The sequence below is a fragment of the Mucilaginibacter sp. genome (genome assembly GCF_025359345.1).
Classification (GTDB): Bacteria; Bacteroidota; Bacteroidia; order Sphingobacteriales; family Sphingobacteriaceae; genus Mucilaginibacter.
Genome location: NZ_JANYGQ010000003.1, coordinates 1 through 200,291, shown reverse-complemented (window position 1 = coordinate 200,291; position 200,291 = coordinate 1). Strand labels below are relative to the sequence as shown.

General features: G+C 43.2%; 176 protein-coding genes and 2 pseudogenes. 69 read left to right on the top strand and 109 right to left on the bottom strand.

Going from position 1 to position 200,291, the window contains the following annotated elements:
* Positions 1–140: 140 nt before the first annotated feature.
* Together Q0R52_RS01895 and rpsO are read right to left on the bottom strand one after the other, a co-directional pair.
* A pseudogene (locus Q0R52_RS01895) lies at positions 141–947 on the bottom strand (polyribonucleotide nucleotidyltransferase); the annotation flags it as partial.
* Between the two features lie 204 nt (positions 948–1,151).
* The gene (gene rpsO / locus Q0R52_RS01890; RefSeq protein ID WP_073400969.1) at positions 1,152–1,430 is read right to left on the bottom strand and encodes a 30S ribosomal protein S15; all 279 of its coding nucleotides are present in this window, start codon (positions 1,428–1,430) and stop codon (positions 1,152–1,154) included.
* A 53-nt stretch (positions 1,431–1,483) separates the two neighbouring features.
* Here rpsO and Q0R52_RS01885 point away from each other — a divergent pair, with 53 nt between their 5' ends.
* Both Q0R52_RS01885 and Q0R52_RS01880 read left to right on the top strand, forming a co-directional pair.
* A complete protein-coding gene (locus Q0R52_RS01885) occupies positions 1,484–2,143 on the top strand; it encodes a hypothetical protein (protein WP_295791545.1) in 660 nt (219 codons plus the stop codon).
* Between the two features lie 82 nt (positions 2,144–2,225).
* Positions 2,226–2,648, top strand: a complete 423-nt coding sequence (locus Q0R52_RS01880) for an acyl-CoA thioesterase (RefSeq protein ID WP_295791544.1) — start codon at positions 2,226–2,228, stop codon at positions 2,646–2,648.
* Positions 2,649–3,299: 651 nt separating this feature from the next.
* Here the strand turns inward: Q0R52_RS01880 and Q0R52_RS01875 are convergent.
* Positions 3,300–3,455: a hypothetical protein gene (locus Q0R52_RS01875; RefSeq protein WP_295791542.1), complete on the bottom strand. Its 156-nt coding sequence runs from the start codon at positions 3,453–3,455 to the stop codon at positions 3,300–3,302.
* A 3-nt stretch (positions 3,456–3,458) separates the two neighbouring features.
* On the bottom strand, positions 3,459–4,160 hold the full coding sequence (locus Q0R52_RS01870; RefSeq protein WP_295791540.1) for a hypothetical protein: 702 nt from the start codon (positions 4,158–4,160) through the stop codon (positions 3,459–3,461).
* 122 nt (positions 4,161–4,282) lie between these two features.
* On the opposite strand from Q0R52_RS01870, the gene Q0R52_RS01865 reads away from it, so the two are divergent.
* Complete coding sequence (locus Q0R52_RS01865; protein WP_295791538.1) at positions 4,283–5,209, top strand: hypothetical protein; 927 nt, start codon at positions 4,283–4,285, stop codon at positions 5,207–5,209.
* Between the two features lie 312 nt (positions 5,210–5,521).
* Here Q0R52_RS01865 and Q0R52_RS01860 read toward each other — a convergent pair whose 3' ends face one another.
* The 10 genes from Q0R52_RS01860 to Q0R52_RS01815 all read right to left on the bottom strand — a co-directional run bounded on the left by Q0R52_RS01860 (position 5,522) and on the right by Q0R52_RS01815 (position 17,405).
* Complete coding sequence (locus Q0R52_RS01860) at positions 5,522–6,001, bottom strand: hypothetical protein (protein WP_295791537.1); 480 nt, start codon at positions 5,999–6,001, stop codon at positions 5,522–5,524.
* Between the two features lie 50 nt (positions 6,002–6,051).
* The gene (locus Q0R52_RS01855; protein ID WP_295791535.1) at positions 6,052–6,549 is read right to left on the bottom strand and encodes a hypothetical protein; all 498 of its coding nucleotides are present in this window, start codon (positions 6,547–6,549) and stop codon (positions 6,052–6,054) included.
* 30 nt (positions 6,550–6,579) lie between these two features.
* On the bottom strand, positions 6,580–7,722 hold the full coding sequence (locus Q0R52_RS01850) for a VWA domain-containing protein (protein ID WP_295791533.1): 1,143 nt from the start codon (positions 7,720–7,722) through the stop codon (positions 6,580–6,582).
* Positions 7,712–9,982 carry a DUF5682 family protein gene (locus Q0R52_RS01845; protein WP_295791529.1) on the bottom strand — a complete coding sequence of 757 codons (2,271 nt, stop codon included), beginning with the start codon at positions 9,980–9,982 and terminating at the stop codon, positions 7,712–7,714. The genes Q0R52_RS01850 and Q0R52_RS01845 overlap by 11 nt, the downstream gene beginning before the upstream one ends.
* A gap of 12 nt (positions 9,983–9,994) precedes the next feature.
* Entirely contained in the window at positions 9,995–11,071 is a 1,077-nt protein-coding gene (locus tag Q0R52_RS01840) for an AAA family ATPase (RefSeq protein ID WP_295791527.1), read from the bottom strand.
* A 13-nt stretch (positions 11,072–11,084) separates the two neighbouring features.
* A complete protein-coding gene (locus Q0R52_RS01835; protein ID WP_295791525.1) occupies positions 11,085–12,566 on the bottom strand; it encodes a DUF5691 domain-containing protein in 1,482 nt (493 codons plus the stop codon).
* Positions 12,566–13,873 carry an SWIM zinc finger family protein gene (locus Q0R52_RS01830; RefSeq protein WP_295791523.1) on the bottom strand — a complete coding sequence of 436 codons (1,308 nt, stop codon included), beginning with the start codon at positions 13,871–13,873 and terminating at the stop codon, positions 12,566–12,568. The genes Q0R52_RS01835 and Q0R52_RS01830 overlap by 1 nt, the downstream gene beginning before the upstream one ends.
* 101 nt (positions 13,874–13,974) lie before the next feature.
* Positions 13,975–15,384 carry a DUF4403 family protein gene (locus Q0R52_RS01825; RefSeq protein WP_295791521.1) on the bottom strand — a complete coding sequence of 470 codons (1,410 nt, stop codon included), beginning with the start codon at positions 15,382–15,384 and terminating at the stop codon, positions 13,975–13,977.
* Positions 15,385–15,453: 69 nt separating this feature from the next.
* A complete protein-coding gene (locus Q0R52_RS01820) occupies positions 15,454–16,731 on the bottom strand; it encodes a HAMP domain-containing sensor histidine kinase (RefSeq protein WP_295791520.1) in 1,278 nt (425 codons plus the stop codon).
* A complete protein-coding gene (locus tag Q0R52_RS01815) occupies positions 16,728–17,405 on the bottom strand; it encodes a response regulator transcription factor (protein ID WP_295791517.1) in 678 nt (225 codons plus the stop codon). Before Q0R52_RS01815 ends, Q0R52_RS01820 begins: the two co-directional genes overlap by 4 nt.
* A gap of 184 nt (positions 17,406–17,589) precedes the next feature.
* Here Q0R52_RS01815 and Q0R52_RS01810 point away from each other — a divergent pair, with 184 nt between their 5' ends.
* Positions 17,590–18,267 (top strand): cytochrome b/b6 domain-containing protein, encoded by a 678-nt coding sequence (locus Q0R52_RS01810; RefSeq protein ID WP_295791516.1) that lies wholly within the window; start codon positions 17,590–17,592, stop codon positions 18,265–18,267.
* Between the two features lie 88 nt (positions 18,268–18,355).
* On the top strand, positions 18,356–19,120 hold the full coding sequence (locus tag Q0R52_RS01805) for a hypothetical protein (RefSeq protein ID WP_295791515.1): 765 nt from the start codon (positions 18,356–18,358) through the stop codon (positions 19,118–19,120).
* On the opposite strand, the gene Q0R52_RS01800 is transcribed toward Q0R52_RS01805, so the two are convergent.
* The 14 genes from Q0R52_RS01800 to Q0R52_RS01735 all read right to left on the bottom strand — a co-directional run bounded on the left by Q0R52_RS01800 (position 19,117) and on the right by Q0R52_RS01735 (position 35,072).
* Positions 19,117–19,806, bottom strand: coding sequence for a VIT1/CCC1 transporter family protein (locus Q0R52_RS01800; RefSeq protein ID WP_295791513.1), 690 nt, complete (start codon positions 19,804–19,806; stop codon positions 19,117–19,119). The genes Q0R52_RS01805 and Q0R52_RS01800 overlap by 4 nt on opposite strands.
* A 79-nt stretch (positions 19,807–19,885) precedes the next feature.
* Positions 19,886–21,106 carry a DUF3570 domain-containing protein gene (locus Q0R52_RS01795; RefSeq protein ID WP_295791511.1) on the bottom strand — a complete coding sequence of 407 codons (1,221 nt, stop codon included), beginning with the start codon at positions 21,104–21,106 and terminating at the stop codon, positions 19,886–19,888.
* A 23-nt stretch (positions 21,107–21,129) separates the two neighbouring features.
* The gene (locus Q0R52_RS01790) at positions 21,130–21,351 is read right to left on the bottom strand and encodes a DUF4266 domain-containing protein (RefSeq protein ID WP_295791509.1); all 222 of its coding nucleotides are present in this window, start codon (positions 21,349–21,351) and stop codon (positions 21,130–21,132) included.
* Positions 21,352–21,356: 5 nt separating this feature from the next.
* The gene (locus Q0R52_RS01785) at positions 21,357–22,295 is read right to left on the bottom strand and encodes an FAD:protein FMN transferase (RefSeq protein ID WP_295791505.1); all 939 of its coding nucleotides are present in this window, start codon (positions 22,293–22,295) and stop codon (positions 21,357–21,359) included.
* Between the two features lie 4 nt (positions 22,296–22,299).
* The gene (locus Q0R52_RS01780; protein ID WP_295791503.1) at positions 22,300–22,737 is read right to left on the bottom strand and encodes a thioredoxin family protein; all 438 of its coding nucleotides are present in this window, start codon (positions 22,735–22,737) and stop codon (positions 22,300–22,302) included.
* Positions 22,738–22,753: 16 nt separating this feature from the next.
* A complete protein-coding gene (locus Q0R52_RS01775) occupies positions 22,754–23,182 on the bottom strand; it encodes a Rieske 2Fe-2S domain-containing protein (protein WP_295791501.1) in 429 nt (142 codons plus the stop codon).
* Between the two features lie 251 nt (positions 23,183–23,433).
* Positions 23,434–24,036 (bottom strand): acyloxyacyl hydrolase, encoded by a 603-nt coding sequence (locus tag Q0R52_RS01770; protein WP_295791499.1) that lies wholly within the window; start codon positions 24,034–24,036, stop codon positions 23,434–23,436.
* Between the two features lie 155 nt (positions 24,037–24,191).
* On the bottom strand, positions 24,192–25,496 hold the full coding sequence (locus Q0R52_RS01765) for a serine/threonine-protein kinase (RefSeq protein ID WP_295791498.1): 1,305 nt from the start codon (positions 25,494–25,496) through the stop codon (positions 24,192–24,194).
* 2 nt (positions 25,497–25,498) lie between these two features.
* A complete protein-coding gene (locus Q0R52_RS01760) occupies positions 25,499–26,281 on the bottom strand; it encodes an FHA domain-containing protein (protein WP_295791496.1) in 783 nt (260 codons plus the stop codon).
* Between the two features lie 113 nt (positions 26,282–26,394).
* On the bottom strand, positions 26,395–30,459 hold the full coding sequence (locus Q0R52_RS01755) for an FtsW/RodA/SpoVE family cell cycle protein (RefSeq protein WP_295791494.1): 4,065 nt from the start codon (positions 30,457–30,459) through the stop codon (positions 26,395–26,397).
* 1 nt (position 30,460) lies between these two features.
* Complete coding sequence (locus Q0R52_RS01750) at positions 30,461–31,885, bottom strand: protein phosphatase 2C domain-containing protein (protein ID WP_295791493.1); 1,425 nt, start codon at positions 31,883–31,885, stop codon at positions 30,461–30,463.
* A gap of 96 nt (positions 31,886–31,981) precedes the next feature.
* A complete protein-coding gene (locus Q0R52_RS01745) occupies positions 31,982–32,932 on the bottom strand; it encodes a hypothetical protein (protein ID WP_295791492.1) in 951 nt (316 codons plus the stop codon).
* 14 nt (positions 32,933–32,946) lie between these two features.
* Complete coding sequence (locus Q0R52_RS01740) at positions 32,947–34,236, bottom strand: serine/threonine-protein kinase (RefSeq protein ID WP_295791490.1); 1,290 nt, start codon at positions 34,234–34,236, stop codon at positions 32,947–32,949.
* Between the two features lie 149 nt (positions 34,237–34,385).
* Positions 34,386–35,072: a hypothetical protein gene (locus Q0R52_RS01735; RefSeq protein WP_295791488.1), complete on the bottom strand. Its 687-nt coding sequence runs from the start codon at positions 35,070–35,072 to the stop codon at positions 34,386–34,388.
* A gap of 249 nt (positions 35,073–35,321) precedes the next feature.
* On the opposite strand from Q0R52_RS01735, the gene Q0R52_RS01730 reads away from it, so the two are divergent.
* From Q0R52_RS01730 to Q0R52_RS01720, 3 genes are all read left to right on the top strand, one after another.
* Positions 35,322–35,540 (top strand): ABC transporter permease, encoded by a 219-nt coding sequence (locus Q0R52_RS01730; protein ID WP_295791486.1) that lies wholly within the window; start codon positions 35,322–35,324, stop codon positions 35,538–35,540.
* 18 nt (positions 35,541–35,558) lie between these two features.
* Complete coding sequence (locus Q0R52_RS01725; protein WP_366520845.1) at positions 35,559–37,703, top strand: FtsX-like permease family protein; 2,145 nt, start codon at positions 35,559–35,561, stop codon at positions 37,701–37,703.
* Positions 37,704–37,819: 116 nt separating this feature from the next.
* The gene (locus Q0R52_RS01720) at positions 37,820–38,005 is read left to right on the top strand and encodes a hypothetical protein (protein WP_295791482.1); all 186 of its coding nucleotides are present in this window, start codon (positions 37,820–37,822) and stop codon (positions 38,003–38,005) included.
* A gap of 117 nt (positions 38,006–38,122) precedes the next feature.
* Here the strand turns inward: Q0R52_RS01720 and Q0R52_RS01715 are convergent, their stop codons facing one another.
* From Q0R52_RS01715 to Q0R52_RS01675, 9 genes are all read right to left on the bottom strand, one after another.
* Positions 38,123–38,884 (bottom strand): hypothetical protein, encoded by a 762-nt coding sequence (locus Q0R52_RS01715; RefSeq protein ID WP_295791479.1) that lies wholly within the window; start codon positions 38,882–38,884, stop codon positions 38,123–38,125.
* Between the two features lie 8 nt (positions 38,885–38,892).
* A complete protein-coding gene (locus Q0R52_RS01710; protein WP_295791477.1) occupies positions 38,893–41,214 on the bottom strand; it encodes a family 20 glycosylhydrolase in 2,322 nt (773 codons plus the stop codon).
* 139 nt (positions 41,215–41,353) lie between these two features.
* Entirely contained in the window at positions 41,354–41,485 is a 132-nt protein-coding gene (locus Q0R52_RS01705) for a 30S ribosomal protein THX (RefSeq protein ID WP_252791957.1), read from the bottom strand.
* 185 nt (positions 41,486–41,670) lie between these two features.
* Positions 41,671–42,627, bottom strand: coding sequence for a thioredoxin-disulfide reductase (gene trxB, locus Q0R52_RS01700; protein WP_295791474.1), 957 nt, complete (start codon positions 42,625–42,627; stop codon positions 41,671–41,673).
* A gap of 82 nt (positions 42,628–42,709) precedes the next feature.
* Complete coding sequence (locus Q0R52_RS01695; protein WP_295791472.1) at positions 42,710–43,660, bottom strand: hypothetical protein; 951 nt, start codon at positions 43,658–43,660, stop codon at positions 42,710–42,712.
* Between the two features lie 54 nt (positions 43,661–43,714).
* Positions 43,715–44,710 carry a hypothetical protein gene (locus Q0R52_RS01690; protein ID WP_295791471.1) on the bottom strand — a complete coding sequence of 332 codons (996 nt, stop codon included), beginning with the start codon at positions 44,708–44,710 and terminating at the stop codon, positions 43,715–43,717.
* A 31-nt stretch (positions 44,711–44,741) separates the two neighbouring features.
* Entirely contained in the window at positions 44,742–45,920 is a 1,179-nt protein-coding gene (locus Q0R52_RS01685; protein WP_295791469.1) for a dipeptidase, read from the bottom strand.
* A 137-nt stretch (positions 45,921–46,057) separates the two neighbouring features.
* On the bottom strand, positions 46,058–46,492 hold the full coding sequence (locus Q0R52_RS01680; protein ID WP_295791467.1) for a DUF3592 domain-containing protein: 435 nt from the start codon (positions 46,490–46,492) through the stop codon (positions 46,058–46,060).
* Between the two features lie 69 nt (positions 46,493–46,561).
* Positions 46,562–48,190 (bottom strand): carboxyl transferase domain-containing protein, encoded by a 1,629-nt coding sequence (locus Q0R52_RS01675; protein ID WP_295791465.1) that lies wholly within the window; start codon positions 48,188–48,190, stop codon positions 46,562–46,564.
* Positions 48,191–48,502: 312 nt separating this feature from the next.
* On the opposite strand from Q0R52_RS01675, the gene Q0R52_RS01670 reads away from it, so the two are divergent.
* The 12 genes from Q0R52_RS01670 (at position 48,503) to Q0R52_RS01615 (ending at position 64,615) form a co-directional block, all read left to right on the top strand.
* Positions 48,503–49,990 carry an MFS transporter gene (locus tag Q0R52_RS01670; RefSeq protein WP_295791464.1) on the top strand — a complete coding sequence of 496 codons (1,488 nt, stop codon included), beginning with the start codon at positions 48,503–48,505 and terminating at the stop codon, positions 49,988–49,990.
* A gap of 115 nt (positions 49,991–50,105) precedes the next feature.
* On the top strand, positions 50,106–50,837 hold the full coding sequence (locus Q0R52_RS01665; protein ID WP_295791462.1) for a polyprenol monophosphomannose synthase: 732 nt from the start codon (positions 50,106–50,108) through the stop codon (positions 50,835–50,837).
* 108 nt (positions 50,838–50,945) lie between these two features.
* Complete coding sequence (ruvB, locus tag Q0R52_RS01660) at positions 50,946–51,968, top strand: Holliday junction branch migration DNA helicase RuvB (RefSeq protein ID WP_252791949.1); 1,023 nt, start codon at positions 50,946–50,948, stop codon at positions 51,966–51,968.
* Positions 51,969–52,110: 142 nt separating this feature from the next.
* Positions 52,111–52,668 (top strand): RNA polymerase sigma-70 factor, encoded by a 558-nt coding sequence (locus tag Q0R52_RS01655; RefSeq protein WP_295791459.1) that lies wholly within the window; start codon positions 52,111–52,113, stop codon positions 52,666–52,668.
* A gap of 93 nt (positions 52,669–52,761) precedes the next feature.
* Positions 52,762–53,910 carry a FecR family protein gene (locus Q0R52_RS01650; protein WP_295791458.1) on the top strand — a complete coding sequence of 383 codons (1,149 nt, stop codon included), beginning with the start codon at positions 52,762–52,764 and terminating at the stop codon, positions 53,908–53,910.
* A 323-nt stretch (positions 53,911–54,233) separates the two neighbouring features.
* A complete protein-coding gene (locus Q0R52_RS01645; protein WP_295791457.1) occupies positions 54,234–57,635 on the top strand; it encodes a TonB-dependent receptor in 3,402 nt (1,133 codons plus the stop codon).
* A gap of 23 nt (positions 57,636–57,658) precedes the next feature.
* A complete protein-coding gene (locus tag Q0R52_RS01640; RefSeq protein ID WP_295791456.1) occupies positions 57,659–59,158 on the top strand; it encodes a RagB/SusD family nutrient uptake outer membrane protein in 1,500 nt (499 codons plus the stop codon).
* 78 nt (positions 59,159–59,236) lie between these two features.
* Positions 59,237–61,513 carry a GH92 family glycosyl hydrolase gene (locus tag Q0R52_RS01635; RefSeq protein WP_295791454.1) on the top strand — a complete coding sequence of 759 codons (2,277 nt, stop codon included), beginning with the start codon at positions 59,237–59,239 and terminating at the stop codon, positions 61,511–61,513.
* The gene (locus Q0R52_RS01630; protein ID WP_295791451.1) at positions 61,503–62,591 is read left to right on the top strand and encodes a Gfo/Idh/MocA family oxidoreductase; all 1,089 of its coding nucleotides are present in this window, start codon (positions 61,503–61,505) and stop codon (positions 62,589–62,591) included. Before Q0R52_RS01635 ends, Q0R52_RS01630 begins: the two co-directional genes overlap by 11 nt.
* Positions 62,592–62,633: 42 nt before the next feature.
* Positions 62,634–63,038 carry a hypothetical protein gene (locus tag Q0R52_RS01625; protein WP_295791449.1) on the top strand — a complete coding sequence of 135 codons (405 nt, stop codon included), beginning with the start codon at positions 62,634–62,636 and terminating at the stop codon, positions 63,036–63,038.
* Between the two features lie 221 nt (positions 63,039–63,259).
* Positions 63,260–64,042, top strand: a complete 783-nt coding sequence (locus tag Q0R52_RS01620) for a polysaccharide deacetylase family protein (RefSeq protein ID WP_295791446.1) — start codon at positions 63,260–63,262, stop codon at positions 64,040–64,042.
* 93 nt (positions 64,043–64,135) lie between these two features.
* Entirely contained in the window at positions 64,136–64,615 is a 480-nt protein-coding gene (locus Q0R52_RS01615) for a nuclear transport factor 2 family protein (protein ID WP_295791444.1), read from the top strand.
* A 41-nt stretch (positions 64,616–64,656) separates the two neighbouring features.
* Here the strand turns inward: Q0R52_RS01615 and Q0R52_RS01610 are convergent, their stop codons facing one another.
* Positions 64,657–65,037 carry an STAS/SEC14 domain-containing protein gene (locus Q0R52_RS01610; protein WP_295791442.1) on the bottom strand — a complete coding sequence of 127 codons (381 nt, stop codon included), beginning with the start codon at positions 65,035–65,037 and terminating at the stop codon, positions 64,657–64,659.
* Between the two features lie 122 nt (positions 65,038–65,159).
* On the opposite strand from Q0R52_RS01610, the gene queG reads away from it, so the two are divergent.
* Complete coding sequence (gene queG / locus Q0R52_RS01605; protein WP_295791440.1) at positions 65,160–66,098, top strand: tRNA epoxyqueuosine(34) reductase QueG; 939 nt, start codon at positions 65,160–65,162, stop codon at positions 66,096–66,098.
* A 353-nt stretch (positions 66,099–66,451) separates the two neighbouring features.
* Here the strand turns inward: queG and Q0R52_RS01600 are convergent, their stop codons facing one another.
* The gene (locus Q0R52_RS01600) at positions 66,452–67,501 is read right to left on the bottom strand and encodes a 3'-5' exonuclease (RefSeq protein WP_295791438.1); all 1,050 of its coding nucleotides are present in this window, start codon (positions 67,499–67,501) and stop codon (positions 66,452–66,454) included.
* A 203-nt stretch (positions 67,502–67,704) separates the two neighbouring features.
* On the opposite strand from Q0R52_RS01600, the gene Q0R52_RS01595 reads away from it, so the two are divergent.
* The 3 genes from Q0R52_RS01595 (at position 67,705) to Q0R52_RS01585 (ending at position 72,518) form a co-directional block, all read left to right on the top strand.
* Positions 67,705–69,687, top strand: a complete 1,983-nt coding sequence (locus tag Q0R52_RS01595; RefSeq protein ID WP_295791436.1) for a DUF3857 domain-containing protein — start codon at positions 67,705–67,707, stop codon at positions 69,685–69,687.
* Positions 69,684–71,603 (top strand): DUF3857 domain-containing protein, encoded by a 1,920-nt coding sequence (locus Q0R52_RS01590; protein ID WP_295791433.1) that lies wholly within the window; start codon positions 69,684–69,686, stop codon positions 71,601–71,603. The genes Q0R52_RS01595 and Q0R52_RS01590 overlap by 4 nt, the downstream gene beginning before the upstream one ends.
* Positions 71,604–71,759: 156 nt before the next feature.
* Positions 71,760–72,518, top strand: coding sequence for a TMEM175 family protein (locus Q0R52_RS01585; protein WP_295791431.1), 759 nt, complete (start codon positions 71,760–71,762; stop codon positions 72,516–72,518).
* A 7-nt stretch (positions 72,519–72,525) separates the two neighbouring features.
* On the opposite strand, the gene Q0R52_RS01580 is transcribed toward Q0R52_RS01585, so the two are convergent.
* The 5 genes from Q0R52_RS01580 to Q0R52_RS01560 all read right to left on the bottom strand — a co-directional run bounded on the left by Q0R52_RS01580 (position 72,526) and on the right by Q0R52_RS01560 (position 78,828).
* A complete protein-coding gene (locus Q0R52_RS01580) occupies positions 72,526–73,095 on the bottom strand; it encodes an NlpC/P60 family protein (RefSeq protein WP_295791428.1) in 570 nt (189 codons plus the stop codon).
* Between the two features lie 218 nt (positions 73,096–73,313).
* Complete coding sequence (locus Q0R52_RS01575; RefSeq protein WP_295791426.1) at positions 73,314–73,892, bottom strand: C40 family peptidase; 579 nt, start codon at positions 73,890–73,892, stop codon at positions 73,314–73,316.
* A 103-nt stretch (positions 73,893–73,995) separates the two neighbouring features.
* A complete protein-coding gene (gene mutS / locus Q0R52_RS01570; protein ID WP_295791424.1) occupies positions 73,996–76,605 on the bottom strand; it encodes a DNA mismatch repair protein MutS in 2,610 nt (869 codons plus the stop codon).
* A 147-nt stretch (positions 76,606–76,752) separates the two neighbouring features.
* Positions 76,753–76,983, bottom strand: coding sequence for a 4a-hydroxytetrahydrobiopterin dehydratase (locus tag Q0R52_RS01565; protein WP_295791422.1), 231 nt, complete (start codon positions 76,981–76,983; stop codon positions 76,753–76,755).
* 87 nt (positions 76,984–77,070) lie between these two features.
* Positions 77,071–78,828, bottom strand: coding sequence for a RagB/SusD family nutrient uptake outer membrane protein (locus tag Q0R52_RS01560; RefSeq protein ID WP_295791420.1), 1,758 nt, complete (start codon positions 78,826–78,828; stop codon positions 77,071–77,073).
* A gap of 314 nt (positions 78,829–79,142) precedes the next feature.
* Between Q0R52_RS01560 and Q0R52_RS01555 the strand changes: the two genes are divergently transcribed.
* Complete coding sequence (locus tag Q0R52_RS01555; RefSeq protein WP_252791930.1) at positions 79,143–79,514, top strand: BlaI/MecI/CopY family transcriptional regulator; 372 nt, start codon at positions 79,143–79,145, stop codon at positions 79,512–79,514.
* On the top strand, positions 79,511–81,019 hold the full coding sequence (locus Q0R52_RS01550) for a M56 family metallopeptidase (protein WP_295791416.1): 1,509 nt from the start codon (positions 79,511–79,513) through the stop codon (positions 81,017–81,019). The genes Q0R52_RS01555 and Q0R52_RS01550 overlap by 4 nt, the downstream gene beginning before the upstream one ends.
* Before the next feature lie 45 nt (positions 81,020–81,064).
* Here Q0R52_RS01550 and Q0R52_RS01545 read toward each other — a convergent pair whose 3' ends face one another.
* Entirely contained in the window at positions 81,065–81,541 is a 477-nt protein-coding gene (locus Q0R52_RS01545; protein WP_295791415.1) for a hypothetical protein, read from the bottom strand.
* Positions 81,542–81,889: 348 nt separating this feature from the next.
* Here Q0R52_RS01545 and Q0R52_RS01540 point away from each other — a divergent pair, with 348 nt between their 5' ends.
* A complete protein-coding gene (locus tag Q0R52_RS01540; protein WP_295791412.1) occupies positions 81,890–82,186 on the top strand; it encodes a hypothetical protein in 297 nt (98 codons plus the stop codon).
* 55 nt (positions 82,187–82,241) lie between these two features.
* On the opposite strand, the gene Q0R52_RS01535 is transcribed toward Q0R52_RS01540, so the two are convergent.
* From Q0R52_RS01535 to Q0R52_RS01525, 3 genes are read right to left on the bottom strand one after another with little or no spacing between them, the layout of a single operon-like run.
* The gene (locus Q0R52_RS01535) at positions 82,242–82,706 is read right to left on the bottom strand and encodes a CoA-binding protein (RefSeq protein ID WP_295791411.1); all 465 of its coding nucleotides are present in this window, start codon (positions 82,704–82,706) and stop codon (positions 82,242–82,244) included.
* A gap of 11 nt (positions 82,707–82,717) precedes the next feature.
* Positions 82,718–83,965, bottom strand: coding sequence for an alpha/beta hydrolase-fold protein (locus Q0R52_RS01530; protein ID WP_295791408.1), 1,248 nt, complete (start codon positions 83,963–83,965; stop codon positions 82,718–82,720).
* Between the two features lie 44 nt (positions 83,966–84,009).
* Positions 84,010–84,210, bottom strand: coding sequence for a hypothetical protein (locus tag Q0R52_RS01525; protein WP_252791923.1), 201 nt, complete (start codon positions 84,208–84,210; stop codon positions 84,010–84,012).
* Between the two features lie 229 nt (positions 84,211–84,439).
* Between Q0R52_RS01525 and Q0R52_RS01520 the strand changes: the two genes are divergently transcribed.
* Both Q0R52_RS01520 and Q0R52_RS01515 read left to right on the top strand, forming a co-directional pair.
* Positions 84,440–84,703 carry a DUF2809 domain-containing protein gene (locus Q0R52_RS01520; protein ID WP_295791406.1) on the top strand — a complete coding sequence of 88 codons (264 nt, stop codon included), beginning with the start codon at positions 84,440–84,442 and terminating at the stop codon, positions 84,701–84,703.
* Positions 84,704–84,835: 132 nt separating this feature from the next.
* The gene (locus Q0R52_RS01515) at positions 84,836–85,606 is read left to right on the top strand and encodes an oxygenase MpaB family protein (protein ID WP_295791404.1); all 771 of its coding nucleotides are present in this window, start codon (positions 84,836–84,838) and stop codon (positions 85,604–85,606) included.
* A gap of 166 nt (positions 85,607–85,772) precedes the next feature.
* Here the strand turns inward: Q0R52_RS01515 and Q0R52_RS01510 are convergent, their stop codons facing one another.
* A complete protein-coding gene (locus Q0R52_RS01510; RefSeq protein ID WP_252791920.1) occupies positions 85,773–85,982 on the bottom strand; it encodes a hypothetical protein in 210 nt (69 codons plus the stop codon).
* A gap of 267 nt (positions 85,983–86,249) precedes the next feature.
* On the opposite strand from Q0R52_RS01510, the gene Q0R52_RS01505 reads away from it, so the two are divergent.
* From Q0R52_RS01505 to Q0R52_RS01440, 14 genes are all read left to right on the top strand, one after another.
* The gene (locus Q0R52_RS01505; RefSeq protein ID WP_252791919.1) at positions 86,250–86,447 is read left to right on the top strand and encodes a hypothetical protein; all 198 of its coding nucleotides are present in this window, start codon (positions 86,250–86,252) and stop codon (positions 86,445–86,447) included.
* A gap of 146 nt (positions 86,448–86,593) precedes the next feature.
* Positions 86,594–87,157 (top strand): DUF6252 family protein, encoded by a 564-nt coding sequence (locus Q0R52_RS01500; RefSeq protein WP_295791400.1) that lies wholly within the window; start codon positions 86,594–86,596, stop codon positions 87,155–87,157.
* Between the two features lie 138 nt (positions 87,158–87,295).
* A complete protein-coding gene (locus tag Q0R52_RS01495; RefSeq protein WP_295791397.1) occupies positions 87,296–87,787 on the top strand; it encodes an HAD family hydrolase in 492 nt (163 codons plus the stop codon).
* A gap of 100 nt (positions 87,788–87,887) precedes the next feature.
* The gene (locus tag Q0R52_RS01490; protein ID WP_295791395.1) at positions 87,888–89,390 is read left to right on the top strand and encodes a hypothetical protein; all 1,503 of its coding nucleotides are present in this window, start codon (positions 87,888–87,890) and stop codon (positions 89,388–89,390) included.
* Between the two features lie 162 nt (positions 89,391–89,552).
* Complete coding sequence (locus Q0R52_RS01485) at positions 89,553–90,797, top strand: DUF2264 domain-containing protein (RefSeq protein WP_295791394.1); 1,245 nt, start codon at positions 89,553–89,555, stop codon at positions 90,795–90,797.
* A gap of 295 nt (positions 90,798–91,092) precedes the next feature.
* Entirely contained in the window at positions 91,093–91,944 is an 852-nt protein-coding gene (gene hisG / locus Q0R52_RS01480) for an ATP phosphoribosyltransferase (RefSeq protein ID WP_295791391.1), read from the top strand.
* 149 nt (positions 91,945–92,093) lie between these two features.
* Complete coding sequence (hisD, locus tag Q0R52_RS01475; protein WP_295791390.1) at positions 92,094–93,383, top strand: histidinol dehydrogenase; 1,290 nt, start codon at positions 92,094–92,096, stop codon at positions 93,381–93,383.
* A 6-nt stretch (positions 93,384–93,389) separates the two neighbouring features.
* On the top strand, positions 93,390–94,436 hold the full coding sequence (gene hisC / locus Q0R52_RS01470) for a histidinol-phosphate transaminase (RefSeq protein WP_295791388.1): 1,047 nt from the start codon (positions 93,390–93,392) through the stop codon (positions 94,434–94,436).
* Positions 94,433–95,581: a bifunctional histidinol-phosphatase/imidazoleglycerol-phosphate dehydratase HisB gene (hisB, locus tag Q0R52_RS01465; protein ID WP_295791386.1), complete on the top strand. Its 1,149-nt coding sequence runs from the start codon at positions 94,433–94,435 to the stop codon at positions 95,579–95,581. Before hisC ends, hisB begins: the two co-directional genes overlap by 4 nt.
* Before the next feature lie 38 nt (positions 95,582–95,619).
* Positions 95,620–96,270 carry an imidazole glycerol phosphate synthase subunit HisH gene (gene hisH / locus Q0R52_RS01460; protein WP_295791384.1) on the top strand — a complete coding sequence of 217 codons (651 nt, stop codon included), beginning with the start codon at positions 95,620–95,622 and terminating at the stop codon, positions 96,268–96,270.
* Between the two features lie 6 nt (positions 96,271–96,276).
* On the top strand, positions 96,277–97,026 hold the full coding sequence (locus tag Q0R52_RS01455; protein WP_252791909.1) for a 1-(5-phosphoribosyl)-5-[(5-phosphoribosylamino)methylideneamino] imidazole-4-carboxamide isomerase: 750 nt from the start codon (positions 96,277–96,279) through the stop codon (positions 97,024–97,026).
* 105 nt (positions 97,027–97,131) lie between these two features.
* Positions 97,132–97,890 carry an imidazole glycerol phosphate synthase subunit HisF gene (hisF, locus tag Q0R52_RS01450; protein WP_295791382.1) on the top strand — a complete coding sequence of 253 codons (759 nt, stop codon included), beginning with the start codon at positions 97,132–97,134 and terminating at the stop codon, positions 97,888–97,890.
* 135 nt (positions 97,891–98,025) lie between these two features.
* Positions 98,026–98,613 (top strand): bifunctional phosphoribosyl-AMP cyclohydrolase/phosphoribosyl-ATP diphosphatase HisIE, encoded by a 588-nt coding sequence (hisIE, locus tag Q0R52_RS01445; RefSeq protein WP_295791380.1) that lies wholly within the window; start codon positions 98,026–98,028, stop codon positions 98,611–98,613.
* A 78-nt stretch (positions 98,614–98,691) separates the two neighbouring features.
* On the top strand, positions 98,692–99,600 hold the full coding sequence (locus Q0R52_RS01440; protein WP_295791379.1) for a WD40 repeat domain-containing protein: 909 nt from the start codon (positions 98,692–98,694) through the stop codon (positions 99,598–99,600).
* Here Q0R52_RS01440 and Q0R52_RS01435 read toward each other — a convergent pair.
* Positions 99,597–100,358 (bottom strand): C40 family peptidase, encoded by a 762-nt coding sequence (locus Q0R52_RS01435; protein WP_295791377.1) that lies wholly within the window; start codon positions 100,356–100,358, stop codon positions 99,597–99,599. The two genes, Q0R52_RS01440 and Q0R52_RS01435, sit on opposite strands and share 4 nt — an antisense overlap.
* 103 nt (positions 100,359–100,461) lie before the next feature.
* A complete protein-coding gene (locus tag Q0R52_RS01430; RefSeq protein WP_252791905.1) occupies positions 100,462–100,815 on the bottom strand; it encodes a 4Fe-4S dicluster domain-containing protein in 354 nt (117 codons plus the stop codon).
* Positions 100,816–100,915: 100 nt separating this feature from the next.
* Here Q0R52_RS01430 and Q0R52_RS01425 point away from each other — a divergent pair, with 100 nt between their 5' ends.
* A complete protein-coding gene (locus tag Q0R52_RS01425; protein ID WP_295791371.1) occupies positions 100,916–101,941 on the top strand; it encodes an acyl-CoA reductase in 1,026 nt (341 codons plus the stop codon).
* A gap of 71 nt (positions 101,942–102,012) precedes the next feature.
* Here the strand turns inward: Q0R52_RS01425 and Q0R52_RS01420 are convergent, their stop codons facing one another.
* The 5 genes from Q0R52_RS01420 to Q0R52_RS01400 form a co-directional block, all read right to left on the bottom strand.
* Complete coding sequence (locus Q0R52_RS01420; RefSeq protein ID WP_295791364.1) at positions 102,013–103,350, bottom strand: polysaccharide deacetylase family protein; 1,338 nt, start codon at positions 103,348–103,350, stop codon at positions 102,013–102,015.
* A 67-nt stretch (positions 103,351–103,417) separates the two neighbouring features.
* Positions 103,418–104,014 carry a hypothetical protein gene (locus Q0R52_RS01415; protein WP_295791361.1) on the bottom strand — a complete coding sequence of 199 codons (597 nt, stop codon included), beginning with the start codon at positions 104,012–104,014 and terminating at the stop codon, positions 103,418–103,420.
* A 41-nt stretch (positions 104,015–104,055) separates the two neighbouring features.
* Positions 104,056–104,343, bottom strand: coding sequence for a type II toxin-antitoxin system RelE/ParE family toxin (locus Q0R52_RS01410; RefSeq protein ID WP_295791358.1), 288 nt, complete (start codon positions 104,341–104,343; stop codon positions 104,056–104,058).
* On the bottom strand, positions 104,340–104,549 hold the full coding sequence (locus Q0R52_RS01405) for a DUF2683 family protein (protein ID WP_295791356.1): 210 nt from the start codon (positions 104,547–104,549) through the stop codon (positions 104,340–104,342). Before Q0R52_RS01405 ends, Q0R52_RS01410 begins: the two co-directional genes overlap by 4 nt.
* 44 nt (positions 104,550–104,593) lie before the next feature.
* Positions 104,594–105,034 (bottom strand): secondary thiamine-phosphate synthase enzyme YjbQ, encoded by a 441-nt coding sequence (locus Q0R52_RS01400; protein WP_295791353.1) that lies wholly within the window; start codon positions 105,032–105,034, stop codon positions 104,594–104,596.
* Positions 105,035–105,162: 128 nt separating this feature from the next.
* On the opposite strand from Q0R52_RS01400, the gene Q0R52_RS01395 reads away from it, so the two are divergent.
* Complete coding sequence (locus tag Q0R52_RS01395) at positions 105,163–105,957, top strand: 5'-nucleotidase, lipoprotein e(P4) family (protein ID WP_295791350.1); 795 nt, start codon at positions 105,163–105,165, stop codon at positions 105,955–105,957.
* Here the strand turns inward: Q0R52_RS01395 and Q0R52_RS01390 are convergent, their stop codons facing one another.
* From Q0R52_RS01390 to Q0R52_RS01365, 6 genes are all read right to left on the bottom strand, one after another.
* On the bottom strand, positions 105,958–106,767 hold the full coding sequence (locus tag Q0R52_RS01390; RefSeq protein WP_295791347.1) for an SDR family oxidoreductase: 810 nt from the start codon (positions 106,765–106,767) through the stop codon (positions 105,958–105,960). It abuts the gene before it with no gap.
* 157 nt (positions 106,768–106,924) lie between these two features.
* Positions 106,925–107,782 (bottom strand): SDR family NAD(P)-dependent oxidoreductase, encoded by an 858-nt coding sequence (locus Q0R52_RS01385; protein WP_295791344.1) that lies wholly within the window; start codon positions 107,780–107,782, stop codon positions 106,925–106,927.
* A 64-nt stretch (positions 107,783–107,846) separates the two neighbouring features.
* Positions 107,847–108,749, bottom strand: coding sequence for an AraC family transcriptional regulator (locus Q0R52_RS01380; protein WP_295791341.1), 903 nt, complete (start codon positions 108,747–108,749; stop codon positions 107,847–107,849).
* Positions 108,750–109,015: 266 nt separating this feature from the next.
* Positions 109,016–110,833, bottom strand: coding sequence for a beta-L-arabinofuranosidase domain-containing protein (locus Q0R52_RS01375; RefSeq protein ID WP_295791338.1), 1,818 nt, complete (start codon positions 110,831–110,833; stop codon positions 109,016–109,018).
* 122 nt (positions 110,834–110,955) lie between these two features.
* A complete protein-coding gene (locus Q0R52_RS01370) occupies positions 110,956–111,717 on the bottom strand; it encodes an SDR family oxidoreductase (RefSeq protein WP_295791335.1) in 762 nt (253 codons plus the stop codon).
* 157 nt (positions 111,718–111,874) lie between these two features.
* Positions 111,875–112,780 carry an AraC family transcriptional regulator gene (locus Q0R52_RS01365; protein WP_295791332.1) on the bottom strand — a complete coding sequence of 302 codons (906 nt, stop codon included), beginning with the start codon at positions 112,778–112,780 and terminating at the stop codon, positions 111,875–111,877.
* A 154-nt stretch (positions 112,781–112,934) separates the two neighbouring features.
* Between Q0R52_RS01365 and Q0R52_RS01360 the strand changes: the two genes are divergently transcribed.
* Positions 112,935–114,074: a glycoside hydrolase family 88 protein gene (locus Q0R52_RS01360; protein WP_295791330.1), complete on the top strand. Its 1,140-nt coding sequence runs from the start codon at positions 112,935–112,937 to the stop codon at positions 114,072–114,074.
* Positions 114,075–114,166: 92 nt separating this feature from the next.
* Here the strand turns inward: Q0R52_RS01360 and Q0R52_RS01355 are convergent, their stop codons facing one another.
* A complete protein-coding gene (locus Q0R52_RS01355; RefSeq protein ID WP_295791329.1) occupies positions 114,167–114,787 on the bottom strand; it encodes a family 16 glycoside hydrolase in 621 nt (206 codons plus the stop codon).
* Positions 114,788–115,001: 214 nt separating this feature from the next.
* Between Q0R52_RS01355 and Q0R52_RS01350 the strand changes: the two genes are divergently transcribed.
* Positions 115,002–116,006 carry a hypothetical protein gene (locus Q0R52_RS01350; protein WP_295791327.1) on the top strand — a complete coding sequence of 335 codons (1,005 nt, stop codon included), beginning with the start codon at positions 115,002–115,004 and terminating at the stop codon, positions 116,004–116,006.
* Positions 116,007–116,070: 64 nt separating this feature from the next.
* Here Q0R52_RS01350 and Q0R52_RS01345 read toward each other — a convergent pair whose 3' ends face one another.
* Positions 116,071–120,735, bottom strand: a complete 4,665-nt coding sequence (locus tag Q0R52_RS01345) for a DUF3320 domain-containing protein (RefSeq protein WP_295791324.1) — start codon at positions 120,733–120,735, stop codon at positions 116,071–116,073.
* Positions 120,736–120,962: 227 nt separating this feature from the next.
* On the opposite strand from Q0R52_RS01345, the gene Q0R52_RS01340 reads away from it, so the two are divergent.
* Positions 120,963–121,124, top strand: coding sequence for a hypothetical protein (locus Q0R52_RS01340; protein WP_295791322.1), 162 nt, complete (start codon positions 120,963–120,965; stop codon positions 121,122–121,124).
* A gap of 89 nt (positions 121,125–121,213) precedes the next feature.
* Here Q0R52_RS01340 and Q0R52_RS01335 read toward each other — a convergent pair whose 3' ends face one another.
* Together Q0R52_RS01335 and Q0R52_RS01330 are read right to left on the bottom strand one after the other, a co-directional pair.
* On the bottom strand, positions 121,214–121,369 hold the full coding sequence (locus Q0R52_RS01335; protein WP_252792562.1) for a lmo0937 family membrane protein: 156 nt from the start codon (positions 121,367–121,369) through the stop codon (positions 121,214–121,216).
* Between the two features lie 189 nt (positions 121,370–121,558).
* Complete coding sequence (locus Q0R52_RS01330; RefSeq protein WP_295791318.1) at positions 121,559–122,455, bottom strand: cation diffusion facilitator family transporter; 897 nt, start codon at positions 122,453–122,455, stop codon at positions 121,559–121,561.
* Between the two features lie 234 nt (positions 122,456–122,689).
* On the opposite strand from Q0R52_RS01330, the gene Q0R52_RS01325 reads away from it, so the two are divergent.
* The 3 genes from Q0R52_RS01325 to cls all read left to right on the top strand — a co-directional run bounded on the left by Q0R52_RS01325 (position 122,690) and on the right by cls (position 126,136).
* Positions 122,690–123,583, top strand: coding sequence for a cation diffusion facilitator family transporter (locus Q0R52_RS01325; protein WP_295791315.1), 894 nt, complete (start codon positions 122,690–122,692; stop codon positions 123,581–123,583).
* 65 nt (positions 123,584–123,648) lie between these two features.
* Positions 123,649–124,689: a metal-dependent hydrolase gene (locus tag Q0R52_RS01320; RefSeq protein WP_295791311.1), complete on the top strand. Its 1,041-nt coding sequence runs from the start codon at positions 123,649–123,651 to the stop codon at positions 124,687–124,689.
* A 1-nt stretch (position 124,690) separates the two neighbouring features.
* Entirely contained in the window at positions 124,691–126,136 is a 1,446-nt protein-coding gene (cls, locus tag Q0R52_RS01315) for a cardiolipin synthase (protein ID WP_295791310.1), read from the top strand.
* A 14-nt stretch (positions 126,137–126,150) separates the two neighbouring features.
* Here the strand turns inward: cls and Q0R52_RS01310 are convergent, their stop codons facing one another.
* Both Q0R52_RS01310 and Q0R52_RS01305 read right to left on the bottom strand, forming a co-directional pair.
* Positions 126,151–126,495: an antibiotic biosynthesis monooxygenase family protein gene (locus tag Q0R52_RS01310; protein WP_295791308.1), complete on the bottom strand. Its 345-nt coding sequence runs from the start codon at positions 126,493–126,495 to the stop codon at positions 126,151–126,153.
* Entirely contained in the window at positions 126,488–127,246 is a 759-nt protein-coding gene (locus Q0R52_RS01305; RefSeq protein WP_295791305.1) for a DUF72 domain-containing protein, read from the bottom strand. Before Q0R52_RS01305 ends, Q0R52_RS01310 begins: the two co-directional genes overlap by 8 nt.
* Positions 127,247–127,451: 205 nt before the next feature.
* Between Q0R52_RS01305 and Q0R52_RS01300 the strand changes: the two genes are divergently transcribed.
* Positions 127,452–128,654 carry a GAF domain-containing sensor histidine kinase gene (locus tag Q0R52_RS01300; protein ID WP_295791302.1) on the top strand — a complete coding sequence of 401 codons (1,203 nt, stop codon included), beginning with the start codon at positions 127,452–127,454 and terminating at the stop codon, positions 128,652–128,654.
* Between the two features lie 15 nt (positions 128,655–128,669).
* Here the strand turns inward: Q0R52_RS01300 and Q0R52_RS01295 are convergent, their stop codons facing one another.
* The 6 genes from Q0R52_RS01295 to Q0R52_RS01270 form a co-directional block, all read right to left on the bottom strand.
* Positions 128,670–129,119 carry a cold-shock protein gene (locus Q0R52_RS01295; RefSeq protein ID WP_295791299.1) on the bottom strand — a complete coding sequence of 150 codons (450 nt, stop codon included), beginning with the start codon at positions 129,117–129,119 and terminating at the stop codon, positions 128,670–128,672.
* Between the two features lie 5 nt (positions 129,120–129,124).
* A complete protein-coding gene (locus Q0R52_RS01290) occupies positions 129,125–129,316 on the bottom strand; it encodes a cold-shock protein (protein ID WP_252792554.1) in 192 nt (63 codons plus the stop codon).
* Between the two features lie 156 nt (positions 129,317–129,472).
* Positions 129,473–129,793, bottom strand: coding sequence for a hypothetical protein (locus Q0R52_RS01285; RefSeq protein ID WP_295791289.1), 321 nt, complete (start codon positions 129,791–129,793; stop codon positions 129,473–129,475).
* A gap of 54 nt (positions 129,794–129,847) precedes the next feature.
* The gene (locus Q0R52_RS01280; protein WP_295791287.1) at positions 129,848–132,469 is read right to left on the bottom strand and encodes a GH116 family glycosyl hydrolase; all 2,622 of its coding nucleotides are present in this window, start codon (positions 132,467–132,469) and stop codon (positions 129,848–129,850) included.
* 98 nt (positions 132,470–132,567) lie between these two features.
* The gene (locus Q0R52_RS01275; RefSeq protein WP_295791283.1) at positions 132,568–133,023 is read right to left on the bottom strand and encodes a DsrE family protein; all 456 of its coding nucleotides are present in this window, start codon (positions 133,021–133,023) and stop codon (positions 132,568–132,570) included.
* 2 nt (positions 133,024–133,025) lie between these two features.
* Positions 133,026–133,946, bottom strand: coding sequence for a c-type cytochrome (locus Q0R52_RS01270; RefSeq protein WP_295791280.1), 921 nt, complete (start codon positions 133,944–133,946; stop codon positions 133,026–133,028).
* A 417-nt stretch (positions 133,947–134,363) separates the two neighbouring features.
* Between Q0R52_RS01270 and Q0R52_RS01265 the strand changes: the two genes are divergently transcribed.
* From Q0R52_RS01265 to Q0R52_RS01250, 4 genes are all read left to right on the top strand, one after another.
* Positions 134,364–137,468: a SusC/RagA family TonB-linked outer membrane protein gene (locus Q0R52_RS01265; protein WP_295791278.1), complete on the top strand. Its 3,105-nt coding sequence runs from the start codon at positions 134,364–134,366 to the stop codon at positions 137,466–137,468.
* 34 nt (positions 137,469–137,502) lie between these two features.
* The gene (locus tag Q0R52_RS01260) at positions 137,503–139,089 is read left to right on the top strand and encodes a SusD/RagB family nutrient-binding outer membrane lipoprotein (protein WP_295791276.1); all 1,587 of its coding nucleotides are present in this window, start codon (positions 137,503–137,505) and stop codon (positions 139,087–139,089) included.
* A 340-nt stretch (positions 139,090–139,429) separates the two neighbouring features.
* On the top strand, positions 139,430–140,173 hold the full coding sequence (locus tag Q0R52_RS01255; RefSeq protein ID WP_295791274.1) for an outer membrane beta-barrel protein: 744 nt from the start codon (positions 139,430–139,432) through the stop codon (positions 140,171–140,173).
* Positions 140,174–140,411: 238 nt separating this feature from the next.
* On the top strand, positions 140,412–141,212 hold the full coding sequence (locus Q0R52_RS01250) for a hypothetical protein (RefSeq protein WP_295791271.1): 801 nt from the start codon (positions 140,412–140,414) through the stop codon (positions 141,210–141,212).
* Between the two features lie 104 nt (positions 141,213–141,316).
* On the opposite strand, the gene Q0R52_RS01245 is transcribed toward Q0R52_RS01250, so the two are convergent.
* The 8 genes from Q0R52_RS01245 to Q0R52_RS01210 all read right to left on the bottom strand — a co-directional run bounded on the left by Q0R52_RS01245 (position 141,317) and on the right by Q0R52_RS01210 (position 151,472).
* Complete coding sequence (locus Q0R52_RS01245) at positions 141,317–141,910, bottom strand: TMEM175 family protein (protein ID WP_295791268.1); 594 nt, start codon at positions 141,908–141,910, stop codon at positions 141,317–141,319.
* An 84-nt stretch (positions 141,911–141,994) separates the two neighbouring features.
* Positions 141,995–144,163, bottom strand: a complete 2,169-nt coding sequence (locus Q0R52_RS01240; RefSeq protein WP_295791265.1) for a PQQ-binding-like beta-propeller repeat protein — start codon at positions 144,161–144,163, stop codon at positions 141,995–141,997.
* 222 nt (positions 144,164–144,385) lie between these two features.
* Entirely contained in the window at positions 144,386–145,342 is a 957-nt protein-coding gene (locus Q0R52_RS01235) for a hypothetical protein (protein WP_295791262.1), read from the bottom strand.
* A gap of 77 nt (positions 145,343–145,419) precedes the next feature.
* Positions 145,420–146,685, bottom strand: a complete 1,266-nt coding sequence (locus Q0R52_RS01230; RefSeq protein ID WP_295791259.1) for an O-antigen ligase family protein — start codon at positions 146,683–146,685, stop codon at positions 145,420–145,422.
* Entirely contained in the window at positions 146,669–147,790 is a 1,122-nt protein-coding gene (locus Q0R52_RS01225) for a DUF1972 domain-containing protein (RefSeq protein WP_295791257.1), read from the bottom strand. The genes Q0R52_RS01230 and Q0R52_RS01225 overlap by 17 nt, the downstream gene beginning before the upstream one ends.
* Positions 147,787–148,863, bottom strand: coding sequence for a glycosyltransferase family 4 protein (locus tag Q0R52_RS01220; protein ID WP_295791255.1), 1,077 nt, complete (start codon positions 148,861–148,863; stop codon positions 147,787–147,789). Before Q0R52_RS01220 ends, Q0R52_RS01225 begins: the two co-directional genes overlap by 4 nt.
* A 10-nt stretch (positions 148,864–148,873) precedes the next feature.
* On the bottom strand, positions 148,874–149,836 hold the full coding sequence (locus Q0R52_RS01215) for a glycosyltransferase (RefSeq protein ID WP_295791249.1): 963 nt from the start codon (positions 149,834–149,836) through the stop codon (positions 148,874–148,876).
* Entirely contained in the window at positions 149,826–151,472 is a 1,647-nt protein-coding gene (locus Q0R52_RS01210; protein WP_295791246.1) for a hypothetical protein, read from the bottom strand. The genes Q0R52_RS01215 and Q0R52_RS01210 overlap by 11 nt, the downstream gene beginning before the upstream one ends.
* 511 nt (positions 151,473–151,983) lie before the next feature.
* Here Q0R52_RS01210 and Q0R52_RS01205 point away from each other — a divergent pair.
* A complete protein-coding gene (locus Q0R52_RS01205) occupies positions 151,984–153,408 on the top strand; it encodes a polysaccharide biosynthesis C-terminal domain-containing protein (RefSeq protein ID WP_295791243.1) in 1,425 nt (474 codons plus the stop codon).
* A complete protein-coding gene (locus Q0R52_RS01200; protein ID WP_295791240.1) occupies positions 153,405–154,619 on the top strand; it encodes a glycosyltransferase family 4 protein in 1,215 nt (404 codons plus the stop codon). Before Q0R52_RS01205 ends, Q0R52_RS01200 begins: the two co-directional genes overlap by 4 nt.
* An 8-nt stretch (positions 154,620–154,627) precedes the next feature.
* Here the strand turns inward: Q0R52_RS01200 and Q0R52_RS01195 are convergent, their stop codons facing one another.
* A complete protein-coding gene (locus tag Q0R52_RS01195; protein WP_295791237.1) occupies positions 154,628–155,422 on the bottom strand; it encodes a glycosyltransferase family 2 protein in 795 nt (264 codons plus the stop codon).
* Positions 155,423–155,728: 306 nt separating this feature from the next.
* On the opposite strand from Q0R52_RS01195, the gene Q0R52_RS01190 reads away from it, so the two are divergent.
* From Q0R52_RS01190 to Q0R52_RS01170, 5 genes are all read left to right on the top strand, one after another.
* A complete protein-coding gene (locus Q0R52_RS01190) occupies positions 155,729–156,370 on the top strand; it encodes a sigma-70 family RNA polymerase sigma factor (protein ID WP_295791236.1) in 642 nt (213 codons plus the stop codon).
* Entirely contained in the window at positions 156,367–157,749 is a 1,383-nt protein-coding gene (locus Q0R52_RS01185; RefSeq protein WP_295791233.1) for a hypothetical protein, read from the top strand. Before Q0R52_RS01190 ends, Q0R52_RS01185 begins: the two co-directional genes overlap by 4 nt.
* 5 nt (positions 157,750–157,754) lie before the next feature.
* A complete protein-coding gene (locus Q0R52_RS01180) occupies positions 157,755–158,297 on the top strand; it encodes a YceI family protein (protein ID WP_295791230.1) in 543 nt (180 codons plus the stop codon).
* 26 nt (positions 158,298–158,323) lie between these two features.
* The gene (locus Q0R52_RS01175) at positions 158,324–159,265 is read left to right on the top strand and encodes a DUF5777 family beta-barrel protein (protein ID WP_295791227.1); all 942 of its coding nucleotides are present in this window, start codon (positions 158,324–158,326) and stop codon (positions 159,263–159,265) included.
* Positions 159,266–159,347: 82 nt separating this feature from the next.
* On the top strand, positions 159,348–160,007 hold the full coding sequence (locus Q0R52_RS01170; protein ID WP_295791224.1) for a hypothetical protein: 660 nt from the start codon (positions 159,348–159,350) through the stop codon (positions 160,005–160,007).
* A gap of 32 nt (positions 160,008–160,039) precedes the next feature.
* Here the strand turns inward: Q0R52_RS01170 and Q0R52_RS01165 are convergent, their stop codons facing one another.
* The 5 genes from Q0R52_RS01165 to Q0R52_RS01145 are packed head-to-tail and all read right to left on the bottom strand — an operon-like array spanning position 160,040 to position 165,636.
* On the bottom strand, positions 160,040–160,858 hold the full coding sequence (locus Q0R52_RS01165) for a class I SAM-dependent methyltransferase (RefSeq protein ID WP_295791221.1): 819 nt from the start codon (positions 160,856–160,858) through the stop codon (positions 160,040–160,042).
* Positions 160,855–162,315 (bottom strand): radical SAM protein, encoded by a 1,461-nt coding sequence (locus Q0R52_RS01160; protein ID WP_295791218.1) that lies wholly within the window; start codon positions 162,313–162,315, stop codon positions 160,855–160,857. Before Q0R52_RS01160 ends, Q0R52_RS01165 begins: the two co-directional genes overlap by 4 nt.
* A 10-nt stretch (positions 162,316–162,325) precedes the next feature.
* Positions 162,326–163,372, bottom strand: a complete 1,047-nt coding sequence (locus Q0R52_RS01155) for a radical SAM protein (RefSeq protein WP_252792527.1) — start codon at positions 163,370–163,372, stop codon at positions 162,326–162,328.
* Between the two features lie 5 nt (positions 163,373–163,377).
* A complete protein-coding gene (locus Q0R52_RS01150; protein ID WP_295791210.1) occupies positions 163,378–164,121 on the bottom strand; it encodes a class I SAM-dependent methyltransferase in 744 nt (247 codons plus the stop codon).
* A gap of 12 nt (positions 164,122–164,133) precedes the next feature.
* Positions 164,134–165,636 (bottom strand): radical SAM protein, encoded by a 1,503-nt coding sequence (locus Q0R52_RS01145; protein ID WP_295791208.1) that lies wholly within the window; start codon positions 165,634–165,636, stop codon positions 164,134–164,136.
* Positions 165,637–165,974: 338 nt separating this feature from the next.
* Between Q0R52_RS01145 and Q0R52_RS01140 the strand changes: the two genes are divergently transcribed.
* Genes Q0R52_RS01140 through Q0R52_RS01115 form a run of 6 tightly spaced genes read left to right on the top strand, consistent with a single transcriptional unit; the run spans position 165,975 to position 171,857 of the window.
* Positions 165,975–166,715 (top strand): class I SAM-dependent methyltransferase, encoded by a 741-nt coding sequence (locus Q0R52_RS01140; protein WP_295791204.1) that lies wholly within the window; start codon positions 165,975–165,977, stop codon positions 166,713–166,715.
* Positions 166,715–167,884, top strand: a complete 1,170-nt coding sequence (locus Q0R52_RS01135; RefSeq protein WP_295791202.1) for an amidohydrolase family protein — start codon at positions 166,715–166,717, stop codon at positions 167,882–167,884. The genes Q0R52_RS01140 and Q0R52_RS01135 overlap by 1 nt, the downstream gene beginning before the upstream one ends.
* Positions 167,881–168,888, top strand: coding sequence for a polysaccharide deacetylase family protein (locus tag Q0R52_RS01130; protein WP_295791200.1), 1,008 nt, complete (start codon positions 167,881–167,883; stop codon positions 168,886–168,888). The genes Q0R52_RS01135 and Q0R52_RS01130 overlap by 4 nt, the downstream gene beginning before the upstream one ends.
* Positions 168,881–169,831 carry a GNAT family N-acetyltransferase gene (locus tag Q0R52_RS01125; RefSeq protein ID WP_295791197.1) on the top strand — a complete coding sequence of 317 codons (951 nt, stop codon included), beginning with the start codon at positions 168,881–168,883 and terminating at the stop codon, positions 169,829–169,831. Before Q0R52_RS01130 ends, Q0R52_RS01125 begins: the two co-directional genes overlap by 8 nt.
* A gap of 2 nt (positions 169,832–169,833) precedes the next feature.
* Positions 169,834–170,748 (top strand): hypothetical protein, encoded by a 915-nt coding sequence (locus Q0R52_RS01120; RefSeq protein WP_295791195.1) that lies wholly within the window; start codon positions 169,834–169,836, stop codon positions 170,746–170,748.
* Positions 170,749–170,759: 11 nt separating this feature from the next.
* Positions 170,760–171,857, top strand: a complete 1,098-nt coding sequence (locus Q0R52_RS01115) for a glycosyltransferase (protein WP_295791192.1) — start codon at positions 170,760–170,762, stop codon at positions 171,855–171,857.
* Positions 171,858–171,921: 64 nt separating this feature from the next.
* On the opposite strand, the gene Q0R52_RS01110 is transcribed toward Q0R52_RS01115, so the two are convergent.
* The 21 genes and pseudogenes from Q0R52_RS01110 to Q0R52_RS01010 all read right to left on the bottom strand — a co-directional run.
* A complete protein-coding gene (locus Q0R52_RS01110; protein ID WP_295791189.1) occupies positions 171,922–172,980 on the bottom strand; it encodes a glycosyltransferase in 1,059 nt (352 codons plus the stop codon).
* Positions 172,970–174,640, bottom strand: coding sequence for an ABC transporter ATP-binding protein (locus tag Q0R52_RS01105; RefSeq protein WP_295791187.1), 1,671 nt, complete (start codon positions 174,638–174,640; stop codon positions 172,970–172,972). The genes Q0R52_RS01110 and Q0R52_RS01105 overlap by 11 nt, the downstream gene beginning before the upstream one ends.
* 175 nt (positions 174,641–174,815) lie before the next feature.
* The gene (gene aqpZ, locus Q0R52_RS01100; RefSeq protein WP_295791185.1) at positions 174,816–175,589 is read right to left on the bottom strand and encodes an aquaporin Z; all 774 of its coding nucleotides are present in this window, start codon (positions 175,587–175,589) and stop codon (positions 174,816–174,818) included.
* 82 nt (positions 175,590–175,671) lie between these two features.
* Positions 175,672–176,970: an ATP-binding protein gene (locus Q0R52_RS01095; RefSeq protein WP_295791182.1), complete on the bottom strand. Its 1,299-nt coding sequence runs from the start codon at positions 176,968–176,970 to the stop codon at positions 175,672–175,674.
* Complete coding sequence (locus tag Q0R52_RS01090; RefSeq protein WP_295791179.1) at positions 176,954–178,327, bottom strand: sigma-54 dependent transcriptional regulator; 1,374 nt, start codon at positions 178,325–178,327, stop codon at positions 176,954–176,956. Before Q0R52_RS01090 ends, Q0R52_RS01095 begins: the two co-directional genes overlap by 17 nt.
* Positions 178,328–178,601: 274 nt before the next feature.
* Complete coding sequence (locus tag Q0R52_RS01085; RefSeq protein WP_295791175.1) at positions 178,602–179,798, bottom strand: ABC transporter permease; 1,197 nt, start codon at positions 179,796–179,798, stop codon at positions 178,602–178,604.
* Between the two features lie 30 nt (positions 179,799–179,828).
* On the bottom strand, positions 179,829–181,058 hold the full coding sequence (locus tag Q0R52_RS01080) for an ABC transporter permease (protein ID WP_295791172.1): 1,230 nt from the start codon (positions 181,056–181,058) through the stop codon (positions 179,829–179,831).
* Between the two features lie 25 nt (positions 181,059–181,083).
* Complete coding sequence (locus Q0R52_RS01075) at positions 181,084–181,752, bottom strand: ABC transporter ATP-binding protein (RefSeq protein WP_252792511.1); 669 nt, start codon at positions 181,750–181,752, stop codon at positions 181,084–181,086.
* A gap of 36 nt (positions 181,753–181,788) precedes the next feature.
* Positions 181,789–183,213, bottom strand: a complete 1,425-nt coding sequence (locus Q0R52_RS01070; RefSeq protein ID WP_295791162.1) for a TolC family protein — start codon at positions 183,211–183,213, stop codon at positions 181,789–181,791.
* Positions 183,214–183,336: 123 nt separating this feature from the next.
* Complete coding sequence (locus Q0R52_RS01065) at positions 183,337–184,581, bottom strand: HlyD family efflux transporter periplasmic adaptor subunit (RefSeq protein WP_295791157.1); 1,245 nt, start codon at positions 184,579–184,581, stop codon at positions 183,337–183,339.
* 361 nt (positions 184,582–184,942) lie between these two features.
* On the bottom strand, positions 184,943–186,397 hold the full coding sequence (locus Q0R52_RS01060; protein WP_295791155.1) for an NAD(P)/FAD-dependent oxidoreductase: 1,455 nt from the start codon (positions 186,395–186,397) through the stop codon (positions 184,943–184,945).
* Complete coding sequence (locus tag Q0R52_RS01055) at positions 186,397–187,185, bottom strand: NIPSNAP family protein (protein WP_295791151.1); 789 nt, start codon at positions 187,183–187,185, stop codon at positions 186,397–186,399. Before Q0R52_RS01055 ends, Q0R52_RS01060 begins: the two co-directional genes overlap by 1 nt.
* Positions 187,186–187,289: 104 nt before the next feature.
* Complete coding sequence (locus Q0R52_RS01050; protein WP_295791148.1) at positions 187,290–191,456, bottom strand: hybrid sensor histidine kinase/response regulator; 4,167 nt, start codon at positions 191,454–191,456, stop codon at positions 187,290–187,292.
* 249 nt (positions 191,457–191,705) lie between these two features.
* Positions 191,706–194,162, bottom strand: coding sequence for a glutaminase family protein (locus Q0R52_RS01045; protein WP_295791142.1), 2,457 nt, complete (start codon positions 194,160–194,162; stop codon positions 191,706–191,708).
* A gap of 120 nt (positions 194,163–194,282) precedes the next feature.
* Positions 194,283–195,047 (bottom strand): DUF1080 domain-containing protein, encoded by a 765-nt coding sequence (locus tag Q0R52_RS01040; protein ID WP_295791140.1) that lies wholly within the window; start codon positions 195,045–195,047, stop codon positions 194,283–194,285.
* A 91-nt stretch (positions 195,048–195,138) separates the two neighbouring features.
* Complete coding sequence (locus tag Q0R52_RS01035; protein WP_295791137.1) at positions 195,139–196,017, bottom strand: sugar phosphate isomerase/epimerase; 879 nt, start codon at positions 196,015–196,017, stop codon at positions 195,139–195,141.
* A 97-nt stretch (positions 196,018–196,114) separates the two neighbouring features.
* The gene (locus Q0R52_RS01030; protein ID WP_295791135.1) at positions 196,115–197,005 is read right to left on the bottom strand and encodes a sugar phosphate isomerase/epimerase family protein; all 891 of its coding nucleotides are present in this window, start codon (positions 197,003–197,005) and stop codon (positions 196,115–196,117) included.
* 12 nt (positions 197,006–197,017) lie between these two features.
* On the bottom strand, positions 197,018–198,277 hold the full coding sequence (locus Q0R52_RS01025) for a nucleoside permease (protein ID WP_295791132.1): 1,260 nt from the start codon (positions 198,275–198,277) through the stop codon (positions 197,018–197,020).
* Positions 198,278–198,313: 36 nt separating this feature from the next.
* Positions 198,314–198,748, bottom strand: coding sequence for a c-type cytochrome (locus tag Q0R52_RS01020; RefSeq protein ID WP_295791129.1), 435 nt, complete (start codon positions 198,746–198,748; stop codon positions 198,314–198,316).
* A gap of 65 nt (positions 198,749–198,813) precedes the next feature.
* Positions 198,814–200,046 carry an MFS transporter gene (locus Q0R52_RS01015; protein WP_295791126.1) on the bottom strand — a complete coding sequence of 411 codons (1,233 nt, stop codon included), beginning with the start codon at positions 200,044–200,046 and terminating at the stop codon, positions 198,814–198,816.
* Positions 200,047–200,092: 46 nt separating this feature from the next.
* Positions 200,093–200,291, bottom strand: a pseudogene (locus Q0R52_RS01010) (sugar phosphate isomerase/epimerase); the annotation flags it as partial.

Sequence of the window (200,291 nt, the reverse complement as noted above, 5' to 3'; positions counted from 1 at the left end):
CGTTCGGTTAAATTTAAAGAAGTACGTGATGCCTATATCGCTACTTTAGGCGAGATTGACGACATTACCAAATCTCTTGCTAAAAAATATTACCACGATGTGGAGTATGACGCTATCCGTAATCTTGTATTAGACGAAGGCTCGTCTTTTGCAGATGCAGAACCTGCGATAGCGTAAACCTGCTCGTAAGTAGCAGCGTAGATGGCTTTTTTCAAATCCTCGTTGCTGTTCTCGTGGCTGTAAACGCGTTTTTCGGTCTTACCAACTTCAATAGTCAGTTCTTTTTGTGCTAAACACTGGATTTTGATAGCGGTGTGGGCAAACTTAATTGCTTCAACCAACTCTTCTTCCTGTATCTCTTTCGATTCACCTTCAACCATGTTGATGTCATGTTCGCTGCCCGCTACAATAAACTCTAAGGTAGCGTTGGCAAGTTGACTTAATGTTGGGTTGATAACCAGTTGTCCGTCGATTTTAGCAACGCGAACTTCTGAAATCGGCCCGTTGAAAGGGATGTTTGATACTGACAAAGCTGCTGATGCCGCCAAACCTGCAAGGCAATCGGGCATAATGTCTTTATCGGCAGAAATTAAAGTAATCATCACCTGTGTATCAGCGTGATAATCTTCGGGGAACATTGGGCGCAAAGCGCGGTCGACCAAACGCGAGATTAAAACCTCGTAATCTGACAAACGAGCCTCGCGGCGTAAAAAACCACCGGGGATACGGCCTGTAGCGGCGTATTTTTCCTGGTAATCAACTGAAAGAGGTAAAAAATCAACCCCTTCTTTTGCTTCTAACGATGATACTACAGTAGCCAATAACATGGTGTCACCCATTTTAATTACTACAGAGCCATCGGCTTGTTTGGCCAGTTTACCGGTTTCGATCTCAATGGTGCGGCCGTCACCTAAATCGATAACCTTTTTAATTACATTTAAACTCATCTTTTTTTCGTTTTGGTGCACTTTTCATCTTTCGGAGCGCACCGGTTTTTATGTGTGTGTATATTGTTTCAATCAAATTTGCCGTTGCGGCAATGCAGAAAATCCAGGTTTCGTATTTGTTTTTAAAGGCGAAATATAAATTATGCAAAAGTAAAAAAGCCATCCTGATAAATCGGACGGCTTTTTGTTAAAACTTCATAAAAGTTATTTGATGATATCCCTTAGCTGTAAAGCTTTGATGATAGCACGATATCTTTCAATGTCTTTTTTGAATAGGTATGCCAGCAATGCGCGGCGTTTACCTACTAATTTTTGCAGTGATAACTGGGTTGAAAAATCGTGTTTGTTTTTTTTCAAGTGACCGGTTAAATGTGCAATGCGATAGGTAAACAAAGCTACCTGACCTTCAGCTGTGCCAGTGTCGGCGGCGCTTTTACCATGTTTTGCAAAAATCTCTGCTTTTGCTTCTGAACTTAAATACATTACCTGAATAATATTAAAGCGTAAATAATTCTATTAATTGTGGGTGCAAAGGTATGGTTATACTTGCATATATGCAAGTGTTTGTTGTAATGTTGCAACGTTGGAAGTTGGAAGATTTTTGCTATATTTATAAAAACCTCACAATGGAAGCATCAGCTCAAACAGTAACCTCCACAACTACAATTATTATATCGGTATTAAGTAGTTCGCTACTAACAGCGGCTTTTACTAAGTTGGCAGAATTCTATTTTAATAAGGTAAATTATAAAAAAGATTATTATAAAATCATACTCGAAAAAAGACTCAATTCATATGAAACCCTACTAAATCTTTTATTTGAATCAGGTAATATGACTAAAGATTTAGATGAACAAACCTATTCTACGACATTTGAAACATCTGAAAAGATCCTTAGCTATTTTCATCGTTTTTGGGCAATTCAAAACCATAGAATGTGGCTTAGTAGAACAGTGGATGAACAATATAGTAATCTATTAATTTACTTAAATGATTCAATAAACAAATCATTTATACACGAAAAATCACTAGACAATACCTGTGTAACGTTTGCCAAAACCATAAACAGAGAACAAGTAAGGCTAGGAAGGAGTTTGCATTTGTCAATTTTGTGCGATATGAAAAACCTTTACAAGGTTGATGAATTTTTTGACGACGAGATAGTCCTCCACAAAAGAGAGCAAAAAATGAGTTAGTGATAAGTCGAATGTTGTTGTCGATATAATTCAATTACCACGCAAACTGCACATCCGCACATCATTCCCTATCTTTGCAATCATGGAAACACCCCCCACCCTCTCCACCTTCGAAACCGAATTCCGCGTTCGCCCGGATGATATAGATATGTTTCAGCACGTTCACAACAGCAAGTATTTTGATTACGTGCTGGCCGCCCGGTATGACCAGATGGAACGCTGTTATGGCATGGCAATGGACAAGTTTATGGAGCGGGGCTTTGGCTGGGTGGTGCGCACCGCGTATGTCGACTATAAACGCGCCCTTACGTTGGGCGATTATTTCATCGTAAAAACCGGCATCGAATCCATCGACGAAAAAGGCTGCCGCGTAAAATTCGGTATTACCAACAAAGGCACCGGCAAGCTATGCTGCGACGGCTATTTTGATTATGTGATGATTGATATGGCAACGGGCCGCGGCGCTAAAATTCCGGAAGATGTTATTGAGCAATATTTGATTTGATGTGCGCTTTGGTAATTTCAACTACCAGGTGCACCGAAAAAGCACAAAAACCACGGAATAACATGAGACGGTTCGCCCGCTGGAATTGATTATCGGTCAGTTGCAGCAATTTGGCGAGACCCATACGTCGATAATATTATCCGAAGCATTTAAGAAGAGGGGCGTGGTTGCCGGATAGCCCAGCATTTAAGCAACGGTAAAAACCACTAAGCGTTCCATTTTTCCGCACGGAACACCCCGAACGCCATGGAACATACTGATTATCAATTATTTAAATTTACCAATATTTAAATGTATTGATTATTAACTAATTAAGTAATTATCGGGGAATTCCTTACACACTTTTAGCTGGCTCATACCAGGTGCAGGCTTTTCCAAGAAATACATGCCTGTAGGTTGCACGCTGGCAAAGCGTTCCATTTTTTTCCCTGCGGAACACCCCGAACGCCGTGGAACACACTGACTATCAGCGCGTTTAAATTTAATCAAATGTAAGTAGCTAATAATCACCTCCCCGCCTATTCAGGCATCTTGCCTGAATGCCAATATTTTAAGCGTCCCGCTTAAATTAGTTAATGCCTTTTTACAAGCTTTTTGGGTCCGCCACTGAAAATTAAATTATAACCAAGTTTGTTTTATTTAAACGGGTGTTTAAATTTCTGTGCGTCCAGGCGGCACGCTGGACAGGCGGGATTTCCCGTTATGGTAAGTAATGGAATCGCCGATGGCCACCCAGGTAAGCTGCTTTCCGGGACCGAACGCACACAACAGCGTCAGGCAAATTAACAACAAAACTTTTTTCATCATATTTTAATCAGCCAGTTGATTTTTAGAGCCAGGCCTAAGCGTTTCAAAAATCTTTAATACCAATGCCTGTTGTTTAGCTGTAAGCGAATTGGCGCCTACTACGATACCGTAATAGGCGCTCCGGTTAATATTAAAGCTTCGCTTATCGCGCATATAAATGGCTGTTTCTCCCGTATATCCCTGTTTTGGCACCTCCATACGCCCGTACAGGTGGTTAAAGGTATCTATCTTGATGGTATGCCGTTTGATATTTTCGGGTAGTCTTATCGGCCAGTTAAACATTTTACCATCATGCTTACATGCAGCGATATAATCCGAACCACTGAAAAAACCAATTTTATCGCTGTCCTTTTTAGTTGATGGCCGAATGGATACGACATCTATTTTCGGACTGTTATTGGCGTCGTAGGTGATACCAGACCTCATAAACTGTCCTCGTGCATCGTCGACAAACCCACGCTGGTTTAAATACTCCTTGGGAGTTTGAACCAAAGTATCAGCGTAATTCCCAAAATCCGTATTGAGCTTAACAATACCGTTTGTTATCAATCCACCTTGTGAATCGATGCCATTCTGAAGCTTAACCTGAAAGTCTTGCGGTACGTCAAGCAGGTAACGGCCCAACTCAATTGTTTTCCAATTGCCTTTTGGGTTATTGCATGCAGTAGTAAAGCTAACCAGTATAAAAAAACAAAACCTTTTCATTCTTTTTCAGAGATTATAAAGTTAGCAGATTAAACTTTATTGTAAGCTCCCTCGTCCCCGGCATCAACTTAAATTTCCTCAATCAAAATTTTTATAATAATTTCCCCAACCCTTATTTAACAATGGATACCCAGCAACCAGACAAATGTAAAAATTGCGGCGCCGCGCTGCAGCCGTCGACCGCCGCAACCCTAAAGTGTAATTATTGCGGCAGTATCTTTGAGAAAACTGCAACTGCTGTATCGCCGCAGGCTCAGCCTAATGGCAATAACAATCCCTCTCAGCAAGTCAAAAATTACCCGGTAGACCCATCGGCTAAACAAGTGAATTCAGGTTGTGGCCTGGCTGTACTAATATTTATCATCCTGGCAGCCGTTTTGGCTCTTCTAATCAAATATACCGGACAGGGCTCTTCTTATAACCTTTCTGACTCAACCGCTGTGGATTCCTCTTTACTGCATAATACCATCAAACCCGCCAGGGATGCCAGCGCGGCCGCTATCGCTAAAGCTGAAAAAGATTCCACTTTAAAATCTAAGTTAAAGGAATTGTCACTAATAGAAGTGGATGCCGCAACTTTCAAAAAACTTTACCGGAATACACGCAGGCGTTATGATCAGTTTTCGCGTAGCACTTTTATTTATGACCAAACTTCTCCGCGTTACATAAACGTAAAGGGTATATTTGTTTATCTGAGCCAGGACACTACAGGCAACGAGCTTCGCTTAACCACGCAATACACCGCCGACAACTGGTTATTTATAAATAGTATGAGCTTCAATGCCGATGGCGAAAACTTCAATGATTTTAGCCCAAAGTTCAAAAGGGACAATGGCCAGGGCATGATATGGGAATGGAGCGACGAACCTGTACCGGACCTAAACCTTTCTATGCTTGCCAAAATCGCGACCGCCAAACGAGCGAAGATCAGGTACGATGGCGAGCAATACTATAATGAGCTTACTATTACGGCCGCTCAAAAGGCAGCCATAAAACGGCAACTTCAGGTATACAAAGGGTTACTTTTGGGGTATGATAAAACCAGGTAGTTACTAAAAAATCGCTTTTAAAATCCAAAGTCTGTCAGGAGGCTCCGCTGGAGCCTAAATATTTATTTAATTTTTATATAAACAGGTCGCCCCGCTAAGGCGGGTCGATCGAACATGTGTTTTACACTCCGTAGGAGTATCGTGTTTATAGCCAAAAAAGTCTGTAAACAGGTCGCCCTACCACCTTTGTGTCGCCTTCGCCGGAGGAAATGCAGGCGCCGAGATATCATTTGGGTTATTCAGATGTTCCGTATATTTCGAACTGGGTTATTAAATAATTAACCAATTTTAAATTTACAAACCCATAGTATCTTAATAGCTTTCAGTAACAACCGGATCCGGAATTTCCTTCAGCCTTATAAACCTTCCGCTTAAGTGGTCAATCTTCATTTCAAATGTAGCGTCGGCGTTCGAAGCAAGCAGGCTGCCCAGGATACCAAACATAGCACCTGCAACTATTACATCGCCGTTGTTAGCGGTTACCTGTGCCCTGCCGGTAAACAAAAATTCGCCATTCTCTTTCTTTAACGGATAGTAAACTCCGCGGCACGAAATATAAGGCAGTCCCTTAAAAACTATAGCATACACTTTTGCAGGTTTAACCTTCTGCGGCTTCCCGTTGTCGCCCGTTGTTTTAATAGTTGCCATGTTAAGGTCAAAACCATCAGCCGTTACTTGTTTATCAGGCGCCTGGTTCATAAACGACTGATAAGTTAAATACAAACCATCGGCATAAGCTGTTGTGTTATAAGCTTTTATTTTAAGCTTCTCAACACTGTCTATATGCAACACATCCCGGTAACTGTAAACCGGCCCGGCGCTTTGGCGGTTAATGTTATTTGTTAAAAGTCGACGATGGCTTGCCTGCCTGCCCGCAGTAAATCCTGGGTAACGTCAATGGACGACCTTAACACATAAACGGTATCAACCGATTTTATTTCCTGGTATATACCCGTATTGTTGGTATAAAGGCTGGCCCTGAAAGATAGAAACCCTTTTTCGCTCATTCCGGCGGTTATCTCCGCAAAACTGAATTGCCGCAATTCCAGCAGCATTTCCGGCTTTTTGCCGGCGGTATCAGCAATCGTATAAAACAAGTTGGTCAATTGTTTTGCCAAGGGCGTTTGCGCTGTTACCGTACCCCTTCGGTTAAAAAAACCGGTTTGAACAAACCCAAGGTTACTCGTATCAGACCGTGAATCAATAAATTTAAAGGTGCTGTAAAGGCTGCCGGGTACTTTGGCCGCAGGTAATGGTAACTCAAAATCAACCAGATTTTGTGCGTAAATAGTTATGCTTCCGGACAAAACAAGCAGGGTTAGAATGAAAAATTTATACATTTTGATAAGTAATTGGTCCCTTGCGTTTTCTTATTTTTTTATAATCAAATCTTCCTTAGCCGCCCATAGCCCAACATCCTGCTTGGTAAGTGCGGCTGCCATCAGGTCGGGGAATTTATCGGGGGTGCAGGCAAAAACCGGCACACCCAGGTCGGCCATAAATTGTGCGTTGCGATGATCGTATGAAGGGGCACCATCGTCATTAAGCGCTAAAAGCACTACCAATTGTACACCCGCAGCAACCAACTCAACCGCGCGCTGCCGCATTCCGGCGACATTTCCGCCTTCATACAAATCAGTAATCAGCACCAGCACCGTGTCACCGGGTTTGGTTACTATTTGCTGGCAGTAAGTTAAAGCAGCATTGATATCCGTACCACCGCCAAGCTGAACGCCAAAAAGCAGCTCAACCGGGTCGGTCAGTTCTTCAGTTAAATCGGCAACTGCCGTGTCAAATACCACCATTTTGGTTTTTACAGCCGGTATGGATGCCATTACACTGCCAAATATACCCGAATAAACAACCGATGAACCCATGGAACCGCTTTGGTCCAAACACAAAATCACATCTTTTAACGACGACCGCTTGCGCCCGTACCCCACCCTATTTTCGGGGATAATGGTTTTGTATTCGGGCTGGTAATGCCGCAGGTTTTTTAAAATGGTAGCGCCCCAGTTTATTTCATGGTGCCGGGGCCTGGTGTTCCTGATGCTCCGGTTAAGGCTGCCGGTTATTGCCTGTCGCGTGGGCTCGGCCAGTTTTTTCACCAGTTGGTCAACCACCCGGCGTATTACCTGCCTTGCGGTATCTTTGGTTTTATCCGGGATAACCCTGCTCAGCGTCATTAGTGTTGCCACCAGGTGCACATCGGGTTCAATATTTTCCAGCATTTCCTTTTCAAACAGCATCTGGGTAAGGTTCAGACGCTTTAAAGCATCCTGCTGCATCACCTGCACCACGCTCGATGGGAAAAATGCCCGGATATCACCCAGCCAACGGCTCACATTGGGCGATGATGCGCCCAGCCCGCCTTGTTTGTCACTGTCGTACAGCGCCTCCAGGGTGCGGTCAACCTTCAGATCGGCTTCGCTCAGTTCGTACTGGGTTCCCTCCTGCTGATGGCCGCCTAATATCAGTCGCCATTTACGAACGTGTTGTGCTTCAATCTCCATCTGCGGCTATCTTATTTATTGTTAAACCCAATAGTTCCATTATCACCGGTATGCCCTGTTTAGCCCTTTCAGCATTAAAATCTGTGCTGATTGTGGTAAACTGGTGACTGGTAGCGCCACCCGACTTAACCTTCTCGCCCAGTTTTCGCCTTTCCGGCGCCGAAAAATTGGCAAATGTTCGGCGCAGCAAAGGCAGCACCTGCATAAATATATCGTCAGTTAAGCCCGAAACCCAGTTATTTATCACCTGCCAAAGGTCCTGGTCGAGCAACAACAAGGTGCCACTCCCCTTTAAAAAACCTTCTAACCAGGCCGCAGCAATATCCGGAGCAGTAGCCGCCGACATTGCATAGCCAAAATATTGCATCAGTTCATCCCCGGCGAGCAGCTTACCATCATTAAGCAGGCGCGTGCTATACCCCCCGATTACCGGCGAGGTATTTTTGTTACCTGCAATTACGCGCAAGGTTTGCTGCCACATGGCGATTATTTCACTATCCTGCAGTAAGTTAATACCATCGCTTAGTTTAAAAAATAGTTCCAGCAACCGGCGCGATGCGTCTTCATCTATAGCAACGCAGGCATTGGGCAGGCTGATGCAAATGCGTGTAATTATGCTGTTGATAATGCTCAGCACAACGGTGGCGTCTGTTTTGCGTACGTTACCATACCTCGCCACGGTAATAAGGCCCGGCACCACTTCCATCAGCTCAATTACATCGGCCGACGCCGCAGCCAAATTATTAAGCCGGGCAATAAGTGCCTGTATAGCTTCCGGCAGTTCAGCAGGTATACTTTTTTCGAGCAGGCCGCTGATCACTTTCAAATCTGTTGCCGATGCCGCCTGGCCCAGCACGCTGTTACCGGCTGCCTCAAGCACCGTATTGCCTAAATTACCGCGCTCAATAATTTCTACAGCAAAGCCGGGGTCCCATTGCAGCCGCCATTGTTCCTTAAAAGTACCTTTACCCGATACATATTGCTGCTGCCCCCAGTTAATGCCCAACAACGTAAGGCGATGTAAGAAAACGCTTCGCTCCAGGTCGTTGTCATTTCGCAAGTCAAGGGTATAATCCTTAAAATCGGCCGTTGCAGGCAGCCGGAGCTTTTTCTGAATTTTTTCAATGTCCAGCTGCAAAGGCGGTTTGGGTATTTCTATGGGCACGTCGCCTATTTGATGCCCGACAATCAGCTCGTCATGCACCAACTTTAACAGGATGCTTTCGCCATTGCACAAAACGCTTAACGTGGCTTCATTGAATTCTTCCAGCCCCGCTTTTGACAGGCCACGCAGCGAAGCCAACGAACCAGCCAGCCTGACCGCCTCGATGATATGGGCCACAGAAGTATCCATCTGCTGCTTGCGGAATAACTGGGCCACGGTTGCCATCCACATGGTACCGTCGTCATTGGGGTGGTTCCAAACATGGTTATACCAACCCGGAGAGTTGATGCCGGCCCCATATCCGCTGTAAAAACTCAAACGGCTAAAAGTCCACGGAATCCAGGTACACTCTGTTTTTACTTTGGGGAGACCCTTTAACAATTCATTATCCTCTTTTTGCGATGATGGGTTTTGCAGCGCCGGCACGTGCCAGGCACCGCAGATTACCGCTATGGTATGGAACATCTCCTTCTCAGCCTGCCGTATGGTGCGACGCATGTGGGCCTCGCGCAGGTCTTCCAGCTTTTTATCTCTTTGGGGGATACTTTCGCGCAGGGCTTGCATGGCCTCGGCTACGGCATCAAATACCTCGTCATTGTTTGAGCGGTACTCAAAAGTATGTTCCCACCACTTTTCATCATCAGCGAAACCGGCAGCGTCCGACAGGTAGCTCACCGGGTTTTTATTTAATTGCAGTTCCTCAAAAAGCTGCGCCTCCTGGTTGATATGGTTGTTTTCCGGTTGATTATCCAGTTCATGTTGCCGTTGCTCTTTTTCAACAAGCATTTGGTTGCCCGCGGGCAAATCCATAAAGCGCACATGAATATTTTTCTTTTTTGCGTAAAGGGTGGCCTGCCACTCCGGCGAAAAATCGGCAAAAGGATAAAATACAGAGTGCTGCGGGTCATCAGGCTGGTAACAAAGTAAAGCCACAGGAGGTTTCAAACCCTCATGGCCCACCCATTGCAGCATGGCATCAGCCTCCGGCGGGCCTTCCACCAATACAATATCCGGTTTAACCGACTCCAGGAAAGCTTTCACATTCCTTGCCGAGCCCGGGCCATGATGCCGTATACCTAAAATACTTACTGCCATGTGTTGCTTAAATTATAAGTCGCGGCAGGCGCGGTAAATATCGCTCCAGTCAGAACGGGGTTTTACAACAGTTTCAAGGTATTCCTGCCACACCAGCTTATCCTGCACCGGGTCTTTAATAACCGACCCGATAATACTGGCGGCTAAATCGGCAGCTTTCAGGCGTCCGTCACCAAAGTAAGCTGCCATTGACAGGCCGCTGTTTACCACCGAAATGGCTTCAGCAGTGCTTAACGTTCCCGTAGGTATTTTAATTTTGGTTTTGCCGTCCAGCGTAACACCACTGCGCAGCTCGCGAAAAATAGTCACAATCCTGCGGATTTCCTGTAATGCAGGCGGCTCGGCCGGCAGGTCCATCACCTTCTCATAACTCTGTACCCGGCGGCGCACAATATCAATCTCCTCCTCTATCGAATCGGGCAAGGGCAGTATCACGGTATTAAACCTGCGCTTTAAGGCGCTCGATAACTCGTTTACGCCCTTGTCGCGATTATTTGCCGTAGCAATTACATTGAAACCTTTTACGGCCTGCACCTCTAAATTCAGTTCGGGCACGGGCAAGGTTTTTTCGGACAGGATGGTGATCAGCGTATCCTGCACATCGGCCCCAATACGGGTAAGCTCTTCCAAACGCACAATTTTGCCGTCCTTCATCGCCCTCATCACCGGGGTTTCCACCAGCGCATCAGCCGAAGGGCCCTGGGCTATCAGCCTTGCGTAGTTCCATCCGTAGCGAACTGATTCCTCGCTGGTACCCGCTGTTCCCTGTATAATAAGGGTTGAGTCGCCGCTTACAGCCGCCGCCAGGTGCTCGCTTACCCAGCTTTTTGCTGTTCCGGGCAGGCCGTACAGTAGAAGCGCACGATCGGTAGTGAGGGTCGCTACGGCAATCTCCATTAAGCGACGGTTGCCGATATATTTCGGCGAAACCTCGAAGCCGTTTTTAAGCTTGCCGCCCAGTAAATAGGTAACCACGGCCTGCGGCGATAATACCCAGTTAACCGGTCGTTTTTCATGGTCCTGTTTTTTAAGTTCCTCCAGTTCGTGCGCAAATAGCTGCTCTGCATGCTGACGTAATATCTGTGACATTGTTAAAGGTATTTTATGCGTTAAAAGCTTTAAGCGTTTGTTGCTTCAGGCCGAGTAATTTAATTAAATGTTCCCTGTTTTTCCCCCATGCTGATTGCATATTGATGTCCTTTGCCTCCAGTTTTTCAAGCTGGCTAATAATCTCAGTGGGAATTAGTTTGATATGGCGATTAAAAAAGGCGCGGTTATATTCATAGGGATGGTTTGCCATTTGCTGCATTGCCACCCTTGCAAATTCAGTTCCCCATTGCTGGCTGCAATTTAAAGCCGTATGGATGACATTTGGAATGCCTCTGTTCAAGGATCGCAACAAATATTTGTCCCGCTCCGGCAGCGGCAGTTTATTGATAAAATCGGGATAAAAACTATCGTGGTTCAGCAAATAAGGTATCCAATCGTTTGCATTGAATTGGGATATTGCGTTACCTAATGCACTTGTCATCATAGATGCATACTTGTCAAAGTATTCAACCACCTGCGCAGGTGTTGCCTCAAATTGCTTTTCCCAAAATGACGGCGGAACGGCACCGATAAGCTGGTACAAAACATGTTGCTCATCACTAATGCCGCTTTTTGGCCCGGCCAGCTTTTCAATGCCGGTTTTATAAATACTTTCATCTATTGATGCCGGCAGTTTTAATGAGATCGAAATTTTGGTCATCATGCCCAGCATAGCCTTTTCCTTTTTCAGCATAACCGACCGGCTCAATATATCTTCATATTGCCTAACGATAGATGAACCGGGGATTTGCTTAAGCAGCGCCATAACCTCATCTTTTACCTTCTGCCCTTTTTCGGTGAGCAAGCTTTCCAGCCAGGGCAAATCGTCGGGGCCGCTATTTATTTTTAGCGCTTTTAGCAGTTCTGCTTTTGCCGCGGCATTTTCCTGATCCCAGGTTTGATGCAGCCATTCCAGGGCTTGCGGCGCATTATTTTGCCTGGTATTCGCGAGCACTTTCGTACGCTGTTCCGGATTGCCTGTTTGCCAAAGTTCTTCATCGGGCAATACAGAAAAATACCCCCACGCAGGATTCAGCCGGCTCAACCAGGCGCCCCTGTTGCCGCTGCAGGCAATTACCAATGGTTGCAGTGCGGCGTCCTTTTGTGCCTTGTCCAATATTACCGGTAATACATTGGGTAACGCCAATAGCCCGCTTTTGCTGCAATTGGTTAACCAAAGCTCCATTAGCGACAGGTTGTCTTCGTGTAATATGGTATTTAAAACACCGGCCGCCGTATCTGAACAGTATTGCCTTGTTTCTGCTTCAGCTTTATTTAATAACAAGTCGTGTTTTTGCAGTGGCGTAAAGCCGCATTGCCTGTAATTGTATATTAAAGCAGCCTTTTGCAGGTATTTCGATTCCTTATCTAATAACTCCTCGGCTTCAATAACATCAACAATCGCGGCTATATCCCCGGGAATTTCCGGGTTGCCTGGCATCGGCTTGCCAGTGCCAATCATAGCTGCATTTATTATATGTTCCCAGGCCCTCATTAAACAGCTTGATAATTATTGTTATACCAGGCACCTATCGGCCTGTATTCATTTTCTTTACCTATAATACTCATGGTTGCGGGTTCTCCCCCGGTAATGGCCATCAGTTGCCATATGTTTTTAAAATCGGCTGTAATTTTACACAAACAGCCGTCGGTATCCTGCAGCCACCATTGGTTTTGATATAATACCGGTTTTAGCGATGCCACCACAAATGGCATCTCGTTCCTGAAAGGCAACCGGCTGTTTAACAGGGTCTCTTGTTCCGCAATCTCCTGCCAGCCTTTAAAACATTGGGTAACCTGGTTTTCGGGGCGCCTGGCAGTAGTATGGTTTTTAACTATTGCCCGGTACGGCACCGATGACGGAAAATACGCCAGTTCGGCATCAATATACATGCCTTGTGTTAAAGACAAAGTGCTTACCTGCCCTTTTGCGTTAAACTGCAATATAAGTGCGTATTGGTTGGTATTGAGGCCGTATAGCCAGTTTTGTTCGATAGTAAGCTGTTGTTCTTCGCGGCTGTCTTTACCCAAAACCAGCCAGGTATCTTTTGTGCCGGTTTGCTGTTTAAGTTCCTCCTGGTTTATGGTAAAACCAATAGCCGAACGAACGTCCTGCTGCAATAATTCATTGATGTTGGGAATGTGCCGGTAACTTTCGGCCACCAGGTACAATTGCAGCAGCTTGCCCATAAAACCGCTCTGCCAGCCTTCGTTCCAAAAGTTGGTTGCCCCAAGGTTTTTAATCATTGCCGCCAATCCCGTTGCCTGGGCATCAACCATCCGGCGGGACATATTCTCCCAATAAGCCCCCCCTTTTTCCGGCAGACTTAAGATACCATTGCGAACAATGTCTTTTATCCAAACCAGCAGCTCGTTGATACCGGCGCTCACTTTTTGCTCACGCGCCTGCTGGCGTTTGGCCTGGGCGGCTTCATCAACAGGCTTATCTGCTTTTTCAACCTTCTTTTCTTCTTTTTCCGACCGCTTGCTTATCCAATCATTTACCCACTGGGGCATATTTGAAGTGCTGAATAGTCCGGGCTGACGCGCACGCAGCAACAACAGGCCCAATCCGTGTTTACATGGGAATTTGCGACTGGGGCACGAACATTTGAAAGCTATGGCCGTTAAGTCGACCTGTGTTTGATAGGGTTTGCTGCCGCTGCCCTGGCATTCGCCCCAAAGCGCTTGCTCATTAATTCCTTTGCTAACCCATTTTGCGGGATTGGCTAAATCGCGCCCTGCTTTTTTTGAAGCTTCGTCGGGTGCAAGGCTTAAAATCTGGTCTTCGGTTAGCAACAAAACGATAAGATTATTAACGAAATGGATGTATTGTTTCGGTTCTAAAAATAGGATAAAATTTAAACACTCACTAAAAAAACCGTTCAGGCTTTTCGACTTTTTTACATCACCACCTTAACCTTAACATCTCCGTCAGATAACGTGCGGATAATCAATTTATCTTTTGTAGGATAAATGGCCATGATGTCCAAATCTTTAATACTTACTTCCGAGCGGGTGTTATTGGTCATATCGCGGCTCAATTCTTTTTGCAGGCGAATTTTGCTATCGGCAATAAACTGGGTAAAGTTGTAGCTGGCTTTCTGGCGTATCTTATCAGTTATCTTACCGTTGAACATCCATTTGGCCACTTTAAGCATCCAGGCTCTTGTTTGCAGGTCGAAACTTAGGTCGGGAAAGGTAAGTATATGTGTTGCCGGGTCGTACGTGGGGGTGCCAACCAGGTAAATTGTCCCGGTGTTGGTCCCCTTAAAGTCAAGCTGCATAACAACCTGTTTACCAATGCCATAAACTTTGACTTTTTCAACAATAAATTCGTTGCCTGCTACATTGGTTACCTGCCCGGCCACCTGCTGGTTTACCATATTGGTTAGGTGGTCGTAATTTTCAAGCAAATCCAAATAAACATTAAAACCGGTCGCCGGTTTATAGGCGGTTAAATTTGGCAAAGGCGTTAGCGTTGGCGGCACACTTACGGTGGTTACAACTGGCCGGGCAGATAACCCCACCGAAAAACTAAGCACCGACCCATTTAAATTAAAACCGCTTAACCTTACTGACTGTGGGTTTGCCGACACATACCCCACATCGCCAACCTTTGTTTCACTTGCAATGTTGTTCCATAACTGGGTAATCATGGTCCTGATATCGTAGGCGGCAATTTTGGCGTCAACCTGTTTTCCTAAATCGTTTAGGGGAATGGTCATGTATTGCACAAGCTTATCGGTAACATCAATATTCCCCAACAGCACATTACAGCGGTCGATAGGCCGTGGTGCCGGAAATAGCGTGGTTTTTGATACCAGGTGATAATCGGGCGTAATACTAATAACCGATTTATAGGATATCTCCATCCGGCGTGGCGCTTCGTCGCCTATGCCGCATTGCCCGGATATGGTTGGCACCAGGCAATGGCCACTGCCGCCCAAAAGAGTTGTGCATTTTGCACAATATGATGCGGTAATTCCATAGCTGCCGGTAAATTTTAAATTAACCGTATTGGTACCGCCCGTGATAATAAAGGGCGTACGCGTAAATGTATAAGCATAGCTCAATCCTTCACAAACGTCCTGCCGACCTGTGTATTTAACAGGCGCCGAGTTTTCAGCCTGTCTAAAATAATTTTTCAAGTCGACAGTAACCGGCACTTCTATATTTGATATGGGTTGAACAAGCGTGGGGATATCAGCATCGGCACTTGCGGGGGCAAGCGGCTTAAGCGAACCGCAGGATGAAAAGATCAGCAGCAATAAAAATGCAGATGAATGTGTAAGTAGATGTTTAAGTTTCATTTATCAGGGGATATTGCACAGTGCCTTGTTAATACAATGCACACTACCTGTTGTAAAAATAAGGGATTTTTACTTTTTAACAACAGTTTCTATATCCTTGTTAAACACTATTTCGAACTGGTGCAACGAGCCCTGATGATTATAGCTAATATCCCAGTGATACAGCTGACATATATTTTTTACAATGGTTAAGCCCAGCCCTACTCCGTCAGATCCGGGTGCTTTTTGAAAACGCTCGAACAAGATATCTTTATCCAATGGTTTCGCGGCTCCCGGGTTTTCAAAAACCAGTTTTTCGTTTGTTAAGGTAATTAACAATTTACCGTGCTCAATATTATGCCTTATTGCATTGCTGAATAAGTTATTCAGCAAAATGTCAATCAGCGTTTTACTTGCCACAATTCTATTTTCTTTTAAAACCTCAAGTACTGTGATGTCTTTGGCAGCAATTAACTCCTTAAACTGCTGCAGCTTTTGCATAATCAGCGACTGCAGGTTTAATGCCTCCTCGTCATTAACCAGGTTATTTTCAATTTTAACAAGCAACAGCAATGCATGGTTCAGCCTTGATAACTTAGCCGCCGCCGAATAAATATCATTTATTTGCGTGTATTGATCGGCATTCAAATTTTCATCCTGTATCAGCGTATCAAGCTTGGTGGTAATAACCGCCAGGGGCGTCATCATTTCGTGCGAGGCATTTTCCGTAAACTGTTTAAGGTGCAGGTAATCATTTTTCACCCTTGATGCCATTATTTGTACTGCTGTATTGAGTTCATTAAACTCGTCAACCCGGTTCGGTTTCGACGTAAAGTCCTTGGGGTCGGCTACGTTAAATGTTTTTAACTCATGTAAAATATTGTAGAACGGAAGCCATAAACTGGTAAGTACATATTTATTTGTTATTAAAAGTATAAGCAATAACACTATGAGAAGCACAACGGTTATCAATGTAATTATCTGCACCAGGTTATTAATTCCAGAGTACGATTCGGTGATTATTAGCTTGTAATTCTGCCCTGCAACAGTTATTAATGCCGCTGCCGCCCTCCTGTTTTCGGGCATTTTACCTGATCCGGTATAATAAACGGTATCAAAAAATCTTGTAGTGAAATCCTTTGAATTAATTTTTACAAATTCTGTTAAATTATCATCAAAATCATTTTTGGGGATTTTACCATTCCGGTTAACATAGTCAATACGTTCTGCAATTTCTTCGGCAATTTCACGATCAAGCTGGTTCCGGGTTATCTGGCGGATGGCGAAATAATATATTAAGGCACCAGACATTAACACTAGTATAGTGATAAAAATGCTTGCCCTGTTATAATGGGTAGCCAGTTTCATTCGGCTATAAATTTATATCCAATTCCGTAAATCGATTTAATATAATCAGCACATTGGGCGTCCAAAAGCTTTTTACGCAGGTTTTTTATATGCGTGTAAATAAAATCAAAATTATCGTGCATATCCATCTCATCGCCCCACATGTGCTCGGCAATGGCGTTTTTTGATATAACCTTTCCTTTATTTGCTATAAAGTACAACAGCATATCATACTCTTTACGCGTTAAAATAATTGCTGTGTCGTTTACCGATACAGTTCGCCCAAGCAGGTTTATAGTTATTTCGTTAAATATAAGTTTATTATTGGTATTAAACGTTTTGCGCCGGTAAGTGGCCACAACCCTTGCTTTTAGTTCGGCCAGGTGAAATGGTTTGGTAATGTAATCGTCGGCACCTGTGTTTAAACCCAATATTTTATCATTTAGCGAGTTCCTGGCAGATATTATCAGTACCGCTTCGTTACGGTTATTTTCTCTTAGGTAATCCAAAACGCCAAAGCCATCGCCGTCAGGCAAGCCAATATCAAGCAAAATGCAGTCATATTTATATGCCGACAGCTTATCAATGGCTGTTGTTAACGAATTGCAGCTTTCACAAATATTGCCTTCCTCGTTAAAGTAATTGAAGATGTTATCGCAGAGGCTTTTTTCATCCTCAATAATCAAAAGTTTCACAGGGGGTTTTTATCAAATATAAACTTTGAAATTGAAGAAATACTGAAGTTTATTTCAGTAAATAAAAGTAAACTACAGAATTACTTCAAAATAGCTTTATAATTTTAGAATGCTTTATATCTTGTAGCAAAACAATATCTCAACATTCCACTTAATTAATAATAAACTAACAAACACAAAAATTATGGCAGTGATAGAACCAGTAAGGATGGACATAGTTCGACCGGGAAAGGTTAAAAAGTATTCGCCGTCCTTGCGGCTTTGGCATTGGGTAAATATGATAGTGATCAGTGGTTCGTTAATAACAGTATTGATTAACGCGACTATTACCGACGACCGTACCTCGTCCGCAATAATAAAAACTGAACTTCAAAAATCGGGTGCAACAGCTAATGATGACCAGGTTCGGTCTGCAGCGCATGCACTTAGCGACAGTGTTTGGGATATTCACAAGTATTTTGGCTATTGCCTTGCCGGCCTTTTATTATTCAGGCTGATATTGGAGTATTTTGAATTAGCCGACCAGAAATTTATCAGGCGTTTAAAAAGCGCTTACATGAAGTATAATGCTGTACAAAAGGACCGTAAAACTGCACGGCATGAGCTTACTGTAAAACTGATATATTCAGTATTCTACGTGCTATTGGTAATTATGGTTGTAACGGGACTATTCCTTGCGTTTGAGGACGAGTTGAGGGCATATAAGGCAATAAGACATAGTGTCAAAGAGGTTCACAGCTTTTGTATGTACCTGGTTTTAGCATTTATTACCGTTCACCTGGCCGGTGTATTTCTGGCAGAAAGAAAAGACTCGAAGGGTATAGTTTCTGACATGATAAACGGGGGCAGCGAAGGCGCCTGATTGTATTTTTTATGTTACGGATAATTTCAGGCGGGTTATTCTTAAAACTAAATAATACTTTTAAATTTTCATGCCTAATGCTTAATTAATGTCAAAGTCGATACCATTTTTTGCGCTGCTGCTCCTGTTCTCAATTGCTGTTAAGGCCCAGGATAACTACGAAATACAAGTATACGGTTCAGAAACCGTGGAGAAAGGCCGCACTATGCTTGAGTTGCACAGCAACTTCACAGCCGATGGTTTTAAAGAAAGCGACAATGGTGAACTTCCCGACCAGCACGTTTTTCATGAAACCATTGAAATTACCCACGGCTGGACAAGCTGGTTCGAAACAGGTTTTTATATTTTTAATTCGATAGGCAGCGAAGGCCGCACAGCTTATGTGGGTTCTCACATCAGGCCAAGGGTGGCTGCCCCTGCCGAATGGAAATGGCCTGTGGGTGTCAGCCTCTCAACCGAATTTGGGTATCAAAAAAAGGCCTTTTCTGCCAATACCTGCACGCTGGAAATAAGGCCAATAGTTGATAAAAAATGGGATAAACTTTACGTTGCGATAAACCCAACCATAGATAAAAGTTTTGCCGGGCCGGATAAAGATGCCGGATTTATATTTTCGCCCAACGTAAAAGGCAGCTATGATATAAGCAAAGTTGTAGCACTTGGCCTTGAGTACTACGGCAGTACCGGGCCGTTTTTTCACTATGACTCGTTTCAACAGCAACAACATCAATTATTTGTAGCTACCGATTTAACCTACAGCGCCGATTGGGAGTTTAACGGCGGTATAGGCTATGGATTTACAAAAGCTACTGACAAAGCTATATTCAAAATAATAATTGGCCGCCGGTTTTAATGACTGGTAATCAGCTTTGCCATTACGAATGCAGCAGCGGCAGCAAGTGCGCCAATTACCACCACTTTTAACGCGCCTGTAAATGCCGGTTGCCCTGTAAATTTGCTCTTAAAATATCCAAAAACAAACAGGCAAACCAAAGTTACCGCACACGAGTAATAAAGCGCCTGCTCCGAATTATTGATAAAAAAGTATGGCGACAGTGGGATGACGCCCCCTACAATGTAAGATACTCCAATGGTAATGGCACTTCTTGTCGCCCTGTTCGGATTGGGTTTTTCCAGGCCGAGTTCATACCGCATCATAAAATCAACCCACTTATGTTCGTCTTTAGCCATTTCATCGGCTATCTGTTGCTGCAATGTTTCGGATAAGCCAAAGCCTGCAAAAACCTCTTTAACCTCCATCTTTTCCTGTTCAGGCACCCGTTTTACTTCCTCATATTCGCGCTTTAGCTCAGAATTATAATGGTCTTGTTCTGTACGGCCGGCTAAAAAGCCGCCAAGGCCCATAGCAATTGAACCGGCAACTATTTCGGCGATACCAGCCGTAACAACCAGTGTTGATGAACTTACGGCGCCGCTTAATCCTGCGGCGAGTGCAAATGGAACTGTTAAACCATCAGACATACCAATAACGATATCCCTGATGGTTTCTGAGCTTTCTACGTGATGTTCGCTATGCATAATAAATTGGATGCCCGGTTTGTTGATAACTTATAAAGTTTCGTTCGTCTAATATAAGCTTTGCATGCCTGGTTCGCAATTATTTAAATTTTAAAGCGAGTGTTAAAATATCAGAGTTCAACCCGGTTGAACGCATGTAATGCCCGTACCTTAACTCAAGTGTATTTAAGTGCTGCCAGCCAAATATTCCGTTTGGTGGAGACAAGCGCAGGTTTGCCCCTATAAAGTTGCTGTGCAGTGTTGACAGGTCATAATCACTGGTATAAAAAACATCAGTTGGGTTATGTAAACCGTATGGCGTGAAATAACGCGTGCCTTGTTGGGTATTATAACGGTAAAAAGGGCTTATCGAAGCAAATGATGAAAATTTCACAGGTACTTCAATTTCGGCAGTATGAGCCCTTATACCCCAGTTGTCCATATAATACCTGTAAAACGTGCGTATTACAAAATGGTCATCTAAAAAGTAATTAAGTCTTATAGCTACCGGTAGTTTATAGCGGCCACTGGGCAAGTTCTCAACCCGTTCACTGCCATCAGTAAAATAATCGCGTTGGTATTTTGTAGCCAGTAAACCTTTTTGATAGGAAGGCTCAACTATAAACGCAGCCTGCAGTCGCGTACTTATCACCTGCGACAGTGATAACGAGGTACTAAAGGAGTTTCGCGGAGCGTTTGGCACGGGGTTTCTTTCATCGCGATGAGACCCGGATCCATACCCTGGCGGTCGTAGTTCAACCGGGAGTATTACCTTCCATGTGTCTAAAAAAGCCTGTGCTTTGAAATCGAACTGGGTATTTTTGTTATTAAACACCCTTGTCAGGTTAAAACCAAACCCTTTAGACTGGTAATCAAATTCGTGCGAGTAGGAAAGCGAAAAGCCATAGGCGTTGCCCGTTTTTTCATTCGAATTCGTCCAGTTTATTGAAGGATATACGCGGGTATCCTGCCTTGAAGCAGAAGAAACGCTATAAGGATCAATTTTATCCGACGAAGCCGAAGTATAATGATCGACGCCTAACTCAAAATTAAAAGTATTTTTATGCCCGTTGCCGGTAAGCTTTGAAAGCTGCACATCAAGCGTGTTGGCAAAATCAGTCAAATTTTCGGTTCCTATCCCGCCTGTAACAGCGGAATTGTTACCATTTTGATGATAATATGCCGATACAAAATTCACTTCATCAACCTTTAGCTTACGGGTTTCGTAGTTGCTTGTATCCTTAACAGGAACAGCGGTTTGGGCATGTGATGACAGGATACCCAAGTAGAGGGCTAATACGCGCAGGTATATTTTTCTCATTTACAATAAAATCTTTTTTGTTATTAATTACAACCGCAGCCACCGCCACTCTTTCCGCCATTTGCTCCCGAACCGCCCTCGCGGTATAACTGGAAGCTTTGTTCAAACTTTTGCGATTTACGGGCCGAAAGCTCCATCTCCGAATCGTTTATCCGGTTTTTTTGGTAAGCTTTTACCGAACTGCAGGCCGACATGCTGCAGGCAATTATTGTAAACGACAATATTAACAGGGGCATTCTTTTCATCCGGATCAGTTTTTAATATTTATATTTTTTGAACAGTGTATTTGGTTATTATCATCAATAATTATACAGGCTATTTGTTTTAACTGGTTTATTAAATCGAGCCCTACCCTAACCCCCATTACCATTACCGGCGTTGCCATGGCATCAGCCAGTTCGGCGCTGGGGCTGACTATACTTACGCTTTTTATGCCCGTAACAGGCAAACCTGTTTTCGGGTCAATGGTGTGTGAATATTTTCTGCCTCCTATCATCACATATTTTTCGTAATTACCCGATGTGGCGATGGCCATATTGCTGATATTTAGCGTACTAAAAGGAGTAATACTTTTGTCCGGATCGGCAATGGCGATAGTCCAGGGTTTGCCGTTCGGTTGGGTGCCCCAGGTCACCAGGTCGCCTGCAGCGTTTACAATACCACTAGTAACACCCAGGTCCTGCAAAACAGCCCTCGCCTTATCCGCCGCGTAGCCTTTACCAATCCCGCCAAACCCTATTCTCATGCCCTCATCTTTTAAAAATACCGTACAGTCGCCTTCATCAAGTATTACATTATTATAATTAATGAGCCGAACCGACTCACGGGCTACTTCCGGGTCGGGCAGCGCTGTCATACTCAAATCAAAATTCCACAGGCTTTTGTCAATACCTCCGTAACTGATGTCAAATGCCCCTTGTGTCAACCCCGATATTTTCAATGAGCGCTCAACCAATTCATAAACTTCCTTATCAACCTTTACAGGCTGTATGCCTGCATTCCGGTTTACAAGGTTGGTTTGGCTATCCTCGGTAAAAGTTGTTAAGAGCTTTTCTATCCTGCTGATTTCTTCAACCGCAGCGTCAATACATTTGTGAGCCCAGTGTTCGTCATCACTCACAACACTAATCTCAAAACGGTTACCCATTAAGCGCAGCACGCGTCTATGAACCGTAACTATTCCTAACATGGTATTACCTGCCCGGGGTGGTAAAAGGGTTTATTTGTTCAACAAATTTTTCGGGCGATTCATTCGGGAAGCCGTCCCACTCTTTCAATACCTTGCCGTGTTCGTCAATTAGTAATGTATATGGAAACTTACCGTCGGGATTATATTTTTCTGCCAGCTGTTCGTTTAGTTTCGTTTGCTCCTTGCTTAACATATTTTTCTTTTGGCGCGGAAAATCTGCACGAACCAATACCAGGTGAGACGACGCAAAATCTTCGAATGCAGAAGTTTCAAGAATTTCCTTCCGCTCCCTTATGCAAGGTCCGCACCAGTCAGATCCTGAGAAATTTACCAATATCAGTTTATGTGCTTTAGAAGCTTCTGTCGTAGCCTGGTTAAAATCACCAAGCCAGGTAACCTGTGAAAACAGGCCAATTATAAATGATGCAAATAATAATTTCATATAATATTATAATAGTTTATGAGTAAATCCTTAACGAAGTTCCGGTTAGTGTAGTATTGTACACTGTTAGATTATGACTTGCGGGTGAATTTTTAACAACACCCGCCTCGGTAAATGCCGAACCATGATTGTTGCAGTAAAACTGCTTGCTATTACCCTGGTACACCAGGGGATAGTTTTCATGTGTACATGATTGCTGCACGGCTATATAAGCTCCGGCGGTGGTTTTGGCAATAATAATATTATTTTGAGCCAGGTAGCCACCATTAGCCAACAGCGCCGAATTGGCGCTTGTTGTTAAATCAAGGGTAAAATCCACTCCTGTGGGCCCATTTACCGAATTTGACGAACCGGGATTAGAGCCTTTTGAGCAGGCTAAACAATTCATAACGGTAAAAGCTGCCGCGCTTACACCAATTGCCGAAAGAAATTCTTTTCTGTCCATTTTAATTTTAAATCATTGTCCTCAATTGCCTTCAAAAATATTTTTATCTCACGTTTAAAACGCATGAGTATGGACTAACAGGCCAATCATACCGACGAACCCGGCATCTACCCTGAATTTCTGATTGTAAATTATCAGTTACAACAATAGTACCGTTCAAATCTGTAGTTGAAATGAAAATGGACTTTTTTAACATTTTTTAAGACTTTTCGATTGGCAGAGGGGAATATCTGTTGTAGCAATACAATAAATCAAAAGGCAACAAAAAAGCCTTCGGTTAGTGTTATATCGTTCAGCCCGGCGTTAGGGATTCTGAACTTGGCGTTACTGATGTGCCTGATACCGGGCCTTACATCAACATATAAGGCTTTATAAATCCGCAAATCTATCCCTGCACAAAGGTTATTTGAAAACAGAAAACCATTAGACTGCCTGTGCGGCGTGCCCGAAGCATAATGTGGCCCGGAACTTAGCATCATATAAAAACTTAGTAAATTGTTCGCCACATTTTTTCTGAACAGGAAACCGATATTTAGCCCATATTCGTAGCCGGTAAGATAATCCTTAGTATCATCATGTGGGTATATTTTGTACTTGGTAGTATTATACTGTGGCTGTGCCAGTAATTCAATCCCAAAATTCTTTTTTCGAGAAATGGCGATGGAATATTGCAGCTGGTAAAATTTAATCTGATAGTAGTAGTCGGTGTTTAGGGAAATGAAATGGCTACTGTTGCCCGCTAACTGACCAATGTACTGGAAACCGACGCCGGTTACAAAACCTATTTTGTACTTCCTGCCGCTAAATAGCGTATCCTGCCCAAATAATAAATTCGCGGTAAAAAATGTATTCAAACAGATAAATAGCAGGACCGCTTTTTTGGACAACGCAGTTTATAATTATGAGGTGGCACTAAGTTTCCAGTAAAGCTAATTAAATGACTGCATTTTATACTGCGAAATGGCAGATCTTGGCAGAATATTTCAAAAAGAAAGCGAAGTTGCAGGTACTAAAAAATCCCCAGGAATTTCTTTCTCTTTTTATGCGGCGCCTTTTTCTTATGAGTTGGATTTATAGCCTTCGTGGTATCTACGCCGGCGGTATCTTTCCTAACTGTATCTTTTGGGATAATGTGTTTCTTTTTTGGAACTATTTTATTAACTACCAGTTTTTTTGGCGCATAAAATGGGGTATCGGTTAGTTGCAAGGGTGGGACAGTTTTTGCCGAAGGTGATTTAAACAATCCAAAAGCAACAGAACACAAAATTAATACCACCAGCCCGGCCATTAATCTCTTTGAAATGGTTAAGGTCGACTTTCCACCGGCCTGTTTTTGGCGATAGTGAGTTAGTTCTTCCAGCAGCCTATCGTTTTCGGCCTGGAGTATCGCAATAGCATCAGCCGCGCCTTCCTGGCCTTCGGCCACCATATTTTCGTTAATTGCGTCGTGCAAGGCTATCCCGTCTGCGTATCTTTTTTTAGGCGATTTTTCAAGGCATTTTGCAATCAGGTGCAATAACCAGGCTGGCACCTGCATTTCACGCACGGGCCAGGCTTCGGGCATATTTTCTTCGCGCAGTTCCATCACATCAGGCACCGGAGATTCCATGTGCGACAGCATAATATGGTTCCTTGCCGTTTCGCCGTTATCCTCTAACGGAAATGGCACCCTGCCGCCAAGCAATTCGTATAACACAACCCCAAAACTGTAAATGTCAGTTTGAAATAACATTTGCCCTTCGTTTTGCTCAGGCGCCATAAACTCAATGGCCCCTGCATGCCGCATACTGCTGCGCCGCTGCTCGTCAGACATTACCGACAAACCAAAATCCAGCAGCACATAATTACCCGAATGGATGTTGTACTTTACGTTATTACTTTTTATATCACCATGCTTTACCCCTACCTTATGGCAATGCGACAGCGCACATGCCAGTTGGTCGGCCAGTTTTATTACTTCCTTTATGGTGAAAATCTTCTCGTGCGGCGGTTTCAGCAACTCTCCCAAGTCCGGGCCTTCTATAAACTCCATTTCGATAAAAGGCAACGAGCCGCTTTCGGTAATGCCTGAGTTTACTATTTTAACAACATTGGGGTTAGGAATTTCATTTACCTTTTTTAGCTTTTCTACCTCGTTTATAAAGTTCCGGTAGTTTAAGTCGTCCATACTTTCGGTGTGGATGGGCGTAGGTAGCAGCTTAACCGCACTTATAATTGGGCCAACCCGCCTGCCTTTATACACAGAGCCCTGTCCGCCGGTGCGCAGCGCGCCCATGTTCTCCAAACCTTCAGTTATGGTAAATATTTTGCTCATCGTTATGACGTGTGATAACTAAATTCAAACACCGCCGACTCGCCCAATATCACCTGGTCGCCTTCGTTTAGTTTGTGCCCAATTTGGGTTGAATGCAATTTTGTTAAAATTTCTTTGCCCGGCGTTTTTATCTTTATTTTGTTGCCCGGAGGCACCCCGCCTTCATCAGCAAACAAAATAAAACATCCGCTTTCGTTATTCCATTCAATGTGGGCGTGCTGCCGGCTGATAAATTTGTTGCTCTCGTTTTTGCTGTCGCCCGGGAACGCAATTTGGTTCAGCCTGAAAAAACCATCGCTAACCTGTGCTTTGGCCTCGCGGCCGATATTTATTTTGCCATCGGCCGATGTTATTTCGTAAGATACCTTTTCGGCTTTCCCGTTTAAAATGGTTATCCGCGCTGAACCCGAACGCTGTATATTGTGCTCTTTGGTGCGGATAAATATAGCTGCACTAAGCCCATCGGCTTTAATTGCATCCAGCGGAAACTCATCAGTAAATGCAATTTCCATCGCCCAATTAGCAGGCAGATCAAGTGCAAAATCATCGGCAATGCGTTGAATTTCTTCTTTAAATTTCTCCTGGTCGTCAAGGTAAACGGCGCCTTCATACAAATGCCTGTCAGCTGTGCTTGCATTTATAAAAATGTGTATACCCTTTATATGGCGCCCTTCACCCCCTTCCGACTTTTGTAACTGATCTTTCACAAGCCGCAGCAGCGCATCCCTTAAGCCCTTCACATCATCCGGGGCATTGCTTTCACTCTTTTTAAACAGGTTGAACATATAACAAACTATTTTTTTTATTTACTGTGACTGGCATTCGGACATAAAGTCAATACCATCTTATTTTTTTCCGACTAATCTCTAATCCCAATTAACTAATCTCTAATACACAACTATTCAACAGGCGTTTCGGTTTCACTAACCGGCTGAATATCTTTTATGTAACCAGCCTTACGTAATAGCGGGATAACCGTACGCCCGGCAAAGTGAACAGCATCCGACGACCCTTTGGTCGATTCGATACGGATACACACTACAATATTGCCCTTGCCTTTTGCCAGCGGGGCAAAAAACACGTACCAGCCGTCGTTTATGCTGTTGCCTTTCCAAATTCTTTCGGGTGTACCGGTTTTACCCGCAACTTTTAAATTTAATATCGGTTCTTTCGGCGCACTTTGCTCAATCATATACTTAGTGAGCAATGCTGCATATTTAGGGTCTTTAGCCAGTTGTATGCTGCTTTTAACGGGCTGCGCAGTATCGTTTACCTTCAATACAAACCTGTTGGCCACCAGCGATCCGCCATTAGCCACGCTCGATACCAGCCTGGCAACCGCAGCAGGGGTTGCAATCAGCTCGCCTTGCCCCCATGCCATACCTGATATACCTTTCGCGCGGGTTTTATGAATGTTGTTCGGGTCGTAACGAGGTTTGGTGTTAAACTCGGTTTTACGCCAAAAGTCACGCCATTTGTTTTCCTGGTCGGTATTTTCGGGCTTTTTATTGTAATAGTAACCGCCTACGCCATGCAAAAACATTCCCGCTTTCATATAAAGCGTAGCCATATCTTCCTGTAATTGTTTTTCATTGGCAAGCTTAATAAAATACACGTTGTTTGATTTTGCTATCGCCTGCTCCAAAGTGATAACCCCCGTTTCATCCGGCTCGATGCCTTTAGTACGGATACGCTCTTCCATGCTTACATGAAATTTCACATCGTTAGCCGCTAAACCCAGTTTATTGAACGATGCCATGGCCGTTAAAACCTTGGCGGTTGAACCCGGCTGTGTGGCATAAGTAAAGCCCAAGTCACTGGTAGTCATCCACTGCGAAAGTTTATTTTGCTCCTGCTGCGGCATGGTTAACTGATCGTAGTTGTGCACAGGCGGCAGCGGGTAAACTGCCGAAGCCAAAACATCGCCGGTTTGCGGCAGCATAATTACTACCGATACGCGGTTATCCTGCAAAGCCGTGTCGGCTGACATAGCCTGCTGTATGCCGGTTTGTAACTGTGCATCAACCGTAAGCTGCACATCGCGGTTACGCTTTTTGAAGGCTTCAACCGCCGGGCTGTTGATACCTGCGAGCAGTAACGGTGCGAGGGCACCATAGTCCCGTTTACTAACCGACATCTCTTTTACCCCCATCGGCAAAAAGCGGTCTTCTTTAAACCTGCTGGCATGCGCATTAAAGCTTACAACCGGCATTTTAAAACCACGCAATTCGGCAGCATGTTCGTATTCGGCAAAGTAGCCGTTGGTGCTGCCGTTGAAAATACCTGTGTTATCATCACCCGTCCAAAAAAACATCTGCTCTTCAAAAGGGTAATAACGGGTTAAGCGTTTGTGCATAGCAGAGTCCACATCGAAACCTCCAGCTCCTGCTGCATTCATGGCGGTCTGTTGTTTTTTTATTAGGACCGGGTTGCTGGTAGCCAATATTCTGCCTTGCCTGTCAAACAGCGTACCCGCCTGCAGTTTGTTCATTAATATCGCTATCCGCGGGTTATAGCTAAACATGCGCGCACCACTCCTGTCAGCAACCAGCGCTGGCTTTACAATCCATTTTTTACTATCAAATAAATAGCTCGATATGTTCACCACCAATAATATAATACCAATACAGGCAACTAGTAATGCAGGCACCAGGTTACGGTCCTGCTGTTTGGTGATGAAGCTCATTTGCACCGGCGTACCTTTTACAAGTGAGGCTGACAACAAAAATCCGGCGGCTAAAAAGTTGGCTACCAATGAGGAACCGCCATAGCTTTCGAAGGGAAGCGCCACGCCTGACAATGGCAGGGCGCCTGTTGAGCCACCCGCTATCAATAAAAATTGTATAAACGTACAAATGCCTATCCCTGCACATAAGTAAAACAGGAACGGTGTGCCCGTTTGCCGCCCGATAATTATCGATCGATGCAGGTACAGCAAGAACAACAGGAATATACTTACAATCCCCGTCCAGCCAAAGTTTTCGCCGATGGCGGGTAATATCATATCGGTGTGCGCCTCGGGGATGGTTTTAGCGAACGACTCACCCACACCCTGTCCGGTTATGCCTCCGCCCGACATAGCCCAAAGGCCGTTAGCTACCTGGTCGCCGCCGTAAACTTCGTTGTTCCAGGCGTCTTGCCAGATCGCCTTACGGTCCACCAATCGTTGTACCGGGCCCGGCACCAGCTTATCTAAATAAGGAATTTTATCTATCGTTAAAAACCCCGAAATAATTATCAGCGCCATTATAGCCGATTCGCTCAGCGTCCGGCGTTTGGAGAAGAAATTGAGCGCCAACATTATTACCGTGAGCAGTGTCGACAGCCAAACGTTTTTAAAAATCCAGGTTATCAGCACGTAAAACACTACCGATAGCGCCATAAACATAAAGTCGCCGCGCGAAAATGAAAACAGGATAATAAATGTAAAACAGATCACTATGGCCGGCCCCATATCGCCCAGCATCAGGAACAATAATAAAGTAAATGCGATGGCTATTACAGCAAATGAAAAGAATGACCACCGCTTGCGCCAACTGGCATATTCGCTGATAAAACGCTCGTTAATGGCAAAAAATCCCGCCAGGAAAAATATGATCAAATATTTAACGATCTCGCTGGGTTGAAAGCCGAAGAGGTTTACTTTAACACCGCTTCCTTCCGGACCAGTACCAAAACGAATGGTTAGCAATAACAAGCCCATTGCAGCAATGATCCACGGCCAGCCATTTGCTGCTTTTGGATTGTTTTTAAAGACAAGCATACGGTATAATCCGGAATCCGGCGTAAAACGGCGCAGCTTGAAAAACAACAGCAATAGCATTGCCGCAAAGCCCATTCCCAGATAAACCAAGGAATCTTTCGCAAAGAAACGATCGCGCAAGGGGTCCTGCAGGCTTAACAGCATGATAAACGAAATGCCGGTAAGGATCATTACCAGCGGCAGCACTACCTGGTCGGCATCAGGGAACTTGCCGCTCAATACCAGGTGAATAATGAAGAAGCAGGCAAAAAAACAACCGGCTATAATCCAGTACCACAAATTATATTCATCCGGCGTACGAATAATCAGCGCCTTTTCTTTCTTAAGAATATTAAAATCTTTTGATGATATCAGCCTGATGGTATGCGGTGACTGATAAAAATTAAATGCCTCGTCCCTGTCAAGGTTTTCAGTACCCTGCGACCTGCCGAACTGAAAGCCCGGCTGTAATGGCAAAACATTAAATGCTTTATTTGCAGGCAGTTTGGTAAAACTATATCCGCCCTGGGTGCCTGTGCGGGCGTAAGCTGTTAGGGTTTGCAGGTGGTTAACACCTTTTTCGTCGGCAATATAAGTGAGCTTAAACCCATTGCCTGTTTGTATCTTGGTTTTAACAACCTCGCTTTCCTCATCATTAAAAATGCTATCCTGCGGAACAATCATTTGCAGCCGCACCAATACGCCGGCTACCGGAGCATCTTTATTTAATATTTTGCCCGATATGCTATTGCCCGCTAACCCAAGATCGGTAGTTGCCGGCAAAGATGGCGGGCCAGTTCTCTCCTGGGTAAACCTCACGGAATCATCGCCGGTGTAGCCCAGCAACATGCGCGATACCTGTACCCTGTCTTTGTATGATTTGCCACCATCGGCAAAGGCCGCATCGGCATCTACATTATATTTCAGCTTGTTGATCTCGCCGATGTTGTCGAATTTACTTTCCGTTTTATTGCGTTCGGCTACCGTTTTCTCAATCAGGCTGATGTCTTTTTCGTCATCAAAATAATAACCCTTACGCAATAATGAAGCTAAGTTTTGAGCGGGTTTAGGTGCATTCAGGTTAACCATGGTGCCATCTTTTAACCGTTTATCAACATCGGCAAAGTTTTGCTGCTGAACAATAAATAGCCTGCCAAACAGTAAAGCCAGCAATATGGTAGTTAGTAACAGGAATACGCGTTCTTTTTTCCTTGCGCCCATTTTATTTTTTGATGAGAGGTAAGGAGTCTGTTTTCATAGTTATCGGGGCCGTTTTGCCGCTTATAAATTTGCCATCGGCAAAGCTTGCTTCGTTTTCCAGATTTTGCTTACAATTTACAAATTGCACATGCCGTAAAGCAAGGTTATTGTTGGCAAAGCTTATCCCCGTTTTAAAATTGTGGAACGACAGGCTATCAAGTGTAACGAGTTTGCACCTGGCAGCCAGTTTTATTGCAGCCCCATCATATCCCGAATCGCTTTGAAATACAATATTGCCCTTCGATTTAATCAGCAACGTATCACGGTTAATTTGAATAGCCTCGCTGATAATTATTGGCGTTTTGTAGGCTGTGTCCGCCAATAGCAATACGTTGCCTTTTAAATTATCTATTTCCTTTTGCAATTTTAGCTGCAACGTCCCGGGTTGTCTTTTTACCGGGACCACTGGCTGAGGCTGCACGGCAATATTATTTTGAGGCCCGCCTTTCAGGTATAAGTAGATGCTTGCCCCGGCAAAAGCCAGTACTAAAACAACCAGAAGGGCAATTAACCCATTGTTGCTTTTTCTGCGGGCAGGTTCAGGGTCGTCGCGTTTTGGTTTTTCGGCAACGTGATTGGCTAACCCGTTTGACGATGGTTCGCGTTGCTTAACTGCCGTTGCAGAGTGTTGCTGTGGTGTTTTATTGTTGTGTACAAGCACCACGGTTACGTTATCCTTACCGCCATAATGATTAGCGGCTTCAATTAATTGTTTCCCTTTATCCTTAAGGGTGGCCCCACAGGTCAATATCTGCGTTATCTCTGCAGTCCCAACCATATCGGTAAGCCCATCGCTGCATAACAACAACATATCACCCGAAAGGAAGGGCGACTGCCCAGTTTCTATGTAGTCAGTGTTTTTACCAAGATTAGGTTCAAAGCCCAGCGCCTTATTTATTTCATTGCGTTTGGGGTGGCTCATTGCATCTGCCTCCGATAGCCTGCCAGACTCCTCCAGGAAACCAACGAAAGACTGGTCGTGCGAGATTTTTACCAGCGAATTATCTCTCAGCAAATACAAACGGGTATCGCCCACATGGGCAAAGTAAAACTGGTTGTTGGCAATATCGGCAATAGCCAGCGTGGATACGCAGCTCATCATTTCATATTCTTTGTTGCGCTGCTTTTCTTCAATAATCCGTTGATTTGCAATGTCGAAACAATCAATAATCATTGATATGATTTCGCCCGAGGCTTTTTCCAGGCGTTTCAATATAGCCTCACGTGCAATCCCGGCTGCAACTTCCCCGCCGGCGTATCCGCCAACACCATCAATCACACAAGCAATAATAAACCGGTTGCCCGCGTCCTGCCGGGCAATAAAGGCGTCCTCGTTATTTTGCCGCGCCTTTCCGGTATCGGTTATGCCGAAATATTGGTCAGTCATTTGGTTTGCGTGATTTTTTTATTTCGATGAAATGCGTTATCAATAGCCCTGTACAAATTACCAATAAAACGGCCGATAAGATTTGCGACATAGTAACTACGATTTAAATAAGTTTACGCCAACAATTCCGTTTAGCAATATCTTTGAGTTTACCGGCAACTCCACCCACGACGGCGAGTTTATATCACTCCGGGGGACGTCCTGTTCGTTCAGTATAGTAAGCTCTCCGAACGATGAAAGGTAAAATTTCCCATCGCTTTTATTATACCGTATCCGTAAATGCGGCGAGTTAACCCATTCGGTAGGTATTTTAAATATGTTCGAATCTTCGCGCTCCTCATCTTCACCTGATACAATTATTTCGTCATCATTCATCAAATACTCAACTTTCTTACCTGCAAACTGCTTTTCGGGGAGTATTGTTTCAAAACGTGCGTGGTATTTTTTACCAGACTTCACCGCGCCTTTTTCGTCGTACTCCAGGTCCTCCAGGTAAGGCAGCTCGTAGTAACCTTCGCTGTAGTAGTTAAAGGCTTTCATTACGTCGTCGCTTATATCAAACGTCTGCGCTATCCCTGTTTGGCGGGGAATAAAGGTTACCCTAAGATTCTCCTCTTTTTTGTTGCTACCGGGCATCAATTTGCCTATAAATCCAATGTCCCCCCTTTCATAGTCGGGGTGCGATACCAGCCTGAACACCCATTTGGAACTCGAGGGCACAACCGTTTTACCAGCGGCGCGGTACTGACCGAGCAGTTCGTAAAACTTCTTAACGGTTTCGTTCACTATCAAACCAAACAGACCTTGTTTATTATCCAAAAATTGTTTGTAGTCTTCAACATTAAAGCTGATAATATATTCGTGATAAAAAACAACTCTGCCGGCAAAAGAGAGTTCACGAACCGAATCGTTAAATTTCGCGATAACGTAATTATAAACATCGTCGGGCGTGAGCGCGGGCTGTGTTTTTGCTTTGGCATTGTCGGGGCTGGTTAAAAACCAGTCCTGTATACCCATGCGCTGCCAGATAGAAGGTTTTTGCTCCATTTATTTTTAGGCAATTATTGATTAGCTGTTGAATCTGTTTTGATACTATCTGGTTTTTGCCTGCTAAGCGCGCTGTTTATCGCACTCTTGGCAGCCGAATCGGTTTGCAAGCGTTTGGCCCTAATCGCTTCGTTGCGCGCCTTATCGGCCTGGCGCACGCTGTCAACTATGTGAGCGGTATCCACCGCTACAACATTAATGGGCTTTACTGGTTTCGAAACCGGCTTGAATAACGAATAAGCCGAATATGCCATGAAACCGGCCATTAAGATCATTAACCCGGCAAATACCGACGACGATATCCTAATGATACCGGGCTGGTTTATCAAATTTGATTTATCGACCATTATCGGCGCAGGTGGTACAACCGTTGCGGTAGCAACTTCTTTTATCACTTCCACCCTCACTTCGCGCACGCTGCTGTCCGCAACAACTTCATGCAATTCAAGGCCATTGGCATACCTGGCCTCGGGCGTTTTTTCAAGGCAGGTCGCTATCATCTCCAGCAACCAATCGGGTACCTGCATTTCGCGTTGCGGCCATCCTTTGGGCAGGTTTTCTTTACGCAGCTCCAATAAATCGGGCACCGGCGACTCCATGTGCGAAAGCATTACATGGTTGCGCGATGTTTCGCCATTGTCTTTTAATGGGAATGGCACCTGCCCGGCAAGCAATTCATAAAGAATTACACCATAGCTGTAAATATCCGTTTGGAACAGCATTTTGCCCTCGTTTTGCTCCGGCGCCATAAACTCGATGGCCCCGGCGTGGCGCATACTGCTCCGACGCTGCTCGTCCGACATTACCGACAGGCCGAAATCTAGCAGCACATAATTCCCGGTCTGGTTATTAAACTTTACATTATTGCTTTTTATATCGCCGTGCTTCACGCCTACCTTATGGCAATGCGATAGCGCGCAGGCAAGCTGGTCAGCAAGTTTTATAACTTCTTTTATGGTGAAAATCTTTTCGTGAGGAGGTTTAAGCAGTTCTTCCAGGTCTGGGCCCTCAATAAACTCCATTTCGATGAAAGGAAACGAACCACTTTCGGTAATACCTGAATTTAATATCTTAACCACATTTGGGTTAGGTATTTCGTTTACTTTTTTCAGCTTTTCAACCTCGTTTAAAAAGTTGCGGTAATTTTTGTCTTCTTTGCTTTCGCTGTGTATGGGGGTTGGCAGCAGCTTTACAGCGGTGATTATGGGGCCTATCCGCCTGCCTTTGTATACAGAACCCTGGCCGCCGGTGCGCAGCGCACCCATATTTTCAAGCCCCTGTGTTATAGTAAATACTTTGCTCATTCTTTATTATTGATATCTTTTTTGCGGCCCAAATCTGAACTTATAAACGCAAACAAATCTATTATGTTTAAATCCTTTTTAATAAGGAATTATAAACGAAAAAAGATAGCAAAAATTTCGGGATCGGGACGGTGTTTTTTCGCAGTGAGTTATAACAAATCCTCAAGCCGCATAACGGCTTCCGCATTTGTTAACTGAATTGAAGGGCTGGTACCGTCCAAAGCATATAAAGTACAGCTAAAAGTGACTTTTATTTTCAATCCATCATTCCGGCCAAGCTCAGGTGCCAACACATCTGCAGAAACTATATTAGCGCTGCCGGTTTGAACGCCATCGCTTGAATATTGGCTTCCCGCAGCATCAGTATATTGTATAGATATTGTTTTAGTACCCACTGTAAAGCTATTGTCAGTGTCGAACGTCCAGGCGCCAGTTGTAACAAATGCTTTCAGAAAGGCTGGTTTGTCCGCATCAAAGTTATATTGCATGGTGCGGAACTCCACCCCTATGTTTGGATTTTGACCTTGCGTGGCATCAATGATTGCCGTTAAGCTACCTGTATTTACCCCCTTATCGCTCGACCTATTTGATGCAGAACCGGAACTCCAGCCTTTTGATTCTTCAGCGTCCACAATCCAGTCTAAAGTTTTGCCACCAAGCGTACCTTTAAAATAATACACAGCTACTGTTGTACCGCCATCAGTGCCGCCCGTACCACTACCTATGTGCGTACCGTGTTCGGCATTATAAGCACTATAATCTACAGCGTCCTTTTTACATGCCGAAAAAAGGAATATTACCAATATTAAGAGGGAGGCAGGCTTAAGATTCTTCATTGAGACTAAGTTAATAATTTTAGCTTAAATAACAATAATAAACGAAATGTAATGGAAACAGTAACATTTGCTGCCCGTTGTTGACAACCAGGTTTTAAAGTATCGCAGGCCCAAAGGGATAAAACCGCACATCCACCGTACGAAAACGATACATCATTACGCATAAAAAACTCAGCAAATAATTGATTATTAAATATTTACGAATATGGCATGAAAATTTAGCCCGGTAACCTATCAAACTATCATGTCATGATAAAAAACTACTTCAAAACCGCCTGGCGTAATCTTGTTAAAAACAAGGTGCACTCGTTTATCAATATCGTGGGCCTGTCTGTTGGTATGGCTGTAGCCATGCTGATAGGGCTTTGGATTTGGGACGAACTTTCGTTTGATAAGTTCACCAAAAACCACGACAATATTGCCCAGGTAATACAAAATGTTACCAATAACGGCGAAGTACAAACCTAGCGTTCGGTACCTTATCCACTGGCTGCCGAGCTACGTAAAACCTACGGAAGCAATTTTAAACATATTGTAATGATGGCCAACATGGGCGGCCACATTGTAGCGCTCGACAATAAAAAGCTGAGCCGGGGCGGTGGTTTTATGGAAAATGAAGGCCCGGAGATGTTCACGCTCGATATGATTAAGGGCACACGTAATGCGCTTAAAGACCCTACGTCTATTATTATATCGGCATCAACAGCCAAAGCATTTTTTGGTGATGGCGACCCCATGGAAAAAACCCTGAAGATTGACAACCAGGTTATTGCCAAGGTAGCAGGAGTATACGCCGATTTCCCCCGAAACTCGACCTTTGCCGATTTAACATTTATAGGTTCGTGGGAAATGTTTTACAATGCCAACGACATTAAATCGATGCGCGAACCATGGCGTCCGAATTTCACAACGTTGTATGTCCAAATGGCTGATAATGCTGATATGGCAGCAGTTTCGTTAAAAATAAGGGATGCAAAACTTAATAAAGTAAGCCAGGTGCTCGCTAAAAAGAAGCCTGCATTGTTTTTACAACCCATGAAAAGGTGGCATCTATACGATGAATTTAAAGACGGTAAAAACACCGGCGGCCGCATTCAATACGTATGGATGTTTGGCATTATCGGCGTGTTTGTATTGCTGCTTGCCTGCATCAATTTCATGAACCTGAGCACCGCCAGGTCCGAGAAACGGGCTAAGGAAGTTGGCATCCGCAAAGCAATCGGATCATTGCGCGGACAACTCATATACCAGTTTTTCAGCGAGTCGCTGCTTTGCGTAACGGTTGCTTTTTTGGTGGCCTTAATTCTGGTTCAATTCAGCCTGCCGTTTTTCAATGAAGTGGCCGATAAACAAATGAACATCCTATGGACTTCCCCATTATTTTGGGCCTTGGGCATCGGGTTCAGCTTATTTACGGGACTAATTGCAGGCAGCTACCCTGCGTTTTATCTTTCGTCTTTTGAGCCGGTAAAGGTATTGAAAGGCACGTTCAGGGTGGGTAGGTTTGCCGCACTTCCTCGTAAAATATTGGTAGTGGTACAATTTACGGCCTCAATCATCCTCATTATCGGTACTGTGGTGGTTTTCAAACAAATACAATTTGCCAAAAACCGCCCTGTCGGTTATAGCCGCGATGGGTTATTGTCAATCGGCATTGGCACCAATGATATCCATAAAAACTACGAAGCAGTAAAGGACGAGGTTTTCAAAACAGGCGCGATAATATCAATGGCCGAGGGCGACGTTGCCCCTACCTCATCTGCAGGCAGCACCAGCGCTATCGAGTGGCGAGATAAAGACCCTAACCTTAGCGTTGATTTTCAGCAGGCCGGGGTATCAGCCGAATATGGCAAAACAGCGGGCTGGCATTTCAAACAAGGCCGCGATTTCTCGAAGGAATTTTTAACCGATTCATCTGCTGTTGTGATTAACGAGGCGGCCGTAAAATTCATGGGGTTAAAAAATCCGTTAAGCGAAAACCTGACCTATTACGGTAACAAGTTTAAAGTTATTGGTGTAATTAAGGATATTATTGTCGATTCGCCTTACGGACAGGTAAAACCATCTGTTTATTTCTTTAACAAAGGCGCCGCTAGCACCGTCTTGCTCCGGATAAATCCACGGGTAAGTGCAAGCGCAGCTATTGAAAAAATAGGACCGATATTTAAACGATTTAATCCTGAACAACCGTTTGAGTATAGCTTTGTCGACCAGGTATATGCGCAGAAGTTTGGCAACGAACAACGCATCGGCAAACTGGCAGCATTCTTTGCCAGCCTGGCCATTCTTATCAGCTGCCTTGGCCTATTCGGCATGGCATCGTTTATGGCCGAGCAGCGGGTTAAAGAAATCGGCGTGCGCAAGGTTCTTGGTGCTTCGGTATTTACCTTATGGCGTTTGCTATCGACAGATTTTATCATCCTGATAACAATTGCCATCGCTATTGCCACACCGTTTGCCTGGTATTTAATGGCCGGCTGGCTACAGAATTTTGATTACCGCTCGTCAATTTCGGGCTGGATATTTGTGTTCACCGGGCTCGCTGCAATAGCAATAACGTTACTTACCGTAAGTTTTCAGTCGATAAAGGCAGCGTTGGCAAACCCCATAAAAAGTTTAAAAACCGAATAAGAAAAGTGCAGGAAAAAACGACAGGTTTATCGTTTTTTCCTGCTTAATTAAGTTCATAAGCATTTGCTGTAACATTTTTAAATTGCCCGCGTCATATATTCATAAAACCGACCATCATGAAAGCAAGCATATTTATCACGGTTACCGCGACGATAGTAGTACACTCGCTTTTAGACAACGGGCAGTCCGCTAAATACGACCTTTTTGCCCGCGCCGACCAGCAAAAAGTATATTCAAAAAAGAAACCCGCCAAAAATAAAATAGCCCACATAGCTATTGTCAAAAAATCAACGAAAGCTTAAGATGGTCATTAGTGACTAGTCACTAGTGGCGAACTGCAATACATTTCCGTTATTGCAAAAAAAGTCAATCGTATAAGGCGATTGACTTTTTTTTATTGATATTTTCAGTTATTGATTTTATTCTTCGCTTCTGTGCCGCCTTTTTTTCTTTTTATGATGTTCTACTTTGTGTGTTTTAGATTTTTTGGAAGTCGACTCCTTCTTATCCGAATTTGAAGTTTTTGCAGGGGCTGTTGTAGCCGATGCCGTTTTATTGGTCGTCGAATCCTTACTCAGCTGCTTTATGGTAAACTCATTATTCCGTAAACCATATTCAAACTGGCGTTTTGCCCCGGTGGGTTTTGCCGTTTTTGTATTGCCGTCATAAATCGGGAATTCGCGTACAAGCTTGCCTTCTTTAATGTAAAAGTTATCATCGCCCCGGTAGCCTGCCCGCTGGCTTTTGGTTAGCTTGGGGAAATCAAGTTTATGGGCGCCGCTGTTGTTGAATTCAAAAGCGTAGATGTTGGTATAGTTTATAGTGTCGCGGCCTTTGGCTTGTATGAGTATCTCCGGGTTGCCATCGAGGTCCATATCCGAATTGTAGCTATCAACGATTACTCCGTCCAAATCGCCGGTTGTGGTGGTATATTTTACGGCCGACGAATCTGAATGCAAAATTTCAAAGGCACCTGCAATTTTCGAGCCGCGTCCCCAGCTTAACACATCATAGTCCTGTCCCGGCGAAACCTCAATCAATTTATGATACCTGAAAGGATCCATTACTACCGGTTTTTTTGGCACAACAGAATTATTGACGGGTTTTTTATCTTCCGAGCAGCCGGCCGTCAGTACACAGGCAGTCAGCGTTAAAAAATATAACTGGTGTTTAAAATTCATCTCCTTAATCAATTAAACATTACATCAGGAGTTAGCTCTGCTTTCGGCTTATCGGGTGTAGTAATAAAAACTCTTAAGTTACCATTGCTGGCAGCATCAAAGTATTTTATGGTGATTTTATGATAACCTTTTTGCAGTGGCACAGTTCCTCCAACATCGTAAACAGTGTGTTTGCCATCGTTATCAACAACCGGCTGGCCGTCAATCAACAACGTCGAACCATTTGCCGAAGAAGTTGAAAATCCGTAAGCCCCGTCGTTATCAATACGAATTAAACCGTTATATATTACGCCGTAGCCTTTTATATTTTTCTTGATAGCAGCCGTATTAAAGCTAACGGCCACGCCACTGTCAATCACCGCGGCTTTATCCAACTGGCTTACACTGGTAAATTCGCCGGTATAAACTTTGTATTTCAAGCCCTTGTTGGTATTTGTACCATTAACAGCCGGTAAAGGTGTTTTGTTATATATTATTGCGCGGGTTATCTGGCTGCGTTTGCCGGACGGTGTAATTACAATAGTTTTCAACTCACGGTATTGATCTGCCGGTACATTATAAGTCATAGGTACAGTGTACTCCATATCTATTTCGCGCGGTGTATAGCCGTCAATGGTGTAATAAACCTTTGCGCCTTCAACCGGGCTTTTTAGGTTTACATTTAACTGGCTGCCAAACATAATGGTGTCTTTTCCACCAATTGCTGTTGGTACCCGGTAATCAAAATTATTTTTATCAAACCAGGCCAGGTGACCGGGCAGACGGGTATTGGCAAAATCTGTATAGTTTTTATTGGCCAAAGGTGTCCATGCCACTTCTGAAAGCGCCAGGATCCTTGGTAATATCATGTACTCCACCTTGTTCTCGGTAGGAATATACTCGGTCCATAAATTAGCTTGAACACCTAAAATGTATTTTTGCTGATCTGCCGTTAGTTCCGCAGGTGTGGGGTTATAGCTGTATATTTTTGTTAAAGGCTCGTTACCGCCAATACTTAGCGGCTCATTTTCCTTGCCTTGCGCATGGTCAATATAAAGGCCTCCGCTTCCTGGTGTCATTACTACATTATGATTTTGCTTAGCGGCAGCAATACCCCCGGCTTCTCCCCTCCAGCTCATTACAGTAGCATTTGGCGATAAGCCGCCTTCCAATATTTCGTCCCAACCAATAATGCTGCGCCCTTTTGAGTTTACAAACTTCTCAATCCGTTGTATAAAATAGCTTTGCAGCTTATCTTCTTTTGGAGAATCTTTTTCATCAGTAAGGCCGAGTTTCTTGATCAAATCCTGGCAAAATTGCGATTTTTTCCAGGCGTCCTTTGGCACTTCATCGCCGCCAACATGGATATATTTTGATGGGAACAGCGCCATCACTTCAGTCAGTACATCCTGTATAAATGCAAATGTCTTGTCGCTCGGCTCGTAAATATTTTTAAACACGCCCCAAGTTTCGGCCACTTTGTAAGTAGTTAATGATGGGTCGCAACTCAACTCGGGGTATGCAGCCAAAACGGCTTCAGAGTGGCCGGGCATTTCAATTTCGGGAACAATGTTGATGTATCGGTCTGACGCATATTTAACTACATCCTTAATTTGCTCCTGGGTGTAAAAACCGCCGTAAGGGGTATTGTCAAATTGCTGTGGCGTACGATCGTGGTAATTACCGATAACTGTTTGCGCACGCTGGCTGCTTACTTGTGTTAGTTTGGGGTATTTTTTTATTTCAATACGCCAGCCCTGATCGTCAGTTAAATGCCAGTGAAAATTATTTAGTTTATAGGCCGCCATCAGGTCGATATACTTTTTAACGAATTCCACCGAAAAGAAATGGCGGCTAACATCAAACATTAGTCCCCTATAACCAAAGCGCGGGTAATCATCAATTTGGGCACACGGTATTTTTGCGGTCCCGGCCATATCTAAGGGCAATAATTGTATCAGCGATTGTACGCCATAAAAAAGCCCTGCTTCTTTGCCAGTTATTGTAATTTTTTGCGGCGTTATAGCTAAGCTGTAACCTCCGGCAGGCAGCTTATCGGCACCTTTGGCCGAAAGGACAATGCTGTTTATAGTATTGGCAATATTAGGTTTTAATTTAACCTTTAGCTTAGCCTCGTTCAGCAAAAAATGTTTTAAAAATAAAACCGCTTTGTTGTTCACACTATCAGCCAGCAGCACAGTTTCCTGGCTCAAAATAAATTGCCCGGCCGACTTTTTAACAGATACCGGTGCCGGGATAATACCCATGCTGGGGTCGGCATCCTGGGCATTTACTATGCCGGTAAAAAAGGCCATAAAAAGGCAAAGCGATATCGAAATCTTTTTGTACATACGGTAAAATCTATTGGTTTAGCTAATGAGGTGGTGAAGATAGCAGATTTTGAAAAAAAACTCCCATTTACAGTTGTAAAAAATCTGTAGCCGGTGGCTTTATTAAAAAAGCCACCCAATTTTGTTGGATGGCTTTCGATTATTTCTTTGCAGGAGTTTCTGCAGCAACTGCTTCGGCTGGTTTAGCCTTTTTAGCATCATGCGGACGGGTTTTTCCGTACGAGCCCATTGCTATTTTCCCCTTGCGTGTTTTTTTATCACCTTTTCCCATGTCTTATCGTAGATTTATTTTTATTGTTTGATGTAGTTGATTATTCAACTTATCGCAATATAAACATTTTTAAGGGTCAAGTTGTTTTTAACCGTTGATCTTTATTAAACACGTTGGATTGGCTGATTTTTCGGGTTCAAAAGTTCTCCGCCTAATCTCTGGTCTCTAATCAACTAATCTCCAAATCACGCTGTTACAACATGCTCTTTTGCTGCCAGGTAACGCTCGGCGTCGATAGCTGCCATACAGCCACTACCGGCGGCAGTTACAGCCTGGCGGTAAATATGGTCCTGGGCATCGCCACAGCAAAACACACCTTCAATATTGGTGGTAGTTGAACCGGGCGTCGTTTTGATGTAGCCGGTTTCGTCCATGTGTATCCAGCCTTTAAATATTTCGGTATTAGGGTGATGACCTATCGCCACAAAAAAGCCTGCAACCGGGATAGTTGTTTCCTCGTTGGTTACATTATTTATAACCGTTACACCTGTAACACTTTGGCCATCGCCCATTATCTCTTTGGTTTCGGTGTTATATAATATTTCGATGTTTGGTGTATTTAAAACGCGGTGCATCATCGCTTTTGATGCACGGAACTCGTTACGCCTAACTATCATGGTTACCTTTTTACATAACTTGGCAAGGTAGGTTGCTTCCTCGGCCGCAGTATCACCAGCGCCTACTATGGCCACCTCTTCACCTTTAAAAAAGAACCCGTCGCAGGTAGCACATGCCGAAACGCCAAAGCCGCTATATTTTTGTTCAGAATCCAGCCCAAGCCATTTAGCCGACGCGCCGGTAGATATTATAACGGTATCCGCGGTAATGGTCTTCCTTTCATCAACCACCACTTTGTGCGGCAGGCTGCTAAAATCAACCGAGCTCACATAACCAAACCGAATGTCGGTGCCAAGCCTTTCAGCCTGCTGGCGGAAATTCTCCATCATTTCCGGGCCCATAATCCCGTGTGGGTAACCGGGGTAATTTTCAACATCCGTAGTTTGTGTAAGCTGGCCGCCCGCAAGCAAACCAGTATACATTACAGGTTTTAAATCGGCACGCGAAGCATAAATAGCAGCCGTATATCCCGCAGGACCCGAGCCTATTATAAGGCATTTTACATGTTCAATATCAGCAGACATTTTTATTTTTAAAATTGAAGTACAAATTTACGCAAAAATAGGGTTTTATTAGTCAGTAGGCGGTAAAAGTTAAAAGGCTGCCTTATGGCCCAACTTCCAATTCACTAACGGGCACGTTGTTGCGCAGGTGATATAGTTCAAATCGTATGGCCCTGCTTTTGGGCTCGTCTTTCGGGGGTTTTGCTTCTATCATGTAAACTCTTGCGAGCGGAATCCCATCATAAATTTGAGGTGTAACTTTTTCGAGCCCGGACATGTATGCTAAGGCCACCTTGTCTATTTCGGCAGAATAAGACTTTAACACTTCGGGGTTGACTATTTTTCCCTCGTTATTTATTACAAATTGTACCTGGAATATGCCGGGCCGTTCCCAATTTGGCATCAGTACCTCCCGAAATTCTTCCGCGAAATTTTTAGGCAGTCCCAAATTCTTCATATGATTAACCGTTTTAATCAATTTGTTTTTCGCGAACACCTGCGTTTTTATCGGGGCATTAAGGGTATCAAAACTAAACATATTCCATTCCCCATCCTTTTTATCGTCAACGTAATTACCCTCTTCTACCACATAGTTATTGTAATAGTAATCATATTTTCGATAACGACCGTTAAGCTTATCCCCCTTAAAAACAAACGAATATCTTTTAACTCCACGTTTCCAGTTTTCAATCCACATGCCCGTTTTTATCCCGTTTAAATAATACCCTACGCGGAAAACGAAATTTGCGGTTTCAAAATGCGAAATACCATTTAATACGGTGTCCACCTTTTTGTTCAAGTAGTAGCTAAACTTTCCATTGGGAATGGATAGTGATTCGTCTTTATAAGTCCCTTCCATCAGGATAGTATCCTTCATGTCGTAAGTCCGGGCAACAAATTCCGTATCCGAGATTTTTTGAATCAAATCGTACGAAATGGCATGCTTGGGATACACGGTGAATTTACCGTCCCTGGCAACATAAATTTTGCTAATCTGGCCAAGCGCCGATGCGAAAAACATTGTTGCGATAAGCAGTAAAAAATAGTATTTCATTTGAATCATAGTAATCATTCAGATTGTCAAACCAACACTGTACCCTTTTCTCCCTTATAGCACCGGATACAAATTTATCTGTTCATCCGAATTGTTTGAATAGAAATCAACATGTATCTTTTTATCGTCATCAACCCTAAAAACCAAACTTATGGTAACATGTGCTTCAACAGGCTCCTTTTCATGTATCGCCGATTCCCAAACGGGGGCGTTCAATAGTGCATCAATAACGGCGACATCTATTTCAAGTTTCGATTCCCGGAGCATGTTTGGCTCCGACAAATGCCCGTCCTTTTGTAAGCGGAAATAATATACAGCACTGTGCCTACCCGCGTAATTAAATTTTTTCTGAGACAATACCTGGGTAAGATAGCCAGGAACGTCATAGTCGGGCGTCCCGTTTTTTATCTTAAATTGTTTATCGTTTAAATGCGATTTAAACTTAACAAACCTCCCGTTTTTGTAAATCTCGGTGCCTAAGATATCGCCGCCCGGTGAAAAGTAATTCCAGTTGCCTACCTTTTCATTATTAGCCATAATACCCTGGAATGTTAAAATACCTTTATCGGGGTTAAACTCCCGGTAAAGGCCTTCCATAATATCATTTTGAAAATGAGATGTGCTTATCAATTTACCCCGTTCATTATAGCGTTCCCAATTACCCTGTCGTTTTCCGTAGACATAGTTACCTGAAAGAACCCGAAAATTTGTATCGGCGTGCTCAATTGTATCATACTTTCGTTTGCCAAAATCAAACCTATAAGCTTTATAAGCTCTTACAAATTTGTAGTAATCAAACTTGCCGTGCGGTATAGTCATCTGCTCGTCTTTGTAATATCCTGAAGTCATTATCATATTGTTCATCGCAAACTGCCGTACAAACCATATTGAGTCATTTGGCATTTGCTGGAACATAAGGTAAGAATCAGCCACATCGGGATCGGTCGTTTTTACGCCATCGCCGGTGATATAAATAGTGTGGGCTTGTTGCGAAAATACAGCCGCAGAGAAAAAAATTAAAAGTAAAACCGATAGTAAAAATTTAATCATACACCGCAAAACATCATATTTTGAAATATAACTATTTCCCCGTATTTGCTTTAAACACCCTTAAAACATTACCACCCAATATTTTATCGATATCTTTTTCACTATAGCCCAGTTTAAGCAGCTCTTCGGTAATTTTCGGATAATCTGCTACGCTATCCAAGCCGAGCGGGTATGACTCGGCGCCATCAAAGTCTGAGCCGATACCAACATGATCGACACCTATCAATTTCACAATATAATCGATGTGTTTAATCAACAGGCTTAACGGCGGACGAATTTTGTCGCTTTCGCTGCGGTAAATCGCATTCAGGCGAATATTGGCCAGGTCGCCGTCGTGGTAAACCTGGGTAAGCGAGTCCAGTTCTTTTTTATGTTGATGTAAAAACGCAGCCACTTTCGGCGAATACGTGCTGTCCACAAATCCACTGTAAAAATTAAGACATATCACCCCGCCGTTTTTGGCAAGTGCTTTAAGCTGGTCATCCTTCATATTTCGCCTGTTCGGATCAAGCGCGTAAGCACAGCTGTGTGACGCAATAACCGGCTTGGTGCTGGTGGCAATCACGTCGTAAAAAGTACGTTCGCCAACATGTGATACATCAACCATTACACCAAGCTCATTCAGGTGTTTTACTATTTGCTTACCGTAATCGGTAAGTCCCGGGTGTTTTAATGAATCTTTTTTGGTGACCTCATCACGTGCAGATGTAGCCCACGACGTGCTGTTGTTCCAGGTTAGTGTCAGGTAGTTCATTCCGCGTTTGGCAAGGCTGTCTATGTAGTCCATCCTGTCCTCTATCATGTGCCCGCCCTCAACGCCAATCATGGCAGCCATTTTTTGTTGCTTAACTGCCTTTTGCAATTCTTTTGAATTGTGTACAAGTGTAATTTTATCGGGATAACGGGCAATCAAAGCATACAACGAGTCGATTTCGCGGTTAGCCATGGCAAAAGCTTTGCCTGTTCCATATTCTTCGCCGCACCATATCGAAAAAATCTGCCCGTCCAATCCGCCTTGTTTGGCCCGCACCAAATCGAAATTACCGGTATTTTGCAGCTTGCCAACATCCTGTTTGGTAATTAATATATTGGAGAGGATATCGTTATGGGTATCAATCAAGATGGCTTTTTGATGGATTTCCATCGGGGATTGGGCCGAAACAATTACAGTTGATAACAGCAGCAGGGGAAGTATGAGTTTTTTTATCACAGTTGTGAGCAGATTAAATTGATGACACGAATTTTGTTTGAACTAATATATGCAGGATTTTTTGAGATAAATGGGGATTTACCGAAATTATTAAGGATGCGACACTTCGTGTCTAGGGCTGGCAATCCGTTGGCCGTCTACAATTTCGGATATTGATTAATAAAAAAATAAATACATGTGCCAAGTATCAGCGCTATTCCCACTACTATAAAAAGCGGCCCAAGCCATTTTGTTTTACCATCATCAATTATAAAATGCTCAATTTCGTCAGGGTCGTAAACTACCGTAACTTTATCGCCTACTTTATATAAGTTTAAGCCACCAGTCACTTCATACTTCTTTGTTACCCATTCCTTTTCTGCAGTTACATATCGAATTACCGGGTAGTATTGCGTACTCGTCGAAGTATCCCCAGCATCCATATCCCAATTTTTTTCAATGTCGAAAACGACGCCCTCTACCTTTACACCTTTGGCCAATATTTTCTTGCGTTCGTTTAACTTACCGATGCCAAATACCATCACAAACGCCCCGCCGGCGAGCATTATCAGTTCATCGTAATTTACATTCATTAAATAGGTTTTTGGGGTTAAAAATGAATATTGGTGTATATTTTCAAATCAACACATCTTCAAATTAATCTACGTTTGTATTATCCCCACATTAAACGCCTTTTCTATTGGTGCATGATTTGCAGCCTCAATTCCCATTGATATTACCTTCCGGGTTTCCAGCGGGTCGATAATTCCATCAACCCAAAGCCGCGCGGCGGCATAATAGGGAGTGGTTTGCGCGTTGTAGCGGTCGGTGGTTTCTTTTAATAACTGGTCTTCCCGCTCCTGGTTTACTTCTTCGCCTTTTGCTTTCAGGCCGGCCGCCTGTATCTGAACCAGTGTTTTTGCCGCAGAACCGCCACCCATTACCGCAATTTTGGCTGTCGGCCAGGCATAAATCAAACGGGGATCGTAAGCCTTGCCACACATGGCGTAGTTGCCTGCGCCATACGAATTGCCTATAACAATGGTAAACTTCGGCACCACCGAATTTGCCACTGCATTTACCATTTTGGCGCCATCTTTTATAATACCGCCATGTTCGGCACGACTGCCAACCATAAAGCCGGTAACATCCTGCAAAAAAACCAGCGGGATTTTCTTTTGGTTGCAATTCATGATAAAGCGGGTGGCTTTATCGGCCGAGTCGGAATAAATTACCCCGCCAAACTGCATCTCGCCTTTTTTTGATTTGATTACCTTGCGCTGGTTGGCCACTATACCTACCGCCCAGCCATCAATGCGGCCAAGGCCGCAAACAATCGACTGCCCGTAGCCCGCCTTATATTCTTCAAATTCCGAATTATCCAACAGGCGCAATATAATCTCGTTCATATCATAAGCAGCTTCACGGCTTATTGGTAATATGCCATAAATATCCTTCGGATCAAACTTCGGAGCCGCTGCTTTTATCCTGTCGAAACCGGCCTTTACAAAATCTCCGGTCATGCTCATAATATTGCGAATGGAATCTAAACAGGCTTTATCATTAGGGTGTTTATAGTCCGTAACGCCCGAAATTTCGCACTGTGTCGTGGCACCACCCAGCGTTTCGTTATCCACATCCTCGCCGATCGCCGATTTTACCAGGTACGAGCCCGCCAAAAATACCGAGCCAGTGCCTTCCACAATCATCGCTTCATCGCTCATGATTGGCAGATAAGCCCCACCGGCCACACACGAACCCATAATTGCCGCAATTTGGATAATACCCGTGCTGCTCATTATCGCGTTGTTGCGGAATATACGCCCGAAATGTTCTTTGTCTGGAAAAATCTCATCTTGCAAAGGCAAATAAACCCCTGCCGAATCAACCAGGTAAATAATTGGCAGCCTGTTCTCCATCGCAATTTCCTGCGCACGCAAATTTTTCTTGGCCGTTATCGGGAACCAGGCCCCTGCCTTAACCGTAGCATCGTTGGCTACCACAACGCATTGCCTGCCTGATACATACCCAATGCCACACACAACTCCACCCGACGGGCAACCGCCATGTTCGGCGTACATACCCTCGGCTACTAAAGCGCCCATTTCGAGCCACGGTTTATCTTTATCTATAAGGTAGGCTACGCGTTCGCGGGCCAGCATTTTGCCTTTTTCCTTTTGTTTGGCAGCAGCCTTTTCGCCCCCGCCCTGGTGAACTTTTTTAAGACGGGTTTTCAACTCATAAACAAGCTGTTTGTTTATATCTTCATTCTTGTTAAAATCGATGTCCATAAAGGTTTTTCGGAATTATCCGTGGGTAAAGTTGGCTAAAAATTTGGGGCAAATACTAAACAGTTGCTAAAAAATATAATTAAAATTGTCCCGTAATATTGCCGCAGAGAAAAAACCAATCAGGTAATCTGTACAAAAACGAGCTTCAAAATATTAGCGGCCCCCATAACCGTCTGCAATTTCCATTCCATTTAATAGTTTAAAAAAAGCATAGCGTACAAAATACACACGCATTATTTGTAACACTTTCAGTATTAAATTTTGATTTACGGGAATTGTATTACTTTAGTAAAATTTTTAACTTTCAAATTAATGCAAGATAGCGCTACTGTAACCCCTCCCAAAAAATCAAGGTTCCCTAAAGCAGTCCCATTTATTATCGGTAACGAAGCCGCCGAGCGTTTCAGCTTTTATGGAATGCGTTCAATACTCTCGCTGTTTCTGGTACAACATTTTTTTAACCCTACCGACAATGCGGCGTTAACAGACCAGGCAAATGCACATGCCAATAAGTTACACCACTTATTTGTAATGGTGGCCTATGCTTTACCGTTTGTAGGCGGCATGGTGGCCGACTGGTTCACCGGCAAATACAAGCTTATTTTATATGTATCGATGGTTTACTGTGTAGGGCATTTAATGCTGGCGATGTTAGATGGCGGCCTTGGTGGTTTTGAACTGGGTTTGCTTGTGGTCGCAATTGGCGCAGGCGGTATTAAGTCGTGCGTATCAGCTAATGTTGGCGATCAATTTGATGCTACCAACCAGGATTTACTATCAAAAGTTTACGGCTGGTTCTATTTCAGTATCAATGCCGGCTCTACAATTTCAACTCTTGCCATTCCATGGACTTATGATCATTTTGGCCCTAAGTGGGCTTTCGGTGTTCCCGGTATCCTGATGGCTCTGGCTACCATCATATTTTTTTCGGGCCGCAAAATGTATGTAAAAGTCCCTCCGCAGGGTGTTAACCGTAATAACCTTGTGTTTATAACCTGGTACGCGTTAACTCATTTGAGCCAACGAAAACCAGGGCAATCTATGCTCGATGTTGCCAAAGGTCCGTACGACCCCGAACGCGTTGAAGGTGTTAAGGCAGTTTACCGGGTTATGTCAGTGTTCTTTTTCGCGCTCGCATTTTGGGCTGTTTGGGATCAGTGTTTGTCTGAATGGACGCTGTACGCCGAGAAAATGAATCGTGTTATTAACCTTGGGTTCACTAAGATAACCGTTTTTCCGGGCCAATTGTCTACAGTGAATACTGTATTCCTGCTACTATTCATTCCGCTGTTTAACTATGTAGTGTATCCGTGGTTTGATAAGATCGGATTAAAAACCACCCCACTACGCAGGCTTGGTACGGGACTGGTATTAACGGTTTTATCATTTATTGTTATCGCTTTTATCCATAATGGTATAGAACAAGGCGAAAAGCCATCAATATTTTGGGAGGTGCTGGCGTTCATGATACTTTCAGCAGCCGAAGTATTGGTATCTATCACCGGACTTGAGTATGCTTATACACATTCGCCAAAATCAATGAAGAGCACGATGACCGGCATCTGGTTCCTGGTAGTATCGTTTGGCAATCTTATTACCGCCCTTGTTAACGGTCTTATTGAAGATGGCGGATGGTGGGCCAAAAACCTTAAAGGTGCTAACTACGAATGGTTCTTTGTGGCTTTTATCAGCGTATTTATAATAGTATTCATGTTTGTTTCGCCGCGGCTTAAGGAGCGCAATTATATAACCGATCCGTATATTGATAACCAGGTACTTGCAGACACTCAAAATTTATAAATAACATTATTTAACAAAAAAAGCAGTTAGGCATTTATACTTAACTGCTTTTTTATTTTCAAAGCCGTTTAAAATCAATTATTTTTGCCGACTCACTACCCTGATATTTTTGCAAGTGCCTGACAGTATAGTAATCATTCCCACGTATAACGAAAAAGAAAACATCGAACGCATGATTCGGAAGGTTTTTTCCCTTCAGCATGATTTCCATATTCTTATTATTGACGATGGATCACCCGACGGCACGCAAAATATAGTTAAGCAACTACAGCTTGAATATCCCGAGAAATTGTTTTTAGAAGAGCGGGCCGGCAAACAAGGCTTGGGCACTGCTTATATACATGGCTTTAAATGGTCGATAGCGCACCAGTATGACTATATTTTTGAGATGGATGCCGACTTTTCGCACAACCCCGACGATTTGTTGAAACTGCGCGATGCATGTATTGAGGGAGCTGATGCCGTAATTGGCTCGCGCTATATTAACGGGGTAAACGTAGTTAACTGGCCTATGAGCCGTGTACTGATGAGTTATTTCGCTTCGGTATACGTTAGGTTTATTACCGGCATCGACGTACGCGACGCCACAGCAGGTTTTATGTGCTATAAACGGAAGGTTTTAGAAACCATCGAGCTAAACAAAGTAAAGTTTGTGGGCTATGCTTTCCAGATCGAAATGAAATATACCACCATTAAGCATGGCTTTAAACTGGTGGAAGTTCCAATAATATTCACAGACCGCACAGCCGGCACATCAAAAATGTCGACCAGCATTTTCAGAGAAGCCTTTTTTGGGGTGATTCAAATGAAGATAAACTCCATTTTCAGAAAGTACCCGGAGGGATGATTTGAGACGTGAGATAAAATTTGTAACGCATTCGATGTCTTCCTCTCATATCTCAAATCTCAAATCTCACATCTCATATCTCCCAAAAAAATACTAATTTCGTTGGCAATGAATGAAAATTTAGATCCCGACCGTGAACGCCTTTCACCTGCCGAACGTGATATTGAAAAAGTTTTACGGCCACAGGCATTTGAGGACTTTACCGGTCAGCATAAAATATTAGCAAACCTAAAAGTATTTGTTCAGGCTGCCCGGCAGCGTGGCGAAGCGCTTGACCACGTGTTGCTGCATGGCCCCCCGGGATTGGGCAAAACTACACTCTCCTACATTATTGCCAACGAGATGGGCGTGGGTATAAAAATAACTTCGGGCCCGGTACTTGACAAACCCGGCGATCTTGCCGGCCTGCTCACCAACCTCGAAACGGGCGATATTTTGTTTATTGACGAAATACACAGGCTAAGTCCCCTGGTTGAAGAATATTTGTACTCGGCGATGGAGGATTTTAAGATAGATATTATGTTGGAGAGCGGGCCAAACGCGCGCTCGGTGCAAATATCGCTTAACCCTTTTACGCTCATTGGCGCTACTACACGCTCCGGCCTGCTTACTGCGCCGCTAAGGGCCAGGTTTGGAATAAACTCGCGACTTGAATATTACGATGCAAAATTATTAACCACAATTGTATTGCGCTCTTCATCTATATTAAAAACGCCGATCAGCGACGAAGGCGCTTATGAAATTGCGCGCCGCAGCCGTGGTACTCCACGTATCGCCAACGCACTGCTCCGCCGTACACGCGATTTTGCCCAGATAAAAGGCGATGGCAATATTGATACCGCCATTGCAAAATATGCCCTGAATGCGTTAAACGTTGATGAGCATGGGCTTGACGAAATGGACAACAAAATACTCAACACCATTATCGATAAATTTAAAGGCGGCCCTGTGGGTCTAAAAACCATTGCCACCGCTGTTGGCGAAGATGAGGGCACTATTGAAGAAGTTTACGAGCCATTTTTAATACAAGAGGGCTTTTTGATGCGCACTGCCCGCGGTCGAGAGGTTACCGAAAATGCCTACAAACATCTTGGGAAAATAAAAACTGGCGGAAATCCTTCGCTGTTTTAACCAATAGTTACTACATTTGAATTTATAAACCGTTATGCCTGGTGAAAATATTATTCATAACGGGATAAGTCAAAGCTTATCCTTAATCGTCGTGTTTTTATCTGCAGCCAATATTAAAATAGATTAGCCTTTTATTTTTAATATGTACAATTATACTATTCTGGATGATAAGGAACTTACCGGTCTGCTGCAAAACGGCGATGAGCTTGCTTTTACCGAAATTTATAACAGGTACTGGACAAAATTATTTACCGTGGCTGCCAACAAAATAAGCGACCTGGATGAAGCCGAAGAAATAGTGCAGGACATATTTGTTTCACTATGGAAAAGGCGGACTGAACTCGACACCATAAACACATTAGGGCCGTATCTTGCTGTGTCTGTTAAATACAGGGTTATTAAGGTATTGGCAAAGCGCGGTCATCAGCAAAAATACTCGGACTATACACAACAGATTGCCAGCCTAACTGACGACACCACGCAACAATGGCTCGACTTTGAAGAGTTGAGAGGCCGACTGGTCACATTTGTTGCTGAACTGCCCGAAAAATGCCGTTTGGTTTATCGCCTCAGCCGCGAATCGGGCTTCTCGCAAAAACAAATTGCCACAGAACTTGGCATTTCCGAAAAAACCGTTGAAGCGCATTTGGGAAAAGCACTTAAGACTTTGCGTACACGGTTAAGCAGTTTTTTGTTGTAAAGCCCATCCATCAAAAAATATTAAAAAATATTTTCTACTACACTAAGGGATTGGTGCTGGTTAAGGTACCTATTACTAACCAATACCTCCTGAATGGAAAACCGCTACCACGAATTAGCAAAAAAGTGGCTCAATAACACCATAACACCTGCCGAACAGGCAGAGTTTGCCGCGTGGTATAATGCCGGCCAGGACAAGCCCATTGAAATTCCAGCAACTTTTGCAGAAAATGACGAGGCGTTAAAACAGCGGATATTAAATAAAATAAGCCGCGAAATAAAAAAAAGTAACAGCCACGTCACGAAAATAATACCTCTGTGGCTGCGCTACGCGGCGGCCGTGTTCTTGTTTGGCGGATGTTTTATGTACTATTACGCACACACCCATCGGGCAGTTAAATCAAACGTTTTAACACAGCAACAAAAACCTTCAAAAAATGATGCCGGCCCGGGCGGAAACAAGGCAATTTTAACCCTTGCCAACGGCAGTAAAATAAATTTAAGTGATGTAAAAAACGGCGTGCTGGCCAGCCAGGGGCAAACCGTGCTTAAAAAAGACAAAAACGGTCGCATAATTTACGAAGCGTCTGACGTAAAAGGAGTCGATTCATCGGCCATATTTAATACTATAACCACTCCAAGGGGTGGCCAGTTCCAGGTGGTATTAAGCGATGGCAGCAAAGTTTGGCTTAACTCTGCATCGTCAATAACCTTCCCGGCCGCATTTTCAAAAACCGAAAGGAAAGTTACTATAACAGGCGAAGCCTACTTTGAAATAGCTAAAAACAAAAACAAGCCTTTTAAGGTTGTAACAGGCAGGCAAATGGTGGAAGTTTTAGGAACCCACTTCAACATAAATGCCTATACCGACGAAAGCGCAATTAAAACTACACTTATCGAGGGAAGTGTAAAAATTTCTGCAGACGCGCAATCTGCCATTCTTAAACCAGAGCAGCAATCAAGCTTATTTAATAATAAAATCAGCATAAATACAGTTGACACAGATAACGTGTTAGCATGGACGACCGGCAATTTCCAGTTCGAAAAGGCCGAAATACCATCGATAATGCGTGAGGCTGCGCGATGGTATGATGTTGATATTAAGTATGAGGGCGAGATCCCAAAACGGCGGTTTACAGGCAGCATATCGCGCAGCGTAAACCTGTCTGAATTATTGAAGATGTTAAAATACACCGGTATAAATTTTAAAATAGCAGGTAAAACCATTGTGGTTACCTCCTGATTTATTGCGGACCATTATATACTATTGAAAAACAATATTGCCGGGTTTACCTGCCTGGCAAAAACTTAATGTTGCTGCCAATGGCGGCGGCATATTTATGTGTAAATCAACCAATTGTTTAACCATATAAAATAAACTCCTAATGAGAAAACCAATACTAAGGGCCCCCTGAAGCTTGAGGTAATGTTTTTATGGCAACATAAAATACTGGCGAAAAAAATCCGGGAAGCGTTGGCGCGCTTACCCGGGTCAATGTCCGGGTTACCTCCTATCCACAATCGCGAAATTGAAATATTAAGTTTTTAACCCAAACATACAAAACTATGAAATTTAATTTTATGGTGGGGCCTTTAAAACGGCGCCGCCTGTTCAAAATTCTATTAGCTATGAAGCTAACTGCAGTTTTCATATTTGCAGCCCTTTTAAATGTAAGCGCTAGAACATACAGCCAAAGTGTAAGCATTCACCAGAACAATGTATCTATTGATAAAATACTGAAGCTGATAAAAAAACAAAGCGGCTACAACTATTTTTATGATGAAGACGCTGTGGCCAAAACATCAAAAGTAAACATCGATGTAACCAACATTTCGATTGAAGAAGCGTTGAACCTTTGTTTTAAAAACCAGCCACTAACCTACCGCATATTCCAGCAAACTATTGTTGTGAAGGCTAAGGACGAATCGAAACCCGTAATTGAAATCGCCCAAAAGGTACAAGGTACGGTAACCGACGCCAAAGGCCCGTTGCCCGGCGTTAATGTGAAGATAAAAGGCACTACCATAGGCACTATAACCGATGTAAACGGCAAATACGTTTTAAACGATATTGACGGCGGCGCAACCCTTGTTTTCAGCTTTGTAGGCTATAATACGCAGGAAATTGCCATAAGTAACCGCGAAACAGTTGATGTAAAACTGGTTGAAAGCCAAAGATCGTTAAGCGAAGTAGTGGTAGTTGGCTACGGCACATCAAAACGTGTTGACCTTACCGGAGCTGTGGGGAGCGTTAGTGAAAAACAACTACAGGAACGCCCTGCTATAAATCTTGAACAAGAACTGGCAGGTAAAATTGCCGGTGTAAATGTATCAACCAACTCAGGTGCACCCGGTGGCGCAACCAAAATACGTATTCGTGGTTACAGCTCCATCAACTCAAACACCGACCCGTTATACGTTGTTGACGGCGTGGTTTGGACTGAGGGTGGTGCATCGATCAATCCTAACGACGTGGCATCTATCGATGTATTGAAAGACGCGTCATCGACTGCTATTTACGGCACACGTGGTGCTAACGGGGTTATTTTAGTAACCACAAAACGCGGTACCAAAACAAAAGGCGGAACTGTTAATTACGATGCTTATGCCAGTGTAGGTGTTTTAGCCCGAAAATTGAAAGTTTTGGACTCAAAACAGTTTTTACAGGTTGAAGACATATCGTACGCCAACATTAAAAAATACGACCCCACCGGCTGGGCTGCTGGTAAATATGCCGACGATGATCCCGTAAAGATCCGCACAGCGCTTATCGGTAAATTATTCGACAGTAATTTGAACCCACTGTACAATACCGACTGGCAGGACGCTACAACACGCCATGCATTCAGTCAAAACCACAACCTGTCGTTTACCGACGGAAATGAAAAAATGAACTATGGCCTGTTTTTAAATTACGGCGATGACGAGGGGATTATCATCAACAGCTACCAAAAACGCTATAATGCACGGCTAACTTTAGACAACCAGGTAAAACCATGGTTAAAAGTTGGCGCCACGTTAAATTACGACTATCGCGAAACCCGCACTCAGGACGATGGCACCGGCGGCAACAATATCCCGCGTATGTTGGTGGAAATGCCGTCAATATTCCCGATCCGTTACCCTGATGGCAGTTATGCAAAACGTACCGACTACCCTAACATGGAAGGCGGCGATAACCCGGTAGCCCAGGCTAACGAAGTTGTATCATTGCATTACAGACGTGTTTTTAGCGGTAATGGCTATGCCAATATAAATTTCTTCCCGGGACTCGATTTCCGCACAACCATCGGTGTTACCAACTCGAGTAATACCGATCCGCACTCGCAGACCGGGTTGGTTGGCGGTTCAACCATCAACCAAAGCTATAGTTCGGCATCGATCAACCAATACAATAATGTTTTCTGGCAATGGCAAAATTATCTGACCTACAACAAAAAGTTTAACAAAGTTCATTCGTTGAATGTTGTAGCGGGTTATGAACGCCAAAACTTCAGCCAGTTAAGTTCATACGGCTCAACACAAGGCCTGTCAGACAATTATTATTCATATTATAACCTTGGCGCAGGTTCTATACCGGGTATACCAACATCAAATTATGATGCATGGCAAATGCAATCATTTTTCGGCAGGTTGAACTACACTTATAATGATAAATACCTGCTAACATTAACCGGTCGCGAAGATGGTTCATCAAGGTTCGGTTCGAAAACAAAATATGGTTTCTTCCCTTCGGCAGCTGTAGCGTGGCGCGTATCGCAGGAGGATTTTTTGAAAGATAACAAAACCATATCCGACTTAAAATTAAGGCTTAGCTATGGTCTTACCGGTAACTCCGAAATTGGTGAATACCGCTCGCTTGCCAATATTAACACCAACAACTATCCCTTTGGTGGCGCCCAGTCTATCGGCACCAATTTAACAAGTATAGGTAACGATAACCTGCAATGGGAAAAAACCGCTGAGTACGACTTCGGCGTATCGTTTGGTTTGTTTAATAACCGGGTAACTGTTGAAGCCGATGCATATTTAAAAAAGACAAAAGCACTATTACTTAATGCACCATTGCCCGAAACCAGCGGATTTACCAATGTATTTAAGAACATAGGCAGTATTGAAAACAAAGGAATAGAGCTTACTCTAAATACTGTTAACATCAAATCGGAAAACTTTAGCTGGAACTCAAGTTTCAATATCTCATTCCTGAAGAATAAAATATTAAACCTTGGCGCCAGTAACGACGACATCTTTCTTGACCCTACATTTCTATCGCAATTTAACCTGATGCGCGTTGGATTACCGGCAGGTACCTTTTGGGGCTACAAGGTTTTAGGAACCTGGGGAACAGCTGAAGCAACCGAAGCCGCCAAATACGGCCTGCTGCCAGGTGACCTGAAAATATGGGACAAAAATGGTGATGGAAAAGTAACTGCAGATGACAAAACAGTACTGGGTAAATCGACACCAGACGGCTATGGTACTTTCACAAACACCTTTCGTTATAAAAACTTCGATTTTGCGGCCGAACTCCAGTTTAACTATGGCAACCAGGTAATGAACCTGACCAGGCACTCGGGCCAGGACAGGACCGGACAGGCAAATAGCTATGCAACCGTACTTAACGCATGGACACCAACCAACCAGAATACAAGTATTGCCGAAGACAGGCCTGCTTTTGTAAGGTATCAAACCGAAATATATTCAACCAAGGTTGAAAATGGCTCGTTTATACGTGGAAAAACAGTAACGCTTGGTTATAACTTCCCCAGCTCAGTAGTTTCAAAGCTAAAAATGAGCAGGCTAAGGATCTATGCACAGGCACAAAACCTGTTCCTGATAACCAAGTATACCGGCTACGACCCTGAAACATCAACCTACAACGGTTCGAGCAACTTTACACAGGGAATACTTTTTTATGATTATCCGAAGCCACACACGTACCTGCTTGGGATAAATGCCAGTTTTTAATTAGACTTTAAAATTGAAACATCATGAAATTTAATATAAAAAAATACGGGGTTGGAAGTTTAATACTGATCCTGATGTTCACGGCGAGCAGTTGCAAAAAATACCTTGATGAAAAGGATAACAGCAACTTTGTGAAAACCAACTACTTTAAAACACCCGCACAGGCACAAACATTTGTAAACGGGATATACCCACAGCTGCATCTTTTTCAAAACGGCGATGCCTATGGCGAAGCGCCATTTATTACGCTTGAGCTATTTTCAGGACACGCAACATCATTGGGCCAGAGCGTTAACAACGGCAACGTAATTAACCAACGTACCGATGCGGTTAATCCTGGATTTGAAGACGTTTGGAAAAACAGCTATAACGCTATAGCCAATGCCAACCTCGCTTTAGAGCAGATTCCAAATGTGACAATGGATGACGTCACGAAAAAGAAACTGCTGGGTGAGGTATATTTTCTAAGGGCGTTCTTTTACTATCACCTGGTAAGGCTTTATGGCGATGTGCCATTGATAACAAAATCCGTTACGGTTGACAGTCCTGATTTGTACCCAACCCGCACAGACTACAAACAAGTATACGACCAGGTTATAAGCGACCTGCTGGCAGCTGAGGCATCAGGTTTGCCGGCAAGCGATCCAGCTGGCAGGGTATCATTAGGGGCGGTACGAACCTTGTTGGCCAGCGTGTATCTTACCACAGCGGGTTTCCCTATGCAAAAGACTGCAAATTACGCGCTGGCTGCGGCTGAGGCTCAAAAGGTTCTGGACGGTACTTATACCCTATTTACCGATTATGCCTTTTTGCATGACAATACCCACAAAAACCAGGGTGAATTGATTTTCCAGGGTCAGTATTTGGTTGGTGTGGCTACTAATGCCATTACCCAGCTTACCGTGCCGTTTAACTTACCAGTAGGCGCATATGGCGACCACCTGGGAGCTATGATTCCAACCAATGGCTTTTTTGCCAGCTACGAGGCGGGCGACTTACGCGCACAGGAACGCCAGTTTTATTTTTCGAGCTATCCGCAGTTTGGCGATCCCAGTAAAACAATTGTTTTCGGGGAGCATTGCCTATATAAGTTCTTTCACGTAGAAAGTGCTACGGGCAATGGTATTTGCGACGAAAACTGGACCTTTTTACGTTTACCTGAGGCCATGCTGATATACGCAGAAGCCAGCAACGAAGTAAACGGCCCAACGGCTGATGCTTATGCGCAGGTTAACGCGATAAGAACCCGTGCACACCTTGCACCGCTAAGCGGCTTGTCAAAAGACCAGTTCCGCGAGGCTATCTGGAGAGAACGCTATCATGAACTTGCCTATGAGAATAAGGCTTATTTTGATATACAGCGTACGCACATGGTATATAACGTAGCTAATAATACGTTCGGCGATGCCTTTAGCACAGCCAACGAGCAAGGGGTAACCATGAAGCAGCAATACCTTTTATGGCCGGTTCCGCAACGCGAAATAAGTACCAATAAAAAACTCACCCAAAACACGGGTTGGTAAGTAAAATAATCAATATAAAAGACCGGTTATCCAATCGGTCTTTTATATTTACAGGATAATTTATTTGACTGACTATTGATGAAAAAAATCCTTTTAGCACTATCGCTGTTGCTCCCTGTTTTCGCGTCCGCACAAACAGGTAAACAGTCCTCACTTGTTGATTACATTAACCCTTTGATGGGCACCGATTCAAAGTACGATTTATCAAACGGGAATACCTATCCAGCCATTGCTTTACCCTGGGGCATGAACTTCTGGACGCCGCAAACAGGCAAAATGGGCGACGGCTGGCAATACACCTATGACGCACATAAAATAAACGGCTTTAAACAAACCCACCAGCCATCGCCCTGGATGAATGATTACGGGCAGTTTGCCGTTATGCCGGTAACCGGGCATTTAAAGGTATCTCAAAATGGTCGTGCCAGCTGGTTTTCGCATAAGGCCGAGGTCGCGAAGCCATACTATTACAGCGTTTACCTTGCCGACCATGATATATTGGCGGAACTAACCCCTACCGAACGCACCGCGCAATTTCAGTTTACCTACCCCAAAAACGACAGCTCGTATGTGGTAATTGACGCATTTGATAAAGGTTCGTATATCAAAGTTATTCCCGGCGAGCGGAAAATTGTCGGTTATTCAACTAAATACGCCCGCGGTCCGCTTAAAAACTTTAAAAACTATTTTGTTATTTATGTAGATAAGCCCATAACCTTTGCAAAAACCTACAGCGACAGCACCGCGACCGACTCGCTGGAACTGCATGCCAAACACGTTATGGCAGCAATTGGCTTCAAGACTGCCCACGGAGAAAAGGTACACTTACGGGTGTCGTCTTCTTTCGTAAGCATTGAACAGGCCGAAATCAACCTGAAAAGAGAACAGGGAACGGATAGCTTTAACGTTACCGAGCAAAAAGCAAAAGATGTTTGGAATAAAACTTTAAGCCGCTTAACCGTTGAAGGCGGCTCGGTTGATCAAACCCGTACCTTTTACTCATGCCTTTACCGCATGCTATTCTTCCCGAACAAGCTTTACGAGGTTGACGCGAATAATCAAATAATTCACTACAGCCCATACACCGGGAAAACCATGCCGGGTTATATGTTTGCCGGCACGGGCTTTTGGGATACCTTCAGGGCGTTATATCCTTTCCTTAACCTGGTTTACCCATCCATTAATAAAGAGATGCAAGCAGGCCTTGTTAACGACTATAAAGAAGGCGGCTGGCTGCCTGAGTGGAGCAGCCCCGGATATTCAGACGTAATGATCGGTAACAACTCTGCTTCGGTAGTTTCTGATGCTTATATAAAAGGCGGCAAAGGCTACGATATAAATACGCTATATGAAGCGTTGGTGCACGGCGCCAACGGTGAAGGCCCGGCAGGAACAGGCCGCACAGGTGTTGCATATTATAACAAATTGGGATATGTGCCTTATGATGTTAAAATAAACGAAAACGCTGCACGTACGCTGGAATATGCTTACGACGATTTTGCCATTTACCAATTGGGCAAAGCATTAAACAAACCTGCCGCTGAGATTGATATCTTCAAAAAACGCAGCATGAACTATAAAAACCTTTTCGACCCATCAACCGGTTTAATGCGCGGCAAAAACCAGGACGGCTCGTGGGAGACGCCTTTTAATCCTTTTAAATGGGGCGATGCTTTTACCGAGGGTAACAGCTGGCACTATAGCTGGGGTGTATTTCACGATATACAAGGGCTTGTGAACCTGATGGGCGGCAGGAAACAGTTTGTGGCCAAGTTAGATTCAGTATTTATACTACCGCCAATTTTTGACGATAGTTATTACGGCGAGGTAATCCACGAAATTCGCGAAATGCAGATTGTAAACATGGGGCAATATGCACACGGTAACCAACCCATACAGCACATGCTTTACCTTTACAATTATGCCGGCGAACCATGGAAAACCCAATACCATGTGCGCGATGTAATGAATAAGTTATACAAAGCCACTCCTGACGGTTATTGCGGTGATGAAGACAATGGCCAAACTTCGGCATGGTATGTATTTTCGGCAATGGGATTTTACCCGGTTTGCCCGTCGGTAGATCAGTACGTGCTTGGCGCACCATTGTTTAAAAAGCTGACTATTAGCTTTGAGAATGGTAAAAAAGTAGTTATCAATGCGCCAAACAACAGCGATAGCAACCTGTATATCAACTCCATGAACGTAAATGGCAAGCCTTATGATTTGAATTGGCTAAGTCATAAAGCGTTATTGCAGGGCGGTGTTATTAATTACAACATGTCGGCAACGCCAAATAAGCAACGTGGTGTTAAAGCAAGCGATGTTCCTTATTCTTTGTCAAATGAAAAATAGAATTTCAACCTTCTTAACTGCAATAATCTGCGGTTTGGCCTTGAACGTGCATGCCCAGGTGCAAGGACCAAAAGTTGGTATTGCCGGCTTAAATCACGACCATATTTATGGCATTTTAAACGATTACGCAAAAGGCCGCATCAACCTGGTAGGCATAGCCGAACCCAACAAACATTTGTGGGAAAAGTACGGCAAGCAGTTTCATGTACCGGATTCCATATTTTTCGAAGATTTGAAAACTATGGTAGCCAAACGCAAACCAGCAATAGTGCTGGGCTATAACGCGGTAGGCAACCATGTTGATGTAGTTGAGGTGTGTGCCCCCATGGGTATCCCGGTTATGGTTGAAAAACCATTGGCTGCCACGCTTGAACAGGCTAAACGCATGGAAGCGCTTGCCAATAAATACCATACAACGGTTTTAACCAATTACGAAACCACCTGGCACCCATCGTTACAGGCGGCTTATGATATTATTAATAAAGACAGCATCGGCGCTATCCATAAAATGGTAGTACACGACGGGCACCAGGGACCCAAAGAAATAGGCTGCAGCCCCGAGTTTTTGGCCTGGCTAACCGACCCTGTTCTGAATGGTGCGGGTGCATTAAACGATTTTGGCTGCTACGGTGCCGACCTGATGACCTGGCTAATGCACGGCCAGAAACCAATTGCTGTAACGGCAATTGCCCGTCATTATAAACCGGGCACTTATCCAAAAGTTGAAGACGATGCCACCATCATTGTTGAATACCCCACTGCCACCGGGCAAATAGAAGCATCATGGAACTGGCCATTCGGTATTAAGGATATGGAGGTATTTGGCAATACCGGCTATTTACATGCGGTTGACCGCGACAACCTGGTAATGCGCATGCGCGAAAATACCCGGAGCGTTAGAGATGTACCTAAACTAATAGCCCCAAATGACGATGCTACCACCTACTTCCATGCATTTTTAAATAAAACTATTACCGCAGATGATGACCGTTCGTCATTAAAATACAATATGATAGTGATGGAGATACTGGATGCGGCAAAGCGATCGATAAAGGAAGGTAAGCGGATAGTATTGTAAGTTTATGCTACCTGATTTGAAAAGAATGGAAAACAGATGTAAATGAGGGAAAAGCTGGATTACTTCTACTACCGATTTTACAGATTCCAGGTTTCCGTCGGGAACGGTATTGCAGCGGTGCCAATTTCTTTGCTTTTTTTCTCGATGTTGTTAATGATCAATTTTATCAGCATCGGTTGCCTGTTTTATGGTTTTGGTGGTGTAAACATACCGCCTGGAGACATTTTGCGATGGGTAATATCGTTTCTTAGTTTTGGCATTATTATCAACTGCTTACTTTTTATAAAAAACAAACGGTACAAGTATATCATCAAAAATTACGAAAAGGAAACTGCCGCCTCGGTAAAAAAGGGAAATTTGCGGGTTGTGTTATATATTTTAGCCACTTTTATTCTTTTAGGATTAGGCTTTTATTCGATGATATCAAGAAATGACAAGTTGTTATAAACTTTCCAACAGATATATCATAGTACCTTTGATCGTAAAATAAGCAGGAACCAGAGGGTGACGACGGACCGGTAAGCTCGTTCCTTATTTAAAATTATTCACAACTGGCTTAAACTTTTCCTAATCTCTGGCCTCTAATCTCCAATCGCCAACGTTAACTCAAAGAAAAAAATATTACTTTTGCCCCGGTTTGAATATTTAATACCTCTGAAAAATATATTATGATAAAACAACTTTTTAGTGCTGCGGGCCTGTGTTTATTAGGCTTCGCTGCTTCTGCTCAAGGTAATGCAGCCGCTATAATGGCACGCAAACAGGTTCCGGTTATTTGCTACCACCAGATACGCGACTGGCGGCCGAAGGATTCAAAAACAGCTAAAGATTATATTATACCTGTACAATCATTTAAGGACCATATTAAAATGCTGGCGGATAGCGGTTATCATACCATATTACCCGACCAGTTATACGCTTACCTTACAAAAGGCACGCCGTTGCCAAGTAAGCCTGTTATGCTTACTTTTGATGACACCGACGAAGACCAGTTTACAATAGCTCGCCCTGAGCTGAAAAAATATGGCTTCAAAGGCGTTTATTTTATCATGACCGTATCGCTTGGCCGCCCGCATTACATGACCAAAGAACAGGTTAAGCAGCTCTCGGACGAGGGCAGCGTGATAGCCAGCCACACCTGGGACCACCACCGTGTTGACAGGTATAAACACGATCCGAATCCTAAAAAGGACGACTGGAATGTACAGATAACAAAACCTACACAGAAGCTTGAAGAAATCACAGGCAAAAAGATCGAATACTTCGCCTTTCCGTTCGGTGTTTGGAAGAAACCGGTATTACCAGAGCTAAACAAATATCACTTCAAACTGGCATTTCAGTTAGCCGACAAACGCGATGCGGAATATCCGCTGCTTACCGTTCGTCGTATATTGGATAGCGGTTACTGGACTACAAAAACATTCAGCAATAGCTTAAGGCACAGTTTTTAGCCCCCTACCCCCTAAAGGGGGATTTTTTAAAAAAAGGCCCGGTTTGCATTGTTAACCGGGCCTTTTTTGTAGCGCAGTATGTATATTTAATGCATGAAAACAGCAATCAAATCAATATTGGTTTTGGCCCTGCTTGTTGCATGTGCCCGCGCCAGTGCTCAAACACCCCGGTTAATTGACGACCATTTTAGAGCATTAATTGCACATGATGTAAAAAGCATAGCCGCGGGATATTCAGACGATGCGCAAGTGTTATCACCAAACTGGGAAGGAGCAAAAATTGGCGCCGCAGGCGTGACAGAAGCCTATACGCGCTATTTTTCGTCGACCCCGGACTTGGTTTACAAAGTGCTGAGTGTTATAAATGCAGGTGATAATGTGGTGGTTGAATATACCTCGGGCGGCACGCTTTCAAATCCGGAGGCCGGCACCCCGGAGTATATGAAGGGGAAGAAATATATGCTGAATTACTGCGCTGTCTTCGCAATAAAAAATGGCAAAATAGTAAAGGAGTCAGATTATTTCGACCAGCTTGCATTTTTACGACAGGTGGGCTTCTTTGACCAAAAATAATTTCGTCCCTTAGATTTTGTTTAGTGCAGCAATATTGCCGCTTACTTTAACGACACCCACTTAATTGCCCTGTCCAGCTCATCCAGCGGAAAATATTCAAACTTGCCGGGAATGATGTACCTAAAAAGATCGCTGAAGCCCAGCACACCCTGCTGATCGGTAACCAAAGCCACACGGCCCCATTTAAAAAAATATTTAAATCCTATCTTAATATTACCACACCATGCACCTGATACAAAATTCCTGATGTCGGTTTCGAGCACCAGCACAAAATTTATCTTACGGTTTGTTTTAAGCACCTCATCAATAATTGGTATAAGTGCTTCCTCATAGTCCGTTTCAGTAACTTCGGCAAACGCGTGCAGTCCGGCAACGTGAGGCGGCAAATTGTTTATCAGCTGAAGCATATCTACTTTTTTCATATCAATAACTACACCACAATTAAAAAACATTCTTATTTGTGATAAAAAATATCACAAAGGTTAAATATCGACTAAAATGAACCGCCGTATTTCAATTTTGTTTTGTATTATCTTTGTGGCTGATGCAACAAAACAAGTCAGCATATAGCCAACTTATTAAAGATGAAGCCAAAAATCTTGGCTTTATATTTTGCGGTATTGCTAAGGCTGATTTCCTGGAGGAAGAAGCACCACGACTGGAAGCGTGGCTAAAAAAAGACATGCATGGCGAAATGCGATACATGGAAAACTATTTTGATAAACGGCTGGACCCTCGTTTACTGGTGGATGGTTCAAAGTCGGTTATTTCCTTAGGGCTTAATTATTATACTGAAGATGCACAGGTAGACGCCTCGGGCCCTAAAATATCAAAATACGCTTACGGCGCTGATTACCATCATGTAATAAAGGGAAAACTAAAGCAGTTGCTTGAAACAATAAACGAAAAAATTGGTGAAGTTGGCGGCCGGGCTTTTGTTGATTCGGCGCCGGTGCTTGACAAGGCATGGGCAAAAAAAGCAGGTTTGGGCTGGATTGGGAAAAACACAAACCTGATCAATCAAAAGGTTGGCTCCTTCTTTTTTTTAGCGGAACTGATTGTTGATATCGAACTGGACTATGATGTTGCCCCTACTTCCGACCATTGCGGCACCTGTACCCGCTGTATCGACGCCTGCCCGACAGAAGCCATCGTTGCGCCCTATATTGTTGACGGCAGCCGGTGTATATCCTATTTAACCATCGAGCTAAAAAATGAAATCCCAAAAGAATTCAGCGGCAAAATGGATAACTGGATGTTTGGCTGTGATGTTTGCCAGGATGTGTGCCCCTGGAACAAATTTTCTGTACTGAATACTGAACCATCCTTTGCTCCCCACGCCGATTTGCTACAATTAAACAAAAAAGACTGGGAGGAAATAACCGAAGACGTTTTTCAGAAAGTATTTAAAAACTCAGCGGTGAAGCGAACAAAGTTTAGCGGTTTGAAAAGAAATATTTCTTTTTTGAGCAATAGCGATTGATGGGAACCCAGCAATGATGCAATGTTTTCACGTGTCGGCGAAACGGTAGAAAATAAGACCAATCAAAAAGATTCTTACCCCCTGGTCAGCTCCATCTGTAATTTTAATTAATTAGAAAACAGTAATATATTGATTATAAGCAAATTACAGCAATGCTCATAACAGTAAATATTGTAACATTTGATTATCAGAAGATTACCCTTTAACTAAAAGTAAAATATCTGATAACCAACATGTTCCAAAGCGTTCCGGGTGTTCCGTTGTGAAAAGTGGAACGCTTATCGGTCGGTACTGGATCTATTTCGACTAACGTTTGGGCCCTTGTTCAGCTCTATTTTCGACTTCCGGACTTCTTACCCCTTCTTAAACTTATCAGCGAGCAACTTCAGCATATCCTCGTTTACCGGCACAGCAGGAGCATCGTCTTTCTTTTTAAAGGGTTTATTTTCCGGTTTTTGATAGTTGTTTGTACGGGTATGGTCGGGTTTGTGAAACTCGCGTTTCGGTTGATTTTCGGCCGGCCTTATTTCAGTTACAGGCTCTTGTGGTTTTGGTGCGGTTTGTTGCTGTTGCTGCCTGGCAATGCGTTCGGCATTCTTTTTGGCATTCCAGCGGTTATGTATCTCTTCCAGCTTGCGTTTGGTGTAAAGCGGAAAATCGCCCTGCATCATCCACGAATAATAGCTTGGCTCAATTTTCAATACATCCTCCACCGTTTTGCCTTTATGCTTGCCGAAATTGAAAGTTTCCTCACCGTTTTCGTTGTAAACCATACGGCCGGCAAAATCAACTGGCTTGTTTAGGTTGGTGAAATGATGCAGCGCTTCAACATCATTTACCACAGGCTTGCTGCGGGCGCCTTTTTTATCTTCCCATTCTACGCCTTCATATTTGGCTATCTGGGCCAGTAGCACTTCCATTGTGGCACGGGTATCAGCCTCGGCAGAGTGGGCGTTTATTATCTGTTTGTCGCAGTAAAACTGGTAAGCAGCTTTAAGGGTGCGCTGCTCCATCTGGTGAAATATGTTCTGCACATCCACAAAATGACGGTTATCCAAATCAAACAAAACGTCGGCACGCAAAAACTCCTCCATCAGCATGGGGATATCAAACTTGTTAGAGTTGTACCCTGCAAGGTCGCTTACATCAATAAATTCGGCAACAAGTGCTGCTATGTCCTTAAAAAGAGGTTCGTCTTTTATATCTTCATCATAAATGCCGTGTACCAGCGATGATTCAAGCGGGATGGGCATACCGGGGTTTACACGCCAGGTTTTCACCTCCTCGCTGCCATCAGGATTTAACTTGATAACAGATAGTTCGACAATACGGTCTGCCCCGATATTTGTTCCGGTCGATTCGATGTCGAAAAATGCAAGAGGGCGTTTTAAGTTTAATTTCATTTTTAAAAAAGCTATTATTTGCCGGTTTGAATGTACACAAATCAAACTGCCCTTTTTCGGGTAATTTACCGGTACTTTCAATCAGTTTGGCAAAGGTCGCAAAAGTGTTAAAAAGAACTGTAACTATAAATTTTTTAATTTATTTAATTTCTAAGATAAAAGTTATAATTTGTTGCTTCCTAATTTGATTTACTCTTTAAAGAATGAAAAGACCTTTACTTATCCTGTTTTTCCTGCTAAACGCACTTGTTTTCGCCTCGGCCCAGGATTTCCCCTTCGGTGTAGTAACCACCGAAGAAATGAACATGAAAAACTACGCCAAAGATACTTCGGCGCATGCCGTTGTATTACAGGAGTTCGGTAAATCGAGTATAAATATTGGCAGTGATGACAATCTTAAGCAGTTTTACGAATATCACGTTAAAATAAAAATATTTGATGCCAAGGCTTTTAATAAGGGCACGGTAAAAATAATGCTTTACAGTAACGATAAAAACGATGCTTACGAAGACGTGTCGAACATAAAAGGCGTAACCTACTACAAGGATGATAACGGCTTTACACAAAAAGCCGAGCTTGAAGACAAAAAGGTTTATCCTGTGAAAGAAAATAAATACTGGGCAAGCCATAAATTTGCCATGCCCGGGTTGCGCGACGGCTGTATTATAGAGTATAAATACCGTGTTGAATCATTCCGTTGGTACAAATTGAGGTCGTGGGAGTTCCAGGATGATATTCCAAAACTATATTCAGAATACGAAGTACACATCCCGGCGTTTTTCAACTTTAATGCTTCCATTAAAGGTTATTTAAAGCTTACTAAAAATACATCTTCTGTTGAATCGACTTGTTTTGAGGCACGGGGCGCCAAAGCCGATTGTTCGCTTATAAATTACGGTATGGCGGATATACCCGCGTTTAAAGAAGATGATTACATGACTTCGCCAAAAAACTTTCTGTCGGCTATAAATTTTGAGTTGGTGGATTGGCAAAGCCCTTACGATGGCTCCAAACATAAAGAAACCAAAGAGTGGCGGGATATTGACTACTCACTTAAAACTGAACCAAATTTCGGGGGGCAACTGAAACGGAAAGGGTTACTTAAGGACAAGGTTGCAGCGATAATAGCCGGAAAACCGGATGATATGGCAAAAGCCAAAGCTATTTATCAATACTGGCAAAAATGGTTTAAGTGGGATGGCTTCTGGTCTATCTACAGCGAAAGCATTAGCAAGGCTATCGATAAACACAGCGGTGACATTGCCGATATAAACCTTTCGCTGGCTACTGCTTTAAGCACGGCTGGTTTAAATACTGAAGTGGTTTTACTATCAACCCGCGAAAATGGCGCGTTAAACACTTTGTACCCCGTAATTGGCGATTTTGACTACGTGGTTGCCAAGGTTAATATTGGTGACCAAACCTATTTGCTGGACGCAACCGACCCGCTACTTCCTTTTGGCGTGCTGCCTTTTAAGTGCCTCAATGACAAAGGCAGGGTATTCAGCCTTGACAAACCATCGTACTTTATGGATATGAGCTTACCGCAACGCGAAAAAAGCAGTTATATACTTGATGTTACCCTGCAGGATGATGGTAAGTTAAAAGGTACGCTGACCAACTACTCAACGGGCTACGAAGCCTATAAAAGAAGGGTCGCCATTAAAAAATTCAACAGCATTGATGAGTACGTTGAGAACCTGAACGGTAAACTGCCGAAGTGGAAGTTCACGAAGTCGGAGGTTCGCAACCTCGACAGTCTTGATATGCCCGTTGTAGAGCAATATGATGTTGAAATAAAAGTTTATGACAAATTGGGCGAAACCAACAAGGCGACATTTAGCCCGTATTATATACACAGAATGACAACCAATCCCTTCAAGTTAAATGAGCGCTCCTTCCCTATCGATATGGGCATGGCATCAGAAGACCGTTATGCAATAACTGTGCACCTGCCCGCCGGCTATATGGTCGACACCCCGCCGCAAACTATGGCAATATCAATACCAAATAATGGCGGTAAGTACATCAGCAGTTACGAACCGGGTGACAACTCGTTCAGTTTCGTTTATCTTACGCAATTTAATAAATCGGTTTATGGGACCGAAGAATTCCCCAGCATAAAAGAGTTTTATAATAAAATTATACAGTCGCAAAAAACCGAAATGGTTTTGAAGAAGAAATGATGAGAGGATTTATTATTGCAGGCTTTTTAACTGTATGCTGGGTTGCAGCTAATGCACAACAAAATTATGACGCCAGCCTGATACCTAAGGATTTATTGCCCTACGCAAGTTCGGTAGTGCGAAATGAAGAGGTGACCATTGAGGTGAAGGATTTGGATAACTCTGTTTATCATATAAAAAAAGCTATTACCGTTTTAAATAAAAATGGAGATGACGATGCCCATATCGTTATTTATCATGATAAAAATGATGTAATTAAAAGCGTTAAAGGAATTGTTTACAACCAGTTTGGCAAACAGATTGACAAATTTGGCGAAAGCAAGTTTGACGATGTAAATATTGGCAGCAGCAGCGCCTTATTTGAAGGGATGCGGGCTGAACATTATTTGCCGGCCGTTAATGAATACCCTTACACGATAGCCTATGAATACGAAGAGAAATCAAAGCAAACATTGAATTTTGATCCATGGATCCCGAACGCGGATATTGGGATTGCGGTTGAAAAAAGTTCGTTCAATTTTATTTGTACCCCTGATTTTAATATCAAATATAAAGAGAGCAACCTGCCCACCGGAGTTGTTACCGGAAAAAATGCGCAAGGGCAGAAAACATATTCGTGGCAGGTAAATAATTTAAAGGCGATTAAGTACGAACCATTTAGCCCCTATGTTAAAAACTACGCAAGCAGCGTACAAATAGCGCCTGAAAAGTTTGAGTACTATGGCATAAAAGGAACATATACCAATTGGAAAGAACTGGGAAAATGGATCAGCGATAAATTAATGGCCAATCGCCAGGAATTGCCCTACCAAACCATTGAGCACGTTAAGGAAATTACCAAAGACATCGCCGACCCAAAGCTGAAGGCGAAAAAAATATACGAGTATATGCAGGGAAAAACGCATTACATAAGCGTGCAGGTAGGCATTGGCGGGTTTCAGCCGTTTTTAGCATCTGAGGTTGACCAGCAAAGCTATGGCGACTGTAAAGCGCTGGTTAACTACACCCAGGCTCTACTCAAAGCTGTTAATATTGACTCGTATTATTGTATCGTTAAATCGGGCCGGGCGCACAATGTTAGTTTGCTCACCGATTTTGCAAGCATGGGACAGGCCGATCACATTATTTTGTGCGTCCCCTTTAAAAATGATACCACCTGGGCCGACTGCACCAGCCAGACTATACCATTTGGCTACTTAGGCGATTTTACGGATAACCGCACTGTCCTTGCCCTTACCCCCGAAGGTGGCAAATTGCTACGTACGCCAAAATACCCGGCCCCAATTAACCTGGAAAGCCGCAGGGCCGAATTTAGCATTAGCAACAGCGGAGAACTATCAGGCAGCATGACAACCTCATTTAAAGGGGTTGAATACGAAGACCGCGACGATTTAATGAAGGAAACCCGTGCAGAGCAATTTAAAATGGTGCAAAAAAAATATCCGATAAATAATATGGATGTTGATGATTTTGACATCAAACAGGATAAAAGTTTCGACCCTGTTACCACCGAAACCATAAAATTGCATGCTAAAGATTATGCCACTTTTGATAATGGCAAGTTTTATTTTTTGCTTAACCCCGCCAACCGAGAAACTTACATACCCAAACAGGTGCGTAACCGGTTAACCGACGTAAGTATTACCCGCGGCTATACTGAGGAAGACGAGGTTACCTACACCGTCCCCCAGGGGTATCGCTTAGAAAAGAAAGTATTAAACGAAAAGCTGGACAAACCATTTGGAAACTTTACGGCAACTATGGAACTAAAAGGTGACAAACTAACTTACAAGCGCAGGTTCCAGCTTATCGGCGGCACATATAATAAAGATGTTTATCCGGATGTGGTTGATTTTTTCCAGGCAGTGGTTGATGCTGACGAATATAACGTGGTACTGGTTAAAACCAATAACTAATAATTACTATCCCAAGGATAATTCCAACAACCATAATAACATAAAGCATTATTTCAGTACTTGCGAAGCGCTTGTACTTTGTCCAGAAAGAGGTATCTTGTTTGGGTGTTGACATATTACCGCAAAAATACCGATTAAAATTTTAATTTAGGTACGATGAATAAAAACGAAGAACAGGAGATCAAAAAAGAGTTTCAACTGGAGCGCGTTATCCTTTTTAGTGATGCTGTTTTTGCAATCATCATTACTATAATGGTGTTAGATATCCGTTTACCTGAGGGTATAAAACACGCCGACCCTACCTACGTTAAACATGCCTTTTTAGAGCTCATACCAAAGGCGTTAGCATACGGGTTAAGCTTTTTCCTGGTGTCCAGGTTTTGGCTGGGGCATTTGCGGATTTTTAGCCACTTAAAGGATTATGACGCCAAACTGCTGACATATAATTTAATTTATCTTTTCTCAGTAAGCTTATTTCCATTTGCGGTTACGCTCATTTCGGGCAATATCAACCCTGAAAGCCCCGCCTACGGCTGGGGTATTTATACTTATGCTGCGATAATTTTAGTAACTACTCTAAGCCAAACCGTACTTAGCCACTACCTTGTGGTAAACCGCGAAAGGTTGTGTTTTGAGCCTGAAAAAGTTACTGAGACATTAAAGTATAAGGTTTTAAAATACAATTTCATAACGATACCACTGCTGGCTGTTGTTCTTATAGCGATTAGCATTTTAGGCTTCCAGCCTTATTATTCAATGGGTGCGCTGAGTGTCTATGGAATTACCATGGGCCGGCTCTATAATAAACATTACCCAAAACAGGCGGGAGGCCCGGTTATCGCAAATTTATACAATGCCATTAAAAACCGCAGAGTTAATAGGCGGGCTGCTAAAACCATCGCCGCAAAAGAATAAGTTATTTCTAATTACTTCCGCCCGAAGCTGCATACCCGGTATCGGCTACAATTGAGCCACATCTTGAAAAATATTTATAAGTATATGGGTCGTGCAGTTTGGTTATAATAACCCCTTTTGAAGAGCTGGCGTGAACATAGTAACCATTTTGCAGGTACACCGCCACATGGCTGAATTTTTTTCCATCATAATCAAAAAACAACAAATCGCCTTCTACCAGTTCTTCCTCATATTTGCGCTTAATCACGTTTATCTGCTGACTAGTTGAGCGCGGGATGCTTATTCCGTAAACTTCCTGCTCCAACAGTTGTGTCAGCCCCGAACAATCAACGCCGCTTTTATCTTCTCCGCCAAACCGGTACGGAGTGCCCATCCACTGCTCGATAAAGGCATATAAACGACCGTTCTGGATCTGGCTTTTATCCACATTCAATATGGCGGCATATTTATCTGCAATGCTGCCTTCGGGTTGTACAATCTGGCCCGGTTGCCCGCGCATGGCCACCTTGCGGCTATGGCACGACGACAGAATAACAGTAACGGCTAGTAAGCAAAACAGGTAATTTATTTTATTCATACCATAAAGGTAAGCGCAATAAGGATTGGGGAAATTGCGGATGTTTTTAACATATTAACAATTGGCATTCCGAAAGCCGGGGAAGTCAGTAAGACTGGAAAAATAGAGGGCCTATGATTAGTATTTCCACCCTCAATTCTCTGCGGGCGGCAAATCCGCAGGGTCAATCACCGAACCTGCGCGCGAAAAATACTTGAACAGCGATGGCGAATGCAGTTTTAATAGATAACACCTTTGCTGGTACTGGCATGCACCACATAGCCGTTTAACAGGTAGACACCCACATGGCTAAACTGCTTACCGTCGAAATCAAAAAAGACCAAATCACCTTCTTTAAGTTCACTTTCAGGCTTTTGATTGATGTAGTTTATTTGCAGATTCGTTGAGCGTGGTATATCGGCAATGTCATAAACCTGCTGCTGCAACAGGTACACAAAGCCTGAGCAATCAACACCATCGCGCGCGAGGCCACCAAAGCGGTACGGCGCACCTACCCACTGATCTATAAAATCGTAAAGCCTTCCGTTTTGTATCTCCGCTTTTCTTACGCCTAAAATTGTCGCGTATTTTTTTGCGATGCTATCGGCAGGCGGTACCATAACATAGGGTGGCCGGTGCTTTAGTACCTGCTTTACAGGCACATTATTTATCACGATTGATTTACCGGGCGCATCCGGTATTGGGCTATTTAGTACCAACGGCTGTGTAGTTGCTCGTTTTAGCGCGCTGCAAGATGAAAGTACCGCGACTGCAATTGTAGCCGATAAAATAAACAATTGTGATTTATTAAAATGCATAACCTGCAGGTTGATAAACAACTAAGATACAATATTTTACCATAGTAAAACACTATTGGTATCTTCAATCTCCACCTAATCTCTATTCTCCAACCTCTAATCACTATCCTTTTATCACCCGCTGTATCTCATCCAGCTTCATCAGGGCTTCAACAGGCGTAAGTGTATTTACATCGAGGTTATTCAGCGTATCGCGTATTTTTACAAGCACCGGGTCATCAATACTAAACATCTGCATTTGTACGGCTTGTTTTTGCACTTTGCGGATACTTTCTTTGATGTGCTCCCCTCCTGTACGTTCGTTTTCCAGTTTCTTTAATATCTCGTTGGCGCGGCTCAGTACTTTTTGTGGCATGCCGGCAAGTTTGGCTACGTGGATACCAAAGCTGTGTTCGCTGCCACCTGGTACCAGCTTACGTAAAAATATAATCTGGTGGCCAACTTCTTTTACTGATACGTTAAAGTTTTTGATGCGGTTAAATGAGTTGCTCAACTCGTTCAATTCGTGGTAGTGGGTGGCAAACAAGGTTTTGGCCCTTGCCGTTGGTTGGTTATGCAAAAATTCAGCAATTGACCAGGCGATGGATATACCATCATAAGTAGATGTTCCGCGGCCAATTTCATCCAACAAAATCAGGCTGCGGTCCGACAGGTTATTCAGGATACTCGCCGTTTCATTCATCTCCACCATAAAGGTCGATTCGCCGGACGACAGGTTATCAGATGCGCCAACGCGTGTAAATATCTTATCAACCAAACCTATCGAAGCGGCTTTCGCGGGTACGAAACAGCCCATCTGTGCCATCAGCACTATCAGCCCGGTTTGCCTTAGCAATGCCGATTTACCGGCCATGTTTGGCCCGGTAATAATAATTATCTGCTGCGTTTCCGAGTCAAGGAACACATCATTGGTGATGTATTCCTCGCCAAGCGGTAAATTCTTTTCAATAACCGGGTGGCGGCCACCTTTTATATCGATAACCCGGCTATCGTTCATTTCCGGCTTAACGTAATAGTTTTTGATGGATATTGTTGCAAAGTTGAGTAACACATCCAACCGCGCCACCAATTGTGCATTCAATTGTATGGGCTTGATGTACTCTGCAAGCGAGTAAAGCAGGTCGTTATACAGCCGGGTTTCCAGTGCCAGTATTTTCTCCTCAGCACCTAATATTTGTTCTTCGTATTCTTTTAGCTCGGGCGTAATGTACCGTTCGGCATTTACCAGTGTTTGCTTCCGTATCCACTCAGTGGGCACTTTATCGCGGTGACTGTGGGTAACTTCAAGGTAATAGCCAAATACGTTATTAAATGATACTTTAAGCGACGGTATGCCGGTTTGTTCGGCCTCACGCTTTTGTATCTCCAGCAAATAACCCTTTCCGCCAAAAGCAATTTTGCGCAACCTGTCAAGCTCTTCATTTATCCCGTCGCTCATCACGCTGCCTTTCACCAGCATTACAGGTGGTTCAGGGTTAAGCTCCTTCTCAATTTTATCACTGATGAGCGTGCATGGATTTAATTGTGCTGCAATTGCCTGCAGGGGCAGGCTTACCGATGTTTCGCCAATTTTTTTAATTACATCAATGGCCAGCAAGGCTTTTTTAAGCTGGCAAACCTCGCGCGGATTAGCTTTATGCAGGCCAATTTTTGATATTAGTCGCTCTAAATCACCAATCAGCCTTATATTTTGTTTGAGTGATTCGCGCAAGTCTTCCTGCTCGATCAAATATTCAACAACGCCAAGTCGGTCGTTTATTGGTTTCAATTCTTTTAACGGCATTACAATCCAGCGGCGTAGCAGGCGTGCTCCCATTGGCGAACAGGTATGGTCGAGCACGTCAACCAGCGTTAATGCATTTTCGTTTGCTGAGCCAACCAGTTCAAGGTTGCGTACGCTGTATCTGTCGAGCCAAAGGTAGCGGTCTTCTTCTATCCTGCCGATGGCCGAGATATGCTGCAGGTTGCGATGTTCGGTTTCATTTAAATAATGCAGCGCAACACCTGCGGCTATAATACCGAGGTTCAGCTTGTCAATACCGAAACCCTTTAATGATTTTACGCCGAAATGCTTTAGCAATACCTCCTGCGCATAATCCCCGCTGTATGGCCACTCGTCAAGTGTGTAGGTATAAAAGCGGTCGCCATAGGTGTCTTTAAAATCGCGCTGCCGGCTTTTTGGATAGATGACCTCGGATGGCGCGAAACTTTGCAACAGTTTATCGATATAATCACTATTTCCCTGGGCGGTTAAAAACTCGCCTGTCGAAATATCAATTAAGGCAATACCCAGGCTGTTTTTCTCGAAATATAATGAAGCGAGGTAATTGTTGCTTTTTTGATTAAGGATATTGTCGCTGATAGCCACGCCTGGAGTAACCAACTCGGTAACGCCACGCTTAACAATAGTTTTGGTGGTTTTGGGATCCTCGAGCTGGTCGCAGATAGCTACCCGCTGCCCGGCCCGCACCAGTTTGGGCAGGTAAGTATCCAATGAATGGTGCGGAAAGCCCGCCAGTTCTATATGCGTTGCAGCCCCATTTGCCCTACGCGTAAGCACAATACCCAAAATACCGGCTGCCTTGATGGCGTCCTCGCCAAAAGTCTCATAAAAATCTCCCACACGAAACAACAATAATGCACCGGGGTACTTCACCTTTATCTGGTTGTACTGCTGCATTAAGGGCGTCTCTTTACTATTGTCTTTTGCCAAACGGTTTGCTCCTTTTTAATAGGTGGGTAAAGTTAATGCATTGCCCGGTGTTTAGCAGGATTGTGGAAAAGTTGACGATATGTTGATAGGTTGATTAGGCTAGATTAAGTTGATTGAGTTAGTGATAATTAAAGATTTCAAATTCACTTACACCACTGCGTCTATCTCTTCCGCAAGTAGTTTGTCTTTGTCGGTAACGATATCGCCGGCATCATGGGTCGACAACCAAATTTCTACTTTGTTATAAGTATTTATCCAGGTTGGGTGGTGGTTGCTTTTTTCGGCAAGCAGGGCTACCCTTGTCATAAATGAAAATGCTGAAATGAAATCTTTGAATTGAAAAGATTTGTAAAGTTTGTTGTCGGTTTGCTGCCACATGATTTTTAAGTTTTTAGTTTAACCAGTGACAATAATTAATGTTTTACAGCGCCAATCTAAAAATTTCTAAAATTGGGGCAATAATAATCAATATCCCGGATTTTGCGTTAAATAGCCCTTACTGTTTTTAATCATATCCGCCGGTATTGGATATATTTCATTTTTGCCTGCAGTAAAAACGGCGCTATGTTGCAGTATATCGGGGAAATTTGCGATGTGTGATTCGTGCTTTAAATAGCTATTTAGTGTTTGTGCCATAAACCCGCTGCCGGCCGGACCGCCGAAACGGCCGTCCCACCGTTGTAAATCAAAAAAGCGGTGGCCTTCCATACCGAGTTCAAGCATACGTTCGAAATAAACTGCCTTGCGTGCATATGCCTGTCCCTCGACAGCAAACCCTGTCGACGCGTAGCCACCTGCGACACCATACAAGCCAACCTTATAATTAGCGGCCGGCGTGGTTGAATACCCCAGGGCCGGATTGCTATCGTTTTTATATTTATACACCCAACCGGCTTTGTCAGCGGCGCGGGCCCTAACGATATTTACATATTTCTCGGCCGTCTCCAGGCTGCCGACTTCAATCTCAGCTTCGGCGGCCATCAGCAATATGTCTGCAAATCTTATCGCATTGTAGCCGTTGCTGGTTGACTGATTTGAAGCCCAGCCACCAAACGCTTCGCTTGTCGATGCCTGTGCAGCCTTGTAGTAAACGCTTTTGATATTTACATATGGCCCGGCATCGGGTTGGTCGCGTGCCCAGGATGCTCCCGGCATTACTCCCCAATCAAGGTACGGTATACCTCTTCGCCCCACACTCCAGTCCAAACGGGAATCAAGCGGATCAGTTGCAGGTACAAAAGCGGAATTGGCAGCAACGCCCTGGTCATTTTTTAAATCAACGTTGTTGTATCCGTCAAGTGCAGGCAATCCGGTTGCAGCGCTGGTTCTAAACGCGTTCACAAAGCTAAATGACGGTGTAAAAAACCCGCAGCAGGTTGCCGGCCCGGCCGATGGAAAATTAAGAATGTCGCCTGAATTACCATCGTACCCCTGTGAACCGTCATTAACAACCGCACGAATTAAAAATACGCTTTCGGCATTGGCCTTTTTTGAAGGGTTAAAGTTGTCGGCGTAGTTTACCAGTTTGTATTTAAGGCCCGCCGATGTTACTCCACTGGTAATTAGATTAGCTAAATATGTACGGGCCCTGGTGTAATTATGATCAAACATAAATACTTTTGCTAAAAATGCTTCGGCTGCAAATTTGTTTGGCCGGCCGATTACCGGTTGTGTTGCAGGTAAATTATAAAAAGCGTACGCAAAGTTACTTTCGATATTGGCCCAAATGGGGCCGGGGTTTTTAACTGTGTTGTATCCATTTTTGTAAGTAACGCCCTGTGCAATGTAAGGCACATTTCGCCAGAGTTTAGCAAGCTCAAATTCATAAAACCCTCTCAAAAATTCAGCTTCAGCTAGTATTTGTGTGTACTGCGCAGTTGAAATTGAACCGTCTGTCACCAAAAGTAACGTGCTGATTACTGCATTTGTATACCGTAAAGCAGTCATGTTAACCTGCCATTTTATGCTGAAATAGCTGTTTGCACTGTTGGTATTATAAGCTTCGATAGTACTTGCCTCATACTGGTCATCAGGTGTTGAGCCTTTATGAGCCTCGCCTCCTGCCACGCTACCAAATATCCAGTTATCCGTACCCGATTGCCAGGTGGCGCCGGGCTGGGTGGGGTAAGTTCCATCTAAAAAAGTATAAGCTTTAAGCAGCAAACTCTCAACTCCGGCCTTTGTGTGCGGCGTTGTTGTTACCAAAGAATCAGTCGCAGACAAGGACGTTGATATTGACGAAGTATTAAAAGTGTGATTATCGGATAGATCCGGCTTTTTGCAGGTAACCATCAAAGCACAAATGATTGCGACTAGGGGTAGGATGATTTTTTTTTCATGAAAAAGCGGGACGGGTTTAGTGTGACAAGCGTTCAAAAAATTCACTTGCGTAAATATAATACTTATATCTGTTGAAATAATACCCAGCCTAAAATACCCGCCATCGGCAGGCACTAAAATATTTTTTATGATTTTACTTGCAAAATTGATTTTTTACTCTACATTTGTAGAGTAAACTCTAAACTTATAGAACATAAATGAAACTCACCGCAGCCGAAGAGCAATTAATGGAACTTATTTGGGATAAGCAGGAGCTGTATATGAAAGACATTATCGAAAGCTTTCCCGACCCTAAACCTGCAACTACAACACTGGCCACTTTACTAAAGCGGATGCAGAACAAGGGTTTTGTAGGCTATAAATTAATGGGCAACTCCAGGCAATACTATCCGCTGGTAAAAAAATCCGACTACTTTTCAAAACACGTCAACAGTTTGATAAAAGACTTTTTCGGCAGTTCTGCCATGCAGTTTGCCTCGTTTTTTACTACAGAAACCAACCTAACTGATACAGAACTGGAGGACCTGAAAAAAATTATCGATAACCAGCTTAAAAAGAAAAAATCATGATAACCTACCTTATAAACTTCACAATGTGCTCGGCCATGCTGCTGCTGGCATATCACCTGCTGCTTAAGAATAAAACCACCTATACATTTAACAGGTTTTACCTTTTAGCAAGTTTGGTATTTTCGCTGGCAACTCCATTTATTGCGGTTAAATGGATGCCGCAAGTAATCCCGGCAATACAACCGGTTGCAGAAAAACTGCAATTTCTGCCAGCTAACAGCGTACAAACGCAAATCCCGCTTTATACCAATGTGCCTGTTGTAAATGCGGTCCCCCATTACGTTAACTACCCGCTTTATGGCTTAGCTGCAGTATATGGTATTATATGTTTACTGCTACTTTATCGTTTTGCCCGGAATTTAATTGCAATCAGTTTGTCGGTGCGGCGTAATAAACAGGTCGATTATTCGGGTACACGGCTGGTTTTAGTTAACGAAAGACTTACCCCGCACACATTTTTAAACTATATTTTTTTAAATAAAGATGAGTATACCGGCAAGCAAATAGAAGCTGCCGTTTTAAAGCACGAATTGGCTCACGCCAGCCAGCGCCACTCGGCAGACGTGATTTTTATAGAGCTATTGCAAATTTTCGGCTGGTTTAACCCTTTTATACCGCTATACCGCAAGGCCGTACAACTAAACCACGAGTTTATAGCCGATGCCGCAGTACTCGCAGGAAATAACAACATTACCGATTACCAGCAATTGCTGTTTAGCAAACTGGGCTATGGTAAAAGCTTAACCATCACCAGCCAATTCAATTATTCTGTAACCAAAAAACGCTTAATTATGATGACTAAAACCACTTCAGCTGCAGCAGCAATGCTTGCCAGGCTTGCCATTATCCCGGTATTGGCAATCGCTTTTATTTTGTTTTGCACTAAAACCGAAGTACTGCAGGCACAGACGCCCGATAAACAGGAAGTTAAAAATATACCTGCAAAAAAAATAGCCGCAGTCAGCCAGGCGCAACCGATTCGGCATGCACCTAAAATTGCTGTGCCCGACTACCCCTCAACTAAAGAAGGCATATCTGACGACCTCTTGAAAGAATACAAAGCAATTACCGATAAATACACAAACCCTAAAGTTGTTAATACGCGCAGGGCAATAACCAAAGCCGACAATGACAGGCTCGAAGAGATATTTAAACAAATGAGCCGCGGGCAACAAAAACAGCAGCTTATAAGGTTTGCTAATTATAAAGCGGCGCCGCTGCAAAAAGCAACGCCTACATCAACACAATATGAAGAGTGGAAAGATTCCAATATGTACGGTACGTGGTTAAATGATAAGCACGTGGACAACTCAGAACTCGAAAAATATACAGCCCACGATATAAGCAATTTTTTTGTAAGCCGGCTGCTGGGAGCTGCTCGCGTTAACAAAAAGTACAAGTACCAGGTAAATTTAATGACGACAGATTATTATGAAAAATACAGGAAAGAACAGATTGCCAGTGCCCCCTATACCGTGATGCAATACGGCCCGGCAAATTTCTAAAACTGCACGATGGACTGCTTACCGGGTTAATAGCCTGGTAAGCTTTTATATCTCCATCTTTTCGTCGTAGCTCAAGTTTAAATCTTCTTCTATTTTTGCCCGGGTCGGCCTAAGAACTAAAAAATAGATAATATTAAGGGCTGCAATTGCCAGGTAATACAAATTCCACCCTTGCATAAAAATAACAATGGCAAACAATGTGGCTCCTTCAGACGGCGCAAGTCTTGTTATTACCGCAGTCTGGTAGCCCGCAATCTTTTCTTTAACAGTCGCCGCACCCCTCGCATTCTCAATCCTTTTCTTGTATAATAAACTCCCGGTAAACCCCATGGCTATAACGAATACCGGCACTAAATAAAAAAATATGTCATTAACGGGTTTCAAATTCAGAACAGGGTTTATGGCTATTGAATAGACCACAATGGCAAATAAGGTTTGGCCGACCAATAACGCGCCATAAATTATGGTAATCATTCTTAAAAAAGCTTTCGGATTAATTTCGGGGTTGTGATTAGTGATCATTCGGCTTTAGATTAAGGCTGCAATATAAACTTATTCGGACAATTTTCAGGTACCGTGACTTGGGCGAATTCAATATTTTACAAATAACAAATTTAGTCTCCCCTTATACATGCGTTTAAATCACCTGTAGCTTAAAACAAGAAGTTATTGAGGTAATACATTCAAACAGCGTAGAAATACGCATCATAATAGTAAATAATACGCATACAAAATCAGGTGTATTTACTTGCTGATTCAGGTATTTGTCCTGAATGCTATTGATCGCTGTTTGTTGAATTTTGGGATGTTGAAAGGTTTCCGTTTTTGAACAACGAAGCATCAGAAAACCATTATTTAACATTTGCGCTCATGAAAAGGATCGATAATTTATTTTTACTGCTGGCAGCCATCGTGTTGCTCGCCTCATCATGCGGAGAAGATGGCGGAGTTAAGCTACAAGGCACTACTGGCGCCCAGCATGTAATTGGCCCGGCCGGCATCTTTTCACATTCGAGCAGTGCCGGCGGAAAAATAAACATCATGCCATACCGGCCGCGACTGGGACAATTCATAAGCGCCCGGTTTACAGCCGATAATTCAAATAGCGCGGCTTTGTCAACATTGTTAGCGGTTGAACGAACAAAGCACGTAGACATGAGCGTTTAAAAATGCGGAAAGCCTCACTTCAATATAAAAGATGAATAAAGCAGTCAGTTTATAGTTAATTAGGAGGGGTGCGGCCAATGGCTGCATCCTTTTTTGTTGAAAGAGCTCCATTATTAATGGACAATTCAGCGGCTGCCGAAGCGATATCATAACCCTTCACAAATATTAAGTCGTGTTTTTTTGCCAGCTTAGCTATTTTTGATGAAGTTACGGGTGGTTGCAGCCAAACCGCTTTAGCTTTTAAAGGTAACACATGCCTCTCAATGATATCCGCATGCTCAGCTTCAGGCCGGAAAATGTTTACAATTTCAACTTCGCCTGGTGTGCCTTCAAGGTCGTTGAAAACGAGTTTGTCTTCAGCATACTCTGTTTTGTAAGATATCAATGTGTACTTATCCGGCGAATATCCTATCACCATAAAACCAGCTTTCAATAATGCCATCGGCACATTTTTATCCGGCCAGTCAATAAGGAGTATGGTTTTCGCATTTTTTAGAATTTTGATATGTTTGGCAGCCATTAATTTGACAATTATTTTAAATCCTTAAGCCTGGTTAGCTTATCTCTCGTGGTCTTATTTTCGCTGATCGCTAACGACTTATTGTAAAACTCCGTCGCCTTGGTTTTGTTCTTTTCCGCGCTGTAATAATCGCCGATCGCAGCATACGCCCCTGCACTATTGGGGTAATATTTAGCATTCAGTGAGAATACCGCCAGTGCCCTGTCGGGCAAATTCACTTCAATATAATCGTGGCCCATGGCATCCAATATGGTCTCCGGCGGCATCACCCTGTAGCCCATACGCCTGGAAACATCAGCGTAATGATTTTCAATTACTGCCGCCACATCAATTTTGGCGTTTGCATCAAATAGTGCCTCATCAGTTTCCTTTGGCAGTTTATAATAACTGAATAGAAACCGGAAGGCATCATATTCCGTTATCAGCGGCGATGAGTTATGGTTGTCATCATTATAAAATTTATAGTTGAAAGTTAGGCCATTGCCCGGATTGGCTTTGAATTCATCGGCCAGGTTTAATATCGAACGGATATGATTTGTTTTTGCCGAAGTATCGTGATGGGCATGTAACGTGTCATCGCCGCGGGGCATGGTGTTGGCTATCCCCATAAAAACATATTTACCTGTGAAGTTTTTTTGCTTTAAAACATCGTGCGCATGTTTTAACAGCTTATACCTGTCCCACCACATGCTCGGATCAACAATAGTATAAGCGTTAAAAAGTTCGGTATGATTTAGAAGGATATTTACAGCAGTAAGCCCGCCGAATGAGTGTCCAATCAGCATCCTGAACGGCGCGGTGGGATATTTCGCTTCGATATATGGCATCAGCTCTTTTTCGATAAATGCTGTGAACTTCTCTCCCCCGCCAGATGTTTTGAAGGAATTTGTTGGCTTGTTTTCGTAGTCGAACGCGCCATAGGTTGGCGTAAGGTCACGCGTGCGGTCTGTATTGTTTATACCCACCACTATCATATCCGGGCAAAACATATTACCATTTGCTTCGCTCAGGTATTGAATAATACCCGATACAGAAGCAAAATGCTCAGAACCGTCAAGCACATAAACTACGGGATAACGCGAAGTGTTGTTTTTGCTGGCCGCCCCGGCAGGCAAATGCACCCAGATGGTGCGTTTCTCGTTCAGTATTTTTGATTGGATGCTATCTGTGTGCCCCAAAACAATGGAATTACCAACAATATCCTGGGAATAAGCTGATTGGAAGACAATCAAAAATAAGAGAAGCAGGGCTTTTTTCATGCAGATTAGTAATGAATTACTAATCTACATATAAAGCAGGAATTTTATTCCTGTGGTTTTTTAAAATTGTCAGGCGGGGTCGAAACAATCTCGCCAAATTCGTTTACGTAAGCCATCATACTGTCTAAATCGCTACTGCCTGCGTTCTGCTGGCGGTCAAGCTTACGTTGCTCTTTATCTTCTTTTTTCTTCTGCCTGTTTTTTTCGAGTTGCTTCTTCATGAAGGTCGCCTGTGACTTTGCCATATATATTAAAATTTTAGAATAGAAACACCCGTTGCCTAACCACCAAGTGTGGTTGTAAGCCGAAAAGTTATATATCAAAACGGGCTGGAATGACACAAAGGTAGTAAAAAATGGGTGTTTTGTCAAGAATATGGTGTTCGGTGTGCATGTAACTAAATCGGGAATCTTGCTGCCTGCTGTTGTAAATGTAAACTATTTTCGATTACTTTGTATTTCAAAGTACTTTTATATGTTAGATAAGTTTAGGTTTAACCACTGGTATTTCGTCCTGATGTTATTGTTATTTGCCATTGAATTTATAATCGGGGCCGATTTCCACGACACCATTATACGCCCCTATGGCGGTGATTTTTTGGTAGTAATCCTTATTTACTGTTTTGTAAAAAGTTTTATTAATACACCCGTTGTCGGCACAGCTTTGGGCGTTCTATTGTTTTCGTACATGGTGGAGGTTTCGCAATATTTTCATTTGGTAAACTTACTGGGGATGTAGCATTCAAAATTTGCTAAAATAATGCTGGGTACCTCTTTTTCGTTTACTGATCTGCTGGCCTATACGCTTGGCATAGGCCTGGTAATTGTGATTGAGAATTTAAGGCTAAGCATGAAAAACTTTTAAATTAAAATGGAACGTTCTTTTGTTGATAAAGATTCGATAGTACGGCAGATATGGGGAAAGGCCGACACCGTATTATTTATTTTTGCCGGAGCGGCCGCGGAGTTCGCACTGAACAAAGCGGTGGACTGGCTGTATTTTACGGGCCGGTTACCTGCTGATCCGCTTGGCCGCCTATTTTCGACCGTCACCTATTCACGGCAGATCATTTTTTCGGGCGAGGAAGCGGCGTTAAAATCCATAGACCAGATTGCTGCCATACACAAAGGCGTTGAAAAAAATCGTGGCGCTCAAATTCCAGATTGGGCCTATCGCGATGTTTTATTTTTGCTGATCGACTACTCTATCCGGTCGTTTGAGTTACTGGAGCGCAAGCTTGCTATCGCAGAAAAAAAGGAAGTTTTCCAAGTGTTTTATCGTGTGGGCAGCAGGATGAATTTAGCCGGACTGCCCGGAAACTACAACGAGTATTGTATAATGCGGGCTGAACACCTCACGCAAAACCTTATCAGCAGCAAATTTACTATAGACTTATATAGCCAGTATAAAAAATATTTGGGCATGGTAAGATATGCGATACTAAAACAAGTGCAGGTAATACTTGTCCCTGCTAAAGTTAGGGCATTGTTGCCAATTGGAAGCACTAAATGGATAACTCCACTACTGATTCTGTATAAAATGCTGAAGTGGGCTGGATTAGAGAAGCCTTTCAAAAATGCCCTATTGCCCAATGCTTATAAGGAACAAATAAAAGCCATGGATAATGATGGTGTACTTTAAATCCTGCTAATTAAATCACTTAGACCTGCCCCTGTCTTTATTACGCCTAAAAAGCAAACGCCTGGCATAAGCAATTACGTTTTTTAAAACATAAAACTTATGCCAGGCATTTTTGTATCATTAGATTTATATAAAACCAATGATTTAATACGTACAACAGTACCGACTACCAGCCAGAACCTTTTTTAGCATTGCCTGCTTTTATGTGCTCTTCGGCAGTTGCCTTACCCATAATTGCAGCCATTTTGTTGCCTTCGGCGTCTTTTCCTGTTGCGATGTACCTTCCTGATTTAATATCAATTACAGGATCGATCATTGGTACATTTTTAGTTTTTGTTTTTACTGAATACGCAGTAATACCACTTGTTGTTGCCATGATAAGTTTTGTTTTTTTTAAGTAAACCCTTGTAAGGGCATTTTGTTTTTAAATAGGTTTTATAGTATGATATTTTTGAATACCGGAAGCCAAGTTATATAATTATGCTTAACAAACAAATTTAACTTAACCTGAGTTCAGTAATAGTTATTAACAATGTGTAAACCTATAATTAAACCTCCTTTTATTTATGCAAACAAATTTGCCATATAGTTACCTTAATTTGTTAATATTGAAAAGAATTTATACTTAAACTCGGTTAAAATTATGAAAAGAAGAGACTCAAGCATCCTTTACTTAGTGTTGGGGATTTACACACTAATGATAAACTGGCACTATAACCATAACATTATATACCTGTTACTCAGCTACATATTTTGGCCTCTGTATTTAATTTACGAATTGCTTACCGGTGGGCTCTCTCATGGCATGTGGAAAGAGATTCCACTATCATACTTTAAGTAGAAAACCTCATTGGGCGCCCCATTCAGCGAGGCGCCCAAAATGTTAATAAATACGACCTAAAACGCCCGAAGTGTTAAAAAATGTAAAAAACGAAATACTTTATATTAAATTTAGGTAAAAGTCGTTCCTTTGCTAAATAAATATATATGAAGAAAATTTCACTTATTGCTATTTTGTTATCGGGTATTTTATTTCTTGAAAATTGTAAAAAAGACACAGTTGTAGCAACCGCCACCGCTACCAACTTAATGATAGCCAACATAAAAGACAGTACATGGTTTACCGATACTGTAACCTCATCATTAGTATACAATTCAATTGCCAAAACAAAAACTTTTACCTGCGAGGGTACTGCATTTAAAAGAAGGGTAACCCTGTCACTCACAAAGGCCAGTGGCAGCAATACCAGCGGATTTCCGTTAGGTACCTATATTGTTGATAGCACACCAAATGTAGCGTTAGCATTTTCAACACCGAAAAGAAACGATGCCGGAGCTATTGTTTACGTTCCAAATGGCGCCGTTGCCCCCGGCTCTGGTACAGTGGTGGTAACCGCGATCGATTCAGTAAAGAGAGAGATGACAGGCACCTTTAGCTTTACTACACTGGTAAACAACTATGATACCCACGGTAACATAATTTCGGTGTCGATAGCCGTAATTTCGGGTGGTGGATTCAATAAAGTACCTTATAATTTCACCAGTAATTAAAATTTAACGCGCGCAACCAGTGCGCGTTCGGCATAAAAAGGCATGATAACTCCGGTTATTGTGCCTTTTATTTTTCGCGGGCATGCCATCCAAAAACCATATTTAAGGATTTGTTACCTTTGCAAAAATTTGATTTAGATGCTGCAAAAGAATAAAGCTGTTTTTTTAGACCGTGATGGCGTATTGAACCGCGAAATGGGCGACTACGTGCGCCGACTTGAAGATTTCCACATATTAGATAATTTTGAGGCCCTAAAAATTTTACAGAACAAGGGCTATTTGTTATTGGTGGCCACTAACCAGGGCGGCTTGGCCAAAGGTTGGTACACCGAAGATGAGCTTGCCAAAATGCACCTTAGTCTGAAAGAAACGTACCACGCGCACGGCGTTGAGATAACCGACTTTTTTTACTGTCCGCACCATCCCAATTTTACCGGCGACTGTGATTGCCGCAAACCAAAACCAGGGCTGCTGTTACAGGGCATTGAAAAATACAACCTCGACCCGGCAAAATCATACTTTATTGGCGACCGCGAGCGCGATGTAGAAGCAGGAACGGCAGCCGGTGTAAAAGGCATTTTAATAAACAGCGACCAGCCGATTAGTGAGATTTTGGATTTGATCGACTAAAGACAGCGACCAGAGACTGGAGATTAGAGATTAGTTTTTTTCTTGTAGATTTAAAAACAACATTACAACTTTAAAACTTTCCAATATTACAACGACTAAAATGACCCTAAAACGCTATTTAACCAATATCGATTCATTAATAGCAGCCATTATTGGTTTCGTAGTTATTTACCTGTTTACAAAATATAGCGGCGTAGGTATATCGCCCGATTCAATCATGTATGCCAGCACCGCTACTAACCTGCAGGCGCATGGCACCATTATTACTTTCAATAAAGGTCCGCTGGTTTTTTTCCCGGTGTTTTATCCCTTCTTTTTAGCAGTCATCCAGTTTATTACCCGGGTAGACCCCATTGAGGCCGGGGCGATGATTAACGCTACGCTTTTTGCAGCCGTAATATTCACCAGCGGCTGGATAATGGAAAAATTTATTTCGCATTCGCGGATTTACAAGTGGCTGATACTGATTGCCATTATTCTAAGCCCCGGTTTGTTGGAGATTTACACCTACCTGTGGTCTGAAACATTGTTTATTTTCGAAATGCTGTTGTTTATCATTGCTTATTGGCGCTACCTGCAAACGCACAGCACCAAAGCGCTGGTATGGGTGGCTGTTATTGCCGCTATCAGCTGCATTACACGTTATGCCGGTGTAACCGTTATTGGCGCTGGCGGATTGATGCTGTTGCTGGATAACCAACTCGCCATTAAAAAGAAAGTCGGACATATCCTTTTATTTGGGATAATAGGTGTTTCGTTATTGGCCGGCAACCTATTGATGAACAGGATTAACTCCGGCTTAAGTACCGGCACGCGGTATCCTTCAATAACCCCATTTGTTGATAATCTATATTATTTCGGAACCGTAATTTGCGATTGGGGCAGCTTAAGCAAAGCAGCCTATCCATACGCAGCCGTAATCACTTCGGTAGTTTTGCTGGCGCTGATTGGAATCTTATTATGGAAAGCATTCAAAGGCCGCATAAACAGTTACGAAAACATTGTAATCGCCTTTGCTGTTGTTTATGGTCTTTTTATAGTGATATCGGCCAGTATATCCCGGTATGAACGGATTAACAGTCGCCTGCTATCTCCGATGTTTATTCCGCTGCTGATTGCCTGTACAAGCTGGGTACCTGATGTGCTTCGGCTGGTAAAATCAAAAGCTAAATATGCGCTGGCAACTGTCGCCGTACTTTTAATGCTGTCCTTTGAATTCTTCACCGTAAAGACCGACTACCAGCGTTATGATGATGAGTGCGATTATGGCGTACCTGGCTACAGTGATGATGATTGGAACAAATCGGAATTTATAGTATACCTGCGTCATCATCAAAACATGTTTAAACCAGGCATCCCTATTTATACCGATGCCGATGAGGCTGTTTATTTCTTTACCCGGATGTCGTCTACGGTTATCCCCCATAAAGATAATAAAGGCGATGTGCAGCGATTTTATGCGCAAAAGCGCTTTTACCTGATCTGGTTCACTAACCTGTATAATACTGAGCTGATAAGCCTCCCGGATATTATGAAGAACAAAAAGCTGGTGAAGATTGGCAGCGCCAAAGAGGGCGACATTTATTTGTGCGAGGAGAAATAGATTAAATATCTATTATCTTATTGATAATCAAAACAATAAAGCTTTGTCATTGCGAGGAACGAAGCAATCCCGTCGCCATGTCTCGCGAACATGAACAGCGACGAGATTGCCGCATTCGTTCATTACTCTCAATGACAAATTCTTTTTTAATAATTCCAAAGGATGAAGAGGAGAAGTTTTTTACAAAATACCGGTGTACTGGGGATAGTTCCGTTAATATCGGCACCATTTACCACCAAATCATTAGAAGCTGCCTCTTCCCCTACGAACACCCGCAATTTTTGGCTAAACTATCTCCAAAAATTAGCAGAACCTGTATTAACCGCACTTGCCGTCGACCAACTCAAACAAAAAATGCCCGTTGAAGCTAAAGAGCCATCGTTAATAAACGACCGGGCAAAATACACTCATCTTGAAGCTTTTGGCCGCCTGTTATGCGGTATTACTCCATGGTTACAGGCCGAACATATTAATGAAGCTGAAAAACATCTGCAGACCAGGTATTTTAAACTCGTAATAAAAGGAATTGAAAACGCCACCAATCCCGCTGCTAAGGATTATATGAATTGGGGCGACGAAGGTGGACAGCCCCTGGTAGATGCCTCCTTTTTTGCTTATGGTCTTATCCGCTGTCCTAAATTGTGGGAAGCTTTGGATGCCGGCACACGAAAAAATGTAATTGCCGCCCTGCTTAAAACCCGCAAGATAAAACCTCCTGAAAATAACTGGCTACTGTTTGCGGCTATGATCGAGGCTTTCTTCATCACCATAAACCAGCCTTTTGAAATGGCAAGGATTGATTACGCAATTAAACAGCACCAGCTTTGGTATAAAGGTGATGGCCTGTACGGCGATGGTGCGGAATTTCACTGGGATTATTACAACAGTTTTGTAATTCATCCTTATTTGTACGATGTCTTAAAGATTGTGGCAACCAAAGATGAAGCCTTTGAACCAATTAGAAAACAGGTTCTAACCCGCAATCTTCGTTATAGCCAGATACAGGAACGTTTAATTGGATTTGATGGCACTTACCCAATCATAGGCCGATCGATCACTTACCGCACCGGGGCGTTTCATCACCTGGCGAATATGGCTTACAGACAGCAATTGCCAAAAGAGTTAAACCCGGCGCAGGTACGCTGCGCACTAACTACTGTTATTAAAAAAGTGACCGATTCCAAAGAGATGTTTGATGAGAATGGCTGGCTGCGGATCGGGGTTTACGGGCATCAGCCGTCGTTAGCGGAAACGTATATTTCTACGGGTAGTTTATACCTGTGTTCGGCAATTTTGCTACCATTGGGGCTGTCGGAATCGGACTTGTTTTGGAGCAGCTCAAATGAAGATTGGAGCGCTAAAAAAGCTTGGAAAGGCGGCGATTTACACGCTGATCACGCTTTGTAAGTTAGATTCGACAACTTTTAAAAAGTTGTCAAATCACTGAGGAACAGCCAAAATTTAATTTTGCCTTAACGATACCGAAACAAGCAAATCGAAATAAAATTTTGATTTAATAATCCATTCCCTATATTTGCACGCATTATCTATCGTTTTACTATACAAAAAAAATGAACGGTTATACATTATATCATCTGCACCTGCACCATCACCACTATGTGGTGATTAGATAATGTATGTTTCTACGTGAAATAACAACCTTCCGTTTATATTTTTATTATAGTTCCTTTAAAACCAATCAGTGAAAACACTCAAAATAGCTATCCAGAAATCTGGCCGGCTCAACGAAAAATCCGTTGAATTATTAAAAAATTGTGGCTTAAGTTTCGAAAACTACAAAAGCTCGCTTATCTCTCCTGTTTCAAATTTCCCGCTCGAAATTCTTTTTCTGCGCGACGACGATATCCCAGAATATGTTCAGGACGGCATTGCCGACCTGGGTATTGTTGGCGAAAACGTGATACAGGAGACCGAAGTTAAAGTAAGTTACCTGCAGCGCCTTGGCTTTGGCAAATGCTCGCTCAAAATTGCCGTACCTAATAACGACGACATTCAAAATCTTGCCGGACTAAACGGTAAATCGATAGCTACCACCTACCCTGTTATTTTGGGCAAGTTCCTGAAGGAAAATGGGATTACTTCGGACATCCGCACCATTTCAGGCTCAGTTGAAATCTCGCCCGGCCTGGGTTTGGCCGATGCTATTTGCGATTTGGTTTCAACCGGCGGCACGTTAAAAAGCAACGGTTTAAAACCATTTGCCGATGTAATGTCGTCTGAAGCGGTGCTTATTGGCCGCAAAGGCAGCGAAACCGAAGATCTGGTATTGGAATTGATACAACGAATCCAGTCGGTATTGCGGGCTAAGGAAACCAAATACGTGGTATTAAATGTGCACAGGGATAATTTAGCTGCTATAACGGCACTGCTGCCTGGCGTAAAAAGCCCTTCGGTAGTTCCGTTAGCCGAAGAAAACTGGGTTGCGGTACACACCGTAATCCCTGAACGCGATTTTTGGGACAGGATAAGCCAGCTAAAACAAGCAGGTGCACAAGGCATTGTGGTAATGCCGATTGAGAAGATAATATTGTAGGCAAAGCCCTCCGGCCTCCGCTAAATAGCGGAGGAGCAAAAAGGAAGGGTGAGATAATTAACTAACAAAAAGCGCTTTTAAGCCCCCTTTAGGGGGTTTGGGGGCAAAGCGGACGTAACTCCCCTTTAGCGGGATTGGGGGCCTGAGCTATGAAGGTATTTAACTATTTAGACTTAAATAAAAGCGACATTCAACAACTCGTTCAACGCAACGTTGACCCGGCTAACGAAATACGCGCTATTGTTGAAGATGTGATTGCCCATGTTCAGCAAAACGGTGATAGTGCTTTGTTTGATTATGCCCATAAGTTTGACAAGGTTGAACTGGAAAAACTTTATTTGGATAAAGCTGAGCTAACTGAAATTGCATCGTCAGTTTCTGATGAACAGAAAGCAGCGTTAAAGGTGGCTTACAACAACATCTACAAATTTCACCAGGCGCAAATAAAATCCGAAGACAAAGTTGAAACCATGCCCGGTGTTACCTGCTGGCGCGAATTGCGGCCGATCGAAAAGGTAGGGTTGTATATACCCGGTGGTTCGGCGGTGTTACCAAGCACGTTTTTAATGCTGGGCATACCGGCTCAGATAGCAGGCTGCCACGAAATTATGGTTTGTTCGCCACCACAAAAAAATGGCAAGGTAAATGCGTTTATAGCTTACGTGGCGCTGTTGCTGGGAATTGATAAGATATTTCTTGCGGGAGGCTCACAGGCTATCGCCGCCATGGCTTACGGTACGGAAAGCATAGCCAAAGTGGATAAGATATTCGGCCCCGGCAACCAGTTTGTAACCAAGGCTAAAACCATCATCCAGTCGACCACAACAACTGCTATCGATATGCCGGCCGGGCCTTCAGAGGTGCTGGTTATAGCCGACGAAACCGCCAATCCGATTTTTGCCGCTGCCGATTTGCTGGCACAAGCAGAACACGGCATGGATAGCCAGTCGATTTTGGTTTGCACGTCGAAACAAATTGCAGAAGATGTTTTAAATGAACTTGATAAACAACTCGCTGTTTTGCCACGCGCCGAAATTGCAAAAGTTGCCATTGAAAACTCGTACATCGTGGTAACTGGCAATTTGGATGAGGCTATGGATTTCAGCAACCAATACGCACCGGAGCATTTGATATTAGCCACAGCAAATTGGCAACAGATAACTGCAAAAATCATCAATGCTGGTTCGGTATTCCTGGGCAATTTAACGCCTGAGAGTGCCGGGGATTACGCATCCGGCACCAATCACACATTGCCAACCAGTTCGTATGCAAGGGCCTATTCAGGTGTGTCGGTTGATTCATTTGTAAAGAAAATAACCTTTCAACACCTAACCAAAGAAGGGTTGCAAAATATCGGGCCATCAGTTGAAATATTGGCGGAGTTGGAAGGGTTACATGCACATAAAAATGCCGTAAGTGTCCGTTTAAAAGAAGAATAAAGAATAATGTTTAGCATAGATAAATTACTCAGAGAAAATATAAAAAACCTCACCCCCTACTCCTCGGCACGCGATGAGTACCAGGGCGAGGCCAGCGTGTTCCTTGATGCCAATGAAAATGCATTTGGCTCGCCGTTGGAGCAGCAGTACAACCGTTACCCCGATCCGTTACAATTTGAAGTTAAAAAGCGCTTAAGCCAGATTAAAGGCGTGCCACCGCGCAATATATTTTTGGGCAACGGCAGCGATGAGGCGATAGATATCCTTTTCCGCAGCTTTTGTAATCCAGGAGTAGACAACGTTATCCTGGTTCCGCCTACTTATGGCATGTACCAGGTATCAGCTAATATTAATGACATCGCTGTAAAGAATGTGCCGCTTACTGAAGAATTTCAATTGAATTTAGAAGGCATTGCCGAGGCAATTGATGAACATACCAAGTTGATATTTATCTGTTCGCCAAATAATCCTACCGGTAATTCGATAGATCGTACAGATGTTGAAACTTTGCTGGCCAACTTTAGTGGTATTGTGGTGGTTGATGAAGCTTATATCAATTTCAGTCGCCAAAAAACATTTATACAGGAGCTTACAGAATACGCTAACCTTGTTGTTTTGCAAACGCTGTCCAAAGCATGGGGCCTGGCTGGCTTGCGTGTGGGAATGGCCTTCGCAAGCGAAGAGATCATAGAGGTAATGAATAAGGTGAAACCACCATATAACATTAACGAGGCATCGCAACAACTGGCACTACAGGCGCTGGGAAATATTGAGCAAATAAACAGCTGGATTAAAGAGGCTTTGATACAAAGAGACAACTTGGTGCTTGGTTTGAAGCACTTTGACTTTGTAGTCGATATCTACCCGTCGGATGCCAACTTCATCCTGGTAAAAACAACAGATGCAAACGGCATTTACAATTATTTGGTTGATAAGGGGATTATAGTTCGCAATCGTTCGAAAGTGGAACTTTGCGAAGGCTGCCTGCGCATAACCGTTGGTACCGCTGCCGAAAACAACATATTACTCGAAACCTTACAAAACTTTAAATGAGTAACCTGCAAAAAATACTATTTATTGACCGCGACGGTACAATGATTAACGAAACACCCGACGAACAAATCGACTCGTTTGCGAAGCTTACTTTTTACCCTGGTGCTTTGCAATACCTGCCCAAGATAGCCAAAGAGCTGGATTTTGAACTGGTAATGGTTACCAACCAGGATGGTTTGGGAACTGCATCATATCCCGAGGATACATTTTGGCCGGTACAAAACATGGTGTTAAAGACGTTTGCGAACGAAGGTGTTGTATTCTCCAATATTTGCGTCGACCGGACTTTTCCTGCTGAAAATGCGCCTACCCGCAAGCCCGGCACCGGCATGCTTACCCAGTATTTTGATGCTGAAAAATACGATTTAAAAAACTCGTTTACCATTGGAGACCGCAAAAACGATGTGCTGCTTGGGCATAATTTGGGCGCAAAGGCTATTTGGTTGAATAACGGCTCAAACATGGGTGGCGCAGAGTTTAAGGCTGGGGAAGAAGAAATTGTACACCAAACCGCTGTACTCCAAACCACCGACTGGCAAAAGGTTTACGAATTTCTAAAGCTTGGTCAGCGCGTTTTTGAACACCGCCGCAGCACTAAGGAAACTGATATCTACATAAAAATAAACCTGGACGGCAAAGGCGACGCGAAGGTATCAACCGGCGTCCACTTTTTCGACCATATGCTTGACCAGATTGCCCGCCACGGAAGTATTGATTTGGAAATTGTTGCCAATGGCGATTTGCATATTGATGAACACCACACCATCGAGGATACAGGCATTGCCCTTGGTGAAGTATTTGCATTAGCCTTAGGCAATAAAAAAGGCATTGAACGCTATGGATTTTGCCTACCGATGGACGATTGCCTGGCACAGGTGGCTATTGATTTTGGCGGCCGCAACTGGATTGTTTGGGATGCAGAATTTAAACGAGAAAAAATCGGCGAAATGCCGACGGAAATGTTCTTCCACTTTTTTAAATCGTTCAGCGATGCGGCAAAGGCCAACCTGAACATAAAAGCCGAAGGCGAAAACGAGCACCATAAAATTGAGGCTATATTTAAGGCCTTTGCTAAAGCAATAAAAATGGCTGTAAAACGTGATGTAAATAATATGGTTTTACCAAGCACTAAAGGATTACTGTAGAGGCCCCCTAACCCCCTAAAGGGGGAATTTTGATTAGCATGAATGAAATAAAGCAGGAAAGTAATTTGCGAGACACCTCCCCCTTTAGGGGGCCGGGGGGCATTGGAATAATACAATACGGCGCCGGAAACATCTTCTCTTTAACTGCTGCTTTGGAGCGGTTGGGTATTCCGTATGGAATGATAAATAAGGAAGAAGATTTCGAACAATACGACCGCTATATAATTCCCGGTGTAGGGCATGCAGGAGCTGCAATGGCTAAATTGGAGCACACAGGACTGGTACCGTCGATCAAAGCGCTTAAAAAGCCTGTATTGGGCATTTGTGTGGGCATGCAGTTACTTACCTCGTATTCCGAAGAGGGTGATTCGAAGTTGCTCGATTTATTCCCGATAAAGACTTTGAAATTTGCAGGCGATACTAATTTTAAAGTACCGCATACCGGTTGGAACCAGGTTTTTCCGGAAATGGGAAATGCACTTTTTGAAAATATTCCTAACGGTTCACATTTTTACTTTGTACATTCATACTTTATTGAGTATAATGTTACATACACTTTATCGTCAACAACTTACATAAACAAATTTTCGGCATCAATTATGCGGGATAATTTTTATGGAGTGCAATTCCATCCCGAAAAATCAGGCGCGTATGGTGAAACCTTACTAAAAAACTTTTCTAAAATTTAAAAAGACATGTACATTATCCCGGCAATTGATATTTTAAACAAAAAGGTTGTGCGCCTGCGTGAAGGCGACTATAACCAGGTAACTGAATACGATGTTTCCCTGGAAGAGATGATAGAAAGATATCAATCGAATGGCACCAATTTCATCCACATCATCGACCTTAACGGCGCTAAAAACGACTTCAGCAATCAGGAATACCTGTTTGACGTAATCCACAAAACCGATATGAAGGTTCAGTACGGTGGCGGTATCCGCAGTATTGAAAAAGTTAAAGAGCTGATCGATTCGGGAGTCCATCGCGTTATCGTTGGTACGCAAGCGTTAACCAACCCATCGTTTTTGCCCGAACTAAGCAAAGCAGTTTGTGGTAAGGACAAGTGTTCTGACCAGGTGGTAATTGCTATTGACGTGCTGGACGAGGTAATTAAATATTCCGGCTGGATGGAAAGTTCGCCCATAAAATTAATGGATTACGTTGATAAATGCCTTCAGCTCGGCTTTTTCCGCTTCTTATGTACCGATATTGATAAAGACGGCAAACTTGGCGGCGCCGGAATAAAGCTTTACGAAAAACTGCTTGACCACTCCCCTTTCATTAAACTTATTGCATCAGGCGGCGTAAGCTCGATGGACGATATTGAGCAATTAAGCAATATCAAGGTTGAATCGTGCGTAGTGGGTAAAGCTATTTATGAAGGACATATTACAATAGAGGACGTAAAGCACTGGAACCTCGAATCACTAATTTCCATATAATTATTGTCATTGCGAGGAGGAACGACGAAGCAACCTCGTCGCAATGCATATCTATTATATCTTCGACGAGATTGCTTCGTTCCTCGCAATGACAAAAGTGAAATAATGCTTAGTAAAAGAATAATCCCCTGTTTAGATGTTAAAGATGGCAGAACCGTTAAAGGTGTAAACTTCGTCGACCTGCGTGACGCAGGCGACCCTGTTGAGCTTGCCTGGAATTACTCGCAGCAGGGAGCAGATGAACTGGTATTTTTAGATATTACAGCAACGGTTGAGCGCCGCAAAACGATGGTGGAACTGGTGAAGTCTGTTGCACGGCAAATAAACATACCATTCACAATTGGCGGTGGCATTAATGAAATTGCTGATGCTGATGCGCTTTTAAATGCAGGGGCAGATAAAATTTCTATCAATTCCGCGGCCGTGCGTAATCCGGCATTGATTGATGAATTGGCCAGAGCGTTTGGTGTTCAGTTTGTGGTGATAGCCGTTGATACAAGGGTCATAGCAGGTAAAAATATCGTCCACTTAAATGGAGGCCGTGTACCAACCGAAAAGGAAACATTGGATTGGATAATGGAAGCAGAAAGCCGCGGCGCAGGCGAAATATTACTAACCTCGATGGATCACGACGGTACTAAAGCAGGGTTTGATAATCGCTTTTTAAAGGAAGTAAACAATGCAGTAAATATCCCGGTAATCGCTTCTGGTGGCGCCGGCTCTGTGCAGGATTTTATAGACGTATTTAAACAAAGTAATGTCGACGCGGCTTTGGCTGCTTCTGTCTTTCACTATGGAGAGATATTGATACCGGATTTGAAGAAGGTTTTAAGAGCGAATAATATTGAGGTGAGGGAAGTGTAATAAATTAAAAATCAACCAACTTTGTCATTGCGAGGAGGAACGACGAAGCAACCTCGTCGTCGTGCATGACGAATGATGTAGCGACGAGATTGCTTCGTTCCTCGCAATGACAAAGAGGATTAGCATAAAAGATAAATGAACATCGATTTCAACAAGTCAGACGGGTTAGTACCCGTAATAATACAGGACGAGCAAACCCTTGAAGTGCTGATGCTTGGCTACATGAACCAGGAAGCCTACGATAAAACCGTCCAGGAAAATATTGTAACGTTTTACTCGCGTTCGAAAAACCGTTTGTGGACAAAAGGCGAAACCAGCAATAACTTTTTACATGTAAAGAGCATCGACATTGATTGCGATAACGATACCCTGCTGATAAAAGTGAAAGCAGATGGCCCCACCTGCCATACCGGGTCGCGAAGCTGTTTTAAAACAGAATACAACCAGAACTTTATACTGCAACTGGAAGCCATTGTTGCCGACAGGTATGAAAACCCGCAGGAAGGTTCGTACATCAATAAGCTACGGAATAAAGGACTGAACAAAATAGCCCAAAAAGTTGGCGAAGAAGGCGTTGAAACCGTTATAGCAGCCCTGGCCGAAACGGAAACCGATTTGATAAACGAATCATCCGACCTTGTATTCCACCTGCTGGTACTACTGCGCGAAAAAGGCCTAAGCCTGGAGCAGATTGCAAAAAATTTAGAAGGAAGACATAAATAAGTCCATAGTCGATAGTCCATAGTCCATAGTAAAATGTGGAGCCTATGGACTATGATCTATGGTCTATCGACTAAAATCATGACCGTAGAAAAAACAGCAGAACTTACCGGCCACGGCAACCCCATATTTACGCTAGAGCTGTCGCAAAAGCCGGGAATATTATTTACCGGCGGTAACGATAAAGGCCTTGTTGAATGGAGCCTGAAGGATAATTCATTTATAAAGGTGATGTTCCAAGTAGCTGCCTCTATTTACGCGGTACATGGCCCGGTTGAGCTTCCCCTGTTATTTACCGGATTACGCAACGGCGACGTATTGGTGTTTGATTTCATGAAACAACAGCTGCAGCCTGCGCTTAAACATCATCAAAAACCAATATTTGATATAAAGTCGGTAAATAAAAAGATGGAATTGCTGGTTGCTTCTGAAGATGGCACAGTATCTGTCTGGAGCATGGAGACCTTTGAATTACTGCACACCATCAAGGTTTCGAAAGATACGATAAGGTGTATCGCTGTATCTCCTGACGAAAAACAAGTGGCCTTTGGCTGCAGGAACAATCAAATTCAAATCTATGATCTGGAAGATTATTCGCTGCTGAAAACATTAAACGGGCATACCATGGCGGTCTTTTCACTCCAGTATGCGCCTGATGGCAGCTACCTGTTATCCGGTGGGCGTGATGCACAGGTAAAAGTATGGGATACTGTATCGTACAATCTTTTGCACAACATCCCAGCCCATTTATTTGCTGTGAATAGCATCGCTTTCCACCGGGAGCAACCTTATTTTGCCACCGGCAGCATGGACAAAAGCATCAAAATTTGGGGGGCTGATGATTTTAAGCTTTATAAAAATATCAGCCGCGAAAAGGGCTATGCAGGTCACCAGCTGTCAATAAACAAGCTCGCCTGGAATGGCAACCAGCTATTATCCGTTAGCGATGATAAAAAAGTAATTGTTTGGGAAGTTAACTTCGGCAGTTAAAACATTCTTTTAACCGTGGTTAATTTGTGAGTATAGCGTTTCAATTCGTCAGAAAAGATTCCCTTTTCGTCGATAGCGTCAATTTTCACCTTGCCCGAAGCATGGATGATCTTCTCGTTATTCAGCATAATACCTACGTGCACGATTGCGCCGTCGGCATTTTCAAAAAAGGCAAGATCGCCAAGTTTAGAATCATGCAGCGAATTCAAGGCATAACCCTGCCCCTCCTGCATCCTGGCGTCGCGCAGCAAGTTAAATCCCTGCGAACGGAACACCGCCTGCGTAAAGCCCGAACAATCTATACCGAAATGTGTGCGCCCGCCCCATAAATAGGGCGTATTCAAAAACGAAGTAGCGGTTACAGCCATATTTTCGGTTTCACCAATTTCGCCTATAATTTCAAATTTCTCATCACCGATCCGACAGGTAGTGCCCTCTATAAAAGAAAGGGAACTACCCATTGGGAGATAAAGAATGCTGTTATTATTTATTTTCCAGGCTTGGGTTACGGCCCTGTGTGTTATTGGTGGCGGCGTTTGTTTAATACGTTTATAAGCAAGATGTCCCAGCATATTGAATTGTAGCCGCCCTATCCAACCCGGGTAATCATCAATTGAAGTAATAATTTTTACCCAGTTATCTTTCCACTCGGTAATCTCAAAGGTTTCCCCAAATAAAACCTGCGACACCTGCTCGCTTTTATCGCTTGCTTCGGCCCGCATGGGGATAACAGAAAGATTACAGATACCGTATTCCATATTAGAAAGGCTTAGTACGGGTTTAATTGGTTATTGTTACAACATACAAAAAAAAGGGGAAAGTTTATTAAACTGTCCCCTTTTTATATTTGTAACAGACTTGTTACTCCCCCATATGGAGCCATTCCTTTTTTGCAAGTAACTCTTCTTTGGTTTCACGTATATCTTCGTCGTCCACGCAGCAGTCAACAGGGCAAACAGCAGCACACTGGGGTTCGTCGTGAAAGCCAACACATTCGGTACATTTATCAGGAACTATATAATAGATATCATCAGATAACGCAGCTTGTGTTTCCTCTGCGTTAAGTGTATTGCCGTCGCCAAAATCAATTAACCCCTTCAATCCCGTCCCATCCGAAAAACGCCAGGCAGCGCCGGCATCGTAAATGGCGTTATTAGGGCATTCAGGCTCGCAAGCTCCGCAGTTTATACATTCATCGGTGATTTTAATCGCCATATTTCTTTAATCTTATAATCTCAATTAACTTTGCCCGCTATTAACAAGCTCGCAAATATAACAAAAAAAGATTTTAAGGGTTTAAATCCTTACCATTTATATGTCAAATTTTGATAAAACAAAGCTAATTGAAGTATTTAGCACGCTCGGCAAAAGTCTATATAACCCAGACCCGGAACTGAAAGCAATCATAGAAACCGAAAGACAATATAACGCATGGTTTACCTCCGAAAACGTTTTGCAAGCGATAACATCCATCAGCAAAATGCTAAACCGGGCAGATTTAACGGAATGGCTTAACAGCTATAAGTTAACTGAAAACCGGTCCGCAAAAAAAATTGGACTGATATTAGCCGGAAATATACCTTTAGTTGGCTTCCACGATGTTTTGTGCGTGCTGGCAACCGGAAACTTTGCATTGATAAAGGCCTCGTCGCAAGATTCACGATTAATAAAGCACATTTTACACTTGCTGGCTGATATTGAACCTGCATATAGCCAGCAATACGAGTTTGTTGAACGACTCGAAAATTTTGATGCTGTAATTGCCACCGGCAGCAACAACACGTCGCGCTATTTTGATTATTACTTTGGCAAAGTGCCTAATATCATCCGCAAAAACAGGAACAGCGTGGCCGTGTTAACCGGCGATGAAACCACGGAACAGCTTAACAACTTAGGGCACGATATTTTTGACTACTTCGGCCTTGGTTGTCGTAACGTATCAAAACTAATGGTACCGAAGGGCTATAATTTTAATTTCTTTTTTGAGTCGATACAAACATTCGAGCCAATTATCCATCATAATAAATACAATAACAATTATGGATACAACCGGTCGATATACCTGGTGGGCAACGAACAGCATTTGGATAATAACTTTTTGTTACTGAAGGAAAACCCGTCACTGTCTTCGCCCCTTGCGGTTATATTTTATGAGTATTATGATGATTTGGAATCGGCTGAAAGGCTTTTACAGGTGCAAACCGACATTATTCAGTGCGTAGTGAGTAATGCCAAATTAAATGTACCCAATCAATTGGTACCCTTCGGCCAAAGCCAGCAACCCGCGTTATGGGATTATGCCGATAATGTGGATACCATGGAGTTTCTTATTAGCATATAGTTGATGGTTCATAGTTCATAGCAGCTACTCTCCGGCCATAAACTATGAACCATTAACTATGAACTAAAGAGTCAATTCTCTTTCCCCGACAGCGTTAATGGAGTCCAGGGATACGCCTGGTATAAAACGTAGCTACCTTTTTCATCAGTTGCTGAATCAACACGCTGCATGCGCTTGCCTTGCCAAACCCATACGTGCTTCCAGTTGGGCGACACATAGGTTTTAAGGGTTAACGGCAAATCGTACATGCCTCTGTAAAGAGGAGAGGAAAGTTTGATGGTAAGCTTATCTCCCGTCTTACTTTCTTCCAATTTAGTATATTCCTTTTGGTGCATGTACCTGGCAACATCGCCAAAAGTGGCAATCCATAAATCTTTTTGATTGTTTTTAATATACTGAAAATATTCATCGAGCATGGCGTGGGGCAACGGTTCGTAACCAAGATTATCCACGCCGTGAAATACAAGTACGAGCCAGGTGTTATTTTTTGCAACTGCAGTATCAACCCACGATTCCATTAGCGGTAGCGGTGTTTTGGTAGTGGCCCCGCGCTGCCATTGGATATAGCTCTTATCCGTTGTACCGGGCGTTTGTTTGCTTGCCCGGTCAATTTCTTTCAGCCATGGTTCCGGCATTCGGTTACGCAGCACCGGGTAAATTTTATATGCAATTTTCATCACCCGTTCGTCTTCGTAACCGTAAGGCACCTCCGTAGAAAAAGTAGACCTCACCCCCATTTTATCCCTGATCTCTTCCTTACTTTTCTCCAGTTCGTATGCAATATTCACCGAATCCAGGCCCGGCATGCTGGCATGGGTGATAGAGTGGCTTGCAATTTCGTACCCGCGACCGCTGTAGCTTCTTAAATCGTCCCAGGTAAGACCATCTTCCTGCAAAACCTCGTCGCAAGGCTGGTAACCGGGCTGAAAATCACCATTGCGGACTTTTTGATAAAGTGTATCCATCACCTTAAATGCGTGCTCTCTTCGTTTTACGTTATCGTACAAACTGGCAGCTCTGGTAACATAAGTAATGGTGCCTTTATATCCGAGGTATCCCCCGGCCGAGCTGCGTTCGAAAAAGTTTTTTTCGTTTGTGGGGATAGTCGCCGATTCTTTAATGATGGTTTTTACCGGCCTGCCGATAAACTTTCCATGATATTTTGAACCAGGAATGCCCCCGGTTATCACAAAAAATGTTGCCGGCAATTTAAGCCGTTCCATTATAGGCAACGCATGCTTAAACTGGTTAATAGAGCCATCGTCGTAAGTAAGTGATACTGCACCGTTTTTGCCGAATTGCCATTTGGTTATTTCGGTTTTACCAATGGCAGCTTGCTGAGCATTTACTGTAATGACTTGCAAATAGATAACGGCAAGCGTGACGAAGGTTTTAACTGCTGCATTCATAACTCAAATTTAACCGAATTACAACAGGTTGAAAACATTAGCACAAATATTACAATTGTGCAGATCGTTACATGCTTAAATTGATGCCGATACTTTTGCCGTTAAAGCCGATGGGATTCTTTTCCAGAAACCGGCGTAGTTTGTTACCATCGCTCCGGTGAGTGCTGTACATGGTACCGTCAAACAGCAACAAAAACGCACCCTGGATTATTAGCGACGAGCCATAACCCTTTAACTGGCCTGAATTGCGGTTATCTCCGCGATTTTTAAGAATAATCCCTGTGCCGATATACGCCAAATCAAGTCCGCCGTTTATTAAAAAAATGCGTTCAATTTTCTGTTGGGCTTTCAGGCTTTCAGCGGCGGTGAGTTGTTTGCCTGCATTATTTTTCGCACCGGTATATCCTAATATTGCGGCACCCAGGTTGGCTGCACCCCAAATGGTGGTCATCTGGTAAAAGTATTTATTTTGGCCGCCCTTCGAGTTTGCCCAGCCGGCAGCACCAACGCCGATATTGGCAATTGCCCAACTGCCTAAAACCGTCATACCTGTGGTGGTGATGTTATTTCGTGAATAGTTGAAGGTTTTGAGGGAATCCTGGGCGTAGGCGCATGAAGTAAATAATGCACAAAAGCAGAAACAGCTAATGACGATTTTGTACATATGGAGTTTTTATTTAAAGAAAATTCCCGACTAATACTTTGTTAAAATAGAGGATCTTGCCGGTTATCCCAAAAATAGGCAATTACGATATCGTGATTGTTTACCATATAAAGCATCGAACAATTTTTATGAAGGATGCATTTTCTAATTCCCGTAGTCTCTTCTACCACCGGGTATAGAAAAGGAGCACCAGCTATCGTTTTCAATGCTTTAAAAACTTTAGCTTCAAATTTAGCGACGTACGTGTCGCCCCATCTTTGCTGTAGTTGACTCGCCAGCGAATCAAATGTTTCTTCGGCTTCGGGAGTAAACCTTAATTCAAAGGTCATTTTTTAGAAAAGTGTTTCTCGGTAAACTCCTGCAACGAGATAGTCTGACCATTCTCATACTGTTTAATACTCTTCTCTACGCCTTTTAGTACATGTGGCGGCAAAACATTAGATTGAGGCTCAAACTGCACTTTTAACGCTTTCAAAACAGCCTTTACCGTTTTTAGTTGTTCAACGCTTTCGGGGTGTATCAGAATCGATTCCATATTAACAAAAATATAAAATTTCCCAATGGAATTCATTAAAAACTTTACCCAATAGATTGGTCTTCGGTACCCCAGGCGGTAACCACCAGGTTACGCGGCTCGGCATTGTTGCGGTGCTCGCAAAGATAAATGCCCTGCCAGATTCCCAAAGCCAAACGCCCATTACGAATAGGTATGGTTACCGAACTCCCCAGCAAGGCAGCTTTCAGATGTGCGGGCATATCATCCGGTCCTTCGTCGTCATGGCGATAATCAGGGTCGTTTTCGCGTACGGTTTTGTTAAAATACATCTCAAAATCCTGGCGTACGGTTGGATCAGCGTTTTCATTAATGGTTAGTGATGCCGACGTGTGTTGAATAAATACCTGGCAGATACCAACAGCTAAATCACTTATTTGCGGCAGCGCCAGGGTAATTTCGGAAGTGATAAGGTGAAAGCCCCTTCTGCGTTCTTTCAACTGCAATGTTTGCTGATATATTTTCATGCTCCCTGCTAAGTAATTTGCCGTACAATGTAATACAATATCTATACCAATGCCAACCTAAAAAACAGCAATAAAAAGACTTAAACAGTTCCGGAAATGATATCTTTACAAATACTTAACCAAATCATATGAAAAAATTAACCTTACCCGCATTATTAATGCTTTCATTTTGTTCCGTTTTTGCTCAAAACGGGCAACCAGCACCCACCTCAATAGCAAATAATGGCAAAGTATGGGCATCACTTTACCAGCAACGCGCGGCCGAATACAAGGCGCTGTGTTTCCAGGCTTATAATATTGCCCGGTTGCGGCTCGATGCGGCGTTAAAAAAGCATCATGCAAAACCTTATGCCGTAGTTACCGACATTGATGAAACCTTGCTTGATAACAGCCCCTATACAGCAGGCAGGGCAATCAACAACCAGGACTTTGATGCAACCACGTGGAAACAGTGGACCGCGAAAGGGATTTGTGATACAGTGCCGGGCGCGCCGTCATTTTTAAAATACGCAGCGTCGAAAGGCGTGGCGGTTTATTACATTACAAATCGAGATGAAGATGAACGTGCAGGCACAGCAAAAAATCTTAAACTATACAATTTGCCTTATAACGACAATACACATCTTATTTTAAAAACGACCACATCCAGCAAACAAACACGCCGGCTTGAAGTACTAAAAACACACGAAATTGTGTTGCTTTGCGGCGATAACCTGCCCGATTTTGACACCCTGTATGATGCGCCCTTTACCGGGCAAAGCCGGAACGAAGTCACCGAACAACTGAAGAAAAAGTTTGGCAGCAAATACATCGTTATCCCAAATGCCGGTTATGGCGATTGGGAAAACGCTATTTTCAACCATAAGTATACCAATGCTCAAAAAGATTCGGTAACAAAAGCGCAGGTTAAAACTTTTCAATAATTAATTGAAGGTGCAGCTATTCCAATCGGGCACAACAAAGTTGTAATTCAAAATGCCGGGAACATTCAGGCTGTCGATAAGCTTCCAACTGTCCAGTTGATTGATAAATTCAGGGGCGGCAAGCCCCGCCTGCAGTGATGCTTCGCGATAGAAAGCTGATTTGGCCGGGTGATGTGGTGATACGCCATTAAACACCCGGCCAAATTCATTTTGATTAATAATGGCTGTCGTAATGCCAACACAATCGCTTAAGTGTATAAGATTTACCGGCGCCAGGCCGTTTGGAATGTCTGTTTTGCCTGCGAAAAACCGTCCGGGATGCCTGCCGGGACCAACAAGGCCAGCAAAACGAAGAATGGTTGTTTTAAAAGCAGCCTCGGCGCTAAACAACTTTTCGGCTTCAAGTAATATTCTTCCACTTTCGGTATCGGGTTCGGGCGGATTTAGCTCGGTCACTTCCGTATTGTTATCGCCATAAACGGCTGTTGAGCTGATATAAATTACCTTGTTAACCCCCTGCTTCTTAGCAGCACTAATGATTCTCTCTATTTTGGGCAGATAATCACCACCCTCACCCTGGCGTGTTTTTGGGGGGATGCAAACAATTAACACATCGCAATTAAAAGAATCAGGATTATAAGTTTGCCTTTCCGCCTTAAAATCGACTAAGAAAGATAAGATACCAATGCCTGATAATAGCGCAGCTTTCTCTTCAGATGTTGCCGAGCCTTTAACAATAAAGCCGTTTGCCAACAACATTTTTGCCAACGCCTTACCGTACCAGCCACAGCCTAAAATACTTATTACCATAGTGAAGGCAAAAGTATTAAATACCTTCTTTAAAATAGTACTAGTGTTAAGTCAATAGTCTTTGGTCGGAAGTCCTAAGTCGAATTCTTGCTTTTTCAGACTTAGAACTTAAGACTTTCGACTCAAGACTAACCGTCAATTTTTGAGTGACATAACACTAGCCCTGGTAAGCCATTGATTTTGACAATTCTTCGTTTAATCTGAATTCCTTATCAAGTACAAGCAGCTTGGCCATTGCCCTGTTGTAGGCATCCTCTCCCAAAAGTAGGTGGAGCGGAGGATTTTCATCATCCGCTATCTTAATCATTGCAGCTGCTGCTTTCTCAGGGTCGCCAATTTGCTGGCCGTCCATCTGCAAATATCTTGCATGGGTGTTTCTAACGTCCTGATAGGCGTCAATCGGACTTTGGGTTAGCACCAGTGAATCGGCGGCGAGGAAATTAGTGCGGAAGGCACCGGGCGCTACCACAGTAACTTTTATCCCAAATTCCTTAACATCCTCTGCTAAAACTTCCGATAAGCCAATCACGGCAAATTTGGTGGCCGCATAAAGCGCCCAGCCCGTTCCTGGTGCTATACCTGCAATAGATGAAATGTTGATGATATGCCCCCAACGCTGTGCCCGCATAAAAGGCATTACCGCGCGGATTACGTTTAACGTTCCAAATACATTAATGTCAAAACTCTCGCGGGCCTCCTCATCAGTCAATTCTTCAATGCTGCCGCCGATACCATACCCGGCATTGTTGATGACTACATCAATCCGGTTAAATGTGTTATAAGTTGCCTGGATAGCTTCGGCAACGCTGTTTTCGTCGGCGAGGTTGACATGCAGCGGCAAAAAATTCTCCGATGTCTCGCCGGTTGCTTTTACCAGGCTGGCTACATACCTTGATGTTGCCGCCACTTTTTGGCCATCGGCCAGTAGTTGTTTAACCAGGCTTAATCCAAAACCCTTAGATGCGCCTGTAATAAACCATACTTTTTTGTTTTCATTATTATTGGTGTTTTTCATGAAAACAAAATTACAGTGCCAAAAAGCCAACCGTTTGCATCATTCAAACCAATACTTACAAAATTCAAACAACCCGGTAAATAGATGGTGTATTTGAAGTTTGTTTTTTGAAAAAATTATTAAAATGCGCCGGCTCGTCAAAGCCCAGGCAGTAGCTTATTTCGGATATATTCCAGTTGGTATGTTTTAGCAAGGCTATAGCCTCGCCGGTAAGTCGCTCAAAAATATGGGCGGTGGTAGTTTTACCTGTAGTTTGCCTGATGGCCCTGTTAAGGTGGTTAACATGCACGGCAAGCTGTTCCGCATAATCTTTTGCCGATCGCAGGGTAAATCTTTGCGAGGGTGATTCAATAGGAAACTGCCGCTCAAGCAGCTCTGTAAAAACAGAAGTTAACCGCGAGTTTGCATCGGTATGCTGATACAGCGTTTCGATCGGTGACACCTTTAGGGCATAATGGATCAGTTCGGTTACATAGTTACGCAACAGGTCGTATTTAAATTTATAGTCTGATTTAATTTCATCCAGCATTTTCTCAAACACTGCGCTTACATACTCCTGCTGTACATTATTTAATGAATACGACGGCCTGCCTGATACGGCAAACATGGGCAAATCATGCATGTTGCTCCGTAGCATCTCTGTAAAAAACGATTCTTTAAAAATGCAGAAATACCCGGTGCCTTCGTCTGTCAGAGCTTCAATTGTATAGGGCACCTGCGGGTTAAAAAACAGCAGCGAAGTACCATCCACTTCTATGCTTTTATCGGCATAATGATAAATTGCTTTGCCCCTGAACAAACTGATTTTGTAAAAATCGCGGCGGCTGTATTTCAAGGGTGCTTTGTGGTGCTTTTGAAAATCCTCTTTCCTGAAAACATTAAAATGCCCGATATCCTGACCAAGGTTTTCAGGCAGCCAATTCAATTTATTCTTATAAAAATCTTCCAGTGTTTCTGTCGGTCCCATAATGCAAAGTTACATAATTCAAACTAACAAGCAATGCTATCAACATTTATGGAGATGAGTGGCGCCCATCGCTTTGCCCACGTTTGTTTTGTGACAAACGGGACAAGGACTGACAGGCATAGGGTATCCTGCAAACCACAACATCACCGGTTGTTGGCGCCGGCACAAATAACGGCGAAATATGAATCAATTGATAATCAGCATGTTTCATAGCGTTCCGGGTGTTCCACGTGCAAAAACGGAACGTTTGATTGCCTAAACGCCCATTATTTATTCACCCAAACGGCAATCTCCGCAGATTTTTGCCCAGCCTCTGAAAACGGCACCATGACAACTTTGCGCAGTGAATTATTGACCTTCATTTCAATGCTGTACGCCTCTTTCCAGTCCCAGTCTGAAGGCAACATTGCTTTCGCATCAATTAACGGTTTATTTGTTTTTGTGTATACAACAATACTTAGCGTTGTTAAGCCGGGATTTAGCCCCTGGTCAACAGCCAATATTTGCGGGCCGCGCTTAAATGCTACGGAATTCGGATATGATATCCCGCCGGGAATAACCTGCAACGGCATATCAAAAGTTATAGCAAGATGGTCGCCCGGGCTCCACTTTCTGTTGATGGCCAAAAACTGGCCTTTTTTGCCGTGGAATACCTCATTCCCTGTTTTAGCCGTAAAATTTTCGGCCCATTCCGGCACGCGGAAATTTATGGTAAACATGGCCGCCCTTGATGTGGTTATAATAAAATCAACCCGCCCGTCCAGCGGAAATTTAGTTTCCGATTTTAACGTAACATTGATGCTGGCATTATCTTTTGTACGAATAGTGGCTTTAGCTTCGCCGTTTTCATACATTAAAACGGTAAACGCGCCTTTGATCTTTCCGCCCATCATTTCCGGAATAAGCGAAATCCCCCGCGGCACGCTCGACAGGCAGCAGGAGAACCCCTGATCGCAACGGTAGGGCTTGGCGCCTTGCAATGCCGTATAGTAACTTACACAGCCTGTTTGCGGGTTCTCTGCGGCCAATAAATGGTTGTATACCGACCGCTCCATTTCCTCCGCATATTTGGGCTCGCCGGTTATTTGAAGCAGTTGCAGGTTAAACTGTATCCAGGTAACGGTAACACACCCCTCACCCATCTTGTCCTTATTCTCCGCCCGTAAAATGCCCGGCTCCCTGAAGATTTCGTTGTCGCTTGATGTGCCGGTGATGTACAGCCTGTTTTTGGTGATATCTTTCCAGGCAGTCTGTAAAAGGGTAAGGTATTTCTCCTGCCCGGTTAGCTTATAATATTTCAATATCCCCAAAAAACAGGATAACATTTCATAGGCTTTAGCATCTCCTACCTTGGTTACATCGCCATACTTCTCAAGCTGACTGATAATTTTCGGTCCGGTAGGTTGCTCAAAGGCCCTGAAAATGTAATTACAAAAATCGAGATAACGCTTGTTGCCGGTGTAGCGGTACAAATCAACCATAGACTCAAGGATGCTGCCCGGTGCAAGGCCATTGTGCTCGCCGGCAACCATTAGGTCGCGTTTGCCGGGTTCATCGCCAAAAGTGCGGCAAATTAAATCGGCGGCTCTTTCCGCAGTTTGCAAAGCTGGTTTGTAGCCGGTTACCGAATAATAATTAAGCAGGCCGATAATGGCATATTTATGCGCCCAAACATCCCATTCGGTCCAGCGGTCTTTTAGCAGGTAGGTGCCCAGGTACCCGTCAGGCATTTGGCAAACAATGTATTTGCGCACCATATCGTCCATTAAATGCTTTATCCGCGCATCATGAGTGTATGCATAAGTTTTTGACGCCGAGAACAGGAATTTGCCCACATGTTCGCCAATCCAGGTTTGAGAACCGGGCCTTTTCCTGAAACCGGATAGCAACGTCGCGGAGTCGATTTGCAGCAACCTTTTCTCTAAATTCACATTCATGCGGTAACCTAAAAGGCCGCCGATATCCTGGTAATGCGCAGGGATATATTTATCGGCTATTTTATTGGAGATGATAGGCTGCCACGGTTGGGCAAACAATTGCAAATTAGCAATGACAACAGCCAGTAAGGCGAACAGCTTTTTCATATCCAGCAATATTTTAAATAAATGTAGCAATTTTGATTGTAGACGCAATGCTTAAAAGCACACCTAACAAAAAGGCCCGGCATCATTAAAAATACCGGGCCAAATAAATCATCAGGCTTAAATTATAACATCATTCCGCCCGATACCTCTATACGCTGCGCATTTACCCATTTGGCATCTTCGGTGCACAAAAATGCTACTACGCTGCCAATATCATCGGGCAAACCAACACGGCCCAGCGCTGTGGCTCCTGCAATTTGTTTGTTCAATTCGGGCATATCGCGCACGGCGCCGCCGCCAAAATCGGTTTCGATAGCGCCGGGAGCAACTACGTTAACTGCAATGCCGCGGGCGCCCAGCTCTTTGGCTAAGTAACGGGTAAGTACTTCTATCCCGCCCTTCATGGCCGCATACGCCGCATAGCCCGGGAAACTAAACCTTGCCAAACCCGATGACAGGTTGATTATCCGGCCACCATCATTAATTAAAGGTAATGCTTTTTGAGTGAGGAAGAACACACCTTTGAAATGGATGTTAAACAAAAGGTCGAAATCTTCTTCCTTAGTTTCTGCAAATGAAGCGTGAATACCAATGCCGGCATTGTTTATTAAAAAATCAAAACGGTCGGTATTGAAGGTGTTTTTTAAGGCAGTATTTACATTGCCAAAAAATGTATCGAAGCTTTTTGTGTCGCCTGTATTTAATTGCAGTGCTAAAGCCTTTTGACCCAAGCTTTCAATCTCGGCTACAACTGCTTCTGCTTCGTCCTTTTTGCTGTTATAAGTTAATATTACGTCGATTCCTTTTTTGGCAAGGTTTAAAGCCATATTTTTGCCCAGTCCGCGGCTGCCGCCGGTTACCAATGCTATTTTGCTATTACTCATTTTTTTTATCGTTTTAATTATGATGTAAAGGTAACGCGCAAAAGCAGCGGACTGTTTGCAAACATCAATCCATTGTTTGCAAAATTCAAATCAGGGGAAGATTGCATATCCCCTCTTTGCGAAGCAGAGAGGGCAAAAAAAAGAAAAAAAACATCTTTTACGACCTAAACGCCAATGGCGCCAATGCCGTTTGTTTCCTGAAAAAGTTTGAGAAATGTGCTACTTCTTCAAAACCCAGGCTATAAGCAATTTGCGATATATTCCAATCTGTCTGCTTTAGTAAAATTTTAGCCTCCTGCACAATGCGGCTACTGATGATATCAGTTGTGGTTTTGCCGGTATTTTCCTTTAATACTTTATTGAGGTGATTCACATGTACTGCCAGCTGGCTGGCATAATCTTTTGCAGTACGCAATTGTAGTTTTTGATGTGGTGATTCAATAGGAAACTGCCGTTCCAGCAACTCAATAAATAACGACGATACCCTCGCCGCCGCAGTATGCAATGGATATAACGATGTGGCCGGCTGCAGCTTCTGCCCGTAATGTATCAGCTCAAGTACGTAATTACGCAGCAGGTCGTACTTGTAAGCATAGTCCGATGATATCTCTTTGTACATCTTTTTAAATATCGCGGTAATTTCTTCCACGGCTTCATCGGTTACCTGGAATACCGGGTAGCCCCCTGGTTGAAATATCGGCAGATCGTCCAAAACCACCCCACTTTTATTCTGCACTAAAAAATCGTGTGTAAAAATGCAGAAATAGCCAAACTGGTTATCATCCTGGGGCAAATAGTGATAGGGTATTTTCGGCGTTGCAAAAAGCAACGCATTTTTTTCAATATCGATTTCCTTATCCGCATATTGTGCCTTGTTACGCCCGCTGATAATGCTTATTTTATAATAAGCCCGGCGGTTATAGGGCATTGTGCTGCCCTTTTTTAAACTGGCGGTAAAATCATCAATCTTAAAAATGTTGAAATGGCCGATTTCTTTATTGATATCAGCCGGCACAAGTGCTGCTGTTTCCTTGTAAAAATCTTCTAGGGATACACTCTCCATGATACGTTGTTTGCAAAATTCAAATATAGGCAAATATACCATTTCGTTTCGGCATTAGCCGCTCATGGCCGAATTGCATCAATATAAAGCTTCCATTTAGTGCTGTTAATTAAAAATTTTATATTTGGACTTGTCACCATTATACGTCTTATCTATGCAGGCAACTATCAAAAAATATATTCGCATTTCTTTTATTGCTTTACTCCTTGTCGGTTCCAATGCTTTTGCCGGTATTAACCCCTCATTAAGCGATTCTCTTTTAAAACAAAACAGCATCCTTAACATAATGCATCGCGTTGCAGACTGGCAGTTAAATCAGTGGAACACGAAAGGTTTTAACCATCCGCCGGTTGATTGGACAAACGCTGCGTGCTATACTGGCTTCTATGCATTGGGCGCAATAAAAGGAAACGATAAATACCTGGATGCTCTGGTTAAAATAGGCACAGACCTGCATTGGCAAACCGGCCGGAACCGTTTTATGGCTGATGATTATTGTATAGGGCAAACTTATTCGCTATTATCAATAAAATACCAGGATAAAAAAATGATCGGGCCATTTGGGCTATTGGCAGATAGCATCGTAAACAAGCGACACGACGAACCGCTGGACTGGAAAAACAATATAGCAAGCCGCGAATGGGCATGGTGCGATGCATTGTTTATGGGGCCAACAGCGCTGTGCTACCTTAGTAAAGCAACAAATAACCCCGCTTATATAAATATTGCAACAAAACTCTGGTGGAAAACAACCACTTATTTATATGACCCAACCGAACATCTTTACTTTAGGGATGGCAGCTACCTCAATAGAAAAGAAAAAAACGGGCAGAAAGTATTTTGGTCGAGGGGGAACGGCTGGGTACTGGCAGGGCTGGTTAGGGTGATGGAAAGCCTGCCTGCCAATAACCCGGATAAAAAGAAATTCGAAGAATTGTACCAGGATATGGCGGCCAAAATAGCCTCGCTGCAACAACCCGACGGAAGCTGGCACGCATCGTTGCTCGACCCTACGAGCTTCCCGGTTAAAGAAACAAGCGGTACCGGCTTTTATTGCTACGCTTTAACCTGGGGGCTTAACCACAAACTGCTCGATAAAAAAACTTACTGGCCGATTGTTAAAAAAGCATGGGCAGCGCTTACTTCATCAGTTCATCCCGATGGTATGCTGGGAAATGTGCAGCGCATCGGCGATAGTCCGGATATGGTGACAGAAAACAGCACTGAAGTTTATGGGGTTGGGGCCTTTTTGTTAACTGGTTCAGAACTTTATAAATACATTGGCAATCATTAATTAGTCCAGAGTCGAAAGTCTTGAGTCTTGAGTCTTAAGTCAAAAAACAAATCCGACCTTCAACTTAAGACTTTCGACTCCGGACTTAAGACTTACTTACTAATCTTCAAGTTCTTAAAATCACCGCCAGAGGTATTACCCACCCAAAAGCCAATCATGCTTCCGTCCGCTGGCACAATCTCTTCCACTTCGAGCGACGGGGTGCTTTCGCCGTTCACAAATACCGTTATTTTTTTACCGTTTACATTAATGCGCGCATGGAACCACCCATTGGGGTCAGGAGGCGCGGCGATGCCCTTTTCATATTTTGCTGGAAATTTGGTACGAAGCAGTTCCCAGTCATATTTGGGGAGCGAAATGTATTGAACTGCATGCACCTTTCGCACCGGGTCGGCAGCTTTAAAATTAAACGGGCGAAAATAAATGCAATCAAAAGTAAAATCGTTAACACCATGAAAGGCTATGCCCACAAAACTGTGCTGCAATAAGTCTTTGCCTTTTATATCCAGCTCAATATTCCCATTGGTAAATTTTGCACTTGATAACCAGGCAACACCGTCGTTGTCAGCCTCGCTTAGGTTCATTACTGAAACGCCGTTCTCATTTGCAATCGTTAATTCGCGGTTATGAACTTTAAAATCTGCCAGCGTTTTATGCTGACCGAAACCGTTAAATGCAGTTAAGAATAATATGGCAGTAAAAAGATTTTTCATGATGTGAGTTAAGATAAAGATATTCTTTATTCCTAATTCGCAACAAATATGCCACGTATGTAAATATTTGATATTGAAACAAATACAATAATTTTAATTTTCAGCACGGTCGTTTTTGATATAATATGCTGTACGGATATAAAACAACATTTTCACAACTATAAAAACATCAAAATAGTTATATTTATTCCTGCTATAGGTAAGCCACGTTGTGATGAAAATCTTCTATCTATTTATTTCAATTGTTTTGGCAAATGTTTGCTTAGGTCAAAATATAAAATTTCAGCTCCGCGCCATTCAATCGTGTAACAATGTTGAAGACACTATATTATACTACCACTTAATTGAGGTGGGAGCTACCCACAAGTTTGAGCCGGAAGAATTATTTTCTTCGGTTACCAAATTAACACATTTTGGAAAATACAGGATTTTCTTCAATCCCCCAATGCAGGATACTCCGATAGTAAATATTACAGATACCGGCTTGACAATTTATAAATATAAAGAACCCAATATTATAATAGGTTGCTGCGCCGGCGATGCCTCTCCCGTTTATACCAGTTGCGGCAAACTTGCGGACGGCTTCCTGGAAGATTTTTATCCTACCGGCCAAGTAAGGCAACGGGGCAGCTTTCGGAAAGGTCAAATCCACGATACATTAGTACGATACTACAAGAACGGGGGAATAAACACACGGATTAATGCTTATACAACCAAGGAACAAGTAGAAGAATTTGACACTGTGGGACATAAATTACGGGTAACCGGATATATTAATCCAGGGTCGATGTATTTTTATGGCTGTGATACAACTCTTTACTATGAAACCGGCCGCGCTAAACTCAATAAAACGATCACAGCCGAAGGTTTTATCTATATTGATGAGTATTACCCCAGCGGGCACCTAAAAGCATTACAGGGCAGAAATAGCAGAGTTGATTATTTCGAAACAGGAGATAAAAAAGCAGAATACAGTTGGTTAGCAGACCCCGAATTTCGGGACGACTTTGATATTACGAAAATAGTTTACGATGCAAAAGGGCATAAAACAAGAGAAATAAAATACACATTTCATGAGGAATTTTGGCACCCCTTTAGTCTTGATGTCTCAAAAGCCAGCTTTATTGAGTCCGACATACATTATAAAAACGGCAAGCAAATATCAATAATTAAGGACATCGATATGGATAAAGATAAAGCAAAATATCACGAGGAATAATTTAAACTTAACCGGCAATTGACTTGGCCCGGTCAATTAGTCTATTTTCCTATTGTTGCTGACTTTACTGACTCACCCTTAAAAACTCCCCATCCATTTTAACACTTTCTTTTGCGATACTTAAGTCGATGGCGTGCAGTAAGTCATTTTTCAAGTCCTCGGTCACCCTCGTGAAGCCGAACAGCCTGGCAATGAACGGTACCGCGGCTTCGGGTTGAATACCGATGGCCTCCTCAACCACCTTGCAAACGGCCAGATCCATTTCTTCGGGTGCAATATATTCCAGTTTCCTCGAAGCTATGGGCAATGCACTGCGATCGCGAATGATAGGCTGCTCCATATCCACCGGCCAAAGGAAATCGCTTTTTGCTTTTATCAGCTTGTTCTCAACGGCATATTGCGTGGCCTGGGTAATGGTGTATTTAACGCGTGAATTTACTTTGCCTACCTTTGCTGCATCGGCCATCCGGCGGATTATTTCATCAAGATGCACGGGACCTTCGGTTTTCACTATCTCGGCTATCCAGCCGGCCAGCTTGGCAAACGAATGCAGGTGTAATTCGGGTTTCCCAACCTCAGAAGGCAGTTTGGTTATCACGTACGGCGGCAACGAACTTTTAACCTCCTCGCCTTTCTCGCGATTTACTGTAACTACCTCATGTTCGGCTGCTTCCTCGTCTATGTCGCCTTCTATCGCCTGCTTCTTTGCTTTTTCAATGGCGGCAACTACCCTGTCCAACTCCTGTTTCGGGTTCCGGAACCAGTCGGTGCTCCAAATCCGGAATATTTTCCAGCCCATGGTTTCCATCACCTGTTTGCGGAGCCTGTCGCGGTCGCGGGCCGATTTGGCTGAGGCATAGGCATCACCATCGCATTCTATACCCAAAATATACCGACCGGGATTTTGCGGGTCAACAATAGCCATATCGATATAAAACCCTTCGGATCCAACCTTTTTACGTACCACATAACCCTTTGCGGTAAGCTGCTCGGCAACCTGGTCTTCAAATGGGCGTTTTTGAGTGATAAGGGTTTCCTCTAACTCATCAAACCTGCCGTGCTGCGCAAAATACAGGAAGCTTTTTAAGGCCCGGATACCAAATTTGGTTGATTCAGTGGGTTTAATATCCTCTGAAGTAATATTGGTAAACACCTCACAACGTAGTTTGGCGCGGGTTATCAATACATTCAGCCGTCGCTCACCGCCTTCATTATTCAACGGACCGAAACTCATTGGTATTTTACCATCCTCGGTTTTGCCGTAGCCTATGCTGATAAATATTACATCGCGCTCATCGCCCTGCACATTTTCAAGGTTCTTCACAAAAAACGGCTCATGTATATGGCTGCGGAAGAAATTCTCCACCTCCGGCGACTTCCGCCTGCGACTTTCCAGCGTGTTTTGAATGCATTGCATTTGTGCGGTGCTAAAAGCCACTACGCCCAGGCTTTGCTTTGGGTTGTTTAGCGCATGGTGTATAACCGCATCGGCAACTGCCTCGGCCTCGATAACATTGGTGCGGGTTTTACCCCTGTCGTAAACGGCATCTTCCAAATAATGAAATGCCAGCCCCATTTTGGTACGCGAACCGGGGCTGGGGAATATCACCAGTTTATTTTCATAAAACTCCTTGTTAGATAAACTGATTAACGATTCGTGCCTGCTTCGGTAATGCCACCGCAGCATACGTTGCGGCGCTCCCTGTGCATCGCACATGCCAAGGATACTTTGCAAATCTGCAGTTACGTTATCCTCATCCTCGATATCAGTATTCATTTTATCGAAGAAACTGGTAGGCGGCAGCTGTTTCGAATCGCCAACCACAACCAATTGTTTTGCGCGGGCTATTGCACCCAAAGCTTCCACCGGCCGTACCTGGCTGGCCTCATCAAAAATCACCAGGTCAAACTCTATACTGCCGGGCGCAAAAAAATTGGCAATCGACATCGGGCTCATCATGATAACGGGCTTAATGGCCTGTATAGCCAGCGCAGCTTCCGATATCAGTTTACGGATAGGCATCAACCTCGATTTTTTATTGAACTCGCTGCGCAAAATATTTACCTGGCCACCGGCTTGCGCCCTTGGCACGCCTTCATAATGTTTTAAGGCCACGCGGGCACGGTTGTAATGCAGGTTTAGTAAATCGAGCTTTTTAAATTTTTCAATCACCTCCTCGTGGCTGGCACGCTCAAATTTTATAAGCGCCGGGTTAAATTGAAAAGCCTGTTCAATTAAATATTCGTACCATGTTTTTTGCAAGGCTGTTTTCAAATGCTCACGGGCACCTTCCCATTGAAGAGAGGCGTTTACCAGGACAGACAACCCTTCGTCATCAACTGTTTTTGCAAGATTATTCCAAGCAGTCATTTTTTGCAGCTCCGGGAAACGGGCTATCCAGCTCTCCAGCATCTGTTGCAGTTCTGGGTACGCAACCTCCTCCAACTCTGTACCAGTCCATCTTACAGCTATATCGACGTGCAATTTTTCACGCACCGACTGTAGAGCTTGCCGCTGTTCCGCCAGTTTCGCGGTAAGCAACATATGACTTGTTTTCGCAGCCTCACCGTTTTCGGTTTTAGCCAGGTATTCAATTATCGCGGCAGGGACAGAACCATCAGCTATGTTGGCCTGCAATTGCGCAAGATAACCTGCAATATTTGCCAGCGCATCCCAATCCGAGCGTTGTTTTAACCACCTGCTGCCAAATAAGCGGACCGCCAGCGGTTCAAGTTCCGTCAATGTTTTTTCCAGCCTCCGCGACTCGGAGATGGCGTCAACTATCCTTATTTTTTCGGCAGTGCCTGATGGCAGCGGAATCCGGCACATGGCCGCTAGTTGTTTTTTAGCGTTGCCATAGGCACCTATTAAAAACTTATACCATTTATCGCCATAAGCCATTAAGTTCTGGCGAATTTCCAAAACGTTTTGGTCCCAGGCTTCGGGTATCAGTATGCTTTCATACTCCCGGTGAAGAGTGGCAAACCGTTTGCCCGTATCCAGTAGTTCGGTGATATCATGCTGGTTATGCAGCCATGCATCATTTTTTATGGCGATGCCTTTTAAATCGGGGCTTTGCGAGGCAAGGCGGCAAAGTTCAAGCAGTTTCGCTGTTTCAATCTCATTTTTGGGCGATTTTACGCCAAACTGGCTGGCAATGGTATCTACCTCCGACTGCAAATTCTTCAGGGCCTGTAAAGCTGTAGATAGCAATTGCTGAATGGGTTGTTCTTCATGTGGTAGCATTACGGTAAGCCGGCTACCCCAAAACAATAATTTTGACGGTATGCCGATATCGTTTAAACGTGCCTGTACCCTATCAGCCATGGCTTCGGCCATCCCCATACGGTCCGCGTCCCAGGCTTCAATAACTTCGAGTGGTAACTTGGGCAGGTGCACCTGCGATGCAGTTTTTGCTATCGCCAGCAAAAAGCCTATGATTTTTTGGGCAGATAAACCGCTGCCAATAACGGCGTTATTAACAGCAGCACAATATCCGTTTAACTCATTGCGGTAAGCCTCCAGTAACGCCAATTCCTGCTGCAGGGCTTCAAAAGTTGGCTTGCCCAGTTCAAGCACGCGCTTCAGTTCCTCATGCAGCTCTTTCTTGTTGGCTTTATGGCTATGCAGTTCCAGGCAGGCCTCGCCTAAATTAATAGCATCCAGCCGCCGTTTTACCACGTCGAGCGCAGCCATTTTTTCAGCAACAAACAACACTTTTTTACCTTGCCCTACGGCATTGGCTATCATATTGGTAATAGTTTGCGATTTACCTGTTCCGGGCGGGCCCTGTATCACCATATTGCGGCCCTCGTGCACGGCCAGCATGGCCAGCACCTGCGAGCTGTCGGCATCCACTACCTGGAACAGTTGGTTGGCTACGGTATCGGTATCCAGGTAGTCATCCTCATCGGCCGTTGGTTGGGCATCTTTAAAACCGTCGGTAAACAACGCGTTGATGTTTGGATGATTGGCAGGCTGTTCCTCCTTCGGCCATTTATCGCTGTCCAGATCATGGTAGATCATAAACTTGCCGAACGAGAAAAAACCCAGTTCCATAGCATCGTCATCAACTTTCCATGTGGGCTGGCGCTTAATTTGTTCTTTAATTTCGGCAAAATAATTTTCGATATTAAACTCGTCGGTTTCGGGTAAATCGGGGATGGCGATGTTGAAATCAGCCAGCATTTTTGCCTGTAACGAAAGGTTGGCATCAATTTCGACCCCGGTATATTTTAAACGGAAACGCTCGTTAGCGCTCGACCGTTCCAGCGAAACGGGTATTAACAACAAAGGCGCCTGGCGGACATCCTCGTGGTTACCGGCCTCGTACCAGTTTAGCATACCCAGCGAGAGATAAAGCGTATTAATCCCTTGCTCCTCTATGCTGGTTTTGGCAAAATAATAGGTATTTAATAGTTTAACCTGCAGCTTAAGGTCAACCTCGCTGGTTTGCAGCTTGGTATCCTGGTAGGTTTCCAATAGCTCGGGTTGTGACAGGTTAGGAAACAACCCGTCCTGCTCACCAGCCACCTTTTCGGGCATCCCCAAAAAGGTCATCGATTTATTTTGTTTTACCAGTATATCGTAAACGTAAACAGACTTTTCCTGCACCATGTGCAGTCCGCGGGCTTTTGATGCTTTGTAATTTAAAAGAGGATTGCGTAAACCAAGGTCCAATAATTCTTTACGCGATGCCTCAAGGCGGGATAAAATAGTTTCCTGCATAGTAGTATTTAAGAAATTATAAACATACGGATATTTTGGTCATTGACCATTTAGTGGTTGGTGATTGTTAGCTATAACGAGGGTTGCTAATCGGGCGATTTATGACCGGGCACCGATTCACAATTAACACCATAATTATAAAAACCTGAATTTCAAACATTTATTTAAAGCATTTGTTGATTAGGCGTAACAAAAAAGTTATATTTAGCTTTTGGCTGACACTCGTGATGGAAAAGGAGATAAACAAACTGCACCAGTTATACACCGTCGTTAACGCCATAAAGGCTATATCGATAAAAATAGACGATATGAAAAAGGAGCGCGAAAGGCTAATTGACGAATTTAAACGAATTCAGCTTGATGATAATAAATTAAAAGAGAGCTATTAATAGCTATTCCAATTACTATAATCCAATAACAAAGGCGACCGAATTGGCCGCCTTTGTTATTATCAACTAAATTATAATTAAACTTATTTTCAGACAGTTGACGGGCTCCTGATAATACCTATCAGGAATGAAATTATTGCAATTATTAACAAGGCGTGAATGATTCCGCCTGCAGAGTAAGCAAATACTCCTATCGCCCACCCGATAATCATGATGACAGCGATAATATACAGTAGTGATCTCATAGTGTATGTTTTTTTAGTTAAATGTATTAACCATCGCAATAAAACCGTGCCAAAGTTTATACCACCTAATAATAGACAGCAGTTAAATACGGCTGTTTTAAAAATGGGACATTTGGTGTAATACTTTTAGGAATATCAGTCTAAGTTAGCGGGCCTGCGCCTCTTCACGTTGCTGCCAACTCACAACTGCTACTGCTTCACCGGCTCAATAAATATTTGCTTAAACCGGGGAAAGTCTTTTTGGATAGCACTGGTTATGCGCTCAATAGCATCAGTTATTTGCCGGGTAGTAAGGTCATCTTTAAATACAGTATTCAATTGCAGCAACACCTCCTCGGGCGACATGTAGGTGCTGAAATGCTTTTTCACTTTTACTACCGCTTCATCAGCCTGGGCAAGCGTTATCACTTTTCGAAGTGTTTTGCGGCTGGTTGATTCCCCGAGCAGCAGGCTTTTGCTTTCGCGTACTAGCACTGCCGAAATAGTAATTAATATGACGCCTATTAATACTGATGCGGCGGCATCGTAATAAGGGCTATGATAAAGCCGGCCTAAAAACACGCCAAAAAAAGCCACCAATAAACCCAACATATCGCCCACATCGCCTAAAAGCACAATGATGGTAGATGGATCGCGGGTTTGTATAATGGCCCTCCAGAAAAATATTTTACCACGTTGCCGGTTAAACTCTTTAGTTGCCGCATGAAGTGATATAGATGTAAATACAAATGCGATTGCCAAAACTGCATAATCCCAGGCCTGGTTATCATCCAATACCGGGTGCTCCAGTCGCATAACGCCCTGGTAAACAGACAGGCATCCGCCCAAAACAAAAATCATGAGCGATACGATGAACGACCAGAAATAAAGTTCTTTGCCATAGCCAAATGGTCGGCTTAAATCAGGCTTACGGGCACTGGTTTTCATACCCCATATCAGCAGCAGCTGGCTCACAGCATCAATAATGGAGTGGATACCCTCAGACACCATTGACGAACTGCCGGTAAACCCGGCAGCCACGAACTTGGATGTCGCGATTATTATATCGACTGCCAATGATATGTAAATGAAGGTTTTTGATCTCATTATGGTGAATATAACAAGGTTTTGGGGATTTGGTTGGAACAGCTTGAATATATAGTTTCCGAAAAAAAATTGCAATTGTCCACACCTACCTCAACACTATCAGGGGGCATTTTCATTATTCGCTCAATTTCGCTATCTAATTAATCTTTTAAATCTGCTTAATCCCGGTTCAGTCACAAAAAATATAAATACCTTTACCGCCATACCCCGCTTTTATTTCTGACTGATACATCTATGGCCACCAATAAAACGCCTATCTATACAGCCTTCGCCGCAAATACCATTATCGCTATTGTAAAACTTGTCGCTGCTTATGCTACCGGTAGTTCGGCTATGGCGTCGGAAGGAATACACTCGCTGGTTGATACCAGTAACGAAATTCTGCTATTGCTGGGCATCAGCAAAAGCACCAAACCTGCCGACGAAAAGCGGCCGTTTGGTTATGGTAAAGAACTCTACTTCTGGGCATTTATCGTGTCATTATTATTTTTCGCCCTGGGTGGCGGCTTTTCCATTTACGAAGGCATTGAACATATACGGCATCCCGAAGAAGTTAGAAACCCTTTTTGGAACTATATCATATTAGGTATTGCTTTTGTGCTTGATGGTTATTCATTAATAACGGCTTTAAAAGAATTTAACCACCAGCGCGGCCGCACATCGTTTTGGAAGGCTGTGCGTCAAAGTAAAGACCCGGCAACATTTGTTGTGCTTTTTGAGGATGCGGCAGACGTAATTGGCATTTTAATAGCCTTCACCGGGATTGTACTGGCACAACTGCTGCACAATCCGTATTTGGATGGCGTGGCATCAATACTTATTGGTATTTTGCTTACCCTGGTGGCTATTTTGCTGGTGCGCGAAAGCCATGGCCTGCTAATGGGCGAAACCGCCCATCCCGACGAGTTAAAGGCAATAATAAAGCTGGTGGAAGAGCATGCAGTAGTAAACAGCGTATCGGCCCAACTATCCATGTACATGTCGCCCGAGGAGGTGTTGCTATTGTTGAAAATCAAGTTTCATGAAGACAACAAAAGCGCCGATATTGTGGCAACAATACATAACCTGCGTGAGCTTGTGATGGAAGCTTACCCGCATTATAAGCACGTGTTTGTTGAGCCTGTGTAAATCAGGCATATACCCAAACATTACCGGGTTAAATATCTTTAACATCTGTAAAGCTTTGTTGCCCTATGGATTCACTCACTCATATTTGTTTAGGCGCTTGTGTCGGCGAGCTGCTGTTACATAAACAGCTGGGTAAAAAAGCATTATTGTGGGGTATATTGGCTCAAAACCTGCCCGATATCGACTCCATGGCCGCTTTATTTTTGCCTGCCGACAGGGCTTTTCTTATCCATCGCGGTATTACGCACTCCTTGTTTTTTGCAATAGTTGTCGGCTTGCTGCTAGGCTGGCTCGCCATTCGGGTACACTATAAAACGCGATTATCCTTTGCAGCCCTGGTATTTTTCTTTTGCTTTCAGCTATTACTACACGATTTACTGGATGTCTGCAACAGCTATGGCACCGGGCTGTTAGAGCCCTTTAGTAACCATCGATTCTCAGTTAATTTACTGTATGTGGCCGACCCGTTTTTTACAGTCGCGTTGCTTATCGCGGCAATACTGCTGATTTTTAAAGGAGCCGGCAATAAACAACGAAGCAAATGGGCCTGGAGTGGCATCATAGTTTCTGCACTGTACCTGTGTTTTTCATTAGTCAATAAGGTTATCGTTGATAAAAAAGTTGAAGAATCATTCGCGGCAAGTCATTTGCAGCCGTCAAGGTATTTCACCACCCCTGCCCCATTTAATAATATGCTATGGTATGTTGTAGCTGACTGCGGCGATGTTTACTATACCGGCTACCGTTCGATATGGGATGTCAGAACCAAGCCTGTTGATTTTGAAGCGTATGACAAAAACCACGGACTTTTGCAACCAATTAAAAACTATCCGGCTGTTAAAAATATGATGGAGTTTGCGGATGAATATTACACTTTATCGCTGATAAAAAACAACCCCTATTTAAATGTACTCCGTTTTGAACAGGTACAAGGCTGGCAAACGAAGAACGCGTCTTTTGCATTTAGCTATCCATTACTTTCCGGTGATAGCAATGCCGGGGTTTTACAAAAAGGACGGCTGGCCGGATGGAACAAACACACGGTTAAATTGTATATTGAGCGGATTGCAGGCGAACCTGTAAACAGTAAATCAACAACAAAATAATATGGATTGGCATTTACTCGCCGGCGCGGCCTATATTTTACTCGTCCTGTTTGTCTGTTTCAGAATTTTGTATGATACCCACTCCTCCAGTAAAACATTGGCTTACCTGTTGGTGGCCATCCTTGTGCCGGGCGTAGGCATTATCATATATTTTGCTGTTGGCGCCAATTATCGCAAAAACAAATTGTACAGCAAAAAAATAATTAATGACAATAAGCTGCTCGCAGAGATCAGGGAGAAGATAATTCACGAATCAGAAAAAACCTGGGATACGGGAGAATCTGAGGTAAAACGCCATAAAAAGCTTGCCCGCATGCTGTTAAATGATAACAGCCCGCTTACCGGCGATAACGAGGTAAAACTACTTTTAAATGGCGAGGAAAAGTTCCGTGAAGTTATACAGGCGTTAAAAGATGCCAAACATCACATTCACATAGAGTATTATATTTTTGAAAATGATGCGATAGGCAACACCATAAAAGACGTTTTAATACAAAAAGCCACCCAAGGGGTGCAGGTACGCTTTATTTATGATGATTTTGGCAGTCGCTCCATAAGGCATAACCTGGTAAAAGAACTGATTGCCGGTGGTGTGCAAGCTTACCCGTTTTATAAAATTCTTTTTATTGCTTTATCAAATCGTACAAACTACCGTAATCACCGTAAAATAATTGTGATTGATGGTTGCACCGCCTTTATTGGCGGCATAAATGTAAGCGACAGATATATCAACAACCAGGGCAAAAAGCAAGTTTTTTGGCGCGATACCCATGTGCGGATAAACGGCCCGGGCGTTTACTACCTGCAATACCTGTTTATTTGCGACTGGAACTTTGCGGCTGACCAAAAATTGCCTATACAAAGCGAATATTTCTGCTCCACAAAAAGCAAACACGGCAAAGCCATCGTACAAATTGCAGCCAGCGGCCCCGACTCGGATACGCCTACCATAATGTTTTCATTGCTGCAAACCATTGGCATGGCCCAGGAGGAACTTTTAATTACCTCGCCTTATTTCATACCCGGCGAAAGCATTTTAAATGCCTTAAGCGTAGCAGCCCTTAGCGGTGTTAAAATAAAACTCCTCGTTCCAAACAAATCAGATTCGGCATTTATTAATGCGGCGGCACGATCCTACTACGGCGATATACTGGATACAGGCGCCGAAATATACTTATATAAAAAGGGCTTTGTACATGCAAAAACCATCGTATCAGACAGTAAACTTGCCATTGTTGGCAGCGCCAATATGGACCATCGCAGTTTTGAGCTGAACTTCGAAGTAAACAGTATGATTTATGACGATAAAGTAGCCCTGCAATTGCGCGACGCATTTTATAACGATATAAAAGACGCGGTAAAGATTAACCCAAAAACCTGGGCAAAACGAACGCTTTTTAAGCAATTGCCTGAGAAGCTGATAAGACTGTTGTCGCCATTGTTATAACCTAAAAACTGTAGCTATTTCTCCGGCAAAAACACGCGCACTACATCGTACATGCCCGGTTCAAAAGTGGCAAATTCAAGCGCCTGCAATAAATAAGGTGACGCCGCCGGGTTACTGCGCATATTTTGGTAATCGTGCATGCTGCGCCATTGTGCATACATGGTTACTTTTGTCCCATCAAGGCTTTTGTGAAGGCTAGCTGACACGAACCCAGCGACTTTGCTTACGCTGCCTTCGGTAGCCAGTGTCAATAATTCGACAAGTTCATTTTGCCTTTCCGGTGTAACGGTGAATGTATTAATAAGCGTAAGGCCATCATTTCCTTCAACAATGGACGCTGTTGGGTTCTTGTTACTCATAGTCATTCAAATATCGTTTCAAAGTAAATAAATTATTCAATGCGTCGCCGGCGGTATTGTTAAAATAAACATACACTTTTTTGCCTTCCTGCTGCCATTCGCGGATATAATAAGAATATTCCGATAGCACTTCGTCGTTATAGCTACCCTTATAGTTGCCCGATGGCCCGTGAAAACGCAGATAAACAAAATTATCAGCGGTAATTACTTGTGGCGTGGCCGATTTCGGGATATCCTGCAAAACCAAACCGGCGTTGAAACTGGCGAGCAAATCGTAAATTTCATCGTTGTACCACGAGCGATGGCGGAATTCGACCGCAATATCCCATTCCGGATGATTGTCGGCTTCGGTTATCGTATTTAAAAGGTGTGCCAGCTGAGCCCTTGCAGAAACTGTAAGGCTTGGGGGAAATTGAACCAGGACGGAACCTTTTCGGGCGCCCGCGTTATTGACAACATCCAAAAAGCGGGCAACATCGGCATCGTCAAAAATAAGTTCTTTGTTATGGGTTATTTGCCGCCATAGTTTAAAAGTAAACCGGAAATTTTCGGGAACCTCTGCCGCCCATTTGGCGACAGTCGACGGCATGGGCAATTTATAGAATGAACTGTTAATTTCGATACTATTAAATAGCGTAGCGTAGTATTGAAGGCGTGAACATGAGGCAAATTCTGGTGAAAAATCGCGTTTAGGGATGGGGATTAAAAGTCCGCTTGTGCCACCATAAAAATCATAGTTACCAGCCTGCATAGGTAAAATTAAAGTTAACAAATTAAAAACCCCTTAGCCGGATGAAAGTTTTAATCGCTTGTTCTTTTTACCCGATGCGAAAGGTTATTTTCTTTAAAATTAAAAAATAAACAAAAATTGAGTTATAACGACAAGATTACAGAAGTTCGACAAGCCCAATACGGTTTATTTTCGTATATTCACTTTTCGTTCCATAATTTAAACTATGCTCACCCTCCCGTTTCCTGAAAACGAAGCTGACAGACTGATCGCCCTGCAATCGTACAATATTTTTGATACCGCCGAAGAAAGCGATTTTGATGCTATTGCCTCGCTGGCATCGGCTATTTGCGGTGTACCCATTGCACTGATAACTTTTATCGACGAAAAACGGCAATGGTTTAAGTCGCATAAAGGAACCGAGTTTACTGAAAACTTACGCGAACTTTCATTTTGCACCCATGTTATAGCATCTGACGATGATATTTTGATTATTCCTGACGCGAGGCTTGACGAACGGTTTGTTGATAACCCGATGGTTACCGGCGAAACGCAGATTACCTTTTACGCGGGAGTGCCACTGGTGAACGAAGATGGTTTTGCCCTGGGTACCCTCTGTGTTATAGACCAGAAGGTACAAACATTAACCGACGACCAGGAGCAAGCTTTAAAAACACTTGGCCGGCAGGTTGTTGATAAACTGGAGCTTCGTCGTAAGGTGGCAAGCCTCGAAAAGGCCAATCAAGATCTGCTGAACTCGAACGTGCTGATACAAAAGTTTGCATCAATGGCTGCACACGACATTAAAAACCCGTTGAGCAGCATTTTACTAACATCGCAGGCGCTTAAAATAAGGCAGGAAAAACTGGGCGACGAAGGCTGCAAACGTTTGGTTGATCTGAATATAACATCAACAAAAAATTTGCTTGAGTTGGTTGAAGAGATGCTTGCCTATTCAAAAAGCCCTTCGTTATTGCTTGCCAAAAAGCAAAATTTCGAGCTCAACAGTTTAATAAATAAGGTAATCAGCTTACTGGCTGTACCCGAAAACGTGGGCATAATTTTACCAAGCCAAAGTCATAAGCTATATTTTTCGATAATTGCGCTGGAGCAGATATTAATAAATCTGCTGAGCAACGCCATACGTTACACCAACAAGGAGAAAAGTTATATAAAGATACGCTTTGAGCAGGACGATGATTTTTACCGGCTTGAAGTAGAGGACAACGGTGTAGGCATCGCTGAACAATACCACGAAAAGATATTCAGCAATAATTTCACCCTTAAGATAACCGATAGGTATAATAAAAAAGGCTCGGGTATAGGCCTTTCAACCGTTAAGGACTTGCTGAATGTGTTGAACGGCAATATTTATGTAAAATCCGTTCCGGGTGAAGGGGCTACTTTTTTTATAGCGATAAAGAAATAAGCAGGCTAACCTTGCTTATTTCTTTTTTACGTTGATAGCAGATAACCCCTTTTGTCCTTGTTCGGTCTCAAAAGTAACTAGGTTATTTTCCTTTAAAGGCTCTGTTAAAGCATTGATATGCACAAAAATGCTTTCCTCTGTTTGCAGGTCGCGGATAAAGCCATAGCCTTTTGCTTCGTTAAAAAAGCTGACCACACCATTTCGCACCGTATCATGCGGAATATCCTCCCGTTTAGCGGTTCCGATTTGAATATCTTCCGAATTGATTTTTATTTTCCTCGAGGGGTCGGGCGGAGTTGACGTAATATTCCCGTGCTCGTCAATATAGGCCATCATATCTTCAAGGGTTTGGCCTTTTCCGGAATTCGCTTTCCTTTCTTCGGCTTTTTCCTTTTTTTCTTTGGCTTTCTTCAGACGGGCTTTCTCTTTTTCCTTTTTACTGAATGTTTCTGTCGATCTTCCCAATACGCTTAAGCTATTTTAACATTAACTGCACCCGGTCCTTTTTTGCCTTCTTCTATCTCAAAAGTAACCTCATCACCCTCACGGATCTGGCCACTTAAAGCTGTTACGTGTACAAATAAGTCTTTGCCACCGTTGCTTGGTGTAATAAAGCCGAATCCTTTTGATTCATTAAAAAATTTTACTGTTCCTGTTGCCATGATTTGTTTGATAAGTGCGCAAGGTACGTTTAATTATCCAATGACGCTCAGGTTTCTGTAAAGATAGACCATATAGGCAGGTTCAGCTATCGAATTTAGCACTAAGCTATCAGCAAGTCTTGTAATATCGTTCAATCGCGCTACTTACCTTTCATTTTAGCAGCAGCAACCCGGTCCGCATATTTCTGCTTTTTTTCCGGGTCCTCCCCCTTTTATTTCTTCGGCAGTTGCCGGGCGTATAGCATCAATAACCAAATCAATTTGAAACTCGTCGCCCGAATCGTCGTTTTTAAAGACAATGTGCTTTGCATCCCCGGCCTGCAGCCCGTCTACTCCTGCTTCTAACGAGGGTTGTATACTTCCGGAACCATGCAGGTATTCAACCGGTGCCTGGTCCATAATATCTTCAATTATATCGCCGGCAGCGTTTTTCATTATGAAACGGAGCGATACAATCTTACCTGTTTCTACTTTCATGGGTTAATTTATAAAAATGGCCAAATGACTTTTAATTATTCTTGTTTCTTTTTATTAAACCTGTTTACCCAATACCAAAGTTTTCCCAATATCAATTTTGCCATAAACAACCTTTACGACTGGTTTACCCTGGTGCAGGCTCACCGTTCCAAAACCTGTTTCGGTTGAAAGGAAACTTGTAAAATCGCCAATCTTCGAATCAATATGCAGCGTTTTGTCAACTGCATCGTACCTCACACCTGTTAATGCCTGCAAGTATCCATAGCTCGACAAGGCGCGTGCATACCAGCTGCCACATTCATACTCGTTAAATGGATTGCGGATTTTGCCATCGTAGCGATCCCGCGCAGCGCGTACTACTTCCAATCCTTCTTTTACATTACCCATCAACATTAAGTGCGATGCTACCTGGTGCTCAATACCGGTCCATACCTCGTCGCTGTAAACAAATGGAAGCGAGAGCTTACCGCCTTTGGGCCATGTACAAAGCAGCAGGCCGCCTTCGTCGCCTAAGGCATATGTAGGGCGTTGTGGATTGGCATGTTCGCTCAAATTTTCCTTTAAATTGTATTTGTGTACCGCCAGCAGGTGGCTCTTTATTTTCTTAGGATCAATTGTTTCGGGCACACCGCACATGCGCCCTATCCAGGCGCCAAGTATACCGTCGGATAAACAACCTTTGCCGTATTGGTATTTGGGTCCCTCCTTTTCCATCAACGCCTGTGCCTCCTTTGAATATTCGCCGCCAAAGGATTTTGCTGTTGCCGGATTTTTGGCATTCAGATCTTTATATTTTATTTCCTGTATAAAGTACTCGCCGTCATATAGTTCTGTTTCCAGCAGGTTCTTTGCTTTTTTGGCGAGGTCTTCATATTTGGTAACGTCCTGGTTTAGATGTTTACCCATAGCGGTTATTGCATTTAGCGCGCCACAATAAAAGCTGGTGTGCATACCGTCGCCGCCCCAAAACTCAATATCGTAGGTGTTGTGGTGCGGTTCTTCAATGGCCCCGCGGTGTCGTGGATCCCAGGTAGTAATGCAATAGTCCATGCTGGTTTTTACCATCGGGTACATCTTTTTCAGCCATACGTTATCACCGTAAATGCGCCACTCGCGGTAGACTTTCATAATACCTCCCAATTGACCGTCAGCCGCAGCATGAAAATCGTGCTTAGTAGGCTGTATCGGCAAATTAGCCCTGAAGGTTTGGTGCCCGCTAACATCCTGGCTTTCGCAAAATTCGGTATGCCTTAAACTACGTTCAAGCGCAGGAAACAAATGCGGAATAGCCTGCGCATAATTCCATACGGGCGTACACGAGCCATGGCAACAGCCATTATCATCGGCACAACCTTCATAACTCCAGAGCCTTCCATCGTACTGGCGCATAACGGTGGGCGACTTCAGGATCGAAAGGTTGGCAGCAACCGCTTCCATCACTTCGGGCGGCAATGTTGACGAAAAGAAGGCATCTTTAAATAGTGTCGATTTTTTCTTTAAGTCGATATAGTTTTTAAGCCAATAATCTGCCACTTCCTCAACGGTTGCAAACCGGCTGCTGTACCAGGGTTTATAAAATTTGCCGTTAAAATCTTTGTCATATTTATCTAAACCAATATCACCCGGCGAATTGCAGCATCCGCTGGCCGGGTCGCAGTTTTCTTTGCGGGTACCCATTTCGCCGAAAGTAAGCTCCGAGTCGGGGGTGTACCAGGCCATCATAACCTTTATAACCTTCTCTTTCCCCGGCATCAACTTAAAGGGGACATACAGTGTTGCGCCGGGTGCGTCGCTTTCAACTGGCGGGTTTGCTTTTACATTACCGCTTTTTACTTCGTTCCAGGCCATGGTAACCGGGTCCCACCAGCCACCGCGGAACCAACAATGGTCAATAACAGCATCATCTTCGTCGGTAAATATGGCAAAGTCCGAACGCATTGGTTTTTCCTTTGTCCCAAGCTGGGTCATCACGAAGCCGTTTTTTATGGCAGTTATCTTGTCCTGGCCTTTATAGAAACCTAAAAAGTTTTTGGTATTGAACGAAAAAACCGCTTCGGCCTCGGTTTTACCCGTATTGGTAAATTTATATTCCATAGCCCCAACTGGCAGGCTTGAGTTGTCATCATCAGTGGGAATAAATGGGCTCCAGCCGGTTACCTGAACTTTTAATGGCAGGTCGTTGTCGGTAATATCGAGGTAAGCAAACGGAAACCTTGCTTTAAAACTTGCATCATGAAAATGTGGCAGGCCTGTTGTTGAGCCACCGAGACCATTGGCGGCGTCACGTAACCCGAATTTTTTCCAGTCCGGCACAGGGCCTTCAAGCAGTTTAGCCCCATTTTTAACACCCCTGACACAAATTGCTGCAAACATGCCCGGCTCATTAAATATCTCGGGCTTATTTTTTACGGACATGTGCGAAATGGCACCGCTACCTTCCATGCAGAACATACCCGCGCCAAGTCCGCCAATAGGGAAAGCTACCCGGTTAAGGTGCTGCCCGGTATACTCGCTGTTATATTTTCGTTTGCCCGGCGATGGTGCCGGCGACACCGTTTTATCGGCATCAACAGGTTTAGCTTCAGCAAAACTTAACGAGCCAACCGGCAACAATGCTGCCGCGCTGCCTACGCCAATATTTTTCAGAAAAACCCTGCGATCGGATTTGCTTTTCATAAGCGGTAATCAATAAGGTGCTAAATAGGACAATTGGTTGTATAGTCAAATCTAATAAAATTTGAAGCAGATAAAATAGCATAGTACCTAAAAAGGCTTTACGGATGCACCTCTGCCCAACCCTCATAGTGCCTTAAAATAATCTCGCCATTGGCGCTGGGTACGTATGATATAAAATCAAACAAATCATTTTTATCAATCTTTCGTTCGCGCACGGTATTGCTGCATTCGGCCAGTACTACACCCTTGGCCTGCAGGTCTTTTAAAGCCTGTTCATAACTACCCGATTTCATGTAAACGGCCACGCCATCGCCAAAAACAATCAGTTCAATGTGTAGCTTGCCCTTTAGGCGCGGGTCTTCAAGCGCATTGTTCATATTGCGTATAATTCCATGGATCTTTTTGTCGTCGCCTGAGTTTAAAACATACAAGGCGTCATAGTGATCTAATTTAGGTTGCGCACCGGTAAAGCTGGCCGGGTCGGTTTGTGCCGTAGCTTGTTTTGAGCAGATTAATAATACAAATCCAATTGCAAGTAAAAGGTAGTTCTTCATAATTATGATTTTTTTGATGGGTGTGTTTTTTGCCACGCGGCTATTGGTTTAAACGGCCCGAACTTATGCTGTTTTTCACTAAAACTATCGGCAAATGGGCCAAAGGGAAGATCGATAGGTTTTTTATCAATGGCCGGCCAGTCTTTGCTATTATCAAAATGCGGGCGTGGCTGCGAGTTAATAAAGGCCGCAACGTTCCATGCATCTTCATTGCTTAATTGAGGTTTTTTGTACGTTGCCCCAAATGGCATGTTATTTTTTACAAAACCGGCAAGGTTGCCGATCCTGTACATTCCTGCGCCATCGTTATAACTATGTGCTCCCCACAGCGGCGGATAGGTGTACGATTTCTTATCGACGGCCAACAGCCCCTCGCCATTACTGCCGTGGCAGCTTTTACATTTAGCAATAAAAACAAGGCGCCCTTTAGCTGTATCGGCAGCAGTAGGTAAATATGGAAGTTTTTCAGTAGCGTTGCCAAATAGCTTTGCCCCCCGTTTTACTTTATTGCCAATCCATTTCATATAGGTCATCATTGCCTGTATTTCTTTCTTGGTAGTGTCGGGGCTTTTACCGCCAAGGCTGCGTTTAAAACATTCAACAAACCTGTCGTCGGCAATATCAACTTTGCCCGATCGTGGGTTCATTTTAGGGTAAGTGGCTATAAAACTGGCAAAATTATTCCCAAACAAGTGGCTGCCGCCATCTAAATGACAGTTTTGGCAATTCATGCCGTTTGTTAATTGCGCGACGCTGCCTTTTGGGCCGAGGTAATTTGCGGTATGTGCAATAAGTTCCCGGCCGTACCTGATCATTTCACCGGCTTTGCCCGCTGGAATAGTAACTGTATCCGGGGCCTTCCAGGCATCGGCAGGAACTGTAATAGCAGTATTTTTTGATGGTGGCTGCTTTTCATTTTTCACATCCCCGGTACAGCCCGCAATAAAAATAACAATAAGTAAAGCAGACAAAGACATTATCCGGCGGGATGCACAATTGCCCATGGGCACCAATGTTGTTATTGTCTTATTTTTTTTTCGGGATAACATATCAGGTAACTGGCGGGGTTACTGGTATTAAATAAACGGTTATGAAGATAGCTATAAAAGCACATACCACCTTGCATTTTTTATCCTTATTTTATTTGCGCACAGCTAAAAACCAGGTAACAAATATGGTACAAAAAATATCTGTGCGCTCGTTTTTTGATATCATTTTAACATTATCTTTACTAACCCTAACAATTATGCGGCATACTCCCAGTTGCTACGCATTAAATTACAGGAAATTGTTCTTATTTAAGTGCACAAAATTTACCTTTCACCTTCAAAATTCAGTCTATGAGAAAAAACATTTACTTTCAAAAAACAGCTTCTTTATTAAGGATTATTGTTTTATTAACAATAAATACCTTGCTATTTGGCGGCGTGGCCATGGCCCAAACCTCCGTAACTGTTACCGGTAAGGTTACCGATGGGCAAACTAACGAAACCCTTCCCGGCGTTTCTGTTGGCGTTAAGGGGAGCGACAAAGGCGTATCTACCAATGTAAACGGCAGCTATTCCATAATAGCCGATGCATCGGCAACTTTAGTTTTTAAATACGTGGGTTACACCACGTTTGAAGTGGCTATCGGCGGCAAGACAGAAATAAATATTAAGCTAATCCCCTCGCTTGAACAGCTAAAGGAAGTTCAGGTAACAACAGCCCTGGGCATTAAGCGCGAACGACGCGCTTTAGGCTATTCAGTTACAGAGGTTAAAGGTTCATCGCTCACAGAAGCGCGCGAAACTAACTTTGTAAACAGTCTTGAAGGCCGGGTAGCCGGTGTTAACGTAAGCAATGTAGCTACCGGTCCCGGTGGTTCGGCAAACGTAGTTATCCGCGGTGTCTCTGAAATTTCCGGCTCAAACCAGCCTTTATATGTAATTGACGGCATACCCATGCAAAACAACAACTATCGGCAAACTGACGTTGGCGGGGGGTATGGTGGCGCCGACGGTGGCGATGGTACCATTAACGTTAACCCTGATGATATTGAAACTATTTCAGTATTAAAGGGCGCTGCAGCCACAGCACTATACGGATACCGCGGTAGCAAAGGTGTAATTTTAATCACTACAAAATCGGGTAAGAATGCCAAAGGTGTGGGTGTTGAAATAAACTCGAACTATGTAATAGAAAGCGTTATAGATAATACCGACTGGCAAAAAGTATATGGCCAGGGTTCGGCCGGAAATAAACCTGTTAGCGGCAACGATGCCTTCGAGCTGGGTTTATCCAGCTGGGGAGCCAAACTTGATGGTTCGCAAGCTTTTCAATTTGACGGAGTGCAGCGCCCCTATTCGGCGGTTTCAGGCAATATGAAACGTTTTTACAAAAATGGTGGTGCTGCTACCAATACCGTATCGTTGAGCAAGTCGCTTGGCGATGACGGCAGCCTGCGTTTTTCGGCCAGCGATCTGCACAATAACAGCATCATACCAAACGCCGGCTACAACCAGCAATCTTTTTCGTTATCTACAAATTACAAGCTTGACAAACATCTCGATTTACAGTTAAAAGCGCAATATATTAATGCTTTTACCCACAACCGTCCCAGCGTATCTGATGCAGCAGGCAGCCTGAATTTTGCCCCGATGTTTCTTCCGCCAAACGTAAATATCACGTCGCTGGCGCCGGGTTACAAAGCTGACGGATCGGAAAATCAATTTTTAGATGATGCTTATACTACTAACCCCTATTTTGTAGCGTATAAGTTTATCAACAACACCAGCCGCAGCCGTTTCATTGGCTCGGCCGACGCCAAATACACATTTGATAACGGCTTATACCTGCAGTTACGCGCGGGAGAGGATTATTATGCCGACAGGAACACAATTGTGACGCCAAATGGTACTGCTTATCAAAGCGATGGTGCAATGACAGACGAAAACATTAAATCGACAGAATTAAACATTGACGCGATAATTGGTAAAACGTTTAAATTTAGTAAGGATTTTGGCCTTTCCGCACTGGTGGGAGCTAACTCGCGCAGACAGGCTACCGATCAGCTTGATGCAACCGGTAACAGTTTCCAGACACCTTACCTGTATACTGTAGGCAACCTTGCCAGCCCGACTGAATACGCCAGCAACCCGATTATTATAAATAAATCCGTGTACGGAACGGCAGATTTTTCATATAAAGATTATTTGTATTTATCAGTAACCGGCCGTAACGATTGGTACTCCACTCTTGCCCCGGGTAAAACCAATTACTTTTACCCTTCAATCAGCGGCTCTTTCGTATTCTCCGAACTGCTTCATGCTGATTGGCTGGACATGGGAAAATTAAGACTTGGATATGCCAACGTTGGCGGCGAAGCTGACGCTCCATACCAAACGCTAATTGCCTATAATAATATAGGCAGCCTTGCCGGGAGTCCAATTGGCAATGTTGCCAACGGCAATACTATACCCACCTCAAGTTTAGAACCATCGTCGGCCAAAGAGTTTGAAATAGGCACCGAACTATCCCTTTTTAAAAGCAGGCTGCATTTCGATATTTCCTATTACGACAAGAAGGTGAGCAAAGAAGTTATCCCCGCCGTAACATCGAGAACATCCGGCTACGACTTCGTTTTGCTCAACTCCGGAACTATTCAGAATAAGGGTATCGAGTTTTTAGTATCGGGAACCCCGGTTAAAACTGCAAATTTCAGCTGGACAGAAACACTGAATTTAACCTACAACAATAACAAGGTACTAGCCATTTCGAGCGGCTCAAGCAATTTCCCGCTTGGTTATTCGCGTGCCGGCGAGGATGAGGGCAACGGTATAGCCTACATGTCGCAGGTTGTAGGCAAATCGGCTTACCAGATATTTGCACTGGACCCTGCACGCGATGCAAGCGGCAAACTAATTATCGATCCTGCAACCGGCGCACCCGACCCAAGCTTAGCGACATATAAAGACCTTGGTTCCGGTATCAGCCCGCTTACAACCGGTATAACTACCGACTTTAGGTACAAACACCTCAATTTTTCTTTCCTGATTGATGGCAAATTTGGCGGAAAGATATTCTCGGGCACTAATTACTATGCCTATACCTATGGTCTTACCAAAGAAACTCTGGTGGGCAGAGATTTGAAATACGGGACCGAGCAGCTAAATCCGCAAGACTATTATTCAGCAATGAGCAATAACGGCTCGATGTTTTTATATAACGACAGCTTTATCAAATTAAGACAGATTGTGTTAGGCTATACCTTCCCGGCAAGTATGTTCAACAATAAAATACAGGGTATAACCATTAGTGCCGTTGCCCGCAATGTATGGACAATTATGAAGCACACACCGAACATCGACCCTGAATCAAATTATTCGAACGGGCCGCAGGGTATTGAACAGGCGGAAGTACCGTACACCAGGACATTCGGGCTTAACCTTAACTTGAAATTTTAAGATGATTATTGAAAAATATAATAAACTGCTTAATATGAAATTACAAACGATATATATACTTGCAGGCGCTGTTATGCTAACGGCGTTTGCAGCGTGCAAAAAAGACCTTATTAAAAATAATACCAACCCTAATGCGGTAACCGTTGATAAATTCGACGCAAATAATTTTTTAACTGCAACTCAGCTATATTACACCGGCAGCACAGATAACGCCATTGAAGTGGAGGAAACCGAGATACAGGGCGCAGGTGCTATGATCCAGCACTGGGCATCAACTTCGGGTTATTTTTTTGGCGATAAGTACGTGGGTGCGCCTACAAGCGGTGGCTGGGGTTCTTTTTTCGACCACACCTATGATTCTACCATCAAAAATGCTGTAGTGCTTTATACCATTACGCAAGGCAACCCCATCTACAAAAACCTGCACCAAATAGCCAGGATTATGAAGGCGATGGCGTTTGAAAGAATTACCGACGTTTATGGCGACGTACCTTATTTTGACGCAGGGCAAGGCTTTAACAAGAAAATTTATTTCCCTAAATATGACAAGCAAAAGGATATTTATGCTGATTTGTTAAAAGAAGTAGAACAGGCTACCGACAGCCTGGATGAGAATGCCGACAAACCGACAGGCGACCTGTATTACCGCTACGCAGATGACCAGATAGCTTCGTGGAAGAGATTTGGAAACTCGCTGTTGCTCCGCATGGCAATGCGCCTGACTAAGGTGGACCCTAACACTGCGAAAGCTTATGTTACTAAAGTGGCAGGTAAAACCATGCAGAGTAACGCTGATAATGCAATAACGCCCCACGGCACTAACGATCCGCTAACTATCAACAGGATATATCGTGGGATTGGCGAAGACGGTGATATGCAGCTATCAGGGCAAATAAGCAAAACATTTATCGATTTTTTAAAGGACAACGCGGACCCACGCCTGCCCGTACTATCGTACGTTTATCCCGATGGTTTTACACCAGGCGATGATCCAGCGGGCGGTTCGTCCAACCCGGACGATCAAAACGGCCTGCCGAATGGTTATGATGCCGGTAATACAGCGCACGGTATACTCAGCTACCAGGGCCCGCCGCCTTTTTTAGGCGACCTGAATTTATATTCGCGCCCAAGCCCGATAATTTTTAACCCAACCGCCCCAACCTTAATTTTAACTTACGCCGAGTCAGAATTCTTATTGGCGGATGCTGCTGCACGTTGGGGAATTGGTAATGCGGAAGACCATTACAACAATGGCGTACTTGCAGCCATGACGCAGTATGCTGTTTTTGGTGATTCCGGCGTTGTTAACGATGGCGATGCCGGGCAATACCTGGCAGATAATCCATACGACCCGAGCGATGGCCTTAATATGATAAACACGCAATATTGGGCTTGCACATTTTTTGACGAGTACGAGGCTTGGGCAAATTATCGCCGTACCGGGTTCCCGGCTTTAATTCCGGTAACCTTTACTGGCAGCCAATCGCCGGGAGCTATTCCGCGCAGGATGTACTATTCGTCGGTTGATAAGCAGGTAAATACCACAAATTACAACGCCGCCGCAGCGGGCATGCCCGGCGGGGATAAAATAACCAGCCGCATGTGGTGGGACGTGCAATAAATTAGATTTAAGCAAACTAAACTGCCATATAAACAGCTGTCTTTTTAACGCAAAAGATGGCTGTTTTTATATTTAGCGGTAATTTTTGAAGGCTAAATATTGAAGTAATTAAACAAATTGTGCCGCAAATGATTTATTAGCCTTATTTTAGCGCCTTAATTGAGCCTGCCCGTTGGCGCATTTTGTTAATGCCATATGCAGCTTTATTACAGCTAAAATTTAACATTTTTTAAGATTTAATATGGATACTATTGCATTCCTTTACACGTTTGCATAACCGATGGAACTGCACTGGTAAAAATATTGACAAAACACAGGTAAAACGCCCTTACACTATAAAATGAAAAAAACGCTTACATTAATTTCAATTATTACTCTTATCTCTTTTTACGCTAAAGCACAAGACTCAGAACCTAAAGAATACGTTAAAAGCTATCTGGCCCTCATTGGCGGTGTTTCAACTCCTATGGGCGACTTTAAAAATACAACCTATGAAAATTTCAAGTCAGGGTTTGCCAAAAGAGGCATTGTTATGGGTTTCGAAGGCGGAGTGTACGTTTATAAAAACTTTGGTATAGGTACACAATTAACTTTCCAGGACCAGGGCGAACTAACAATACCCGATGTACAAGTACTTGCCAACGGATACAATAAAATATTAAAGGTAAACTCTACCCTGGTACAGTCGGTTGGTCGTTACCATAGCATTAACTTTATGGGCGGGCCGCAATATTCCTTCACTTACGGTAAATTCATCCTTGATTTGCGGGCAGATGCGGGCTTAATTAAAATGACCTCAACACCCGTGTACACCATTTTCGTATCGAACAAAAACAACACCTCAACTACTATCACTCAAAACGATTCAAAAGGAAGTGCATTTGCCTATGGCGGTAATGCAGGTCTGCGTTGGGAGTTTGCTGAAGGATGGGATATTGGTGTGCGTTTTAATTACGTAAAATCCGACGGGATAAAAATCAGTACTACAGGCGACATTTCAGCATTGAACGGAACCGGAAGATTAGTAACAAAACAGCCAATTACTGAATTACAGAGCACTTTTGGAATTGGTGTGCATTTCTAAATTCATTAAGCAATTATTAAAAATATTGAAGCAGCTATGAAGATAGTTGCTTTTTTTATGCCGCTAAACCATTCTATTACGCCGTTAATATTAAAATTTTGTTGTATTGAACAAAAATGGATAACAAAATTTTTGTTTCTGTTTTTTTTCCGATAGATTTAACCTGCCCATAATTAGATTAAATGATTGAAAAAATTGGCCGCGATAGCATTGCCCGGGCTGCAACACTGATTATTATATGCTGAATTTAAACCTTCAACAAAAACTTTATTATACGCTTCGTTTTGCATCTGCCATGTGTTTTATTGGCCATGGGGCATTTGGCATTATTACTAAACCTATTTGGTGCAATTACTTCGCAGTAGCAGGCATAGGAAAGGTAGCGGCCTATCATTTAATGCCCTGGGTAGGCTCTTTTGATATTTTCTGCGGTATACTTATGCTAGTTTACCCATTAAGGATTGTGCCAATCTGGCTTGTTATTTGGGGCACTGCTACCGCGCTAATGCGCCCTATGTCGGGTGAGCCGTTTGCTGAGTTTATAGAACGCGCAGGCAACTTTGGGGCGCCGCTTGCATTATTAATGCTATCGGGTGGTACGCGTTTAAATATCAAAAGCTGGTTCGCAATAATTAATCCCGATGTGCAAACGGATGCCAAAGTGCTGTCAAATGTTGTAACTTGTTTAAAATTGGTAGTGTTCCTGTTGCTTGCCGGTCACGGCTGGCTTAACCTTATCGAAAAGAAAGGTTTGACAGGCCAGTACACTGCTCTTGGCTTCAACAATCCCGCAATCACTGCGAATATTATCGGCGCCTTAGAAGTGGCTGCGGCCATAACCGTTCTTATCAAACCTGTACGGTCAGTCATCCTCATTTTTTTTGTATGGAAAGTTATCAGCGAACTTTTTTACCCGCACTATGAAATATTTGAATGGATTGAACGCGGCGGCAGTTACGGATGTATATTGGCATTATGGTTTGCATTGGGTAGAGCCGAAGTAACGCAACCTGCAAATGGTAATTTGCAAATAGGATAATCATGGGATCATTAAGTCTTTGGCAGATCAGGCATAAAGATTTGCGGGTTAAGCTTTTACATTTAATCCCCATCGTTTTAACGATCCGATGACTTAATGATTTCTTAATCACAAGGTGGCTCTTCCCCTACTATCTTCTTTTCAATTCTTTTGTCGGGGATAAACCAGATACAGGCCACAACTATATAAAGGGCGAAACTTATTTTAGGGTTAGTAAAAGAAATGGCAATTGCAGCTGCGTAAATGGCTGTTGATACCTTGCCCTTATAGTCTCTGCCCATTGCCTTGGCCAGTAAGGAATCTTTTCCAAGGTGCCGTACCAGCGTAAACAGAAGGATAGTATAGGCAATAGAGTTCATTATTAATACAATACCATAACAGGTAACGGGCCATTGCGCAAAATGGTTCTCGCCCATCCAGGCAGTAACAAATGGCACAAGCGAAAGCCAGAAGAGCAGGTGCATGTTAGCCCAAAGTATTGCGCCATTTACCGATTGTACAGCCTGTAGCGTATGGTGATGATTGTTCCAGTAGATGCCAACGTATACGAAGCTGAGCACATAGCTAAAAAACACAGGTATCAATTCGCGGAGTTCATGGATATCAGCCCCCTTTGGTATTTTAAGCTCTAACACCATTATGGTGATGATGATGGCAATAACCCCATCGCTAAATGCCTCTAAACGTCCTTTTTCCATTGTTGCAAAATCAAAATAGTGCAACAAAATAGGGATTTACGAGCAAAGCAAAAAGACTAAAGCTAAAAGCATATTGAGAGTATATCAGTCCGCCAAGGCAAAACAAACATAACTATCGCCCGATTTGCTGCCGATTTTGCCACCGCCGCATGCAATAACCACATATTGCTTACCATCAATTGCATAGGTCGCCGGTGTAGCATAACCCGCAGCCGGCAATTTTGCCGCCCACAGCTGTTTGCCTGTTTTTTTATCGAACGCCCGTATCTTTTCATCCTTTGTTGCGGCAACAAATACAAGGCCGCCTTTGGTTACCAGCGGGCCGCCATATAACTCTGTCCCCGTGATGGGTATGCCTTTTTTTGTCAATTCGGGATACTCGCCCAATGGCACCTTCCATAATAATTTGCCGGACGTCAGGTCCACCGCATCCAGAGTTCCCCACGGCGGCTTAATACCGGGATAGCCATCTTTATCAAGGAAACGGTTGTAGCCATTCATTACATAAGGTATAGTGTTTGCCATACTTTTATTAACCGGTTCTTTGGCCAATTGCCTGCTTGCTGGCTCCTTTTCGGGCAGCTTTAACACAAACGCTAACAGCGCCTTTTTCGCGTCAGCGGGGATTTGTTTAAATGACGGCATCATATTGCGGCCATTAGCTATAAGCTTGCTTACCTGGTCTTCGGTATACTTCTTGCCGATATTTACCAGCGATGGGTACGATGTGCCGTTACCCTTTAATTCGGGACCATGGCATGATATGCAATAATTATTATAAACGGTATGCCCAATTCCATTTAATGAATGGTCGTCGGTGTTTTTAGGTACGTCAATCATCACCTGTGCCCAGGGCATTTCGCTATTACTGATGTACATTATTTTCGATTCGGGGTCAACCGCTGCACCGCCCCATTCGCCGCCGCCGTCGAAGCCCGGGAAAATCCAATCACCGTCCTTACTAGGCGGAGTAAACATGGTATTGTATTTTACTTTTTGATATTGGGCCAGCATAGCTGCATGTGTTTCGGGGCTGATATCAGAAACGTCTTCGGGGCCAAAATGCTGCCTAGCAAAAGGCAGTGGTAATGTTGGGATAGGTTGAGTTGGCCAAACCTGCTCGCCCGGCAGGGCATTTTGCGGCACAGGCTTTTCCTCAATCGGAAAAATTGGTTTCCCGTTTGTCCTGTCGAACATGAAAATATAGCCGTGCTTGCTTATTTGCGCCACAGCATCAATCGTTTTGCCATCGTGCTTAATGGTAACGAGATTGGGGTTTGCTGCAAAGTCGCGATCCCATAAATCATGATGCACAGCCTGGAAATGCCATATGTATTTCCCGGTCGCCGCGTCCAAAGCTAAAAGTGAGTTGGCATAAAGGTTTGTTCCTTTGCGGTTACCTCCATAGAAATCGCCACCAATTGAACCAGTTGGAATGTATACAATACCTCGCTTTTCGTCGAGTGCCATTCCCGCCCAGTTATTTGCGCCGCCCAGCCGTTTCCATGCATCTTTATCGGGCCAGGTTTCATAGCCTTTTTCGCCCGGCTGTGGAATCGTATGAAAAATCCAGCGCAGCTTGCCCGTCATCACATCATAAGCCCTTACGTGCCCGGGCGCGGCATCTTCCGACTCAGCAACCCTGGTACCTACAATTAGGATATCTTTATAAATAACACCCGGCGTAGTGCCCGATACAAACGATTGGGTCTCTTTACCCAAATCCTTTGTTAAATCTATGTATCCGCCTTTGCCAAAATCCTTTACCGGCTGGCCGCTTTCGGCATCTATTGCATAAGTTTTTGAACCTACACTGTAAAATATCCGTTTGTTATCGCCTTTGTCATCGCTCCAATAAATTACACCTCGGCAAACTTTATAATAAGCCAGCGGATCGTCTTTTTTTGAGGTGTCCTGGCTTGCCGGGTCGAATATCCATTTTTGTACGCCGGTAGCGGCGTCTAAAGCAAAAAGTTTGAGTTTTGGGCTGGTGGCGTACAATGTACCGTCAACCATTATGGGGTTGCATTGATTTTGGCTGCGGTTGGCACTATCCTTATCGCCAGAACTAAATTGCCAGGCTATTTTAAGGCTTCCGACATTGGCTGCGGTTATCTGCTCATTTGCCGAATACCTGTTGCCCTCCTCGGAGCCGGCATAGGTGCGCCATTCTGTATTGTTTGATGAATGTTTTTTGCAGGATGTAACGATGCCTAGTACAAGCAGTAAACAAAATAGTACGGGAATTTTCATGTCGTAAAGTCGGCTTTATTTGGAGTTAATAAAGCTAATGAGATTATGTTAAAAACAAAATAAGGTTTCCCTTCAGAAAATCATTAAATGAGTGTAGGGACGCGGTGCTTCTCGTTTAATCGAGGAATGGTCTTAAGGCAAAGATTCATATATCAAAAGATTGACAGAATGTGCATTACTCGTTTGGTAGGAGACTTGAAGCGTCCCGGCGATTTGCCGAACTCAATTCACCAAACTTTCCTCGTAGCTCCGCAACACCCTCGATACTCTTGCATAGTGCCTCAACAGCAATTTGCTTTGAAAATTCTTAGGGTCGGGTTTGGCGAAGTGCTTGCCTGTTTCCATACCCATTATGATGCCGTGGTTGTTTACCTTTTTTTGCTCGGTCTTCTTCAACCACCTGTCACCTGTGATCCTCATCAACATATCGTCAATTTTATTACCTGCGACGTTGTCAAATAACAGTTCGACCAAGTTTTTAAAAAAACCTGGTCTAACCGGCTTGGCGCAAGCGATACGCATATTTTTATTTGGCAGATAGTTTCTTGTCCACGCATTTGAAGCAAAAAAGCTATCAAAAATGGTGTCGCCCTGCAGCGGGATGAGTGTAGCTATTTCAATTGCGGTATAGATATTCTTTTCAGCAATTTCCAGTTGCTGCTCGTCTATGTAATAATTCATGCAAAACAGGTGCTCTTTATTAACCAAAAAAGTGAGCTTCTTAAAGCAATGCATTATAGTACGGGCTATCCACAACTTATTTTTGGCAGTGATGATAAACAGGTCGATATCGGATTTATCGTCGGCGAAATTTTTGGAAAGTGAGCCAGATATAGCTATGCCGCGCACATAAGGGAAGCGGATGAGCAGGTTTCCCACTTTCCCGGCAACTTTTATTAGCTCCGCAGCCTTTTGGTTACCGTCATTGCGGCGCACAACCAGGTACTGGTCGTTCTTTAATGTGTAAAATTTATCAAACTGGTGGATTATCCCGGCTTCGAGCAGCAAACGGAGGGCATCTTCAAATACGTCAAAATCGTGCTTATTCTTTAAGAACAAGTAAATCTCGGCCCTTGATAACGGATAATCAAACAGGTCGAAATAAGCCAGGGTTTCTAATATATTCTCTTTAATCACCGACAAGCTTTTACTAATTAAGGGATATGAAGGGTTTTGCATTTACTTGTTATATTAAAAATAGCTTACATAATAATGACGGTATAATTACTTGTTAGGTTGCCCATGTTATTAACTATTTATGTTGTTTTTTCCGGTTTGATGTCCGTTGATACATCCGCGGTCGAAAAAATGAAAAACGAGTAGAAAAAAGCGTAATAAAATATACCCTTATCCACATCCAGCAAATTTTCAGAAAAGGATACACAGGTGATTATCAGCATGAAAACAAACAAAAGCAGATCCTTTTGCTGAAAGGAAACATTTAACCCAAACGCCAGTGCGCCCAGGTAAACCAGCAAACCGATCACGCCCGATTTTAGCAGGAAACTGAGGTATTGGTTATGCGCATTAAGGTTGTGTAAAAAAGAATTGTACAGCCGATTAGTGAAAAAATTATCATGTAATAAACCCAGCTCGGTGCCTGTGCCGTAACCGGCCACAGGCTTTTTCTCTACGAGCTTAACAATTACGTTCCAGCGCGCCAGCCGGGAGTCCAATGACTCGCCCGGTTTTGCCGGCGATAGGTCTGTAGCCAACTCGGTTACATAACGCTCACGGAATGCGGCCGATGATAAAATGCCGGCAGCCAGCAATACTGATAATGATGCAGCCATCATTATGTACCTGCGCCGTTTAACACCCTGTAATAAAAAATAAGGCACTGCAAAATTTACGGCTAAAAACAAGGCAATAAATACCGATTTTGAACTTAACTGAACCATTCCGCACGTAAGGATAACTGCGCAGGCCAAATACAACAGTCTTTTGTAAAAGACCTTTTCTTGTAGTAGTAGCAACAATAGGAAAACAAGCGCCAACCCTATCTGCATTGAAAAAAAAGTGGCATGCATACCGATTGGCTCCGAAAAATTATGATTGGCAAAATAGCCCGAAAACAACATGGAGTAAGGCAGTTTAAAATGCCTGATGGTCACCAATGCATCAATATACAGGTACAGCAACGTGGTGGTACAAACCAATGCGAAAAACAGCAGTAGCTTGTCGCGGTATTTTTTCAGGTCGAAAGGGTTAAGACAAAACAATATGGGGATGACAAGGATTACCGCCTTTCGGCCAATCTCATCAAGCGCACCTTTGCTATCGCTGCTGTATATGGCCGCTAACAGGGTAATTATAAAAACCGACTGCAACGCCAGCATCCTTAAGTTAAAAACTGGCTTGATGTTTTTTTTACTGAGATGGATAAGGGTGTGGATACCGTAGCTTATTAAAATTAGGTGACTGTAAAACTTGTCGAACGGCAGCGAGGCCATCAATAACATGAGGTGGTAGTAGCTTATTTTATTGGTAAGGGTGTCGTTTACCTTAAACAATCCGCTCATGTTTTTTACTTTGATAACATTCTATAATGTACTGCTCATATTGGTCAATTATCTTTTCCCAGTTAAACTGGTATTTAATTTTGTGCAGGTTATTACTAACCATCGTTTGTTCAATTTCTTTGCGTTGCACCGTTTCTACCAGGTTACGAACTTCTTTGGCATCCGAAAAATAAAATGCATCGGTGTGCAGTACTGACTTGTTAAAGGGGTTGTTGTGCGCAGCAATCAAAGCCTCACTGGCCATGGCTTCGAGCAATGATGGGTTGGTGCCACCAACGCTGTGCCCGTGAAAATACAGATAGGAGTTATTTTGCAGCGCACGCACCTTAGCCGTATCAAAAATAGAACCTTTAAACTCAATGCGCTCGTCGTTTTTAAACTTATGGGTGATGAATTTGCCAAACTTGTTGCCAGTATCACCAAGCACTTTAAACTTGCGGTGCGAGCTGCTGTTGTTAAAACCTTCCAGTATGGTCTCAATGTTATTTTCGGGCTCCATGCGCGCCATCAATAAAAAATAATCTTCTTTCAAAGCGTCGGTGCTGTCCACCTGTTCGCGTTCCTCTTCCGAGAATAAATCTGCACCGTACGGGATATATTTGCTATTGACCTTGTATTTGTCGCCGAGGTATTGTTTGATAACCAGCGAGTCGGATATGTAAAACTCGCTGTACTTAACCGCCAGTTTTTCGGCATACTTTAAAAATTTCTGAACCTTTGGTGAGTATTTCGAACGCTTCCATTCCAGCCCGTCCATATTGGTGATGATGGTGCTGTTTGGCGGATAAAGCTTGCCCCAAACCGAGCTACTGGTGTAGCCCATTATTAGTATAGCATCAAACTTTCTTTTACGGGCATCCAGCAGGCAGTTTAAATCGTAAATAAATTGGCCGGCCGTGCCAACGAGGTATTCCGGGTCGTAGCAATGCTGTATATTCACACCATTCCAGTTATCTTTTTGATAAGGATGGTTGTGCGAATTATACACCGTAACTTCATGTCCGCGTTTTACCAGCCCTTCGGAAACATATTCGGATATATGTTCAAAGCCGCCGTAGTAATTCGGAACGCCCCTTGTACCTAATATTGCTATTCGTAATTTCATGCTATAGCTACTAATTGATAAGCTTTAAGTGTTTGTTGTGCCGCCTGTTGCCAAGTATAGTTGTTCAGTATCCTGTTTAATAAATCTTCATTAAACGGCATAACGCTAGCCTCTTCCACCGCCTCAAGTATACTCTCCGGACTGGCCGGGTCGCAGTAGACAGCATCATCGCCAAAATAGTCGCGTGTATCGCCTTTATTAGTTATTACTATATTACAGTGCATCACGGTTGCCTCGATAGAACTTAAACCTGTAGTTTCGAACCAGCTGGGTAAAATGTGAACCTTAGCCCGCTGAAAATATTCCAGCAGTTCATGCTGAGGCAAGCGGTCGACAAAGCTGATGTTGTCAGCCGCAATGTCTCGGCACTGTTGGTAATATTCCTGCTGGTTAGGTGCGGCCGCGCCAATAATTACCAGCTTAAAGCGGGTATTGTTTAATGCTTTTATCAGGTTAAGCTGGTTTTTACGCCCCTCAATCCTGGCTACACAAATCACCAGGTTCTTGTCCTTTTCCACCGCTGCGTTAAATGGAAACTTCTCAGGATTAATACCATTGGTAATTATCATATGCTTTACCTTGCAAGGATAGGTTTCCTGTACCCGCCTAAACTCCGATTCAGAATTAGGCAGAATAATGTCAGCTTTGCTCAATATCTCGATAATACTTTTGCGCTGGCCTTTCCATAAGTAATCAATGCTTGAAAGGTGGTCCTTCCCCAAAATCCAGCGGGCAACGGTTTTTAAATATTCTACCCCGTCAGCAGGCAGGCGGGTAAATATGGCGCCCAATCCGTCGCGGTTGTATGTATAATAATCGCCGTAGGTGCATAGTATCGTCGATATCACAAAAGGTTTTTTAGCCATTTTGCTGTGATGCAGGATGTCAGCCGGGCGTATCAGGTTAAAAAAATGCAGCAAATCATATTGCTCGTAGGAAATCATTTCTTTCGACAGCAAAATATCTACTCCAACTCCCAATGCGGTAAGCTGCCGGGCAGTTTGCACAACCTGCACAGTGTCCCCGCCGGGAACGGTGTATAGCGTCGATCTTGCTATGAATGCTACTCTCATCTTGTCATTGTTAAAACTTGCCCTGGCTAATGTTATGCAGCCATGTAATAAACCGCTCCGGGAAATAGCTAACTGTATAAATCAGGTAGTTATCCAGGCGCAGCGGGTGTAGGCTAATGGCCCTCACCATGTTCATACGTGCTTTTTCAGGCTGGTAATTATTCAGCAGGAATTTTTTACCGCATAACGCATAGTAAGCCCCCTGCTTTATTTTCGGCGAATATTGTTTACCGCCAATCTGGTACAATTCGTTGCCCTCGGCCTCTGTAATATTTTTGTTTTTTAAAGTGGAGTATTTTATAGCACGAAATTTTCGTGTGCGCCACTTTTCGTCGATAGTTATTGATTCGGGATTCAGCCGTACCTTTATCAATGGCTGCGACAGGTTGCAGGCCTTCTCGTTTTTAAGGATATTCACCCATAAAAAATGATCCTCGTAGGTATAAGCATGCTCGTTATAGCCACCATTGTTAACCACAGCTTCCTTTTTGTAAAATACACTTGAGTGGATAAACGGGCAGATGGTATACTTCAACTGCTGGATTTCTTCATTTAAATGCCCTTCCGGATGATGGGTGAAAATAAAATGGCCATCAGCATCGATATAATCAACCGCCGAGCCGATAATAGTATATTCAGGGTAGGCAGTGATAAACTCATACTGAACCTTCAATCGAGTTGGCAGGCAGACGTCGTCCGCATCAAACCGGGCTATGTAAGGTGCACGTGCATTTTCCAAACCCCAATTGAGTGCTGCAGAAACTCCTTTGTTTTCCTGGCTAATGAGCACTATGCGAGGGTCGCTAAATGAACGGATGATTTTTTCTGTGTCATCTGTAGAGCCGTCGTTAATTATTAACAGTTCAAAATCAGTAAATGACTGTTCCAGCACCGACGAAATTGCTTCACCAATATACTTTTCAGCGTTGTAGGCCGGCATTAAAACAGTAACCTTTGGGCGTTCAATGTCCATAATTCATCAGGGCTTTGTTATCGGTTTCCTTGATATTTAAAAACAGGAGCAACTCAAAAAACACAATTACCGATAATTGCTCAAACCAGTAATCAGTAAAAAAAATCAACAGTAAAAGCAGCAACGCGGGGAGCCCATAAGTAAATGTTTTGGCGTGCCTGGCGAAAAACCACACATAAAATATCGCGAAAGCCAATAACCCAAGTAAACCATACTCAGATAATAGCTGGTCATAAACAGAATTTGGACTGTTGGTTAACGAATGTAAACTGGCACGGCGACCGAAAAAATTGAGGTAAACGTCAAGATGGTTAGTCAAAAAATCAGTATTGATATAAGCATGATTTTGCGGATAGCCCCCAGCAAAGCCAAAACCGGTGGCCCTGAAAGCAAGCTTCGATGAAAAGTTACCCATCCCGGCACCGGCTACTATTTTCGCTGGATGTTGTTGAAAGAAAGCTGCTGTTTGGAAAAAAGTGATAACCTTACCGGGGCGACCCGGTTTAAAAGTTTTTTGTGCCGATAGCGGCAAGCTGGCCGCATGCGCGTCGATAAAATTTAATAGCACATGTTGTACAGGAGTTGTATCGACGATGGATTGATAAGGCAGCGAATTAATATCTGCTGTATCAATAAGTATCCTGCCTTGCTCTGTTTTTGGCAACGCAGCAATAGCCGTAGGCTTTACCAGCGCATTTTTTTTCCGGTGCGAACGCCAAATACTGTCGAGATAATTTTGCGCGATCCTTTTCCTGGTTTCTTCCAGAGTAGGGATGTTGCTGCATGTTACCGCTGCAACTGTTTTACTATTGCCGCCAACAGGAATTTTTATTGCCTCATCAATTGTTTTAACTGCGTATTTATCGTTTTGCGGTGAAATGCGACCCATAAAAACCACCATCAGCACCAGGCAAACCACGATAATGCTTTTTTGGTCGCGTGTGGTCCTGAAAATAAATAACAGCGCAAACAGCAGTATCAGCGACATATTCAGGAAATTGCTGCAGGTAAACAGCAGCACAACCATGCAAACGAGCACCATTGGATTATTTCTTCTTATCAAAAAGTAAAGAACCCCGAGCGCATTTAAGGCTGCATTGGTTGTGGATGTGTCAAAAGTGATTCCCTTTATGTAGTCACCCGTTCCGATAAAATATTTCTGGTATTCGCCCTGATAACGGTATGGGTTAAGTGCGCCAGTTTCCCAAACAATGGCGGCAAAATTAAAAAAGCAAACAATGGCGTTAAGAACGAAGAAAACCAGTATAGTTCGTTGTATGGTTTCGGTTTCACTATTTTCAACCGCCAGTTTAACCTGGTGTATGGCTAGCAGGCAAAGTAGCCAAAAGCCCATGCCTGTGATGAAAACGAGCAGGTAGTCAGGATTTGTGTACGCTTTGTTTATCACCAGGCTGATAAGTGGGATGAGCATTATCAGTGGGTAAAACAGCGGCAGTCTTGAATTTTTAAAGCTAAAGCCGAACTTGAAATCGAAGCGAAGCAGGTAAATGATAACTATTGCTGCAATTTTAATCCCCGTTTTTACATCCAAAAAAAGCAGCAAAAACAACAGCAACCTCCAGTCGATACGGTTTATGGCCTTTTTTAAATTAAACACAGCAATAGGGTTTAACATCAATACTTAATTAATCGCGTTTAAAAGGAGCTAATAGTTTCAATAGAATTACGTATCGAATCCAAAAAGGGTTGCCTGTGTAGCCCACAAAAAAGGCATTCTCACCGGTCTTGTTTCCGCGGGCTCTTTTGCAGATGCCCCTCGCTGGATAAACCTATCCACCCCAGTATTGCAGTATGGTTTTATGTTCACTGTTCACAGTGGAACATATGGAACAGGGTGGAACGGCGAAACAAGGGCCCGGGATACCAAAAAGCCTGTTTCTGCCTTAATAACGCACTTTTCACCTTGTCTGCTACGTCGAAAAACACGAAAAGTACTGACAAATCAGTGTCAGTACTTTTCGTAAAAACTGCTTATCTCCTGCGTAACCCATGCGAGAACTTAACTCTATTTTCTGGCCAAAATTTGCATAGGCAGGCAGCCAAAAGTGCGAATCCCCCGTAGTGCATTATGTACAGCAAACTGAAAGATTATATTAATTTTGATGCTGCGCCATAAATAATCAATATTGACAAAACACAGGTTACTCACTAAAATATTCTCATCGGGCTTGCAGGCAATTTCTGTACAGGTGCTGGGGGCATTTTTCTTTTATTTTATCTCAGTTTACCTGTCGAAAGATGATTTTGGCGTTATCAGCTGGACTAACGCCGTCTCTATATTGATAACTACGGTTCTTGGCTTTGGGCTGGAGCAGGTAGTAGTGCGGCGAGTCGCGGCTTCCCGGCAATCAGATTGGGCAGCAACCGCTTTTTTTATCCATTCTATAACCGGCTTTTTAATAACGTTTTTATTCCTGTTACTGCTTAACAACATAATGGGCACAAAAGCAGGCTTGTATAAACAATTACCCTGGTTCTTTTTAGCGCAAGGGCTTATTTTTATTGGTGTGCCCTTAAAGCAATTTTTAAATGCCAAAGAAAAATTTACGCCTTACGGAGTTATCAGCATAATCAGTAATATTGGTAAAATAGCCGCTGCCTGGCTGCTGTTAAAGCAGGGTATTCTTTATATAAACACCGTTTTGGCGATTTTAATTTGCGCAGGGGTGTTTGAACTTGTCGGCTTACTTGTTTACCTGCTTGCGAAAACAAGCTTTGATCTAAAATTCCGATTCAAGGCGTATATAAAACTTATTAGGGAATCGTCGGCACAATACATATCAGTTATATTTGATATCAGCCTGTCGCGAATGGATTGGATTCTGCTTGGGATCATGACAAGCACCAGCATTTTAGCCGACTATAGCTTTGCTTACCGGGCTTATGAGCTTTCCCGGTTACCGATGTTGATCATTGCCCCGATAATTTTACCGCGCTTTGCGAGGTTATTAAGCGGAAACGGCAATATTAATATTGAATACCAAAAGTATATTACAGCATTCAATGTTGTGGAGTTGTTTTTCGCAGCTTTAATCCCGTTAATACTAAATATTTTATGGGTGCCTGTTATTTCTTTAATAACTCATGGCAAATATGGTAGTTCAAACTCGCTGCAGTTTTTAATATTGTCGGGTTGTATCCCCTTGCAATTTTTCATCAACCTGCTGTGGTCGATAAGCTTTGCCGCGAAAAAGTACAAATCTGTATCAACCGTAACGGTAGTGTGCGCAGTCACAAATGTTTGCCTGAACCTGATTTTGATACCAAGGTTTGGTGGTTTAGGGGCGGCTACCGCATTCTTAGGTACCACGTTACTGCAGGCATTGCTGTATTACAGGCTGGTGAACCGCCAAATCACACTGATATCTATCTGGCCGATTTTGATTTATACCGCTGAAGCTGTCGGAGTTTACTTCGCAAGTATCCAGCTAAAAATCAATTTCTTACTCCAGGGATTATTTGCTGTTTTTTTGTACATGTTAATCACAATACTGACCAGGCAAATAACACGCGTGCACATCAATAACTTTAAAAATTTACTCAATAAATGAATATCCTATACCTGTGCGATGAATACCCCCCCGGCAGGCATGGCGGTATCGGTACATCTGTAAGGTTGCTGGCCCAGCAAATGGCAAAACACGGGAATAAAGTGGTAGTTGCCGGTTTATATGGCCCGGGTTATGGCGGCGCCGATGAATTCGATGACGAGGGTGTTAAAGTTTTTCGTTTTCGCAGGGGGTATAATTTTGATTTTTTAGGCAACGAAACGTCGTTGCTATCATGGGTTGGTTTGCGCTTGCTAAACGAATCTGGTCTGATGGAACGGGATATCAAGAAAAGCCTGGCTATCTATCAAATTAGGCTGGAAGAAATCATTGCAGAATACAATATCGATATTGTTGAGATGCCCGACTACAACGATTACGTACGGTTTTGTAAAAGCGTAGTTCTGTTCCCAAAATTGTCGGTTCCGGTGATCGTAAAAATGCACGGTACTATCACCTACTTTAAAAATGAAGCGAAGCAAGCCGTTCCCGCCAACGTCCTCCAAATGGAGCAGGTTATTTTAAACCAGGCGACAGGTGTATCGTCGGCAAGTAAATACACGGCCGATAAAAGCGCACTATACCTATCTTATAACAAACAAATTACTGTTCTATATAATGGAATAGATACAAACATCCCGGCGGCAAACATCATCAAAAAGGCGAAGCAGGTAATATTTACCGGAACTTTGGTGGAGAAAAAAGGAATACTTCAACTGGTAAAAGCCTGGAACATTGTAAATAAATCACATCCCGATGCGCGGTTGTTCATATTGGGCAAAGGCCCGCTGCAAAAAGTTAGGGCTTACTTAAATGCTGCGGGCGAATCTTCGGTGATTTTTAAAGGCCATGTTGCGACCAATGAATTATATTCGTTTTTACAGGAATCTGCAATAAGTGTATTTCCGTCGTATGCCGAGGCATTTGCGCTGGCGCCGCTGGAAGCGATGGCCTGTGGCACTGCTGTAATAAATTCAAACCGCACATCGGGCCCGGAATTGCTGGGGGATGAAACCACCGGGCTGCTTATTGATCCTGATAACGTAGAGCAAATAGCATCGTCAATAGTTTATCTTTTAAATAACCCCGATGTTTGCACAAGGTTGGCAAAAAACGGATACGAAAGGCTTAAGGAACGATTCGAAATAAGTAAGATTGCACAGGAAAATCTGGCTTTCTACCAGAAAGTGTTAGATGGTATCGCCCCAATATAAGCAGGGTATTAATATTCAACCACCAACCTGTCCTTCGCAGGCTGCCGTTCGCCATAGGTTTCCATCTGGCTTAAAAAATGATATTTGCGGCGAGTGTTTTTAACAGTGATTGTGGCTATTTCCCAGCCTTCACGGCCATCCAAAAAACCCAGGCAAAAAACATAGTTTTTGATAAAACCAAAAATCGGGGATATATACAATTTAATTAACCCGGCCTTTTTACCAGCCCGGAAATATTTTTTTGCACTTAGCTTTGCATAGTAGCTGCCCTTATTGTCAAACTCCTGCACGTTTTGCACCGAATAATGGTGAATAGCACCCGCTATTTTTTTCTTTTGGAAATGCGATGGTATCACCAACGTTTCATGAACCATCGTTTCCGACCATTTTACCCAATTGCGGTTAAACAGGCGAATATGATGGTCGCGCCCCCAGCTGCCAAAACGGATAGGTTTGCCCCCAAAGTACGAGCGGAATTTAATATCGTAAATAACCCGGGTGTCGCTTAAATCGATGGCATGAATGGCTTTAATCAGTTCATCGTCCGGTATCTCATCAGCATCTACGCTTAGTATCCATCCATATTTAGCTTCTTCAATGCCTTTGTTTTTGTTGGCGCCGTAACCATCCCAGTTCTTTTTGTGAGCCTTGCAGTTGTGCCCCTCAACAATACTTGCAGCGCCGTCATCATCTCCGTTGTATACAACTATAACATCATCGGTTAGTTTCCTGGCCTGTTCTATACAGCCATTAATAATGTCAGCAGCATTTTTTGTAATTATAACAACAGAAACCGGAACCATTTATTTAAATTTAGATGCCTTTAACGGCGGTGTTTGTTAATTATATCGGTTATCGGGGCGAAATGGTTGCCTTTGATATAAATTTTAAGCAAATAAATTTCGCCTTAAAATTTAGGGATATGGCGGAATTTATTAAATAGTAATAGAAACTTTCATCATAATACATATTTTTTAATCATTTGATTACCAACACATTAAACACGCCAAATGATTTTTTAAAAGCCGGCAGGCAACCTTTTTTTAACAATCAACGTGATAACGTTTAGAACAATGGGAACTACATTAGCTAACAGGATATAAACCCATATGGGAGAAGAAGAGTTACATCAACTGATCGCGGGCTGCATAAAACAGGACAGGAAATGCCAGAAAATGCTTTATAAAGCCTTTTACGGTTTTTCTATGGGGATTTGCCTGCGCTATGCCGGGAACCGCGATGAAGCGGCGGAGGTGATGAACCAGGGTTTTTTTAAAGTGTTTACCCATATCCAAAGCTTTGACACCAGCAGGCCGTTCAAGGCGTGGCTGGGTAAGATAATGATGAATGTCTCCATTGACTTTTACAGGGCCAATTTAAAAATGGCCTACACAGAAGATTTGGAACAGGCTGAACACGTAAGCGATGGCGACATCGCCGATAAAAACCTGAATTACAACGATCTTTTAGCGATGGTGCAAAAGCTACCCCAGGCTTATCGCACAGTCTTTAACCTTTTTGCAATTGAAGGTTATTCGCACGAAGAAATCGCAACAATGCTTAACATAAATGCCGGCACTTCAAAGTCGAATTTGCATAAGGCCAGGCAAAAGCTAAAAAACATGATATTAAAGGCAGATTCGTCTGCTGGCAGTGCTAATTATAATAATGGCATGGATTGCACCCCGATAGTAGCTATCAAAGCGATAAACATGAACGGGGTGTTTTTAAACAAAGGTATTAGAGAATGAACACAGAGAACGAAAAAAGATTAGACGATCTTTTTAAAAAGAAGCTGGAGGACCCGGTCGATGAGATCCGGTACGAGGAGGGAGATTGGGATGCGCTCGAACAGCTGCTGGATAAACCCAAACGCAAAGGGATTATCTATTTGTGGCCTATTTTAAGTGGTATTGCTGCATTGATGCTGGTTTTTTTAGGATGGTGGGCTTTACGCCCTAAAAACGGGGGCCAGCAAAGTGGCAACCCCGTACAAATGGCCACTCAACCTAAAAAGGATACTATAATTGACAATAAATCAATTCCCGGCGCTAAAAAGCCCGATACTATTATTGACCGGCAGGCCGTTGCCCGCCCAAACGTAAAAGACACTATTATTGATAAGTCGCAAACTATAGTCGCTCACAAGGCACCCGCAATTGTAGCAGACAACGGTCGAGATATCCTTGGCAAAAAAACACCAGTATTAAAAAATAGCCTGCAAAAGCAACCAGCAGCCCTTCTAGTTAAAAATGATAAACAACAATTTGCCACAACACCAGTAAGCCCGAAAAAGGATACTATTATTGACAAAGCGGTTAAAAACAACAAAGTAAGTAACGATGCTTATGCTGTAAACCAGGCGCCGGTTACCAAACCTGCAACAACAGACAACCAGGCCGCGGTAACACAGCCTGCTGTAACACAACCACCAGTTGATACAAAAACTGTATCAGCCGCTAATATACCGGCTAAGCCAAAGGTAAAACCGCAAATGGCGTACCGCCCACAATATACTTTGAGTGTGATTGCAGCACCTGATTTAAATGGGGTGAATTCATTTGCGCAAAGCAAAGTAGGCACAAATATAGGTTTGACATTTGCAATCGGGCTATCGCGTAAACTTACGGTAACAACCGGCGCATTGTATTCGGTAAAACCTTATGCAACCAATTTTAACAACTACCGCAATGGCGTTAAATGGCCTGTGTCGCCGCAGGAAGTTACTGCGGATTGCCGGATGCTTGATATCCCTTTAAATGTTAGCTACCAGGTTTACCACCGTAATCAAAATAAATTATCGTTCGGCACCGGGTTGTCATCATACATTATGCTGCACGAAAGTTATAAATTTGAATATAATGCGAGTAGTATCACCAGTAACTATAGCGGCGGCAGTAGTGCTACAGGGCCTTCAACAATAAACGTTGCTAACCCCGGCAAATACTTTTTTGGCGTAGTAAACTTAAATGCTACTTATGAACATCAAATTAACTCAAAGGTTGGTATCAGCATACAACCGTATATGAAAATCCCTTTATCAAACATTGGCTACAGCCAGGTTAAACTACAGTCTACCGGCGTTGCGGTAGGGCTAAGCTGGAACTTAAATTCGTTAACAAAACCCTAGAAAGAATGAAATATCTAAGTATTATGTTACTTGCCTGGATGACAACCTTCCAGGCGGGACAGGACCTCTACGTCTGCAAAAATGCAAGTATAACGCTGTTTTCAACCGCACCAATAGAGGATATTAAGGCCGAAACATCTACAGGTGCTTCCGTATTTAATGCTGCTACCGGCGAGTTGAACTTCACCGTACTTATCAGTTCGTTCAAGTTCCCCAAGTCATTAATGCAGGAGCATTTTAACTCTGATTATATGGAGAGCGACAAATACCCGCGCGCTACTTTTAAAGGCAAAATAGCTGAAAAAATTGATGTGACTAAAGATGGCAGCTACCCGATAAATGTAACCGGCGATTTAACCGTGCACAATGTAACAATGAAACGCACCATACCTGGCACTATAACAGTCAAAGGCGGGATGATAAGCATGAAATCGGAATTTATGGTAAAATGCGCCGACCATCATATTGACATTCCAAAAATAGTGTTTCACAACATAGCCGAGAGCATTAAAATGACGGTTTCGGCAAATTATGTACTTAACAAATAACAATCACACACTAAACAATTCCTGATATGAAAAAATCTATAATTCTATTGAGTTTCATGCTGGCAGGTATGAGCTTAATGGCCCAAAATTCCGACAAAAAAACAAGTGCCGCAGATTCACTACTGAACTCAATGAGCGGTGGGGAAGCAACCGGCCCTATGATGATATTCAAGTCGTCGAGGCTTGTTTTGTCGCAAAGCACAGAAACTATCAAGAAAAATAACTTTAATTTTTTAGTGATACACCGTTTTGGCGACTTTGCAGGTAAAAACGGTGGCGGCAAGCTGTACTACGGTCTTGATGACGTGGCTGACGTGTACATAGGCTTTGAATATGGCCTGACCGACAACCTTAATATCGACATGGGGCGCAGCACAATTGGTGGTCTTGCCGATTTGGAACTTAAGTACGCGGTGTTGCACCAGGCCAACGGAGGCTCACCATTTGCCATAACTTTACTCGGCGAAACCGGTTTACGGCCGTACGGTAAGGATTTCCCCAAAGCGTCTGACAGGTTTTCTTATTTCGGCCAGGTGTTGATAGCACACAGTTTTTCGCCGGGCAATGTATTGCAAATAGCACCATCATTTGTGCGCAATAACACCCCTATCCCGTTTGTGGTAGATAACGACCTGGACTTTTTTGCGCTGAACGCCACCTTGCGGTTAAAGTTATCGAGGCATGCAGGCTTTATTGTTGATTATGCACATTCATTCTCATCATTCCAACATACCCAGGGCAACGGCTTTTCAGGCCCGTTGGGCTTTGGTTTCGAAATGGAAACCGGCGGCCACGTATTTACACTTAATGTAACCAACGCCCGTGCCGTTAACGAAATAAATTACCTTAGTGGTACCCAGTCGAGCTATGGCCGCGGGCAATACAGGTTAGGCTTTACAATATCAAGGATGTTTGATTTTAACGGGCATAAAAAAGACAAGAAGGAAACGAAGGAAGGCAATAATTAACCATAAAAAGTTAAAATAGCACCATAACGAGGGCCGGTATTTTTATAGCTTTATTAGCTGTAAACTTATACCGGCCTTTGTTATGAAATGCAAATTCTATTTCGCAAGCACAGCTTGTTTTATTGTTTTTTTCCTGTCTGTTAATCGCGTCATTGCCCAGGCAGATGCCGTTGGTATTTTTGACAAGCATGAAGATATTGGGCACCCTAAAAATGCCGGCGCAGCAACTTACGATAAAGTTACCCACACCTATTTTTTAAAGGGATCGGGCTATAACATCTGGTTTAACCGCGACGAATTTCAATACGTTTACAAAAAAATAAAGGGCGACTTTACCGCGACAGCAAATTTTGAATTTACAGGAGCAAAAGGCAACGATCATCGTAAAATTGGTTGGATGATAAGAGAATCTAATGATGAAAAATCCATCGAACTAAATACAGTTGAGCATGGCGATGGACTTACTGTAATGCAGTGGCGTTCGCTCACCGGCCAAAACATGAAAGATCCGGAAGGCGAGATATTTTACCCTGAAAAAAAGTTCGAAGTAATTCAGTTACAGCGTATAGGCAAGCGGCTGATCATGCGTATAGGCCACGTTGGCGAACCTTTAAAAACCGTAGGCGCACATATAATGAAAAACATGCCGGATGAAGCACTGGTAGGTTTATTCATCTGCTCACACGATCCAGAAGTGATTGAAGAAGCAAGGGTTTGGGATGTGCATATTGATATCCCCTGATAAAATAGAATATCCACAAATGATATGAGCGACTATTTCTTTTTTAAAGAAATAATATAATAATCGCCGATATACATCCACGGCCGGGTAGCTTTTAACTGATCTTCTTTATTCTTCAAAAATTGATATGCTTTGGGGTGCTTTTCAGCAAAACCTTCTATGTATGATGGCGGTACGATGCTACATAAGCCTTCCAAACCAACCACACTAAATTTATCCCCGAGATTTTTTATGATGAAAGATGGATTATAATACCAACACTTAAAGTATACCCCTTCAATGTGCGCTTTTGCCCCATTACTGCTAAAAAGCCTGCGGAATGCCGTGCGAAATTTTCCCTTAAAAAGCATTAAGGTTTCCCAAAAGCAAAATTTCGGTAAAATTACAAGAGTAGCTGTACCCCCGGGTTTTAGCAGACCATTAAATGATGCCAGTACTTTATCCAATTCACCTGTGCAATTAAGACCTGCGAAGTTGGAAAATATATGGTCATATGGACCAGCATTGTTTAATTTGTGAAGTTGAGTATAGGAACATTTTTCGGTGCTAACATACTGATCTAAACCATTTAGCGCAACCTTCCGTTTTAGCTCCTGTTGCATCCCTTCAGATATATCAGTTGCATGAACTGTGTGGCCCCGGTTTGCAAAAAATAATGCGTCCTCCCCTGTGCCGCTGTTTAGCTCAAGGATTGAGCTGCCGGGCGCCAGCAGTCTTAAAACATGATCGCGCACCCGTTCCCTTTTATAGTTAATAATGGTATTGCCAGAGTACAACTCATCAAAAATAACCGACTGTGTGCTAAACGCCGATTCCGCCTGTTGCTCGTTGATATTTGCTGCTGCCATCATGCCTCCTCCAGCTTTCGCAGTTTCATGCCTTCGATAAGTGTTGCCGGCGCATGATAAATCACCGAAACGGCTTTCCTGACGCTTTTAAAATTAGCGCTTAACGGGTTATGAATCAGTTTAACCAGGCTGTTTTTAGCGAGGTGTTTATGATAGTTTTGGTGCACATACTTGTGCAGCTGTTTGTAATACGATGGAGGGAAAGTATTGCTGAACATCAGCGCCATCTCGTCTGAATCTGTCCAGTTGGTTTTTTTCTTCAGGTCAGCTTTGACCCTATCATAAAACACGGTACCGGGTAACGGGTATGATACCGATATGCCTATTTCAAATGGCAGTAATTCGTTTATCATATCAATGGTTAATTTAATATCATCCTTCAATTCGCCTGGGTATCCGAATTGAATAAAGAATGAGGGTTTGATATTATTTTCCTTCATCAGCCGGGTAGCTTCGCGTATTTGCGCAATGGTGATGCCTTTATCCATGGCATCCAATATCTGCTGCGAACCGCTCTCTGCTCCTATCCAAACGTTTTCACAACCTGCTAGTGCAAGGGCTTTAACGGTTTCCTCATCGGCCAGCAAATCAGCCCGCGATTGTATCTTAAATCTAATTTTAATATTTTCAATATACAGCAGCTTTGCAAATTCTTTTACCCACCCCGGTTTCAAGCCGAAAATATCGTCGCAAAACCAAATGTGGTCCATTTGATAGTGCTCCTTAAGCATTTTAATCTCGGCAACCACATTTTCGGGACTGCGCGAGTTGTAGCGATTACCGTAAATTGGCTTGGCGCACCAGTTACATTTAAACGGGCAGCCCCGGGTGGTGCTCATGTTCAATGAAAAATACCCCGTGTGTTTGAGCCACGTTTGGCGATAAATATCTATGTCGATTAAATCCCAGGCCGGCAAGGGCAGGCTGTCTAAATCTTTTAAAACCGGGCGGCCGGTTGTTTTGGTGACAGCGCCGTTTTTTATATAAGCAAGGCCGTTTATCGAATCAAAATCACCTAGGTCGTCTTCTATGTGGGTGGTTAGCTCCAGCAGGGTATGCTCGGCCTCTCCTATTATCACAAAATCGGCCCCTTCTGCTAAATATTCTGCGTAACGGTCTGTCGAGTCCGAACTTGAAACGATAACAGTGCAGCCATTGGCTTTAGCTATTTTACACATTTCAAAGGCCGCCTCGCGCATGTTTGTGAGGCACATTTTTGTGAGGTAATTAAAGCCATCGTCGTACACCACAAAATAGCCGGGTTTGTTTTTTTCCAGCGATGACTTAACTTCCTGCGGATCACTCACAAACATGGTATCAAAAAGCGAAACTGTATAGTTATTTTGGCGCATAAAAGCGGCGGCGTAAATGGTACCCAGCGGTGGGTAAGGCTGCCCCAACTGCCATTGCTTTGGGTCAAAACGCAAAAAGTAGGAATGTGAAAACAAGATACTCTTCATACTTTATAAATTAAGCCAGCTTTGCGAACGGCGACAGATTTAGTGAACATACGCACTTTATGCAGGCATCATTCTTACTCATCTCCAACGTTTTCCTGAAATTAACTGCGTTATCGCTATTTAAGATGACATCCAATGATGAATCCCTGATGTTGCCTATCACATCGTGAAAAAAGCAGGGCCTTACATTCCCATCCGCCTCAATAACTGTAGATACCCATGGCGCATTACATTTTTTGAAAGGAAAAGGATTTAACCCATAAAATGCGGCATAATAATTGTAAATGTCCTGTATCTTCTCCCGCGATTCGGCAATAAACCTGTTGGTGAAATTTGATGAATTACTGATTATGCGCGTTATTACTTCCTGCAGCTCGGGCAACTCGCGTTCGGAAATTAATATTTCGTGCTGCTTGGGTTCTTCCCAGGCCATTTGTCGGTTAAATGCATGACTGCTCACGTCGGCAGGTAAAAAGCTGACCTGATCTATCCCCATCAACCGCGCCGCATTGATTATGGCTTCCCAGTTCCTGAAGTTTAAACGGTGTATAACAGTACGGGCAGTTATCCGATAATACGGATTGATTGACTTAATACACTCAACGCCATCCCTTAACTTACTAAAAGCATTCGGAATGTTCCGGATGGCATCATGCAGCGGCTCATCTCCATCAATTGATACGATAACATTGCTAACAAACTCCAGTATTTGAAGGGCGTGCTTTTTAATAGTGAGCCCGGTTGTAAGTAACGTTACCTTGATGTTGTTTTGCTTAAGGATCTGGCACAGCTTAAAAAAATTGGCATTCAGCAAAGCTTCCCCACCAGACATTAAGACTTCCTGCGTACCAAATTTTTTCATGGCACCAAGCAAGCCAAAAACGTCATCTTCTGTTAGCTGCTTCAGGTTTTTGTTATCTTTCCAGATATCGCACATCACGCAGCGGCAATTACATGCGCTGTGGGGCATCAAAATAACTATAGGCAATGCCGATACAATGCTTGTTTTTAAAGTACGGTGCCTTTTATAGGTATGTAATAGAGATTGCCCCGGCATAATATTTAATGTTTTATGGTCACCCAGTAAAATGGGTCTCTTTTACTCATTTTATTGACCAGCCTGTGCGGGTTAAATAATACCCGGTAATTAAATGGCTTCAAATCGTTTACAGTGTGATGGAAATAATAGGCCGCCATTTCGGGGTACCCCATGTCGTTGTAGTATTGTTCGGTCCGGCGGGCAGCACCTTCAACCTGGTTAGGACTGTAAAAATTTGTGTCGATAATATGAATTTCGCCATTCCAGTTCAAACATGAAAGTGCATCTTGCAAAATATTTTTTATCGATGGGAAATATTGTATGGATGCTGCAAATAAAATAACATCAAACTTTTGGCCCGAAAACGTTGTGGGGTCGAAACCCGCACAAATAAAATCCAGCCTTTCATTTTTAAAAAGGCGTTCCGCCTGCATAATTTCAGGTTCGTTTACATCTATGCCGGTAACTTTTGAGCCTTTGATGGTTAACAGCATCGACGATAACCAACCATTGCCACAGCCGATTTCTAAAATATTAAGCGGTTTGTTTTTTTCCTTCAGATAATCAATCAATTTTTTTGCCGACCGTTTCCTTACCTGCCATTCTTTATAATGAATATGTGTCGGTTCAATATCCGGCAAAAACATTACCTGGCAATCCGTTAGAACGCGTTTTTCCTGGTTTCGTACATCAATATACAAATCAGCGAAAGCCGTATCCACGGTTTCATCACGTTTATTCTCAACACTTAAATTAACCAGGTGCACTTTAATATTGGATTAAAAACCTTGTATTTCGGGCTGGCGGTAACGCCAAACTTTTTGCAACAGCTTTATTTCGTACGGATATTTGTACATATTAACTTTGTAACGAAGGCCGGCCACCAATTGTATCGCCTTCCGTTTTATTAAATTAAGCCGGATGTCTGTAACTGTAGGATACACGCCGTTAAGCACCGTTTCAAAGTTCCGTATCTTATCAATCATATCAGGTGTGAGCCACGGGGTTAGCGGATTTTTCCGCAAGTCAAAACTTTCCCATGCAGGGCTTATCCAATCTTCCAAAGTTTGCGGGAAACGGAAACCACTGGCCAATACCTGCTTATACATTTCCGAGCCTTCCGTAGGTACAGGGCTGTAGGTATAAATTATTATCTCTGTCTTTGGGTTTACGGCCTTAACTTTTTTAATAAAGTCAATCTCAAAATCAATCTGGGCCTGTACCTTTTCCGGTGTTGGCGCCGGTGTACCCAACACAAAGGAATATTCAGGAATAATATCAAACTTTTTTAACCGCTCAGCAAACTCAATAATCTGGTTACCGGTTTGGGTACCGCCCTTATCCATCTGCGCCAAAACCTCGTTGTTACCACTCTCAGCCCCAAAGAAAATTATTTTGCACCCTGCTTCACGAATAGCGGCTAAAGACGAATCTTTAAATTTGCTCATGGTGTCAATACGTGCCATGCCCCACCATGTCATGTTCTCATCCTTTACCAGTTTCGCAAACTCAACCGCACGTTTTTCCGAAACAAAAAAGTTGTTGTCATGAAATTCGATGGCATCTGCACCCCATTTATCCTTTATGTATTTTACGTCTTTATAAATTGCCTGCGCAGATTTTCCTTTCCACCGTGCCTCGTATATCGGCACCACGGCACAAAATGAGCAGGTAAACGGACAACCTATACTGGAGTGATAGGCCAGTGTTTTATTCCCCAGGTAGGTTTTGCCTAAAAACTTGGTAATGGGATAAAACGTGCCCAACTTATCGTAAGGCAGCGGCGGGAGCGAATCCTGATCTATTAAATCTTCCTTCGCGGTCTTGGTTATTTTCCCATCAGGAGCCTTATAGATAAGGTTTTTAATAAATTCAAATGGCTGGCCGCGCTCTAACGCATCAATTAAGTTAGGAAAAGCATGATCGCCGGGGCCGTTGATGATAAAATCGACATAACCAGAATACAACACCGCATTTGGTTGATTGGACGGGAAATAACCGCCCCAAATCATTGTTGTATAGGGAAACTTTTGTTTTATCGCTTTCGCGGCCAGTATAGCCTGCCGTAGTTGCGGGCCTGGCATAACTGTAAAGCCAAGATACTTGAACTCACCGCTGCTCAGGTACGATTCTATCTTTTTTATAGGGTCCGATTCACAATTACCGTCAACAATAACCCAATCATATTTATCATTAACCGATGCGGCAATGTTTAAAATTGAATTAGGGATGCGGTATTTATTAATTGAACTTTTGGGATTAAACAATAGTATCTTACTCATCTTTTGCTAACACGTTATGCGGTACCAGGGTAAAATCTCCGTAATACCGGCGGTTTTACACCACCGGTATTTCCCATACGGAGACATCAATTCACACAAAACCCAATTAACCCCAATTAAACAATTACTCAACAGTAATTACGCCCTGTAAAAAGCTATGGTTGCCTGCCGCATTAAATAATTTGCGTGGGCAACCGACATAGCTATTTAAGCGTAATGACGAGTAGAGAATTAGAGAATCAAGAGGCAAGAATCAGGAACCAAGACAATAAGATATAGGATTTGGTGCTTAATTTTTCTATCTTGACACTTAGCTCTTGGTTCCTGACTCTTTTACAATGATAGAAACGCTGAAAAAAATTTTCCGTAAAAACGTCCAACCAGCCGCCTTCAAAGAACGGGGAGTTGTAGAGGCATATGATATTTGGGCAGATGAATACGATGCACAACCAGGCAACCTCATGCTCGACCTGGATGAACTGGTTTTTACCGAACTGTTGAATACTATCGATATAAAAAATAAAAACGTGGCAGATATTGGCTGCGGAACAGGCAGGCATTGGCCCAAAATTTTCAATAGAGACATTGCGAGTCTCACGGGTTTCGATGTTTCGCATGGCATGCTGGGAAAATTGCGCGAAAAATTCCCTTCTAATGATACCTATGTGATTAGTGATAACCTTTTTTCGAAAATACCTGATAATACATACGATGTAATCTTATCAACCCTTACAGTCGCCCATATTAAGAACCTTGAGGAAGCCTTAAACTCCTGGAGTCGCTTAGTAAAAGATAAAGGGGAAATTATCATTACTGATTTCCACCCCAATGTGCTGGGATCAGGCGGGCAGCGTACCTTTAGGCATAATAATACGCATATTGCGGTGCAGAATTTTGTACACCCGACCGATAAAATTAAGGCGATACTTTCGAAAAATAATTTCAGGGTGATCAATGAGATAGAAAAACGCGTGGATGAAACCGTTCGGCATTACTACCAGGTACAAAACGCCTTACACGTTTACGAAAAATTTAAAGGCTTCCCAATAATTTACGGGATACATTTTGGGAGGGAATAATGGTCCTGCAGAATGTTGATATATTGGGAACTGAGTCACCGGTAGACATCCGGGTTTGCAATGGAAAGATAGCGGACATTAGCCCGGCATCTGCCAACGGCAAAATTGGGCACCTCAGCTTATCGTTTAACAATGCCATCGCTTTCCCCGGCCTCATCAACTCGCACGACCACCTGGATTTCAACCTGTTCCCCGCCCTTGGTGGCAAGGTTTTTAGTAATTACACCGAATGGGGTAAACATATACACGAGGCTTATAAAGACGAAATTGCTGCCATAACAAAAATACCGGCAGCATTACGATACCAATGGGGTGTTTACAAAAACCTGCTTTGCGGCGTTACTACCGTGGTTAATCACGGCGAAAAAACGGGTTTAACAAATACGCCGATAACCGTTTTTGAAGAAACCCATTGCCTGCACTCGGTGCAGTTCGAAAAACAATGGAAAGTAAAGCTGAATAACCCGGCAAAAAAAAGTCTGGCGGTAAATATGCACGTGGGTGAAGGAACCGACGCGCTGTCGTCGAAAGAAATTGACAAACTGATAAAATTTAACATTTTAAAACGAATATTAATAGGCGTACATGGAGTCGCTATGTCGGGCGCGCAGGCCGAACATTTTGAAGCGATAGTATGGTGCCCCGAAACGAATTTCTTCCTGCTAAATAAAACCGCCCCGGTTAATGTATTGAGTAAACATACCGAAATTTTATTCGGGACCGACTCTACCTTAACCGGCAACTGGAACATTTGGGAACAACTACGACTCGCCAGGAACACCGGTATGCTTAGCGATGAAGGTCTTTTCGCGACCTTAAACCATAACCCTGCCACTGTTTGGAAGCTGAATTGCGGCGATATTGCTACCGGCAAGGATGCAGATTTGGTAGTGGCAAAAAAAACTACAGGAGAAAACAGCTACGAAGCTTTTTTTGGGCTTAACCCTTTGGATATTTTGCTGGTAACCCATAAGGGCGAAATCAGCCTTTTTGATGAAGAGTTGCTGCCGCAATTGCTGGATGTTGATTTAACCGGATTTAGTCGCATTTTTATTGGTGAATGTTGTAAATATGTAAAAGGTGATTTACCAGCATTGTTAAAACAAATACGGTTTCACCAGCCAAACTTAAAGTTCCCTGTAACAATTAACGAAACAATCGAGGCATGAGCTTACTGCAAAAAATATCTGCCAGGGCTGTACGGAGGGTAGTTTACCTCTCCAGGGATTTACAGCATGCTCTTGGGCTGGGCAATGGCATTTATAAATCTGCAAAAGGCAACAGGATAATACTTTATCACGGCGTTTGCAATAGTGAACCGTTAAAATTCAATACGCTTTTCATCACTAAAAAAACTTTTGAGGCACACCTTAAATTCTATAAAAAGCACTTTAATGTGGTGTCGCTGGATGATTACTATGCCCAAAAGTTCAACAAGGATAAGTTTAACATTTGCATTACGTTTGATGACGGATTTGCAAATAACCATAAATATGTTTTACCGCTTTTGCAGCAATACCAGGTGCCGGCAACGTTTTTTATAACTGCTATAACAACCGAAGGCCATGATGTTTTATGGAACGATTTCATCAGCATTTTTGGCAAGTACGGCCCGGATAAAATCGTTGTGAGCGATGAAACATACATAAAAAACCGGCATAACAAATATATTTCGACCATCACAGGTACGGGTTTAATTGAAAAACTTTGGGGCTGTGGTTTTAGCGAAAAGGAAGCCATGATGAAGGAATTGTACCCGTTATCACCCTTTAAAACAAACCCATCCGATTATGACTATTGGCAACAAATGTCCGCAAACCAAATTGCGGAGTTATCAGCTTCACCATATGTAACCATAGGCGCACATAGTCTTTATCATAACGATTTGGCAAGAATTAATATTAATGATACTATGGCTGAGTTGGTTAACAGTAAGCTTTTTCTTGAAAACATCACACAAAAAAGCATTAGCAGCTTTGGGTTTCCATATGGCTCGTACAGTCCCGAAGTTATAACATTGGCAAAAAGTGCCGGCTATACGCAACTGCTTGCCACCGCCTTTTTAAACTGGGCTGATAAAAGCGACGCCGCCATGCGCGAGCGTTTTACCATAAATCCATTTATTTCAGTTAACAACCAAATGCGTGCAACCATAAAGGGCAGCTATGAATAGTAAACCGGCCACCGATAAATATACCGTTGAAAGGTTAACGGCAGGCAACCTGGCTGACGTTGGACTACTGCATAGTACCGTTTATGGAAAAGAAGTCTCCCCCGACTTTTTTGAAAAAAAATATAATACCAGGTTCACCGGTGTTGAATTTACCGGTTTTATTGCCTACACAACGTGGCGGCAGCCAATTGCATTTTATGCAGTCATACCATGTTTAATAAAAGCTGACAACGATGTTATTTTGGCTGCACAATCGGCCGATACGATGACACACCCGGTGCACCGTAACAGGGGATTATTTGTGGAACTGGCCCTCACAACGTTCCAGCTATGCCGCGAGCTGGGTATCAGGTTGCTTTTTGGCTTTCCAAATCAAAATTCCCTGCCCGGCTTTGTAAATAAGTTGGGCTGGCAAACTGCGCATTATTTAGATTGTTTTATTATCCATACCCCCAATTTTTCGTGGAACCGTTTTTTTGGAAAATTGCCGGCACTAAAAGTTCTGTATAGCCGCTACCAGCAACACGTCCTGAAAAAGCACTTGCTGGACCAAAGAGGGGTAGAAAATTCGATAATTAATGATGGTTGCAGTGGAGTTTACCGGGATGAGAACTATTTAAGATACAAATCCTATAACGATACAAAAGTCATTAAACTAGGCAGCTCAACTTTATGGATTAAAATAAGCGGCATACTTTTAATTGGGGATATTAATTTGCAGGCCGACGATTTTGACGATATGATGTACGAGCTAAAAAAACTTGCCGGTAAACTTGGGCTCAAACAAATACATTTTCATGCAAGCCCGGGAACTACCTTACACGGACTGTTTGCTATGCGGTTTAAGTCCATTCAATCCTTTCCGGCAATATTTAAGGTGTTAGGTGAGGATTTGCCGCTGGATAAGGTTAAATTCACATCAGCAGATATTGATACTTTTTAAAAATGGGATTAATAAACAAGCTTTTTTTCGACAATAAAAAAATACGGACCTTTTATATTACAAGGCTGCACCAGGCTGATGTTGTGGAAAAAGTTTATTTAAAAAACGGCAGTTACAAGGCCGATATCACTGCTACCAACAGTATGATTTGCCTCGACCCGTTTTGCATGGCAGCCTGGTTACCTGCTGATGAGGCCACGTTAACCAGCAACCAGGAAGCACAAATTCACTTTGTTACAGGATGGGAGATCAACGCCGTCATTGATGTATCACTTATTGAAAAGATACCTACCCCCAGCGGTGTGTTGTTTTTATTTAAGGTTGAAAGTGTAAAAAACTACCAATTAAGTACTTTGCACCGATTGGTACTGTTTGCTTACTTTTTACGATCGAAAGCCAATACCTATCAAAGCCGCAGGGTTATCAGCGCCATGTATTCGTACCCACGGAGCATTATTATCGTATCCTATAAAGACGACGGGTATTGCAATATTTTCCCGATGGATATACATGGCTACATACAACAGGAAGACATGTACATATTAGGCCTTCGGACCAGCAATTTAACCCTCGACAAAATACTTGCCGCAAAAAAAGTTGTTGTTTGCGATACCAATGATGTTGATATTGAAACAGTATATAACCTGGGCAAGCACTCCAGCAAATCGCCCACATCCCCCGACCAATTGTCTTTTAAAACGATGCCGAGCGAACTGTTCAAATTCCCTGTGCCCGACTTTGTGGGTGCGTATAAGGAGATAGAAATCATCTCGAACAAAAAAATGGGCTACCACATGCTGATGGTCGGCCGGGTTTTAAGCAAAACGCAATTAAAAAGCAATCCATCATCGCTTTACCACGTTGGGTTTTTACAGTTTCAAAACAGTAAATACGAAAGTATTGACGGGTTATTTTAAAATAGGGTTTTATGCTGTACGTATCCATAAGTTATAGTTATTCCCCCGGTTTTGACACGCCCGAAAGCTGGTTTAAACGCACAGCCGGCTACGCGGGTATTTTTGAGCAACTGGCAAAAAACAACCAGGTAATCAGCCTTAAGCAAATTGACTATGAAGGAGATGCCATGCACAATGGCGTGGAGTATAAGTTTGTAAACTTAAACCGTAAAAAAACACATTTTCCCTTTAAACTAAACCGGTTTATAAAAAACCTAAAGCCAGACGTTGTAATAGTGCAGGGATTGCATAACCCGGTGCAATTGATATTATTACACCTCATCCTGCCTAAGAAAACAAAGATAATAGCTCATCACCACGCTGAAAAACCAATGAGCGGCTTAAAAAAATACGCGCAAAAGCTGGCTGACCGTTTTACAGATGCTTACCTGTTTGCAGCGATGGCTATGGGATTGGATTGGGTACGAAAGGGCAACATTTCTTCCTATTGGAAAATACAGGAAGTGATGGAAGTATCATCCAATTTTTATCCAATCGATAAAGATTTAGCCAGGGAAAAAACCGGGGCTGCAGGCAACCCGGCATTTTTATGGGTCGGCAGGCTTAACGACAATAAAGACCCGCTGAACATAGTGCGGTCATTTTTAAAGTATTCCAAAACCAACCCAGCCGTGCACCTGTATATGATTTATCATACTGCAGAACTATTGCCCGAAATAAAGGAACTAATAGCTAAAAATGCAGGCGAACATAATATTACATTAGTTGGGCAGGTGCCACACGACGATTTGCAGGATTGGTTTAACAGCGCCGACTTTTTGCTATCAGGTTCGCATTATGAAGGCAGCGGTACAGCAGTATGCGAGGCCATGTCATGCGGATGTGTGCCTGTTGTCACTGAAATACAATCATTCAAGATGATTACGGACAACGGCAAATGCGGCGTACTTTACGAGGCCGGAAACGAAGCCGCGCTTTTGGCTGCCTTGAATAGTCTTGATAAATTAAATCTTAAAGAAAAACGGGAATTGTGTTTGAGTTATTTCAGAGAGAAGCTATCGTTTGGTGCAATTGCAAAGCGAATAGAAGAAATAGTAAAAGAATTATAGGCGTATGGGATAATCTATGGTAGTTCGCTAACCCTTGAATCATTAGAATCTTGATAAGCAAATCTTAATCCACAAACAAACTAATCATATTTTTCGCGATTTGCTCAATCGAACACATCAACACCGGGTCGTGATCGAGTTTTTTGTTCTTTAAAAGGGATAGTAAACGGGCGTTCATTTCTCCCTGTGATTTTACTACAAAATGATGACGATATTCTTTATCCATGGGTTTGCAAAGTGATACCACATGCGCGCCACTGTACAACGCTTCGGATATAACAGCACCAAAACCTTCATACCCGGATGGGTGCAAAAAAATCTTAGATCGTTGCATTAACTTCAACACCTCTTTATGCGGCACTTCGCCCTTAAAGGTAATGTTCCCCTCTACCCCTTTTGCCCGCGCCAGTGATTTTAACGATTGCATTTCGGGCCCCTTGCCGCAAATTACCGCGTTGATATTGGGAAAATCCTCTTTCAAGTAAGCAATTGCTTCAATAAAAAGGTCGTACTGTTTTAAAGGGATTAATGCCCCGGCTCCTAAAATATCTACGTCCCGTTTAGCAGGAGTTGTTTTAAATAACGAAGTGTCAATACCTACCGGGATAACCTGAAGCGGTTTTACCCCATAATTTTTCTTCACTTCCCGCGCGACAAAATCAGATAAGGCTATGAGTTCATCGCCCTTCGGTTTTATCCATTTAAAATATTTATTCCGTTTCCTTGCGTCCTGCCCAAGCAGCCAACTATAATGCGCCAGGTGGTGTTTCTTCGCAAAACGACTACCCACAAATGCACACTCGCCAAACCAAAAGCTCAGCAGGCCTATCAGCCGATGTTCTTTGTGGAGTTTTTTCAGTATCAGCCAGGCTTTTATCCAGGTAACCAGGCGATAAATCCTGCCACGGTCTTTGCGTCCAATTGAAATTACTTTTACACCATGCCATTCATACTCAGCAGCAAAAAATGGGTATTGAAAAGTCAAAACTATAATATTAAGACCGGGGCAAATTTCCTTTAATGCTTTTACAAAGATTTGCTGCGGGGGCAAACATGCCGTATCCGACCTATCTTTCGGAAAGCCGGGACTTAAAATTACCAATGTTTGCCTTTTACTTTTCATCAATCGTTATTACTTTATTACAATATTTAAGGCTGCTTTTATTATGAGTAATAAACAATATCATTTTACCCTGCGTGGTAAGCTGTTTCATTTGGGTAAGGATATCATTTTCCGACGCACTATCCATTTCGCTGAATGGTTCGTCCAGTATCAGTAAATCAAAATCGTGATACAGTGCCCTTGCCAGCATAACCCGTTGCCGCTGGCCACCGCTTATGTTTTTACCATTTTCGGTAATTATCTTTTCCATCCCTTCCGGGTAGTGTTCTACAAGCTTTTCAACACCGCTTAAAATGGCAGTTTCATGCAACTTGCCAGGGTTATAACCATCATCAGAAAGCGTAATATTTTTTATAATTGAATCGTTGATAAAAAATGGCTGCTGCTTTACATACGATATGCGGCTGCGATAGGCAACCCTGTCTACGTCACTGGTTTTGGTGTTATTGATGCAAATACTGCCGCCACCAGGAGTTAGAAAACCAAGCAAGAGATTAATAATTGTTGTTTTTCCATTACCCGAACTGCCGGATATACCTACAAAATCGCCCGGTTTAATATCGAAGCTGAGATTATTTAAAACGGGATGATTTTTATAAGTAAAACTGATACTCTCAAAAGCAATAGCATTAATCGGTTCTACAGCAATGGTTTTCCGTACCGACGGCGCACCAGCTTCTGCAGGCAATAAATCTGTTAAGGTAAACTTGTAAGTTTTTATCTGCCCGCTACTGTTTAGTATTTTTACTATACCCGGTATAATTTTGTATGCCGCGGCCATAAACACTCCGATGGTTACCATATTAATACCCGGTGCGCCGGGCGATAACTTGTTAATGATAACCAATATTAAAAAGCCCAGCACGGCAAAAACCTCCACCAGGCGCGATGGCAGGCTTTGCAAGGTTTGCTGGGTGGCAATGTTTTCATTCAGTTGATTTTGATAGCTGGAATAACGTTCCGAAAAAAACTCATTCTTGTCGTAAACATTACTTTCTACGTAACCGGCCAGCGATTCGTGCAGGTGTTGCAGTGCTTTTTCGTTGGTTATTTTTATGCTGTCGCGAACATCTTTCAATCTTTTCCTGATGTACCATCCCAACAAAACGACAGGTGGTAACAGCAATAAAAAAAGCAGCAGGAATAATGTAGGGTGGTAAAACAAGATAGCTAGCACGGTAAAAGATATCAATATTAGCTGCGATACAATTTGCTGAACGTTGGTGAGTATGTAATGGCTAAATTCGATAGGTTGCTGACTTATTTGCCGGACCTGGACGGACGAATCTATACCTACAAACCGACCGTAATCGTCCGAAAGATAGTTAAGTAAATTCCGTTTGGAAAGCCTTGATGCCACATTGTAAAAAAAATGGTGTTGCGATTTTAAACCGATGTAGCCAAACAGGTTTTTTAAGCTAAAAAGGATAAAAAACACACCGATGAGCAGCAGTGAATCCGGATTTAGTAACAATTGTGGCAAGAACGAAAGCCTGATCTGCGTTGAATTTTTGGTATACAGGTTCAATACAAAAAGCAGGGCTCCTAAAAACGCAATATCCAGAACGCCAATCACAAAGTCAAAGACAATCAGCTTATACAGCTTTATCTTTTCCCTGCCATTTAAGATAGCCGAAATACCTGCTAATACTTGCTTCAATTGTTTTAGGGGTGATTGGGTTAATACCTACAATCACATTACGCGGGGATACAGGGATTGGTTGCCAACACAATTGAAAGATTTAAACGATTTACAGGATTAAAAATAAACACGATTAAGAAATCTTGTCAATTTCTTAATCGTGTGAATCCTTAGTATCGCTTAATCGTGTTGGTTATACCCTGTTTATCGATATATCTTCGTGAACTTCAACAGTTTTGCTCACAATGCTTTCTTTTTGTTCCATAACACCTTTCCAGAAACCGGCAGCTACGAGGCCGCCAAGTATCGGGGCAACTACAAACAACCATAACTGATTGAGCGCTTTTCCACCTGCAAATATTGCGGGGCCAAGGCTGCGGGCAGGATTTACTGACGTGCCTGTGATTGGGATTACCACTAAATGGATTAACACCAGCGATAAACCTATAGCCAGGCCAGCCATTGCCGGGTTTGCGCGTTTGGCAGTAGTTCCATAAATAACCACCAGGAACAGGAATGTAAATACAGCCTCTGCAATAAATGCTGATTGGGTTGAATATTTACCCAAATAGCCTTCACCCCAACCGTTGGCGCCGAGGGCATACTCGCCCATCGAAAAGCCTGGTTTGCCGGACAGCAACAAATACAATACGCCCGAAGCACAAACGGCACCGATGCATTGCGAAATTACGTACCCCACACAGTCTTTAACACTTAGTTTGCCGGCAGCCAGCATACTGATGGAAATGGCGGGGTTGATGTGGCAACCGGAAATTGGCCCGATTGTGTACGCCATAACCACAACACTAACACCAAAAGCCAGCGAAATACCTAACAGGCCTATACCCGAAGGTGGAATTCCCGGGTCGGACGCGCCGGCAATAACTGCTGCGCCGCAGCCAAATAACACAAGGCAGAATGTGCCGATAAGTTCGGCTACGTACTTAGTTGAAGATTTAGTTTCCATAATTTATCAAAAGATTAGGTTTTAAATAACTAAATATAACCAACTAATTTTCAATTATGGCAGACCAGCGCTAAATAAAATGTTAAGTAAACAATATGGTAAAGTCGGTTTTCTTAGGAGTTATGGTTTTTAACGAGAACTCAAAACCATGGTTAACCAGGATTTCGCGCACGAGTGTTAGGCCTATCCCCTGCCCGTCTTTCTTGGTACTAAAAAATGGTGAAAACAAATTGGCGGTTTGTTCAGCATTAATACCCGGACCTGTGTCTGAAATAGTGACGCAGTTTTTGTAGGCTGTGGTAATTAGCGTTATCGTCCCGCTTTTGTCAATGGCCTCAATGGCGTTTTTGACAATATTTATTAACACCTGCTCCATTTGCTGCTCATCGGCCATAATTTTTAATGGGCCATCCGCCAACATTAATTTAAATTCGATATTGTTCTCCCTGGCCTTAACCCCCATCAGCATCACAACCGAATTTAACAAGTGGTGCACGTCAATAGGCTGTTTGTTGGGGGGCGGCAGCTTCACTAAATCGGCAAAATTGCGCATAAAAAAATTAAGGTTTTCGTTCCTGTCCATAGCTACCTGCAATGCATCTTTTAACACATTAAATTGGTGACCTTCCCAAAGCTTGTCAGTTTTTAAAGCCGATTGCATGATCGAATTGACCGGACCAACCGTATTGTTTACTTCGTGTGCCATCATCCGTATCACTTTGCCATATACATTTTTTTCGGCAGCTACAATCTCGGCCGTTAAATCCTCAATCATAATAAAGTGCCGCGAAAATCCGCGATCGACAAAATGCGATTTCTGTAGCTTGTAGGTGTTGATACCATCTGCCTTAACCAGGACTGTTTCACCAGATGTTAGCAATTTTATCTGCTGAAGCAACGGATGCTCTTGTCTATCTACCGGGTAGTTAAGTACCAGGCTCGCTTCGATGCCCAAAATCTGTAAAGCTTTTGGATTTATTTGCTGCACATTATCGTCATAATCTAAAATAACAATGCCTGTGGGCGAGGTGAAGATTAACTTCTCTAAAAAAAAATGCTGCTGCTCCTGCCGGGTACGCTCGGTGCGCAACTCGTCCATCATCTGGTTATAAACATCAATCAATTGGTCAATTTCGTGCTTGCCAGTCGAGAGGAACTTTACATTAAAGTCGCGGTCTTTTATAGCCTCAACACCCTGCATCAGTGTTTTGAGCGGTTGAATCAATTGCCGGTAAAGCTGTATGGCAATAACAATTGAGATTATTACAAATACCTCGGATGCGATAAACCAGACCTTATCCTTAAAAATAAACCAGGTAAGCGTAAGGGCAACCATGTGTATAATTACCACGAACAGGATATATTTAGTCCTCAGCTTCATCGTAAGGGATTTGGTATTTATCCAGCCGGCGGTATAGCGCACTGCGGGTAAGCCCTAAAGATGCAGCTGCTTTTGCCACCCTGTTTTTGTGGTGTTCCATCGCGCGTTTTATCATTGCAACCTCTACCTCCTCCAACGTTAAGGTACCGATGCCCGGCAATTGGATATTCCCCTTTTTCACCGGCGAAAGTTCGAGCTGGGTGCGAAAATCGTCGATATCCAACTCATCCTTTTTACTTACCAGGATAGTTCGCTCCACGATATTTTTTAGCTGGCGGATATTACCGGGCAGCGGCAATTGCTGCAACCATTTCATGGCGTTGCTTGCTACGGACAATGCCGGGCGGTTATAAATTTCCTTTAAGTTATCGATAAAGTAATTTACCAGCAGTGGTATATCTTTTGGCCTGTCGCGCAGGGCGGGGAGGTAAACGGTAATCAGGTTTATTCGGTACAACAAGTCCTCTCTAAAGGTGGCTTTACTAACCATTTCCTCGAGGCTTTTATTAGTTGCGCAAACTACCCGTACATCCACCGATTTTGTACGGCTGCTGCCAAGCACTTCGTAAGTCCTGTCCTGCAATACACGTAGTAGTTTTACCTGGCTTCCGGCATCGAGGTCGCCTATTTCATCTAAAAAAATGGTGCCTTTATTAGCCATTTCAAAGCGGCCCACCCTGTCAAACCGCGCATCGGTAAACGCGCCCCGCACATGGCCAAACATTTCACTTTCAAACAGAGAGGTGGATATACCGCCCAAATTTACCTTTATAAAAGGCTTATTGCGGCGCAGGCTGTTTTGGTGGATAGCCTCGGCAATCAGTTCTTTACCCGTACCGCTCTCACCCATTATCAGTATTGATGCATCCGTACCAGCCACCCGGCCGATAGTCTCCAATATATTCAGCATTTTAGGGTCTTCGCCAATTATATGCTGAAAGTTATAGGTTTTATCAAGCTGTTTGCGGGTATGGTGTTCGGCTTTTTTCTCATTCAGATCGAGCAGCGTTTTTACCGATTGCAGCAAATGGTCATTGTTCCAGGGCTTGTTGATAAAATCATTTGCCCCAGCCTTCATTCCCTGTACTGCCAGTTCTATGCTGGCCCAGCCTGTTATCAATATAACTGGTATGGCAGCATTTATCTTTTTAATTTGATTTAACAATGCCATCCCCTCCTTACCCGATGTATCGTTGGAAAAATTAAGGTCGAGGATAATCAGCTCTGGCTCGTTTTTTTTTATCAGCTTGATTGCTTCAACAGGTCCGGCACAATCCGCAGCAGTATAACCCTCGCTGGTTAGTAACAGGAGCAGTGAAGTGCGTACGGCAATATCATCATCAATTACTAATATCATAATTTAGTACAAGTATAATTAATCTGAACCGGGATTAAACAGATTAGATGATTTATCAGATTTTGGCGAATGGCAACGGCAATCCAGAAAATCCCCTAATCTGAACCAGGATTAAACAGATTTTGGGATTTATCAGATTTCGGCGAATGGCGGCCTCAATCCAGGTAATCCTTTCATCTGAACCGGGATTAAGCGGATTAGATGATTTATAAGATTGCGGCGAATCGCAGCCGTGATCCGTGCAATCCGTTAATCTGCTTAATCCCGGTTCAGGTTACTCTTCATGCAGTGCCACCGCCGGATAAATGGCAGCAGCCTGCTTACCAGGATAAAGCGAGCATAAAAACACCAGCAGGTAAATAAATACAATAGCAAAAACCATCGCTACCAGGTAAATCCCCGCTGCTAGGTCAAACACATTAAGCAATGGCAGCTGAATCGCGAAAAACGTCCCCAGGATTAGGGAAAGCGTTGCCAGTATCATCGATTCGGCTATTAGTTGCCATGAAACCGAACTGCCTGTGGCACCCACCGCCCTGCGTAAACCAATTTCACCACGGCGCTTGTTAATGTTATACCAAAGTACACCGAACAGACCTAAAGCCACATTAATTATCAAAAAACCACCTACGATACCCAAAACTATCATCGGTACAACTGTAAAATAGTTGGTAGATACCCGCCTATTGGTAAGGTGCTCAATTTCCACATTCGAGTTTTTCATATAATTGGCCAATGTTTTGTAAAGTCGGGCCTCAAAAGCAGCGGTGGCACCCTCATTAACCCGCACCATTATTTTACCAAGCGAATGGTAGGAGCCTGTGTCAGTACGATGATAGACTGCATAGCCTGCAGGTGCATAGTCGCCCTTGGCTTTAATGCCTTGTATTACACCTATAACTTTCATTAGCTTTTTGTCGTGGCCGGGTTGGTCGCCATCTCCAATTAATTTCCCAACTGCTTGTCCATTTCCAAAAAACTTCTCCTTTAAATCTGAACTGATGATTATGGGCTGATTTTTTGAGGCTACGTCTGCTTTATTGAACCAACGACCTTCCAGTAGTTGCGTGGTCATGGTACTGTTGTAGCTATCGTCAGCAATATATTGGTTTACTCCCCCTACCTGCATTCCGTTATAGTTTGCACTTCCCGACCAGGTATTTTGCGAAAAAGGAACATTATCGCTGCAAAAACTGATGTCTTTAACACCCGGTAGCGCCCTTAAGTTCTGGCTCAATGTTTGGTAATAGGTATCAAGCGAATCGGTATTGGTTGTTTTAAAGGAGTTATTATAGCTTACCACCCAAACGTTTTGATATTCAAAACCCATCGGTTTTTTATAATTATTATAGTAGTACACCAGCAGGGTAAACACCGCGAATAGTACCAGGAAAGAGAACAACATCTCGGACATTAATAAAAAGTTTTGTTTCTTTTTATTCCATATCAGTTTAAATAAATGCTTGAACATAATATCTTAATTTAAATGATTTGACAATTTTTATTGTGCCTTAAGCGCGGTTACCACATTCAGTTTCGACATGCGCCAGGCCGGATAAACACCCGACAGCAGGCCAAAAAAGAAACATATCAGCAAGCCAATGCCCAACACCGTAAAGTTTAGCGTTAAAACAAGGTTGGGTATAAGGTTTTCACCGTTAATTACCTGCAGTGCTATTACCGATAACACTACCCCTATCAGCCCGCCCAGCAATGTTAGAATAATGTTCTCCACAATAAACTGGTAAACCAATGTACGCGATGATGCGCCGAAGGCTTTACGTACGCCAATTTCCGACGATCGCTCCATAATACGGGTGATATTGATATTAACCAGGTTAAGCGTTGGCAGCAACATTACCAGCAAAGCAAAAATGCTGATAGCTGTAAGCGCAATAGCCACGCCGGAATGATTCTCGTCGCCTGCATCAAGGTAGGACCGGATATATGGATCGGCATGGCTGTATATTTTTATTACGTCCTTGCTTGGTAACGGCACCCTGGTTATCATATCCTCGTATTCATCATGCATTTTAGATAAATCGGCACTTGATTTTGCCAGAAATATTCCATAAAACCCGCCTTGGTAACCTTTATCTTTCCTGAAATCGGTTTTTGCAACGGTATATGGCAGGTAAATATCACTGTACAGCATGTAGGTGGTTATCGGCACGTTTTTCACGACGCCGGTAACACGGTATTTTACATTATCCGCTTCAATAAGTTTACCCACAACAGATGGTACATCGCCAAAATATTCCCGTTTCATGTCTTCTGAAATCACTGCGACTTTGTCGGCGTTATCTATTTGCTGTTTGGTGAGCGCTTTACCTTCTGTAAATTCATATTCCATTATATCCCAATAGTCCGCATTAGTGTATTTGTAGTTAACAGCTATTTTTTTATTGTTTACATAAGTATTGGTACCGTTAAAGCCTGATGCAATGCCTATTTTAAGGGGCGTTTTAAGCGTATGTCCATAATGATCTAAAAAATAATACGATGGCGGCCCAGAACTCCGTCCATCCTTATAGGATAATTGAATGCGCGAAACGTATAACGAGCGGTCGCGCTTTTTATCTGGATAGCTGTCGCCGACAACTTTATCGATAAATGCTGTAAGTACCAGCAATATAGTAAGCGTAAAGCTGATACCAAACAGGCTGATAAACGTGAAGAATTTTCGGCGGCGCAATACCGCTATGGCTATTTTAAAATAATTTTTAAGCATGATCTTAATTTTTTAGGCTGATAAATTATTGAACCTGCGAACCATCAAATAAGCGGACCAAACGATGGGTTTTATGTGCCATGTTTTCGTCGTGCGTAACCATTACTATGGTAGTGCCGTCGTTTTGGTTGAGCTTCATCAGTATGTCCATAATCTCATTACCCATAGCACTGTCAAGGTTACCAGTCGGCTCATCAGCCAATATAATTTCCGGGCGACCAACAATTGCTCGTGCTATAGCTACCCGCTGTTTTTGTCCACCAGACAACTGATTTGGGAAGTGTTTAACGCGATTAGCCAGCCCCACTTTTTCCAGGGCTTCAGTAGCTAGTTGTCTGCGTTCTTTGGCTGATACCGACGAGCGATAAAGTAAAGGCAACTCAACGTTGTCCAATACCGCCAAATCATTTATCAGGTGGTAACTCTGGAAAATAAAGCCCAGCTTTTGGTTGCGAAAATTCGCCAATTGCTTGTCGTTCAGCTTATCAGTAGTTTGGTCGGCTATCTTAATATTGCCTTTCGAAGGTGCGTCCAGCAGCCCCATTATGTTAAGCAATGTACTTTTACCGCAACCCGAGGGGCCCATTATCGATAGGAATTCTCCTTTGGCTATATTGAGGCTAATGCTGTTCAAAGCTAGTGTTTCAACTGTATTGGTGCGGTATACTTTTTCGATGTTTTGTAAGGATATCATAGTATTTAATTAGTGTTATGTGAGTGAGTTAATTAATTATTTATATGTAATTTTTTCATTTCGTTCAAAGTCGTAAAGCGACAGGTAACGCAGTTGGTAGTATGCGCTCCAAAAGTCGCGGAGCGATTGTACATAGTCACGTTTGGCCTGGTCGTTTTCCTGGAAGGCAATGCTGAGGTCGGTGATGCTGAGGTCGCCTAAAACATAGCGTTCGCGGGCTATTTTATATTTTTCAGATGCAATGCTATCTGCTTCCGCGGTTAGCGCCAATTGGTCCTTCATCACATTAAACAGCGAAACCTGGGTAACTATTTGTTGTTTAAAGGTTTGCTTATCCTGCTCAACCGAGTATTCGGTAAATTTCTGGTTGGCCTCGGCGGTTTTAATTTTCGCTTTCGAGCGCCCCCAGTCCAATACAGGTATTGAAAACTGCAATTCTACCAGTTGCTGTGTTTGCGCATTCCGGTAAATGCCCGGTATGTTTTTAGCCGAGTTAGATGTACCGATGTTCGCAGTCAGGGTGGCGGTTAAACCTGTTTGGCCATGCGCCAGGGCAACATCACGTTTGGCTTCGGCAATGCGGCGCATAAACGCAATGGCATCCGACCTGTTGGCAAAGGCTTCAGCTAAAACTCTATCGGCAGTTACACTCATCTGGCTGATGGTTTCGGGCACCTGCAGCACAATTTTTTCGTCGCCCTCTTGCCCTATGTAGCTGCGCAGGTTGAGGGTAGCTATTTCCATATCACGTTTGGCTGTGCCGACCGCCTTGCGGGCATTTAGTTGTTCTAACTGTAGTTGCAGTATTTCGTTTTTTGAGACTTTACCCAAATCAAATTTCAAGTTGGCAATCTTCAATATTTTTGCGGTGTTGGTTAAATTAGCTTCAGCGGTTTGCAAGTTTACCTGTGCCAGCAGCAAATCGAAAAAGTAACCGGTAACCGTTATAGATATGTGTTCCTGTTCCTCTATATAAGCCTGCTTGCTTTCAGTGAAGAGTAACGGCTGAATTTTTTTGTCCCATTTTAACGCGTTAAACTGTCCCAACGGCTGACTAAAACCTATTGCATACGGCACGCCGTTGTACAAAACGCTGTTACGATCAAAATCGTCGAAGCGCTGCAAATTGGTTTGCCCGTAAATAGTGGCGCCTGTGGCTGTAATGCTCTGGCTAAAATTTAGCGTTAACGAAGAGTTGTCGTAGTGTATGGGCTGAAACACAATGGTACCATCCGGCTGAACCACAGGTGTGCTTGTTTTGCTATAGCCCGGCAAGTTTCCGCTCAGCGAAAGCTGCGGCTGATAGTTTGATTTAAACGTCCGCCACTGCCAGTATTTGGTTTCGCGTGTTGTGATGGACTGCTTGGCCGCGATGGAGTTATCCTTCGCCATAGCAACTACCTCCTTCAAAGTAAGCCGTGTTGAGTCGGGCCAGCTGCTACCGAAAGCATTAATGCTCAAGATCAGAAGTATTATTGAATATAGAATTTTCATTTTTTCTTAACTAAGATTTTAAAATCGGGTGACCAAAGGATTTTTGCGCTTAACTAATCTCTAATTAACTAACCTCTAATCAACTAACCGTCAATTCACACTTATCTCCTTTGAATTTTTATACTCGCTCATATCCGAGTTGATGACTACATCGCCGGGTTTAACGCCGTCTTTTATCTCTACATAATCAAAATTTGTAAGGCCGATATGGACTGTGCGCCGTTCGGCTTTGCCATTGCTCAGCACGAATATGTCCTGCAACTCGGGCCCTTTAAATGCCGGGCCGTTGGCAACACGCATAATATGGTTGCGGGTGGCTGTAACCAGGTAAACTTCCACTTTCATGTTGGGACGCAGTTGCTTGTTGTTGCGCTCATCCAATTGGATATCGAATGAGATAATGCTGTTTTGAATAGAGGGCGATACATTTACCACGTGCCCACGCAATTGCACCTCGTTTATTAGCACTATAACGGGCAGGCCTGTGTGCAGTTGGTCCATTGAGTTATCAGATATACTGCCCTGCACTTTAAAACTTCCCAAATCAGCTATTCTCGCCAGCGACTCTCCTTCCCGTACATTAGCACCTATGTTTTTGTTTACGTAAGTAACCACACCCGATCGGGTTGCTACAATATTTGCCAGGCTAAGCTTGCGCTGCAGGGCGTTTAAATCGCTGCTTAAAATATCGGCGGCAATTTCGGCCTCTTTTATTTCGATCTGCATGGTTTGCTGCTTGTTCTTTACCTCATTTTCCAGTTGCTTCTTTTCGAGTTGGGCAACTTTCAGGTTCAGCTCAGCCTGCTCAATACCTTCGCGGGTGCCACCGCCTGCTTTAAACAGGCGCTTGGCATTTTCAACCGCATCCGCCAGGTTATCGATACGCAACTTTTTAATATCGTTGTTCGACTGGATGTCGTAAAAACTTTTGTTCAGGTCGAGCTTCAATTTTTTAATCTCGTTCTGTTTCGATTCCAGCTGAAATTTGAGTTTTTCAAAATCCGTCTCCGTGGCCGATTTATCCAGCGTCAATATCGACTGCCCGGCGTTTACTTTATTACCGGCATCCATAATTACCTTTTTGATTGATGCATTGATGGGGCTGGTTAATATTTCTTCAAATTCAGGCAATACCTCGCCGGTGGCATTCAGGGTATTTTCAATATTCCCGGTTTCCACAACTGCGGTAGTTATTTCCGATTTTTTTATGGACGATTTTAACGTCGCCCGTAATGCCCATATTAAACCAAAAACAACTGCTGCAATTATTAGTACAATTACAATTGTTTTTCTTTTTCTTTGCGATGTAACCTCTTGTGTGATTTCTGTATCCATTATAGTACTATGTATAGCATAGTTATATACAATCACCATACCAACGCTAAAATACTAGTAAATAACAGTTTATGATTTTTTAAAATTGATTTTTTGTCCGATATCGGACAAAAAGCTCGGAATCGGAACCGCTGATTGAGTTTTGATTACGTTGATTCCGTTGATTTTTTATCGCTGGTGATTTTGATGAATGCTTAAGAAAAGAAGTATCACTGATGTTTGCTGAGATAACGGATGACACTGATGCTTAGGTGTACCAGGATTAAGATTATCTAAAAATAAGCCTATAGCATCCTATAATCTTTCAATAAGGCAAATCATGGTTTCGACAGAATCAACGGAATCAACATAATCACAAAAATCAGCGATTAAACTCAGCGGAATCAACGTAATCAAATAATTCAGCGGTTACTTTTTTCGCTGCGTTATATCCGCACATTCCATGTACACCACCTCCGGGAGGCGTTGATGAGGAGCATATATAAATACCTTTCGCAGAGGTTTTGTAAGGTGACCAACGCAGTGCCGGGCGGGTAAACAACTGGGCAAGGTCAATCACTCCACCATTTATGTCGCCGCCGATGTAGTTGGGGTTATATTCCTGCATTTGGGCAGAATTCATGGTGTGGCGGGCCAGTATCGTATCTTTAAAACCGGGCGCATAGCGCTCAACCTGGTTTTCGATGATCCCGGTCATGTCTTCTGTCGATCCGTTTGGTACATGACAATAAGCCCAAACCGAGTGCTTACCCTGCGGAGCCCGTGTTGGATCGGAGATGCTTGGCTGGGCCATTAGCACAAAAGGCTTTTCAGGATGTTTGCCGTTCCATATTTGTTGTTCGCCATCGGATATTTCTTCAAACGTGTTACCCAGGTGCACAGTACCCGCTTTACGGCATTCTTCGGCTTTAAACGGAATTGGTCCGTCCAGCGCCCAATCAATTTTAAAAACACCGGGACCATAGCGATAACGTTCCAGTTGCCATTTGTAGATCGACGAAAATTTGTGTCCGGCAATTTGCAACAATTGTTTTGGAGTTACGTCAAACAAAAGCGCGTGTGCCGATGGTAATTGCTGTAATGATGTGATATAAGTATCGGTTTCTATCTTCCCGCCCAGCGATACAAAGTATGACGCCAGCGCATTGGCAATTTGGTTGGAGCCGCCTTTGGGAATTGGCCAGCCTTTTAAATGCCCGTTGGCCATCAGCACCAGCGCAATGGCTGAAGTAGCTAAATTGGATAGAGGCTGTATAGAATGGGCAGCCATCCCGGCAAATAGCGCCCGTGCCGGTGTTGTTTTAAAGCGGTTAACCAAATGCGATGCCGAAGTTAAAGCCGGCAGGCCAAATCTTGCCATCAACAAAGGATGCTTCGGAAAATGCAACGGCCCTAATACGTCAGGCGCGATTAAAGGCCAATCCGTTACTACAGGTTTTATTAATTTGAGATAGGCTTCCTCATCTGCGCCGAGCCCTGCAGCAGTTTCCTCAGTAGCGCCTTTTAATATCGCAGCTGTGCCATCATCTAAAGGATGGGCACAATCTACTTCCGGATAAATATATTCGAGCCCGTGCAAGCTCAAAGGCAATGTTTCGAAAAAAGGCGATGCAGCAGCCAGCGGATGCACGGCCGAACAAATATCGTGTTTAAAACCAGGCAGCGTAAGTTCGGCAGTACGAAGGCCGCCACCTATTGTTGGCTTACCTTCAAGCAGTAAAACTGATAAGCCTTTTTGCTGCATAAAAATAGCAGCAGCAAGCCCGTTTGGCCCCGAACCAACTACAACCACGTCGTAATCGCGTTTTTCCCGCATTAAAAATCCGAATAGTCTGTTGGGTGCAAAAAAATCGCATCAATATGAGATACATTGTTTTGATATTCCGGCTTTGCAGAAAGTGTTTTCCAGTACGGATCATTACCGAAAGCCTTCCAAAGCCTGTCGTGGTCGGCCATACTGTTAAAGGTAATCATGTACATCAGGTTTGGCATGTGAGCGCCGGCTAAAACTTCGGAGTAAAACACCGCGTTAAAGCCGAGCCTTTTAAACAACGCCACTTCGTCGCCATCATTAAACATCTTTACTTTGTTGATGTTCTGCTTTTCAGTTGCACTTTCATAGCTTCGCAACTCGTAAATCCTGTCGGCTTTTTTTGCGGTTAGCTGCGGCACATCAGCATATAACATTTTCGGAAAAGCACCTAATAGAATTGTTTCCAGGCGCGTGTAAGGCGCATCGTTGTAAACTGCGTCGATAAAGTCTTTCCCGTCGGCTATATATTGCTGGTCGGCGGCTAAAGCCAAATCAACTTTCTTTATTTGATCGAACGTTTTGTAGGGAATAAAAATATAAATACGTTTGCCAAGCGTATCGCCGGCAACAGGCTTAAATACACCTACGTTTTTAATACCAGCACGGTGCATGGCCGGCAAATAGGCGTTTTGCAGGTAATTATCCGTGCGGGTTTGCTGTGCATCCGTTTTAAAGTGATAAATTTTTAGTTGGTAATAGTAGCCTTCGGCGGCTTTTGCCAGGTTGCCCGCGCAAATCAATACCAAAAAAAGAAAGGTGAAACGGGCAAGGAAAATGTAATTGGGACGCATAAAATTCAGTTTTTAAAATAAAGGTGAATTTACCGCTTTAAGGCGTATTAAATGGAGTGTATCGAAAAAATCTTTAGTTATGTTCCAGAGAATAAACTTTCAGTTCATTGCGCGCCACCCAAATGCTTTCCCCATTTTTCCAGCACGTCCATAATATCGCTAATCTTCATGGGTTTGGCTAAATAATCATCCATGCCGGCCTTCATACAGGTCTCGCGATCCTCAGGCATAGCATTCGCAGTCATGGCGACTATTATGGGTTGTTGTTCAATATGTTCGCGAATAAAGCGAGTGGCCTCACACCCATCCATTTCGGGCATTTGCACATCCATAAATACCATATTGTACTTTTTCTCAAGCATGGAATTAACCGCTTCATGCCCGTTGCCCACCACTTGCGGGTTATAACCCATTTTATTTAAAATACGCACAGCCAGCTTCTGATTAATCAGGTTATCCTCAGCAATCAAAATTTCCATAGGATATAACTTCGAAAAATCTTCGGAGAAATAAGCTGATGAGGGCTGCTGCTTTTTAACTACGTCACCGGTTGCCTTTAGTTGTTCAGCAATATGCCGGTATAATACCTGGTGCCGGGTGGGTTTGGTTAATATAGCATTAAATAAGTGGGCGGCTGCTTTACTTTGCTCATTCCCGGTCGAGCTTAACAGTATGATGGGCAAATCAGGAAATTTCTTTTTTATCTTTTTTGCCAGCTGTACGCCGTCCATATCGGGCATCTTCATATCTGACAATACAAGATCAACTTTTTGTTTACCACTTAGGGCTTTCAAAGCGTCTGTTCCCGACGCCGTAATTAACGGCTGAAACTTCCACTGTTCTAATTGCGTTTTCAATATATCCCTGTTGGTAGCGTTATCATCGATTACAAGGATTTTTTTACCCTCCAGTTCGTGCATATTAAGATAAACGTAATTGCGTTGCGCGATGACACCTGCTTTTGATTTTATAGTAAATGAAAAAGTGGTCCCCACCCCCAGTTCACTTTCGACGTTAATTTTTCCGCCCATTAAGTTCACCAGTTTTTCGCTGATCGCCAGGCCCAACCCCGTGCCCCCGTATTTGCGCGTAGTGCTCGAGTCGACCTGTGAAAACGCTTTAAACAACTTGTTCAGCTTATCCGCAGGAATGCCTATGCCTGTATCGCGTATGCTGAAGAGCAGCTGCAGTTCATCCGCCGCCTGCTCATCAACCTTAACACCAACAAAAACTTCGCCCTTATTGGTAAACTTTATAGCATTACTTACCAGGTTTATCAATATTTGCCGCAATCGTAACGGGTCTGCTACAATTTGCGGTGGCACATTATGATCAACCTGGTATACCAAATCAATTTGTGCCGCTTTTTCGGCAAATAAATCCAATACCCCTTCAACACAGTCGCGTAAATCAAAGTCCTGTTCATCCAGTTCCATACTACCCGATTCGATCTTCGAAAAATCGAGTACATCGTTTATGATAGCCAATAACGATTCGCCGCATGTTTTTATCGTTTCTGCATATTCTTCCTGCTCCACGGTAAGTTCTGTACTTGAAAGCAAACCAGCCATACCGATCACACCATTCATGGGTGTCCGTATTTCGTGGCTCATCATGGCCAGGAAACTACTCTTGGCTTTGTTAGCGCTCTCTGCTTCCTCGCGGGCAGTTTCTGCCGCCTTGCGCGATTCGCGTTCATCAATCGTCATTTTTGCAAGGCTTTCTGTACGCTCCTGCACCTGCCTTTCCAATATTGCTTTTTGTTTTTTGATGGATTGAATGCGCAGCTTAAATACTGTGTAAATTGCCGCGACACCCAACACAAGAGCCAAAATCCTAAACCACCACGTTAACCAAAACGGCGGAACAATAATTATTTTAAGCCCGGCTGTGGCAGGCGACCATGAACCCGAGCTGTTTTTATATTTAATTTTAAACGTATAAGTACCAGGGGGTAAGTTAGTGTACGATGCAGTGCTTCTGCTGCCTACATAATTCCAGTCCTTATCAAAGTTAGTTAAGATGTATGCATAGCTTTTTTTATTGGGCGATGTAAAATCAAGGGCGGCATACTCCAGCGATACGACAGACTGTTTGTATGACAGGACAATATCTTTCGTATCGGAAATATCCTGTTTCAACGGAGATGGGTCGCTGCTATCTTTAGCCACCGTAAGTTGCTTATTAAAAACCTGGAACGACGTAATAAGTATTGGAGAGAACCCTGCGGGTTTCAATATTTCCTCAGGTTTAAAGGCATTAAAGCCATTTACACCGCCAAAATATAATTTACCATCCACGCTTTTAAATGCCGAATGCGATTTAAATTCATCGGCCTGTAAGCCATCTTCAACTGTGTAGTTTTTAAAAATACCGTTGTCCGGGTTATATTCCGAAATGCCATTATTGGTGCTTATCCAAAGTTTGCCGTTATTGTCTTCGCGTACGGCGTAAATAATATCGCTGGGTAAACCGTCCTTTTTTGTAAATATTTTAAAATGGTGTGTCTTAGGGTCCATTAAATCAAGCCCGGCCAAAGTACTTACCCATATATTACCTTTACTATCCTGGAATAAATCTGGTACCGCATTATTACTTAAGGTGTTTGCGTTTTCTTCGTGCTGAAAACGGATAAATGTGCCGCTTGACCTGTCGAGCAAATTCAACCCGCCGTCATACGTACCTACCCAAAGGTTTCCGTCTTTGTCTTCCAGCAGCGAGTAAATTCTGTCGCTACTAACGCTGTGCGGATTATTTACATCGTACCTGAATATTTTAAAGGTGTTTGTTTTTTTATCATATTGGTCCAGCCCGTCGTTATAGGTACCAATCCACGTTTTTTTATCTTTTGTATGAATAAGCGCATAAACGTTGTTACCGCTTAAACTATTTGGATTAGACGGATTATGCTTCAGATTGGTGAAAACACCGGTTTTGGGATCGAATATGCTTATTCCATCCGCCCAGGTACCCATCCAAAAATCACCATCTTCGTCCTGGTTTACTTTAATTACATAATTACCGCAAAGTCCGTTTTTACTGGCGGGCTGTTGCTTGTAATGCCTTACGGTACCATTTTGCTGATTAAATACATCCACACCACCGCCATCGGTGCCTACCCACAGGTTTTTACCGGCATCCTCGTACAAATCAAGTACAAAATCGTTCGACAAACTGTTAGCTAATGAACTGTGCCGGTAATGGGCAAAACTTTTAGTACTGCGCTTTAACAGGTTAATGCCCCCGCTGAATGCGCCAAGCCACATATTATTAAGGTTATCCCTACAAATACTGTAAATGGTGTTGCCATCGATGCTGTTTTTGTCGATGTCGTCGTGTTCAAAATTGGTAAAGGTATTTTTATCAATATCCAAAATACTTACACCGCCATTTTCGCTACCAACCCATAGTTTGCCGGTTTCGTCCATATTAATGGCGTAAATGGCGTTGCTCGATAAGCTGCTTAAATCTTTGTCACGGTGCATATACCGCCGGAATGTTCCCTTCGCAGGGTCGAATAAATTAAAACCCATATCGGCAGTACCTACCCACAAACGATGCTTTGGATCCTCGAAAATACAGGAAACATTATCTTCAGAAATAGAATTTGCTATAGTGCTTGCTTTGTATTTGGTAAAGAGATTATTTTTACGATCAAACAGATTTAGTCCCCCGCCTGACGTACCGACCCACAAACGATGCTGCGAATCTTCAAAAACGGTACTGACATTATTATCGCTCAGGGTATTCGCATCGTAATCAGAATGTACAAAATGTTTAAAAGTATTTTTGGGGATGTTAATGCAGTCAAGCCCGCCTTTTTGAGTGCCAACCCAAAGGTCTCCGGCCGAGTCGAACGCAAGCTTGTTTATGGCATTGCTTGAAATGGAGTTTGTGTTTTTATCGCTGTGGAGGTATCTTGTGAACCGACCTGTTTTGCGTTCGAGCTTATTCAGGCCGGTAAGGGTACCTACCCAAATATTGCCATCTTTATCTTCAGCGAGATCAGTTACCTGGTTGTTACTAATAGTGTTGTCATCCTGAAAACTGTGGTTGTAAACAATAAATTTATAGCCATCGTATCGGTTCAGGCCATCACGCGTACCAATCCACATAAAGCCACGGCTGTCTTGTATAATACATGAAACATTTATTTGTGACAATCCTTCGGCCGTACCGATATGCTCAAACTTAAGACTTTGGTTTTGCGAAAAGCCGTTTAAAGTGATGAATAATAAGGTTAGAACAACAAAATTTCTAAATACAACCATACGCAGGGCTTTCAGCCAATAATAACCGCATTTTATATGAAAATAGTAAACGAACCCAGGTTAAGGCAGCTATGTTATTGGTTTATAATCGGATACTTATACGGGTTTAGACCCACATAAGTTTGATTTTAAATGTAAACAAAAAGGGATAACAAACTATTAATTTGTTATCCCTTTTAAAAAAATGCGCGGCGAAGTTATTGCATTATCACTTTCGGAGCCGCAAAACATCGCGCCGTTGTGATGAAATTATTTCACCCATTTTATTTCCAAAAGCTTCATAAAATAGCCGCCCACAACACTACGCGCCTGGAAGCCTACCATTTTGCCGTTGGTGGTTTCGTGCCAATCACTTAAAGGTACACGGGTTGGTGTTTCGGTTGCATATTTGTAAACAGGGTCAATTAATGCCTTAAAGTCCTTTGGGTTGTCGGCTAAAGCCGCAGTCCATAGTATCCAGTCGGATTTTGTATAGGTTTTACGGCTATCAAGCGGCAGGCCAAATTCGTTTTGTTTGGTTAAGTAATAGTCAATCTCCTTTTTGTAAACTGCAGGCGGGAATAACTTCAGGCCCAGCACTTTATCCCAAACCAGGTTATATTTCTGGCTCCAGGTATCTTTCTTTTCAAATACCAACGAATAATGGTCGCCGGCATCCGCAAGCTTTTGCCAACGGTTAGCCATATCAACGGCAATGGCCTTGTATTTTTGTGCGACTGCTTTCTGTCCGAGTTTATCCGCTAAATCAGCATACGCCCCAAGGGCAACAATAGCTTTAACCGACAAGTTTGCATTACGTGCCAGGTGACCTGCAAAATCGTCAGTGCAAAGCTGATTGCCCGGGTCAAAGCCGTTTTCGCTTAAATAATTGGCCCAGGTACTTAGCGTTTTCCAATGCTTTTTAGCATACGAAGGATTACCATCAGCCTTTGCAATAGCGGCCGTCAGAATTATCATATTACCTGATTCTTCAACCGGCATATTTTCGCCATAGGTCTGGCCGTTTGCAAGCGGGTACGTGCCTAAATCGTGGGCGGCAAAATCATGTCCCCAGGCTTTGCTTTCGCAATAAAAAAAGATGCCGTTTAACATACCTTCCAGCAACCGTGGATTGTAAATTAAATATAAAGGCGCTGAGGGGTAAGTAACATCCACAGTATTGATAGAACCATTGCTAAAGTTCTCTTTTGATAAGAACAATATCGTTCCCTGCGGACTTTTAAGCAATTGATGTGCGGCAATACTTTGACGGTAGCCCATCACGCATAAATCTGCATAGTTTTTACCACCTGCTTTCATTGCTGCACTATACATACTGTGGTTAAATGCGTCGCATTTTTGCATAACCGAAGTGTATTCAACGGCAGCTGTATTCAACTCTGTTTCGATAGTTGCGCCGGTGGTTTTCCACCATGGCTTTAAGTTTTGTTTGAAGTATTGAACAGAATAAAGATCGTCATAGCCCAACTCAACAAACTTATCTTTTGCTATTGCGCCAATACTGCCAAAATCAAGAACAGTGTTTAAGGATAATTGACGGCCTTTTGTAACAGCAACATTTGTTCCTTTAGACAAAAACGAGCTCACTGCTTCGCTTTGCTGGGTTATGTACTGAACGGCCCCGGTTGGGTTTGGAACAGCTACGTACATGTAACCCCAGTCAATCCGGAGGTCGTCTCCCTTTTTCTGTAAAACGGGCTGGGCAACAGTACCGGCTTTTAAAATGGACAAAGTTTTTGTAAGATACTTTTGCGCGGTTACCTCCTGTGAAGGAGTATTAACCGCCACGGCGGATGAGGCACCAAAAAATACTTTTACGCTATGGTTTTTACCGTCGTTTGATTTTACCTTATAACTTACATACGATACCGGCCTCGAAAAAATCGCCAAATCGTTCATTAACAGTGGCGAAGTGAAGGTAACCTTAAGGTCCACACCTACGCACTCAAAATCGTAAATGGTTTGTGTGGCATTCATGGTTACAGCCTTTTGTTTGGCCAGCAAAACTCCGGTTGGCTTGGTTTTCACTTCGTTTAACAGGCCGGCATCAAGCCATGCACCGCCTGCAGTATTGGTACAATGTATAGCTAATACATTTTGCCCTTTAACCAGTTTATCCTTAAACTTTTCTTTCAGCGGAATTAACTTAAAATCACTTGTCCACCCAACTACGCTGTATATTTTTTCGCCGTTCAAATAAACGTCGACATTGTCATCATGATAAAGTTTCAAAATCAGTCTGTCAATATTCAGGTCTTTTACAACAAAAGTGCGCCTAACCCAAATATCTTTACTTGTCCAAACAGTTTTAGCTTGTTTTTTATCATCAGTAAAAGGCGCCGCGCCAGTTTGCCATTTGCTGTCGTCAAATTTCGTGTCCGACCAGTTTTTTCCGGGGTCAGTCAGGGTGTATTGGCAATTGTAGCCGTGTTCGTCTGAGGCAGGCAACACCGTTGTATAGGCAGGTACATCTTTGCCTAAAAAACGATAAACAGTATTGTCAACCTTAATCATCCCCATCAACGACTGGTCTTTACCCGTCCAATGTCTTGTGGGATGCGCGTTCAGGCTGTCCGTCATCGACCATATACTGAAATAGGTATTGTGTGTAATTAAAGGATAAGCCGGGGCTTTTGTAACCTGGGCATTAACTAAATTACAGGCAAAAGCCAGCATCAATAATGCTATCAAATATTTTTTATTCATAATGCGTAGAAAATAGATTCAAGAAACAAGAGCCAAGAATCAAGACAGAAACGAAGATAGCAAATTCCCGCTAATCTCCTTTCTTGACTCTTGGCTCTTGACTCTTAGTTCTTTAAAAAGTTATAATTCGCGTACCCAGATGTTGCGGAAGCTTAGGGGTTCGCTTTTGTCGCCGTGGGCCTGCAGCTTAATCGGAGCTGCGCCGTGTTTCTTGTACTCAGGTTTGCCAATATATAAGGTCGGGCCCCATAGTTCAAAATTATTTTCAACCAATACGCCGTTATAGATAACAGTAACGTGCGCTTTGGTTTTTAAAGTGCCATCCTCATTAAATGTGGGCGCGTTCCAGATTACATCATAAGTTTGCCATTCCCCATTTTTACGTGCCGGGTTTGCCAGCGGAACAGCCTGCTTGTAGATACTGCCCGCCATACCGTTCGTGTAGGTTTTGTTATTGTATGAGTCTAAAACCTGTAGTTCATATCCGGCATCTCCATCGCCAATTGAGGCTAAAAACACACCGCTGTTACCGCGTGCCTGCCCGGTACCTTCAAGGGTTGTAGGTTCGCGCCATTCTATATGCAACTGGTAGTTAGTAAATGCTTTTTTAGTTTCGATATTACCATAGTGCTTGTTTACCGTTAATATGCCATCCTTCACGTCCCATTTGGCAGGTGATTTATCATTATTTTGTACCCACTGGTCCAGGTTTTTACCATCGAACAAAACAATGGCGTCAGACGGAGCGTCGCCTAACATTTTGCCCGGTGTTACTACTGGTGGTACCGGGGTGTAAATTTCGGTATCTTCGGGCTTTGCCTGTTGTGCATTTACTATAAAACAGCTGCTGGCTAGTGCAGCGGTAAGTATTATTGAGTATTTCATTTTTTTGATTTTGATTTGACAATTAAAGTAATTAAACCGATTTAGCCACTGTAAGATTGATTACGCAGGTGTGCAAACACCAACTTATCAACTATACATGCAAAACATTCTTAACATAGGCAGCGCTTTCGGCAATGCTAACGTAAGGGTCTATATTGGTAAAGTTTTCCTGTTCAACGATAAAGTGTTTCAAGCCCGCTTCTTTCGCATGCATCATTATCGTTTTAAAATCGATGCTACCTTTGCCAATTTCGGTGTTCAAGTCGGTTTGTTTTTTGTCCCGGTCCTTAATATGGCATAATGCGAACCTTCCCGGATGTTGTTTAAATAGTTTCACCGGGTCCTGTCCTGCGCGTATCACCCAGAAAATATCCATTTCCATGTGTACCAGCTTTGCGTCAGTCTCTTTTAAAATGGTGTCGTAAAAGGTGGTTCCGTCTACCGGTTTCCATTCAAAATTATGATTATGGTAGCCTAGTTTTAAACCTGCTTTGCCGCAAATTTCGGCTGCCTTGTTCATTTTTTCGGCTATCTTTTTAAATGAATCGGCGCTTTTCAATGCTTCGCCATTAACTGATGGGATAACTATGAAACTCATGCCGGTGGCATTAGCTGCGGCAATATTATTTTCAAGCTCAGTGGTTTTACCCTGCAGTAAAAATTCGTCCATCCCGAAGTGACCGCTTGGCGTTTTGAGGCCATTGGCCTTCAACACGTCGCTGAATGCTTTGGCATCCAAACCCCAAAAGCCTCCTTGTTTCGAGTAGCCAAACGTTTCCACTTCCTTGTACCCAGCGGCTGCGATCTTTGCAATCACACCTTTGGGGTCTTTTGGTAATTGATCGCGTAGGCTGTACATCTGCAGGCCAACAATTTTACTTGCGGGCATGGCCGATAACAGGCGCGGCGCCAGGATTACTCCTGCCGATAACATTCCTGCCTGGGTTAAAAATTTTCTTCTGGTAGTCATATCGTTAGTTCATAGTTAATGGTTCATAGTTCATAGCCGCTACAGAACGCGGCATCACAGTTTTTTAGTCTTGGTTCTTGACTCTTGATTCTACTCCCTATACGTCGCAAATCTGAATAGCTTTCCTTAACGATGCTATTTTATCCGGGTTCTTTGGCACAAACTCCTGTCCTACATATCCTTTAAAGCCTGTGGCAACAATGGCGCGCATTACTGCCGGGTAATAAAGCTCCTGGGTGTCGTCAATTTCGTGGCGACCGGGTATACCTCCTGTGTGGAAGTGAGCTATGTATTGGTGATGATCCGTTATGTTGCGGATGATATCACCCTCGTCAATCTGCATGTGGTAAATATCATACAACAACTTAAAATTATCAGAGCCTATTCTTTTGCAAAGTTCGGCACCCCATGATGATTTGTTGCATTGGTAATCTTTGTGATCTATTTTGCCGTTTAGCAACTCCATACATAATACAACTTTGTGTTTTTCAGCAAGCGGAAGTAATTTTTTCAGACCCGCTTCGCAATTTTTCCATCCTGTTTCATCATCCTTACCACGACGGCTACCACTGAAGCATATCAGGTTAGTATAACCATTTTTGGCTACCAGCGGAATCATATCGGTGTACTGTTTTATCAGCCTTTCGTGAAACTCGGTATCACCGAAACCATCAGTCAGGTTAATTTCAGCACCGTTGCACATAGGCGAATACATGCCATGCTTTTGTAGTGTGGGCCAGTCTTTAGGGCCGCATAAATCGACACCCGTTATGCCAATTTCTTTGGAAACTACGCAAAGTTGGTCGAGCGTTAGCTCGCTATAACACCAAGGCGACACTGAATGGTTGATGTTGCCCTTCAGCTTAAATGCTGCCTGTTGCTCTTTTTCTTCTGTTGTGAATGATGATAGCATACCTGTTGCGGTGATAGCTGCGGTACCGGCAACGATATTTTTTATTGCCGACCTTCTGTTTTGATTAAATGCCATAATTGGTTTGTGTTAGATTTGGACTTGTGGTGACGGTTCCTCGATATCAAGGCCAGGTTTTGTATTCATGTTTGTTCTATCCCTAAATAACATCAGGAATATTAACAGTACAACAGCGGCGATAGCAGCTGGTATTAACCAGATAGCCTGCCAGTTATGGACATGCTCGCTAGTTGCGTAACTATCATATACTTTTCCTGAAATAATTGAACCAATCAGCATACCGACTCCGTAGGTTGCTAAAGTTATAAACCCTTGTGCGGCACTTTTAAATTGTTCTCCGGCAAGATTGTCTGTATATATCTGCCCCGTTACAAAAAAGAAATCGTAACAAACGCCATGCAATACTATCCCTCCAATCAGCATCCAGTAGTTGTTGCCTGCATCGCCATAAGCAAAAAGCACATAGCGCAAAGCCCATGCAATCATACCTATCGCCAGCATTTTCTTAACTCCTAACCTTACGAAAAAGAAAGGTATTAAAATCATAAATAAGGTTTCGGAAACTTGACCTAACGACTGTGTAACCGTAGTAGCCTTCATCCCGACTTCTCCAAAAAACGGATTAGCGAAACCGTAATAGAATGCTAAAGGTACGCATATGGCTATCGAAGCAATAAAAAACACTAAATACGACTTGTTTTTTAATAGCCTTATCGCGTCCAACCCCAAAATCTCGCCGATAGAAGCCTTTTGCCCCTGTTTAACAGGCGGAGTTTTGGGAAGTGTAAAGCTAAATAATCCTAATAATAAAGAGGCACTTCCGGCCATTTTGAACGTATTAGCCAGCGCAGGTGCGTTTCCTTGTTTATCCCAATTAAGCCAGCTTACAACTGCTCCTGCCACTATCCACCCGATAGTGCCAAGTACACGTATCGGAGCAAATTCTTTGCTTGGGTTTTGCATTTGCCTGAAAGATATTGAATTTACCAATGCTAACGTTGGCATATATAATATCATATAAACTAATATTACTGGATAAAAGGCAGCAAAGTCTTTTGATATGGAAGCCCACCAAAGAAGCGCCCCACCAAATAGGTGCAATACGCCTAATATCTTTTGTGCCGAAAAATAGCGGTCAGCAATCAATCCGATTATAAAGGGGGCAATAATAGCGCCAATTGATTGCGTCGTAAACGCGGTGCCGACCTCTCCCCCAGATGTTTTAAGATAGGTAAGCAGGTAAGTGCCTAATGTCACAAACCATGCTCCCCAAATAAAAAATTCGAGGAACATCATTGCAGATAGCTTAACCCTGACGGTTGCGGTCATGTTTGGTAGTTTAGTTGGCGTTAAAATTAACGGCGCTTATTTTTTAAGCGATAAAATGTATTTAACCATTTCCTTGGCGTCATCAACCTTTAAAGTTGGGTGTGCCGCCATAGGGATATTGCCCCAATGTCCGCTGCCACCTTTTATTACTTTGTTAGCCAAGGTATCAATATTAGCTGCGGTTGGTGGATATTTGGCAGCTATATCTTTTAGCGCCGGGCCAACAACCTTCACGTCGGCTTTGTGACAGGTGGTGCAATCTAAGCCGGCCATTAGTTTAGCGCCGGGAGCTAATTCGCCCGAAGTACCGCTGCTGCCTGTTTTATTGGCGCTGGTATCGGCATTTGGTTCCTGGGCTTTAGCTGTTTGATCGGCTGCCTTAGCAGTGTCGGCACTCCCGCCTGATTTTGAACTGCCGCCACACGCTGATATTACTGCGCAAATAAATAGTACTGCAAAAACTTTTTTCATTGTTGATGTATTTGTTAATTGATTTTTGGGATTTATTGAATTACAATTATAATATTTTATTGTTTCTAAACCGCAGCTGTTTTTAACGGAGCGGTTTTATTTTTTGAGCGCATATAAATTACAAGGCCGGCAAAGGCAACTATTAACACGAGCGGAATAATGAGTGTTGTATGCAATATCTGCTGACCGGCAGTAGCATTACTGCCGCCAGCTTGCTTTACTATCTCGTCATAATGTCTGCCCATAAATATAGTGTATACAGATACCGCGAACATACCTGCACCGCCCATTAGGTTAAGGCCGACCGCACCAGTATTCGGAAGATTGGTATTTACAAAGCCAAGCATAGTAGGCCAGAAAAAACATACCCCCATCCCGAAGACTATGGCGGCAAAAAATAGCATATTACCACTTACCGTACCTAACATGTATATACCAATAGCAGCAAGTATTGTGGAAATTAACAACAGTACCTGTGGTGAAACCATTTTTAAAACCGGCTTTGCAAAACCACGGCCAAGCACCATAACCCCCGTTTCAAGCGTTAACAGCAATATGCCATTGTCTGTTACGTTTTTGAGAAGCACATCTATCCATTGACCTGTAAACAACTCAGTAATTGCTGTGCCGAACATACAGATAAACATAAATAAGAAGAGGGGATTTAATAGTGCACGGTACATTCCGCCGGTACTAACACCTGATGACACGCGCTCGGTAACAGGAAAATCCAATTTAGAAAAAAGGAATCCATAGATCAGTGTAGGTATCAGCATAACACCTACTTCTATTTGCCATACTAATTGTCCAGCCAAATGACCGCTCAAAATTTTGTCGAACAGCGACACGATAAGTGTACCTATTACAATTCCACCGGGAAACCATAAATGGAAATGGTTAAGTTTAGTTGTTTTGTTGTCAGTATAAAGGGACGTTACTAAAGGATTACATGCCGCTTCGACCGTACCGTTTGCTAAACCGATAAGGAAAGTTGAGATATACAACGTCCAAAATCCCTGTGCAAAAATTGTTAATAAGATACCGACCAGGTGAAAAAGAAAGGCAATAGACAACAAACGTTTCATGCCTATTATATCAACAACTATACCGCCTACTACAACTGCTATCGGGAAGCCATAAAACGCTGTAGCGGTAATTGATGCTAAAGCAGCTTTATCCAGGTGAAATTCTGTTCCAAATTTGTTTAACAGGCCTGCCCTGATACCAAATGAAAGTGATGTAACCAACAGCGACAAGCAGCTTGCCCTGAATAGTTGAGTACGGTTAATGGATTGCATTTTAATAATTTTAGGTTTATTTAGTTTAAATTAATTGGTTCTTCTGTTAAATGCCCAGCGTTTTGCGGTTAAATGCGTCATCAGAGCCTGATGCTGCAAAATCATCGAACGCCTTTTCGGTAACGCGTATGATATGATTTTTTATAAACTCAGCGCCTTCGCGTGCGCCATCTTCAGGGTGCTTAAGGGCGCATTCCCATTCCAATACCGCCCAGCCACTGTAGTCATATTGTGTAAGTTTACTA

Bases quoted from the DNA above. Each gene is read 5' to 3' on its own strand.
- Q0R52_RS01630 (WP_295791451.1), top strand. From the start codon at position 61,503: ATGAAAAATAGAATTTCAACCTTCTTAACTGCAATAATCTGCGGTTTG.
- Q0R52_RS01085 (WP_295791175.1), bottom strand. From the start codon at position 179,798: ATGTTCAAGCATTTATTTAAACTGATATGGAATAAAAAGAAACAAAAC.
- queG (WP_295791440.1), top strand. From the start codon at position 65,160: ATGCAACAAAACAAGTCAGCATATAGCCAACTTATTAAAGATGAAGCC.
- Q0R52_RS01020 (WP_295791129.1), bottom strand. From the start codon at position 198,748: ATGAAAAAAGTTTTTGCAGTACTATTTATTTGCGCAGTAATATCAGCG.
- hisH (WP_295791384.1), top strand. From the start codon at position 95,620: ATGAATGAAATAAAGCAGGAAAGTAATTTGCGAGACACCTCCCCCTTT.
- Q0R52_RS01550 (WP_295791416.1), top strand. From the start codon at position 79,511: ATGATAACCTACCTTATAAACTTCACAATGTGCTCGGCCATGCTGCTG.
- Q0R52_RS01185 (WP_295791233.1), top strand. From the start codon at position 156,367: ATGAACACAGAGAACGAAAAAAGATTAGACGATCTTTTTAAAAAGAAG.
- Q0R52_RS01635 (WP_295791454.1), top strand. From the start codon at position 59,237: ATGAAAAAAATCCTTTTAGCACTATCGCTGTTGCTCCCTGTTTTCGCG.
- Q0R52_RS01855 (WP_295791535.1), bottom strand. From the start codon at position 6,549: ATGTATAAATTTTTCATTCTAACCCTGCTTGTTTTGTCCGGAAGCATA.
- Q0R52_RS01190 (WP_295791236.1), top strand. From the start codon at position 155,729: ATGGGAGAAGAAGAGTTACATCAACTGATCGCGGGCTGCATAAAACAG.
- Q0R52_RS01440 (WP_295791379.1), top strand. From the start codon at position 98,692: ATGACCGTAGAAAAAACAGCAGAACTTACCGGCCACGGCAACCCCATA.
- Q0R52_RS01345 (WP_295791324.1), bottom strand. From the start codon at position 120,735: ATGCAGGAAACTATTTTATCCCGCCTTGAGGCATCGCGTAAAGAATTA.
- Q0R52_RS01745 (WP_295791492.1), bottom strand. From the start codon at position 32,932: ATGGAGCAAAAACCTTCTATCTGGCAGCGCATGGGTATACAGGACTGG.
- Q0R52_RS01055 (WP_295791151.1), bottom strand. From the start codon at position 187,185: ATGCGTCCCAATTACATTTTCCTTGCCCGTTTCACCTTTCTTTTTTTG.
- trxB (WP_295791474.1), bottom strand. From the start codon at position 42,627: ATGTCTGCTGATATTGAACATGTAAAATGCCTTATAATAGGCTCGGGT.
- Q0R52_RS01410 (WP_295791358.1), bottom strand. From the start codon at position 104,343: ATGACCTTTGAATTAAGGTTTACTCCCGAAGCCGAAGAAACATTTGAT.
- hisD (WP_295791390.1), top strand. From the start codon at position 92,094: ATGAAGGTATTTAACTATTTAGACTTAAATAAAAGCGACATTCAACAA.
- Q0R52_RS01050 (WP_295791148.1), bottom strand. From the start codon at position 191,456: ATGGTTGTATTTAGAAATTTTGTTGTTCTAACCTTATTATTCATCACT.
- Q0R52_RS01390 (WP_295791347.1), bottom strand. From the start codon at position 106,767: ATGGTAATAAGTATTTTAGGCTGTGGCTGGTACGGTAAGGCGTTGGCA.
- Q0R52_RS01625 (WP_295791449.1), top strand. From the start codon at position 62,634: ATGAGGGAAAAGCTGGATTACTTCTACTACCGATTTTACAGATTCCAG.
- Q0R52_RS01120 (WP_295791195.1), top strand. From the start codon at position 169,834: ATGGGATTAATAAACAAGCTTTTTTTCGACAATAAAAAAATACGGACC.
- Q0R52_RS01825 (WP_295791521.1), bottom strand. From the start codon at position 15,384: ATGAAACTTAAACATCTACTTACACATTCATCTGCATTTTTATTGCTG.
- Q0R52_RS01540 (WP_295791412.1), top strand. From the start codon at position 81,890: ATGAAAAGGATCGATAATTTATTTTTACTGCTGGCAGCCATCGTGTTG.
- Q0R52_RS01290 (WP_252792554.1), bottom strand. From the start codon at position 129,316: ATGGCAACAGGAACAGTAAAATTTTTTAATGAATCAAAAGGATTCGGC.
- Q0R52_RS01170 (WP_295791224.1), top strand. From the start codon at position 159,348: ATGAAATGCAAATTCTATTTCGCAAGCACAGCTTGTTTTATTGTTTTT.
- Q0R52_RS01380 (WP_295791341.1), bottom strand. From the start codon at position 108,749: ATGGGACCGACAGAAACACTGGAAGATTTTTATAAGAATAAATTGAAT.
- Q0R52_RS01775 (WP_295791501.1), bottom strand. From the start codon at position 23,182: ATGGACAGAAAAGAATTTCTTTCGGCAATTGGTGTAAGCGCGGCAGCT.
- Q0R52_RS01840 (WP_295791527.1), bottom strand. From the start codon at position 11,071: ATGTCACAGATATTACGTCAGCATGCAGAGCAGCTATTTGCGCACGAA.
- Q0R52_RS01385 (WP_295791344.1), bottom strand. From the start codon at position 107,782: ATGAAAAACACCAATAATAATGAAAACAAAAAAGTATGGTTTATTACA.
- Q0R52_RS01265 (WP_295791278.1), top strand. From the start codon at position 134,364: ATGAGAAAAAACATTTACTTTCAAAAAACAGCTTCTTTATTAAGGATT.
- Q0R52_RS01790 (WP_295791509.1), bottom strand. From the start codon at position 21,351: ATGAAAAGAATGCCCCTGTTAATATTGTCGTTTACAATAATTGCCTGC.
- Q0R52_RS01015 (WP_295791126.1), bottom strand. From the start codon at position 200,046: ATGCAATCCATTAACCGTACTCAACTATTCAGGGCAAGCTGCTTGTCG.
- Q0R52_RS01360 (WP_295791330.1), top strand. From the start codon at position 112,935: ATGCAGGCAACTATCAAAAAATATATTCGCATTTCTTTTATTGCTTTA.
- Q0R52_RS01525 (WP_252791923.1), bottom strand. From the start codon at position 84,210: ATGGCAAAGTCACAGGCGACCTTCATGAAGAAGCAACTCGAAAAAAAC.
- Q0R52_RS01735 (WP_295791488.1), bottom strand. From the start codon at position 35,072: ATGAAGAATCTTAAGCCTGCCTCCCTCTTAATATTGGTAATATTCCTT.
- Q0R52_RS01710 (WP_295791477.1), bottom strand. From the start codon at position 41,214: ATGTACAAAAAGATTTCGATATCGCTTTGCCTTTTTATGGCCTTTTTT.
- Q0R52_RS01865 (WP_295791538.1), top strand. From the start codon at position 4,283: ATGGATACCCAGCAACCAGACAAATGTAAAAATTGCGGCGCCGCGCTG.
- Q0R52_RS01285 (WP_295791289.1), bottom strand. From the start codon at position 129,793: ATGAAAGTAGAAACAGGTAAGATTGTATCGCTCCGTTTCATAATGAAA.
- Q0R52_RS01035 (WP_295791137.1), bottom strand. From the start codon at position 196,017: ATGACTACCAGAAGAAAATTTTTAACCCAGGCAGGAATGTTATCGGCA.
- Q0R52_RS01405 (WP_295791356.1), bottom strand. From the start codon at position 104,549: ATGGAATCGATTCTGATACACCCCGAAAGCGTTGAACAACTAAAAACG.
- Q0R52_RS01545 (WP_295791415.1), bottom strand. From the start codon at position 81,541: ATGATCACTAATCACAACCCCGAAATTAATCCGAAAGCTTTTTTAAGA.
- Q0R52_RS01875 (WP_295791542.1), bottom strand. From the start codon at position 3,455: ATGATGAAAAAAGTTTTGTTGTTAATTTGCCTGACGCTGTTGTGTGCG.
- Q0R52_RS01610 (WP_295791442.1), bottom strand. From the start codon at position 65,037: ATGAAAAAAGTAGATATGCTTCAGCTGATAAACAATTTGCCGCCTCAC.
- hisIE (WP_295791380.1), top strand. From the start codon at position 98,026: ATGAACATCGATTTCAACAAGTCAGACGGGTTAGTACCCGTAATAATA.
- Q0R52_RS01600 (WP_295791438.1), bottom strand. From the start codon at position 67,501: ATGAAATTAAACTTAAAACGCCCTCTTGCATTTTTCGACATCGAATCG.
- Q0R52_RS01045 (WP_295791142.1), bottom strand. From the start codon at position 194,162: ATGAATAAAAAATATTTGATAGCATTATTGATGCTGGCTTTTGCCTGT.
- Q0R52_RS01240 (WP_295791265.1), bottom strand. From the start codon at position 144,163: ATGAAAATTCCCGTACTATTTTGTTTACTGCTTGTACTAGGCATCGTT.
- Q0R52_RS01075 (WP_252792511.1), bottom strand. From the start codon at position 181,752: ATGATATCCTTACAAAACATCGAAAAAGTATACCGCACCAATACAGTT.
- Q0R52_RS01805 (WP_295791515.1), top strand. From the start codon at position 18,356: ATGTCAAAGTCGATACCATTTTTTGCGCTGCTGCTCCTGTTCTCAATT.
- Q0R52_RS01640 (WP_295791456.1), top strand. From the start codon at position 57,659: ATGAAATTTAATATAAAAAAATACGGGGTTGGAAGTTTAATACTGATC.
- Q0R52_RS01305 (WP_295791305.1), bottom strand. From the start codon at position 127,246: ATGCAGGCTGGTAACTATGATTTTTATGGTGGCACAAGCGGACTTTTA.
- Q0R52_RS01415 (WP_295791361.1), bottom strand. From the start codon at position 104,014: ATGTACAAAATCGTCATTAGCTGTTTCTGCTTTTGTGCATTATTTACT.
- Q0R52_RS01645 (WP_295791457.1), top strand. From the start codon at position 54,234: ATGAAATTTAATTTTATGGTGGGGCCTTTAAAACGGCGCCGCCTGTTC.
- Q0R52_RS01595 (WP_295791436.1), top strand. From the start codon at position 67,705: ATGAAAAGACCTTTACTTATCCTGTTTTTCCTGCTAAACGCACTTGTT.
- aqpZ (WP_295791185.1), bottom strand. From the start codon at position 175,589: ATGGAAACTAAATCTTCAACTAAGTACGTAGCCGAACTTATCGGCACA.
- Q0R52_RS01210 (WP_295791246.1), bottom strand. From the start codon at position 151,472: ATGTTAAACCCTATTGCTGTGTTTAATTTAAAAAAGGCCATAAACCGT.
- Q0R52_RS01720 (WP_295791482.1), top strand. From the start codon at position 37,820: ATGAAAGCAAGCATATTTATCACGGTTACCGCGACGATAGTAGTACAC.
- Q0R52_RS01280 (WP_295791287.1), bottom strand. From the start codon at position 132,469: ATGAAAAGCAAATCCGATCGCAGGGTTTTTCTGAAAAATATTGGCGTA.
- Q0R52_RS01180 (WP_295791230.1), top strand. From the start codon at position 157,755: ATGAAATATCTAAGTATTATGTTACTTGCCTGGATGACAACCTTCCAG.
- Q0R52_RS01260 (WP_295791276.1), top strand. From the start codon at position 137,503: ATGAAATTACAAACGATATATATACTTGCAGGCGCTGTTATGCTAACG.
- Q0R52_RS01655 (WP_295791459.1), top strand. From the start codon at position 52,111: ATGTACAATTATACTATTCTGGATGATAAGGAACTTACCGGTCTGCTG.
- Q0R52_RS01165 (WP_295791221.1), bottom strand. From the start codon at position 160,858: ATGATGGCAGCAGCAAATATCAACGAGCAACAGGCGGAATCGGCGTTT.
- Q0R52_RS01355 (WP_295791329.1), bottom strand. From the start codon at position 114,787: ATGAAAAATCTTTTTACTGCCATATTATTCTTAACTGCATTTAACGGT.
- Q0R52_RS01590 (WP_295791433.1), top strand. From the start codon at position 69,684: ATGATGAGAGGATTTATTATTGCAGGCTTTTTAACTGTATGCTGGGTT.
- Q0R52_RS01565 (WP_295791422.1), bottom strand. From the start codon at position 76,983: ATGTGGCAGCAAACCGACAACAAACTTTACAAATCTTTTCAATTCAAA.
- Q0R52_RS01730 (WP_295791486.1), top strand. From the start codon at position 35,322: ATGATAAAAAACTACTTCAAAACCGCCTGGCGTAATCTTGTTAAAAAC.
- Q0R52_RS01275 (WP_295791283.1), bottom strand. From the start codon at position 133,023: ATGAAGAACTACCTTTTACTTGCAATTGGATTTGTATTATTAATCTGC.
- Q0R52_RS01485 (WP_295791394.1), top strand. From the start codon at position 89,553: ATGAAGAGGAGAAGTTTTTTACAAAATACCGGTGTACTGGGGATAGTT.
- Q0R52_RS01555 (WP_252791930.1), top strand. From the start codon at position 79,143: ATGAAACTCACCGCAGCCGAAGAGCAATTAATGGAACTTATTTGGGAT.
- Q0R52_RS01175 (WP_295791227.1), top strand. From the start codon at position 158,324: ATGAAAAAATCTATAATTCTATTGAGTTTCATGCTGGCAGGTATGAGC.
- Q0R52_RS01705 (WP_252791957.1), bottom strand. From the start codon at position 41,485: ATGGGAAAAGGTGATAAAAAAACACGCAAGGGGAAAATAGCAATGGGC.
- Q0R52_RS01885 (WP_295791545.1), top strand. From the start codon at position 1,484: ATGGTTATACTTGCATATATGCAAGTGTTTGTTGTAATGTTGCAACGT.
- Q0R52_RS01130 (WP_295791200.1), top strand. From the start codon at position 167,881: ATGAGCTTACTGCAAAAAATATCTGCCAGGGCTGTACGGAGGGTAGTT.
- Q0R52_RS01370 (WP_295791335.1), bottom strand. From the start codon at position 111,717: ATGAGTAATAGCAAAATAGCATTGGTAACCGGCGGCAGCCGCGGACTG.
- Q0R52_RS01400 (WP_295791353.1), bottom strand. From the start codon at position 105,034: ATGAAAATATATCAGCAAACATTGCAGTTGAAAGAACGCAGAAGGGGC.
- Q0R52_RS01845 (WP_295791529.1), bottom strand. From the start codon at position 9,982: ATGGCAGTAAGTATTTTAGGTATACGGCATCATGGCCCGGGCTCGGCA.
- Q0R52_RS01690 (WP_295791471.1), bottom strand. From the start codon at position 44,710: ATGATTAAATTTTTACTATCGGTTTTACTTTTAATTTTTTTCTCTGCG.
- hisC (WP_295791388.1), top strand. From the start codon at position 93,390: ATGTTTAGCATAGATAAATTACTCAGAGAAAATATAAAAAACCTCACC.
- Q0R52_RS01225 (WP_295791257.1), bottom strand. From the start codon at position 147,790: ATGAAATTACGAATAGCAATATTAGGTACAAGGGGCGTTCCGAATTAC.
- Q0R52_RS01065 (WP_295791157.1), bottom strand. From the start codon at position 184,581: ATGGATACAGAAATCACACAAGAGGTTACATCGCAAAGAAAAAGAAAA.
- Q0R52_RS01615 (WP_295791444.1), top strand. From the start codon at position 64,136: ATGAAAACAGCAATCAAATCAATATTGGTTTTGGCCCTGCTTGTTGCA.
- Q0R52_RS01430 (WP_252791905.1), bottom strand. From the start codon at position 100,815: ATGGCGATTAAAATCACCGATGAATGTATAAACTGCGGAGCTTGCGAG.
- Q0R52_RS01695 (WP_295791472.1), bottom strand. From the start codon at position 43,660: ATGAAATACTATTTTTTACTGCTTATCGCAACAATGTTTTTCGCATCG.
- Q0R52_RS01765 (WP_295791498.1), bottom strand. From the start codon at position 25,496: ATGAGCAAAATATTTACCATAACTGAAGGTTTGGAGAACATGGGCGCG.
- Q0R52_RS01675 (WP_295791465.1), bottom strand. From the start codon at position 48,190: ATGGACATCGATTTTAACAAGAATGAAGATATAAACAAACAGCTTGTT.
- Q0R52_RS01780 (WP_295791503.1), bottom strand. From the start codon at position 22,737: ATGAAATTATTATTTGCATCATTTATAATTGGCCTGTTTTCACAGGTT.
- Q0R52_RS01140 (WP_295791204.1), top strand. From the start codon at position 165,975: ATGATAGAAACGCTGAAAAAAATTTTCCGTAAAAACGTCCAACCAGCC.
- Q0R52_RS01500 (WP_295791400.1), top strand. From the start codon at position 86,594: ATGAAGAAAATTTCACTTATTGCTATTTTGTTATCGGGTATTTTATTT.
- Q0R52_RS01420 (WP_295791364.1), bottom strand. From the start codon at position 103,350: ATGAATGCAGCAGTTAAAACCTTCGTCACGCTTGCCGTTATCTATTTG.
- Q0R52_RS01350 (WP_295791327.1), top strand. From the start codon at position 115,002: ATGAAAATCTTCTATCTATTTATTTCAATTGTTTTGGCAAATGTTTGC.
- Q0R52_RS01155 (WP_252792527.1), bottom strand. From the start codon at position 163,372: ATGCCGGGGCAATCTCTATTACATACCTATAAAAGGCACCGTACTTTA.
- Q0R52_RS01515 (WP_295791404.1), top strand. From the start codon at position 84,836: ATGGAACGTTCTTTTGTTGATAAAGATTCGATAGTACGGCAGATATGG.
- Q0R52_RS01650 (WP_295791458.1), top strand. From the start codon at position 52,762: ATGGAAAACCGCTACCACGAATTAGCAAAAAAGTGGCTCAATAACACC.
- Q0R52_RS01025 (WP_295791132.1), bottom strand. From the start codon at position 198,277: ATGACCGCAACCGTCAGGGTTAAGCTATCTGCAATGATGTTCCTCGAA.
- Q0R52_RS01125 (WP_295791197.1), top strand. From the start codon at position 168,881: ATGAATAGTAAACCGGCCACCGATAAATATACCGTTGAAAGGTTAACG.
- Q0R52_RS01455 (WP_252791909.1), top strand. From the start codon at position 96,277: ATGTACATTATCCCGGCAATTGATATTTTAAACAAAAAGGTTGTGCGC.
- Q0R52_RS01195 (WP_295791237.1), bottom strand. From the start codon at position 155,422: ATGGTTCCGGTTTCTGTTGTTATAATTACAAAAAATGCTGCTGACATT.
- Q0R52_RS01835 (WP_295791525.1), bottom strand. From the start codon at position 12,566: ATGAGGGCCTGGGAACATATAATAAATGCAGCTATGATTGGCACTGGC.
- Q0R52_RS01340 (WP_295791322.1), top strand. From the start codon at position 120,963: ATGGAAAAGGAGATAAACAAACTGCACCAGTTATACACCGTCGTTAAC.
- Q0R52_RS01135 (WP_295791202.1), top strand. From the start codon at position 166,715: ATGGTCCTGCAGAATGTTGATATATTGGGAACTGAGTCACCGGTAGAC.
- Q0R52_RS01530 (WP_295791408.1), bottom strand. From the start codon at position 83,965: ATGAAAAAAGCCCTGCTTCTCTTATTTTTGATTGTCTTCCAATCAGCT.
- hisF (WP_295791382.1), top strand. From the start codon at position 97,132: ATGCTTAGTAAAAGAATAATCCCCTGTTTAGATGTTAAAGATGGCAGA.
- Q0R52_RS01095 (WP_295791182.1), bottom strand. From the start codon at position 176,970: ATGAAGCTGAGGACTAAATATATCCTGTTCGTGGTAATTATACACATG.
- Q0R52_RS01870 (WP_295791540.1), bottom strand. From the start codon at position 4,160: ATGAAAAGGTTTTGTTTTTTTATACTGGTTAGCTTTACTACTGCATGC.
- Q0R52_RS01580 (WP_295791428.1), bottom strand. From the start codon at position 73,095: ATGAATAAAATAAATTACCTGTTTTGCTTACTAGCCGTTACTGTTATT.
- Q0R52_RS01760 (WP_295791496.1), bottom strand. From the start codon at position 26,281: ATGTTCAACCTGTTTAAAAAGAGTGAAAGCAATGCCCCGGATGATGTG.
- Q0R52_RS01490 (WP_295791395.1), top strand. From the start codon at position 87,888: ATGACCCTAAAACGCTATTTAACCAATATCGATTCATTAATAGCAGCC.
- rpsO (WP_073400969.1), bottom strand. From the start codon at position 1,430: ATGTATTTAAGTTCAGAAGCAAAAGCAGAGATTTTTGCAAAACATGGT.
- cls (WP_295791310.1), top strand. From the start codon at position 124,691: ATGGATTGGCATTTACTCGCCGGCGCGGCCTATATTTTACTCGTCCTG.
- Q0R52_RS01325 (WP_295791315.1), top strand. From the start codon at position 122,690: ATGGCCACCAATAAAACGCCTATCTATACAGCCTTCGCCGCAAATACC.
- Q0R52_RS01255 (WP_295791274.1), top strand. From the start codon at position 139,430: ATGAAAAAAACGCTTACATTAATTTCAATTATTACTCTTATCTCTTTT.
- Q0R52_RS01060 (WP_295791155.1), bottom strand. From the start codon at position 186,397: ATGCGGGAAAAACGCGATTACGACGTGGTTGTAGTTGGTTCGGGGCCA.
- Q0R52_RS01330 (WP_295791318.1), bottom strand. From the start codon at position 122,455: ATGAGATCAAAAACCTTCATTTACATATCATTGGCAGTCGATATAATA.
- Q0R52_RS01030 (WP_295791135.1), bottom strand. From the start codon at position 197,005: ATGGCATTTAATCAAAACAGAAGGTCGGCAATAAAAAATATCGTTGCC.
- Q0R52_RS01435 (WP_295791377.1), bottom strand. From the start codon at position 100,358: ATGGAATACGGTATCTGTAATCTTTCTGTTATCCCCATGCGGGCCGAA.
- hisB (WP_295791386.1), top strand. From the start codon at position 94,433: ATGAGTAACCTGCAAAAAATACTATTTATTGACCGCGACGGTACAATG.
- Q0R52_RS01755 (WP_295791494.1), bottom strand. From the start codon at position 30,459: ATGGGCGCAAGGAAAAAAGAACGCGTATTCCTGTTACTAACTACCATA.
- Q0R52_RS01750 (WP_295791493.1), bottom strand. From the start codon at position 31,885: ATGACTGACCAATATTTCGGCATAACCGATACCGGAAAGGCGCGGCAA.
- Q0R52_RS01575 (WP_295791426.1), bottom strand. From the start codon at position 73,892: ATGCATTTTAATAAATCACAATTGTTTATTTTATCGGCTACAATTGCA.
- Q0R52_RS01335 (WP_252792562.1), bottom strand. From the start codon at position 121,369: ATGAGATCACTACTGTATATTATCGCTGTCATCATGATTATCGGGTGG.
- Q0R52_RS01160 (WP_295791218.1), bottom strand. From the start codon at position 162,315: ATGAAGAGTATCTTGTTTTCACATTCCTACTTTTTGCGTTTTGACCCA.
- Q0R52_RS01670 (WP_295791464.1), top strand. From the start codon at position 48,503: ATGCAAGATAGCGCTACTGTAACCCCTCCCAAAAAATCAAGGTTCCCT.
- Q0R52_RS01495 (WP_295791397.1), top strand. From the start codon at position 87,296: ATGCTGCAAAAGAATAAAGCTGTTTTTTTAGACCGTGATGGCGTATTG.
- Q0R52_RS01740 (WP_295791490.1), bottom strand. From the start codon at position 34,236: ATGAGCAAAGTATTTACTATAACACAGGGGCTTGAAAATATGGGTGCG.
- Q0R52_RS01310 (WP_295791308.1), bottom strand. From the start codon at position 126,495: ATGAGTAACAAGAACCCAACAGCGTCCATTGTTGAAGGAAATGATGGC.
- Q0R52_RS01395 (WP_295791350.1), top strand. From the start codon at position 105,163: ATGAAAAAATTAACCTTACCCGCATTATTAATGCTTTCATTTTGTTCC.
- Q0R52_RS01520 (WP_295791406.1), top strand. From the start codon at position 84,440: ATGTTAGATAAGTTTAGGTTTAACCACTGGTATTTCGTCCTGATGTTA.
- Q0R52_RS01230 (WP_295791259.1), bottom strand. From the start codon at position 146,685: ATGAGCGGATTGTTTAAGGTAAACGACACCCTTACCAATAAAATAAGC.
- Q0R52_RS01795 (WP_295791511.1), bottom strand. From the start codon at position 21,106: ATGAGAAAAATATACCTGCGCGTATTAGCCCTCTACTTGGGTATCCTG.
- Q0R52_RS01800 (WP_295791513.1), bottom strand. From the start codon at position 19,806: ATGCATAGCGAACATCACGTAGAAAGCTCAGAAACCATCAGGGATATC.
- ruvB (WP_252791949.1), top strand. From the start codon at position 50,946: ATGAATGAAAATTTAGATCCCGACCGTGAACGCCTTTCACCTGCCGAA.
- Q0R52_RS01300 (WP_295791302.1), top strand. From the start codon at position 127,452: ATGCTCACCCTCCCGTTTCCTGAAAACGAAGCTGACAGACTGATCGCC.
- Q0R52_RS01810 (WP_295791516.1), top strand. From the start codon at position 17,590: ATGGCAGTGATAGAACCAGTAAGGATGGACATAGTTCGACCGGGAAAG.
- Q0R52_RS01365 (WP_295791332.1), bottom strand. From the start codon at position 112,780: ATGGAGAGTGTATCCCTAGAAGATTTTTACAAGGAAACAGCAGCACTT.
- Q0R52_RS01375 (WP_295791338.1), bottom strand. From the start codon at position 110,833: ATGAAAAAGCTGTTCGCCTTACTGGCTGTTGTCATTGCTAATTTGCAA.
- Q0R52_RS01235 (WP_295791262.1), bottom strand. From the start codon at position 145,342: ATGCAAAACCCTTCATATCCCTTAATTAGTAAAAGCTTGTCGGTGATT.
- Q0R52_RS01820 (WP_295791520.1), bottom strand. From the start codon at position 16,731: ATGAAACTGGCTACCCATTATAACAGGGCAAGCATTTTTATCACTATA.
- Q0R52_RS01090 (WP_295791179.1), bottom strand. From the start codon at position 178,327: ATGATATTAGTAATTGATGATGATATTGCCGTACGCACTTCACTGCTC.
- Q0R52_RS01115 (WP_295791192.1), top strand. From the start codon at position 170,760: ATGCTGTACGTATCCATAAGTTATAGTTATTCCCCCGGTTTTGACACG.
- Q0R52_RS01680 (WP_295791467.1), bottom strand. From the start codon at position 46,492: ATGAATGTAAATTACGATGAACTGATAATGCTCGCCGGCGGGGCGTTT.
- Q0R52_RS01510 (WP_252791920.1), bottom strand. From the start codon at position 85,982: ATGGCAACAACAAGTGGTATTACTGCGTATTCAGTAAAAACAAAAACT.
- Q0R52_RS01880 (WP_295791544.1), top strand. From the start codon at position 2,226: ATGGAAACACCCCCCACCCTCTCCACCTTCGAAACCGAATTCCGCGTT.
- Q0R52_RS01245 (WP_295791268.1), bottom strand. From the start codon at position 141,910: ATGGAAAAAGGACGTTTAGAGGCATTTAGCGATGGGGTTATTGCCATC.
- Q0R52_RS01110 (WP_295791189.1), bottom strand. From the start codon at position 172,980: ATGAAAAGTAAAAGGCAAACATTGGTAATTTTAAGTCCCGGCTTTCCG.
- Q0R52_RS01145 (WP_295791208.1), bottom strand. From the start codon at position 165,636: ATGAGTAAGATACTATTGTTTAATCCCAAAAGTTCAATTAATAAATAC.
- Q0R52_RS01585 (WP_295791431.1), top strand. From the start codon at position 71,760: ATGAATAAAAACGAAGAACAGGAGATCAAAAAAGAGTTTCAACTGGAG.
- Q0R52_RS01785 (WP_295791505.1), bottom strand. From the start codon at position 22,295: ATGTTAGGAATAGTTACGGTTCATAGACGCGTGCTGCGCTTAATGGGT.
- Q0R52_RS01535 (WP_295791411.1), bottom strand. From the start codon at position 82,706: ATGGCTGCCAAACATATCAAAATTCTAAAAAATGCGAAAACCATACTC.
- Q0R52_RS01250 (WP_295791271.1), top strand. From the start codon at position 140,412: ATGCTGAATTTAAACCTTCAACAAAAACTTTATTATACGCTTCGTTTT.
- Q0R52_RS01715 (WP_295791479.1), bottom strand. From the start codon at position 38,884: ATGAATTTTAAACACCAGTTATATTTTTTAACGCTGACTGCCTGTGTA.
- Q0R52_RS01215 (WP_295791249.1), bottom strand. From the start codon at position 149,836: ATGGACATTGAACGCCCAAAGGTTACTGTTTTAATGCCGGCCTACAAC.
- Q0R52_RS01620 (WP_295791446.1), top strand. From the start codon at position 63,260: ATGATAAAACAACTTTTTAGTGCTGCGGGCCTGTGTTTATTAGGCTTC.
- Q0R52_RS01220 (WP_295791255.1), bottom strand. From the start codon at position 148,863: ATGAGAGTAGCATTCATAGCAAGATCGACGCTATACACCGTTCCCGGC.
- Q0R52_RS01425 (WP_295791371.1), top strand. From the start codon at position 100,916: ATGTCAAATTTTGATAAAACAAAGCTAATTGAAGTATTTAGCACGCTC.
- Q0R52_RS01080 (WP_295791172.1), bottom strand. From the start codon at position 181,058: ATGCTTAAAAATTATTTTAAAATAGCCATAGCGGTATTGCGCCGCCGA.
- Q0R52_RS01320 (WP_295791311.1), top strand. From the start codon at position 123,649: ATGGATTCACTCACTCATATTTGTTTAGGCGCTTGTGTCGGCGAGCTG.
- Q0R52_RS01040 (WP_295791140.1), bottom strand. From the start codon at position 195,047: ATGAAATACTCAATAATACTTACCGCTGCACTAGCCAGCAGCTGTTTT.
- Q0R52_RS01200 (WP_295791240.1), top strand. From the start codon at position 153,405: ATGAATATCCTATACCTGTGCGATGAATACCCCCCCGGCAGGCATGGC.
- Q0R52_RS01505 (WP_252791919.1), top strand. From the start codon at position 86,250: ATGAAAAGAAGAGACTCAAGCATCCTTTACTTAGTGTTGGGGATTTAC.
- Q0R52_RS01850 (WP_295791533.1), bottom strand. From the start codon at position 7,722: ATGGAGATTGAAGCACAACACGTTCGTAAATGGCGACTGATATTAGGC.